Annotated in this window: 217 protein-coding genes, 1 tRNA gene, 5 rRNA genes, 3 pseudogenes and 1 riboswitch (1 of these 227 running past the window's edge); of the genes and pseudogenes, 66 read left to right on the plus strand and 160 right to left on the minus strand. The window is 70.8% G+C overall.

The window, feature by feature from the left end; genetic code table 11:
* Positions 1–43: 43 nt before the first annotated feature.
* On the minus strand, positions 44–886 hold the full coding sequence (locus AMO33_RS10100; protein WP_060593411.1) for a mycofactocin-coupled SDR family oxidoreductase: 843 nt from the start codon (positions 884–886) through the stop codon (positions 44–46).
* Positions 887–1,415: 529 nt separating this feature from the next.
* On the opposite strand from AMO33_RS10100, the gene AMO33_RS10105 reads away from it, so the two are divergent.
* A complete protein-coding gene (locus AMO33_RS10105) occupies positions 1,416–2,120 on the plus strand; it encodes a helix-turn-helix transcriptional regulator (protein WP_060592232.1) in 705 nt (234 codons plus the stop codon).
* Here AMO33_RS10105 and AMO33_RS10110 read toward each other — a convergent pair.
* Positions 2,090–2,896, minus strand: coding sequence for an alpha/beta fold hydrolase (locus AMO33_RS10110; RefSeq protein ID WP_076574188.1), 807 nt, complete (start codon positions 2,894–2,896; stop codon positions 2,090–2,092). The genes AMO33_RS10105 and AMO33_RS10110 overlap by 31 nt on opposite strands.
* Before the next feature lie 81 nt (positions 2,897–2,977).
* Positions 2,978–3,244, minus strand: a complete 267-nt coding sequence (locus tag AMO33_RS10115) for a hypothetical protein (protein ID WP_220276393.1) — start codon at positions 3,242–3,244, stop codon at positions 2,978–2,980.
* Positions 3,245–3,392: 148 nt separating this feature from the next.
* Between AMO33_RS10115 and AMO33_RS10120 the strand changes: the two genes are divergently transcribed.
* A complete protein-coding gene (locus AMO33_RS10120) occupies positions 3,393–4,613 on the plus strand; it encodes a helix-turn-helix domain-containing protein (protein WP_060592236.1) in 1,221 nt (406 codons plus the stop codon).
* A gap of 39 nt (positions 4,614–4,652) precedes the next feature.
* On the opposite strand, the gene AMO33_RS10125 is transcribed toward AMO33_RS10120, so the two are convergent.
* The 7 genes from AMO33_RS10125 to AMO33_RS10155 all read right to left on the minus strand — a co-directional run bounded on the left by AMO33_RS10125 (position 4,653) and on the right by AMO33_RS10155 (position 10,403).
* Positions 4,653–5,219, minus strand: coding sequence for a flavoprotein (locus tag AMO33_RS10125; RefSeq protein WP_060592237.1), 567 nt, complete (start codon positions 5,217–5,219; stop codon positions 4,653–4,655).
* A gap of 37 nt (positions 5,220–5,256) precedes the next feature.
* Positions 5,257–5,793, minus strand: a complete 537-nt coding sequence (locus AMO33_RS10130; protein ID WP_060592239.1) for a VOC family protein — start codon at positions 5,791–5,793, stop codon at positions 5,257–5,259.
* Positions 5,794–5,948: 155 nt separating this feature from the next.
* A complete protein-coding gene (locus tag AMO33_RS10135) occupies positions 5,949–6,761 on the minus strand; it encodes a M12 family metallopeptidase (protein ID WP_060592241.1) in 813 nt (270 codons plus the stop codon).
* A 52-nt stretch (positions 6,762–6,813) separates the two neighbouring features.
* On the minus strand, positions 6,814–7,704 hold the full coding sequence (locus AMO33_RS10140) for a trypsin-like serine peptidase (RefSeq protein ID WP_086842600.1): 891 nt from the start codon (positions 7,702–7,704) through the stop codon (positions 6,814–6,816).
* A gap of 20 nt (positions 7,705–7,724) precedes the next feature.
* Positions 7,725–8,924, minus strand: a complete 1,200-nt coding sequence (locus tag AMO33_RS10145) for a S8 family peptidase (protein WP_060592245.1) — start codon at positions 8,922–8,924, stop codon at positions 7,725–7,727.
* Positions 8,925–9,095: 171 nt separating this feature from the next.
* The gene (locus tag AMO33_RS10150; protein WP_060592247.1) at positions 9,096–9,758 is read right to left on the minus strand and encodes a PAS and ANTAR domain-containing protein; all 663 of its coding nucleotides are present in this window, start codon (positions 9,756–9,758) and stop codon (positions 9,096–9,098) included.
* Between the two features lie 159 nt (positions 9,759–9,917).
* Complete coding sequence (locus tag AMO33_RS10155) at positions 9,918–10,403, minus strand: PaaI family thioesterase (protein ID WP_060592249.1); 486 nt, start codon at positions 10,401–10,403, stop codon at positions 9,918–9,920.
* Positions 10,404–10,465: 62 nt separating this feature from the next.
* Between AMO33_RS10155 and AMO33_RS10160 the strand changes: the two genes are divergently transcribed.
* Positions 10,466–11,794 carry an aminotransferase-like domain-containing protein gene (locus AMO33_RS10160; RefSeq protein ID WP_060592251.1) on the plus strand — a complete coding sequence of 443 codons (1,329 nt, stop codon included), beginning with the start codon at positions 10,466–10,468 and terminating at the stop codon, positions 11,792–11,794.
* A 13-nt stretch (positions 11,795–11,807) separates the two neighbouring features.
* Here the strand turns inward: AMO33_RS10160 and AMO33_RS10165 are convergent, their stop codons facing one another.
* Positions 11,808–12,548: an oxygenase MpaB family protein gene (locus tag AMO33_RS10165; protein WP_060592253.1), complete on the minus strand. Its 741-nt coding sequence runs from the start codon at positions 12,546–12,548 to the stop codon at positions 11,808–11,810.
* A 437-nt stretch (positions 12,549–12,985) separates the two neighbouring features.
* Between AMO33_RS10165 and AMO33_RS10170 the strand changes: the two genes are divergently transcribed.
* The gene (locus AMO33_RS10170; protein ID WP_060592255.1) at positions 12,986–13,537 is read left to right on the plus strand and encodes a hypothetical protein; all 552 of its coding nucleotides are present in this window, start codon (positions 12,986–12,988) and stop codon (positions 13,535–13,537) included.
* A gap of 159 nt (positions 13,538–13,696) precedes the next feature.
* Here AMO33_RS10170 and thiI read toward each other — a convergent pair whose 3' ends face one another.
* A complete protein-coding gene (gene thiI / locus AMO33_RS10175; RefSeq protein ID WP_060592256.1) occupies positions 13,697–14,929 on the minus strand; it encodes a tRNA uracil 4-sulfurtransferase ThiI in 1,233 nt (410 codons plus the stop codon).
* Positions 14,930–15,087: 158 nt separating this feature from the next.
* Between thiI and AMO33_RS10180 the strand changes: the two genes are divergently transcribed.
* Positions 15,088–15,546, plus strand: a complete 459-nt coding sequence (locus tag AMO33_RS10180) for a hypothetical protein (protein WP_041560044.1) — start codon at positions 15,088–15,090, stop codon at positions 15,544–15,546.
* Positions 15,547–15,649: 103 nt separating this feature from the next.
* Here AMO33_RS10180 and AMO33_RS10185 read toward each other — a convergent pair whose 3' ends face one another.
* Positions 15,650–16,744 carry a mechanosensitive ion channel family protein gene (locus AMO33_RS10185; protein ID WP_060592258.1) on the minus strand — a complete coding sequence of 365 codons (1,095 nt, stop codon included), beginning with the start codon at positions 16,742–16,744 and terminating at the stop codon, positions 15,650–15,652.
* A gap of 211 nt (positions 16,745–16,955) precedes the next feature.
* Positions 16,956–18,038 carry a PucR family transcriptional regulator gene (locus AMO33_RS10190; RefSeq protein ID WP_159005624.1) on the minus strand — a complete coding sequence of 361 codons (1,083 nt, stop codon included), beginning with the start codon at positions 18,036–18,038 and terminating at the stop codon, positions 16,956–16,958.
* 454 nt (positions 18,039–18,492) lie between these two features.
* Between AMO33_RS10190 and AMO33_RS10195 the strand changes: the two genes are divergently transcribed.
* A complete protein-coding gene (locus AMO33_RS10195; protein ID WP_041560858.1) occupies positions 18,493–19,527 on the plus strand; it encodes an ABC transporter ATP-binding protein in 1,035 nt (344 codons plus the stop codon).
* A gap of 7 nt (positions 19,528–19,534) precedes the next feature.
* Here AMO33_RS10195 and AMO33_RS10200 read toward each other — a convergent pair whose 3' ends face one another.
* Positions 19,535–20,113, minus strand: a complete 579-nt coding sequence (locus AMO33_RS10200; protein WP_240327470.1) for a sigma-70 family RNA polymerase sigma factor — start codon at positions 20,111–20,113, stop codon at positions 19,535–19,537.
* 284 nt (positions 20,114–20,397) lie between these two features.
* Complete coding sequence (locus AMO33_RS10205; protein ID WP_107103120.1) at positions 20,398–22,479, minus strand: TerD family protein; 2,082 nt, start codon at positions 22,477–22,479, stop codon at positions 20,398–20,400.
* Positions 22,480–22,672: 193 nt separating this feature from the next.
* Between AMO33_RS10205 and AMO33_RS10210 the strand changes: the two genes are divergently transcribed.
* Together AMO33_RS10210 and AMO33_RS10215 are read left to right on the plus strand one after the other, a co-directional pair.
* On the plus strand, positions 22,673–24,712 hold the full coding sequence (locus AMO33_RS10210) for a M3 family metallopeptidase (RefSeq protein ID WP_060592264.1): 2,040 nt from the start codon (positions 22,673–22,675) through the stop codon (positions 24,710–24,712).
* 100 nt (positions 24,713–24,812) lie between these two features.
* Positions 24,813–25,037, plus strand: coding sequence for a hypothetical protein (locus AMO33_RS10215; protein WP_041560041.1), 225 nt, complete (start codon positions 24,813–24,815; stop codon positions 25,035–25,037).
* Between the two features lie 7 nt (positions 25,038–25,044).
* Here the strand turns inward: AMO33_RS10215 and car are convergent, their stop codons facing one another.
* The 13 genes from car to steA form a co-directional block, all read right to left on the minus strand.
* Positions 25,045–28,512 carry a carboxylic acid reductase gene (gene car / locus AMO33_RS10220; protein WP_060592268.1) on the minus strand — a complete coding sequence of 1,156 codons (3,468 nt, stop codon included), beginning with the start codon at positions 28,510–28,512 and terminating at the stop codon, positions 25,045–25,047.
* Between the two features lie 85 nt (positions 28,513–28,597).
* Positions 28,598–29,356, minus strand: coding sequence for an acyl-[acyl-carrier-protein] thioesterase (locus AMO33_RS10225; RefSeq protein WP_060592270.1), 759 nt, complete (start codon positions 29,354–29,356; stop codon positions 28,598–28,600).
* Between the two features lie 62 nt (positions 29,357–29,418).
* On the minus strand, positions 29,419–30,837 hold the full coding sequence (gene der, locus AMO33_RS10230; protein WP_060592272.1) for a ribosome biogenesis GTPase Der: 1,419 nt from the start codon (positions 30,835–30,837) through the stop codon (positions 29,419–29,421).
* Positions 30,834–31,532 (minus strand): (d)CMP kinase, encoded by a 699-nt coding sequence (gene cmk / locus AMO33_RS10235; RefSeq protein WP_060593413.1) that lies wholly within the window; start codon positions 31,530–31,532, stop codon positions 30,834–30,836. The genes der and cmk overlap by 4 nt, the downstream gene beginning before the upstream one ends.
* A 35-nt stretch (positions 31,533–31,567) precedes the next feature.
* Positions 31,568–32,767 (minus strand): pseudouridine synthase, encoded by a 1,200-nt coding sequence (locus tag AMO33_RS31005; RefSeq protein WP_076574241.1) that lies wholly within the window; start codon positions 32,765–32,767, stop codon positions 31,568–31,570.
* A 10-nt stretch (positions 32,768–32,777) separates the two neighbouring features.
* A complete protein-coding gene (gene scpB, locus AMO33_RS10245; RefSeq protein ID WP_011208541.1) occupies positions 32,778–33,455 on the minus strand; it encodes an SMC-Scp complex subunit ScpB in 678 nt (225 codons plus the stop codon).
* A complete protein-coding gene (locus AMO33_RS10250; RefSeq protein ID WP_011208540.1) occupies positions 33,452–34,372 on the minus strand; it encodes a segregation and condensation protein A in 921 nt (306 codons plus the stop codon). Before AMO33_RS10250 ends, scpB begins: the two co-directional genes overlap by 4 nt.
* Positions 34,369–35,244, minus strand: a complete 876-nt coding sequence (locus AMO33_RS10255; protein ID WP_041560853.1) for a ParA family protein — start codon at positions 35,242–35,244, stop codon at positions 34,369–34,371. Before AMO33_RS10255 ends, AMO33_RS10250 begins: the two co-directional genes overlap by 4 nt.
* 295 nt (positions 35,245–35,539) lie before the next feature.
* Positions 35,540–36,490: a site-specific tyrosine recombinase XerD gene (xerD, locus tag AMO33_RS10260; protein WP_060592274.1), complete on the minus strand. Its 951-nt coding sequence runs from the start codon at positions 36,488–36,490 to the stop codon at positions 35,540–35,542.
* Between the two features lie 12 nt (positions 36,491–36,502).
* Complete coding sequence (locus tag AMO33_RS10265) at positions 36,503–37,168, minus strand: NUDIX domain-containing protein (protein ID WP_011208537.1); 666 nt, start codon at positions 37,166–37,168, stop codon at positions 36,503–36,505.
* The gene (locus AMO33_RS10270) at positions 37,169–38,890 is read right to left on the minus strand and encodes a CTP synthase (protein ID WP_011208536.1); all 1,722 of its coding nucleotides are present in this window, start codon (positions 38,888–38,890) and stop codon (positions 37,169–37,171) included.
* 76 nt (positions 38,891–38,966) lie between these two features.
* Positions 38,967–39,911: a copper transporter gene (locus AMO33_RS10275; RefSeq protein ID WP_060592276.1), complete on the minus strand. Its 945-nt coding sequence runs from the start codon at positions 39,909–39,911 to the stop codon at positions 38,967–38,969.
* A gap of 13 nt (positions 39,912–39,924) precedes the next feature.
* A complete protein-coding gene (steA, locus tag AMO33_RS10280) occupies positions 39,925–41,139 on the minus strand; it encodes a putative cytokinetic ring protein SteA (RefSeq protein ID WP_011208534.1) in 1,215 nt (404 codons plus the stop codon).
* A 471-nt stretch (positions 41,140–41,610) separates the two neighbouring features.
* Here steA and AMO33_RS10285 point away from each other — a divergent pair, with 471 nt between their 5' ends.
* On the plus strand, positions 41,611–42,339 hold the full coding sequence (locus tag AMO33_RS10285; protein ID WP_240327472.1) for an LLM class flavin-dependent oxidoreductase: 729 nt from the start codon (positions 41,611–41,613) through the stop codon (positions 42,337–42,339).
* 78 nt (positions 42,340–42,417) lie between these two features.
* On the opposite strand, the gene AMO33_RS10290 is transcribed toward AMO33_RS10285, so the two are convergent.
* Entirely contained in the window at positions 42,418–43,605 is a 1,188-nt protein-coding gene (locus AMO33_RS10290) for a zinc-dependent alcohol dehydrogenase (RefSeq protein WP_060592278.1), read from the minus strand.
* A gap of 184 nt (positions 43,606–43,789) precedes the next feature.
* Positions 43,790–44,125, minus strand: a complete 336-nt coding sequence (locus AMO33_RS10295) for a hypothetical protein (protein ID WP_011208531.1) — start codon at positions 44,123–44,125, stop codon at positions 43,790–43,792.
* A 162-nt stretch (positions 44,126–44,287) separates the two neighbouring features.
* On the opposite strand from AMO33_RS10295, the gene AMO33_RS10300 reads away from it, so the two are divergent.
* A complete protein-coding gene (locus tag AMO33_RS10300) occupies positions 44,288–44,710 on the plus strand; it encodes an SRPBCC family protein (RefSeq protein ID WP_011208530.1) in 423 nt (140 codons plus the stop codon).
* Positions 44,711–44,744: 34 nt separating this feature from the next.
* Here the strand turns inward: AMO33_RS10300 and recN are convergent, their stop codons facing one another.
* The 6 genes from recN to AMO33_RS33090 all read right to left on the minus strand — a co-directional run bounded on the left by recN (position 44,745) and on the right by AMO33_RS33090 (position 50,219).
* Positions 44,745–46,511 (minus strand): DNA repair protein RecN, encoded by a 1,767-nt coding sequence (gene recN, locus AMO33_RS10305; RefSeq protein WP_060592280.1) that lies wholly within the window; start codon positions 46,509–46,511, stop codon positions 44,745–44,747.
* Complete coding sequence (locus AMO33_RS10310) at positions 46,489–47,463, minus strand: NAD kinase (RefSeq protein ID WP_060592281.1); 975 nt, start codon at positions 47,461–47,463, stop codon at positions 46,489–46,491. The genes recN and AMO33_RS10310 overlap by 23 nt, the downstream gene beginning before the upstream one ends.
* Positions 47,460–48,281, minus strand: a complete 822-nt coding sequence (locus AMO33_RS10315; protein ID WP_060592283.1) for a TlyA family RNA methyltransferase — start codon at positions 48,279–48,281, stop codon at positions 47,460–47,462. The genes AMO33_RS10310 and AMO33_RS10315 overlap by 4 nt, the downstream gene beginning before the upstream one ends.
* A gap of 1 nt (position 48,282) precedes the next feature.
* Positions 48,283–48,549, minus strand: a complete 267-nt coding sequence (locus tag AMO33_RS10320) for a hypothetical protein (protein ID WP_060592284.1) — start codon at positions 48,547–48,549, stop codon at positions 48,283–48,285.
* Positions 48,550–48,562: 13 nt separating this feature from the next.
* Positions 48,563–49,450, minus strand: a complete 888-nt coding sequence (locus tag AMO33_RS10325; protein WP_041560038.1) for an HAD-IIA family hydrolase — start codon at positions 49,448–49,450, stop codon at positions 48,563–48,565.
* A 151-nt stretch (positions 49,451–49,601) separates the two neighbouring features.
* On the minus strand, positions 49,602–50,219 hold the full coding sequence (locus AMO33_RS33090) for a hypothetical protein (protein WP_420846011.1): 618 nt from the start codon (positions 50,217–50,219) through the stop codon (positions 49,602–49,604).
* On the opposite strand from AMO33_RS33090, the gene AMO33_RS33095 reads away from it, so the two are divergent.
* On the plus strand, positions 50,163–51,503 hold the full coding sequence (locus AMO33_RS33095) for a hypothetical protein (protein WP_060592286.1): 1,341 nt from the start codon (positions 50,163–50,165) through the stop codon (positions 51,501–51,503). The genes AMO33_RS33090 and AMO33_RS33095 overlap by 57 nt on opposite strands.
* Before the next feature lie 88 nt (positions 51,504–51,591).
* Here the strand turns inward: AMO33_RS33095 and rrf (AMO33_RS10340) are convergent.
* From rrf (AMO33_RS10340) to AMO33_RS10360, 5 genes are all read right to left on the minus strand, one after another.
* A 5S ribosomal RNA gene (gene rrf / locus AMO33_RS10340) occupies positions 51,592–51,708 on the minus strand.
* 119 nt (positions 51,709–51,827) lie between these two features.
* A 23S ribosomal RNA gene (locus AMO33_RS10345) occupies positions 51,828–54,957 on the minus strand.
* 338 nt (positions 54,958–55,295) lie between these two features.
* Positions 55,296–56,814 (minus strand): 16S ribosomal RNA (locus tag AMO33_RS10350).
* Together the 16S, 23S and 5S rRNA genes form the textbook arrangement of a ribosomal RNA operon.
* A 530-nt stretch (positions 56,815–57,344) precedes the next feature.
* Positions 57,345–58,634: a tyrosine--tRNA ligase gene (gene tyrS / locus AMO33_RS10355; protein WP_060593414.1), complete on the minus strand. Its 1,290-nt coding sequence runs from the start codon at positions 58,632–58,634 to the stop codon at positions 57,345–57,347.
* A 141-nt stretch (positions 58,635–58,775) separates the two neighbouring features.
* Positions 58,776–59,414 carry a DNA-3-methyladenine glycosylase gene (locus AMO33_RS10360; RefSeq protein ID WP_060592288.1) on the minus strand — a complete coding sequence of 213 codons (639 nt, stop codon included), beginning with the start codon at positions 59,412–59,414 and terminating at the stop codon, positions 58,776–58,778.
* A gap of 110 nt (positions 59,415–59,524) precedes the next feature.
* Here AMO33_RS10360 and AMO33_RS10365 point away from each other — a divergent pair, with 110 nt between their 5' ends.
* The 3 genes from AMO33_RS10365 to AMO33_RS10375 are packed head-to-tail and all read left to right on the plus strand — an operon-like array spanning position 59,525 to position 61,625.
* Entirely contained in the window at positions 59,525–60,256 is a 732-nt protein-coding gene (locus AMO33_RS10365; RefSeq protein WP_060592289.1) for an ABC transporter ATP-binding protein, read from the plus strand.
* Positions 60,253–61,017, plus strand: coding sequence for an ABC transporter permease (locus AMO33_RS10370; protein ID WP_060592291.1), 765 nt, complete (start codon positions 60,253–60,255; stop codon positions 61,015–61,017). Before AMO33_RS10365 ends, AMO33_RS10370 begins: the two co-directional genes overlap by 4 nt.
* On the plus strand, positions 61,014–61,625 hold the full coding sequence (locus AMO33_RS10375; protein ID WP_060592293.1) for a TetR/AcrR family transcriptional regulator: 612 nt from the start codon (positions 61,014–61,016) through the stop codon (positions 61,623–61,625). Before AMO33_RS10370 ends, AMO33_RS10375 begins: the two co-directional genes overlap by 4 nt.
* A gap of 18 nt (positions 61,626–61,643) precedes the next feature.
* On the opposite strand, the gene AMO33_RS10380 is transcribed toward AMO33_RS10375, so the two are convergent.
* The 3 genes from AMO33_RS10380 to AMO33_RS10390 are packed head-to-tail and all read right to left on the minus strand — an operon-like array spanning position 61,644 to position 64,517.
* Positions 61,644–61,874, minus strand: coding sequence for a Trm112 family protein (locus AMO33_RS10380; RefSeq protein WP_060592294.1), 231 nt, complete (start codon positions 61,872–61,874; stop codon positions 61,644–61,646).
* A 10-nt stretch (positions 61,875–61,884) separates the two neighbouring features.
* Complete coding sequence (locus tag AMO33_RS10385; RefSeq protein ID WP_011208516.1) at positions 61,885–62,358, minus strand: GtrA family protein; 474 nt, start codon at positions 62,356–62,358, stop codon at positions 61,885–61,887.
* Positions 62,355–64,517: a hypothetical protein gene (locus tag AMO33_RS10390; RefSeq protein WP_076573660.1), complete on the minus strand. Its 2,163-nt coding sequence runs from the start codon at positions 64,515–64,517 to the stop codon at positions 62,355–62,357. Before AMO33_RS10390 ends, AMO33_RS10385 begins: the two co-directional genes overlap by 4 nt.
* Before the next feature lie 291 nt (positions 64,518–64,808).
* Between AMO33_RS10390 and AMO33_RS10395 the strand changes: the two genes are divergently transcribed.
* A complete protein-coding gene (locus AMO33_RS10395; protein WP_170916129.1) occupies positions 64,809–65,906 on the plus strand; it encodes a glycosyltransferase family 2 protein in 1,098 nt (365 codons plus the stop codon).
* Positions 65,896–67,035: a dTDP-4-amino-4,6-dideoxygalactose transaminase gene (gene rffA / locus AMO33_RS10400; protein ID WP_060592298.1), complete on the plus strand. Its 1,140-nt coding sequence runs from the start codon at positions 65,896–65,898 to the stop codon at positions 67,033–67,035. The genes AMO33_RS10395 and rffA overlap by 11 nt, the downstream gene beginning before the upstream one ends.
* An 18-nt stretch (positions 67,036–67,053) precedes the next feature.
* Here rffA and AMO33_RS10405 read toward each other — a convergent pair whose 3' ends face one another.
* A complete protein-coding gene (locus tag AMO33_RS10405; protein ID WP_060592299.1) occupies positions 67,054–67,653 on the minus strand; it encodes a class I SAM-dependent methyltransferase in 600 nt (199 codons plus the stop codon).
* A 115-nt stretch (positions 67,654–67,768) separates the two neighbouring features.
* Positions 67,769–70,672, minus strand: coding sequence for an acyl-CoA synthetase (locus AMO33_RS10410; RefSeq protein WP_060593416.1), 2,904 nt, complete (start codon positions 70,670–70,672; stop codon positions 67,769–67,771).
* Between the two features lie 222 nt (positions 70,673–70,894).
* On the opposite strand from AMO33_RS10410, the gene idi reads away from it, so the two are divergent.
* From idi to AMO33_RS10425, 3 genes are all read left to right on the plus strand, one after another.
* Positions 70,895–71,464: an isopentenyl-diphosphate Delta-isomerase gene (gene idi, locus AMO33_RS10415; protein ID WP_229434957.1), complete on the plus strand. Its 570-nt coding sequence runs from the start codon at positions 70,895–70,897 to the stop codon at positions 71,462–71,464.
* Positions 71,465–71,704: 240 nt separating this feature from the next.
* Positions 71,705–72,055 carry a hypothetical protein gene (locus AMO33_RS10420; RefSeq protein ID WP_060592302.1) on the plus strand — a complete coding sequence of 117 codons (351 nt, stop codon included), beginning with the start codon at positions 71,705–71,707 and terminating at the stop codon, positions 72,053–72,055.
* 139 nt (positions 72,056–72,194) lie between these two features.
* The gene (locus AMO33_RS10425; protein WP_060592304.1) at positions 72,195–73,421 is read left to right on the plus strand and encodes a serine hydrolase domain-containing protein; all 1,227 of its coding nucleotides are present in this window, start codon (positions 72,195–72,197) and stop codon (positions 73,419–73,421) included.
* Between the two features lie 7 nt (positions 73,422–73,428).
* Here AMO33_RS10425 and AMO33_RS10430 read toward each other — a convergent pair whose 3' ends face one another.
* Positions 73,429–73,752, minus strand: coding sequence for a DMT family transporter (locus tag AMO33_RS10430; RefSeq protein ID WP_060592306.1), 324 nt, complete (start codon positions 73,750–73,752; stop codon positions 73,429–73,431).
* 99 nt (positions 73,753–73,851) lie between these two features.
* Here AMO33_RS10430 and AMO33_RS10435 point away from each other — a divergent pair, with 99 nt between their 5' ends.
* Entirely contained in the window at positions 73,852–74,490 is a 639-nt protein-coding gene (locus AMO33_RS10435) for a hypothetical protein (RefSeq protein WP_060592307.1), read from the plus strand.
* A 96-nt stretch (positions 74,491–74,586) separates the two neighbouring features.
* Here the strand turns inward: AMO33_RS10435 and AMO33_RS10440 are convergent, their stop codons facing one another.
* The 4 genes from AMO33_RS10440 to AMO33_RS10455 all read right to left on the minus strand — a co-directional run bounded on the left by AMO33_RS10440 (position 74,587) and on the right by AMO33_RS10455 (position 76,854).
* Positions 74,587–75,051, minus strand: coding sequence for a hypothetical protein (locus AMO33_RS10440; RefSeq protein WP_060592309.1), 465 nt, complete (start codon positions 75,049–75,051; stop codon positions 74,587–74,589).
* A gap of 27 nt (positions 75,052–75,078) precedes the next feature.
* On the minus strand, positions 75,079–75,477 hold the full coding sequence (locus AMO33_RS10445; protein ID WP_060592311.1) for a VOC family protein: 399 nt from the start codon (positions 75,475–75,477) through the stop codon (positions 75,079–75,081).
* A 200-nt stretch (positions 75,478–75,677) separates the two neighbouring features.
* On the minus strand, positions 75,678–76,046 hold the full coding sequence (locus tag AMO33_RS10450; protein WP_011208503.1) for a hypothetical protein: 369 nt from the start codon (positions 76,044–76,046) through the stop codon (positions 75,678–75,680).
* A gap of 361 nt (positions 76,047–76,407) precedes the next feature.
* Complete coding sequence (locus tag AMO33_RS10455; protein ID WP_060592313.1) at positions 76,408–76,854, minus strand: MarR family winged helix-turn-helix transcriptional regulator; 447 nt, start codon at positions 76,852–76,854, stop codon at positions 76,408–76,410.
* Between the two features lie 93 nt (positions 76,855–76,947).
* On the opposite strand from AMO33_RS10455, the gene AMO33_RS32170 reads away from it, so the two are divergent.
* Together AMO33_RS32170 and AMO33_RS10465 are read left to right on the plus strand one after the other, a co-directional pair.
* The gene (locus AMO33_RS32170) at positions 76,948–77,589 is read left to right on the plus strand and encodes an SgcJ/EcaC family oxidoreductase (protein ID WP_170916130.1); all 642 of its coding nucleotides are present in this window, start codon (positions 76,948–76,950) and stop codon (positions 77,587–77,589) included.
* Between the two features lie 24 nt (positions 77,590–77,613).
* A complete protein-coding gene (locus tag AMO33_RS10465; RefSeq protein WP_060592315.1) occupies positions 77,614–78,051 on the plus strand; it encodes an SgcJ/EcaC family oxidoreductase in 438 nt (145 codons plus the stop codon).
* Positions 78,052–78,247: 196 nt separating this feature from the next.
* Here the strand turns inward: AMO33_RS10465 and AMO33_RS10470 are convergent, their stop codons facing one another.
* Positions 78,248–79,408 (minus strand): YbfB/YjiJ family MFS transporter, encoded by a 1,161-nt coding sequence (locus AMO33_RS10470; protein WP_307582711.1) that lies wholly within the window; start codon positions 79,406–79,408, stop codon positions 78,248–78,250.
* A gap of 69 nt (positions 79,409–79,477) precedes the next feature.
* Between AMO33_RS10470 and AMO33_RS10475 the strand changes: the two genes are divergently transcribed.
* Positions 79,478–80,323: a LysR family transcriptional regulator gene (locus AMO33_RS10475; RefSeq protein WP_060592318.1), complete on the plus strand. Its 846-nt coding sequence runs from the start codon at positions 79,478–79,480 to the stop codon at positions 80,321–80,323.
* A 362-nt stretch (positions 80,324–80,685) separates the two neighbouring features.
* On the opposite strand, the gene argH is transcribed toward AMO33_RS10475, so the two are convergent.
* Both argH and AMO33_RS10485 read right to left on the minus strand, forming a co-directional pair.
* The gene (argH, locus tag AMO33_RS10480; protein ID WP_060592320.1) at positions 80,686–82,107 is read right to left on the minus strand and encodes an argininosuccinate lyase; all 1,422 of its coding nucleotides are present in this window, start codon (positions 82,105–82,107) and stop codon (positions 80,686–80,688) included.
* A gap of 33 nt (positions 82,108–82,140) precedes the next feature.
* Positions 82,141–83,343 (minus strand): argininosuccinate synthase, encoded by a 1,203-nt coding sequence (locus tag AMO33_RS10485; RefSeq protein WP_011208493.1) that lies wholly within the window; start codon positions 83,341–83,343, stop codon positions 82,141–82,143.
* Between the two features lie 276 nt (positions 83,344–83,619).
* On the opposite strand from AMO33_RS10485, the gene AMO33_RS32070 reads away from it, so the two are divergent.
* Together AMO33_RS32070 and AMO33_RS10490 are read left to right on the plus strand one after the other, a co-directional pair.
* Positions 83,620–83,778 carry a hypothetical protein gene (locus tag AMO33_RS32070; RefSeq protein WP_167547509.1) on the plus strand — a complete coding sequence of 53 codons (159 nt, stop codon included), beginning with the start codon at positions 83,620–83,622 and terminating at the stop codon, positions 83,776–83,778.
* A 120-nt stretch (positions 83,779–83,898) separates the two neighbouring features.
* Complete coding sequence (locus AMO33_RS10490) at positions 83,899–84,267, plus strand: hypothetical protein (protein WP_011208489.1); 369 nt, start codon at positions 83,899–83,901, stop codon at positions 84,265–84,267.
* 66 nt (positions 84,268–84,333) lie between these two features.
* Here AMO33_RS10490 and AMO33_RS10495 read toward each other — a convergent pair whose 3' ends face one another.
* From AMO33_RS10495 to AMO33_RS10515, 5 genes and pseudogenes are all read right to left on the minus strand, one after another.
* The gene (locus AMO33_RS10495) at positions 84,334–85,272 is read right to left on the minus strand and encodes a TauD/TfdA dioxygenase family protein (protein ID WP_060592322.1); all 939 of its coding nucleotides are present in this window, start codon (positions 85,270–85,272) and stop codon (positions 84,334–84,336) included.
* 173 nt (positions 85,273–85,445) lie between these two features.
* Positions 85,446–86,759 (minus strand): annotated as a pseudogene (locus tag AMO33_RS10500) (LLM class flavin-dependent oxidoreductase); the annotation flags it as partial.
* Between the two features lie 30 nt (positions 86,760–86,789).
* Positions 86,790–87,656, minus strand: coding sequence for an ABC transporter permease (locus AMO33_RS10505; protein ID WP_060592324.1), 867 nt, complete (start codon positions 87,654–87,656; stop codon positions 86,790–86,792).
* Entirely contained in the window at positions 87,653–88,483 is an 831-nt protein-coding gene (locus tag AMO33_RS10510; protein WP_060592326.1) for an ABC transporter ATP-binding protein, read from the minus strand. The genes AMO33_RS10505 and AMO33_RS10510 overlap by 4 nt, the downstream gene beginning before the upstream one ends.
* A complete protein-coding gene (locus tag AMO33_RS10515) occupies positions 88,480–89,562 on the minus strand; it encodes an ABC transporter substrate-binding protein (RefSeq protein WP_060592327.1) in 1,083 nt (360 codons plus the stop codon). Before AMO33_RS10515 ends, AMO33_RS10510 begins: the two co-directional genes overlap by 4 nt.
* Before the next feature lie 589 nt (positions 89,563–90,151).
* On the opposite strand from AMO33_RS10515, the gene AMO33_RS10520 reads away from it, so the two are divergent.
* Both AMO33_RS10520 and AMO33_RS10525 read left to right on the plus strand, forming a co-directional pair.
* Positions 90,152–90,868 (plus strand): hypothetical protein, encoded by a 717-nt coding sequence (locus AMO33_RS10520; RefSeq protein WP_159005427.1) that lies wholly within the window; start codon positions 90,152–90,154, stop codon positions 90,866–90,868.
* On the plus strand, positions 90,852–91,454 hold the full coding sequence (locus tag AMO33_RS10525) for a hypothetical protein (RefSeq protein WP_139337517.1): 603 nt from the start codon (positions 90,852–90,854) through the stop codon (positions 91,452–91,454). The genes AMO33_RS10520 and AMO33_RS10525 overlap by 17 nt, the downstream gene beginning before the upstream one ends.
* A gap of 259 nt (positions 91,455–91,713) precedes the next feature.
* On the opposite strand, the gene AMO33_RS10530 is transcribed toward AMO33_RS10525, so the two are convergent.
* The 4 genes from AMO33_RS10530 to AMO33_RS10545 form a co-directional block, all read right to left on the minus strand.
* Positions 91,714–92,088 (minus strand): hypothetical protein, encoded by a 375-nt coding sequence (locus AMO33_RS10530; protein WP_240327474.1) that lies wholly within the window; start codon positions 92,086–92,088, stop codon positions 91,714–91,716.
* 169 nt (positions 92,089–92,257) lie between these two features.
* Positions 92,258–92,662, minus strand: a complete 405-nt coding sequence (locus AMO33_RS10535) for a hypothetical protein (RefSeq protein ID WP_197657696.1) — start codon at positions 92,660–92,662, stop codon at positions 92,258–92,260.
* 1 nt (position 92,663) lies between these two features.
* Positions 92,664–92,867, minus strand: coding sequence for a hypothetical protein (locus AMO33_RS10540; RefSeq protein ID WP_011208480.1), 204 nt, complete (start codon positions 92,865–92,867; stop codon positions 92,664–92,666).
* Positions 92,868–92,991: 124 nt separating this feature from the next.
* A complete protein-coding gene (locus AMO33_RS10545; protein ID WP_060592333.1) occupies positions 92,992–93,351 on the minus strand; it encodes a hypothetical protein in 360 nt (119 codons plus the stop codon).
* Between the two features lie 332 nt (positions 93,352–93,683).
* On the opposite strand from AMO33_RS10545, the gene AMO33_RS10550 reads away from it, so the two are divergent.
* A complete protein-coding gene (locus AMO33_RS10550; protein ID WP_060592334.1) occupies positions 93,684–94,352 on the plus strand; it encodes a TetR/AcrR family transcriptional regulator in 669 nt (222 codons plus the stop codon).
* Between the two features lie 45 nt (positions 94,353–94,397).
* Here the strand turns inward: AMO33_RS10550 and AMO33_RS10555 are convergent, their stop codons facing one another.
* The gene (locus AMO33_RS10555) at positions 94,398–95,006 is read right to left on the minus strand and encodes a TIGR03086 family metal-binding protein (protein ID WP_060592336.1); all 609 of its coding nucleotides are present in this window, start codon (positions 95,004–95,006) and stop codon (positions 94,398–94,400) included.
* 69 nt (positions 95,007–95,075) lie between these two features.
* Between AMO33_RS10555 and AMO33_RS10560 the strand changes: the two genes are divergently transcribed.
* Together AMO33_RS10560 and AMO33_RS10565 are read left to right on the plus strand one after the other, a co-directional pair.
* Positions 95,076–95,525: a MarR family winged helix-turn-helix transcriptional regulator gene (locus AMO33_RS10560; RefSeq protein ID WP_060592338.1), complete on the plus strand. Its 450-nt coding sequence runs from the start codon at positions 95,076–95,078 to the stop codon at positions 95,523–95,525.
* Between the two features lie 600 nt (positions 95,526–96,125).
* Positions 96,126–97,139 (plus strand): helix-turn-helix domain-containing protein, encoded by a 1,014-nt coding sequence (locus AMO33_RS10565; protein ID WP_139337518.1) that lies wholly within the window; start codon positions 96,126–96,128, stop codon positions 97,137–97,139.
* 107 nt (positions 97,140–97,246) lie between these two features.
* Here AMO33_RS10565 and AMO33_RS10570 read toward each other — a convergent pair whose 3' ends face one another.
* Complete coding sequence (locus AMO33_RS10570) at positions 97,247–97,963, minus strand: peptidase E (RefSeq protein ID WP_011208475.1); 717 nt, start codon at positions 97,961–97,963, stop codon at positions 97,247–97,249.
* Between the two features lie 62 nt (positions 97,964–98,025).
* Here AMO33_RS10570 and AMO33_RS10575 point away from each other — a divergent pair, with 62 nt between their 5' ends.
* Together AMO33_RS10575 and AMO33_RS10580 are read left to right on the plus strand one after the other, a co-directional pair.
* Positions 98,026–99,129, plus strand: a complete 1,104-nt coding sequence (locus AMO33_RS10575) for an XRE family transcriptional regulator (protein ID WP_240327477.1) — start codon at positions 98,026–98,028, stop codon at positions 99,127–99,129.
* A gap of 3 nt (positions 99,130–99,132) precedes the next feature.
* A complete protein-coding gene (locus tag AMO33_RS10580; RefSeq protein WP_060592346.1) occupies positions 99,133–100,026 on the plus strand; it encodes an aminoglycoside phosphotransferase family protein in 894 nt (297 codons plus the stop codon).
* Between the two features lie 39 nt (positions 100,027–100,065).
* On the opposite strand, the gene AMO33_RS10585 is transcribed toward AMO33_RS10580, so the two are convergent.
* The 7 genes from AMO33_RS10585 to AMO33_RS10615 all read right to left on the minus strand — a co-directional run bounded on the left by AMO33_RS10585 (position 100,066) and on the right by AMO33_RS10615 (position 107,265).
* Positions 100,066–100,593: an arginine repressor gene (locus AMO33_RS10585; RefSeq protein ID WP_011208472.1), complete on the minus strand. Its 528-nt coding sequence runs from the start codon at positions 100,591–100,593 to the stop codon at positions 100,066–100,068.
* A gap of 61 nt (positions 100,594–100,654) precedes the next feature.
* Positions 100,655–101,602 carry an ornithine carbamoyltransferase gene (argF, locus tag AMO33_RS10590; protein ID WP_060592348.1) on the minus strand — a complete coding sequence of 316 codons (948 nt, stop codon included), beginning with the start codon at positions 101,600–101,602 and terminating at the stop codon, positions 100,655–100,657.
* Positions 101,602–102,798 carry an acetylornithine transaminase gene (locus AMO33_RS10595; protein ID WP_060592349.1) on the minus strand — a complete coding sequence of 399 codons (1,197 nt, stop codon included), beginning with the start codon at positions 102,796–102,798 and terminating at the stop codon, positions 101,602–101,604. The genes argF and AMO33_RS10595 overlap by 1 nt, the downstream gene beginning before the upstream one ends.
* A 26-nt stretch (positions 102,799–102,824) precedes the next feature.
* Positions 102,825–103,736, minus strand: coding sequence for an acetylglutamate kinase (argB, locus tag AMO33_RS10600; protein ID WP_011208469.1), 912 nt, complete (start codon positions 103,734–103,736; stop codon positions 102,825–102,827).
* Positions 103,733–104,950 carry a bifunctional glutamate N-acetyltransferase/amino-acid acetyltransferase ArgJ gene (gene argJ, locus AMO33_RS10605; RefSeq protein WP_011208468.1) on the minus strand — a complete coding sequence of 406 codons (1,218 nt, stop codon included), beginning with the start codon at positions 104,948–104,950 and terminating at the stop codon, positions 103,733–103,735. Before argJ ends, argB begins: the two co-directional genes overlap by 4 nt.
* Positions 104,947–105,999 carry an N-acetyl-gamma-glutamyl-phosphate reductase gene (gene argC, locus AMO33_RS10610; protein ID WP_060592351.1) on the minus strand — a complete coding sequence of 351 codons (1,053 nt, stop codon included), beginning with the start codon at positions 105,997–105,999 and terminating at the stop codon, positions 104,947–104,949. Before argC ends, argJ begins: the two co-directional genes overlap by 4 nt.
* Positions 106,000–106,026: 27 nt before the next feature.
* Positions 106,027–107,265 (minus strand): cation:proton antiporter, encoded by a 1,239-nt coding sequence (locus AMO33_RS10615; RefSeq protein ID WP_060592353.1) that lies wholly within the window; start codon positions 107,263–107,265, stop codon positions 106,027–106,029.
* 934 nt (positions 107,266–108,199) lie between these two features.
* On the opposite strand from AMO33_RS10615, the pseudogene AMO33_RS10620 reads away from it, so the two are divergent.
* Positions 108,200–108,532: pseudogene (locus AMO33_RS10620) on the plus strand (transglycosylase family protein); the annotation flags it as partial.
* 66 nt (positions 108,533–108,598) lie between these two features.
* Here the strand turns inward: AMO33_RS10620 and AMO33_RS10625 are convergent.
* Positions 108,599–109,090: a pyridoxamine 5'-phosphate oxidase family protein gene (locus tag AMO33_RS10625; RefSeq protein WP_011208464.1), complete on the minus strand. Its 492-nt coding sequence runs from the start codon at positions 109,088–109,090 to the stop codon at positions 108,599–108,601.
* A gap of 63 nt (positions 109,091–109,153) precedes the next feature.
* Between AMO33_RS10625 and AMO33_RS10630 the strand changes: the two genes are divergently transcribed.
* On the plus strand, positions 109,154–110,122 hold the full coding sequence (locus AMO33_RS10630) for a helix-turn-helix transcriptional regulator (protein WP_060592356.1): 969 nt from the start codon (positions 109,154–109,156) through the stop codon (positions 110,120–110,122).
* 158 nt (positions 110,123–110,280) lie between these two features.
* On the opposite strand, the gene AMO33_RS10635 is transcribed toward AMO33_RS10630, so the two are convergent.
* Positions 110,281–111,372 carry an FAD-dependent monooxygenase gene (locus AMO33_RS10635; RefSeq protein WP_060592358.1) on the minus strand — a complete coding sequence of 364 codons (1,092 nt, stop codon included), beginning with the start codon at positions 111,370–111,372 and terminating at the stop codon, positions 110,281–110,283.
* A 100-nt stretch (positions 111,373–111,472) separates the two neighbouring features.
* Between AMO33_RS10635 and AMO33_RS10640 the strand changes: the two genes are divergently transcribed.
* Complete coding sequence (locus tag AMO33_RS10640) at positions 111,473–112,012, plus strand: TetR/AcrR family transcriptional regulator (RefSeq protein WP_060592360.1); 540 nt, start codon at positions 111,473–111,475, stop codon at positions 112,010–112,012.
* Between the two features lie 61 nt (positions 112,013–112,073).
* Here AMO33_RS10640 and AMO33_RS10645 read toward each other — a convergent pair whose 3' ends face one another.
* From AMO33_RS10645 to infC, 18 genes are all read right to left on the minus strand, one after another.
* Positions 112,074–113,348, minus strand: a complete 1,275-nt coding sequence (locus tag AMO33_RS10645; protein WP_060592362.1) for an alanine racemase — start codon at positions 113,346–113,348, stop codon at positions 112,074–112,076.
* Complete coding sequence (ppc, locus tag AMO33_RS10650; protein ID WP_060592364.1) at positions 113,345–116,116, minus strand: phosphoenolpyruvate carboxylase; 2,772 nt, start codon at positions 116,114–116,116, stop codon at positions 113,345–113,347. The genes AMO33_RS10645 and ppc overlap by 4 nt, the downstream gene beginning before the upstream one ends.
* A 123-nt stretch (positions 116,117–116,239) precedes the next feature.
* Positions 116,240–116,797: a sugar O-acetyltransferase gene (locus AMO33_RS10655; RefSeq protein WP_060592366.1), complete on the minus strand. Its 558-nt coding sequence runs from the start codon at positions 116,795–116,797 to the stop codon at positions 116,240–116,242.
* 6 nt (positions 116,798–116,803) lie between these two features.
* Positions 116,804–117,835, minus strand: a complete 1,032-nt coding sequence (locus AMO33_RS10660) for a hypothetical protein (RefSeq protein WP_060592367.1) — start codon at positions 117,833–117,835, stop codon at positions 116,804–116,806.
* A 42-nt stretch (positions 117,836–117,877) separates the two neighbouring features.
* Positions 117,878–118,357, minus strand: coding sequence for a hypothetical protein (locus AMO33_RS10665; protein WP_076573599.1), 480 nt, complete (start codon positions 118,355–118,357; stop codon positions 117,878–117,880).
* A gap of 32 nt (positions 118,358–118,389) precedes the next feature.
* Entirely contained in the window at positions 118,390–118,680 is a 291-nt protein-coding gene (locus AMO33_RS10670; RefSeq protein WP_011208456.1) for a DUF427 domain-containing protein, read from the minus strand.
* Between the two features lie 91 nt (positions 118,681–118,771).
* Positions 118,772–120,124, minus strand: a complete 1,353-nt coding sequence (locus AMO33_RS10675; RefSeq protein ID WP_082668636.1) for a permease prefix domain 1-containing protein — start codon at positions 120,122–120,124, stop codon at positions 118,772–118,774.
* Positions 120,121–120,483: a PadR family transcriptional regulator gene (locus tag AMO33_RS10680; RefSeq protein WP_060592370.1), complete on the minus strand. Its 363-nt coding sequence runs from the start codon at positions 120,481–120,483 to the stop codon at positions 120,121–120,123. The genes AMO33_RS10675 and AMO33_RS10680 overlap by 4 nt, the downstream gene beginning before the upstream one ends.
* 73 nt (positions 120,484–120,556) lie before the next feature.
* Positions 120,557–121,102 (minus strand): SDR family oxidoreductase, encoded by a 546-nt coding sequence (locus AMO33_RS10685; protein WP_307582733.1) that lies wholly within the window; start codon positions 121,100–121,102, stop codon positions 120,557–120,559.
* 56 nt (positions 121,103–121,158) lie between these two features.
* On the minus strand, positions 121,159–121,650 hold the full coding sequence (locus AMO33_RS10690) for an SRPBCC family protein (RefSeq protein WP_060592372.1): 492 nt from the start codon (positions 121,648–121,650) through the stop codon (positions 121,159–121,161).
* A 101-nt stretch (positions 121,651–121,751) separates the two neighbouring features.
* Positions 121,752–122,969 carry an RNA polymerase sigma factor gene (locus AMO33_RS10695; protein WP_060592374.1) on the minus strand — a complete coding sequence of 406 codons (1,218 nt, stop codon included), beginning with the start codon at positions 122,967–122,969 and terminating at the stop codon, positions 121,752–121,754.
* Positions 122,966–123,301 (minus strand): YciI family protein, encoded by a 336-nt coding sequence (locus AMO33_RS10700; RefSeq protein WP_060592376.1) that lies wholly within the window; start codon positions 123,299–123,301, stop codon positions 122,966–122,968. Before AMO33_RS10700 ends, AMO33_RS10695 begins: the two co-directional genes overlap by 4 nt.
* Positions 123,302–123,421: 120 nt before the next feature.
* Positions 123,422–125,926, minus strand: a complete 2,505-nt coding sequence (gene pheT, locus AMO33_RS10705; protein ID WP_060592377.1) for a phenylalanine--tRNA ligase subunit beta — start codon at positions 125,924–125,926, stop codon at positions 123,422–123,424.
* A gap of 32 nt (positions 125,927–125,958) precedes the next feature.
* Positions 125,959–127,047: a phenylalanine--tRNA ligase subunit alpha gene (gene pheS / locus AMO33_RS10710; RefSeq protein WP_050767992.1), complete on the minus strand. Its 1,089-nt coding sequence runs from the start codon at positions 127,045–127,047 to the stop codon at positions 125,959–125,961.
* Positions 127,048–127,152: 105 nt separating this feature from the next.
* Positions 127,153–127,992 (minus strand): TrmH family RNA methyltransferase, encoded by an 840-nt coding sequence (locus tag AMO33_RS10715; RefSeq protein WP_060592380.1) that lies wholly within the window; start codon positions 127,990–127,992, stop codon positions 127,153–127,155.
* 6 nt (positions 127,993–127,998) lie between these two features.
* Positions 127,999–128,379 carry a 50S ribosomal protein L20 gene (gene rplT, locus AMO33_RS10720; RefSeq protein ID WP_011208447.1) on the minus strand — a complete coding sequence of 127 codons (381 nt, stop codon included), beginning with the start codon at positions 128,377–128,379 and terminating at the stop codon, positions 127,999–128,001.
* A 79-nt stretch (positions 128,380–128,458) separates the two neighbouring features.
* Entirely contained in the window at positions 128,459–128,653 is a 195-nt protein-coding gene (gene rpmI / locus AMO33_RS10725; RefSeq protein ID WP_011208446.1) for a 50S ribosomal protein L35, read from the minus strand.
* A 58-nt stretch (positions 128,654–128,711) separates the two neighbouring features.
* Entirely contained in the window at positions 128,712–129,377 is a 666-nt protein-coding gene (infC, locus tag AMO33_RS10730; protein WP_076573602.1) for a translation initiation factor IF-3, read from the minus strand.
* Between the two features lie 320 nt (positions 129,378–129,697).
* Here infC and AMO33_RS10735 point away from each other — a divergent pair, with 320 nt between their 5' ends.
* On the plus strand, positions 129,698–130,231 hold the full coding sequence (locus AMO33_RS10735) for a DinB family protein (protein WP_060593420.1): 534 nt from the start codon (positions 129,698–129,700) through the stop codon (positions 130,229–130,231).
* Complete coding sequence (locus AMO33_RS10740) at positions 130,228–130,569, plus strand: DUF1844 domain-containing protein (protein WP_011208443.1); 342 nt, start codon at positions 130,228–130,230, stop codon at positions 130,567–130,569. Before AMO33_RS10735 ends, AMO33_RS10740 begins: the two co-directional genes overlap by 4 nt.
* A 556-nt stretch (positions 130,570–131,125) precedes the next feature.
* On the opposite strand, the gene uvrA is transcribed toward AMO33_RS10740, so the two are convergent.
* Positions 131,126–134,152, minus strand: a complete 3,027-nt coding sequence (gene uvrA / locus AMO33_RS10745) for an excinuclease ABC subunit UvrA (RefSeq protein WP_060592383.1) — start codon at positions 134,150–134,152, stop codon at positions 131,126–131,128.
* A gap of 303 nt (positions 134,153–134,455) precedes the next feature.
* Between uvrA and AMO33_RS10750 the strand changes: the two genes are divergently transcribed.
* Positions 134,456–135,079 (plus strand): response regulator, encoded by a 624-nt coding sequence (locus AMO33_RS10750; protein WP_011208441.1) that lies wholly within the window; start codon positions 134,456–134,458, stop codon positions 135,077–135,079.
* Positions 135,080–135,084: 5 nt separating this feature from the next.
* Here the strand turns inward: AMO33_RS10750 and AMO33_RS10755 are convergent, their stop codons facing one another.
* Together AMO33_RS10755 and AMO33_RS10760 are read right to left on the minus strand one after the other, a co-directional pair.
* A complete protein-coding gene (locus AMO33_RS10755; protein ID WP_060592385.1) occupies positions 135,085–135,861 on the minus strand; it encodes a sigma 54 modulation/S30EA ribosomal C-terminal domain-containing protein in 777 nt (258 codons plus the stop codon).
* 114 nt (positions 135,862–135,975) lie between these two features.
* Positions 135,976–137,145 (minus strand): beta-ketoacyl synthase N-terminal-like domain-containing protein, encoded by a 1,170-nt coding sequence (locus AMO33_RS10760; RefSeq protein ID WP_060593421.1) that lies wholly within the window; start codon positions 137,143–137,145, stop codon positions 135,976–135,978.
* A 200-nt stretch (positions 137,146–137,345) separates the two neighbouring features.
* Here AMO33_RS10760 and AMO33_RS10765 point away from each other — a divergent pair, with 200 nt between their 5' ends.
* The gene (locus AMO33_RS10765; protein WP_011208438.1) at positions 137,346–138,674 is read left to right on the plus strand and encodes a diguanylate cyclase domain-containing protein; all 1,329 of its coding nucleotides are present in this window, start codon (positions 137,346–137,348) and stop codon (positions 138,672–138,674) included.
* 147 nt (positions 138,675–138,821) lie between these two features.
* On the plus strand, positions 138,822–141,119 hold the full coding sequence (locus tag AMO33_RS10770) for a HelD family protein (protein ID WP_060592387.1): 2,298 nt from the start codon (positions 138,822–138,824) through the stop codon (positions 141,117–141,119).
* Between the two features lie 65 nt (positions 141,120–141,184).
* On the opposite strand, the gene AMO33_RS10775 is transcribed toward AMO33_RS10770, so the two are convergent.
* Together AMO33_RS10775 and AMO33_RS10780 are read right to left on the minus strand one after the other, a co-directional pair.
* The gene (locus AMO33_RS10775; protein ID WP_011208436.1) at positions 141,185–141,637 is read right to left on the minus strand and encodes a universal stress protein; all 453 of its coding nucleotides are present in this window, start codon (positions 141,635–141,637) and stop codon (positions 141,185–141,187) included.
* A 453-nt stretch (positions 141,638–142,090) separates the two neighbouring features.
* Entirely contained in the window at positions 142,091–142,939 is an 849-nt protein-coding gene (locus AMO33_RS10780; RefSeq protein WP_060592388.1) for a helix-turn-helix domain-containing protein, read from the minus strand.
* 98 nt (positions 142,940–143,037) lie between these two features.
* Here AMO33_RS10780 and AMO33_RS10785 point away from each other — a divergent pair, with 98 nt between their 5' ends.
* On the plus strand, positions 143,038–143,508 hold the full coding sequence (locus tag AMO33_RS10785) for a VOC family protein (RefSeq protein WP_060592391.1): 471 nt from the start codon (positions 143,038–143,040) through the stop codon (positions 143,506–143,508).
* A 75-nt stretch (positions 143,509–143,583) separates the two neighbouring features.
* Here the strand turns inward: AMO33_RS10785 and uvrB are convergent, their stop codons facing one another.
* Positions 143,584–145,749 carry an excinuclease ABC subunit UvrB gene (uvrB, locus tag AMO33_RS10790; protein ID WP_011208433.1) on the minus strand — a complete coding sequence of 722 codons (2,166 nt, stop codon included), beginning with the start codon at positions 145,747–145,749 and terminating at the stop codon, positions 143,584–143,586.
* 225 nt (positions 145,750–145,974) lie between these two features.
* On the opposite strand from uvrB, the gene AMO33_RS10795 reads away from it, so the two are divergent.
* Positions 145,975–146,496, plus strand: a complete 522-nt coding sequence (locus tag AMO33_RS10795) for a DUF402 domain-containing protein (protein ID WP_060592392.1) — start codon at positions 145,975–145,977, stop codon at positions 146,494–146,496.
* 67 nt (positions 146,497–146,563) lie between these two features.
* Here AMO33_RS10795 and AMO33_RS10800 read toward each other — a convergent pair whose 3' ends face one another.
* On the minus strand, positions 146,564–147,004 hold the full coding sequence (locus AMO33_RS10800) for a hypothetical protein (protein WP_060592394.1): 441 nt from the start codon (positions 147,002–147,004) through the stop codon (positions 146,564–146,566).
* Between the two features lie 118 nt (positions 147,005–147,122).
* Positions 147,123–148,274, minus strand: a complete 1,152-nt coding sequence (gene coaE / locus AMO33_RS10805) for a dephospho-CoA kinase (RefSeq protein WP_060592396.1) — start codon at positions 148,272–148,274, stop codon at positions 147,123–147,125.
* Between the two features lie 299 nt (positions 148,275–148,573).
* On the opposite strand from coaE, the gene AMO33_RS30300 reads away from it, so the two are divergent.
* On the plus strand, positions 148,574–148,780 hold the full coding sequence (locus AMO33_RS30300) for a hypothetical protein (protein WP_076573604.1): 207 nt from the start codon (positions 148,574–148,576) through the stop codon (positions 148,778–148,780).
* 161 nt (positions 148,781–148,941) lie between these two features.
* On the opposite strand, the gene rpsA is transcribed toward AMO33_RS30300, so the two are convergent.
* Positions 148,942–150,405 (minus strand): 30S ribosomal protein S1, encoded by a 1,464-nt coding sequence (rpsA, locus tag AMO33_RS10810; RefSeq protein WP_011208428.1) that lies wholly within the window; start codon positions 150,403–150,405, stop codon positions 148,942–148,944.
* 357 nt (positions 150,406–150,762) lie between these two features.
* Here rpsA and AMO33_RS10815 point away from each other — a divergent pair, with 357 nt between their 5' ends.
* Entirely contained in the window at positions 150,763–151,614 is an 852-nt protein-coding gene (locus AMO33_RS10815; protein WP_060592398.1) for a class I SAM-dependent methyltransferase, read from the plus strand.
* 38 nt (positions 151,615–151,652) lie between these two features.
* On the opposite strand, the gene AMO33_RS30305 is transcribed toward AMO33_RS10815, so the two are convergent.
* From AMO33_RS30305 to AMO33_RS10825, 3 genes are all read right to left on the minus strand, one after another.
* On the minus strand, positions 151,653–151,811 hold the full coding sequence (locus tag AMO33_RS30305; protein ID WP_011208426.1) for a toxin-antitoxin system HicB family antitoxin: 159 nt from the start codon (positions 151,809–151,811) through the stop codon (positions 151,653–151,655).
* 9 nt (positions 151,812–151,820) lie between these two features.
* Positions 151,821–152,705: an SPFH domain-containing protein gene (locus AMO33_RS10820; RefSeq protein WP_060592400.1), complete on the minus strand. Its 885-nt coding sequence runs from the start codon at positions 152,703–152,705 to the stop codon at positions 151,821–151,823.
* Positions 152,706–152,772: 67 nt separating this feature from the next.
* Positions 152,773–154,152: an FAD-binding oxidoreductase gene (locus AMO33_RS10825; RefSeq protein ID WP_240327480.1), complete on the minus strand. Its 1,380-nt coding sequence runs from the start codon at positions 154,150–154,152 to the stop codon at positions 152,773–152,775.
* A 34-nt stretch (positions 154,153–154,186) separates the two neighbouring features.
* Here AMO33_RS10825 and AMO33_RS10830 point away from each other — a divergent pair, with 34 nt between their 5' ends.
* Positions 154,187–155,083 (plus strand): LysR family transcriptional regulator, encoded by an 897-nt coding sequence (locus AMO33_RS10830; protein ID WP_060592402.1) that lies wholly within the window; start codon positions 154,187–154,189, stop codon positions 155,081–155,083.
* Between the two features lie 4 nt (positions 155,084–155,087).
* Here the strand turns inward: AMO33_RS10830 and AMO33_RS10835 are convergent, their stop codons facing one another.
* Genes AMO33_RS10835 through AMO33_RS10845 form a run of 3 tightly spaced genes read right to left on the minus strand, consistent with a single transcriptional unit; the run spans position 155,088 to position 157,711 of the window.
* Positions 155,088–155,840 carry an amino acid ABC transporter ATP-binding protein gene (locus AMO33_RS10835; protein WP_041560031.1) on the minus strand — a complete coding sequence of 251 codons (753 nt, stop codon included), beginning with the start codon at positions 155,838–155,840 and terminating at the stop codon, positions 155,088–155,090.
* A gap of 35 nt (positions 155,841–155,875) precedes the next feature.
* Positions 155,876–156,802: an amino acid ABC transporter permease gene (locus tag AMO33_RS10840; protein WP_011208421.1), complete on the minus strand. Its 927-nt coding sequence runs from the start codon at positions 156,800–156,802 to the stop codon at positions 155,876–155,878.
* Positions 156,803–156,805: 3 nt separating this feature from the next.
* A complete protein-coding gene (locus AMO33_RS10845; protein ID WP_050767991.1) occupies positions 156,806–157,711 on the minus strand; it encodes an ABC transporter substrate-binding protein in 906 nt (301 codons plus the stop codon).
* A gap of 266 nt (positions 157,712–157,977) precedes the next feature.
* Here AMO33_RS10845 and AMO33_RS10850 point away from each other — a divergent pair, with 266 nt between their 5' ends.
* Positions 157,978–159,648, plus strand: a complete 1,671-nt coding sequence (locus AMO33_RS10850; protein WP_076573606.1) for an acyl-CoA synthetase — start codon at positions 157,978–157,980, stop codon at positions 159,646–159,648.
* A gap of 80 nt (positions 159,649–159,728) precedes the next feature.
* Positions 159,729–160,055, plus strand: a complete 327-nt coding sequence (locus AMO33_RS10855) for a hypothetical protein (RefSeq protein WP_137354526.1) — start codon at positions 159,729–159,731, stop codon at positions 160,053–160,055.
* 19 nt (positions 160,056–160,074) lie between these two features.
* Here AMO33_RS10855 and AMO33_RS10860 read toward each other — a convergent pair whose 3' ends face one another.
* A complete protein-coding gene (locus AMO33_RS10860) occupies positions 160,075–160,896 on the minus strand; it encodes an RNA polymerase sigma factor SigF (protein WP_060592408.1) in 822 nt (273 codons plus the stop codon).
* A 194-nt stretch (positions 160,897–161,090) separates the two neighbouring features.
* Between AMO33_RS10860 and AMO33_RS10865 the strand changes: the two genes are divergently transcribed.
* Positions 161,091–162,065, plus strand: coding sequence for a sensor histidine kinase (locus AMO33_RS10865; protein WP_082668638.1), 975 nt, complete (start codon positions 161,091–161,093; stop codon positions 162,063–162,065).
* A gap of 21 nt (positions 162,066–162,086) precedes the next feature.
* Here AMO33_RS10865 and AMO33_RS10870 read toward each other — a convergent pair whose 3' ends face one another.
* Positions 162,087–163,400 (minus strand): APC family permease, encoded by a 1,314-nt coding sequence (locus AMO33_RS10870; protein ID WP_060592410.1) that lies wholly within the window; start codon positions 163,398–163,400, stop codon positions 162,087–162,089.
* A 49-nt stretch (positions 163,401–163,449) separates the two neighbouring features.
* Positions 163,450–163,596, minus strand: coding sequence for a hypothetical protein (locus AMO33_RS31435; RefSeq protein WP_157838365.1), 147 nt, complete (start codon positions 163,594–163,596; stop codon positions 163,450–163,452).
* 200 nt (positions 163,597–163,796) lie between these two features.
* On the opposite strand from AMO33_RS31435, the gene AMO33_RS10875 reads away from it, so the two are divergent.
* On the plus strand, positions 163,797–164,318 hold the full coding sequence (locus AMO33_RS10875) for a hypothetical protein (protein ID WP_060592412.1): 522 nt from the start codon (positions 163,797–163,799) through the stop codon (positions 164,316–164,318).
* A gap of 9 nt (positions 164,319–164,327) precedes the next feature.
* Here AMO33_RS10875 and AMO33_RS10880 read toward each other — a convergent pair whose 3' ends face one another.
* Both AMO33_RS10880 and AMO33_RS10885 read right to left on the minus strand, forming a co-directional pair.
* Entirely contained in the window at positions 164,328–165,623 is a 1,296-nt protein-coding gene (locus AMO33_RS10880) for an RNA polymerase sigma factor (protein WP_060592414.1), read from the minus strand.
* Between the two features lie 20 nt (positions 165,624–165,643).
* Positions 165,644–166,072 carry a YciI family protein gene (locus tag AMO33_RS10885; RefSeq protein WP_011208412.1) on the minus strand — a complete coding sequence of 143 codons (429 nt, stop codon included), beginning with the start codon at positions 166,070–166,072 and terminating at the stop codon, positions 165,644–165,646.
* A gap of 391 nt (positions 166,073–166,463) precedes the next feature.
* On the opposite strand from AMO33_RS10885, the gene AMO33_RS10890 reads away from it, so the two are divergent.
* Positions 166,464–167,240, plus strand: coding sequence for a PRC and DUF2382 domain-containing protein (locus tag AMO33_RS10890; RefSeq protein WP_060593424.1), 777 nt, complete (start codon positions 166,464–166,466; stop codon positions 167,238–167,240).
* A gap of 94 nt (positions 167,241–167,334) precedes the next feature.
* Here AMO33_RS10890 and AMO33_RS10895 read toward each other — a convergent pair whose 3' ends face one another.
* Positions 167,335–168,417 (minus strand): isocitrate/isopropylmalate dehydrogenase family protein, encoded by a 1,083-nt coding sequence (locus tag AMO33_RS10895; protein WP_060592416.1) that lies wholly within the window; start codon positions 168,415–168,417, stop codon positions 167,335–167,337.
* Positions 168,418–168,626: 209 nt separating this feature from the next.
* Here AMO33_RS10895 and trxA point away from each other — a divergent pair, with 209 nt between their 5' ends.
* Positions 168,627–169,001, plus strand: coding sequence for a thioredoxin (gene trxA, locus AMO33_RS10900; RefSeq protein ID WP_011208409.1), 375 nt, complete (start codon positions 168,627–168,629; stop codon positions 168,999–169,001).
* 100 nt (positions 169,002–169,101) lie between these two features.
* Here trxA and AMO33_RS10905 read toward each other — a convergent pair whose 3' ends face one another.
* Positions 169,102–169,536: an alpha-isopropylmalate synthase regulatory domain-containing protein gene (locus tag AMO33_RS10905; RefSeq protein WP_011208408.1), complete on the minus strand. Its 435-nt coding sequence runs from the start codon at positions 169,534–169,536 to the stop codon at positions 169,102–169,104.
* Positions 169,537–170,022: 486 nt separating this feature from the next.
* Between AMO33_RS10905 and AMO33_RS10910 the strand changes: the two genes are divergently transcribed.
* Positions 170,023–171,513 (plus strand): amidase, encoded by a 1,491-nt coding sequence (locus AMO33_RS10910; protein WP_060592418.1) that lies wholly within the window; start codon positions 170,023–170,025, stop codon positions 171,511–171,513.
* Positions 171,514–171,534: 21 nt separating this feature from the next.
* Here the strand turns inward: AMO33_RS10910 and polA are convergent, their stop codons facing one another.
* The 7 genes and pseudogenes from polA to AMO33_RS10945 all read right to left on the minus strand — a co-directional run bounded on the left by polA (position 171,535) and on the right by AMO33_RS10945 (position 180,964).
* Positions 171,535–174,267, minus strand: a complete 2,733-nt coding sequence (gene polA / locus AMO33_RS10915; protein WP_076573664.1) for a DNA polymerase I — start codon at positions 174,265–174,267, stop codon at positions 171,535–171,537.
* A 127-nt stretch (positions 174,268–174,394) separates the two neighbouring features.
* Complete coding sequence (locus AMO33_RS10920; protein WP_060593426.1) at positions 174,395–175,090, minus strand: ABC transporter ATP-binding protein; 696 nt, start codon at positions 175,088–175,090, stop codon at positions 174,395–174,397.
* Positions 175,091–175,454: 364 nt separating this feature from the next.
* A pseudogene (locus tag AMO33_RS30310) lies at positions 175,455–176,408 on the minus strand (ABC transporter ATP-binding protein); the annotation flags it as partial.
* On the minus strand, positions 176,405–177,805 hold the full coding sequence (locus AMO33_RS10930) for a branched-chain amino acid ABC transporter permease (RefSeq protein ID WP_060592422.1): 1,401 nt from the start codon (positions 177,803–177,805) through the stop codon (positions 176,405–176,407). The gene AMO33_RS10930 and the pseudogene AMO33_RS30310, both read right to left, overlap by 4 nt.
* Positions 177,802–178,815, minus strand: coding sequence for a branched-chain amino acid ABC transporter permease (locus tag AMO33_RS10935; protein WP_011208403.1), 1,014 nt, complete (start codon positions 178,813–178,815; stop codon positions 177,802–177,804). The genes AMO33_RS10930 and AMO33_RS10935 overlap by 4 nt, the downstream gene beginning before the upstream one ends.
* A 108-nt stretch (positions 178,816–178,923) precedes the next feature.
* Positions 178,924–180,123 carry a branched-chain amino acid ABC transporter substrate-binding protein gene (locus AMO33_RS10940; protein WP_041560025.1) on the minus strand — a complete coding sequence of 400 codons (1,200 nt, stop codon included), beginning with the start codon at positions 180,121–180,123 and terminating at the stop codon, positions 178,924–178,926.
* A gap of 226 nt (positions 180,124–180,349) precedes the next feature.
* Entirely contained in the window at positions 180,350–180,964 is a 615-nt protein-coding gene (locus tag AMO33_RS10945) for an ANTAR domain-containing response regulator (RefSeq protein WP_011208401.1), read from the minus strand.
* A gap of 225 nt (positions 180,965–181,189) precedes the next feature.
* On the opposite strand from AMO33_RS10945, the gene AMO33_RS10950 reads away from it, so the two are divergent.
* The 4 genes from AMO33_RS10950 to AMO33_RS10965 all read left to right on the plus strand — a co-directional run bounded on the left by AMO33_RS10950 (position 181,190) and on the right by AMO33_RS10965 (position 183,235).
* Positions 181,190–181,276: transfer RNA gene (locus AMO33_RS10950), tRNA-Leu, on the plus strand.
* A gap of 76 nt (positions 181,277–181,352) precedes the next feature.
* Positions 181,353–181,862, plus strand: coding sequence for a monooxygenase family protein (locus AMO33_RS10955; RefSeq protein ID WP_060592424.1), 510 nt, complete (start codon positions 181,353–181,355; stop codon positions 181,860–181,862).
* 227 nt (positions 181,863–182,089) lie between these two features.
* On the plus strand, positions 182,090–182,713 hold the full coding sequence (locus tag AMO33_RS10960) for an arsenate reductase/protein-tyrosine-phosphatase family protein (RefSeq protein ID WP_041560837.1): 624 nt from the start codon (positions 182,090–182,092) through the stop codon (positions 182,711–182,713).
* Positions 182,714–182,824: 111 nt separating this feature from the next.
* A complete protein-coding gene (locus AMO33_RS10965) occupies positions 182,825–183,235 on the plus strand; it encodes a hypothetical protein (RefSeq protein WP_011208398.1) in 411 nt (136 codons plus the stop codon).
* A 22-nt stretch (positions 183,236–183,257) separates the two neighbouring features.
* Here the strand turns inward: AMO33_RS10965 and AMO33_RS10970 are convergent, their stop codons facing one another.
* The 9 genes from AMO33_RS10970 to AMO33_RS11010 form a co-directional block, all read right to left on the minus strand.
* Entirely contained in the window at positions 183,258–184,166 is a 909-nt protein-coding gene (locus AMO33_RS10970; protein ID WP_011208397.1) for an acyl-CoA thioesterase, read from the minus strand.
* Positions 184,166–185,587, minus strand: coding sequence for a pyruvate kinase (gene pyk, locus AMO33_RS10975; RefSeq protein WP_011208396.1), 1,422 nt, complete (start codon positions 185,585–185,587; stop codon positions 184,166–184,168). Before pyk ends, AMO33_RS10970 begins: the two co-directional genes overlap by 1 nt.
* Positions 185,588–185,726: 139 nt before the next feature.
* Positions 185,727–186,275, minus strand: coding sequence for a TM2 domain-containing protein (locus tag AMO33_RS10980; protein WP_060592425.1), 549 nt, complete (start codon positions 186,273–186,275; stop codon positions 185,727–185,729).
* A 78-nt stretch (positions 186,276–186,353) separates the two neighbouring features.
* Complete coding sequence (locus AMO33_RS10985; protein ID WP_060593427.1) at positions 186,354–187,808, minus strand: prolipoprotein diacylglyceryl transferase; 1,455 nt, start codon at positions 187,806–187,808, stop codon at positions 186,354–186,356.
* Between the two features lie 84 nt (positions 187,809–187,892).
* A complete protein-coding gene (gene trpA / locus AMO33_RS10990; RefSeq protein ID WP_011208393.1) occupies positions 187,893–188,693 on the minus strand; it encodes a tryptophan synthase subunit alpha in 801 nt (266 codons plus the stop codon).
* Positions 188,690–189,961, minus strand: a complete 1,272-nt coding sequence (gene trpB, locus AMO33_RS10995) for a tryptophan synthase subunit beta (RefSeq protein ID WP_041560024.1) — start codon at positions 189,959–189,961, stop codon at positions 188,690–188,692. Before trpB ends, trpA begins: the two co-directional genes overlap by 4 nt.
* Positions 189,961–190,779 (minus strand): indole-3-glycerol phosphate synthase TrpC, encoded by an 819-nt coding sequence (gene trpC / locus AMO33_RS11000; protein ID WP_011208391.1) that lies wholly within the window; start codon positions 190,777–190,779, stop codon positions 189,961–189,963. The genes trpB and trpC overlap by 1 nt, the downstream gene beginning before the upstream one ends.
* Positions 190,780–190,963: 184 nt before the next feature.
* Entirely contained in the window at positions 190,964–191,686 is a 723-nt protein-coding gene (locus AMO33_RS11005) for a TIGR02234 family membrane protein (RefSeq protein WP_082668639.1), read from the minus strand.
* Complete coding sequence (locus AMO33_RS11010; protein ID WP_011208389.1) at positions 191,683–193,233, minus strand: anthranilate synthase component I; 1,551 nt, start codon at positions 193,231–193,233, stop codon at positions 191,683–191,685. The genes AMO33_RS11005 and AMO33_RS11010 overlap by 4 nt, the downstream gene beginning before the upstream one ends.
* A 78-nt stretch (positions 193,234–193,311) precedes the next feature.
* Between AMO33_RS11010 and AMO33_RS11015 the strand changes: the two genes are divergently transcribed.
* The 3 genes from AMO33_RS11015 to AMO33_RS11025 all read left to right on the plus strand — a co-directional run bounded on the left by AMO33_RS11015 (position 193,312) and on the right by AMO33_RS11025 (position 195,047).
* Positions 193,312–193,773, plus strand: coding sequence for a peroxiredoxin (locus AMO33_RS11015; RefSeq protein ID WP_060592427.1), 462 nt, complete (start codon positions 193,312–193,314; stop codon positions 193,771–193,773).
* Between the two features lie 56 nt (positions 193,774–193,829).
* Entirely contained in the window at positions 193,830–194,429 is a 600-nt protein-coding gene (locus AMO33_RS11020; protein WP_060592429.1) for a permease, read from the plus strand.
* A gap of 114 nt (positions 194,430–194,543) precedes the next feature.
* Positions 194,544–195,047, plus strand: a complete 504-nt coding sequence (locus tag AMO33_RS11025; protein WP_060592431.1) for a MarR family winged helix-turn-helix transcriptional regulator — start codon at positions 194,544–194,546, stop codon at positions 195,045–195,047.
* Between the two features lie 11 nt (positions 195,048–195,058).
* On the opposite strand, the gene hisI is transcribed toward AMO33_RS11025, so the two are convergent.
* The 13 genes from hisI to AMO33_RS11090 form a co-directional block, all read right to left on the minus strand.
* Entirely contained in the window at positions 195,059–195,406 is a 348-nt protein-coding gene (hisI, locus tag AMO33_RS11030) for a phosphoribosyl-AMP cyclohydrolase (RefSeq protein WP_011208385.1), read from the minus strand.
* A 7-nt stretch (positions 195,407–195,413) separates the two neighbouring features.
* Complete coding sequence (locus AMO33_RS11035) at positions 195,414–195,659, minus strand: LLM class flavin-dependent oxidoreductase (protein ID WP_060592433.1); 246 nt, start codon at positions 195,657–195,659, stop codon at positions 195,414–195,416.
* 97 nt (positions 195,660–195,756) lie between these two features.
* Complete coding sequence (hisF, locus tag AMO33_RS11040; RefSeq protein WP_011208383.1) at positions 195,757–196,530, minus strand: imidazole glycerol phosphate synthase subunit HisF; 774 nt, start codon at positions 196,528–196,530, stop codon at positions 195,757–195,759.
* Positions 196,527–197,363: an inositol monophosphatase family protein gene (locus AMO33_RS11045; protein ID WP_060592435.1), complete on the minus strand. Its 837-nt coding sequence runs from the start codon at positions 197,361–197,363 to the stop codon at positions 196,527–196,529. The genes hisF and AMO33_RS11045 overlap by 4 nt, the downstream gene beginning before the upstream one ends.
* Before the next feature lie 7 nt (positions 197,364–197,370).
* Complete coding sequence (gene priA / locus AMO33_RS11050; RefSeq protein WP_011208381.1) at positions 197,371–198,102, minus strand: bifunctional 1-(5-phosphoribosyl)-5-((5-phosphoribosylamino)methylideneamino)imidazole-4-carboxamide isomerase/phosphoribosylanthranilate isomerase PriA; 732 nt, start codon at positions 198,100–198,102, stop codon at positions 197,371–197,373.
* Positions 198,103–198,205: 103 nt separating this feature from the next.
* Positions 198,206–198,736: a hypothetical protein gene (locus AMO33_RS11055; protein WP_060592437.1), complete on the minus strand. Its 531-nt coding sequence runs from the start codon at positions 198,734–198,736 to the stop codon at positions 198,206–198,208.
* A gap of 110 nt (positions 198,737–198,846) precedes the next feature.
* Complete coding sequence (hisH, locus tag AMO33_RS11060) at positions 198,847–199,482, minus strand: imidazole glycerol phosphate synthase subunit HisH (protein ID WP_060592439.1); 636 nt, start codon at positions 199,480–199,482, stop codon at positions 198,847–198,849.
* Positions 199,479–200,114, minus strand: coding sequence for an imidazoleglycerol-phosphate dehydratase HisB (gene hisB / locus AMO33_RS11065; protein WP_371392047.1), 636 nt, complete (start codon positions 200,112–200,114; stop codon positions 199,479–199,481). Before hisB ends, hisH begins: the two co-directional genes overlap by 4 nt.
* Positions 200,115–200,125: 11 nt before the next feature.
* Complete coding sequence (locus tag AMO33_RS11070) at positions 200,126–201,283, minus strand: histidinol-phosphate transaminase (protein WP_011208377.1); 1,158 nt, start codon at positions 201,281–201,283, stop codon at positions 200,126–200,128.
* Positions 201,280–202,617, minus strand: a complete 1,338-nt coding sequence (hisD, locus tag AMO33_RS11075; protein ID WP_060592441.1) for a histidinol dehydrogenase — start codon at positions 202,615–202,617, stop codon at positions 201,280–201,282. Before hisD ends, AMO33_RS11070 begins: the two co-directional genes overlap by 4 nt.
* 130 nt (positions 202,618–202,747) lie before the next feature.
* Positions 202,748–204,343: a serine/threonine-protein kinase gene (locus AMO33_RS11080; protein ID WP_060592443.1), complete on the minus strand. Its 1,596-nt coding sequence runs from the start codon at positions 204,341–204,343 to the stop codon at positions 202,748–202,750.
* A gap of 123 nt (positions 204,344–204,466) precedes the next feature.
* A complete protein-coding gene (locus tag AMO33_RS11085; protein ID WP_060592445.1) occupies positions 204,467–206,215 on the minus strand; it encodes a penicillin-binding transpeptidase domain-containing protein in 1,749 nt (582 codons plus the stop codon).
* A gap of 24 nt (positions 206,216–206,239) precedes the next feature.
* Positions 206,240–207,121, minus strand: a complete 882-nt coding sequence (locus AMO33_RS11090) for an arylamine N-acetyltransferase family protein (RefSeq protein WP_060592447.1) — start codon at positions 207,119–207,121, stop codon at positions 206,240–206,242.
* A gap of 89 nt (positions 207,122–207,210) precedes the next feature.
* Here AMO33_RS11090 and AMO33_RS11095 point away from each other — a divergent pair, with 89 nt between their 5' ends.
* Together AMO33_RS11095 and AMO33_RS11100 are read left to right on the plus strand one after the other, a co-directional pair.
* Positions 207,211–207,897, plus strand: coding sequence for an MFS transporter (locus tag AMO33_RS11095; RefSeq protein ID WP_060592448.1), 687 nt, complete (start codon positions 207,211–207,213; stop codon positions 207,895–207,897).
* Between the two features lie 51 nt (positions 207,898–207,948).
* A complete protein-coding gene (locus AMO33_RS11100) occupies positions 207,949–209,127 on the plus strand; it encodes a winged helix DNA-binding domain-containing protein (RefSeq protein WP_060592450.1) in 1,179 nt (392 codons plus the stop codon).
* Between the two features lie 103 nt (positions 209,128–209,230).
* Here AMO33_RS11100 and nadC read toward each other — a convergent pair whose 3' ends face one another.
* The 3 genes from nadC to nadA are packed head-to-tail and all read right to left on the minus strand — an operon-like array spanning position 209,231 to position 212,874.
* Positions 209,231–210,091, minus strand: a complete 861-nt coding sequence (gene nadC, locus AMO33_RS11105; RefSeq protein ID WP_060592452.1) for a carboxylating nicotinate-nucleotide diphosphorylase — start codon at positions 210,089–210,091, stop codon at positions 209,231–209,233.
* Between the two features lie 29 nt (positions 210,092–210,120).
* The gene (locus AMO33_RS11110) at positions 210,121–211,797 is read right to left on the minus strand and encodes an L-aspartate oxidase (protein WP_060592454.1); all 1,677 of its coding nucleotides are present in this window, start codon (positions 211,795–211,797) and stop codon (positions 210,121–210,123) included.
* 33 nt (positions 211,798–211,830) lie between these two features.
* Positions 211,831–212,874, minus strand: a complete 1,044-nt coding sequence (nadA, locus tag AMO33_RS11115) for a quinolinate synthase NadA (RefSeq protein WP_011208368.1) — start codon at positions 212,872–212,874, stop codon at positions 211,831–211,833.
* A 95-nt stretch (positions 212,875–212,969) separates the two neighbouring features.
* Between nadA and AMO33_RS11120 the strand changes: the two genes are divergently transcribed.
* Positions 212,970–213,728, plus strand: a complete 759-nt coding sequence (locus AMO33_RS11120; protein ID WP_060592456.1) for an NUDIX hydrolase — start codon at positions 212,970–212,972, stop codon at positions 213,726–213,728.
* Positions 213,729–213,770: 42 nt separating this feature from the next.
* On the opposite strand, the gene AMO33_RS11125 is transcribed toward AMO33_RS11120, so the two are convergent.
* The 4 genes from AMO33_RS11125 to bioB are packed head-to-tail and all read right to left on the minus strand — an operon-like array spanning position 213,771 to position 216,214.
* Positions 213,771–214,304 (minus strand): DUF1353 domain-containing protein, encoded by a 534-nt coding sequence (locus tag AMO33_RS11125; protein ID WP_060592458.1) that lies wholly within the window; start codon positions 214,302–214,304, stop codon positions 213,771–213,773.
* Positions 214,305–214,332: 28 nt separating this feature from the next.
* Entirely contained in the window at positions 214,333–214,962 is a 630-nt protein-coding gene (locus tag AMO33_RS11130) for a DUF2567 domain-containing protein (RefSeq protein ID WP_011208365.1), read from the minus strand.
* Positions 214,962–215,189, minus strand: coding sequence for a biotin synthase auxiliary protein BsaP (gene bsaP / locus AMO33_RS11135; RefSeq protein ID WP_060592460.1), 228 nt, complete (start codon positions 215,187–215,189; stop codon positions 214,962–214,964). The genes AMO33_RS11130 and bsaP overlap by 1 nt, the downstream gene beginning before the upstream one ends.
* Before the next feature lie 11 nt (positions 215,190–215,200).
* Positions 215,201–216,214, minus strand: coding sequence for a biotin synthase BioB (gene bioB, locus AMO33_RS11140; RefSeq protein ID WP_060592462.1), 1,014 nt, complete (start codon positions 216,212–216,214; stop codon positions 215,201–215,203).
* Positions 216,215–216,347: 133 nt separating this feature from the next.
* On the opposite strand from bioB, the gene AMO33_RS11145 reads away from it, so the two are divergent.
* Entirely contained in the window at positions 216,348–216,932 is a 585-nt protein-coding gene (locus tag AMO33_RS11145; RefSeq protein WP_060592464.1) for a TetR/AcrR family transcriptional regulator C-terminal domain-containing protein, read from the plus strand.
* Here the strand turns inward: AMO33_RS11145 and AMO33_RS11150 are convergent.
* The 6 genes from AMO33_RS11150 to AMO33_RS11175 all read right to left on the minus strand — a co-directional run bounded on the left by AMO33_RS11150 (position 216,889) and on the right by AMO33_RS11175 (position 223,528).
* Positions 216,889–218,163, minus strand: a complete 1,275-nt coding sequence (locus tag AMO33_RS11150) for an MFS transporter (protein WP_060592466.1) — start codon at positions 218,161–218,163, stop codon at positions 216,889–216,891. The genes AMO33_RS11145 and AMO33_RS11150 overlap by 44 nt on opposite strands.
* A 103-nt stretch (positions 218,164–218,266) precedes the next feature.
* On the minus strand, positions 218,267–219,619 hold the full coding sequence (locus AMO33_RS11155; protein ID WP_060592468.1) for an LLM class flavin-dependent oxidoreductase: 1,353 nt from the start codon (positions 219,617–219,619) through the stop codon (positions 218,267–218,269).
* A complete protein-coding gene (locus tag AMO33_RS11160) occupies positions 219,616–220,365 on the minus strand; it encodes an ABC transporter ATP-binding protein (protein WP_170916131.1) in 750 nt (249 codons plus the stop codon). Before AMO33_RS11160 ends, AMO33_RS11155 begins: the two co-directional genes overlap by 4 nt.
* A complete protein-coding gene (locus tag AMO33_RS11165) occupies positions 220,341–221,201 on the minus strand; it encodes an ABC transporter permease (RefSeq protein WP_041560021.1) in 861 nt (286 codons plus the stop codon). Before AMO33_RS11165 ends, AMO33_RS11160 begins: the two co-directional genes overlap by 25 nt.
* A complete protein-coding gene (locus AMO33_RS11170; RefSeq protein ID WP_011208357.1) occupies positions 221,201–222,295 on the minus strand; it encodes an ABC transporter substrate-binding protein in 1,095 nt (364 codons plus the stop codon). Before AMO33_RS11170 ends, AMO33_RS11165 begins: the two co-directional genes overlap by 1 nt.
* A 66-nt stretch (positions 222,296–222,361) precedes the next feature.
* Positions 222,362–223,528 (minus strand): alpha/beta hydrolase, encoded by a 1,167-nt coding sequence (locus AMO33_RS11175; protein ID WP_060592470.1) that lies wholly within the window; start codon positions 223,526–223,528, stop codon positions 222,362–222,364.
* Positions 223,529–223,633: 105 nt separating this feature from the next.
* Positions 223,634–223,772, plus strand: a riboswitch (cobalamin riboswitch).
* Between AMO33_RS11175 and AMO33_RS11180 the strand changes: the two genes are divergently transcribed.
* From AMO33_RS11180 to AMO33_RS11190, 3 genes are all read left to right on the plus strand, one after another.
* Positions 223,752–224,783 (plus strand): FecCD family ABC transporter permease, encoded by a 1,032-nt coding sequence (locus AMO33_RS11180; RefSeq protein WP_060592472.1) that lies wholly within the window; start codon positions 223,752–223,754, stop codon positions 224,781–224,783. (Overlaps the previous riboswitch by 21 nt.)
* A 32-nt stretch (positions 224,784–224,815) precedes the next feature.
* Positions 224,816–225,472, plus strand: coding sequence for an ABC transporter ATP-binding protein (locus AMO33_RS11185; RefSeq protein WP_261307332.1), 657 nt, complete (start codon positions 224,816–224,818; stop codon positions 225,470–225,472).
* 103 nt (positions 225,473–225,575) lie between these two features.
* On the plus strand, positions 225,576–226,604 hold the full coding sequence (locus AMO33_RS11190; protein ID WP_082668640.1) for an ABC transporter substrate-binding protein: 1,029 nt from the start codon (positions 225,576–225,578) through the stop codon (positions 226,602–226,604).
* An 8-nt stretch (positions 226,605–226,612) separates the two neighbouring features.
* On the opposite strand, the gene AMO33_RS11195 is transcribed toward AMO33_RS11190, so the two are convergent.
* From AMO33_RS11195 to AMO33_RS11205, 3 genes are all read right to left on the minus strand, one after another.
* Positions 226,613–227,080 carry an SRPBCC family protein gene (locus tag AMO33_RS11195; protein WP_060592474.1) on the minus strand — a complete coding sequence of 156 codons (468 nt, stop codon included), beginning with the start codon at positions 227,078–227,080 and terminating at the stop codon, positions 226,613–226,615.
* A gap of 188 nt (positions 227,081–227,268) precedes the next feature.
* Positions 227,269–227,385: ribosomal RNA gene (gene rrf / locus AMO33_RS11200) — 5S ribosomal RNA — on the minus strand.
* Between the two features lie 118 nt (positions 227,386–227,503).
* Positions 227,504–228,158 (minus strand): 23S ribosomal RNA (locus AMO33_RS11205); it runs 2,475 nt beyond the window's last position.

The following is a 228,158-nucleotide window of genomic DNA, read 5'->3' on the forward strand; positions in this document are numbered from 1 at the left end:
AATACCGAACGACGACGCCGGGAACGGGACCGGCGGGCAACTCTCAGTACTTGAGTGCCCCCGCGTCGACGGGGATCTGGGTGCCGGTGATGACGCCCGAGCCCGGCCCGGCCAGCCACGAAACCACGTCGGCGACCTGGTCGACGGGCATGAAGCCGCTCTTCCCGTCGGCTGCCTGCCGCAGCGGCACCGGGGGGAAGGCGTGCAGGTAGGCCGGGTGCTTGCCGAACATCTCCATCATCGCGTCGGGCTGGATCATGGGGGTGTCGACGGAGTACGGGTGGATCGAGTTGACGCGGATGCCGAATTCGCCTGCCTCGAGCGCCAGGGTGTTGGTGAGGGCGACGAGGCCGTGTTTGGCGGCGGCGTAGTGGCCGTTGCCGGGGGTGGCTTTCAGTCCGGCCGAGGAGCTGACGATGACGATGGATCCGCCGTTGCCCGCTTCGATCATCGCGGGGACGACGGCGCGGACGGTGCGCCAGGTGCCGTTGAGGTTGACGTCGACGACGGTGTCCCAGGCGTCCTCGCTCAACTCCCACAGGCGGCCCCAGCTCAGCACGCCCGCGTTGGCGACGAGCACGTCGAGGCGGCCGAACATCGCGACGCCGTCGGCGACGACGTCCTGCAGGGCCGCGAGATCCCGGATGTCGACCACGCGGGTGAGGACCTTGCGGCCGGCGGCTTCGACCAGGCGGGCGGTCTCGGCGAGGTCGGCCTCGGTGGGAGCCGGGTAGGTGACGGTGTCGGAGACCGGCGCGCACACGTCGACGGCGATGATGTCGGCGCCGTCGGCGGCCAGCCGGGCGGCGTGCGCCCGGCCCTGGCCGCGGGCCGCGCCCGTCACCAGTGCCACTTTCCCCTGGAGGGGCTCGGTCCGGTCACTCATGGCAGCACCTTCGATCTTCTCGTTCGGTCCGCGCTGCCGGGTCGGCGCGGCGCGGGCGTCGACCGCAGGCGGTCGGACCCCGACAGCACCGGCGATTTCGGCGTCGGCACTGCGCGCCGACAGTCCCGTCCGAAGGTAGACGAGTGTCCAGTCCACCGTCAATACACCGGTCCATCGATACACGGGCGGCATGGGGCGACGGGCGGTGCACCGCCGACCCGCCCGACGCCGGCCCGCCCGGGCCGGTTCCGAACGGCGGTGGCGCGATGCCCCTGTCCATCACGCCACCGCCACCGACCCGAGCGTGCCGACGGCGGGGACCCAGGTGGTCGGCCGTGCACCGCCGATCGGCCGCCGAGCCCTCCCCTCCACGTCTCGGCGCGCGGCGGCCCTCCCATCTCACCGTCCGCGCGGCGCGCTCGACAACACCCGACCGCACCCCGTTACGGGGTGCACCGTCGCGGGTGGTACTACTCGGCAGTGGTACCAGCCGTGCGTCGGCGGGCGCGGAACGATAGGGGTGGCGGCAGTGGAATTGCCCACGCTGGGCGGGTTCGTCCGGGCGCGACGGGAACGGCGCGGGATGAGCAGGCAGGAGTTGGCCACCGCGATCCACTCCAGCCTGGGATACATCGCCAAGATCGAGCAGGGCGGTGCCGCAGGCCCGAGTCCCGCGGTCCTGGAAGCGCTGTCGGAGGTCTACGGTCTCGACGCCGACGAACGACGGCACCTGTATCGGCTGGCCGGGCAGACACCCGAGGACCCGCCCGCGACCGCGCCCGCCCATCGCGACACCCTGGACGCCTTCGCCCCGCATCCGGCCGCATACCGCAGCGAAACCGGGGACGTGCTGGACGCCAACGCCGCCCACGACGCGACCTTCCCCGGCCTTCGCCGGCACGGCAACGTGCTGCGCTGGCTGTTCACCGATCCGCGCGCCCGCCTGGTGCACGAGGAATGGGAGCGCGAAGCCCGCATCGCCGTGGGGATGCTGCGCCATCACGCCGCGTGCCCGCGCGATCCGGGGGCGGTGGCACGCCTGCTCGGCGATCTCGCCGAGCAGCCCGACTTCCACCGGTTGTGGTCGGCGGGCATCGTGTCGGTCGCCCGGCCCGACCCGCACCTCCGTTTGCGCAGGCCCGGCACCGGCGAGGTGTTCACCCTGCGGACCGAACTCTTCGCCGACACCGCCGACCCGGCGCGTCAGCTCTGGCTCGGCGTGCCGTCGAGCTGAGCCAGCCACTCCCGCAACAGCGCGTTCACCTCCCGCGGGTGGGTGATGTTCACCGCGTGCGTGGCGCCGGGGACGGTGTGGAGTCGTGTCGGCCCGCCGAGACTCGCGGCGAGCGCTTCCATGTCCTCCGCGGCGAACGCCTGGTCGCTGATTCCGCGCAACAGTAGTGCGGGGCAGGTGATCTCGCCGATCAGCTCGGTGATGGACTCGCGGTTGATCAGGCAGTCGGCCGCCAGCCGGATGCGCCGGCGATCACCGGTCGACCACTTGTCCAGCCAGGGCCGGCGGTCCTCGTCGGTGCCGCCGATCATCACCGAGGCCATCGTCTTGGCGATCGGCGCGAGCGGGCCGCTGCCGGTCCAGGCGTCCATGACCTCGCGATAGCCGATCTTCTGTTTCGGCGTGTAGGCCTCGGCGGAGGTGCCGATGAGGATCAGCCCGTCCACCCGCGGCGGCGCGAGCAACGCCATTCGCAGGGCCGTGAACCCGCCCTGCGACATCCCGCCGGCCACCACCCGGTCCAACCCGAGCGCGTCGACGACCGCCCACGCGTCGCGAGCGAGGTCCCAGTAGCTGAACGGCTCACCGGAGTCCTCGGTGCCGCCGAAGCCGCGCGCGTCGATGGCGATCACCCGGTAGTCCGGCGCGAGCCCGGCCGCCTGCGCCGCGAACATCTCGTGGTCCAGGAAGAAGCCGTGCCCGAGCACCACGGCCCGGCCGCTTCCACCGGTATCGGTGAAATGAATCTTCACCCCGTTGTTTTCGATGTACGGCACATCCACCACCCCTCACTGGTCGCCCGAGCACTCTAGCAAGAACAGGTTCTAGAAAAATGGCCGCACCGGGCACGCCCCCGGTCACCGCCGCACTCCGCCGAACCGCGACCACCGCGCGAACGACACCCGGGGCGCGGCACATTCCACATCCGCCACCGCCAGCACCCGGTTCAACGACACGGCATCGATATGCGCCGAGGACGGCAACAACACCACATCCGCACCCGACGCCGCCACCTGCTCGGCCACACCGAGAACCGAACACGGATCACCCCACCGCACCGGATACCCCAACCGCCGCGCCAGGCGGCGGACCTGTCCCGAATCCCACTCGTAGGTCGGAGACAACGGATCTATCCAACCGAACGCGAACACGCGAATCCCTCCATCCCCTCGATGGCCGAAGCCGGCAGCCACGCCCCGCGCGGCTGCGAGCTGGAGGGAAACCTTGGCAGTGCGACCGCCGCATACCGTTCCGCTGTGGAACAGTGGAGGAATGAGCGACTTCCAGCCGGACGACGGACGGTGGGTCGGCCGCCGAGTGCGCACCATCCGCGCGCGGCGCGGCATCTCGCAGCAGGTCCTCGCCGACCGAGCCGGACTGTCCCGTAGTGCGATCGCCAAGTACGAGAACGGTTTACGGCCGGTGGACTCGCGGCGGACGCTGTTGGCGCTGGCTTCAGCGCTTGGGGTCACCGTCGCAGACCTGGCGGGCCACGAACACGAGAAGCTCGACCCCGGCACCGCCGCATTCCACATGGTGGTCCCGGAGATCGAGGCCGTGCTGTGGTCGCGCGGCAACGTGACCGACCATCGCCCGCCGGTGGGTCCGGCGGAACTGGCCGCGCTGACGCGCAAGGCCACCGAGCTGCGCAACGACTGTGACTACTCCGCGCTCGGACCGATGCTCGTGCCGATGCTCACCGACGCCTACCGGCACGTGCGCGACGCGGAGAGCGAGCGGGCGTGGGACGTGCTCGCCGCCGTGACCTACGGCATCGCCTCCGCACTGCGGGCGCGCGGCTATCACGCCCTGGCCTGGACGGCGGCGCAGGAGTGCGAGCGCGCCGCGGCGCAGGTCGACGGGGTGGCGGCGGTGGCGACGGCGGCGTTCAGCAAGGGACAGATCATGCTGTCGCGCCCGGGCGCATTGCCCGCGGCGCTGGACACCACCATCGGCACCGCCGAGCAGATCGCCGGTGCCGTCCGCACCGTCGGTGAGGTGGAAACGTACGGGATGCTGCACCTGCACGGGTCCATGGTGGCGGCCACCCTGGGCGGGGATCCCGAACCCCACCTGGCCGAAGCCGCCGCGCAGGCCGACCGCCTCGCCGCCGCCCGGCCGAGCACCTCCCTGGCGCGCAACGACTCCTTCGGCCCCGCCAACGTGACGCTCTGGCGAATGTCGGCCGCCCTGGAGCGCCGCGAGCCCGGCCGCGTGCTCGCCCTGGCACCACGACTCTCCCCCGCCGACCTGCCGAATCAGGGCCGCCGCGCCCAGTACTTCGTCGAGATCGGGCGTGCCCACGCCATGCAGAAGCACTACCGCGACTCGCTCTACGCGCTGCTGCGGGCGGAACACCTTGCGCCGCAGCATGTCCGCACGATGGTCCACGTGCGCGAACTCGTCGGCCACATGATGCGCAAGGCGCGCCGCGACCTGACGACGGGCGAGCTGGGCCGACTCGCCCAGCGGGTCGGTGTGGTACCGGGTTGACGACCGCCCCCCAGGCGAGCTTCACCCGGAGATGAACGACTACCCCTGACCCGCGCCCTTCCACCGGGGGTGGTCGAGGACGGCCTGCCATGCCTGCGCCCACGGGAATTCCGCGAGGCGTTGCTCGCCGGTGCCGGGCTCGTGCCCGCCGTGGACGGCGTCGCCGATCAGGGTCACGCCCCATTCGGCGAGGTTGCGCAACGCGGTTCGAATGGGCGGGAAGCTCATCTGGGCGCGGTTGGAGAACGGCACGGCCACGATCGGCAGGCCCTTTCCCACGCCTTCCACCAGGAGCCCGAGCGGCAGGGTGTCGGAGATGCCGACGGCGAACTTGGCCACCGAATTACAGGTCAGGGGTGCGGCGATCATGGCGTCGGCGGGTGGCAGCAGGTCGGGGGTGCCGGGGTCCTTGTACTCGGTGCGGACGACGTGGCCGGTCTGCTCGGCCAACGCGGCGGTGTCGAGGAAACGGCGGCCCTGCGGTGAGGCGACGACGCATACGTCCCAGCCGTCGCGCTGCGCCGAATCCACGAGCCGGCCGACGTCGCGGGCGGCGGGTGAACCGGTGACGAGCGCGTAGAGGACGGGTTCCCCCAGAGAGTTCATCCGGTCATGGTCGCAGGCGGACGGGGTGCGGCGCGAGTCAGCGATTCGTCTCGGCCGTGCGTGCGGCGAGGCGGGCCCATACGGCGTGGTCCGTGCGCGGTCCGCCCGGCGTCTCGGCTCCGTAGCGCTCGATCACCGCGTCCAGGTCGAGCGGAGCCGTCAGCGCCGTTCCCGGTTTCAGGGCTTCCTCGACGTGTTCGTCGGGGACCAGCCAGCACACCTCGAATTCGATGCCGTCGGGGTCGCGGCCGTAGAGGGCTTTGGTGGAGCCGTGGTCGCCGGTGCCGGTGAGGGCTCCGGCGGCTCGGAGTCGGTCCCGCATCGTCGCGAGTTCGGCGAGCGTGTCGACTTCCCAGGCCACGTGGTAGAGCCCGACCGCGCCCGGAGTGACCGGGGTGCGGTCGCGGGACTGGAACAGGCCGAGATCGTGGTCGTTGGCCGAGCCCGCGTGCCGCAGGAACGCGCCACCGGGGAAGCCGCCCGGCAGGCGCTGGAAGCCGAGCACGTCTTCGTAGAACGCGAGACTGCGCGGCAGGTCGGCGACGAACAGGACGACATGGTTGATTCCGCGCATCCGCCTGCGGCCTCCTCGAACTCGGTGCGGTCGGGCGATACCGGCCCCCGTCCTGTTTACTACCGCACCAGTACGCGCGCCGGGCAGGGTGGTGCTCATTCAGCGGGAGCCGTCCGGTACCGGCGAGCCCGCGGTGGACTCGCCGGTCACGAACCTCAGTGCACCCCGGCCAGCGCCTGGATCGGGGTGGTGGCCACGGCCGTCGGGTAGAGGACGTGGACGAAACCGCGGTCACGGTCGTTGATGTCGAGCCCGCCCGGGACCGGTCGGCCGTCGCGCATGATCGAGCCCGGGAGCTGGTAGCACATGATCGACTGGGTGTCGGTGGGGGTGGTGATCAGGGCCACCTCCTCCAGCGGTGTCAGCACCTGGGCGCGGGTGGTGGCCTCCGACCAGCCGACGCGGTCGCGGAAGTAGCGGATGGCCTTGGCCGGGTCGATGCGGTGCACGACGTCGCGGCGCAGGTGTTCGTGCGGGAAACCGAGAGTGTGGCCGGTTTCGTGGCGGACGACGCGGGTGTATTCGCGTTCGTCGGTGTCGAGGCCGAACGAGTCGAGGTTCATGGTCGCCTCGTCGGCGGGAATCTGCAGCACGTCGGTGCCGAGATAGGACCAGTAGCCGTCGCCGGGGGTGCGGGCGATGCGGATCTCGGCGTCGGGGGCGGTGCTGCGGTGGAAACCGATGTTCGCCCCCGGTGACCAGGCGTTCATGTGGGCCAGGATGCGGTCCTGGAGCGCGCGGTCGGTGGTGTCGAGGAAACGGACGCCGAGGTGGACGCCGCCGCTGCGCCAGTACTTGGTGGTCATGGCCGAGATGAACTCGCGGTTCACCGGGCGCTCGCCCACCAGTCCCGCGATGGGACGCACATAGGGCATGTTGGCGGGATTGATCTCGACGGCGAGCCGGGCGGACTCGATCTGCTTGTCGTCGGGCAGCCGCTTGGGGCTGCAGATCGCGAGGGTGTTCATGATGGTTCTCCGGGCTGGGCCGGGGCCGGGAGCACCCGGCCCCGGGGCGTCCTCACGGGCGCATGTCGGTCAATCCGTGCCGGACGACGTCGACCATCCCCTTGCCGCCGGCGAACACCAGGCGGGTGGGATCGAGGCCGTCCTTCTCCTGTCCGCTGCAGACGCCGACCACGAACGGGTTGGCGGTGTGCACCCACAGCGGGCCGCCCGACCAGCCGGGCCCGAGGTCGGCGCGCAGCGCGAACTCGAGTTCCTTGCCGGGACTGTCGTTGTCGATGTCGCGGATGCCCATGTCCAGCTCCACGGCGGGGCGCTGACCGTAGCTGCCGGGGTAGCCGGAGGAGACGTAGCGCCGGTTGTAGTACTCGTCCTCGTCGCCCCAGGACTGCGAGCCCATCCAGCCCAGCGCGTTGCCGAGCGGGTTGTAGAGCTTGCAGATGACGTAGTCGTAGCCGGTGGGCACGTCGCCGCCGGGGTTGTAGCCCCAATAGCTCTGCACGAACGAGGATCCGAACGGCCGGTCGCCGTTGCGGAAGGCGGGGATGAACTCCATGCTCCAGTTGCTCGCGCCCCACGGGGCGACATGCCCCGCGGTGAGCAGCAGGTTGGGGCCGACGAGGACGCCGCTGCCGCGTTTGCCGTTGCTGTTGAACACGATGCCCACCGTGCACATCGGATACAGCATCGGGTTGGGTTCCTCGTGCACGAGCGGCTCGTAGAAGGTCTGGCCGTCGAGCGAGAACGTCTCGGCCACCGTGGGTTCGGCGTAGGTCGCCCACGGCGGGCAGTAGGGCGCGGTGACGGCGTCGCCGCGTGCGGGCGCCTCGGCCGGGTTCAGCGCGTGCTGTTCCTGGCCGGGAATCGCATGCACGAGTTCTTTGACGGTGGTGGGAATCTCGGTGCGCTCGAGCAGGTGGCCCGGCGCGGGATCGATGACGGTCATGGTGTGCTCCTCGGATGACATCAGGACTGGGGGGCGCGGACGAGCCCCGCGCCGGTGTCGGTGGGATCGGTACCGGGGATGAGCCGGTCGGTGGTGGCCTCGCCGATCAGCTTGGCCTGCAGGACGAGCGGGGCGAGCTGACCCTGTGCGGCCAGCTTCTCCGCCCACAGCGCCGCCACCCCCGCCGCGTGCGGAGTGGCCATGCTGGTGCCGCTCATGGACTCGGTGCCGCCGCCGACGGCCGCGCTGACCACACCGACGCCGGGTGCGGAGACGGTGGCGCGCGAGTTCGAGAAGGGCGCGACGGCAAGGCCGTTCGCGGTGCGTCCCAGCGCGCCGACGGCGACGATGCCTGCCGCCGCGGCGGGCGGGGCGACGTCGATCTCGAACGGTGGCGTGCGGTCGCGGCCGCTCTCGTTACCGGTGGCCGCCACCACCATCGGCTGACCGATGCCCGCGGCCAGGAACTGCGACAGCGTCTCGAACAGCTGCACGTTGGCGGTGTAGGCGCGCAGCGCCAGCGACGTGGCCACCGGGATGGACAGCCCGCGCAGCGTGACCAGTTTCTCGACGAAGCCGGGGAAATCGATGCCGAGCGACATCGAGATCACGTGCGCGCCGTTGTCGCGCGCCCACAGGATCGCCTCGGCGATGGTGTCGCTGCCGCCGCCACCGGGGCCGAGGACCTTGCCGATCAACGCGCGCCCGACCCCGCGCGCGACGCCGATCCGCGTGCCGTCCAGGTCGCGACCGAAAATCGTTCCGGCGCAGTGCGTTCCGTGACCGTCTTTGTCGTGGGCGGAGCCGCCGCCGGTGAAGTCCCTGGTGACCAGGTCGACGCCGGCGAAGGCGGGGTGGTCGGCGTCGATACCGGTGTCGAGCACCGCGACGGTGACACCCTGCCCGGTGAACGGCGAGGTCGTCGCGCCGACGGCCTCGACGCCCCAGGTGGGACCCGCCGCCGCGGCGACGACACCGCCGCGCTCGGCCGGTTCGACGAGGCGCATCGGCATCGCCGGGCCGAACCCGACGACGGTCGGATCGGCGGCGACCGACCGCAACGTCGCCGCGTCGACCTCATCGATATCGATGCGGACGTCGGCGGCGACCTCGGCGGGAAAGGCCGCGGGGCCCGCGTTCGGCTCCCGCAGCACCGCGCGGGCGGGGGCGCGCAACACGACGAGTTTCTCCCCCGCGAGGACATGTGTTGGCTCGGACATGGTGACTCCAGATTTCCGGGGTGGGGTGGAAGGAGGCACCAAGGCTAGGTCCGCGCGGGGCGGCGGATCGCGAGTAGCGACTACTCGATTCGGGACGGCGCGGCGAGGACGATTCCGCCGGCGCGGCCGGTGGGTACTCGCCCCCACCTGCGCCGACAGCCGCCGCCCGCTCTAGGGTTCCGGGGTGTCGCGTTCGTGCGCGGTCAACAGGAGATGGTCGAAGCGGGTGCGTTCCCCGACACCGCAGCCGCCGAATTCGGTGACGGCTTCGACCAGGCGGGCGGCCAGGTCGCGGAGTTTGGTGTTCGTCTCCTGGGAGCGCCAGGCGAGCACGCGGAAAGCCTGCTCGGCGCTGATGCCGTACATGAGCATGAGGGCGCCCTTGGCCTGGTCGATCACCGAGCGGGTGGCGACCAGGTCGGGCAGGGTCTCGTCGAGGACTTCCTTGCGGGCTTCGTCGAGGCGGTCGGTGAGGTCGATGTAGTAGCCGGTCGAGCCGACGACGCGGCCGTCCGCGTCGCGCATCTCGTCGCCGACGACCAGGACGTGCCGGACGCGGCCGTGTGTGTCCAGGATGCGGTGCCTGCTGCAGAACGGTTGACCGGTCGACACCGCGGCCGCGAGAATGTCGGCGACCGCATCGCGGTCCTCGGGATGCTTGTGAGCCAGCATCAGCTCGGTGGTGGGCACCACCGAACCCGGTGCGTAGCCGTGCAACACGGCCACCTCGTCCGACCATTCCCAGCGCTGGTCCGCGAACCAGAACCGATAGCTGCCCGCCGGCCGCCACGCATCGGCGGCGGAGACCGGGGGCGTCCCGTTGCCTTCGCTCACGGTTCCAGTATCCCGCCCCGCACCACTCCCCCGCGCACGGGCGCGTCGCGGGCAACTGCGCAGCAGACGCGCGGTCCCCGTTTTCGCGCCGGTCCGCGGGGGGCGTCCATCGAATGTCCGAACCGTCGGCGTCCACCCCTGCTCGGCGCGCCGGGTGATCTACCGGCCCGCCGCCCGTTCCCCGCGCAAGGTGGTGACCACACTCGTGACCAGGGCGACCGGTGTGCCGTCCGCGCGCACCACCTCGCACTGGTAGTGGGTGATGGTGCGCCCGGAGTGCACCGGGCGGGCCACCGCCCGCAGCGTCTCCCGCCAGACCGGGCGCAGGTAGACCGCGCGCAGGTCGATGCTGGTGAAGCTCTCGTCCGGGGCGACCACCGTGGAGTGCGCGGTGCCGATCGCGGCGTCGGCCAGTTCGGCGAGCAACCCGCCGTGAACCGTGCCCTGCTGATTGCCGTGCACCGCGGCGTCGGCGTCGATCTCGACGGTGGCGGTCCCGTGGTCGACCGCGACCAGCCGGATGCCGAGGGTCCGCGAAATGGCGGTCGGGTAGCGGAACCGGCAGGACTGGTCGGGGGTGGCGGTACCGGCGACGACGGCGCGCAGGTAGTCCAGGACCGGGAGTTCGGTGGTCGTGCTCGTCATGCGCGCACGCTAACGACGGTCGACTAGGACGATCAAACAATTGTCCTAGGTACAGTGGGCGGATGCCGTCCTACCGCAGCGTGGCGGACCTGATCGCCGAACAGATCACCGCGGGCCGATGGGCGCCCGGCGATCGGCTGCCCACGCACCGCCAACTGGCCGCGGAGTTCGGTATCGCCATCGCGACCGCCACACGGGCGTATGCCGAGCTGAAGCGCACCGGCATCGTCGTCGGCGAACCCGGCCGCGGCACCTTCGTGCGGGATCGCTCGGTGCGGCTGGTGTCGCCGGAGTACGGGCCGGGCGCCGATACGGTGTGGGCGGATCTGTCCATCACGCAACCGTTTTCGCGACGGCGCAGCGAGCTGCTGCGCGCGGCGTTGCGCGAGCTCGCGACGGCGGGCGAGCTGGACGCGGTGCTGCGGCGGCCACCGCCGGGTGGCCGTCCGCACGAGCGCCGGGCCGCCGCCGGGTATCCCGCGCGGTTGGGCATCGAGGCCGAAGCCGAGCGTGTCTTCCTCACCTCGGGCGCCCAGCACGGACTGGATCTCGTCCTCCGCGCGACCCTCGCGCCCGGTGACGCCGTCGCCGTCGACGAACTCACCTACCCCGGCTTCCGGATGCTGGCCGAGGCGCAACGGCTCGACCTGGTCCCGATTCCCGCCGACGGCGACGGCCCCGACCTCACCGCCCTCGCCCAGGCCTGCGCCCGGCGGCGGCTACGAGCGGTCTACACGATGCCGACACTGCACAACCCACTCGGCTGGGTGCTGAACGCCGCTGCCCGCGCCGAGCTGATCGCCCTCGCCCGCAAGCACGACCTGCTGCTGATCGAGGACGCCGCCTACGCCTTCCTCGCCGACCCCGCGCCCCCGCCGCTGGCCGCGCTGGCCCCGGAACGCACCTTCTGGGTGTCGAGCATTTCCAAGAGCGTGTCGGCGGGTCTGCGCTTCGGTCTCCTCGTCACGCCCGCGTCGGCCCGCAACGCGCTGTCCCGCATCGTCCGCACCACCATGGCGGGCCCGTCCAGCCTGGTCACCGCCTTGGTCGTGCGCTGGCTGAGCGACGGCACCCTCGCCGATCTCGAAGCCGCGAGCCGCGAAGCCGCCGCCGAACACCAGCGCATCCTGCGGCGTGAACTCGACGGCAGGCCGATGCGCGCGCACCCCCGCTCCTACTTCGCCTGGCTGCCCGTCGATCCCGGCCAGCGCATGGACCGGGTCGCGGCGGAACTGTCCCGCCGCGGCATCCGTGTCTCCACCGCCGACCTGTTCGCCACCACCCCGCACGTCCCGCACGGCCTGCGGTTGGCCGTGGGATCACTGTCCCCCCGCGACCTCCCGAACGCCCTGGCGGTGGTTCGCGATGTCCTCGACGACATCCCGCTGTGAGCGCGCGCCGCACTCACACCCGCGCCGAGGCGACCAGCCGGGCTCGCGGCGTGAGCACTCGCATGCCGGACTTCACCGCGCGGGCATAGGCCGCGGTGGCGGGGCGGTCGGTGGGGTGGCGGGGGATGTCCAGCAGGGCGCGGGTGCGGTCGTGGAGGAGGGTGCGGAGGGCGAAGTCGGGGAGGGTGCGGGGGATCCAGGTGTCGGGGTGCAGGAGCTGGGGAGCGAGTGCGGTGGTGTCGGGGGTGACGGTGAGTTCGGTGGCGCAGATCTCGGCCAGATAGTCGGTGAAGGCGGGCCAGGTGCCGGGCATGGGGCGGGCGGAGATGCCGTAGCGGCGGTACCAGGCGCAGCACTGGGCGTAGAGGGTGTTCTTCTCCTCGGCGGACAGGGGGCGGTCGAAGGTTTCGATGGCGGTGACGAGGGTGTCGACGTAGGTGGCGTGCTGGAAGAAGAACAAGTCGGGCGTGAGGCCGTTGTAGCGGCGGCCGCGGCTGTCGACGCCACGGACGAGTTCGTGGCCGTACAGGATCGCCGCGTGCGGGTCGCAGGGGGTGTAGGCGAGGTGGATCATGCGGGAGACCACCCGCTTCTTGTGCGCCCACAGCGCGGTGGGCGCGTGCTCGACGATCGCCGCCGCGACGGACGGGTGCAGGATCTGCAACCCGACCGCACGGGGCAGCGTCAGGGCGAAGCGGCGGTCGCCGAGATAGCGGCCGAGCAACGAATCACGTGGTACTGCGGGAGTTTTCATACGCAGCTCCGCTTCCGTTCGATTACGGGCGTCGCCGACCACCGAGGCCGCACGCGCGATACTATGAGATAGTTGCGTTATCATCGTCTCACAGGCGATCCGCAGGGGCGGCAGCCACTTCGGAGCGCACCGGCGGACCCCTACCGAAAACCACCAGTACGTCTTCATCGACGGCCGCGACTCGACCGCGCCGGGCGGATCGAGCGCGACGGATCCTTCTGCCGGAAATTGCCGACAACACAGACTGATTCGGCGGACAGGAGATTCACGCGGCATCGATCGGGAACGGCTGGAGTGGACCCGAAGTGGCCGGACGTTGCAGCTATCTCAACTCGGTGCTATACCAAATCTATGTCCTAAGGCTTAGATTTTCTCAAGCATCCTGTGAAGAAGCGGGCCGTCCAGCACCGACACCACACCCCGTTCCGGAGGTTTGCATGACTCACACCCTCGGCCATCCCGCCGCCACCGGCGCGGTGCCGCCCACCCCACCGACCCCGGTCCCGCACCCGGCCGCCGCGCACACCGTGCAGCGGCTGCCTGCCGTGCCGGATCGGCCGAGCGAATGGCATCCCGGCATGCTGTGGTGGGATGCGAGCACCGTGCTGGTGACCCGTCCCGATCCCGCGGGGCACTGGCCGACCACCGCGCACCTGGTGATTCCGATCGACCGCGGCAGGCTCGCCTTCCGTGTCTCCTCGCATTCGCCGGAAGCACAACAGCTGGTCCGTGATCCGCGGGTGATCGTGCAGGCGGGCAACTGGCGCGGCAAGCCCGCGGTCGGCTCCCGTCAGCACCAGGGCCGTGCCGAATTGATCCCGGCCGGACCGCTGTTCGACAAGATCGACGCGGGCCTGCGCACCAAGTACGGCATGCGCGTCGGCTTGGCCCGCATCTTCCACAACGTCGCGATGGGCTCGACCCCGTACGGCGACACCGCGGTCGTGGTGACCGTCCACGAGGTCTCCCCGCTTCCCCCGTCGGCCTGAGCACCGCAGATCTCCGCAGCGATCGGCGCGGGCGTTCACCCCGAACGTCCCGCGCCGATCCGCGTCTCCGGCGAAAGCGCGGGTCGGCTGGCCCGGTGGGCGGCCGTCGCCGACGGCGGCGGCGGCCGTCGCACAAGCCGGCGCGGCGGTGCGCTCACCTCACCCGGCGACAACGGTGGGCCGGGCGACCTTCGCGCGCGGCGGCTCGGCTCCGCGGACGCGGCCGGGGGTGAGCACGGTGACGTGCTCGAGCGCCTGCTCGACCAGCGTGTCGATGTCGGCGCGCTGCTCGATCACCCGCAGATCGGCGGGGTTGGTGCGGGTGGCGACCTCGCTGGGCGCGAGCAGGCTGCAGCAGTCCTCGTCGCGGAGCACCGAGATCTCCGCGGTGCCGATGCGCCGGGCCTCGGTGATGATCTCCTGTTTGTCCCAGCCGATCAGCGGGCGCAGCACCGGCAGCGTGCAGGCCTGGTCGGCGGAGACCAGATTCGACAGCGTCTGGCTGGCCACCTGCCCGAGGCTGTCGCCGGTGACCAGGGCGTCGCGCCGGCGACGACGCGCGAGTTCCTCGGCGATCCGCAGGTAGAGCCGGCGCCGGGCGACGATCTGGAGTTCTTCGGCGCCCGCGGTCGCCAACGTCTTCTGCGCGTTGCCGACCGGCACGACGTAGAGCCGCGCGGGCGTCTGATACCGCCCCAGCTCCCTGGCCAGCGCATACGCCTTGTACATGGAGCTGGGGTCGGTGTACGGGGCGCCGGTGAAATGGACGAAGTCGCAGTGCAACCCGCGGCGCATCGCCCGATAGGCCGCCACCGGCGAGTCGTAGCCGCCGGACAGCAGCACCAGCGCCCGCCCGCTGCAGCCCACCGGCAGCCCGCCCTGGCCGGGCAGCCGCTCGACCGAGACGAAGATCTCCCGCCGATCGACCTCCACCAGCACCGGCACCTCGGGCGCGGCCAGATCCACCCGCCAACCGAGTTCGGCACACACCCGCGCGCCGATGTGCGCGGCGAACGCGTCGGAGGACATCGGGAAGTCCTTCCAGCGTCGCCGCGCCCGCACCGCGAAGGTCGGCACGGGCGCGCCGGGACGCTCGGCGTGCCTGCGCCGCAACAGGTCGACGGCGGCGGCGGTGGCGTCCTCGACGGTGGGCGGCACCGACAGCGCGGGCTGCACCACGCTCAATCCCATCACCTCCTGCAGGCGACGGGTCAGCTCGGCGGGGTCGCGGTGGTGCGCCGACGCCACCAGGAACCCACCGCGGCGCCGGATGAGCACGGGCCCGCCCACGGCATGCCGCAGGTTGCGCACCAGGCAGTTCTCGAACCAGCCCTGGTTACGCCCCTTGACCGCGATCTCGCCGTATTTGGCCAGCACGCAGAATCCGGACATCTGCCACCCCTTTCGCCGTCGGTGACCGTCTCGTTCGCCTCCTATCCTGACAGCGCGGCCGCGGCCGGTGCCGCACCGCCGCCGATTCGGGGCCCCCGCGCGGGGTACAGCAGCTATGCCGTCGTGTTGACAGCTTCCGACTCGGAGGAGAACGAAACATGAATCTCGATCGCTCGTACTGCACTCGCTCGCTCCTGATCGCCGGCGCACTGGTGGCGGGCACCGTCCTGGCCGGGTGTACCGACGACAACGACACCGACACCGGCAACGCCACCGAGACGGTGACCATGGTGCCCACCACGACCGAGGGTGCTCAGACCACCACCGAATCGGAGACCGAAGCGGTGACACCGCAGGCCGCCCAGCAGCTGTGCGACATGATCCAGCCCGAACTGGACAACTGGCGCGGGCAGGGAGCCACGGTGGCGAAGGTGAGCTTCAACGGCACCGTGCAGAACTGGGCCGCACGCAACGACGGCCTCAACGACGACGTGATCCGCGACCGCACCATCGTCGACACCGTCACCACGCAGACCTGCCCGGATGTGCGCCAGCAGGCGCTCGAGGTGCTCGAGGTGCCGGATCTGGCCTCGGCACTGGTCGGCTTCGGCGGATAACACCCCGACCGGTCCCGCGGTGGGGGCCGTCGCCGACGGCACACGACGGCACGCGCGGCCCCCACGAAACCGGCCCTCCCGAAACCGGCCCCGACGAACCGGCTCAGACGCGGGCGCCGTCCGTGGCCGACACCAGTTCCCGGCGATCCGACTCCGCGGTCTCCCCGGCCGTGGTGATCGCGGTCGGGATCTTCGGCAGCGCCTGCGGATGATGCTCGCGCAGCCAGCCGAGCAGTTCCTCGCGCACCGCGCAGCGCAACGTCCACGCGTCGTCGGCGTCGGCGGCCGTCATGGTCGCGCGCACGACGATGTTGGTCGGGGTGCTGTCGGTGACCACCAAGCCGCAGTCGCGGCCGTCCCAGTCCCTGCGCTGTCGCAGGTACTCGCGCAGATGCTCGCGCAGCAGCGGGATCGGGGTGCTGTGGTCCAGGTGCAGGTAGACCGTGCCGGTGATCTGTGAGCCGCCGCGCGACCAGTTCTCGTAGGGCTTGCTGTTGAAGTAGGAGACCGGCATGGTGAGCCGCCGGTCGTCCCAGATCCGCACGGTGAGGAAGGCCAGCGTGATCTCCTCGACCGTGCCCCACTCCCCCTCCACCACGACGGTGTCGCCGATCTTGACCGAATCGCCGAAGGCGATCTGCAGTCCGGCGATGAGGTTGCTCAACGTGGACTGGGCGGCGACGCCCGCGATGATGCCGATCACGCCCGCGGAGGCCAGCAGCGAGGTCCCCAGTGCCCGCAGGCTCGGCACCAGCAGCAGGATCACCACCGCGGCGGTGGTCACCGCGAGCAGGAACGTCACGATCCGCCGCACCAGGCCGAGCTGGGTGCGCAGCTGACGCACCTTGGCGATGTCGCGGGTGCGGTCGGCGTAGGCGCGCAACATGTTCTCCGCCGCCGCGTCGACGCCACGGACCACCAGCCAGGCCGCGGCCATGATCGCCGTGGTGGCCAGCAGATTGCGGATCACCGCGTCCTGGCGCAGATTCAGTTCGGCCAGCGGATAGGTGCCGTGCAGGGCGACCGCGCCGAGGAACACCTGCAGCGGCAGATGGACGCGCCGCAGCAGGCCGGGGAGCGCGGTGCCGGGGCGTCTGCGCGCGCCGTAACAGAGCAGGCGATCGATGAGCAGTCCGAGGGTGACGGTGCCCGCGAGGGTCACCGCGAAGACGATCAGGGGCCGTAGTACTTGCTCCACCGGGTGGAACTCCTTGTCCGTCGTCGCCCGGCGCGCCGCGCGACCCGGAAGTCGTTCCCCGCGAAGATGGTTGTGCGGATGACGGGCGCGCCGAGGCTGTGTCGTTCGGCGGTCCTCGCAAGGACGTACCCGCCGGACGGCGGGTCACCACACCGTGCGGATGTGGCGAATGCCACCCGGGCGTGTCCACGCCGTGATGGCGGCCGCGCGACTAGCCTGCGTGCTCCCGGTAGCTGCGCGCCACCAGCGCCGCCCGCAGATAGCAGATGCCCCTGGCGTCGCCGGGGTCGTAGCCGGTGAGCCTGCCGATGCGGCGCAGGCGGTAGTCCAGTCCGTTGGTGTGCAGGTTCAGCATTCGGGCGGTGCGTTGCCGGTTCAGGCCGTTACCGATGTGGCAGCGCAAGGTTTCGAGCAGCTTCGGTTGCTCGTCGAGTGGGTCGAGCACGGTACCGAGGTAGTCCAAACCCGGTCCGGGGCGGGTGATCTGGTATTCGAGGGCCAGTTCCTCGAACCGGTACAGGGCCGGGCCCATGCGCAGCCGGTGCACCATGTCGAGCAGTTCGTGCGCGCGGTCGGCGGCGTCGGGGATCTCGTCGCGGGGCACGGTGACCGCGGTGGCGGTGAGCGGGCCACCCGCCGCCTGCGCGGCCGCGACCATCAGGCGTTCGAGGTTCGTCCGGTCGCTGACCGGCACCAGGACGGTTCCGCCGTCGCGGCCGAGCAGCGAGAGCACGTGGCGGCCGCGTTCGGCGAGTGCGATGCGCACCCGCTGGGCGAGCCGGCCGCTCTCGCGCGGCGCCTCGTCCTCGGCGGTGGCGAACGACACCGCCACCACCGCGTAGGTCTCGGCGACCTCGATGCCCGATTCGCGGACCAGGACGGGGTCGACCCGTCCGCCGAGCAGCGCGGCGGTCAACGTGTCGACAGCGCTGTGCTGCTGCGTGCCGACCGCACCCGCCTCCTCGAGGTAGCCCACCGACACGGCCACCGCGGCCTGCTCCAGCACCTCCCACAGCCGCCGGTCCACGCCGTCGCGGCCGGTGCCGTGCGCGGCCTCGACGGTCGCGAATTCCTTGTGCACGCAATCGAAGACGATGCGGTGCACGGTGCCCAGTGCGACGCCCTCGCGGGCGCAGGACGCCGCGGCCGCGGCCAGTCTGGCGGCCGCCGCCGCCACGTTCTCCTCGCCGAGGATGCCGACGGCCAAGTCGTGGCAGGCGCAGGACAGCGGCGCACCAGCACTGCCCGACGGTGCGCGCCCGGTGCCCGGCATTCCCGACAAGTGACCGATCATTCTTCTCTCACTCGGCGCCGGATCCGCGCCGCGCCCGACACGGATCGGTGCACCGTCGGACACCGGACCGAGCCGGCGCCCCTGTGCGGCTGTGGTCATCCACCGACCCCCATCCAAAACCGAAACCGAGAACGAATATCAACGTTACGCGACCTCATCCGGAGGTTCAACGGGCGGTGCACACCTCCGGGCGACTCGGCGGACCCACCGCAGGGCCCCGGATGCACCGGGCGCGTGCCGCGTGAATCCGCCCCGGACGCGGCCGCCCCGCCGATCCGCCGCCGTCTATCGAAGTGAACCTATATTCTTGTGCATGGAAAGGCCGCGCCGACAACCGCACCACCGCGGGTAGGTGACGGCGCACAATTCCGGAAACACGGAAGATGCAGTAACTTGTCGTCCACAGGCCCTGGATGCGCGCGCGATGGCCGTCGTGGGGGGCTCACCGGAGAGCATGGAGGTTTGCGTGGGCGTCGAGGTCAGGACCGAGGGTGTGACGAAGTCCTTCGGTTCGCAGCGTATTTGGCAGGATGTTTCGCTGACGCTGCCCGCCGGTGAGGTGAGCGCCCTGCTGGGTCCCTCGGGTACGGGTAAGTCGGTGTTTTTGAAGTCGTTGATCGGGTTGCTGCGGCCGGAGCGTGGGTCGATCTACATCGGTGACACCGATATCACGACGTGTTCGAACAAGGAGCTCTACGAGATCCGCAAGTTGTTCGGTGTGCTGTTCCAGGACGGTGCGCTGTTCGGGTCGATGAACTTGTTCGACAATGTGGCCTTCCCGTTGCGCGAGCACACCAAGAAGAGCGAGTCCGAGATCCGCAAGATCGTGATGGAGAAGCTCGAGCTGACCGGTCTGTTGGGTGCGGAGGGCAAGCTGCCGGGGGAGATCTCCGGTGGTATGCGCAAGCGGGCGGGGTTGGCGCGGGCGTTGGTGTTGGATCCGCAGATCATTCTGGTCGACGAGCCGGACTCGGGTCTGGATCCGGTGCGTACCTCGTATCTGTCGCAGTTGTTGATCGATATCAACGCCCAGATCGATGCGACGATCCTGATCGTGACCCACAACATCAATCTGGCGCGGACGGTGCCCGACAACATCGGGATGTTGTTCCGGCGTCAGTTGGTGATGTTCGGGCCGCGTGAGGTGTTGTTGACCTCGGAGGAGCCGGTGGTCAAGCAGTTCCTCAACGGTCGCATGATCGGTCCGATCGGTATGTCGGAGGAGAAGGACGAGGCGCAGATGGCCCGCGAGCAGGCCATGGTCGATGCCGGTCATCATCACGGCGGTGCCGAGGAGGTCGAGGGCATCATCCCGCAGATGCGGGCGACGCCGGGCATGCCGGTGCGGCAGGCGGTGGAACGGCGGCGGGCGCGGGTGCGCGAGATCATGCACACCCTGCCACCGGCCGCCCAGGCCGCCATCCGCGAATCACTGAACGAAAACGACGACACCCAGGTACTGCCCGCCTATTCGGACTCCCCCCGCTGATCCCGGGTCAGTTCGCGGCGGCGCGCAGCGATGCCTCCAACTGCTGCAGTCCGCTGCGGATGCGGGTCTTCACCGTCGGCAACGGCACGTCCAGGTGGGCGGCCACTTCCCGGTAGGTGCGCCCGCCGTAGTAGGCCAGCGCGATGGCCTCGCGTTGCACGGCGCTGAGGCCGCGCAGGTATCTTGCCATCTCGAGGCGCTCCAGCCGCTGCACCGCGGCCTCGGCCACCACGTCGTAGGCGGCGCTGGAACTCGTTGCGCCGTAGGTCGATTCCCGGATTCCCGCCGCGGCTTCGGCCCGCACCCGGTCCACCGCCCTGCGGTGGGTCAGCATCATCAGCCACCCGACCGGGGAACAGAGGCGGCGATCGTAGCGGTCGGCGATCGACCACACCTGGAGAAAGACCTCCTGGGTGGTCTCCTCGGCCGCCGCATGCCCCCGCAGCACCCGTAGTGCCGTCCGGAACACCCGGACATTGGTCGCCCGATAGAACTGCGTGAACGCCTCCCGGTCACCGGCGGCGATCTGCGAGAGCAGTGCCGCCAGATCCGGCCCTTCCCCTAGCGGCCGCCCAGGCGCCCTCATGGCGACCGCTCCCGTATTGTTCTCAGGCTCACACTCGTCTGGCATGGTGTGGACTCCTGCCGAAATGTCTTTCCCGACCCGTCGCGCCGAACGGCGCGCCACCAGCAATGCTCCAGCAATGCCGCCGCCCCCGCTGCGAAAGTCCGAATTTCTCCGACAATTCGTGTTTAACCGGGAAATACCTCGACAAATCGGACCATACGATCGAGCATGCTAGGTCCGAACCCGATACATCACCGTCCGCACCCGACAACCACACGATTGCCGGGTGCTCGGAGACAGCGTCAGTCCTCGGCGGGCACCATGTCCGACTGCTTCGGCGCCGCGGGCACCCACCCCCGCAGCGGTTGTACGACCCCGCCGTAGAAGGCATCCATCGCTCCGGTGACGCTGGCGACGAAACTGGCCGCGGTCCCCGACCGCCGACTGCCCATCGGAAAGGACTGCTCGAGGGAAAACGACACGATGGTGCCCGCCCGCCCCTCGGTCAGCACCTTCGGCGTCGCCCGCACCGTCGACAGGTGCTCGCACGCCTCGTTGCCCTTCTCCGAGAACACCGCCTCCACCTGGACCTCGCCCGGTGCGTCGGCGAGCTGACGCAGCAACCAGCTCAGCCGACGCCCCGACGTGCCCTCGTTCGGGGCATCCAGGGTGGTCCGGCAACGCACTCGGTTGGTGCGCAGGTCGGCGACCACGACCAGGTCGCCCGCCGTGTCGGGGATGCGCAGCACGGCCTCGAACACGCCCTCGGCGGCCAGCCGCTCCGCGACGGCGGCGTTGCGGGCAGCCGGATCCGTTCGGTACTTGCGCGCCAGGACATGCTTGACCGTGACACCGAGTTCCGCCGTCATCCGCAGCGCCAGGTGACGCGAGAGCGAGGACCAGGTCTCGGCCACGGTGAGCGCCTTCTGGTCACCCGCGCGGAGGGTGCCCGCCAGCACCCCGTCGCGCACCGCGACCCAGTGCCTGCCCATGTCGACGAACTCGGCGGCACCGGAACGGGGATGGTCCAGGTAACGCAGGAACTCCGCGAGGATCCATGCCTGCAATTCGTTGTCGATGCCGCCGTGGGCGACCAGCATGCGTGCCTCGTGCGCCACCTCCGACCACGACAGGTGCCGCAGCGCGACCTTGGCCAGCTTGCGGCGGTCGACGTCGACCGGCAGTTCGCCCGGTCCCGCGGGCACGTCGTTGGACAGGCTCACCACGACGTCGTACTTCTTGCGGCGCGCCACATCGAGGTAATTCTCGAGCTGTTCGCGGCGCAGCCTGCCGTTGCCGGTCTTGACCTCGAGCAATCCCGTCCACACCCGGCCACCGCGCACCACCTTCAGCACCGCGTCGGGCACCACCTTGGACTCGCCACGCTCGTAGGGCACCTCCACATAACCCTCGAACACCCCTGCGGGCGCACCCATTCGCGCGCAGATGGCCCGCGCGAACGGCTTGACGGCCTGCATGGCCGAGATCAGTGCGGAGGTCGCGCGGCGCTCCTGCTCCTCCCCCGCGCCGACGCCGACCACGGAGAACAACCGGGCGGGCTGCCAGCCGTCGTGCTCGGCGAGGGTGAACTCGAGCGGCTTCACCTTCTTGGGCGCTCGCTTGGTGGTCCGCACCCCGCGACGGGCCGCCGCCGGGCGCTGAGCCGGCTCCGGTACCGAAACGGCATCGACCGAACGCGGGCCGGCGTCCTCGGCCGGCGGTTCGACCGACCGCCGAGCATCCGATTCCTGCCGAGGGGTGTCCTGCGGCTCCCGCGCGCCCGAGGCGGGTTCCGCGGGCGACGTCTCGATGCTGCCGTCCGGGCCCTCGGGAGCCTCGGCGCGCTCGCCGTCGTCGTCGATCGCGACGCCGAAATCCGTGGCCAACCCGGCCAATCCGCTGTCCCAGCCCTGGCCCACGGCGCGCACCTTCCAGATTCCGTGGCGCCGGTACACCTCTCCGAACACGAACGCCGATTCGGTGGTGGCGTCGGCGGTCACGTACTCGGCCAGCGACATCCCGGCGGCGTCCACCACACGCAAGGCCAGCTTCCCCAAGTCCCCGAAGGTTCCGGCACCGACACTGCCGACCAGCGCGATGCGGTGCACCCGCTCGCTCACCGCAGACAGGTCCAGCGCGATTCTCGCCTGCGCGCCCTCTTCGGTCGTGCTGGCCCCGAGGAAGCACACCGAGCCGTCGGGCGACTCCGGCTGGTTGTAGAACACGAAATCGGCGTCGTCACCGACCTTCCCGTCCGCCCCGAGCAGCAACGCCGACGCGTCCACCTCCACCTCGGATTCGCTCCAGCCGAGCACGACATCGACTCGTTCCACATCGTCCGGCAGCGGCACGTTCTCGCCTTTGGACAGCATCGGAGACATCACGTTCACCCTTCGACGATCGGTTGGTCCTGCCCCACGGGGCCAGGTCCACTCCGACGCGCCCCCTGAAAGTCGCTCACGTTCGGAGTCGACGCAGTCGCTATCGGCCGGAAGTACCGCGGTGTTACGTGGCTCACAGGAGGCTCGTCTCACATCGGCGCGGCCGGGGTGGGTGGGGGCGGCTTAGAGTCGGGGGATGAATCCGTTCTTCGAACGCAGTGCGCTGCCCTACGAGTTGCCGCCGTTCGCGCGGATACGGGAGGAGCATTTCCTACCCGCGTTCGAGCGGGGGATGCGCGAGCAGTTGGCGGAGGTGGCGGCGATCGCAGGGGACGCGCAGGCGCCGACGTTCGCGAACACGGTGGTGGCCCTGGAGCGCTCGGGGGCGGTGTTGCGGCGGGTACGCGCGGTGTTCTTCGCGCTGGTCTCGGCGGATTCGACGCCGGGGATCCAGGCGATCGAGGCGGAGGTCTCGCCGCGGCTGGCCGCGCATCACGACGCGATCCACCTGAACGCGGAGTTGTTCGCCCGGATCGACGCGCTGTACGAGCGGCGCGCGGAGCTGGGATTGGACGCGCAGGATCTGCGGCTGCTCGAGCAGTACCACCTGGAGTTCGTGCGGGCCGGTGCGCGACTGGACGCGGCGGGACAGGCCCGGCTGCGTGAGCTGAACGCCGAATTGGCCGCCGCCGCCACCCGTTTCGGCCAGAACCTGCTGGCGGCGACGAACGCGGGGACGGTGCTGGTCGAGCACGAGCGGGAGCTGGCCGGGCTGGCGCCCGCGGCGGTGGCGGCGGCCGCCGAGCAGGCACGGGCCCTCGGCCACGAGGGCTGGGCGTTGCGGCTGCAGAACGTCTCCAACCAACCGGTGCTCGCGGAGCTGAGCGATCGGGAGCTGCGCCGCCGGGTGCTCGACGCCTCGCTGGATCGCGGTTTCGGCACCGACCCCGACAACGCCGCGACGGCCGTGCGGATCGCCGCCCTGCGCGCCGAGCGGGCCGCGCTGCTCGGCTTCCCCGATCACGCGGGGTACGTGGTGGCCGACCAGACGGCGGGCACCGCCGAGGCGGTCGAGGAGATGTTCGCGCGGCTGGTCCCGCCGGCGGTGGCCAATGCCGAGCGCGAGGCCGCCGAACTGGCCGCGGCGATGCGTGCCGCGGGCGCGGGCGACGAGCTGCGGGCCTGGGACTGGCTGTACTGGTCGGAGCGGGTGCGCGCCGAACGGTTCGCGGTGGACGGTGCGGCGCTGCGGCCGTACCTCGAGTTGGAGCGGGTGCTGTGGGACGGGGTCTTCCACGCGGCCGAGCGGGTCTACGGCATCACCGTCCGCGAACGCGCGGACTTGACCGGCTATCACCCGGACGTGCGGGTCTTCGAGGTGTTCGACGCCGACGGCAGCCCGCTCGGCCTGTTCCTCGGTGACTACTTCGCGCGCCCGTCCAAGCGCGGCGGGGCGTGGATGACGGCGCTGGTGGATCAGTCCACGCTGCTGGGCACCCGCCCGGTCGTGACGAACGTGCTCAACATCGCCCGACCGCCCGAGGGCGAGCCCGTGCTGTTGACCTGGGACAACGTGCGCACCCTCTTCCACGAGTTCGGCCACGCCCTGCACGGGCTGTGCTCCGACGTGCGCTACCCGTATTTCTCGGGCACAGCGGTGCCGCGCGACTTCGTCGAATTCCCGTCGCAGGTCAACGAGATGTGGATGGACCACCCGGAGATCCTGGCGCGCTACGCCCGCCACGTCGAGACCGGTGCGCCGATGCCGGCGGAGTTGGTCGAACGCCTGCGCGAGGCGGCGCGCTTCGGCGAAGGGTTCCGCACCGTGGAGTACCTGGCGGCCGCGCAGCTGGACTGGGCCTGGCATCGGGTCGCCGACCCGGCCGCGCTCGACGGCGTGGACGCCGCCGCTTTCGAGGAGCAGGCGCTGCGCAAGGCGGGGCTGGCGCTGTCGGCCGTCCCGCCCCGCTATCGCACCGCCTACTTCGCGCACATCTTCTCCGGCGGGTACGCGGCGGGCTACTACTCCTACATCTGGAGCGAGGTGCTCGACGCCGACACGGTCGAATGGTTCACCGACGGCGCGGCGCCGATCCGGGACAAGGGCGAGATCTTCCGGCGCACGCTGCTCGCACGCGGCGGCTCGGTCGACCCGATGGCGGCGTTCGCGCAGGTCCGGGGGCGCGAGCCGGACATCGGGCCGCTGCTGGCCCGGCGCGGCCTGAGCCGGACGTGACGGTTGTCTCAGAAATAGCTGCGTGCCGATTCTCCGGCCGCCGGTGTCCCCAGAACAGGGGCGTCACCCGAGGCGCACCCGTGACTGCGCGGAGGATGCCATGTTGCTGGAAGCTAGCCCGAAGCGCCGTGCCGTGCGGCCCGCCGCGGGCGGCGCACGCCGCGGACGCGTCGAGCGCGGCACCGCGGTGCTCGCCCTGATCGCCGCCGTGGCCTTCGCCGTGGGCGTGGGCGCGCTGAGCCGCTCGATGACCACCGGCCTGTTCGCCGGTGCGAGCATTTCCGCGGGCGTGCCACTCGCCCTGGCGATGCTGCCGCGCCCCTGAGCGCGGACTACAACAGTCCGTGCAGGCGGAGATCGGCGACGTACTTCTCGATCAGCGCGCGCGTCAGGTGCGGGATGTCACCGTCGGCGGTGATGCCTGCGGCCCGCACCGCCGCCCGGAACTCCGCGGCGGGCAGCGCCGAGCCGCGCAGCGCGGGCACCGGCCTGCGGTAGGCGTGCAACAGCGGGAGCAGCGAGTGTTTGCGCTGACGTTCGGGCAGGGCGTGCAACGCCGTCTCGAAGCGGGTGACCCACTCGCTGTGCTCGGGGATGCGTTCGATGGGATGTCCGGCCTCGATCAGCCAGTCCACGAAGGTGTCCAGGCTGATGCCGTCGTCGTGCGGGTTGAGCACGTCGTAGGTGTGGAATCCCGCGGTGCGCGCCCCGAGCGCGGTGATCGCGGCAGCGGTGAAGTCCGCGGGCAGCCCGTCGTAGTGGGCGCGCGGGCGCTCGCCGGTGACCGTCGCGGCGTGGAACGAGGCGGGCGCGATGCCGGTGACCAGCAGGCTGAGCAGCAGCCGGGTGAACACGTCGGGGATGTTGAGCTGTCCGGCGAAGCTGCCGTGGGCCAGGATCATGTCCGAGCGGAACACCGCCACCGGGAGATCGAAGCGGTCGTGCGCCGCACGCAGCAACACCTCGGCGGCCCATTTGCTGTTGCCGTAGCCGTTGGCGTATCCGCGGTCCACCGTGCGGGTCGGGCTGATCACGCGGATGTCGCCGTCCTCGGCGAACCGGTCGGCGGGTATCTGCGCGGCGACGGCGACCGTGGACAGGAAGTCGATCGGCTTGCGCCGCTCGGTGAGCGCGAGCCGCAGGATCTCCGCGGTGCCCGCCACGTTGGGCCCGAACAGCTGCCGGTAGGGCAGCACGTGGTTGACCAGCGCGGCCGGGTGCACGATGTGCTCGACCTCGGCGGCCAGCCGTCGCCACGTGGCGGCGGCCAGGCCGAGGCCGGGCTCGCCGATGTCGCCGGCCACCACGGTGAGCCTGCGCTGGGCCAATTCCTTGAAGCGGCGCACCAATTCGGGATCGCCGCTGTCGAAGGCGGCTTCCAGGCGGGCCAGCGCGGCGGCCTCGTCCGCGCCGCGCACCAGGCAGATCAGCCGTCCGTCGACGCGGTCGAGCCGTTCCAGCCATTCCAGGCACAGAAACCGGCCGAGATAGCCGTTGGCGCCGGTCAGCAGCACCACTCGGGGCTCGGCGACCGGCGGCGCGGCGGTGGCCGCGGCGGCCAGCTCCTCGGCGTCGAAGAACTTCTCCAGGGCGAGGTCGGTGGCCCGGATCAGGGTCTGGTCGGGATGCACCCGGTCGAACAGCGGTGTCTCGGTGCGGTTTTCGCGTTCCGCGGCGATGTGGGCGGCCAGGCCGCGGAGGTCGGTCGCGGGGCCGGTGATGACGCCGACCGGCACCTCGACGGCGAAGATCTCACGCAGCAGGTTCGACAGCGCCAGCGCCGCCAGCGAATCGCCGCCGAGATCGGTGAAGTGCGCGGCCGGGCTCAGGTCGCTCGCCGTGCCGCCGAGGATCGCGGCGGCGGCGCGGGTGACGGTCTCGAGCACCGGACGCTGCCCGGCCTCGCGGCGCAGCGCCACCAGCTCGTCCTGCTGGGCCGCGGCCAGGTCGGCGTAGAGCTGTTCGAGCCGGTCGCGGTAGCGCGCCTCGACGGCGGGACGCAGGATCTTGCCGATGCCCGAGAGCAGCCCGGATTCGGTGGTGAACGGCTCGGTCTCGATCAGGAAGTCGCGCGGGATCTCGTAGGCCTCCAGCTCGGCGTCCCGGCCGATGTGCTGCAACGACTCCGCGATCCGCGTCTTCAGCGTGGCCGGGTCGCCCGCCAGCGCCTGTCGGCTCGGCACGATCACCGCCAGCAGATAGGCGCGTTCGCTGTTGCCGTAGACGAAGATCTGGCGCACCAGCGGACTGTTGGCGAAGATCGCCTCCAGCCGGGCGATGGTGACGAACTCGCCCTGCGCCAGCTTGAGCACATTGTTGCGGCGATCGACGTAGACGAGCCGGTCCGGCGCCAGTTCGGCGACCACGTCGCCGGTGCGGTAGAAGCCGTCCTCGTCGAAGATCTGGGCGTTGAGCTCCGGCCGCCGGTAGTAGCCGGGGATCATGGTGGTGGTCTCGAGCAGCAGCTCGCCGCGCGGATGCGGCTTGTCGGTGCGGAAATAGCCCAGTTCGGGCACGTCGGCGAGCCGGTAGTCCAGCACCGGCGGCCTGCGCACGGTGTTGTCGATGACCACGCTGCCGCCCGCCTCGGTGGAGCCGTAGCCGTCGTGCAGGGTCAGGTCGAGCACCGATTCCATGAACGCCTTCAGCTCCGGGGCCAGCGGCGCGCTGCCGCACACCACCGAGAGCAGCCGGTCGCCGAACAGTTCGAGGCGCAGGTCGGCCTTGACCCGGTCGTCGTCGGCCTGGCGCCGCAGCCGCTCGGTCTGGAATCGTTGCAGCACCATCTCGCACACGCGCGGCACCACGAACAGCTCGGTCGGCCTGGCCAGCGCCAGATCCTCGAACAGCGTGGACATGTCGGCGCGCGCGGTGAAGTAAGCGGTGCCGCCGCGCGCGAGCAGCCCGAACAGCGCCAGCCGCCCGGCGACGTGGCTGAGCGGCAGGTAGTTGACGGTGAGCGCGGCGACCTGCGGCTGGCCCAGCCACATCAGCGCGACCAGCCGCTCGGTGTACATCGCCCCCTTGGGCGTGCCGGTGCTGCCGGAGGTGTAGATCAGCAGGGCGAGCCGGTCGTCGCCGTGGCCGTCGTCGATCACGGCCGGCGGCAGCGCCCGGCCGCGGTCCTCGACCTCGGCGAGCGTGCGCACGCGCACACCGGTACCGGCCAGCCGCGCACACGCCGCCTCGTACACCGTGCGCTGCGCGTCGATGGCGGGGTCGAAGTCGAACACGTGCAGTGCCCGTGGCGTGGCCCCGGCGAGCACACAGTCCACCGCGTGCGGCAGGGTGTCCAGGCCGGTGGCCAGGATCGCGGGCGTGGTCTCGGCCAGGATGGCGGTCAGCTGCGTCACCGACGCGCTCGCCTGCAGCGGCACCGCCACCGCGCCCGCCCACACACAGGCCAGGTCGACGACGGCGTAGTCGGGGCTGGTGAAACCCAGGGTCGCGACGAATTCGCCGGGGCGGAGACGGGTTTCGTCGTCGTGCTGCCAGGCCGCGGCCACCGCGCGCAGCCGCAGGCCGAGCTCGCCGTAGCTCATCGTCGTGTACTCGGGCAGCAACCGTGCCACGCAGGCACCGGTCCCGGCGTCGACGGCCGGCTCCACCTCGCGCGCGGCCAGCGCGGGCCGGTCGCGGTAGCCGTCGACCACGGTGGCGACGAGATCGCGCAGCCGCAGGCCCGGTTCCCGCAGCGCCGCGCTGATCGCCTCGTCCGGCCGCGCGTCGCGCACCTGCGCGTCGTCGGCGTACAGGGCGGCGATCCGCTGCCGCAGACGCGTCGCTCGTGTGGATTCCACCGTTGGCCTCCCGGGGTGAAGCGGACTACCCCGAGCACGTTAGCTCAACTAAGAACCGTCGTTAACAATCAACCCGAGATCGGTGTCAGAGCTTGGTGACCCGGGCGACCGCGCGGGGCTGCTCCCCCACCGCCAGCCAGGCGTCCAGCGTCCCGCCGGTGCGCAGGCCGAGCAGCCGCACCTGCTCCCCCGCGCGCAGCGGCTTGGCGTATTCCACGATCACCCGGTGCGGTCCGGCGATCAGGTCGGCGTGCCGGTCCAGCAACTCCTCGAGCGCGCTCAGGTACACCGCGTTGTTGACGTGGTCGAGCAGATCGATGTCGGCCACCCGCAGCGGGAACGGCCGCTCCTCCACCCCCGGCGCGTCCGGTGCCGGCATCGGGTCGGTGAGCGCGGCCTGCCAGCGCAGCCGGTGTTCGGTGGTGGTGGCCAGCATGGGCGCCATGAACCGGTCGCTCATCCGGGAGGGCACCGCGCTGTCGGGGGCGAAGTGGATGAGGAAGGCCTCGGTCTCGATCGATCCGCCACCGCTGCCCTCGATGCGCACCCGCATGTTGCACCAGCGGTTCGACAGTGCCGAACACCACCGTGAGAGCGTGACGTGCTCGCCCCAGCGCACCGGCTCGAGCACGTCGATCACCGTGCGGCGGACCACCCAGCCGCGGTGGTTCGCCCCGTCGGCCACGGCGTCGAGATGTTCGAAGCCGATGTCCTGCAGGTAGCGGGCGACCGCGTCCAGGCGCAGCCGCTGCTCCCGGTCGGTGTCGGCCAGTCGGACCGGCCAGTGGGTGCTGAACGGGGTGTAGTCGGTCGGGCACGGCGCGAGCACGCGGGGAATGACCATGTCTGCGATGATGCCAGGCCCGAGCGCGGCGGTCCGGCGAACGCCGCGCTACCGGACCGTGCTCACTTGCGTCCGCGCTCGCGCTTCTCTCGCACGCGCACCGAGATGCGCACCGGCGAGCCGTCGAAGCCGAACTCCTCGCGCAGCCTGCGTTCCAGGAACCGTCGGTAACCTGCCTCCAGGAAACCGGTGGTGAACAGCACGAAGGTGGGCGGCCGGGTGGCCGCCTGGGTGGCGAACAACACCCGCGGCAGCCTGCCGCCGCGCATCGGCGGCGGGGTGGCCGCGACGACCTCCTTGAGCCAGTTGTTCAACCGGCCGGTGGAGATGCGCTTGTCCCAGGACTCGAGCGCGGTCTCCATCGCGGGCACCAGCTTCTGCACGGCGCGACCGGTGTGGGCGGAGATGTTGACGCGCTGCGCCCACGGCACCCGCACCAGCTCCCGGTCGACCTCCTTCTCCAACTGCAGGCGGCGGTCCTCGTCGACCAGGTCCCACTTGTTGAACGCCAGCACCAGCGCGCGCCCGGAGTCGGCCACCAGGCTGATCACCCGCAGGTCCTGCTCGGTGATCGGCTGGGAGGCGTCGATCAGCATGATCGCCACCTCCGAGGCCTCCAGCGCCGACTTGGTGCGCAGCGAGGCGTAGAACTCGGTGCCGCTGGCATTGGAGACCTTGCGGCGCAGGCCCGCGGTGTCGACGAACTTCCAGATCTTGCCGCCCAGTTCCACCAGCGAGTCCACCGGGTCGACGGTGGTGCCCGCCACGTCGTGCACCACCGAGCGTTCGTCCCCGGCGAGCTTGTTGAGCAGGCTGGACTTGCCGACGTTCGGCTTGCCGACCAGCGCGACCCGGCGCGGGCCGGTACCGCCGGTGCCCTCGCGCGGGGTCTCGGGCAGTACCTCGAGCACGTCGTCGAGCAGATCGCCGGTACCGCGGCCGTGCGCGGCGCTGACCATGCGCGGTTCCCCGAGCCCCAGCGACCACAGCGCGGCGGCCTCGGCCTCGAGCCGCTGGTCGTCGACCTTGTTGGCGACCAGGATGACCGGGATCCGCGAGCGCCGCAGCTTCTTCACCGCGGCCTCGTCGGTGGCGGTCGCACCGACGGTGGCGTCGACGACCAGCAGGATGGCGTCGGCGGTCGCCATCGCCAGTTCGGCCTGCCGGGCGACCGCCTGCTGCAGCCCCTTCGCGTCGGGCTCCCAGCCGCCGGTGTCCTGCACCAGGAAGCGGCGGCCGGCCCAGGTGGCCTCGTAGGAGACCCGGTCGCGGGTGACGCCGGGGATGTCCTCCACGACCGCCTCGCGGCGGCCGAGGATCCGGTTCACCAGGGTGGACTTGCCGACGTTGGGGCGTCCGACCACGGCCAGGGTCGGCATCGCCTGCTGCGCCTCCCCCTCCTGCTCGCCATCGAGATCGGCGATCTCCCAGTCGGATTCGTCGCTCCAGACGCCGTCGCCGGCGAGCACGTCCTCGCTCATTGTGCACTTCCTGTCGAAATCTGTTGTGCCACCACGCGCGACAGTTCGTCGATGACCTCGTCCATGGTCAGCTCGCTGGTGTCGACCAGCACCGCGTCCGCGGCGGGACGCAGCGGGGACACCGCGCGGGTGGAGTCGAGGGTGTCGCGCCGCTGCACGTCGGCGAGCACGGCCGCGTAGTCGTCGCCGCGGCCCTCGCGGATGTTCTGCTGGTTGCGCCGTTCGGCGCGCGCCTCGGCCGAGGCGGTCAGGTAGATCTTGGCGTCGGCGGCGGGCAGCACCACGGTGCCGATGTCGCGGCCCTCCACCACGATGCGGCGGGCGTCCGCGGCGATGTCGCGTTGCGCGGCCACGAGCAGGTCGCGCACCTCGGGCACCGCCGACACCGCGGACACGGCCTTGGTGACCGCGTCGCCGCGGATCTCGGCGGAGACGTCTTCGCCGTCGAGTTCGATCACCTCGCGGCTGGGGTCGGTGCCGATGGTCAGCGGCAGTTCCTTGACCGCGGCCGCGATGGCGGCGGGATCGGTGAGTTCCACGCCCGCGCGCAGCACGCGCAGCGTCGCCACCCGGTACATGGCACCGGTGTCGAGGTAGCGGGCGCCGAGCCGGGTCGCCAGCCGCCGCGACACGCTGGACTTGCCGGTGCCCGACGGCCCGTCCATCGCGACCACCAGGGGCGTGTCCGCCGACATCGCGCCGGGGGCCTCGACCGGGATCTGCACACCGTTCACAGCGACACCGCCTCGTAGAGTTTGCCGATTTCGTCGCGGCCGAGCACGCGCAGGGTGCCGGGCCGTTGGTCGCCCAGCGCGACCGGGCCGATGTGGGTGCGCACCAGCCGGGTCACCGGGTGGCCCACCGCGTCGAGCAACCTGCGCACGATGTGCTTGCGTCCCTCGTGCAGCACGATCTTGACCAGCGAACGGCCCTCGCCGAGTTCGAGCACCTGGAAGCGGTCCACCTTGGCGGGGCCGTCCTCGAGCTCGATGCCGTCGCGCAGCCGCTTGCCGATCACCTTGTGGTGGACTTCGCCGTGCACGGTCGCCAGGTAGGTCTTGGAGACCTCGAAGGACGGGTGCATCAGCCGGTGCGCCAGATCGCCGTCGTTGGTGAGCAGCAGCAGGCCCTCGGTGTCGGCGTCGAGGCGCCCGACGTGGAACAGGCGCTGCCCGGCCGCGATCCGCTCGGCGACGATGTCGCCGACACACGGGCGGCCCAGATCGTCGGACATGGTGGACTGCCAGCCCTTCGGCTTGTTCAGCGCGACGTAGACCTGCTCGTCGCGCACCACCACGCGGACACCGTCGACGCGGACCACGGCGGTCTGCGGGTCGATGCGCAGGCCCTGCTCGCGCACGATGACGCCGTCGACCTCGACGCGGCCCTGGTCGATCATCTCCTCGGCGGCGCGACGCGAGGCGACACCGGCCTTGGCGAGCACCTTCTGCAGCCGTTCGCCCTCACCCCACGGCAGTTTCGCCGGGCCGTCGGTGTGCTTGGGCTCGACGTTCTGGCGACGGGCCGGTTTGGCGTTGCTCAGCAGCGGAGCGACCGGAGCCTGCCGTTGCGGCTTGGGATTCTTGGCCTTCCGGGCGGGTGGCGATGCGCTCGGTGCGCCGGGTCGGCCGGTGCCCTGCGCCGCCGGGCGTCCCGCGCCGTGGCCGGCCGGGCGTCCCGTCCCCTGGGCGCCGGTGCGCGCCGCGCCCTGCCCGGTGGAACGGCCCGCGCGCGGTGTGCCGCCCTGGGGTGCGCGGCGCGGCCCGCCGCGCTCGTCGTTCTCCCACGGTGCGCCACCGCGGGGGGCGCCGCCGCGCTGGGCGGCCCTGGCGCCGCGCGATCCCGCGGCCCGCGCTGCCCCGCTCCTGGCGGAGTGCGCGCTGTGTTTCCTACGATCCGGTGTGCCATCTCGGCGAGCGGGCGTATTCATGTGTCCTTCGTCAATCCTCGGTGCCGAGGTCCAGGTCGGACTCGGCGGGTTTGCGCAGCCTGGTGTACCGGGGATCGGTTTCCAGGCTGTCGTTGATCTCGTCGATCAGGTCGACGCCCGGGAGCAGGGGCGCCAGCGGTGGCAGGTCCGACAACGACGCCAGCCCGATCCGCTCCAGGAACAGTTCGGTGGTGCGGTAGAGCGTGCCGTTCGTCTCCGGGTCGACCCCGGCTTCGGCGATCAGGCCGCGCGCGAGCAGCGTGCGCATCACGCCGTCGACGTTCACGCCGCGCACCGCGCTCACCCGGTTCCTGGTCACCGGCTGGCGGTATGCCACGACCGCCAGCGTCTCCAACGCCGCCCTGGTCAGTTTCGTCCTGGCGCCGTCGAGCAGTACGCGCTCCACGTACGGTGCGTACTCGGTGCGAGTATAGAAGCGCCAGCCGTCGCCGACGAAACGCAGATCGATGCCGCTGCCCCGCGCGGTGAGTTCGGCCGACATCTGCCGCAGCGTCGCCTCGACCCGTTCGGTGGTGTCGTCCAGGGCCGCCGCCAGCTGCTCTACCGGGGCCGGAGCGTCCACGACGAGCAGCATCGCCTCGAGCGCCGAACGGAATTCGGCGTCGTCGAGAACCGGCGGGGTGAGATCGGACACCACGTCCGCGGCGGTGTTCGGTGGCTGGCTCACCCGTAGTCCTCCTCGATCGTCACGGTCGTGTCCTGTTCGCCCGGATCGCCGATCCAGCTGATCGCCAGCGGACCCAGCGGGTCGGGCTGGTCGAACTCGATGCTCTTGCCCCGGTACAGCTCGAGCAGCGCGAGGAAACGCGCCACGATCTGCACCGGCACCTCGCAGTCGGCGACCAGTTCGGCGAAGGTGGTCCAACCGCCGGGCCCGCGTGCCTTCAGCATCTCCAGCACCAGCGCCGCCTGCTCGGCCACCGACACCGTGTGCTGGTGCAGGTGATCCAGTCCGACCGTGGGGCGGGGGCGAGGCCGGAACGCCGCGGCCGCGATTTCGGCGAAGCCCGCCGCGTCCACTCCCAGGGTAACCTCGGGCAACAATCCGGCGAAGCGCTCCTCCAGCCCCACCGCGCGCGGGTAGCGGCGCAGAGCCACGGCCTCCAGCTCGCCGAGCAGCTCGGCCACCTGCTTGAACGCGCGGTACTGCAACAGCCGGGCGAACAGCAGGTCGCGGGCCTCGAGCAACTCCAGATCCTCGGCGTCGGTCATCTCCCCCGACGGCAGCAGCCGTGCGGCCTTGAGGTCGAGCAGGGTCGCGGCCACCACGAGGAATTCGGTCGTCTGGTCCAGGATCTTGTCCGCGCGCAGGCCCGCGGTGGTCTCCATGCTCGCGGTGAGCGCCTTGGTGTAGGCGATGAACTCGTCGGTGACCTGGTGCAACGCCACCTCGGTGACGTCGAGCTTGCGCGAGCTGATGAGGGTGAGCAGCAGGTCGAACGGGCCCTCGAAATTCGCGAGCTTGAGCCGGAAGCCGCCGGATTCGCCGCCGGATTCGCCGTCGCCCTCGGCCTGCGCGTTCGCCGGGACGGGCTCGTGCGGATCGGGGACGGTCGGCGGGGCGGGGTCGGTGGCCGCGCTCACCGGCCGGACCGGTGGATGACTTCCCGTGCCATCGCCCGATACGCTTCGGCCCCACCGGATTTCGGCGCCCACGTGGTGATCGGCTCGCCCGCCACGCTGGCGTCGGGGAACCGCACGGTGCGCGCGATCGCGGTGTCGTACACGAGGTCGCCGAACACTTCGACGACGCGCGCCATCACCTGACGCGAATGCAGCAGCCGGGCATCGAACATGGTGACCACGATGCCGTACAGGCTCAGCCGCGGATTCAGCCGGTCGCGCACCTTCTCCACGGTGTCGTTGAGCAGCGCGAGCCCGCGCAGCGAGAAGTACTCGCACTCCATCGGGATGATGACCCCGTCCGAGCAGGCCAGCGCGTTCACGGTGAGCAGACCCAGCGAGGGCTGGCAGTCGATGAGGATGTAGTCGTAGCGGTCGCGCACCGGTTCCAGCGCGCGGCCGAGCGTCTGCTCGCGGCCGACCTCGTTGACCAGCTGGATCTCCGCCGCCGACAGGTCGATGTTGCTCGGCAGCAGGTCCATGTTCTCGACCTTGGTCTGCATCAGCACGTCGTCGATCGAGGTGCGCCCGCCGACGAGCAGATTGTGCACGGTCAGGTCGAGGTCGTGGTGGGCCACGCCGAGCCCGGCCGAGAGCGCGCCCTGCGGGTCGAGATCGACCAGCAGCACGCGGCGGCCGTATTCGGCCAGGGCCGCGCCGAGATTGATGGTGGAGGTGGTCTTGCCGACGCCGCCCTTCTGGTTGCACATCGCGACGATCAGCGCGTCGCCGTGCGAGGTGAGCGGGGGCGGGTCGGGGACCACCCGCAGCGGCCTGCCCGTCGGACCCAGTTCGCCGTCCTCGGGCACGGGCGGGGCGGTGCCGCCCCACAGGGTCTCCGCCGCGACGTCCGAATCCTCTCCCGGGCGGGGTTCTGTCGGCGGCTGCGCCTCACCGTATGGCGGCTCCGCCGCGCCGGCTGTCGTCACGATCCGCTGCTCCTTATACGTTCCTGCCCGTTGCCGAGCGTAGCGAGGACGCTCGCGCTGCCTTGCCGAGCGTAGCGAGGCCGATCGCGCCCGACCTCGCTTTCGTACGGTCCAGCTCTCGCTAGACGCTACCGCTTGACGGCGTCGGACACGCGTTCGGACACGCGCCGACCGGCTACCGCGACGATCCCCCGTCCCCTCACCTGGCGCGTGGATGGGCCGTGGCCCAGACCTCGCGCAGTGTGCTCACGGTGACCAGGGTATAGATCTGCGTGGTCGTCACCGAGGCGTGGCCGAGCAGCTCCTGCACCACGCGCACGTCCGCACCGCCGTCGAGCAGGTGGGTGGCGAAGGAGTGCCGCAGCGTGTGCGGGGAGACGGCGGCGCCGATGCCCGCGCGTTCGGCGGCGGTCTGCAACACCTGCCACGCGCTCTGCCGCGACAGCCGCCCGCCCCGCACGTTGAGGAACAGCGCGCCGCCGGTGCCCTTGCCCGCGGCCGCCAGCACCGGCCGTCCGCGCACCAGGTAGGCGTCCACGGCGGCCAGCGCCGGACGGCCGATCGGGACGATGCGCTGTTTGCCGCCCTTGCCGCGCAACACGACCGCGCGTTCGGTGGTGTCGAGATCGTCGACGTCGAGGCCGACCATCTCCGAGATGCGCGCCCCGGTGGAGTACAGCAGTTCCAGCAACGCCCGATCGCGCAGACCGCGCGGGCCGCCGTCCACGGCGGCGGTGTCCCCGTCCTCGGCCGGTCCCCCGCCCGCGGCCTCGAGCAGCCGCAGCACCTGGTCGTAGGGCAGCGCCTTGGGCAACCGGCGGCCGGGGGTGGGCGGTTTCACCGCATGCGCGACGTCGGTGCTGGTCATCCCCTCCGCGGCGGCGAAGCGGTGCAGCCCGCGCACCGCGATCAACGCTCGTGCCACCGAGCTGGCCGCCAACGGCGGATGATCGCCGCCGCCGGACCGCAGCGCGACGGTGAACGCCGCGACGTCGGCCTCCCGCACCTGTTCGAGCCCGCCGATCCCGCGCTGGGTCAGGAAGTCGCGGTAGCGCCCCAGATCACGCCGGTAGGCGCCGAGGGTGTTGCGGGCCGCGCCGCGCTCCACCGCGAGATGGTCCAGGTAGGCGTCGATCTCGCGCGCGAGCATCCCCTGATCCTGTCAGTCCGCGGCCCTCTGCGCTGCCTTGCGATCCAGGAAGGTGGTCGGCCGGTCCGGCCAGGGCGCGTCGCCGGGACGTAGTTCGGTGCCGTTGGCGCGGGCCGCGGTCAGCGCGAGCACCCCGGCGACCGCGGTGGCGTTGACGATCTCTCCGGCCAGCGCCGCGCGCACCGCCTCGGCCACGGGCATGCGCACCACCTCGATGTCGGCTTCCTCGAGTTCGGGGTCCGGACGGTGCGTCGCGCTGAGCCCGCGGGCCAGGTAGACGCGCAGTGCCTCGTCGGTGAAGCCCGGCGAGAGCGCCACGTCCACCAGCACCGACCACTCCCGCGCGGCCAGCCCGGTCTCCTCGGCGAGCTCGCGCCGGGCGGCGGTGAGCGGATCCTCGCCGGGGATGTCGAGCAGCCCGGCGGGGAGTTCCAGCAGCCGCCGCCCGAGCGGGTGGCGGTACTGCCGGATGAGGATCACGTTGTCCTCGTCGTCGACCGCGGCGACCGCGACCGCCGCGTGGTGTTCGATGACCTCGCGTTCGACCACCCGGCCGCCGGGCATGGCGACCTGGTCCAGGCGCAGCGCGACGATCGCGCCGGAATACACCGTCCGGCTGGCCACGGTCTCGAAATCGTGGCTGCCCGGTGCCCCGGTCCCGCCGTCACGCTCGCTCATTCACGCTCCCTGTTCTGCGCTCGCCAACTCGTCGTCCGGAATGTCGACCGGAAGCCGCTCGGCCAGTTTATATTTCAGCGCGGCCGCGATCAGCGCGGCGAACAGCGGATGCGGGCGGGTCGGCCTGCTCTTCAGCTCCGGATGCGCCTGGGTGGCGACGAAGAACGGGTGCACCTCGGCGGGCAGCTCCACGAACTCGACCAGCAGCCCGTCCGGGGAGGTGCCACTGAACTTCAGCCCGCTGGTGGCGATCTTGTCGCGGTAGGCGTTGTTCACCTCGTAGCGGTGCCGGTGCCGTTCGGAGACCTGCTCCGAGCCGTAGGCGCGGGCGACCACCGACCCCTTCTCCAGCACCGCCGGGTAGGCGCCCAGACGCATGGTGCCGCCCAGGTCGGCCTCACCGGCCACGGCCTGCTTCTGATCGGCCATGGTGGAGATCACCGGGTGCTGGGTGTCGGGCTCGAACTCGGTGGAGTTGGCGTCGGTGAGCCCGATCGAGCGGGCCGCCTCGATCACCACGCACTGCAGGCCGAGGCACAGGCCGAGCAGCGGGATACCGCGGGTGCGGGCGAAGTGGATGGCGCCGACCTTGCCCTCGATGCCGCGGATGCCGAAGCCGCCGGGGATCAGGATCGCGTCGACATCGCGCAGCGCGGCCGCGGCGCCCGCCGCGGTCTCGCACTCGTCGGAGGCCACCCAGCGGATGTTCACCTTGGCCCGGGAGGCGAAGCCACCGGCGCGCAGCGCCTCGGTGACCGAGAGGTAGGCATCGGGCAGGTCGACGTACTTGCCGACCAGCGCGACCTCGACCTCCTCGCGCGGGGAGTGCACACGGTCGAGCAGGTCGCCCCACACGGTCCAGTCCACGTCGCGGAAGGGCAGCCCCAGCCGCCGCACCACGTAGGCGTCCAGGCCCTCGCGGTGCAGCACCTTCGGGATGTCGTAGATCGACGGCGCGTCCGGGGTGGAGATGCAGGCGTCCACCTCGACGTCGCACATCAGCGCGATCTTCGACTTGAGCGCCTGCGGCACCTCGCGGTCGCAGCGCAGGATCAGCGCGTCGGGCTGGATGCCGATGTTGCGCAGCGCGGCCACCGAGTGCTGGGTGGGCTTGGTCTTGAGCTCGCCCGAGGGCGCCAGGTAGGGCACCAGCGAGACGTGCAGGAAGAAGACGTTGTCGCGGCCGACGTCGTGGCGGATCTGGCGGGCCGCCTCGAGGAACGGCTGGGATTCGATGTCGCCGACCGTGCCGCCGATCTCGGTGATCACCACGTCCGGCGTCTGGCCCTGTAGATCGGGGCCGCGCATGGCCAGGATGCGGTTCTTGATCTCGTCGGTGATGTGCGGGATGACCTGGACGGTGTCGCCCAGGTATTCGCCGCGGCGTTCCTTGGCGATGACCGAGGAATAGATTTGCCCGGTGGTCACGTTCGCGTCCCGCGACAGGTCACGGTCGAGGAATCGCTCGTAGTGGCCGACGTCGAGATCGGTCTCGGCACCGTCTTCCGTCACGAACACCTCGCCGTGCTGGAACGGATTCATGGTGCCGGGATCGACGTTCAGATAGGGGTCGAGTTTCTGCATGGTGACGCGCAGTCCGCGCGCGGTGAGCAGCTGACCGAGGCTGGAGGCGGTAAGGCCCTTGCCCAATGAGGAGGCGACACCACCGCTGACGAAGATGTGTTTCGTGGCGGTTCGCGCCTGAATCCGTGTTTGACCCACGGGTCTTCACAGTAACACGAAACGGGCGCCCGATTCGCACGCCACGCCCGTTAGCTGATCGATCGCCACCACCGGATCAGCCGGGCAGTCCGGCCAATGTCAGCGAGCCGGCCTGCGGGCCCGTGCCGTAGCGGCCCGCGCCGCCGCCGAGCTGCTCGGTCAGCCCCAGCACGGTGGTGACCCGGCCGATCTCCCGGTCCAGATTGTCCACGGTGGTCAGCGCCGCGGCGAGCGCGGCATCGGAGCGGACGATCGCGAGCGCGCCCTGTCCGTCGGCCGCGCCGGTACGCCCGGCCAGCACGACGCCCGCCCCGCGACCGCGCAGGGCACCGGCGAAGCGGGCCACGTTCGCGCCGCGGGCGTTCTCGGCGGCCTGCGCGCCCGCACCGGTGACGACCACGGCCAGCTGGGCCGGCTGCACGGGCGTGTCACCGTAGGCGAGGAACCCGCCGCCGCGCAGCGTCTCGAGCACCAGGCTCAGCTCCTGCGGCGTCGATCGGGGCTGTCCGGTGGCGGGGTCGAGCAGCAGCACCATGCCCAGCAGGTCACCGGCCAGGCTGCCCTGGTCGACGCCGCCGGTGCGCAGCTGCGCGCCCGCCGGGATGGTGTTGGTCACCGCGGTCCGCAGCCGGTCGCCCTCGGCCGCGTCGACGAAGGCGTCGGTCAGGGCGATCCGCCCGGCGACCGCCGCGCCCGCGGTCTGCAGGCCGGTGCTCACCGCCTCCACGTCGGCCGGGTCGGCGTCGGGCGTGGTGAAGACGAGCACCGACCGGTCGGCGAGGGTGCCGCCGAGGATCCGTCCGGCCGAGCTCGCGATGAAGCGGTCGGCGGCGTCGACCTGGTCGGTGAGCGCGCGATTGCGGGCACCGAGGTCGTCGACCTGCCGAGCCAGTTCGGTCTTGTCCGCGCGCAGGCCGGAGAGCAGATCGGCGGCCAGGGTCTGCGAGCCGAGCACCACCCCGATCGCGAGCGCGAGGAAGATCGCCACGATCGAGATGGCGTGCTGGCGCAGTGAGATCATCAATCGCTCCCGGCTATCGTTGGCCCGCGCCGACGAGATCCTGGCACCATCGCGCGAAACGGTTCCAGGTGTCCACCGCCCAGTCCAGCACCTCGGTGCCGGTGTTGGAGGCCAGCAGCACCACGATCACCGCGATCAGCGCGGCCAGCACGACCATCGCCAGCGCGACGCCGGACATGCGGTTGCGGTAGAGGGTGGCCACCGCCTTGGCGTCCATGAGTTTGGTGCCGACCTTCAGCCGGGTCAGGAAGGTGGCCGGATTGCTGTCGCGGCGGCCGCGGTCGAAGAAGTCGTCCAGCGAGGCCGCCGCACCCACGGTGACGATCAGCGCGGCGCCGTGATGCTCGGCCAGCAGCAGCGCGAGGTCGGCCGGGGCGCCCGAGGACGGGAAGGTGGTGGCGCCGATGCCCAGGTCCTGGATGCGTTCCAGGCCCTTGGCATGTCCGTCGGTGTCGGCGGGCAGGATCACCTCGGCGCCGCACTTCATCGTGGCCGAGGTGATCTCCTCCGGGTCGCCGACGATCAGGTCGGGCCGGTACCCCTGCTTGCGCAGCGTGTCGGCACCGCGCCCGACGCCGACCATGATCGGCGCGTACTCCTTGATGAACGGCTTGAGCCGCTTGAGGTCCTCGGCGTGATCGGGCCCGTCGGCCACCACGACCACATGCCGCTGCTTCATGTCCAGTTCCAGCTCGGGCACCCCGATGCCGTCGATGAGCAGCGCGCTCTCGGTGCGCACGAATTCGATGGTGTTGCCCGCGAAGGCTTCGAGGTGGTCGGCGAGCCCGTTGCGCGCCTCGATCATCCGCTCGGCGATGGCGGCTTCGGTCAGCTCGATGCCCTCGACCAGTGCCTCGGGTTCCTTCTTGGTCAGCTTGTCCGCGTAGACCACGCCGTCGTGGATGCGGATCTTGCTGCCGTCCTTGATCTTGGTGAAGGCGTCGGAGCTGACCGTGTCCACCAGCATGATGTCGTTGGCGACAAGCACTTCCGGGCCGAGGTTGGGGTAGCGGCCGGAGATCGAGGGCGAGGTGTTGACCACCGCGACGACACCGGCTTCGACCAGCCGGTCGGCGGTGATGCGGTCCAGGTCCATTTCGTCGACGACGGCGATGTCACCGGGGCCGACGCGCCGCAGCAGTCGCCGGGTGTTGCGATCCACCCGGGCTATCCCGGTGCGGCCGGGCAGCGTTTCGGTGTTCTTCGACAACAGGGCCGGCAACTTCATGGGGCCGATGATGGCGGCTATGTCGGGGCCCGTGGTGGAGGCGCGCCGAGCGGTGGGTCACATTCGTCACTGTGATATCAGCCGGAACAGGGTAATCGGCACACGCACGGCATCCACTGTTGCACTCCGGTCGCCACGCCCCCGTGTCGCGTGGGTTTCCGCATTCCGGCGCGAGTTCTCGCCGATAGCCGTTCCGCGGTTCACGACCGCATGCCCGCACGATTTCGATCAGATGACCAGTTCGAGCAACTCAGGAAGTTCCGCTATCAGCGGCGACACCACCGCCGCGGTCGGAACTTCTGCGTGAAACCACTTGTGCCCCAGTGGTGTTCGTACCGACCGCCCCGAACTGTGGGAATCCCACAGGCACCCGGACGGCGATCACCCACCCGGGAACAGCACGGACCGCCCCCGGGTTGTTCCCGGACACCGGCGCATCACGCCCCCGCCCCCCTCGACGAAGGACATCTCATGGAGATCGGTGTCATCCTGCCCACCTCGACCCCCGACCCCGCCCGCCCCATCCTCGGCGACGTCCGCGCGAGCGCCCGGTTCGCCGAGGAGATCGGCCTCGACTCGGTATGGTCCACCGATCACCTGATCGCCAGCGCGCCGATGCTCGACAGCACGGTGGTGCTGGCCACGGCGGCGGCGGTGACCGAACGGATCCGCATCGGCTACGGCGTCCTGCTGCTCGCGCTGCGCCCGGCGGCCTGGGCGGCCAAGCAGATCGCGAGCCTCCAGTACGTCTCCGGTGACCGGCTGCTGCTGGGCATCGGCACCGGCAATCCCGCCCACGGCGACATCGGCTGGCGCGCGGCGGGCGCGTCCTTCGCCGAGCGCGGCCGCACCACCGACGCCGCGCTGCGGGTGCTGCCCGACCTGATCGCCGGACGCACCACCGCGCTGCCCGACGGCACCGAGGTCGCGCTGTCGCCCGGCGCGACCGTCCCGCCGGTACTCGTCGCCGGTGACGGACCCCGGGCCCGCCGCCGGGCCGCCGAATTCGCCCAGGGGTGGATCGCCATCGCCGCGACCCCGGAACAGGCCGCGGCGGGCGGACGCGAGCTGGCCGAGCTGGCGGCCGGATTCGGTAGGCCCACACGGGAATCACCGTCGTCGCGCCGCCGCTCGGCCAGGACTCCAACCGCTGGCCGGAGCTGCTGGCGCAGTACGCCGACGCGGGCGTCGAACGGTTGACGCTGGCCCCCACCGGTCCCGACTGGCGCGCCGATTACGAGACGGCCGCGAAGGTGCAGGCGCTGGCGGGCTGAGCTGTCACGCGGCCGGATCGAGAACGATCTTCACCGCGCCGTCGGCCTTCTGCTGGAACATCTCGTAGGCCGCGGGGGCCTTGCTCAGCGGCAGGCGGTGGGTGGCGAAGGTGTCCACGCCCAGCGGGTCGTCGTCGGTGAGCAACGGCAGGATCTCCGGCGCCCAGCGGGTGACGTTGGCCTGCCCCATCCGCAGCTGGATCTGCTTGTCGAACAGCACCCGCATCGGCAGCGGATCGACCATGCCGCCGTACACGCCGACCAGGGAGATGGTGCCGCCGCGGCGGACGATGTCGATGGCCTCGTGCAGGGCGGCCAGCCGGTCCACCCCTGCCGTGTCCATCACCTTGCGAGCCACCACGTCCGGCAGCAGCGCCGCCGAGCGGTGCGCCACCGATCCGAGCGGCGAGCCGTGCGCCTCCATCCCGACGGCATCGATCACCGCGTCGGTGCCGCGCCCGTCGGTGCGGTCGCGGATGACATCGCCCAGGTCGGCGTCCACGGCGGAGAAGTCGATGACCTCGATGCCGCGGGCGGCCACGCGGGACAGCCGTTCGGGTACCCGGTCCACGCCGATCACCCGGTACCCCCGGTGGGCGGCCACCCGGCACGCCATGTCGCCGATCGGGCCGAGACCCAGCACGGTCACCGAGCCGCCGTCGGGCACCGCGGCATACTCGACCGCCTGCCACGCCGTCGGCAGCACATCCGAGAGGTACAGGAACCGCTGATCGTCCGGCCCCTCGGGCACGGTGATGTGGGTGTGATCGGCATACGGGACACGCAGGTACTCCGCTTGGCCGCCGGGCACCTGCCCGTAGAGCTCGGAGTAGCCGAACAGCGCCGCGCCGCTGCCCTGCGAGCGCACCTGCGTGGTCTCGCACTGGGTCGGCAGGCCGGTGTCACACATCGCGCAGTGTCCACAGCTGATCTGGAACGGCACCACCACCCGGTCGCCGGGCTTCAGGTCGCGCACCTGGGCGCCGACCTCCTCGACGATGCCCATCGGCTCGTGCCCGAGCACGTCACCGGGTGTCATGTACGGGCCGAGCACCTCGTACAGGTGCAGGTCCGAGCCGCAGACGGCGGTGGAGGTGATGCGCACGATCGCGTCGGTCGGTTGCTGGATCCGCGGGTCGGGCACCTCGTCCACGGCGATCTTGCGCCTGCCCTGCCAGGTCACGGCCTTCATCCGCCACTCCTCACTGCTCGGCCGACGGGTTCGTCGGGTACTGGACGGCTACCCGGCGGCCAGGGGCGAAAACGGGTCCGGGGCCGAGGGGTCGCGAGCACGGTCACCGCCGAGCGCGCGGGCTCCGCCACACGAAAAGGTCCGGGTGCGGAGCACCGCACCCGGACCCCGTTCCGCGACCGGATCAGTCGGCGTCGTCGAGCGAGGCGTTGCCGGTCACCACCGTCGCGCCGAACGGCGCCGTGCTGACGCAGCCCGCGCCGACCGTGGTACCCGCGGCGAAATCACCCCGGCTCTCCCCCGCCCGGGCGATATCCACGCGCAGCATCGTCTGCGCGCCCGCGCCGGCCAGCACGCACATCCACTGCTCGCCCTCGGGCCGGCTGCCGACCACGACGGCGCCTTCCTCGCTGGTGTCCGCGCTCACCGTGGGCGCGGCCGCGGCGAGTCCCGCGCCGAGCAGGGTCACGGTCGCAGCCGCCGCCGCGGTCGCCGCCACTCGCACTCCGGAACGGATCATGGGTCGTCCTCCTCATCTGCGTTTACCGACGTACCGGCAGTTGCCGTTCAGCGCGATCCGAAACAACGTCGGCGAATGTGACGCACGTGACAGCACCGCCGAGACGATGAGGCAGTGCCTATACACTTCCGTCGACCTGTCGCCCGTAGAGGAGAAGAATTCATGCCACGCAGCACCGTCGAGGCCGTCATCCCGGCCCCGCGCCAGGCCGTCTACACGTTCTTCGTCAACCGTGACGGCATCAACCCCTTCCTGCCGGGCGTGCAGTTCACGCTGAAGAAGCCAGGCACCGACAGCCCCTCCGGCGTCGGCGCCCAATACACCGTCGGCCGCGGCTCGATCGGCTTCGTGGAGGAGACCACCACGCTGGTGCCCAACGAGCGCTTCGAGTACAAGATCGTCAAGGGCGTGCCGGTGAAGCGCCACGTCGGCATCGTGACCTTCGCCGACGCCGAGGGCGGCACCCGCGTCACCTACACCATGGAGTCCGAGCCGAGCCTGCCGGTGCCCGCCAAGGTGCTCGAGGCCGGTCTGCGCACCCTGATCGGGCAGATCATGGGCGCGACCAAGAAGGCCTTCGCCTGACCCACTCACCGGCGCGCCGTCGCGGCGCGCCGGATCAGACGCTCGCCCGCTCGGCGCGCGCCATCTCCAGCAGTTCCTCCGCGTGCGCGCGGCCGGTCTCGGTGTCGTCCAGGCCGGCCAGCATGCGCGCCAGCTCCACCACCCGCTCGTCCTTCGTCAGCGCCCGCACGCCGCTGTTCACCGTGCCGCCCTCGTCGGACTTGTCGACCACCAGGTGCGTGTCCGCGAACGCCGCCACCTGCGGCAGATGCGTCACCACGATCACCTGGTGCGTGCGCGCCAGCCGGGCCAGCCTGCGACCGATCTCCACCGCGGCCCGGCCGCCGACACCGGCGTCGACCTCGTCGAACACCATCGTCGCCCCGTGGTCGGACCCGGCGAGCACCACCTCCAGCGCCAGCATCACCCGCGAGAGCTCACCACCGGAGGCGCTCTTGCTCAACGGCAACGACTGCGCGCCCGAATGCGCGGCCAGCCGGAACTCGACCTCGTCCACGCCGGTGGCGCCCGCGTGCAGTTCGACGCCGTCGACGGTCAGCGGCGCCGAATCCTGCGCGGCCGCGGGCACCGCACGCACCTGCACCTCCAGCTTCGCCTTCCCCATCGCCAGCCCCGCGAGTTCCGCACTCACCGCGGCGGCCAACTTGCCCGCGGCCTTGGTCCGCGCGGCGGTCAACTTCACCGCCGCCGCGCGCACCCGCTCGGCCGCGATGTCGACCTCGGCGGTCAGCTTCGTCAGCGCCTCCTCCGACACGTCCAGCGACTCGAGCCGCGTCCTGGCCTCGGCCGCCCAGGCCAGCACACCGTCGATGTCGGGGGCGTACTTGCGGGTCAGGCTCTTCAATTCGGCTTGCCGGGTCAGCAGCGAATCCAACGCACCCGGATCCGAGGGCAGATCCGACAGATAACCGCTCAGCTCGGTGGTCAGGTCGACCACCACGGCGATCGCCTCGCCCAACCGCGGCGCCAGCGCCGACAGCGCCGGATCCTCGGCCGCCTCCAACCGCGCCCGCGCGGCCCCGAGCAGTTCCAGCGCGCCCGAGCCGTCCTCGGGCGCGTCGGCAGGCCCGGCGAGCGCGTCGTGGGCGACGGCCGCCGCCTCGCGCAGCGAATCCAGATCGCTGAGCCTGCGCACCTCGTCGACGATGCGCACGTCCTCCCCCGGCTCGGGCGCGACGGCGTCGATCTCGTCGAGGGAGTGCTTGAGCCGATCGGCCTCCAGCGCCAACTCCCGGCTGCGCGCCGTGCGCTCCAGCAGTTCGGTGCGCGCGTCGAGCCAGGCGCGGCGCAGCACCTGATACTTGCGCAGCAACGGACCCACGGTGTCGGCGGCGAACCGGTCCAGCGCGGCCAACTGCTGCTCGGGCTTCTGCAGGCGCAACTGATCGTTCTGACCGTGCACGGTCAACAGCGAGGAGGTGAAGTCGGCCAGCACCGAGGCGGGCACGCTGCGTCCGCCCAGATGAGCGCGGGAGCGGCCGTCACTGCTCACGGTGCGGATGGCGATGACGCTGCCGTCGTCGTCGGCCTCGGCCGCCGCCGACTCGAGCACCTCGGCCACCTGGCCGCGGGCGTCCTCGTTCAGGTCCTCGACGGTGAACCGGCCCTCCACCACGGCCTTGTTCGCGCCGAGCCGCACCCGGCCCGCGTCCGCGCGGGCACCGCCGAGCAGATGCAGGCTGGTGACCACCATGGTCTTGCCCGCGCCGGTCTCACCGGTCAGGACCGTGAAACCCTCGTGGAACTGCGCGGTGGCCGCGGATATGACACCGAGACTGTCAATCCTGATCTCTGTCAGCACGTGTGCTCTCCGTTCGCCGTCGGCCTCGCCAGCCGGTCACGGGCAATTGGAACTTGCGCACCATCCGGTCCGCGAACGGCGCGGAATCCAGCCGCACCCAGCGCACCGGTTCGCTGCCGCGGACCGCTTCCACCCGGCCGCCGCGCGGTAGCGCCAGCGTGCGCCTGCCATCCAGGAAAACTATCGCATCGTGGCCGGTGGCAACCGATTCCACCGCGATGCGGGACTCCGGGCTGGTGACCAGCGGCCGCGCGAACAGGGCGTGCGCGTTGCTCGGGATCACCAGCAGCGCCTCGAGTTCCGGCCACACCACCGGCCCACCGGCGGAGAACGCGTAGGCCGTCGACCCGGTCGGCGTCGCGATCAGGATGCCGTCGCAGCCGAACGCCGAGACCGGGCGCCCGTCGACCTCCAGCACCACCTCGAGAACGCCCATGCGCGAAGCGTTCTCGATGCTCGCCTCGTTGAGCGCCCAGCCGGACTCGACCACCTCGTCCTCGACCCGCACGGCCACGTCGATGGTCATCCGGTCCTCGACCCGATAGTCCCCGCGCACCACCTGGCCCAGCGCCTCGTCGAGGTGCTCGGCCTCGGCCTCGGTCAGGAAGCCGATGCGGCCCAGGTTGATTCCGAGCACCGGCACCGACGCGGGCCTGGCCAGTTCGGCCGCGCGCAGGAACGTGCCGTCGCCGCCGAGGGCGAGCACCATCTCACAGCCGACCGCGGCCGCCGCACTGTGCTCGACCACCCGCACCGCATCGCCGGCCGGACCGGTCACCGGCGCCGGTTCGGCACGGCTGTCGAACCGGGTACTCGGCGCCTCGTCGGCCAGCACCCGCAGCCCGATCCCGGCTTCGGTGAAGATCTTCGCCGCCCGGTGCGCGGTCTCGACGATCTCGGCGCGGCCCGGGTGGGCGATCAGCAGGATCTCGCGGTCGCCGGACCCGCTCATCGTGGCCCCTCCTCGACCGCCCGCGCGACCAGCTCGCGCACCTGTGCCGCGTCGTACTCGAACGGCCCGTCCTTGCGCAGCCACAAAAAGTACTCGACATTGCCCGACGGCCCGGGCAGCGGACTGGCCACCGCGCCCACCGTCCGCAGCCCGTGTTCGGCCGCGGCGGCGGCGACCCCGCACACCGCCTCGGCGCGCAGCGCCGGATCGCGCACCACGCCACCGGATCCCACCCGTTCCTTGCCGACCTCGAACTGCGGCTTCACCATCGGCAGCAGATCGGCGCCCTCGGCACAGCAGGAGGCCAGCGCGGGCAGCACCAACCCCAGCGAAATGAACGACAGGTCACCGACCACCAGCTCGACGGTGCCCTCGATCTGTTCCGGCGTCAGCGTGCGCACGTTGGTGCGGTCGAACACCCGCACCCGCTCGTCGGTGCGCAACCGCCAGACCAGCTGGCCGTATCCGACGTCGACGGCCACCACCTCGCGGGCCTCCCGGCTGAGCAGCACATCGGTGAAACCTCCGGTGGACGCGCCGGCGTCCAGGCACCGTTTGCCCGCCACACGCAGCCCCGCGGGCTCGAAACGTTCCAGCGCGCCGAGCAGTTTGTGCGCGCCGCGCGAGGCCCACTGCACCTCGTCGGGCTGTTCCCGCACCACCAGCGGGGTGCCGGGTTCCACCGCGGTCGCCGGTTTCGAGGCGACCGTTCCAGCGATCAGGACGCGTCCCGCGCCGATCAGCTCGACCGCGTGCTCCCGCGATCGCGCCAACCCGCGGCGAACCAGTTCGGCGTCCACTCGTGCGCGCCTGGCCACCTCAGATCTTGTCCACCGTGGCCAGTGCCTGGACCAACACCTCGTGTGCCTGTTCCAGGATGCGGGCGCGCCGCGTGATGTCCGCGCCGGTCTCGGCGTGCTCGGCCGGTCCGGTGCGGCCGCCGCCCGCGTCGAGTTCGGCGAGCAGCTCATCGATCTCGGCGCGGATCCGGTCCGGGTCGGCCGGTTCCGGCCGACCCTGCGCGCCGGGCAGATGCTGCCCGGGCAGCGGGACCCCCGGTCGGGGCGCATTGGTCGGAGTAGTCATCGTGGTGCCAACGCTATCGGATTTCCGAACGGGACGCGCGTACCGTCACCGCCCTGCCGGGGTACTTGCGCAGCCGCTCGGCCAGGTCCAGCTCGGCGTCGTCGGCGACCGGCGGGTGGTTGAGCGCGTCCAGGCTCTCGGCCACGTAGGTCGGGATCCGCTCCGGCGGCGCGGCGCGCAGCTCGTCGAGGGTGCTCACGCCGGTGAGCACCAGCAGCGAATCCAGGGCGACCCGATCGGCGCCCTCGATGTCGGTGTCGAGCCGGTCGCCGACCACGAGCGCGGCGCGGGTGCCGACCCGGGCGACGGCGTCCTCGAGCAGCGGCGCGTACGGCTTGCCGGCGACCACCGGCGCACGGTCGGTGGCGGCCTGCAACGCCGCGACCATCGCGCCGTTGCCGGGCGCGAGACCACGCTCGTTGGGCAGGGTGCGGTCGGTGTTGGCCGCGACCCACAGCGCGCCCGCGCGCACCGCGTAGGCGGCCTCGGCCAGGTCCGGCCACGCCGTCTGGGGGGAATGTCCTTGCACGACCGCGGCGGGCGGGGCACCGTCGAACCGCCGGATGGGCTTCAACCCGGCTTCCTCCACCTCGGCGGCCAGATCATCGGTGCCGACCACGAGGACGGTCGCGCCCGGTTCGAGCCGCTCGGCCAGCAACCGGACCGCGGCCTGCGCGCTGGTCACCACGTCCTCGGCCCGCGCAGGGAACCCCAGCTCGGCCAGATGCGCGGCGACCACCGCGGGCCCGCGGCTGGCGTTGTTGGTGACATAGGCCAGCCGCTGCGATGTCGCCGCGGCGGCCAACGCCTCCGGCGCACCGGCGATCACCACCGGACCCCGGTACAGCGTGCCGTCCAGGTCGAGCAGCAACGCCTCATAGCGATCTCGTAACCGCGTCACACCACTCCCACTTCGTCGCATCCACCCCGGCGCATCCACCCCGGCCGTGCCCCCGCCGCACCGGCGTGACACGACACTACGTCAGCCCGCCGACACGAGCGCCGGGTGGTCGAGGCGGTCCCGGATCCCCGGGATCGATCCGCGGCCGGGCTCAGGCGTCCCCGGTCAGTTCGGCCGCGCGGTCCTCGGCATCGGTTTCGCCGTCGAGATCGGCGGCGGCTGCGTTGAGGAACCACTCCAGGCCCTCGGCGGTGCGGCCCGCGGCGACCAGCGCGTCGGCATAGGCGTAGAACAGGCGGGCGGCCGAGGAGCCGGTGCGCTCGGGATCGAGGTCGTCGGTCTGCAGGGTGACGACCGCCTGGTCGTACTGGCCCAGGTCCATCCGGGCGCCCGCCACGACGATCCGCAGTTCGCTGGCCTCGTCCCCGGTGAGCGCCCTGGCCTCGTCACTGCGGCCCAGTTCGATGGCCCGCTCGGGACGACCGAGCCCGCGTTCGCAGTCGGCCATCACCGCCAGCAGACCCGAACCGCCCGACATCCGCCGCGCGGTCCGCAGCTCCGACAGCGCCTCGGCCCATTCCCCCGCGTGATAGGCCACCACGCCCGCGGTTTCGCGCACCACCGCGATCCGCCCGGCCCGCTGCCGCGCCGCGCGTGCGTGCGCCAACGCCAGCCGCGGATCGTCGTCCAGCAGCCGCACCGCCATCACCAGGTGCCGCGCCACGGTCTCGGCATTGCCCTTGTCCAGGCTCAGCAGATCCCGGCGCACCGCGGGATCGAGGTCCGACGCCTCCACGTCGTCGGGCAGATCCGGCTCCTCCGGCCGCGGCGCCCGCCGCTCGAGATTGCGTCCTCCCGTACCGCGCGCACCTTCACCACCGCGCCGCCGGTCCTCGAACTCGCCACGCGCGCCGGACCCGCGCCGCTCGTCCCCGCCCCGCGGGAAACCACCGCGCTCGCCGCCCAGTGCCGACGCCCCACGCTCCGCATCATCGTGCGCACGATCCGCACCGGCGTCGCGGGAACCCCCACGAGCCGTCGCGTCGAATCCGGAACCGCCGCGTCCGGGGCCACGATCCGCACCCCGGGAGTCGGAACCACCGCGCGGGTAACCACCACGCTCACTGCCGCTGGAGGAGCCGCCCCGTTCGCCGCCACGACGGAAACCGCCGCGCTCGGAACCCTCGCGCTCACCTCCGCCGCCGGCACCGCGCGCCGCCCCACCGCGATCGAACCCACCACGCCCGCGGTCGTCACGATCCGACGCACCACGACGGAACCCGCCGCGCTGCGCACCTCCCCGGTCGTCGCCCCGATCGGGCGCACCGTACCGGGAGCCGCCCTCGGACGGTCCACCGCGACGGAACCCGCCGCGCTCACCGGACGTACCGCGCGCGACACCGCCGCCTTCGCGCGAACCACCGGGCTCGCCGCCGCGACGGAAACCACGCTCACCCGCGTCCGCACCGCGCGATCCGCGGTCGCCGCCGGCCCGATCCGCATCACGTCCACGAGCGAAGCCGCCGGCACTCTCCAAACCCGGATCACGCCGGTCGAAACCGCGCGACTCGCCGCGACGGAAGCCGCCGCCGGCACCACGGCCGCCTTCCCCACTCCGGAAACCACCGCGCTCGTCGCCACGGTCGCGGCCGCCTTCGGAGCCGCCGCGGCGGAATCCACCCCGGTCGCCGGTTTCACCGCGCCCGAAGCCGCCGCGATCCCCCGAGGTCCGCTCGTAGCCGCCGCGATCCCGACCGCCGCGCTGCTCGTAGCCGCCGCGTCCGGTCGAATCACTTCGCTGCCCACTATCCGGCTCGCCACGGCGGAACCCGCGACGCTCGCCCGCGCCGCCCGATCGCCCGGAGTCCCGATCGCCGGTGGCGCCGCTGTCCGCACCGGGACGGTCGGCGCCGGCACCGCGCTGACCCGCATCGGACGCGCGCCGGAACGGCCTCCGACCGTCATTGTGTTCGGACACGGTGTTCCCTTTCCGAGTTTTTTCAGCAGAGGGTTTGCTGGCCCTCTTGAATTCAATCACGTGCCGGTGTGGTAGTCGGTGGGTGGCCGGTGTCTGGGGGTGTGGGTGGTTCCGGAAATGCCGATAGGGGACCCAGTCATGGGTCCCCTATCAGGAAAGGATGTTCCGGCGGTGTCCTACTCTCCCACACCCTGTCGAGTGCAGTACCATCGGCGCTGGCAGGCTTAGCTTCCGGGTTCGGAATGGGACCGGGCGTTTCCCCACCGCTATGACCGCCGTAACTCTATGAAACTATCCACACCACCCGCACACACCCCACACCCTTTCGGTGATGGGGCGGGTGTCAACGGTGGGTTGTGTGTTGTTTCAGATACCGCACAGTGGACGCGTAACATCGTTGTTGGTAAGTCCTCGGCCGATTAGTACCAGTCACCTCCACACGTTACCGCGCTTCCAGTTCTGGCCTATCAACCCCATGGTCTGTGGGGGGCCTTACCCCCTCGAGGGGGTGAGAAACCTCATCTTGGAACAGGCTTCCCGCTTAGATGCTTTCAGCGGTTATCCCTTCCGAACGTAGCTAACCAGCAGTGCCCTTGGCAGGACAACTGGCACACCAGAGGTTCGTCCGTCCCGGTCCTCTCGTACTAGGGACAGCCTTCCTCAAGTTTCTGACGCGCGCGGCGGATAGAGACCGAACTGTCTCACGACGTTCTAAACCCAGCTCGCGTGCCGCTTTAATGGGCGAACAGCCCAACCCTTGGGACCTACTCCAGCCCCAGGATGCGACGAGCCGACATCGAGGTGCCAAACCATCCCGTCGATATGGACTCTTGGGGAAGATCAGCCTGTTATCCCCGGGGTACCTTTTATCCGTTGAGCGACACCGCTTCCACATGCCGGTGCCGGATCACTAGTCCCGACTTTCGTCCCTGCTCGACCCGTCAGTCTCACAGTCAAGCTCCCTTGTGCACTTGCACTCGACACCTGATTGCCAACCAGGCTGAGGGAACCTTTGGGCGCCTCCGTTACATTTTAGGAGGCAACCGCCCCAGTTAAACTACCCACCAGGCACTGTCCCTGAACCAGATCATGGCCCGAGGTTAGAAGTCCAATACGATCAGAGTGGTATTTCAACGACGACTCCCACCACACTGGCGTGTGGCTTTCACAGTCTCCCACCTATCCTACACAAACCGTACCGAACACCAATACCAAGCTATAGTGAAGGTCCCGGGGTCTTTTCGTCCTGCCGCGCGTAACGAGCATCTTTACTCGTAATGCAATTTCGCCGAGTCTGTGGTTGAGACAGCAGAGAAGTCGTTACGCCATTCGTGCAGGTCGGAACTTACCCGACAAGGAATTTCGCTACCTTAGGATGGTTATAGTTACCACCGCCGTTTACCGGGGCTTAAATTCTCAGCTTCGCGCCGAAGCGCTAACCGGTCCTCTTAACCTTCCGGCACCGGGCAGGCGTCAGTCCGTATACATCGTCTTACGACTTCGCACGGACCTGTGTTTTTAGTAAACAGTCGCTTCTCTCTGGTCTCTGCGACCCAACCCAGCTCACGGTGCAAGACCGGTCACCAGATCAGGTCCCCCTTCTCCCGAAGTTACGGGGGCATTTTGCCGAGTTCCTTAACCACAGTTCTCTCGATCGCCTCGGTATTCTCTACCTGACCACCTGTGTCGGTTTGGGGTACGGGCCGTGTACCAACTCACTAGAGGCTTTTCTCGGCAGCATAGGATCACTGAATTCACCTCAATCGGCTACGCATCACCTCTCAGGCTCATGTTGTGCGGATTTGCCTACACAACGCCCTACAGGCTTACACCAGTACAACCACTCACTGGCCCAGCTACCTTCCTGCGTCACCCCATCGCTTGACTACTACAGCAGGGGTCGTGCGCAGCCACTTCCGGCCTCCCGAAGGAGGTCCATCCGCTTTTGGGCACTTAGCACCACTGATTCGCCATTGGGCGCGGATACACGGGTACGGGAATATCAACCCGTTGTCCATCGACTACGCCTGTCGGCCTCGCCTTAGGTCCCGACTCACCCTGGGCGGATTAACCTGGCCCAGGAACCCTTGGTCATTCGGCGGACGAGTTTCTCACTCGTCTTTCGCTACTCATGCCTGCATTCTCACTCGCACAGCCTCCACAACTGGGTTACCCCGCTGCTTCCCTGGCTGCACGACGCTCCCCTACCCACCCCAACCACTGCGCACCGGACCGTAACCCGATGCGGATGTCATGTTGGAGTGCCGCGGCTTCGGCGGTGTACTTGAGCCCCGCTACATTGTCGGCGCAGGATCACTTGACCAGTGAGCTATTACGCACTCTTTCAAGGGTGGCTGCTTCTAAGCCAACCTCCTGGTTGTCTTCGCGACCCCACATCCTTTTCCACTTAGTACACGCTTAGGGGCCTTAGCCGGCGATCTGGGCTGTTTCCCTCTCGACTACGAAGCTTATCCCCCGCAGTCTCACTGCCACGCTCTCACACACCGGCATTCGGAGTTTGGCTGACTTCGGTAAGCTTGTAGGCCCCCTAGGCCATCCAGTAGCTCTACCTCCGGCGTGAAACACGTGACGCTGCACCTAAATGCATTTCGGGGAGAACCAGCTATCACGGAGTTTGATTGGCCTTTCACCCCTACCCACAGCTCATCCCCTCAGTTTTCAACCTAAGTGGGTTCGGGCCTCCACGACGTCTTACCGTCGCTTCACCCTGGCCATGGGTAGATCACTCCGCTTCGGGTCTAGAACACGCGACTCAACGCCCTATTCGGACTCGCTTTCGCTACGGCTACCCCACACGGGTTAACCTCGCCACATGCCACTAACTCGCAGGCTCATTCTTCAAAAGGCACGCCATCACCCACAGCAACAAAGTCACTCGCAGGCCCTGACGGATTGTAAGCGCACGGTTTCAGGTACTATTTCACTCCCCTCCCGGGGTACTTTTCACCTTTCCCTCACGGTACTAGTCCGCTATCGGTCACCAGGGAGTATTCAGGCTTACCGGGTGGTCCCGGCAGATTCACAGCAGATTTCACGGGCCCGCTGCTACTCGGGTATCACTCACATGAGCCGTCATGTTTTCACTTACCGGACTCTCACCGTCTACGGTAGGCCGTCCCAGACCACTTCAGCTAACACAACGGTTTCTGACTCACGCCCAGCTCGGCAGAACCGGGAAGAGCAACCCCACAACCCCACATAGACAACGCCTGCCGGCTATCACATCTACATGGTTTAGCCTCATCCGCTTTCGCTCGCCACTACTCACGGAATCACTCTTGTTTTCTCTTCCTGTGGGTACTGAGATGTTTCACTTCCCCACGTTCCCTCCACACACCCTATATATTCAGGCGCGGGTAACACGACATCACTCGTGCTGGGTTTCCCCATTCGGAAATCCTCGGATCTCAGCTCGGTTGACAGCTCCCCGAGGCTTATCGCAGCCTCCTACGTCCTTCATCGGCTCCTGGTGCCAAGGCATCCACCGAACGCTCTTAAACACTTACAAACAAAGATGCTCGCGTCCACTGTGCAGTTCTCAAACAACACACAAGACCAAACCCTGACTCAGCACCAGACCGAAACCCTCCGAAGAAAGCCCCGCGGTATGACTGAAGATCCAGCCTCGTCGTTATCTCATACCTAGAGAGTCACTCGCGTGTTCTCTCAGGACCCAACAGTGTGTCGACTACATCCCCGCCGGCCGGCCACACAGGACCAACCGATACACGAGGCACATGCCAGCGTTCCACCCATGAGCAACCACCGGACTACATTCGAGTCCGACATGGCCTCTGCCACGACCACAATCACCTGTGTGACGCATCGTGGAGAAGTGCTCCTTAGAAAGGAGGTGATCCAGCCGCACCTTCCGGTACGGCTACCTTGTTACGACTTCGTCCCAATCGCCGATCCCACCTTCGACGGCTCCCTCCCACAAGGGGTTAGGCCACCGGCTTCGGGTGTTACCGACTTTCATGACGTGACGGGCGGTGTGTACAAGGCCCGGGAACGTATTCACCGCAGCGTTGCTGATCTGCGATTACTAGCGACTCCAACTTCACGGGGTCGAGTTGCAGACCCCGATCCGAACTGAGACCGGCTTTAAGGGATTCGCTCCACCTCACGGTATCGCAGCCCTCTGTACCGGCCATTGTAGCATGTGTGAAGCCCTGGACATAAGGGGCATGATGACTTGACGTCGTCCCCACCTTCCTCCGAGTTGACCCCGGCAGTCTCCTGCGAGTCCCCGCCATAACGCGCTGGCAACACAGGACAAGGGTTGCGCTCGTTGCGGGACTTAACCCAACATCTCACGACACGAGCTGACGACAGCCATGCACCACCTGTACACCGACCACAAGGGGGCCTACATCTCTGCAGGTTTCCGGTGTATGTCAAACCCAGGTAAGGTTCTTCGCGTTGCATCGAATTAATCCACATGCTCCGCCGCTTGTGCGGGCCCCCGTCAATTCCTTTGAGTTTTAGCCTTGCGGCCGTACTCCCCAGGCGGGGCGCTTAATGCGTTAGCTACGGCACGGATCCCGTGGAAGGAAACCCACACCTAGCGCCCACCGTTTACGGCGTGGACTACCAGGGTATCTAATCCTGTTCGCTACCCACGCTTTCGCTTCTCAGCGTCAGTTACTGCCCAGAGACCCGCCTTCGCCACCGGTGTTCCTCCTGATATCTGCGCATTTCACCGCTACACCAGGAATTCCAGTCTCCCCTGCAGTACTCAAGTCTGCCCGTATCGCCCGCAAGCTTGGGGTTGAGCCCCAAGTTTTCACGGACGACGCGACAAACCGCCTACAAGCTCTTTACGCCCAGTAATTCCGGACAACGCTCGCACCCTACGTATTACCGCGGCTGCTGGCACGTAGTTGGCCGGTGCTTCTTCTACAGGTACCGTCACTTGCGCTTCGTCCCTGTCGAAAGAGGTTTACAACCCGAAGGCCGTCATCCCTCACGCGGCGTCGCTGCATCAGGCTTTCGCCCATTGTGCAATATTCCCCACTGCTGCCTCCCGTAGGAGTCTGGGCCGTGTCTCAGTCCCAGTGTGGCCGGTCGCCCTCTCAGGCCGGCTACCCGTCGTCGCCTTGGTAGGCCATTACCCCACCAACAAGCTGATAGGCCGCGGGCCCATCCTGTACCGATAAATCTTTCCACCAAACACCATGCGATGTAAGGTCATATCCGGTATTAGACCCAGTTTCCCAGGCTTATCCCGAAGTACAGGGCAGATCACCCACGTGTTACTCACCCGTTCGCCGCTCGTGTACCCCGAAGGGCCTTACCGCTCGACTTGCATGTGTTAAGCACGCCGCCAGCGTTCGTCCTGAGCCAGGATCAAACTCTCCGTTGAAGACTCACAATCACACCCACAGGGCGCAATCAAAAGTACAAAACTAGAGTCCGAAAACCCAGCAAAACAATCGCCAGCCGGAAATTAGCTGACAAAAAATATCCGACCCTCACACGGGGGTATGAGGAACCGGAACCAAAAAATATTTGGCACTGACATTCATCGACACACTATTGAGTTCTCAAAGAACACACGCACACACATCCGATCCGGATTTTCGCCGGAGCTTCTGTGAGGCAACTTTTCCAGTCTAACCACTGCACCGCCCGGAGTCAAGTCCGCTGCGTCACATGGTCCTGCTGCCCGTCAGGCGCTCCTCGTCCTACCTCGTTTCCCAGGCCCCGCCCAGCCTCTCGGCTCAGCGTTGCGGCTCCGGGTCGGTGTCCGTGTCGCTCTGACGTTGAATAAGTTACGCGCCGGATAACGCCTCGTCAAATCCGCACTACACCGGTGTGATTCCGCAGGTCAGAGGCTCGCCAGCAGGCCGGAAACGGGCTTGGGCCACGCAAATGTGACCCAAGCCACCAAGATCAATTTCCGTCGCGCAGCACGCCGGCCATATTGCGCTTGCCGCGGCGCACGACCAGCCAGCGTCCGTGCAGGTAGTCGCCGTCGGCGGGGGTCCAGTCCGGATCGGCGATCTTCTGGTTGTTCACCGCGGCGCCGCCCTCGTTGACGGTGCGACGGGCCGCGCCCCGGCTCTCGGCCAGGCCGGTCGCCACCAGCAGGTCGACGATCGTGGCCGGCTCGCCGGGCGTGACCCGTGCGACCTCGCCCTCCCCCGCGGCTTCCCGCAGGGCCGCACCGAGCGTCGCCTCGTCCAGCTCGCGCAGGTCGCCGCGACCGAACAGCGCCTGGCTGGCCAGCTGTACCGCCCTGGTGTGCTGCTCGCCGTGCACCAGCGTGGTCATCTCGGCGGCGAGCCTGCGCTGCGCCTCCCTGGCGTGCGGACGTTCGGCCGTGGCCCGCTCGAGCTCGGCGAGCTCCTCGCGGTCGAGGAAGGTGAACCAGCGCAGGTAGCGGACGACGTCGGCGTCCGCGGTGTTCACGAAGTACTGGTACCAGGCGTACGGGCTGGTCATCTCGGGGTCGAGCCAGAGGCTGCCGCCGCCGGTGGACTTGCCGAACTTCTTGCCGTCGGCGGAGGTCACCAGCGGGACGGTGAGCGCGTGCACGGACTCGCCGTCCAGGCGGCGGTTGAGTTCGACGCCGGCGATGATGTTGCCCCACTGGTCCGAGCCGCCGACCTGGAGGCGGCAGCCGAAGCTGCGGCGCAGCTGCACGTAGTCGTTGGCCTGCAGCAGCATGTAGCTGAACTCGGTGTAGGACATGCCGTCGCCCTCCAGGCGCCGCTTGACGGTGTCGCGGGCCAGCATGACGTTCACCGAGAAGTGCTTGCCGATGTCGCGCAGGAAATCGACGGCGCTCAGCGGACCGGTCCAGTCCATGTTGTTCACGATCACCGCGCCGGTCGGCGAGTCGTCGAGATCGACGAACCGCTCGAGCTGGGACCGGATGCGCCGGGCCCATTCGGCGACGGTGTCGGAGGAGTTCATGGTGCGCTCGCCGACGTCGCGGGGATCGCCGATGAGACCGGTCGCGCCGCCGGCCAGCACGATGGGGCGGTGACCGGCCCGCTGGAACCGCCTGAGCGCCAGCAACGGGACGAGGTGGCCCGCGTGCAGGCTCGCCGCGGTGGGATCGAAACCGGCATAGAGGGTCAGCGGTCCGGCGGCCAACGCCGCGCGCAGGGCGTCGAGGTCGGTGGACTGCGCGATCAACCCGCGCCAGGTCAGTTCATCGATGATGTCGCCGCTCACGCCGTCCCATCTTTCCGCACCGGGATCCACCGCCGACCGGCAGGTCTCACCGGTGCGGAACAGTGTCGACGGGGTCGGCGGGCGCCACCCGCCGACCCACGACACGCCGGCACCGTCGACCGCGAGGGGACGCGCCGGAATTCACCGCGGGGCGCGCACCGTGGCCGCGCCGGGCGCACGGGGGCTGCGCCGGTAGGCCGAGACGGCGGGCGAGGACGGCAGCCAGAACCGCCAGGGCCGGTCGGCCTCGCTGCTCACGCCGACGCGGGGGCCGTCGGCGATCAGTGCCGCGGGCAGCGGGTCGGCCAGCTCCAGGCGAATCGGGGCGGCCGGGTCGAACAGCGCGGTGCCGTAGTCGTCGAGCGCGATGCCGAGGGCGGTGCCGAAGTTGCCCGGCCCGCGGGCGAGGTCGGCGTCGGTGCGGGCGGTGGGACGCCGGCCGCGCACGACGTCGAGCCCGTCGACCACCTCGCCCGCGCGTAGCAGCACCGCGCTGGCGGTGCCGTCGGGCCCGGTGGTCACGTTGACGCAGGTGTGCATCCCGTAGCTCAGATAGACGTAGAGGTAACCGGCCGGACCGAACATCACGGCGTTGCGCTTGGTCCGGCCGCGACCGGAGTGCGAGGCCGGATCCGGCCACGGGCCCTCCGCATCCCCGCCGTAGGCCTCGACCTCGACGAGCCGGACCGCGACCTGGCCGGAGCGCAGGGTGGCACCGAGCAGCCGGCGGGCGGCGGTGGGCGGATCGACAACCAGTTCCTCGACAGACACGACGGCCATTGTCCCGGACGGCCCCGACAAGGCCGGTGGACGCACCTCTTGCGCCCGGGCGGTGGGAGGCGTTGAATTCACCACAGAGTGAATTCAACACACGATGAATTTAGGCGGCCATGTCGCGTCCTTCGCCCACCCCCGCCGTCGACGTCCGCGATCTCGTCGTGCACCGCGGCGGACGACCGGTCCTGCACGAGATTTCCCTGACCATTCCGTCCGGCACGATCACCGGGCTGCTCGGGCCGTCCGGCTGCGGCAAGACGACCCTGATGCGCAGCATCGTCGGCACCCAGCAGGTGCGCTCCGGCCGGATCAGCGCGCTCGGCCTGCCCGCGGGCGCGGCGGAGCTGCGCAGGCGGATCGGCTATGTCACCCAGGCGCCGAGCATCTACAACGACATCAGCGTGCGCGAGAACGTCGCCTATTTCGCGGCGCTGTACGGCCGCGACCGCGCCGAGGTCGACGAGGCGCTCACCGCGGTCGGCCTGCGCGAGCACGCCCATCACCGCGGCGACGAGCTCTCCGGCGGACAGAAGACCCGTGCCTCCCTGGCCTGCGCGTTGGTGGCGCGACCGGAACTGCTGATCCTGGACGAGCCCACCGTGGGCCTGGACCCGGTGCTGCGGGTGGAGCTGTGGAAGCAGTTCCACGAACTCGCCGCCGCCGGCACCACACTGCTGGTCTCCAGCCACGTGATGGACGAGGCCGAACACTGCGACCGGCTGCTGCTCATGCGCGAGGGCAGGCTGCTGGCCGAACTCAGCCCGGACGAACTCCGGGCACGGACCGGACAGGACAACCTCGAGAAGGCCTTCCTGACCCTCATCACGATGGGACAGCACGCATGAGCACCCCGACGCTTCGCCCGTACGCCGCCACCACCGGCCGCATCCTGCGGCAACTGCGCAACGACCACCGAACGGTCGCGATGATCCTGGTCGTCCCGGCCCTGTTGATGACGCTGTTGTACTTCATCTACGCCGACACCCCGGCGAGCCCGCACGCGCCCGCCCTGTTCGACCGCGTCGGCATCAGCATGCTCGGCATCCTGCCGTTCATCGTCATGTTCCTCATCACCGCCATCGCCATGCAGCGCGAACGCACCTCCGGAACGCTGGAACGCCTGCTCACCACGCCGCTGTCCAAACTCGACCTGCTCGGCGGCTACGGCAGCGCCTTCTCCCTCGCCGCGGCCGCCCAGGCGGCGGTGGCGTGCCTGGTCGCCTTCGGACTGCTCGGGCTGGAGGCCGCGGGCAATCCCGGCTGGGTGGTGCTGATCGCCGTGGTCGACGCGATCTGCGGGGTCGCGCTCGGGCTGTTGGCCAGCGCCTTCGCCCGCACCGAATTCCAGGCGGTGCAATTCATGCCGGTGGTGGTGGCGCCGCAGATCTTCCTGTGCGGGTTGCTCGTCCCGCGTGACCAACTACCGCGCTGGCTCGAGATCATCAGCAACGTGATGCCGTTGAGTTATGCCGTGGACGCGTTGCAGGAGGTGTCGGTGCACCCCGAAGCCACCGGGCGGATGTGGGTGGACCTGCTGATCGTCGCCGGGTTCGCGCTGGTCGCGCTGGTGCTCGGGGCCGCGACCCTCCGGCGGCAGACTCCGTGAGCAGCACCGGGGCCGGGCGCGGCGCGGGACGGCGGCCCGGCCGGTCCGGGGCACGGCAGGCGATCCTCGACGCGGCGCGGGTGCGCTTCGCCGAACACGGTTTCGACCGGACCTCGATCCGCGCGGTCGCCGCCGACGCCGGGGTGGATCCGGCCCTGGTCCACCACTACTTCGGCACGAAGCAGCAGCTGTTCACCGCGGTGGTGGACCTGCCGGTCGACCCGGAGGCCGTGCTCGCGGTGATCGACGCGACGCCGGTCGAGCAGCTGGGCGCGACGATCATCCGGGCGGTCACCGCCATCTGGGACTCCCCCGCCGGACCGGCGGTGGTCGCGGTGGCGCGCACACTGCTCACCGGTGCCGAACCGGCGCTGGCCCGCACGTTCGTGCTGGAGGTGGTGCTCGAACGGGTGCGCAGGCGCATCGCCACCGACACCGACGACGGGCGCGCCCGCGTGGCACTGGCTGCCTCGCAGATGATGGGAATCATGGTGGCCCGCAAGATCATCGGCGTCGAGCCGCTGGCCTCGATGCCGCTCGACGAGCTCGCCGCGGCGGTCGGGCCGACCCTGCAGCGCTATCTCACCGGCGACCTCGGTTCCGCATGACGTGGCGGTGACGCGGGGTCAGTCGCGCTGGTGGGCCACCAACGCCGCGTGCTCGTCGTCGGCGACATCGCGCGCCTCGTCCACGAGCAGGACCGGGATGCCGTTCTCGATCGGGTAGGCGCGGCGCAGGCGGGGGTTGTAGAGAACGTCGGCGCCCGCGTTGTCACGGACCAGCAGCAGCGGCCCCTTGTCCTGCGGGCAGGCCAGCAGCTCGAGCAGAGTGGGATCCAGGACGGTGCGCTCCGACATGGTGGTGAACCTACCCGACCGGCTCGTCGGGTGCGGCGACCGGCCGACGCCGGAACGAGATGTGGCGGTGGCCGAAGAAGCTCGCCACCGCGACCACGCCCATCACGACCACCGCCGAGGGCTTTTCGGGCAGCCCGCACACCGACACCGCCAACGAGAGCAGCGCCATGTTCAACACCAGTCCGCCGGAGTTCACGGCCACGAAGCCGAGGAAATCGCGCAGCACTCGCCCGCGCACGCGGAACACCAGCGTCCGGTGCAACACGAACGCGACGGTGATGCCGATGGCGTAGGCGAGCGCGACGGCGGCCGAGGGCGCCCAGGGCCGGTCCGGCAGCACCGTCAGCCACGCCACGGTGAGCACCATGCCGAGCACCGTGTTGAAGCCGCCGATCAGCGCGAAGCCGACCTCCTGCCTGCGCAGGACGCGCCGGAGGGCGGCCACCGCACCGGCCCCGGACGTCGGGTCGAGACCGGTGCTCATGCCCGCACGTCCACCGGGACCCGCTCGGGCACCCCCGGTTCGGGATCATCGCCGGCGGGCCTGCGCGTGGACCGCACGTACCACCACTGCATCAGGCCGAGCCCGACGAGGCCCGCCGCCATCGCGGCGATGCCGATCTTCCAGCCGGGCGGCCGCCAGGTCAGCACCAGTTCGGCGTCGGTGGTGCCCGGCGGCAGGTCCACCGCGACGAACGACTTGGCCACGGTGGTGATCGGCACCGGCGTGCCGTTCAGCGTCGCCCGGTAACCGGGCCACCCGAGCCGGGCGAAGACGACCTGTCCGCCCTGTTCGGCGCTGACCCGCACCCGGCTGGTGGTGTCGGTCTCGTCGATCGAGGTGGCGGTCGCGTTCCTGGTGTGGGCGATCCGCCCGTTCACCGTGGACACCGGGCCGTCGACCCGTTCGAGCACCGCGATGTAGCGCTCGTGGCCGGGCTGGTCGACCCATTTCCAGCCGTCGGGCGCGGGCTGGTTCGGCACGTCGGGGAACAGGGCGCGCTGCAGCACCACCCGGTCGACCTTCATCAGGTCGACCAGTGGACGGCCGGTGCTCGGTTCGGGCGCGAACACGCGCCGGTAGGCGTCGGGGCAGACGCTGCTGTCCCAGCGCATGCACAGCAGTTCGCCGAAGTAGAAGTAGCCGGTCGGGGTGTAGCCGTTGACGTAATCGCGCTCCAGCGCGCGGGCGTAGTTGCCGAACACCAGCGAGCCGTAGGCGCCGTCGAGCGAACGGTCCTGCGGCTGCAACAGGCCGCGCTCGCCGAGTTGCAGGGTGGTGCCCTCGAAATCGGGGAAGGCGGCCTTGGCCTCGCCGCGGTCGGCGGGCAGGTTCCACGCCATCGGGGTCGGCTGGGCGTCGCGCACCTGCAGGTAGGCGATCGGGAACATGGCGACGATGGTGAGCGCGCACGCCGCTGCCACGCCGCGGGTCCCCGCGAGCCGGACCACGGCCACGCCCAGTGCCGCGACGGCGAGCGCGGAGAGCACGTGCCAGCCGACGTCGTGCGGGTCGGCGGAGAAGGTGCGCACGAACAGCGCCAGGATCAGCAGGCCCGCGGCGACGGACCGGCCGCGGCGGTCGCGCAGCGTGCCGTAGCGGCCGAGCAGCACGCACACCAGCACCAGCAGTCCGATCGCCAGCATCGGCAGCACCCGGGCCGGCCAGCGCAGCGGCCCGATGGTGCCGGGGCCCGCCGTCCACATCAGCATCATCCCGGCGAACAGCGCGACCGCCAGGTATTCGCGCCAGCCCCGTCCCGCCCGTCGCCAGTCGACGAAGGCCAGCGCCGGGATCACGAACCAGGCGATGTAGGTCATCGGGATCGGCTGCACATACCCCCACCAGGAGGTGAAGGCGGGCATCGCGCTGGGCAGGCTGGCATTGAGCGATTCCGACCAGGGCACGGTCAGGAACTGGTCGTTGATGATCTGGGAGGTGCCGCGCCAGGTGACCTTGGCCGAGAGGATGCTGGGCAGGAAGGTCAGCAGGCCGGCCAGGCCCGCGCACGCCGAGACCAGCGTCAGCCGCAGCACCGGCTGCCATCGGCGCTGCCGGACCAGCTCGGCGACCGCGACCGCCGCCAGCATCAGCACCGCCTCCACGGCCGGGAAGATGTACTGGGTCGAGATGGTCAGATAGAGGAACACGAACACCGGGATCGGGCCGGCCAGCCCGCGGGTGTACCGCACCGAGGACGCCCACGCGTGCACCATCCAGGCGGTGCCGGTGAGCGCGGTCATCCAGCTGGCCTGGTCGAAGAACAGGAAGAAGCCCGACAGCGGGAACGCCACGCCCGCCACCGCCGACCACGCCGGGCGGGCGCCGTAGACCAGGCAGATCCGGTACACACCGAGCGCGGCGATGATCGAGAAGATCAGCTTGACCACCGTCGCGTACACCGCGACGTTGTCGATCGAGGGCGCGATGAGGTCGATGAGCAGCTGCGGGGGGTTGTACAGACCCGCGTCGTCCATGGTGTTGTTCCCGGCCATCCACTGCTCGGGCACCATCACCGGGAACGTGCCCTCGCGCAGGGCCCGGCCGAGCCCCACCCACAGCGCGGTGTACTGGGATTCGGTGTCGTCGGTGAAATAGTGCCTGGCATTGGCCAGCAGCACCGCCGCATACCCCGCGATCACCCCGGCCACGGTGACCAGACCCCACCGCAGGACGTCTCGTCGCGAATCCCCGCCCGCCGGCGCCGCGGCCCCGGACTCGGCCACAGCCCCGTGCACTGCACTCTCGGTCACGAGTTCCCAACCCTACATGCGGGTGTCCGGCTTGGCATCGGCGCTCGAATATGCCGATGATGACGGGATGAGCAGCGCCGGAAGCCCTGAATCGCAGCGTGTTAGAGTGGCCCGCGGCTCGGGCTCCGCTGTTCGGCGGGCAGTACCGGCACGCACCGTCATCGAAAGTCGATCCAGCTGATGCCGATTCCCACCGCACGCCCGCACTCCGCCGATTCCGCGACGAACGGCAGGCCCGCCAGGCCCGGCGTCGACCGCCCGCACGGCATCTCCGTGGTGGTGCCCGTCTATCGGGGCGAGCAGACGATCGGACCGCTGGTGGCGGAACTGCACCGGCTCACCACCCGCACCGCCACCCCCGCGGGCACCGACTACGTGGTCGAGGAGATCGTCCTGGTCCACGACAACGGCCCGGACCGCTCCGACGTGGTGCTCCAGGAACTGGACCAGCGATATCCCGAGGTCCGCGTGGTGTGGCTGAGCCGCAACTTCGGACAGGACGCCGCCACCATCGCGGGCATGTCGGTGGCGCGCGGCGACTGGATCGTCACGATGGACGAGGACGGCCAGCACGACCCGCGCTTCATCGGCGCCTTCCTCGACGCCGCGCTGGCCCAGCGCGCCGATCTGGTCTACTCCAAGCCGGTCAACACCCGCCCGCACGGCTTCTTGCGCAACCTCACCTCGCGCGGTGCGAAGATCGTGCTGGCCACGGTGTTCGCGTTCCCGGATTCGACCAGGTTCGAAAGCTACCGCCTCATCCGCGGTGACATCGGCAGGCAGCTGGCCGAGGTCGCCTCCAACGGCGCCTATCTCGACGTCGCGCTGACCTGGGTGGTCGGCCGGGTCGCGCAGGAGCCGGTGGTGCTGCGCGCGGAGGGCCGCGAGGAGTCCGGATACAACTACCGCAGGCTGTTCTCGCTGTTCTGGAAGATGGTGCTGTGCAGCGGCACCCGCGGCCTGCGGCTGGTGAGCATGCTGGGCGTGACGCTGGCGCTGGCCGGCGGCGTCATGGCGGCCTACGTCGTCTACAAGGCGCTGACCACCTCGCAGTGGGCGCCGGAGGGCTGGGCCTCGATCATCGTGGTGCTGCTGCTGTGTTCGGGCGCGATCCTGTTCTCCCTCGGCCTCATCGCCGAGTACCTGGGCGTCGCCCTGCACATCCTCGTCGGCAAACCGCTGTTCCTCACCGTCGCCTCGCCGACACCGCGCCCGGGCGAGCCCCCGGCGCCGACCACCACCGTCACCAGCAGGGGGACCGAGCGGGTTGAGCACTGACCGGGTCATCTTCAGCAGGCCGTACCGGGCGCGCCGGGAACTGGCCAATCTCGCGACGGTGCTCGCCTCCGACCACAGCCACGGCGACGGCCCCTTCACCGCGTCGGCCACCGCCAAGCTCCGGGCGATCACCGAGGCGCCGCACGCACTGCTGACCACCTCGTGCACGTCGGCGCTGGAGATGGCGGGCCTGCTGCTCGAACTCGGCCCCGAGGACGAGGTGATCGTGCCCAGTTTCGCGTTCACCTCCACCGCGACGTCGATGGCGTTGCGCGGAGCCACCTGCGTGTTCGCCGACATCGACCCGGCCACCGGGAATCTCGACCCCGAGTCGGTCGCCGCGGCGATCGGGCCGCGCACCAAAGCGGTGGTGGTCATCCACTACGGCGGCGTGGCCGCCGACATGGCCGGGCTGCTCGAGCTGGCCGCGGCTCACGGCTTCGCGATCGTCGAGGACAACGCGCACGGCCTCGGCGGCCGGTGGCGCGGCAGGCCGCTCGGCACCATCGGCACCCTGGGCACGCTCAGCTTCCACGACACCAAGAACGTGCACTGTGGCGAGGGCGGCGCGCTGCTGCTCACCGACGACATCCTGATGGGCCGCGCGGAGATCATCCGGGAGAAGGGCACCGACCGCGCCCGGTTCCTGCGCGGCGCGGTGGACAAGTACTCCTGGCAGGACATCGGCTCGAGCTACCTGCCCAGCGAACTCAACGCCGCGGTGCTCGACGCCCAGCTCGACGAGTTCGACCGCATCCAGGCGGGCAGGCACCGGGTGTGGAACGCCTACGCGGCGGGCCTGCCGGACTGGGCGGCGCGCAACGACGTCCGGCTGATGTCGGTGCCCGCCGACCGCGAACACACCGCCCATCTGTTCTACCTGCGCACACCCACGGAGCAGCGCCGTGACGACCTGATCGCGCATCTGGCCGCGCGCGGCATCTCCGCGCCGTTCCACTATGTGCCGCTGGACTCCAGCCCGGCCGGGCTCAAGCTGGGCCGCACACCGTATCCGTGTGTGCGCAGCGCCGAGTTCTCCGGCACCGTCGTGCGCCTGCCACTGTGGCCCGATCTGGCCGACGCCCAGGTCGAGCGGGTGATCGAGGCCGTCACCGCGTTCACGGTGTGAACGCACGCCGGGTCGGGCTCAGGTCGCGAGCACGTAGAGCTTCTCCCGGCCGCCCGCGATCAGCTCGTCGCGCACGATCCGCGCCCGGTATCCGCGCATCAGGTCGGCCAGGCTCGCCTCGGTGAACCGATGCGCCTGGGAGCCGTCGCCCGCGTCGGTGAAGCGCTGGCCGATCAGCGCGAGCAGCCGGTTGCGGCTGGTGGCCAGATTGCGCACCGGCTCCGCCAGCACCACCCGCTCGCGGGCCGCGGCCAGCATCCGGTCCAGCACGGGGGCGGCGTCGGGCAGGAAGTGGTAGAGGCTGGCCTGCATGATCACCACGTCGGCCGGCGGCAGCGGCTGCGACGAGCGCATGTTCCAGACCCGCCCCGCTCCCCCGGCCCGCGTCACACCGGCGACGAACTTCTCGTTCAGGTCCAGCCCCGTGTAGCGCACGTTCCGGTGCCGCAGGTACCGGGTGTAGAGAGTGGCAGGCCCGCAGCACACATCGAGCACGTCGGCGCCCTCGGGCACCAGGTCCGCGATCGCCCGGTACCGCGCCGCGTAGTGGCGGCCGTACAGCCCGCGCATCATCAGCTCGTAGACGGCGCGGTTGCGGTAGATGAGGCTGGTGCTCACGAAATCGGACCCCTGAACAGTCGTCGGTTGCGCGGGCACCGTCGCCCGCGCACCACTATGCCAGTTCCGGGCGGGCCCGCCGGATCGGCGCCTGCCGCAAGGACTTTGCCCCGCCTCACTCGCCGAACAGGGCGCGCGCCTCCGCCTCGGTGAGCACCTCGTAGGACTCCGTCTCGCGGTGGTACCACCAGGTGTCCGGCCCCGGCCGCGGCCTGCCCGCGGCCCGCACGGCACTGGTGGAGGGCCGGTAGGAGGCGCTGCGCGGGATCTCGTCGACCACGTACACCAGGTCCGGCCGCTGATCGGGGTCGAGCGCCCGCATCGCCTCGGTGACGTCCTTGGGTTCGAGCTGGAAGCCGCGCCGCACGCACACCGCGGCCACCGCCAGGCAATGGTCGCCGAGGTCGAGGCCGTAGGCGACCTCCATGTCCACGGCGGCGATGTCGTTGAGCACGTCCACGATGGGCTGGCCGAACACCGGGCCGCGCGGGGTCTTGATGACGGTGTCCTTGCGGTCGACCAGCCAGTAGTCGCCGTCGCTGTCGCGGCGGAAGAGGTTCTCCGTCGGCATCCAGGCGTCGCCGGGGGCGAACACACCGCGCAGGCCGCCCGCCGAGAGGTCGACACCCTCGGACGCCTTGCCGATCAGCAGTCCCACTTCGTTGTCGGCGCAGCGACGGGCGAACCCGTTGTCGTCGGTGCGGATGCGACCCTCGACGGGGTCGTAGGCGACCAGTTCGACCCGCGCGGTGCCCGGCACCGGCCTGCCCTTGCATCCGGCCTTGACGCCCTTGACGTTGGCCAGCACCACGTCACCCTCGATCGAGGCGTAGAACTCGAGCACGCGGGCCGGTTCGAACTGCTCGGTGGTGCGCCGCCACAGGCCGGCGGGCATGCCGGAACCGATGAACAGCCGGATCGGGTGGCTGTGCCCGGCGGGGAAGACCTCCGCGTCGAGGATGTCGCGCAGCATCGTCCAGGTGTAGGTCACCACCGTGACCCCGTAGCGGTGCACCTCCTCGGCAAAGCGTCGCGGGTCGAGCGAGCGGGCCAGCGCGATCCGGCTGCCGCCCGCCACCGCGCCGCCCAGGCTCACCAGCAGGCCCGACGAGTGGTGCAGCGGGGCAAGGCAATACACGGTGTCGCGGCGGTCGAGGTCGGCCGAGGTGGCGGTGCCGAAGGCCGACAGCGCCCAGCGGTGGTTGGTGACGTACTTGATCTCCAGCTTGTCACCGGTGCCGGTGACCAGCACGAACGCCAGTTCCCGCGCCAGCCCGGGGTCGGGCTGGTACCAGGCGGGCAGCCGCACCTGCGCCGGGTCGATCTGTTCGAGGTCGATGACCTCGGCGCTGGCCGGTATGTCCAGGCCGCGGGATTCGCCGCCGCCGAGCACCAGGACCCGCGCGCCGGTGCTCGCCGCGTGCCGCAGGTTCTCCGGGTCGGCGATGACGGTGTCGGTCTTGGTCAGCTCCATCGCGCGGCCGAGTTCGCCGCCGGGGGCCAGCAACACCGCGACCGCGCCGAGCCGTGACAGCGCCGCCACCGCCACCAATGCGCTGGGCCTGGTCTCCATCACCACACCGACGCGGGTGGCGGGCCGGATGCCGACGGAGATGAGCCCGCGCACCACGTTGTCGATCCGGACGTCCACCGCGGCGTTGGTGTGCACGCGGTCGTCGAAGAGGAACAGTTCGCGCAACGGCGCCCGGCGGGCCTGCTCGGCCAGCAGCAGCCCCAGCGAGATGCGGGTGTTGGGCTGGATCATGCCGAGCCGGGTCAGTCGCGGCAGCGCCCGCGCCGCCTCCCCGGCCAGCTCGAACGATCCGCGCAGCGCACTGCCCGCCAGGCCCTCGAGCGCCTTGCCCATTCCGGCGCCCGCCTCGGCCAGCGCCGCCGCCGAATTCACGATCCGGGTGGCCGCCGAGCGCGGCGCGTTGCTCGCCGTGTGCTCCGACATCGGGCAGATCTCTTCGGGCAGCGGCTGATCGCCGTCCATCCACTCGATCCAGCGCTGCACGAGCGGCCAGGTCTGGTTGGTCGCCACGCTACCCGCCACGAGCCCGAAATGCCCGGCGTACAGGGTGGATTCGTAGACTTCGGCGTTCGGTGCCGCGCGCACGATGCCGCGCACCGCGGCGGGCTGGCCGATGTCGTCGACCTCGCCGACGAAGGCCAGGATCGGGCACTTCAGTTCGGCCAGCGAGATGGGCTGGTCACGGATGACGAAGCCGCCCAGCATCATCCGGTTGTGCGCGACGAACTGCTTGAGCAGATCGGCCACCGCCGGGCCCGCGTAACCCACCCAGCCTTCGCTGTTGAGGAAGCGGCGCTGCCGTTCCTTGGGCAGCAGCGCCTCCCGGTCGTGCAGCTGGCGCAGGAAATCGATGCGCGCCTTGGCGGTCTTGACCGGGTCGAGCAGCTGGAAGCCGACCCGCACCATCGAGTCGGTGATCGGCAGCCGGGTCACCACGTGGTCGGCGAGGAAGTCGGCGAACTCCGAGACCAGGCCGTAGGGCAGCCCGAACGGCACGCCGTTGACGATGTCGACCGGGCTGCCGAAGGTGACGATGCTCGCCACGCCCTTGCCGTGCCGGTACGCGGTGGTCTGGTAGGCGAACATGCCGCCCTGCGAGTAACCCATCAGGTGGACCTCGGCGCCGGTTTCCGCGCAGACGGTGTCGATGGCGCTGCTCACCGCGAGCACGTGATCGGCCAGGTCGCGCTCCCAGCCGCCCTCCTCCAGCGCGGGCGAACCGAAATCGACCACCCAGCAGTCGATCCCGCCGCGGTGCAGGATGCCGACCGCGCCGCCCTCGGCGTTGACGTCCCAGATGTCGGCGTTGACCATCAGCGGCGGCACCAGCAGCGCGACCGGCCTACCGGGTGCGGCGTCGTCGGGGAAGTAGTGCCGCAGCCGGTACATGCGCTTGCGCTCGACGACCTCGAACGGCGAGGACTCCACACCGTGGGCGAGGCCGCCGAAACGGATCACCTCCAGACCGTTCTGCGCGGTCGCCATCAACCGCCGCACCGGCCCCACCACATCCTTCGCACTGAACTTCACGATCGCTCCTGGCCCTACCGCACTGCCCTACTGCACTGCCCTACCGTGCTGTGACACGCACCACACGACGCCGACGCGTACCACCGAGCTTTCCACACCGTGCGACCATTATGTGTCCGGCGTGGCCGTACCCCGTGCCCGATCCAGGTCACACCTCGGCCCCGATAGGGTGGGGTGGTGACCGAAACCCTCGTCCAGCCGCGCGCCGACCGCGAGGCCATGCCCGTCGAGCTCGTGGACGAGGCAGGCCGGGCGGTGGGCGCCTGCCCGGTCGCCGAGGCGCACCGGGATCCCGGCAAGCTGCATCGCGCGTTCTCCGTCCTGCTCTTCGACACCGCCGGGCGGGTACTGCTGCAACAGCGGGCCGCGGTCAAGACCCGCTTCCCGCTGCTGTGGGCCAACACCTGCTGCGGGCACCCCGCGCCCGGTGAGTCCGTCGAAGCGGCGGCCGCCACCCGCCTGGCCGAGGAACTCGGCGTCGCCGCCGGCCTCACCGAGGTCGGCGTCTTCCGCTACCGGGCCGCCGACACCGCCACCGGGCGCGTCGAGCACGAGTGGGATCACGTGCTCATCGGCACCCTGGACACCACCCCGCACCCGGACCCGGCCGAGGTCGCGAACCTGCGCTGGGTGCCGCCCGCCGAGGTGCGGGCGAAGCTGGCCGCCGAGCCCGCCGCGTACACCCCCTGGCTGGCCGAGGTGCTCGAGATCGCCGACGCGGCGTATCGGGAGTCGGCCGGGCGCTGATCGCCGGCCGGCGCGAATTCGGGCGTTCGCGGCCCGGCCCGCCCGGTCCCCAGCGACGACAGCACGGCCGAGCATGCCGGGCGGGCGACACGGCGCATCTACATAGTCGAATGCGCATATCCTGGTATCGCCACCCCACCCGAGACTTGGGGAATTCACAGGAACGCCACAGCCTGACACCAGGGCTGCCCGGCACCCTGGGAAAGGTACGAGTTACCGAGGTGGGAGCGAGGTGCGCCAATGGTCGAGATCGAGGTCACGGGCACGACGGTGACGGTTCAGGTGGTCGGCGGACACCGGTTGCTCTCCCTACGCGAGCGGCTCACCTTCGACCTGCGCGACATCGCCGCGGTCGGTCCGGCGTCGGTGGATCTGCGACCGCCGTGGGTGCGCGCGCCCGGCACGTTCTTCCCCGGCGTGATCGCGGCGGGCACCTTCCGCGGCAAGGGCCGCAAGGAGTTCTGGGACACCCGGTTCGACGGCAGCGCGGTACAGATCGAGCTGACCGGCGGCGAGTTCACCCGGCTCGTGGTCGACGTCGACGATCCCGACTCCACGTTGCGCGCCCTGCGCCGGGCGGCGGCGGCCTGAACCGAGCGCCCGGACTCCGGTCGTCCGGGCACCGGACACGGCGGGCGGTGGCACGAGGTGGCCACCGCCCGCCGTCTCGTCCGCGCTCCCCCGGTCGGCTCCTAGTCTGGGTCGGGACCACCAACGAGAGGGGACCGCGGTGACCGCCGATTCCACACCGTCCGCCGACACAGCGCACACCGACTCCACATCGCACGCCGATCACGCGGCCCAGCGCGTCGACCGCCGGTTCGTCCGGCTCGTCGCCGAGTTCGACCGGCTCTTCCGGCGGCCCGGCGACGGGGGCGGCGCGTTGACCGTCTACCTGCACGGCGAGCCGGTGGTGGATGTGTGGGCCGGGTTCGCGCGGCCGGGTGTGCCGTGGGCTCGGGACACGGTGGCCGTCGCCTATTCGACGGGCAAGGGGGTGGCCTCGACCCTGCTGCACCGCCTGGCCGAACGCGGCCTGCTCGACTACGACCATCCGGTGGCCGAGTACTGGCCGGAGTTCGCGGCCGCGGGCAAACAGGACATCACGGTGCGCCGGCTGCTCACCCATCGCGCGGGCCTGCACCGGCTGCGCGGACTGCTGCCCGGCCCGGTCGAGCGCTTCTTCGACGACGAAGCCGTCACCGCGGCGCTGGCCGCGGCCACCCCGGACCCCCGCCACACCACCACCAGCGGCTATCACGGCATCAGCTTCGGTCACCTGGTCGCCGAGCTGGTGCGCCGGGTGTCCGGCGGGAGTTTCACCGAAGCGCTGCGCACCGAGCTTGCCGAACCGCTCGGCATCGAGGACCTGTGGTTCCGGGTGCCACCGCAGCAGCGGCACCGCATCGCGACCAACTTCCCCACCCTCACCGTGGCGGGCATGAGCTGGGAATCCAGCGCGCGGCTGATGGGCAGGACGCGCCTGTCGGCGGCCGCCGACACCACCCCGCGCGGTTTCGCCGAGATCATGTCCGACCCGCGCCTGCACGATTCGGTGATGCCGGGCGTGAACGGTGTCTTCTCCGCCCGGGCGCTGGCGCGACTGTACGCGGCGCTGGCCCTGGGCGGCACGCTCGACGGCGTCCAGCTGTTGCGGCCGGAGACCGTGGCGCAGATCCGCACCCGCCAGGTCTTCACCCCCGACTACGTGCTCGCCTTCCGCATTCCGTGGGCGCTGGGCTACCACGGTGTACCGATGAAACCGTCCCGCGCCGAGCCGATCTCGGCGTTCGGGCACTTCGGCCTCGGTGGCTCGGGCGCCTTCGCCGATCCGGAGACGGGCATGTCGCTGGGGTTCGTCACCAACCGGCTCGGCGGCAAACTGACCCCGCTCGGTGACGCGCGGCTGGCCCGCCTCGGCGCACTCGCCCACAACATCGCCAAACGGTCCGGCTGAGCCGGAGTCAGTGCGTGCCACCCAGTTCCAGCGCCAGCACCCCGAGGATCACCAGCCCGATGCCGCCGACCTGCACCAGCGTGAGACGTTCGTTCAGGAACAGCACACCGATCAGGGCGATGGCCGCCACCCCGACCGCGGACCAGATCCCGTAGGCGACGCCGATCGCCATGCCCCGCTTCAATGCCTGGGAGAGAAAGTAGAACGCCGCGCAGTAGCCGACCACCACGACGATCGACGGCGTGAGTTTGGTGAATCCCTCGGAGAGTTTCAGCGAGACTGTCGCCGTCACCTCGGACGCGATGGCCAGCGCCAGCAGGAGCAAGGTCATGGCCGCAGCCTAACGACCCGCCGACACGACCGAGTGAATCGCCGGTGGGCGGCCGTCCATGTTCCACACTGGACGGTGATGCGCAGGAGGTGAACAGCCGTGCGGGACGCCTTCGTGATCGGTCTGGTGGTGTTCGTCGCCGTCCTGGTGGTGGCGGGGCTGTTCGTGCTCCAGCCGATGTACCGCCGTTCCGACCGGCCCCGGCGTAACACCTTCGCCCAGTGGGCCGCGAGCCACGGCTGGCACTACGACGAGGGGGTCCGCCCGGCCTGGGTGGCCCGGTTGCCGGGGCGCGACGGCGGCGGCGTGGCCTTCACGCTGACCGGAGTGGCCGAGGGCCGCCGGGTGACGGTGGCCGAGTACGGGTTCGACACCCACCGGTTCGTCGTCGTGGTCGTGCACCTCGACCGGCCCTATCCCCCGATCGCCGTGCTCGACCGGTCGCTGTCCCTGCAACTCGGCGACGCCCACTACGGCGCCACGCCCCTCCACACCGGCCACGCGGGCTTCGACCGGCGGTTCCGGGTCACCGCCGTCGACCGGCAGTACGCGCGCCTCATGCTCGACCCCGAGGTGGTCGAGGCGCTGCTGGCCGACCTGGTCCCGCGCTGGAGCCTGGCCGGTCGTGACCTGCTCACCTACGACCTGGGCAGGCTGCGCGATCCGGCCGCCGTCCCCGGCGTGGTCGCCCCGCTGTCGCGGCTGGCGGATCTGTTGGAGGAACGCGCGCGAGCATGAGCCGAACTCGGCCCGACCAGCACCGCCGCCACCGGCACAACACCCAGGCAGACCGGCCATGACCACCGGCGAGCGGGCGGCAGGCATGTGAGGCGGTCAGCAGGCACGTACACGGTGGCCGAGGTTCTCGACCACCGTGCACGCCCACGCCTTCTCGATCTTCCACGCACCGGCGTCGAGGACGAACGGCACCTCGCCCGTCGACGGAATCTCGACGCCCGCCACCGAGGTCCGCGTCACCGCGATGACCCGGTCCGGCCCGGCGACGCGCACGTCCACCACCCGGTGCCGGTGGGCCGGCACGTCGGCGACGAGCACCATGTTGCCCTCGGCGAGCCGGGGCCCGTCCGCGTCGTCGCCTTCCACGAGCCCGATCTGTTCCGCGCGGGGCACCCGCGGATCGGTCGCCTTCACCAGGGTGGCCTCCAGGTCCGCCGGGGTCGGCACCGCCGGAGCCGCCGGGACGGGACCGTCCCCCCGGTCGACCCCGACGAGTGCGGCGAGGCCGGCGCCCGCCGTCACGATCGCGGCGCCCGCCAGTACCGGATATCGGCGTCGCACGCTGCCTCCGTTCGCCGTGGGAACACGTCACTGCTCCTCGACGGTAACCTCCGGAAGATACGGACGGGTGAGGATCTCGAGCCCGTGTCCGGCCGGGTCGAGGAAATACACCCCGCGGCCGCCGTGCCCGTGGTTGATCTTCCCCGGCTGCCTGCGATGCGGATCGGCCCAGTGTTCGATGCCGCGCTCACGCAACCGGCGATACGCGCGATCGAACAACGCGTCGTCGACGAGGAACGCGTAGTGCTGGAATTGGATGTCGACGGGCGGTTCCGCGAACTGCAGCAACACCCCGTCGGCGCAGCGCAGATTGGTGAACACGCCCCAGGACGGGGCATCACGCAATTCCAGGATCTCGCGGTAGAAGGCGGCCGATTCCGCCCGGTCGGCGGCCGCGATGATGGTGTGGTCGAATCGTGCGGACAATGAAATCTCCTGCCTGAAAGTGGATTCGGTGTGAACTGAATCGCGGCAGGAGGTGGGGCGCGCGCGACGGCGCACCGGAGGGACTGGCCCGTGCCGGGCCGCGCGGCGCTCAGGTGAGCGCCGGGTCACCCATCCGTGCGTGGCACAGTGCCGTCCCGGTCGTCATCGCGAGCGAGCACAGCCGACCAGGCGCGGCGCCGTCACCCGGTGATCCACTTCCAGACCCCGGACAGGCCGCGCTCGGCGCGCGGTGCCCGTGGGCGCGGCCCGGCGCGCAGCTCGTCGTCCAGGTCGATCACGACGCCGACGTGCTCGCGCAGCACTTCGAGTTGCCCGTCCAGGTGGTGGCGGCCGGGCACGAACACCGCCTCGGCGCCGTGCCGGTCGACCTGGTCGAGCAGCCGCTCGATGCGGTGCGTGGTGGCAGCGGTGAAGACGATCGTCTTGCGCAGGTTGTAGCCGAGGCGCGGCGCGAGGTGGCGCATCCTGATCTCGTCCCAGGGCTGCCGGATGCCCGACAGGTCGGCGCGCAGATATCCGAGCGCGGGCGCGAAATGATAGAAACTCACCGCGCACCCACCTTTTCCCGGCGCCCGGCCGCCGACCACGAACGCTCGTCGGAGATCGTCACAGCGCTCCTCCTCTACCGTCCCGTCGTGAAAGTGTCTCGGTTGTAACGACATACGCGGTGATCGGCGAACCCGGCAGCGGCACCGTGCCGTTCGGCCCGGCACGGCGGTGGCCGCATATCCAGCATGGGCGCACGCGCGGAAATGCGGAACTGCCGTAGCGGTGTGTTCCACTGCCCTTCCGCCGAACTTCGACCCGGACACACCGGCCGGTCACCGTTTCACTCGGACGACCAATTCCCCTGGGGCGCAGCAATTCCTCCGCATTCGCGGAGCGAGAAAGCACGCCGGGTTCGCCCGGTCACTCCATCTCGTCGACCGCGTGCTGATACGCGAGCGCGGCACGTTCGAAGTAGTCGAACAGCACCGCCCGTTCCTCGGCGCTGTATCCGGCGATAAGTTCGGCGACGCGACGGCGCGCGGGGGCGAGCGCACGGTCCAGTCCCGCGGGCCTGCCGACGGGTTCCACCACCACCTTGCGCCGGTCGTCGGCATCGGGTACGCGACGCACGTATCCGTCCTTCGCCAATCGGTCGATCAGCCGCGTGGTCGGTCCGGTCGTGAGCCCCGTGCGCGCGGCGAGTTCCCCGGGCGTCATGGGCCCGCTCAACTCGAGGATGTTCAGCGCGTAGAGGTCGGTGGCGCCGAGGCCGCAGGCCTTCGCCCCGGCCTGAGCGTGCAATACGACAGCGCTGAGGTAACGGCGATAGACCTCGCGCGACTCCGCCGAGCCGTCCGGTGTTGACACTTCGACCCCTCGTCCCTAATATCTTCCTTGACGCAGATACTTCGTCAAGGACGTAACTTCTTACGGGCAGAAGAATAACATGGAGGACATCTCATGCTGATCGGTGACACCCCCGGGGTCGACGCCCCCGCCACACCGAAGCCACGTCTGCGCCGCGTTCTCCGCACGGTCGGCGCTGCGACCGCCCTGGCCGCGCTGGCCTGCGGGGGCGCCTACCTGTGGCTGGATCGCACCGCCGAGGTCCGGGACACCGGTGTCGATCACTGTCTGGACCTGCGCCCGGAAGCTGGCAGCGTCGAGAGCCTGCGGGGCGTGTGCACCACCCTCACGGCGATGACCGAGGCCTGGAATCGCAACGACGCCACGGCCTTCGGCGCGGTGTTCACCGAGAACGCCACCTACACCACCTACCTGGGCACCCATTACCGCGGCCGCGCCGACCTCACCGCCGCGCACGAGGCACTCTTCGGCGGACTCCTCGCGGGCACGAAGCTCGCCGACGCGTTCCTGGACGCGCGCTTCTTCGGTGACGACGTCGCCGTGGTCACCAGCCGCGGCGACACCTACACCGGCGAGCGACCCACCGATCTCGGCAAGACCCAGACCTACACGATGGTGCGCGAGGCCGACGGCGCCTGGCGGATCGCGAGTTTCCACAACACCCAACGCCGCCGGGCGCTGGAGCGGATCTCGTTCCTGGTCGCCCCGGACACCGCGCCTGCCGCCGAACGCTGACCCACCCACCCCGAGGAGAACACCGTGACCACCGATATCGACGCGATCCACGCCCTGCTCGCCCGCAGCCGCGACGCGTGGCGCCGGGGCGACGGCACCGCCTACGCGGCGTGTTTCACCACCGACGCCACCGACGTCACCTACACCGGCACGGTGTACCGCGGCGCGGCGGAGATCGGCCGGGTGCATCAGGAGTTGTTCGACAGCTTCTTGAAGGGGACCCGGCTCTGGAGCGAGGTCCTCGACATCCACCGGCACGGCCCGGACACCGCCGTGGTCGTCACCGCCGGGGAGTCGGCGGCCCGCCGGCCGCGACGGCTCGGCAAGCGCGTCACCTACACCCTGGTCCGCGACCACGATGGCGAATGGCGAATCGCCGCACTGCAGAAGACGCAGCGCAGGCGGGTGCTGGAAGGAATCACCTTCCTGGTCCGGCCGGGCGCGCGGCCGGGTCGGCGCTGACCGTGCCGCAGTCCACCGACCGGGCAACGACCTTGACCGGCACCGGCGATCACCGAACCGATCCCCGCGATGTCCGGGCGGCCGGCCACGACAGCCCCGACCCGCTGCTCGCCGACGCGGCGGGCGACGAACGCAACGTCGTGCCGACCCCGACCCGGCCAGGCATCCCCGGTGCCTCGGGCTCCGACAGCACCCGTCAGGACGGGGCGGCAGCGCGGGTGGCGCCCGCTGCCAGCGCCGCGGCGACGGCGACGATCACCGCGGCGATGGCGAAGGCGCCGGTGAAGGAGCTGCCGAGCACCGGGACGACCAGCAGCGGGCCGATGACCTGGCCGATGGCGTAGAGGGTGGTGAGGGTGGCGGCGGGGCGCGCGACGGGCAGCCGGTTGCCGAGATCGATGGCGAGCACCACCACGCCCATGAACGTGCCGCCGAAGGCGAGCGCCGAGATCAGCGCGGCCACCAGGCCGTCGTGCAGTGCGGGCGCGGCCACGCCGACGGCCTGCACCGTCAGGGCCGCGACGAGGGCGCGTCCGGTACCGAAGCGGCGGGCGACGGCGTGCCAGGCGACGGTCGCCGGTGCGGCGGCCAGCCCGACCACCAGCCACAGCGCCGGTCCGGTGGCGGCCGTGGTGTCCGGCCCGGCGACCGCGGCGACCAGGAAGGTGCCCACGATGATGTAGCCGACGCCTTCGGCGAAATAGGCGCCGAGCAGCAGCAGCCAGGCCCGGCGCTCCCGCGGTCCGGGAGCCGGACGTGACCCGGTGACGTCGGTGCCGATCTCCGGCCGGATGTCGAGCAGCCAGGCGGGCGCCAGCAGCAGCGCGGTCAGCACCGCCGAGCCGATCCACAGCCCCTGCCAGGACAGGTGCGGCCCGGCGAGCAGGGTGAACAGCCCGGTCACCGCGATGCCGGAGCCGACACCGGCGAACGCGACGCCGAGCGAGGCGCCCTCGGCGCGGTGCCGCGACACCGTGCTGGCGCACGCGATGAAGATCGCCGCGCTCGCGACCCCGGCGGCGAACCGCAGCGCCGTGTGCACCGCCACCTGCGCGCTCGCCGCCATGGCCGCTTCGCTCGCGATCAGCACCAGCGACCAGGCGAGGAACGTGCCGCGGCGGCTCAGCTGCGGCAGCCGGGTCAGCAGCAGCGCGCCCACCAGATAGCCGGCGTAGTTGCCGGTCGCGATCACGGCGCCGTCGCCGGCGCCGAGTCCGGTCGAGGCGGTCATGATCGGCAGCAACGGGGTGAACACGAAGCGGCCCACCCCCATCGCCGCGGCCAGCCCGGCCGCGGCCGCCACGCCGATCGCGCGGCCCCGCGGCGCCAGGCGCGGGCGTTCCATCGTTTCGGTCACCCCCTGCACGCTACGAGCACCGCGACCGTCCGGGAAATGCTTGCTCAACATGGTGTATACGCTCGACGCATGGATCTGCAGGTGCGTCATCTCGCCGCGTTCGTCGCGCTGTGCGACACGGGCACCTACACGCGGGCGGCGGCGCGGCTGCACCTCACCCAGCCTTCGCTCACCCGCACCATCCAGGACCTGGAGCGGATCCTCGACTGCGACCTGGTGATTCGCGGTGGCCGCGGTCTGGAACTCACCGCCGAGGGCGCCGAGTTCCTGCCGCGCGCCCGGCGCATCCTCACCGACCTCACCGAACTGCACGACGACATGCGCGGTCGCGCCGTGGTCCGGCTCGGTTTCGCCTGGCTGCTGCCCTCGGACTGGTTCGCCGCCACCCGCGCCCGCTACGAGGCACTGGGCGGCACGCTCGCCATCCACCGCGTCGACGATCCCGCCGGCGCGCTCGAACACGGACGCATCGACGTCGCCCTGGCCCGGACCGTGCACCGGGAGAGCGCCGCGATCACCTGGCGCCGTATCGGCACCGAACGCCGCGTCCTCGCGGTGTCCACGCACTCCGCGCTGGCGCGGCGACCCGGGCTGTCCTGGGCGGACCTGGCCGCCCATCCGCTGGTCGTCAACATCCGCTCCGGCACCACCACCCCCGCCGACTGGCCGGACCCGCGCACGGACCGAGAGATCGTCACCTGCACCAACTTCGACGAATGGCTCGAACTGGTCGCCGCCGACCGAGGGATCGGCGCCGTGCCCGACATCGCCGTCGAGCGCGCGCCGCATCCCGGCGTGGTCTACCGCGACCTGCCCGACATTCCCGACTCGCCGCTGTTCCTTGGCTGGCGCAGCACTCCCCCACCGGCCCGCTCGACCCGCCGCTACCTCGACGTCGCGCTCGACACCGGATGAGGTTCAGCCCTCGGGCGTGAGCGGGGCGGTGACGGCGGCCAAATCTCAAGGGGTGGAACGCCTTCCCCGGTCAGAGGCCGATTTTTCGATTCGGTTTGGCGTTCCGGGGTGATGCTCGCTACTGTTCCACTCGGTAATAGCAAGCACGGATGAAGGAGGTAGTTCGAATGATTTTCGAGTTCGTCTCTGATCTGCTCGCTGCTCTGCTCAGCCTGATCGGTCTCTGACCGACCGGAATCCGAACCGCCCCCTACCGGCCGTGGCGTCGCCACTCACGGTAGGGGGCGAGTTTCGTTCATTCCCAGTTCATCTCACGTTCACCGAGACGCGTGCGCCGGGCGGCGACTCGGGCCGACCAGGACTCAGGCGAGCCAGGCCCGCGCCTGCTGCGCCGCGGCGCGCACCTCGGCCAGCTGCTCGGCCACCCGCGTACCCGCGGTGCCGCCCTTGGCGTTCCGGGACGCGATGGACCCCTGCACGGTGAGCACCTCCCGCACGCGCGGGGTGAGCGCCGGATCGATCGCGGCGAACTCCTCATCGGTCAGCGCGTCGAGTCCGACGCCGCGCGCCTCCGCCGCCCGCACGCAGGCACCGGCCGCCTCGTGCGCGACCCGGAACGGGACACCCTCGCGGACAAGCCATTCGGCGATGTCGGTGGCCAGCGTGAACCCGGCTGGTGCCAGCTCGGCCATCCGGTCGGTGTGGAAGGTCAGCGTGCCGACCAGGCCCGCGATGGCGGGCAGCAGCAGTTCCAGCTGCGCCACCGAGTCGAAGACCGGTTCCTTGTCCTCCTGCAGGTCCCGGTTGTAGGCCAGCGGTTGGGCCTTGAGGGTGGCCAGCAGGCCGGTGAGGTTGCCGATGAGGCGACCCGCCTTGCCGCGGGTGAGCTCGGAGACGTCCGGGTTCTTCTTCTGCGGCATGATCGAGGAGCCGGTGGACCAGGCGTCGGCCAGCGTCACGTAGCCGAATTCCGGCGTGCTCCAGATGATCACCTCCTCGGCCATGCGGCTGAGGTCGACGGCGATCATGGCCAGCACGAAGGCGGCCTCGGCGGCGAAGTCGCGGGCCGAGGTCGCGTCGATCGAGTTGGCCGCGGCGGCATCGAAATCCAGGTCGGCGGCGATCGCCTCCGGATCGAGCCCCAGCGACGACCCGGCCAGCGCGCCCGAACCATACGGCGACACCGCGGCGCGCTTGTCGAAATCGCGCAACCGCTCGATGTCACGCAGCAGCGGATGGGCGTGGGCGAGCAGGTGGTGCGCCAGCAGCACCGGCTGAGCGGCCTGCAGGTGCGTCTTGCCCGGCATCACCGCGTCCGGATGGGCGGCGGCCTGCTCGACCAGCGCGTCGACCACGTCGAGCACCCCCGCGGCGACCCGGCGCACCCCGTCACGCAACCACATCCGGAACAGGGTCGCGACCTGGTCGTTGCGGGAACGGCCCGCGCGCAGCCGCCCGCCGACCTCCGCTCCCACCCGGTCGATGAGACCGCGCTCGAGCGCGCCGTGCACATCCTCGTCGGTCTCGGCGGGCACGAACGCCCCCGACGCGACGTCGGCGGCCAGCCGGTCCAGGCCGGCCAGCATGGTGTCCAGGTCGGCGTCGGAGAGCAGTCCCGCCTTGTGCAGCACCCGGGCGTGCGCCTTGGAGGCGCGGATGTCGTAGGGCGCCAGCGCCCAGTCGAAGTGGGTGGACTTGCTCAGCGCCGCCATCGCGGCGGCCGGACCGGACGCGAACCGCCCGCCCCACAGCGCACCGGTGTTCGTGCCGCCGCTCTGCGTCATCGTGTTGCCGTCTCTCCCGTTCGAGGTGCGGAACTACTTCTGGTTCAGGTCGCGGCGCGCGGCCACCTTGGACGACAGGCCGTGGATCTGCACGAAGCCCTTGGCCAGCGACTGGTCGAAGGTGTCGCCCTCGTCGTAGGTGGCGAGGTTGAAGTCGTAGAGCGACTGCTCGGAGCGGCGGCCGTTGACCACGGCCGAGCCGCCGTGCAGCACCATCCGGATGTCGCCGGACACGTGCTGCTGGGTGTCCTGCACGAAGGCGTCCAGCGCGCGCTTGAGCGGGGAGAACCACAGGCCGTCGTAGGCCAGCTCGCCCCAGCGCTGCTCGACCTGGCGCTTGTAGCGGCCCAGCTCGCGCTCGATGGTGACGTGCTCGAGCGCCTGGTGCGCGGTGATCAGGGTGATCGCGCCCGGCGCCTCGTAGATCTCGCGGCTCTTGATGCCCACCAACCGGTCCTCGACCATGTCCAGGCGGCCGACGCCCTGGCGGCCGGCGCGGTGGTTCAGCTCCACGATCGCCTCGAGCACGCTGACCGGACGGCCGTCGATGGCGACCGGCACACCCTTGTCGAAGGTGATGATCAGTTCGTCGGGCGCCTCGAAGTTGACCGTGGGGTCGGCGGTGTAGTCGTAGACGTCCTTGGTCGGCGCGTTCCACAGATCCTCGAGGAAGCCGGTCTCGACGGCACGGCCCCACACGTTCTGGTCGATGGAGAACGGCGACTTCTTGGTGACGTTGATCGGGAGCTTGTTCTCCTCGGCGAAGGCGATGGCCTTCTCCCGGGTCCAGGCGTAGTCGCGCACCGGGGCGATCACGTTCAGGTCGGGCGCGAGCGCGCCGATGCCGACCTCGAAGCGCACCTGGTCGTTGCCCTTGCCGGTGCAGCCGTGCGCGACGGTGTCGGCGCCGTGGAACTTGGCGGCCTCGACCAGGTGCTTGACGATCAGCGGCCGGCTGATCGCCGAGACCAGCGGGTACTGGCCCATGTAGAGGGCGTTGGCCTGGATGGTCGGCAGGCAGTACTGCTCGGCGAATTCGTCGCGGGCGTCGATCACGATCGACTCGACCGCACCGCAGTCCAGCGCGCGCTGGCGCACCACGTTCATGTCCTCGCCGCCCTGGCCCAGATCGATGGCGACGGCCACGACCTCGGCGCCGGTCTCCTTGCCGATCCAGCTGATGGCGACGGAGGTGTCCAGCCCACCGGAGTAGGCGAGTACGACGCGCTCGGACATGTCTTCAGTGCTCCTAGGTTTGCGGTACGTGTGTCAGCAGTATGGCGCTCGGCTGCCCGAGCGGTGGGCCCAGCCCGGTCCCGACGCCGTCGGACTCGGCCTCGGCGGGCCCGCGCCGTTCTGCAAATGATTATGCACGATGATGCAATCCCATTCACAACCGGGGTGCCGAACTCTCCCACCAGCGCAGATTCCCGGTCCAGACCCCTTGGCGACGCACCGCCGCGGTGGAAGGCTGGGCCTTACCCCATCCACCCCGGATGCGAAGGAACCACCATGTTCGACCAGTTCATCGAACCACTCCAGCCCCTCGCCGAACAGAACCGCGACCTCATCGGCTTCGTCGTCATCAACCTCGGCAACGGCATGCTGGCGGCGGCCAAGTGGGCACTGGAGGCCGCCACCCCGATCCTCCAGCAGTTCTTCGCCAAGTAGGTTCGCCGCGGGAAATGCTCACCGGCCCCAGGGGTCGATGAGCGGAACGTTCATGGGCCGCGGCGCGCTTCGCATCGACCCGCACACCTTGTCACCGCTTGACGCTCCCGGAGGAATCGAATGGCTACCCGGCGTGCTTCGCCGCGACCGTTGACCGAGCTCGAGGTCGGTGTCGTCACCAAGTTGCTGTCGTCCGGTACACCCGAGGCGGGCCGGTTCCTGGCTCAGCTGCCATACGCGCGCGTGGTCGCCACCTGGGGCGTGGGCTCGCCCAGCGTAGACCTGGAGATCGGCCCGGGGGCGGTTCCGGTATCGGGCTCGACCGACGGGATACTCGCCGGCGGTGCGGTGCGCGATGCGGACGGAGCGCCGGTCGGGGAGGTGCTGGTGTGGGTCGGGGACGGCTGGTTGAGCGGAATCGAATACGCCTGGTACACCGACGAGCGGCCGCGGGCGTTGCCCGACCCGGACCGGATCGACCTGTTGTAGGGCTGGTGGGGCACGTCCGCCGGCGAGTTCGGCCCGGCCGAGGAGATCCGGCCGGGCCGGGACCCGTCACGCTCCGGTGAACCGCTCCCCCGCGACCGACGTGGAAGGCCGTCCGTCGACGCCGACGGGGATGTCCCCTTCGAGGGTGGTGCGGTAGAGCACCCGGGTCACGTCGAGGTGGTCGATGTCGCTGGGGGCCAGGTGGGCGGTGGCGCGGTTGTCCCAGAACGCGATGCTGCCGGGACGCCAGCGGAAGGAGACGGTGAAGGCGGGGTCGGTGAGGTGGTCGAAGAGCAGGCGCAGCACGGCGTCGGACTGCGCCGGGGTCAGGCCGACGATGCGGGTGGTGAAGCCGGGGTTGACGAACAGGGCACGTTCGCCGGTCACCGGATGCACCCGCACCACCGGGTGTTCGGTGACCAGCGGGGCGGCGGCCACCTTCTTGGCGTAGTCGCTGTCGGTGCTCCAGGCCGGCCTGCTGCCGCCGAAGCGGTGTTCGGCCCGCAGACCGTCGACGAAGCGGCGCAGCGATTCCGGCAGGTGCTCGTAAGCGGCGACGAGGTTGGTCCAGCGGGTGTCACCGCCCCGCTCGGGGGCGATCTCGGCGCGCAGGATCGAGGCGGCGGGCGGGTTGATCAGTGGTGAGACGTCCGTGTGCCACTGGTTGGTGTAGCTCGCCTTCCGCACCCCGAACCGCTTCTCGTACAGGCGGGTGTCGACGGCCAGGATCTCCGGGTAGTCGGTGGGCGCGTCGTCGTCGTAGGGGTGCGACGGCGTCACCGCGCCGAAGCGGCGGGAGAAGGCGACGTGTTCGGCGTGGCCGATGTGCTGGTCGCGGAAGAACAGCACCTTGTAGGTGTGCAGGGCGGAGGTGATGGCCTCGACCTGCGGGTCGGTCAACGGCTCGCGCAGGTCGACGCCGGTGATGTCGGCGCCGATGTGTCCGGCGACGGGCGCGACGTGCACGGTGTCGGTGGTGACGGGGTTCTCGGTCACTGCGGTCATGGGAACTCGTTCCGGGAGAAGGGGTGCGGGCGGCGAATACGCGGTCCCCACCGACAGGCGGCGCGGGTGACGCGCAGGAAGTCCACCGCGCGTCGCCTGGTCAGGGGGATGTCGCCGGGCCGCGCCTTCGGCAGGCTCATCGGCGCGGCCTCACGCGCTCGCCGCGGCCGGACCGCGAACGGGCTCTCCACGGGCGCGAGCCCGTAGTGTCCGCGCAGGGTGTCGGCCTCGTACTCGGTGCGGAACAGCCCGCGTTCCTGCAGGATCGGCACCACCTTGTCGACGAAGTCGGTCAGCCCGCCCGGCAGGTACGGCGGCATGATGTTGAAGCCGTCGGCGGCGCCGTTCTCGAACCACCGTTGCAGTTCGTCGGCGACCTGCTCCGGCGTCCCGGCGAAGGACCGGTGCCCGCGACCACCGCCGAGCTTGCCGATCAGCTCGCGCACCGTCAGCCGCTCCTGCTCCGCCAGCTCCTTCACCAGCACGAATCTGCTCTTGTTGCCCTGGAAATCGGCCACGTCGGGCAGCGCGGGCAGCGGCGCGTCCAGCGCGTGCGCGGTGAGGTCGACACCGAGCAGCCGCGACAGCTGCCCGAGTGCGTAGTCGGGTGAGATGAGTTCGGTGAATTCCCGCTCGAGTTCGCGCGCCGCCCGTTCGGTGTCGGCGAGGTAGGGCACCAGGCCGGGCAGCACCTTCAGATCCTCGGGGGCGCGTCCGTGGGCGGCGACCCTGGCTTTCAGGTCCCGGTAGAACGCCTGCCCGTCGGCGAGGGTGCGCTGTGCGGTGAAGACCGCCTCGGCGTAGCGGGCGGCGAAATCCTTGCCGCTCTCCGAGGAGCCCGCCTGCACCAGCAGTGGGCGCCCCTGCGGGCTGCGCGGGGAGTTCAACGGTCCCCGCACCCGGAAGCGCGGGCCGTCGTAGTCGATGGTGTGGACTTTCGCCGGATCGGCGAAGACGCCCCGGTCCGGATCGAGCACCACGGCGTCGGATTCCCAGCTGTCCCAGAGGCGCAGGGTCACATCGAGGAATTCGCGCGCCCGCTCGTAACGCCCGGCGTGGTCGGGAATGCCGTCGAGGCCGAAATTGGCCGCCTCGTCCGCCCCGGCGGAGGTGACGATGTTCCATCCGGCGCGGCCCTTGCTGATGTGGTCGAGCGAGGTGAACTTCCGCGCCAGATTGTAGGGCTCGTGGTAACTGGTGGAAGCGGTCGCGATCAGCCCGATCCGCGAGGTCACCGCCGCGATCGCGGACAGCAGCGTGACCGGCTCGAACACCGCCAGGGTGTTGCGTTCGACGCGCGGGCCGACCGCGAGGCCGTCGGCGAAGAACACCGAATCGAGCTTGCCGCGTTCGGCGATGCGCGCGAGTTCCTGGAAATGCGCGACCTCGAGCACCTGGTGTTCGTCGGGGCGCGGATGCCGCCACGCGGCCTCGTGGTGTCCGACGCCCATCAGGAACGCGTTGAGATGGAATTGCTTCGGGGACATGGAAGTTTCCTCGGTGACGACGGGATTCGGTCAGTGGTTGCTCTCGGCGCGCCAGCGCGAGAAACGGCGCTCCAGCGCGACCAGCAGACCGTTGAAGGACAATCCGAGCAGCGAGATCGCCAGAATCCCGGCATACATGTTCGGGATCTGGAAGTTCTGCTGCGCCGCGGTGATGAGATAGCCCAACCCGGCTCGCGCACCGACCATTTCCGCCGCGAGCAGCACCAGAATGGAGCTGGCGGCGGCCATGCGCAGACCCGTGAAGATGGCGGGAATCGCGGCGGGCAGGATCACCTTCTGGAACAGTCGCAGCGGTGTCAGGCCCAGCGACGCCGCGGATTTGATCAGCAACGGGTCGACCGTCCGCACGCCGGTGATGGTGTTGAGCAGGATCGGAAAGGTGCTCGCATACACCACCAGCGCCACCTTCGAGGTCTCGCCGATGCCGAGGATGAGCACGAACACCGGCAGCAACGCCAGCGCGGCGGTGTTGCGGAACAATTCCAGGATCGGGTTGAGCAGGTCGGCCACCGGCTTGTACCAGGCGATCGCGACACCGAGGGGCACCGCGATGGCCAGCGCGATCGCGAATCCGCTCAGCGACCGGCCGAGGCTGGTGGACACGTGCGTCCACATCTCGCCGCTGCGCACCAGGTCCACGAACGCCTCCGCGACGGTGGTGAACGGCGGCAGGAACACCTCGTCCACCAGCCCCGCCTGCGGGGCCAGCTGCCAGATCGCCAGGAACGCCGCGATCGCGAACAGCGGTTTGACCCCGCGCCACACGGTGCGACCCGCCACCGCGGCGAGGCGGGCGCCGGCCGAGGGCGCGGACTCGACGGAGGTGGCGCGCACGTCCGGGACGGCGTCGGGGCGGACATCCACAACACTGGTCATGCGGAGACCTCTCGGGATTCGTCGGTGCGGGCGGTCAATTCCTCGTCCTGGGCGCGGGCGACCTCACCGCGCAGCAGCGTCCAGATCCGGTGCCGGTAGGCGCGGAACGCCTCGGTGGAGCGGATGTCCTCGCCGGCGTCGCGCTCGAGGTCCACATCGACGACGGCCTTGATCCGGCCCGGGCGGGAGGTCAGGACCGCCACCCGCTGTCCCAGATACACCGCTTCGTCGATGCCGTGGGTGATGAACAGGATGGTCTTGCCGGTGGCGCGCCAGATGCGCAGCAGTTCGTCCTGCAGCGACTCCCTGGTCTGGGCGTCGAGCGCGGCGAACGGTTCGTCCATCAGCAGCACTTCGGGGTCGAACGCGAGGCTGCGCGCGATCGCGACCCGTTGTTTCATCCCGCCCGACAATTCGTGCGGGTAGCGATCGCCGAATCCGGTCAGTCCCACCAGGTCCAGATACCGGTCGGCGATCTGCCTGCGCTCCCGGCGCCGCACACCCTTGGCCTCCAGCCCGAACTCGATGTTCGCCCGTGCGGTCCGCCACGGCAGCAGCGCGTACTGCTGGAAGACGATCCCGCGGTCCAGCCCCGGACCGGTGACGGGTTCGTCGTCGAGCAGGATTTTCCCGGCGGTCGGCGTGCTCAATCCGCCGAGCAGATCCAGCAGCGTGGACTTCCCGGACCCGCTCGGCCCGACCAGGACGAGGAACTCCCCCGCCCGCACCTCGAGCGTGATGTCGTCGAGGGCGGTGAACCGTTCCGCGGAACCGCGCACGGCGAATTCCCTGCGCACCCCGCGCACCGCGAGTTTCGTCGCCGTCATTTCTGTGCCACCGCCTCACCGGTCGGTCCGCTCGCCGGCTGAAAGGTGCCGTTGGCGTAGGGGTTGAATTCGTTGGTGAACAGATCGCTCGCCCGCAGCTTGCCCTGATCCAGTTCGCCGTTGCGGACCAGCCAGTCGATCCAGATCTGCAATTCCTTCTCCGCGATCACCGCGCCGGGCACCGGAATACCCGGACTGCGCCAGTACTTCAGCAGGTCGGTGTTCTCGTTGCGGCCGCGCCGGTTGATGATGTCGGCGAAGCGGGCCACCACCTCCTCGCGCGGCGTCACCTGCAACCAACGCGTCGCGCGGGCCGTGCCCTGCACGAAATCGGCGACGGCGTCCCGGTTCCTCTCGATGAACTCGTCGCGGAAGACATAGGTGCCGTAGTCGAATTCGCCGAAGATCGCCTTGTCGGTGTAGAGCGGGCGCAGGCCGCCGCGTTCGAGGGCGGTCTCCCGGAACACCGAGCCGAGCGTGCCGACATCGACCTGCCCCTTGCGCAGCGCGTCCTCGGTATTGGCGGGCGGCACCACCACCAACTGCACCTGGTCGATCTCCGCCTCCGACAGTCCCTGCTGGTGCAGCCACTCGCGGGTGATGAACTCGTGGTGCGCGCCCAGGGTGTTCACCGCCACCTTCTTGCCGATCAGATCGCGGGCGGTGGTGATGGGCGAATCCTCGCGCACGTAATAGCCACTGAACGACAGCTCGTCGGCGCCGTAGGAGCTGAGCACCGAGGTGACTTTCGCGCCGCCGGAGATCAGTTTCACCACCGCGCCGTTGAACGCGCTGCCGAACTCGGTCTGATTCGTCGCCGCCGCCTGGATACTCGCCGGACCGCTGGTGGTGTCACCCTCCCATTTCAGGGAGATCTTGCTGAAATAGCCGAGATCATCGGCGAGTTCGAACGCGGTGACCTGGCCGGTGGTGCCCTGATAGCGCAGGACGGTCTTGCCGTCGGCGGTGGTGGCGGTGCTGGATTGGCCGCAGGCACCGAGGGTGGACAGGGCCCCCGCGGCGGCGAGCGCGACGGCGGCGGCCCGGGTGAGGCGCCGCGTGAATGCGGTTCTGGACATACTTTTTCCTTCGGAGGGCACGCCGGGATGCGTGGCGGCGAACCGGAATTCGGGAGAAACGACCGATGAACTCGCACCGGTCGCGCGGATGCGACGTTTCAGCGACAGATACCGTGCGGAACGCGCATAAGGTCGACCGCGCGCCGACGGACCAGCGCGGCCGGCACACGCCGCGCCGCCCCGCCGACGCACGCCACCCTCGGGCAGGGCCGATCGGTCGGGGCCATCACGTCATCCTCCGGAAACAGCAACATCGTTCGCGTGCACTGTTCCGCGTCGCGGCGCGCGGGACAATCCTTCGACGCGCGCTGCGCCTAACCCTCCCCGAGGATGGGCCCGCATATCCGCCATCGACGATCATTGCGACGACCACCGCCGGCGGCAGAACGATCACCAGGATCGGTCCGGCGTCGACCATCCTCATCGATGTACCCCGCCGATCCCGGACCAGCGTGCGAAGCTGACTCGCGGCGAAGCACATTCGACGTCGGCAATCGCCATCAGCCGATCCAGCGTGGCCGGATCGACATGCGCAGACGAAGGCAGCAACACGAGAGCAGGCGCGGCGAGACCGCCGGTGTGGCGGATCTTGTTCGATGACAAGTCCGGCGGACACGACAGCGCAGCGCCTGCGAGAATCACCGTTGCAGGAACGAACGCCCAACGGGACAGGACCGCCGTGGAAATCGACGACGCAGGCAGGCTCGACGGCCTCTTGCGTCGGGGCGCGGTCTCGGTCGCCGAGGCCGATTCGTTGCGGTTGGCGCCTGTTCCCGAGCGGGATCTGGCGGACACGCTACTGCTGCGGTTGTGTATGCAGCCGACCGACGAGGCTGCCGAAAATCTCTTCCTTCCGGACTTCGGCCTCTATGCCGACCTGGTGAAGCGAGAACCGGAGGCGCTCGGGCGGCTCGCGGAACCGGTGGCGCGGGTTCTGGGTGCCGCGGCCGACGGATACGCCGGGGACAACGCCGACGAGCGCTCCGTCGCCGTGCTGCGCGCACTGGGCGGGCCGGGTAGCAACCCGCGCCGATGGGCACTGGCGCTGGAGGCGCGCGTGTTCGCGCATCGAATCCGGGACGGGGTTACGCGTCCGATCGTCGGTGCCCTGGGGCTGGCCGCGGTGGATATCGACGCGGGTGCTCCACGGACGGCCGAGGTGCTGGCGGTCGAGCAGGTTCGGAGGCTGAGTGAGCGGTGGATCGCCGACCGCGCGGGCCGAGCGTGGACGGATGCCGAGATCGTCCGTGTGGCGCGCATGGTCACCTGGCCGGAAGCCGAGGTGAACGATGTATGTGGAGGATGACCTTTCGGTTCGCTCCCTGCTGCTTACCGGAGTGGTCACCGTGGCCGAGGCGCGCGCGATGCACCGAGACCGCCCCGTTGTCCGCGATTTCGTCGATTCGCTGCTCCTGGAGCTGTGCCGTCGACCCTTGGGAGACAACGGGAAACACGCGTTCGTCTCACCGTTCGAGAGCTTCGTCAGGCTGCTCGGACGCGAGCGGGAAGCGACACTCGCGCGGCTGCCCAACCCGGTGGCCGAGGCGTTGTCGATCGCCGCTGAGGGATTCACCCGGGAGAACCGCTTCGCCCGCGCCGCCGACGTGCTGAGCCGCCTGGGTGGGCCCGCACCCACGAACCGGGGGCGCGCACTGGCCTTGCACACCCGAGTTGGCGCCGCCCGGATCCGGGACGGCATCACCCATCCGGTCATCGGGCTGACGATCGTGCGGTATCCGACCCTGCGCGACACCGATGTCCGGACCCCGGAGGCCACCGCGATCACCGAGGCCGAACAGCTGTATCGCCGCTGGTGCGATCACCGTCAGCACCGTAGGACAACCGAGCAGAAGATCGTCGGGCTGGCCCATCGGCTCACCTGGCCGGAGTAGAGGCGCACCGGCCACGGCCGGTCCGAACCCATCACGCCTCGAATGACCCAACGATGCCTGCAAAACTCCCACCGGCGGTCTCCCGGATGCCGCGGATCTCGGAGAACGACGAGGCCTCCGCGTCGATCAGGTTCAGGGTGCGTTCGATCTGCCGGCGGGGTAGTGCCGGGTCCCTCCGTGCAGATGCAGGGCGCGGGAACAGTCGTGACGTCCGGGGCCGAAGACACGGGCATGGCCGCCTGTGGTCGCCTGGGAGATCTCATTCGGTGAGGGGCGAGGGGGTTTTCGTCGAGCGGTAGGACGATCCGTCGCGGGTCGGCCGCCAGCGACGCCAGTGCTTGGGCGACAGGCGGACCGGGAGGTGGTGTTGGAGATGTCGCGCCGCAGCTGCCAGGCGGTCGTCGGCGGGCAGGCTGAGCCAGAGCGAGATCGATGACGTCGTCGTCCCGATCGACGCACGCACGCCGGACGCGCCGAGGACGCGGCCGTACCCGTCCACGGGGAAGCGGGCGAACGTCTCGGGCGACACGTCCTGGTGTGGCTCGCCCGTCCGCGGGTCGAGGAGGCGGACCTGGGCGTCCCACACCAGGGAGGCCAGGGGGTGCCCGACGGCCCGGGCGGGCCTCCCTTCCACACGACCAGTGTCACGGTGGGATCCCCGGCAGGGAGGACACACGCGTCCAGGAAGGACTGCACGGCCTCCCAAGCCAGGCGGGGGTTCCTCGTCCGCAGGCGATGAGCACCGCCGGACGCGGCGGGCAGGCCGTCGTAGGTGACCACCTCGACGGCCGGATGTGCCTCGCTCATGAAACCTCCCCGGCGCAAGCGTCCCTCGCACTCCACGCCGAGAGATCGTCGGCGACGGCGCCGACGTCGGCCTGGTCGAGATCCCCGAGGCCGCCGGCATACACGCGTGCGTCGAGCGATCGCGCATCGGCGAGGAAGCCCCGCCCGCCCGAGTCGTCGCCGAAGAGCACGAAACCTGGCGCATGACGCGCCATCTCGAACGTCGCGTTGCGCTCGGCGGTGTCCGCCACGGCGTACACCGCGATACCTGACGGGGAGAGGAACCCGCCGCAGCGCGCGTACAGCGCCCGGAGCTGGTTGCCCAGGCCGTGCGGCAGCGACTGGTCCGGCCGCACCACCGCGTCCAGCGGCGGCGTCGGCCGCAGCCCGCCGAGGGACCCGGGAATGTGCGGCTCGGTCATGTCACGCGCCGGTGTCGGGTCGCCACCCGGAGGGATGACTGTCCGGCGTCTGCCCTGCGCGCAAACGGTCGATGTGGTACTCGGCCCACGACGCGACCATGCGTTCGGGTGTCGCGTGGTAGAGCTCCGACAGGGCGTTCAGAGCCCGGGCTCGTTCGGCGTCGAGCTCGATGGTGAGCTTCTGTGAATGCGATCGAGCGGCCACGGCACGATTCTATGGACGACGCCGCGCCCGATCTCCGCCGCGCCTGGCCCACCGGCCGGCAGCGCGGCGAGTCCGAGGGCGAGCCACCACCGCGAGACGGGTCCGAGTGAGGCACGCCCCGGCGTTACCCCACCCACCGCCGGGCGGCGTCGGCGCAGTCCTCCGGGGTGGTGTTGAAGGCGATGGCGGCCTGGGGGGCGTGGCGGCGGACGAGGTTGATGACGTTCTCGAAGAACAGCAGCAGGGGTTCGTGACCGCGGATGCCGCCGCCGATCACCACGCAGGCGTAGTCGGTGCGGGTCAGTGCCGCGGTGATGGTGTCCTCGGGGTGTTCGTCGAGGGCGACGAGGCACCAGTCGGCGTCGATCCCGTAGTCGTGGAAGCGGTCCCGGCCGCGCGCGATCGCGGCCAGGACCGGTTCGGGGTCCCAGCCCTCGAGCCTGGCGGGGTCGACTCCGATCACCAGTACGCGCGCTCCGGCCATGGGTGCTCCTTTCCACGCTCTGTCTTACCCCGCCGGTGCGGCGGTCGGTGCCGGTTTCCCTGCCCCGTGATGCTTCCGCATCCGGAAACCGGCGGCGCGGCGGAGCACGAATTCCAGGTCCGCGCGCCGAGAGGACGAGTTGACGTGCGCCGCGCAATCAGGTCCGCGACGGGCCCGAGCCGCCGGATTTGATCAAGACAACTGATCAACAGTCCCCACCGCCGTCCTCGGTGGCCGGGTCACCGCGATGGAAACTGGTAGTGTCGGTCTTGACTTGATCGCTTGTTCAGATCTGCCGCGACAGGCAGATCCGATCCGACAGGAGCAGAGGGATGGCCCGCATTCCCGCCGCCGAACGCCGCGCCGACCTGGTGGCCGCGGCCGTGCGGATGATCGCCGCGCACGGGGTGGACGGCGCGACCACCCGCCGCATCGCGCAGGAGGCGAACGCGCCGCTGGCCACCCTGCACTACTGCTTCGCCACCAAGGAGGTGCTGTTCGCCGCCGTCTTCGAGTACGTCGCCGGTCTGTACCGGGACGTGTTGACGCGCAGCGACATCCACGACGACGTGGAGCCCACGGCACGTGCGCTGATGCGCGGGGTGACGGAGTGGTACGTCGAGAACCCGGACCTCGGTGCGGCGATCGTCGAGTTGATCAGCTGGGCCCGCCGCCAGGAGGACAAGCAGGCCGAGATCGTCTACACCGAGGCGTTCGCGACCATGCGGGAGATCCTCGGCAACGCCGCGGCGCGGGCGGGCCGCCGGATCGGGCCGGACACCATCGACGCACTCTCCTACATCCTGTCCGCCCTGTCCGACGGATTCGCGCTGAACTGGATCGTTTTCGCCGACCGCGCGGCGGCGCGCCGCCAGATCGAGCTCACCGTCGCCGCGCTCGACACCTGGATGGCCGCGAACCTGGACGGCGGGCCGGACGCCCAGGCACCCGAGCCCGAGCCGACCCGGCGGTCGCTGGTGTCCTGGGTGAGCCTCGACTGATCCGGCCGCCGCATCCTCGCCACCGTCGCCGGCCGGAGTCGCACCTCAACGATCGGGCTGGTCCGGCCAGGTCGGGGAGCGACCGAGCAGCCGGAGGATGCGGTCCAGCGGTGCGCTCCCGTCGTCGACCGGCAGGGCCCGGGCGAAGGGGCTGTTCGGCGCGTCCCGGTCCGGCCCGTCGGGGACCATCTCCGCGATGCGCAGCACCGGGTCGGCGGCATCGGGGTCGAGGGTGTAGTCCACGCCGAGTGCGCGGGCCAGGTCCCAGCCGTGCACCACGTAGTCGACGAGGTGGAAGCCGACCGCCTGTTCACCCCGGACGGTCACCTCGGGACCGAATTCCGGGAGCGCGAAGGTGCGCTCCAGCACGTCGGGGACCGCGAAGGCGGTCAGGACGTCGTCGGCGGATTCGGCGTATTCGGCGGGGGTGTGCGGGCCGGGTGGCCGCACGTGCCAGTGGGCGAGGTCGGCGCCGTCGCCGCGCGCCGAGGCGGCGAAACCGCGGTGTTGAGCGGCCATGTGGGCCAGCAGGTCACCGACCGTCCAGCCGGCGCACGGGGTGGGCCGGGTCAGGTCGTCGGGGGTTACCAGTTCGGCGGTGGCCATCGTGGTCAGCACCGCGCGCCGGTCGAGTTCTACGAGATCGGAAGCCATGACCCAACTGTACGCAGATGCGTACTATATGTAAATGCTTACTAATTGTGGCCTGGGTAGGTTCTGCCTATGGGAACCACGGACCGCCCGGACCTGGCGGCGATGCTCGCACCGCTGATCCGCACGCTCATCGCGCTGGAGCGCCCTGTTCTCGAAGCACACGAACTGTCCATGTGGGCCTACACGGTCCTGTCCGCGTTGAGCCGCGGCACCGCGCGCGGCCAAGGCGCCCTCGCCCAGGAGATCGGCGCGGACAAGACCCGGATCATCGCGGTACTCGACGACCTCCAGGACCGCGGATTGATCGAACGCACCCCCGACCCGGCCGACCGCCGCGCCCGGCTGCTGGCGCTCACCCCCGAAGGCCGCCGCCGCTACGCCGCCGTCCACGCCGAGATCCAGGCCCGCGAGGACGAACAGGTGCTCGCTAACCTACCCGCGGCCGAGCGGCGCGGATTCCTCGCGGCGCTACGGGTATTGAGCGAGCGGTCGTCCACGGACGGGCGTGCGCAGAACTGACGTCACGGGTCGGCCACAGGGACCGACACTGTCGGTGGCGGCATCATTCGTCGTAGTCCGAAGGCCAGCAGATCATCGCGAGGACGACCGCGAGCGGAACGACGATCACCAGCACGAGCCCGACATCCGTGAGGTTCACCGATGCACCCCGCCGAAACTCGACCACCGCGCGAAGACCGCCTGGGAGCGGCACATTCGACATCGGCCACCGCCATCAGCCGATCGAGCGTCACCGCGTCGACGTGGGCGGTCGACGGCAGGAGGACAGCATCGACACCGGAAGCGGCAACCTGCTCGACCAACCCGAGTACTGAACAGGGGTCAGCCCACCCCCACTCGAAACCCAACCGCCGCGCAAGTCGACTCACTTGCGCCGCGTCCCACTCCGAGGTCGGTGAACAAGGGTCCACCCATCCCAACGCGTCCATTCAGTTGCTCCCCTACCCGGTGACCGAATCGGCACATGCCCTCCCGGTGCGATCCGTCCGCATCCGACCAACGATTCCCCGAAAGGCCCTGCCTCCGTTAGCGTTCCTCGACCGACCATCGGAGGTCGATCGGACGCCCGTTGTTGTGAAGAACTGTCAAGGGGTCGCTGAGATGCTGAACGAGGCCGAAGCTGGAGCGGAACTGCGCAACCTCAGGAAGTCCCGCGGACTGACGTTGGCAGCGGTCGCGCGACAGGCCGGGTGTGCAGAATCCCTGATCTCCTATGTGGAATCGGGTCGCAGGCGGCTGCAACCATGGCTTGCTGGACGCCTTGACGCCATCTATCGCACAGGTGGTGCCATCTCGGCGCTCACCGCCGACGCCGGGTCCGCTGTGGATGTCAGCGCGGAGCGGGTATCTCAGGGTGAGCTGCTCTTCGTCCGACTGCCCTCCGAAGGAGGTATCTCGATGCCGTTGTCACGAAGGGAGTTGCTGGCTTCACTGGGGGCGGGCATCACGACTGGGCATCTGCTCACCGAGTTCGAAAAGGCGCTGGACCGCATCCCGATCGACGATTGTTCCATGCAGCAGTTCGAGGATGCGCTCGACGGATTTCAGTCTGCCGCGCGGAGCCTGCCGCCTGCCCGCGTCATCGACGGTTTGACAAGCCATGTAGCTGTTCTCGAGATGTTGTGCCGTCGGACAGCGGGGCGACAACAGCTGGTTTGGCGACGCATGCAGGCGCGCTATGCGGAATCGTTGAGTTGGCTCAGCGAAGAACGGGGTGACCTCGCCGCGGCGATCTACTGGATCGATCGAGCCAGTCAGTGGGGACAAGCATCGGGTTGGCGGGATGTCGCGGCATACAGCTTCGTCAGGCGCTCGATGCTTGCCATCAGTTTCACCAACGACGGCCATCGCGCGGTCGACAATGCCGGCGCGGCATTCGGAATCGACGGAGTGTCGCCGCGGGTGAAGGGACTCGCCGAGAAACAGATGGCCTTCGGTTACGCCCTCGTCGGCGACGAGAACGCCAGTCTTCGCGCCCTGGATCGAGCGATGACCTATCTGGCGATGCCCCTCAGAGATTCTGACGACCTCCTGGGACAACGCAGCGTCGTCCACGACGACCTGTTCGCCATCTTTCGCGGCGCGGGAAGCACTCACCGCGTTGGACGCCAGTGAGCAACTCGGGTCGCTGTCTGCACGTAGTGAGCTCCGCCGCGCGCTGCCGGTACTGCACCGTTGGCGCAGGAGAGACGATATCCGCGCGGTGCTCCGGCGCCTGACGCCTATCGCTCGAGACGCCTGACTTCGAGCTGGTCCTCCGTCACGGTGCCGTCGGAACGCCGTACGACCCGATAGGCCGCCGCGGACTTTCGATCCGCGAACGCCCCCACGCACTCCGTCCCGGCAAAGTGCAACCCGGCGCCCGCCTCGGTGGTATACCCCTCGGGCAACTCCCCCGCCGCGACACAACTCCGAAAGTGCTCGCGGCGGTCGGAATAGTGCACAGCGTTGGAGAATGGAAGCAGGGACAGGCCGTCCGCGAAGGCGCGCATCGATCCGAACGAATCTGTGGTGCCCCCGGTGAACCAGCACAGCGAACCAGCCGACTCGCCACCCATGACCACACCTCGGGTCCAGCAGTCGCGGAGAATCTCATCGATACCGTGAGCACGCCACACCGCCAGCAGGTTGACGACGCTCCCCCGATCCACCCAGATGACGTCCTGCTCGTGCAAGTGCTCGGTCACGTTCGGCATATTCGGTTTGTCGAACAGGGCTAGGTGACTCGTCATCACTCCCGTACCGTCGAACGCGGCGTAGAACGCGTCGATACTGGTTTGCCGATCCCCGGTACCGGTTGTGACGAAGCACAGGCGCGGCCGGGACGGTCCGCCGGCCAGGTCGAATGCCAGACGGAACACCGGAGAGGGCTGCCACGGATCGCGCGCTCGATGGAAACCCATCGAGGTCGCCAGGATGGTCGGTCGCTCAGCGGGCATGCCGCCAATGTAGTGGGTCGTCTCGGCGGTGTCGGCCTCACCGGCAACACTTCTCGGCTTCCATGCCGACACCATCGAAGCCGGTACCCTCGGCCTTCGAGGAGGTGGACTGGGTGGACCGCAGGGACTTCGCCACTCTCGCCACGGCCGCGGCCCTCGGCTCGCGCCTGCACCCGGAACTCGAGCGACTCGCCGCCCTGCTGCCCGACGCCCGCACCGCCGCGACGAGAACCCGCGTGGGCGCGGCCGATGTCGCGGCGATCGAAGCGATGAACGACGGATTCCGGCGGTGGGACCTCGCCCATGGCGGCGGTCTGTGCCGGGCTGCGGCCCTCAGTCAAGTGCGCCAAGTCGCCACGCTCGATGCGGTGTGCGCACCGAACATACGAGGGCGGCTGCATGTCGCGACCGCCGACTTGGCGAGCATTGCCGGATGGCTCGCCTACGACGTCGAGGATCACGATGCCGCTCGTCGTCTGTGGACCTACGCCGTGCACACGGCACAACGGGCCGAGGACCACCCCCGCTCCACCGACCTCATGGTCATCATCCTGCTCGACATGGCCCACCAGGCGCTGCATCTGCGGCGGCCCGGGGACGCCCTGACGTTCGCACGGCTCGCCGCGGCCACCGCCACCGGCCGACGGCACCCGGTCTCGCCCACTACCGCCGGTTACATCCGGGCGGTCACCTCTTGGTGCTGGGCGATGCTCGGCGAAGCCGAACCGACGCGGCGAGCACTCGGCGAATCCGGCGAGAAGTATGCGGCGACGACACCGGACTCGGTTCCGCCGTGGGCCTGGTTCGTCACCGACGCCGAAATAGCGGGGCAGCGCGGACATTCGCTGCACCTGCTGTCGCTGTCCGACCCGCGGTTCGCCGAAGCCGCCGTGGCCGAGCTCTCGACCGCCGTCGCCGGTCATCCGATCGAGCACGAGCGCAGCCGGGCGGTCGTGCTGCCGACCCTGGCCGTGGCGCAGTTCCGAGCCGGTGACACCGCGTCGGCGGTGAAGACCGGGCACGAGGCGATCTCCGCCGGCACCGCGCTCGCCTCACGACGCTGCTTCAGCCGCCTGCGCGACCTGGACGCCGTCGCCGCGCGGCAGCAACCCACCGCCGAGGTGCGCGAGCTCCGATCAGCACTCGCCGCCGCACTGACGGCGTGAACGATGACCGTCGACAGCGGGCTTCCCGGGCGCGCGGCGCTGGAGGACGTCTGCGGCGCACAGGGATTGTCGACACAGAACGCCCGGCTGCTGCACCGGCGATCCAACGCGGTCTGGCTCGTCGAGGACGTGGTCGTGCGACTCGCGCCGAACACACCGCTGCGCAGGACACGCGCGGCCACGAGCATCGGCGTCACCCGCTGGCTCGAGACCGCGGCAACCGAACCGATCGCGCTGGCTCCACTGCCGGTCGACCAGCCGATCCTGACCGGGGACGCCGTCGCCACACTCTGGCCGTATCGGCCCACCGACTATCGCCCGAGGACAGCTGATCTCGCGCGGCTGGTTCGCCGGCTCCACGCGCAACCGGCGCCGCCCGTCCCGCTCCCGGAATACCGTCCGCTACACCGGTTGCGCGAGGCGCTGGACATCGATGCCGAACGGGCGGTACCGGCATTGGATCCCGACGACCGCGCGTGGCTGCGGTGTCGTGCGGCCGATCTCGTCGCTCGATTCGACGCGACGCGATTCCCGCTCGGCCGAGGTCTGGTCCATGCCGACGCCCACACCGAGAACGTCGTCCGCGACGGAGCCGACTGGAAACTCATCGACTGGGACAACGCCTGTTCCGGACCGCGCGAACTCGACCTGGCCGCCACGCTGCCCGACCATTTCCACACACCGGCCGCGGACCGCACGGAGTTCGTCACCGCCTACGGCTACGACCCGCTCGAGTGGCCGGACTGGACGGTGCTGCGCGACATCGTGGAGTTGGGGTCACTCGGCTCCTACATCCGGCTCGCCCCGACCCACCCACCGGCCGCTCACGAACTACGCCGCCGCCTCGCGTCCCTGCGCACGGGCGACCGCGGCGTGGTGTGGACGCCGGTGGGCTGAACGGGAGTTCGGATATCGGTTCCGGTGTGTCCGCCCGGATCAGGCCAGTTCTTCGATTTTCGCCGCCAGTTCGGCTCCGGTGAGGGGTTCGCGGGCGATCACCGCGATCGTGTCGTCGCCGGCGATGGTTCCCACCACGTACGGCAGCGCCGCGCGGTCCAGGGCCGAGGCGAGATATCCGGCGGCGCCCGGTGGGGTGCGCAGGACGGCGATGTTCCCGCTCGCGTCCGTGGAGACCAGAAGGTCGCCGAGGAGTTTCGACAGTCGGTCGGTGCCGCCGGTGACGCCGCGCACCGGGCTGCCGTCTTCGGGCACCACATACACACCCGCGCCGCCGTCGGCGGCGCGCAGTTTCACGGCACCGAGTTCGTCCAGGTCACGGGAAAGGGTGGCCTGGGTGGTTTCGATGCCCTCGGCGGCGAGCAGGGCGGCCAGCTCGGACTGGCTGCGCACGGCGTGGGCGGAGAGCAGTTCGACGATGCGGGACTGCCGTCCGGCGCGGGTGCGGGCGATGGCGGGGCCTTTGCCCTGCTCGGCGCCGCCGCGTTCGGGTGTGGAGACGCTCATCGTCGCGCCCCCACACCCCGTCGTCGGGCGGGCATACCGGCCGCGCAGGCAAGGGCGGACCTCATAGCGCCGCGCCTTCCCGCTTGGCCAGCAACCACACCAGCAGCGCCTTCTGCGCGTGCAGGCGGTTCTCCGCCTCGTCCCACACGGCGCTGTGCGGGCCGTCGAGCACCTCGTCGGTGATCTCGTCGCCGCGGTGGGCGGGCAGGCAGTGCAGGACCGACACGTCCGGCTTCGCCTCGGCGAGCAGGGCGGCGTCGAGGCGGAACGGGCGGAACGGGCCGACGCGGTCGAGGCCGTCGTTCTCCTGGCCCATCGAGGTCCAGGTGTCGGTGACCAGGGCGTCGGCGCCGTCGGCGGCGGCCTGCGGGTCGCCGGTGACGGTGACGGTGGCGCCGGTGTCGGCGGCGCGTTTGCGGGCGGCTTCGAGGACCCAGGGCAGGGGTTCGAAGCCGGCGGGGGCGGCGATGGTGACGTTCAGGCCCGCGGTGACGCCGCCGAGCAGCAGCGAGTGCGCCATGTTGTTGGCGCCGTCGCCGAAGTAGGCGAGTTTGCGGCCGGCGAGGTCGCCCTTGCGTTCGGTCAGGGTCAGCAGGTCGGCGAGCACCTGGCAGGGGTGGAACTCGTTGGACAGCGCGTTCACCACGGGAACGGTGGCGGCCGAGGCCATCTCGTCGAGGCGGCTCTGTTCGAAGGTGCGCCACACGACGGCGTCGACGTAGCGGGAGAGCACGCGGCCGGTGTCGGCGAGGGTCTCCTCGCGGCCGAGCTGGGTGTCGCGGCCGTCGACGACGACGGCGTGGCCGCCGAGCTGGGCGATGCCCATCTCGAAGGAGAACCGCGTGCGGGTGGAGTTCTTCTCGAAGATCACCCCGACCCCGCGCGGGCCCTCGAGCGGGCGGCGGGAGAACGGCGCCCGCTTGAGTTCGGCGGCCAGGGCCAGGATCTCGGCCTGTTCGGTGGGCGAGACGTCGTCGTCACGCAGGAAGTGCCGCAGTTCGCCGGACATCACCGTGCTCCCTTCGCGTCCGCCGCCGCGCCGTCGAGGATCGCGGGCAGGTCGGCGACGAAATTGTCGGCCTGGGTTTCGGTGAGCACCAGGGGCGGCGCCAGCCGGACGATGTTCGGCTTGGGCGCGTTCACCAGGTAGCCCGCCTCCCGGGCGCGCGCCTCGACCTCGCCGGACACGTTGTCGGTCAACACGATTCCCAGCAGCAGCCCGGCGCCGCGCACGTGGTCGATCAGCGGGTGCTCGAGCAGAGCGATGCCGTCGCTGAGCCGCTTGCCCACCGATTCGACGTGGGCGAGCAGGTCCTCCTGGTCGATGGTGCGCAGCACCGCCAGCGCGGCCGCCGCGCACACCGGGTTGCCACCGAAGGTGGTGCCGTGCATGCCGGGGGTGAGCAGGTCGGCGGCGCGGCCCTGGGCGAGCACGGCGCCGATCGGCAGGCCGCCGCCGAGGCCCTTGGCCAGGGTGATCACGTCGGGGACGATGCCCGCGGCCTGGTGGGCGTAGAACTTGCCGGTGCGGCCGATGCCGGTCTGCACCTCGTCCAGCACCAGCAGCGCGCCGTGGCGGGCGGTGATCTCGCGCGCCTTGACCAGGTAGTCCATCGGGGGCACGACCACGCCGCTCTCCCCCATGATCGGCTCCAGGAACACCGCGGCGGTGTCGGCGTCGACGGCGGCGGCCAATGCGGCGGCGTCACCGTAGGGGACGTGCACGACGCCGGGCGGCATCGGCTCGAACGGGGCCCGCTTGGACGGCTGGCCGGTGAGCGCGAGCGCGCCCATGGTGCGGCCGTGGAAGCCTTCCTCGCAGGCGACGATCTTGCGGCGGCCGGTGAGCCGCGCGATCTTGAAGGCCGCCTCGTTGGCCTCGGTGCCGGAATTGCAGAAGAACGCCTTGCCCGCGCCGTCACCGAAGTGCGCGAGCAGCCGCTCGGCCAGCTCGATCACCGGTTCGCTGACATAGAGATTCGACACGTGGCCGAGCGTGCCGAGCTGCTGGGTGACCGCCGCCAGGATGGCCGGGTGGCCGTGACCGAGGCTGTTGACCGCGATGCCGCCGAGGAAGTCGAGGTAGCGCTTGCCGTCGGCGTCGTAGACGACCGCGCCCGCGCCGCGCACCAGCGCCACCTTGGGGGTGCCGTAGTTGTTCATCAGCGCGGCCGACCACCGCTGCTGCAGATCCGATGTGCTCATGGGTGTATCTCCTTTCGGCACGGGCGTCATGCCGGGACGACTCCGTCCGAGGCGGCGGAGGGCGTCACCATCGTGCCGATCCCCTCCCCGGTGAACAGTTCCAGCAGGACCGCGTGCGGCACCCGTCCGTCGATGACATGCGCGGTCGGCACGCCGCCGCGCACCGCGCGCAGGCACGCCTCCATCTTCGGCACCATGCCCGCGTCCAGCCGCGGCAGCAACTCGGCCAGCGCGCCCGCGTCGATGCTGCTGGTCAGCGAGGAACGGTCGGGCCAGTTCGTGTAGAGGCCCTCGACGTCGGTGAGCACCACCAGCTTCTCGGCGCCGATGCCCTCGGCGAGTGCGGCGGCGGCGGTGTCGGCGTTGATGTTGTGCACCACGCCGTCGGCGTCGGGGGCGATGGTGGAGACCACCGGGATGCGGCCCGCGCCGATCAGGTCGAGCACGGCGTCGGGGTTGACCTCGGTGACGTCGCCGACCAGGCCGATGTCGGTGGGCTCGCCGTCGACGACCACGGTGCGGCGGGTCGCGGTGAACAGCCCGGCGTCCTCCCCGGAGATGCCGACGGCGTAGGGGCCGTGCGCGTTGATCAGGCCGACGAGTTCCCGGCCGACCTGACCGAACAGCACCATCCGGACCACGTCCATCACTTCGGGGGTGGTGACGCGGAAGCCGCCGCGGAATTCCCCGTGCAGGCCCAGCTTCTTCAGCATGGCGCTGATCTGCGGGCCGCCACCGTGCACCACCACCGGGTGCACGCCGACGGTGCGCAGGAAGGCCATGTCGGCGGCGAAGGCGCGCTTGAGTTCCTCGTCGATCATGGCGTTGCCGCCGTATTTGACGACGACGATCTTGTCGCGGAACTTCTGCAACCACGGCAGCGCGTCGGCCAGGACGTGGGCCTTGTCCAGGGCGGTGAGCGAATGGATGGCGGTCATGAGCTGTAGGCCGAGTTCTCTTCGACGTAACCGTGGGACAGGTCGGTGGTGCGGATCATCGCCTCGCCGTCACCGACGTTGAGTTCGACGAGCACGTCGATGTCGGCGCCGGACAGGTCGACCTGGCGGGCGCCGGGCGCGCCGACACCGTTCACGCACACCGGATTGCCGTTGAAGGACACCGAGATCCGGTCGGGGTCGAGGGTGATCGGGGCGATGCCCACCGCCGCCAGCACCCGGCCCCAGTTCGGGTCGGAGCCGAACAGCGCGGTCTTGACCAGGCTGTCGCGGGCGATGGCGCGGGCCGCGGTCACGGCCTCGTCCTCGTTCGCCGCGCCGGTGACGGTGACCCGCACCCGCTTGGTCACGCCCTCGGCGTCGGCCATCAGCTGGGCGGCGAGGTCGTCGCAGACCGCGAACACGGCCGCCTCCAGCTCCTCCTGCGACGGGGTGACCTCGCTGGCGCCGTTGGCCAGCAGCAGCACGGTGTCGTTGGTGGAGCAGGAGCCGTCCACGTCGAGCCGGTCGAAGGTGAGGCGGGTCGCCTTGCGCAGCGCGGTGTCGAGCTGCTCGGCGGTCACGGCCGCGTCGGTGGTGAGCACGACGAGCATGGTCGCCAGCGAGGGGGCCAGCATGCCCGCGCCCTTGGCCATGCCGCCGACGTTCCACTTGTCGCGGTGGTGGAACGCCGCTTCCTTGGGCACCGTGTCGGTGGTCATGATGGCGTGCGCGGCGTCGGTGCCCCCGGAGAGGCCACCGCCCATCTCGTGCACGATCTCGGTGACGGCGGGGATGAGCTTGTCCATCGGCAGCCGGTCGCCGATCAGGCCGGTGGAGCAGACCGCGATCTCGCCCGCGCCGGTCTCGGTGCCCCAATTGCTCAGCGCGCGCGCCAGTTCCTCGGCGGTGCGGTGGGTGTCCTGGAAGCCCTCGGGGCCGGTGCAGGCGTTGGCGCCGCCGGAGTTGAGGATGACCGCGCGCAGCCGTCGCGAGGTCAGCACCTGCTGCGACCACAGCACCGGCGCGGCCTTGACCTTGTTGCGGGTGAACACGCCCGCCGCGGCGTATTCGGGGCCTTCGTTGAACACCAGGGCCAGATCCGGTTTGCCGCTGGCCTTGATGCCCGCGGCGATGCCCGCCGCCCGGAAGCCCAGCGGGGCGGTCACGCCCTGGGTGCGGACCAGCTTGCCGGTGCCGCTGTCGGTCGTCGTCACGGTGCCACTCCTACGGTGGAAAGTCCTTCGGTCTCGTCGAAGCCGACGGCCAGATTCATCGATTGCACCGCGCCGCCCGCGGTGCCCTTGGTCAGGTTGTCCATCGCGCCGATCACCACCAGCAGGCCGGCATCGGCGTCGACGGCGACCTGGAGGGTCACCGCGTTGGCGCCGAGCACCGAACCGGTCTGCGGCAGTGTGCCTTCGGGCAGCAGGTGCACGAACGGTTCGTCGGCGTAGGCCTTCTCGTAGACGGCGCGGGCCTGCGCGGCGTCGACGGTGGTGCGGGCGGTGCAGGTGGCCAGGATGCCGCGCGGCATGGGCGCCAGCACCGGCGTGAACGACACCGACACCGGGGTGCCCGCGACGGCGGAGAGATTCTGCGCGATCTCGGGGGTGTGCCGGTGCGCGCCCGCGATGCCGTAGGCGCGGGCCGAACCCATCACCTCCGAGCCGAGCAGGCCGACGTCGAGCTTGCGGCCCGCGCCGGAGGCGCCGCTGACGGCGACCACGTTGACGATCGGCTCGACGATGCCCGCCGCGACGGCCGGCGCCAGCGCCAGGCTCGACACCGTCGGATAGCAGCCGGGCACGGCGATGCGGGTCGCGCCGCGCAGGGCCTCCCGGGCGCCGGGCAGTTCGGGCAGGCCGTAGGGCCAGCTGCCCGCGTGCTCGCTGCCGTAGTACTTGGTCCAGGCGGCGGCGTCGCGCAGCCGGAAGTCGGCGCCGCAGTCGATGATCACGGTGGACTCGGGCAGTTCCGCGGCCAGCGCGGCGGATTGGCCGTGCGGCAGGCCGAGGAAGACGACGTCGTGCCCGGCCAGTTCCGCGGCGGTGGTCGGGACCAGCACGCGGTCGGCCAGCGGCAGCAGGTGCGGCTGATGGGCGCCGAGCGGGGTGCCCGCGTTCGAGCCCGCGGTGAGCGCGCCGATCTCCAGGCGCCCGGATCGGTAGCGTGGGTGACCGAGCAGCAGGCGCAGCACCTCGCCGCCCGCGTATCCGCTCGCACCGGCGACAGCTATCCGCAGAGGGGCATCCGAATCAGCCATGAAATGATTATGCACGATTGTGCAAGCTCATTCATGAGCGGGGTGTGACCTCGCGGTTTCCGGCGCGGTCCGCGGCCGGAGCAGCCGCGCGAGCAGCGGGAACAGCAGCACGGTCGTCGCGCCGGCGGCCACCATGGTGGAGGCGATGGCGACGGGGAGCAGGCCGGTGGCGGTGGCGACCTGGGTGACGGCGACGATGATCGGCAGGCCGGTGGCGGCGTAGAGCGCCAGCTGGACGCGGGCGCGACCGCTCACCAGATTCTCCCCGTGTGGCACGAAGCGTTCGCCCAGCCACACCGGCAGGCCACGCGCCAGCGCGATCGACACCACGAAGGACAGCCACAGCAGCGGCTCGCCCAGAACGGCCCCGATGTCGATGCCCATCCCGGACACCACGAAGAAGACGGGCACGAAGACGCCGAAGCCGATCGTCTCCCAGGCGCGCCCCACCTCCGTCACCCCTTCCGGGATGAGCCTGCGCAGGATCAGACCCGCGGCGAACGCGCCGAGCACCACGTCGAGCTCGAACACTTCCGCGACCGTCATGAGCACCAGCAACAACAGGAACACCACCCGGACCGGCAGCTGCACCGTGCCGCCACCGAGGCGGCGCAGCAGCCGGGTCGCGCCGGGCACGCGGTCCAGCACCCGCTGGTGCACCAGGCCGATCAGCGCGGCCGCGATCACGAACAGCACCAGCACCACGACGGCCGAACCGAGGCTGCGGCTGGTCAACAACACCGACATGGCCACGATCGGGCCGAGTTCGCCGACCGCCCCGTGGGTGAGCACCGCCCGGCCGAGCGGCAGGCCGAGCAACCCGTCCTGCTTCATGATCGGCAGCAGGGTGCCCAGGGCCGTGGAGGTCATGGCGATGGCGACGGCGATCCGCGCGGTGGTCGAGGCATGGCCGGCGAACAGCGTCACGGCGGCGAAGGCCAGCGCCAGGCAGCACAGCCACACCACCCACGCCTGCTTGCCCGGCCGTCCGCGCAACAGCGCCGGGTTCAGCTCGTATCCGGCGAGCAGGAACAGCATGCCCAGGCCGAGTTCGCTGAGCAGGCTCACCCCGCCGCCGGAGTCGGCCCAGCCGAGGGCGTGCGGGCCGACGATGATCCCGAATATCAACAGCAGCACCACATCCGGGACGTAGCCGCGCAATAGCCGGGAAATCACTGGGGCCGCCACGGCGACGGCGGCGATCCAGAACAGTGACACGATCGGGGACACGGACGACTCCGGCGCGGCGGCTGCGGTCAGGTCCATCAGCTCATCGTGACACAGCCGAGGCGGCCGGTCGGGCTGCAAAACACACACCCCCCGGACGAGTTGCCACCCAATAGCCTGGTAGCGCGGATTCGTGGCCGAAAACGTTGTCCCACAGACGTTCCGAGTGGCGTCGCGAAGTCGCGTGCTCGACCCGAAATTCCCGATCATCACGCACACCGATTCGGTTGGGCGCCGAAAAGTGGGGGGGACAGCTTATTTTTCGGCGCCCAGCGAATGTGCGCGCAACGGTCGCCAGAGAGAATCGAGCACACGCCTCGACGGCAGCGCGGGGCGCGCTTCGGATCAGCGAGTCCGAGCCGGACGTCCCGGAGATCGCGCCCTTTCACGACCCGGCACCGAGAAGCGCGGAGGGGGTCGCCGACGGTCGTCCACCCCATCCCGAACGGCTCGGCGACAGCGGGGCTCGGAAAAGGTCACGGAAGCAACTCCGATAGAACGGAAAGCCGCCCGACGCGATCCCATCGCACTCGAGATTTCTTATAAAAGCAGTCTCTACCTGCGCTGATGATCCCCGACATGAGGGCAGGCACGCCGCCCCGCGACAGTCTCAGAAATCCCATCGTTCACAGACCTCACATTTCGCGACCGCATCTCCGCCACCAATTCGTGATATGGCACACATTTTGATTAGCCGAGAGTCTCCGCGGGTCCGCAGATTTCCGCGCGTCGAGCTGGGGGAATGTACAAATACCTGGACCATCGCTCCAGACATTCCTGACGTTACCGGTACGTGATCTGCCGAGATTGATTCGTTATGGTCGGACGCGGCCCGATCGACCGGAGACGGGCTCGACACTCGAACCGCCGAACACCGGCAACCCTGTCCCGCGGTTCGAGAACCCCCGACATCCACTGGGGACAGGGACTCGGCCGCCACGGTCGAGCCGGCGGGCGCAGCAAGGAATCCACCATGTCGCAGAACCGAAAGCTCAGCACCCGCGCCGCAGGAATCGTTGCCGCGATCGGCGCCTTCGTCGCCGTTCCCTTCGCGGTCTCCTCGGCCACCGCTTCCGCCTACGGCCACGACTGGGATGCCGTCGCCCAGTGCGAGAGCGGCGGCAACTGGGGCATCAACACCGGCAACGGCTACTACGGTGGCCTGCAGTTCTCGCACAGCACCTGGGTCGCCAACGGCGGCTCCGGCTACGCCCACAACGCCAGCCGCGAGGAACAGATCCGCGTGGCGGAGAACGTGCTGGCCACCCAGGGTCCCGGCGCCTGGCCGACCTGCGGCGCCTACCTCTGATCGTCGCGCATCCGCGCACCCGGCCCTGTCACACCCCGGTGGTGTGTCAGGGCCGTCGCCGTGTCAGGACTTGCGCACCACCCGCTCCCCCTCCCCCGGCTTCCAGATGGTGATCGCCAGCTCGTCCGCGCCGACCTCCACGCAGGAAGCGCCGGTGAGATCGGCGACATAGAAGTGGTCGAACTCCTCGCCGCGGATGTCGAAACCGCTCTCGTCGAACAGGTCCTGGGCGAAGCGGGCGTGCACCTCCCGGTCCGGCAGGTCGCGCACCTGCCCGAACAGCTTGGCGTCGCCCTCGCGGACCTGCGGGTCCGCCGTCGCGGTGTGCAGGCAGAACCGCGGATCGCGGGCCAGATCCTTGAACTTGGTGGTGCCAGGCATACCGACGATGACGAGCATCCCGTCGAAGATCCGCGGCTCCACCGGGCTGATGCGCGGTGACCCGTCGGCCCGCACCGTGCCCAGCAGGCACAGGTTGCCGGTGGCCCGGTGCCTACGGGTGAACACGCTCGCGATCTTCGGTGCTTCCTCGGTGAACCTGCTCCATGTGGTCATACCGCGACGCTACGACCCAACCCTGCCATCGGGTGTCAGGTTTGCCGGATAGGGTCGGCGAGTATGCGAGCGAGTCGACTGCTGCGGTTGCTGCTGCTGTTGCAGACCCGCGGACGGGTGAGCGCGCCGGAGCTGGCGGCGGAGCTGGAGGTGTCGGTGCGCACCGTGTACCGGGACGTCGAGGCGCTCTCGGCGGCCGGGGTGCCGGTGTACAGCGAGGCGGGCCGCGGTGGAGGTGTGCGGCTGCTCGACGGCTTCCGCACCCGGCTCACCGGGCTCACCTCCGCCGAGGCCGACGCCGTCCTGCTGGCCGGGCTGCCCGCGGCGGCCGCCGACCTCGGACTGGGCGCGGTGCTGGCCACCGCCCAGCTCAAGATGCTGGCCGCCCTGCCGCCGGAACTGCGCGGCCGCGCCACCCGCATCGCCGAACGCGTGCACGTCGACGCGCCCGGCTGGTTCCACCGCCCCGACGAGACACCGACCCTGGCCACCGTCGCCGACGCGCTGTGGCACGACCGCAGGCTCGACGTCCGCTACGGCCGCCCGGACCGGGAGGTCCGCCGCCTGCTCGACCCGCTGGGCCTGGTGCTCAAGGCCGGCACCTGGTACCTGGTCGCCCGGCACGAGCACGACATCCGCTCCTACCGGGTCGGGCGCATCCGTGCCGCGGAACCGACCGGAGAGACATTCACCAGGCCCGCCGGGTTCGAGCTCGCCGACCACTGGTCCACCGCGCAGGACGAGTTCGCCCGGTCGATGCTGCGGGTGCGGGCGCGCTGCCGGATCGCCGCCGACCATCTCGGACTGCTCCGGCTGGGGTTCGACCCGGCGGCGGTGACCGAGGCATTCGCCTCCCGCGGCGAACCGGACGCCGACGGATGGGTCGAGGTCACCGTGGCCGCCGAATCCGAGACCGTGCTGGTGCACGGCATCCTGCCGCTGGCCGAGTACGCCGAAATCCTCGACCCGCCCGAGTTGCGGGCCCGGCTGGCAGCCACCACCCACGCAATGGCCGCCCGCTACGCCGGGTGACCCCACGCCGCGATCGAGGTGGGTCACCCGGCCGGGTGCGCCCGTCACCACCAGGCGGCCGCCGGATACGCGCGGGCGGTGCGACCCGACCGACCATCCACGGGACCGGTCGGTACCGCGTGCTTTCCCAGCGGAACATGGTTCGGACCGGGCGATCCTCAACACCGCCAATCGAGGATCGGGGCCAGGGCTCGCCATTGCAGGGAGGACGGTAGGGCGCGCAGGGCGGTGTCGCGGGCGGCGACCAGAGGGCGGGCGGAGAGTTGGCCGGCGGTGCCGACGCGATCGGAGAGGGCGGCGATCCTGCGGGTGCGGGGGCGGCGGGCGCGGTCGTAGGCCGTCAGGTCGTCGGCGGTGGTCGCCAGGGTGACGGCGTCTTCGAGGGCTTGGCAGGCGCCCTGACCGAGGTCGGGGGTCATGGCGTGCGCGGCGTCGCCGAGCAGGGCGACGCGGCCGGAGACGAAGATGGGCAGGTCGGGCAGCCGGTAGATGTCGTGGCGTAGCACGGCGGCCGGGTCGGTGGCGGCGAGCAGGGCGGGGATGGGGTCGTGCCAGTGGCCGAAGCGACGGCGCAACTCGGCGAGCCCGGCGTCGGGTGCGCCCGCGGGGACGGTGGCGGCGGCGAAGCAGTAGACGCGGTCGTCGGCGAGGACGGCGTAGCCGAAACGCTCGCCGCGGCCCCAGCTTTCGCCGAGATCGGTGGTCGGCGCGCTGGGGGTGAGGATCATCCGCCAGGCGGTGTAGCCCGCGTAGACCGGGGCGATCTCGCCCGCGACGGCGCGGCGCACCACGCTGTTGATGCCGTCGGCGCCGACGACCACATCGCCCCAGGACTCCCCCGCCGAGTGCACGACGGTGCCGTCGGGACGCGCCTCGGTCACCGTGACGCCGGTGCGGATCGCCTCGTCCGGCACCGCGGCGCGCAGGATGTCGAGCAGGTCGGCCCGGTGCAGGATCACCGGCAACCCGTATCGGGCCCGCAGGGCGGCAACGTCGAATCGCGACAACCAGCGGCCGCGGCTGTCCCGGATGCCCGCCGACACGTCCTCGCGCGCGCGGGCGCGCACCTCGTCGCCGATGCCGAGCGCATCGAGTGCGCGCAAGGCGTTGGACCACAACGATATTCCGGCACCGAGGGCGGTCAGGCGCGGCGCGCGCTCGAGGATTTCCACCTCCCATCCCTGCCGAGCGAACGCGATCCCGGTCGCCAAGCCGCCGATTCCGGCCCCGACGACAACCACTTTTCGCATCCGCTGCTCCGTTCACTCGAGGTTCCCCCGCGACGCTACTACTGCTGTAGTTTTCAAACAACAGTTGTAGTGCCAGTCACTACCGACGTAGTATCGCGCCGTGCCCACCCGACGCGAACTGCTCCTCGACGCCGCCATCGACTTGCTGGGCACCCGCGGCGCCCGGGCATTGACGCACCGCGCGGTGGACGACGCGGCCGGGATGCCCGCCGGGTCGGCGTCGAACTACTTCCGCACCCGGGACGCGCTGCTCGCCGCGCTCGCCGAGCGCCTGGAGGAACGCGACCACGCCGACTGGACGGCACTGAGCCGGATGCCGGCGCCCACCACCGTCGAGCAGTTGGTGAGTGCCGCTGCCACGTTCGTCGGGCACGCGGTCACCACCGATCGCGCCCGGACCATGGCGCGCTACGCGCTGTTCCTCGAGGCACAGGCCGACGGGCCGCGAGACGCCGTGCGACGGGGGCGCGGGCGGCTGACCGAATGGGCGGCCGAACAACTGCGCGGGGTCGGTGCCGACGATGCGGTCGCGCCGATCCTCGTCGACTATCTGGACGGGCTGATCCTGCACGGGATCGTCGCGCCGGATTTCGATCCGCGGCCGGGGCTGGAGCGGATGGTCGCCGCGTTGTTGGACTGACCGCCACAGCGGCGCTGCCGGGCGACGCTCGACCGTTCGCGTCGCCCGGATCCCCGCGCGTTCAGAAAAAGGTGTGCACCAGGTCCACCACGACCGGTGTCGCCACGGCGCTGTCGTCGAGCACGGGAATCAGCCGCCATTTGTCGAACGCGGTGCAGGGATGGGAAAGGCCGAGGCGGACGACGCTGCCGACCGCGAGGTCGGCGGCGTCGGGCAGCCGGAGGAAGGCGTGCTGGTCGTTGAGCGCGCTGACGGTCGCACCCGGAACACCCTGCGGGACAGGAAGTCCCAGGTCGTGCGGGAAGTCGCGTTTACCGCCGTCCAGCAGGGCGAGACCGGGTTCGGGACGCGAGATCACCCGGGCCCAGCCGTGCATGGCGGCGCGCAACGGGTGTGCGGTGCGAGCACCGGCGAGCGGGGAGATGCCCGCGTAGAAACCGTCGTCGTGCACGAGGTAGGCGCCCGAGCGCAGGACGACGGTGGTGGGGACGCCGTGCGCGCCGGTCTCGTCCGCCAGTCCGGCGAGGTGCTCGATGACCAGGTCCGGGTAGGCGCTGCCGCCGGCGGTGACCAGGGCGGGACCGGTGTAGGCGTCGGCGGCGGCGAGTTCGCGGTGCAGGCGGGCCAGTTCGCCGAGATAGTGGCGGACGGCGGCGACGGCATCGGGCTCGCGGGTGTTCGCCAGCGCCGCCTCGTATCCCCCGACTCCGGCCAGCCGCAGGCGCGGTTCGCGCCGCACCGCCTCGGCGACCACGTGGGCGTCCTCGACGCGGCGCAGGCCGGTGCGCCCGCCGGGCCCGCCGAGTTCGACGACGACGTCGACCCGCACGCCCGCCGGCGCGTCCGCGAGGTGCTCGGCCATCAGCGCCACGCTCGCCGGCGAGTCCACCCAGCAGCAGAACTCGAACTCCGGGTCGCGGGCCAGCTCGGCGCCCAGCCAGCGCAGCGCGACCGGGTCGAGGACCGCGTTGGCCAGCACGATCCGGCGCACCCCGAACGCCCGCGCCAGCTGGGCCTGCCACGCGGTCGCGAGCGTGATCGCCCAGCATCCCGCCGCCAGCTGCTGCGCCCAGAGCTGTGGCGCCATCGTCGTCTTGCCGTGCGGGGCCAGGCGGACCCCGGCCGACCGCGCCCACTCCCCCAGCAACGCCTGGTTGGCCGCCATCGCCGACCGGTCGAGCGTCAGCAGCGGAGTCGACAGCTCTGTCAGTGCCGGTGCCGCGGCGAGGAATTCGCGCACCGTCGCGCCCCAAGCGGCCGACGGGATGCTCTTGTGCTCCGGGCCGAGGACCGCGTCGGCCAGCGCGGCGACCGCGCGGGTGTCGATACCGGTCATCCGGAGTTCCGCAGGGCGGTAGCCAGGCCGTTCATGGTGAGCAGGATGCCGCGTTTGACCAGCTCGGAGTCGTCGCCGGACCGCAACCTGCGCAGCAGCTCCACCTGCATCTGATTGAGCGGCTCCAGGTACGGGAAGCGGTTGTGGATGGACTCGGCCAGCGACCGGTTGTCGGCGAGCAACTGGTCGTGACCGGTGATGGCGGCGTGCATGCGCAGGGTGCGGGCGTGCTCCTCGCGGATCATGCCGAAGATCTGGTCGCGCAGTGCCGCGTCGTCGACGAGTTCGGCATAGCGGGCAGCGATGTCGAGATCGCTCTTGGCCATCACCTGGGCGAGGTTCGACAGCACGGTCCGGAAGAACGGCCACCGGCGGTACAGGTCGGTGAGCCGGGCCAGCCGCCCCGGATCGCCGCCGACCCACTCCTCGAGCGCGGCGCCGGTGCCGTACCAGCCGGGCAGCATGACGCGGGCCTGGCTCCAGGCCATCACCCACGGGATCGCGCGCAGATCCGACACCGAGTTGGTGGGTTTGCGGGAGGCGGGCCTGCTGCCGATGTTGAGATCACCCACCTCCGCGACCGGGGTGGACTGCCGGAAGTACTCGACGAAACCGGGCGTCTCGTGCACCAGCCGCGCGTAGGCGGCCCTGGCCAGCGCGGCGAGTTCGTCCATCAGCTCGTAGGCCGGTTCCGCGTCGGTGCCGAGCCCCTCCACGTCCAACAGGGTGGATTCCAGCGTGCCCGCGATGAGCGATTCCAGATTGCGGTGCGCCGCACCGGGTTCGGCGTACTTGGCGGCGATCACCTCGCCCTGCTCGGTCAACCGCAGCGCACCGCGCACCGCGCCCGCGGGCTGGGCCAGGATCGCGTCGTAGCTGCGGCCGCCGCCGCGACCGACGGTGCCGCCGCGGCCGTGGAACAGGCGCAACCGGATGCCGGTCTTGCGGGCGACCTCCACCAGATCCAGCTCGGCGCGGTAGAGCGCCCAGTTGGCGGCCAGGTAGCCGCCGTCCTTGTTGGAATCGGAGTAGCCGAGCATGACCTCCTGGCGCATTCCGGCGGCCGCCACCAGCTCCCGGTACACCGGCACCTCCAGCGCCGCGGCCAGCGTGGCCGCGCCCGCGCCGAGATCCTCGATGGTCTCGAACAGGGGCACGATGTTCACGGTGCAGGACGGGCTGCCCTCGGGCGCGCCGGGATCCAGCAGGCCGCCCTCCTTCAACAGCAGCGCGGCCTCGAGCATGTCGCTCACCGACGTGCACATGCTGATGATGTAGTTCGGCACCGCCTCCGGCCCGAAGGTGTCCACCACCTGCTTGGCGGCGCGGACGATGCCGACCTCCTTGGCGGCCTGCTCGCTCAGGCGCGCGTGCGGGCCGAGCAGCGGTCGGCGCGTGCGCAATTCGGCGGCCAGCAGCTCCACCCGCGCGTCCTCGGGCAGGTCGCCGTAGGCCGGATGCACCCCGGCCCACGCCAGCAGTTCGGCGACGACCTGCTCGTGCACCTCGGAGTTCTGTCGCATGTCCAGGCCCTGCAGGTGGAAGCCGAAGGTCTCCACCGCATGCCGCAGGGCGGCCAGCCGGTCGTCGGCGAGCAGGCCGTCGCCGGAGGCGCGCAGCGAAGCGTCGATCGCGTCGAGATCGTCGAGGAACTCGCGCGGGCCTGCGTAGGGCTGCGCGTCCGGTTCCGCCACCGCCTCGGGCACGGGCGCGTCGAGGACGCGGTCGGCGGTGGCGGAGAGCCGCACCCGGATGTGGTGCAGGGCCCGGCGATACGGTTCGTCGCCGTGCGTCGCCGGATCCGGGTAGCCCGCCGCGGCCAGCTCGGCCACCCGCGGCGTCACCGGCACCAGTCGCGCCGACAGCGACAGCGTCTTCGCCAGCTCGACCAGCTCAGCCAGGTAACGGCGCAGCGCCACACCCGCCGCCTGGGTGGCCGCGTGCCGCACCACCTCGGCGGTGACGTACGGATTGCCGTCCCGGTCGCCGCCGATCCAGGAGCCGGGACGCAGGATCGGGCGGGCCAGCAGGTCGGCACCCGGCCAGCGCGCGCGCAGCGCGGCGCGCACCTCGGCGTTGATCGCCGGGATCACGTCGAACAGGGTCAGCTCGTAGTAGCGCAGCCCCACCGCGATCTCGTCCTGGATGCGCAAGCGCGCCAACCGGATCAGCGCCGTCCGCCACAGCGAGAGCACCTGGCGGCGGATGCGCAACTCCAACGCGGCGCGCTCGGCCGGGTCGGTGGCGCGCTGGCGGGCGCGCATCAACTCGGTGATCCGGGTCTGCGCGTCGAACACGGTGCGCCGCCTGGTCTCGGTGGGGTGCGCGGTGATCACCGGCGAGACCAGCGCGTCCGAGAGCAGGTCCGCCACCGCGGCGGCGTCGAGCGCCGCGGCGTCGAGTTTGCGGTAGGTCGCGGCCAGCGACGAGTCCTGCGGCGGCTCCCCGGCGGCGACGTGCACGGCGCGGCGGCGGTCGCGCTGGATGTCCTCGGCCAGGTTCGCCAGCAGCACGAAGTAGCTGAAGGCCCGGATCAGCGGCAGCGCCACGGCGATGTCGACTCCGCGCAGCATCTCGGCCACCGCACTGCGCCCGACCTCCTCGCGCCGCACCCGGAACGCCTCGATGCGGACCCGCTCGATCAGGTCGAACACCTCGGGGCCCTCGTGGTCGCGGATGGTGTCGCCGAGCACGCCGCCGAGGAAGCGGATGTCGTCGCGCAGCGGCCGGGTCGCATCCTGTTCGGTCTCGATCCGCGGTTCGGTCATGGGATCGACCCTACTGCGACGCACCGGCCCGGCGCGGTCGCGCCGGCCGGGATCACACCGGTGTCGGCGCCACCGGTCCGGCCGGTACCAGGGCGGGACGTCGAGCAACCCCACGCCGAGGCCCTACAGCCCCCGGATCACCCGCGCCGGGTTGCCGGCGGCGAACACCCGGGCCGGCAGATCCCTGGTGACCACGCTGCCTGCGCCCACGACGGTGTCGTCGCCGACGGTCACACCGGGGCAGACGATGACACCGCCGCCGAACCACACGTTGTCGCCGACGCGGATCGGCGCGGCCGACTCCCACCGCTGCCGCCGCAGTTCGTGGTCGGTCATCGGATGCAGGGCGGTCAGCAGCTGGCAGCGCGGACCGATGGAGACGTCGTCGCCGATCGTGATCGGCGCGCAGTCGAGCAGGATCGCGTCGTAGTTGAGGAAGCTGTTGGCCCCGATCTCGATGAGATAGCCGTAGTCACACTGGAACCGCGGCATGATCCACGACCCGTCCCCGAACCGGCCCAGTAGCGTGCGCAACAACTCCGCGCGCCGCTCGGTCTCGTCGGGGCCGGTCCCGTTGAACTCGTTGCACAACCGCTGTGCCCGGCGCCTGTCGGCCACCAGTTCGGGATCGTTGTCCCGATAGAGCTCACCGCGCAGCATGCGGTCCTTCTGCTCGCCCATCTGCCCTCAGTGGGTGGCGTCGGTGAGGATGGTCAGGACGGTGTCGGAGGTGTAGAAGGGTTCGAGGCGTTCGCGGATGAGACGGGCGAGCACGCCGTCGCGCTTGGCGGCTTCGATGACGGCGGGGCCGTAGCGCAGGATCTCGGTGGTGATGTCGTCGGCGGTGAGACCGAGTTCGGGGAGCATGGCGGCGAGGGTGTAGTCACGGTACTTGTCGTAGAAGACCTCCACGCACTGCTCGACCAGCAGACCGAAGTACTCCTTCTCACGGGTGGTCACCGCGATCTCGTAGCAGAGCAGCACCAGCTCGTTGAGGTCCTTCTTGGTGAGGTATTCGCGCAGCCCGCTCACCGGTTCGCCCGCGTGCAGATCCCAGAACTCCATCGCCGCCGAGTGCACGGGCGCGTCGCGCAGCATCTCCCGGATCGCGTTGTTGGTGCGCTTGAGGGCGAACAAGGCACCCTTACCTGCCAGATCGCCGACGAAGGAGGAACTGTCGGCGACCTTCCTGGCGCGGTTGGCCGCGGACTGGCCCAGCGACATGAGCGAGCCGACGCCGGGGATCTTCTCCGCGCGCTCCCGGTTGGCCTGCAGGAAATCGTCGATCAGCTTGTCGACGAACTTCGCGGCGACGGTGGCCACCAGCGGCGACTCGGTGAGCCGGTCCAGGATCCGCTCCTGCGCCTGGTGCATGCCGAAGACCTTCTCCAGCAACGCCTCCACCGGTTCGCGGTCCACCACCTCGCCCAGGGTGTAGTCGGTGTTCTCGGCGATGTGGTCGTAGACGGCGTCGGCGAACACGCCGACCATGTCGGCCAGCACCGGGCTGCCGCCCATCAGGTCCACCACGGTGGCGACCGTCTGCTTGCCCTGGTCGAGGCCGACGACCTCGCCGAATCCGATGGTGTCGGCGACGGCCAGCACGTCGGCGACGTCGCGGGCCACCACCTGCGCGAAGCGCTCGCCGCTCACCTCGGCCAGCACGAAGTCGACCTGGGCGTCGAGCAGCCGTTCGGCGATCTCACGCGGTTCGGTCATCGAGTTCCACCCCTTGTCTCGGGTCCGCCCGCGCCGGGGCGTTCAGTCGGCGCCCTCGCCGTGCAGCGATCTGCGGATGCGGTCCAGGCGTTCACGCGCGGCTTCTTCACGCGCGGCGAATTGCTCGTCGACGCTGCGGCCCACGGGAGTCTCCCGGTCGAGTTCGCTTCTCCCCTGCGCGGTGCCGAAACGCTGTTCGACCTTATCGCGAACGGAGTCGAAGGTGGGCATGCCGGAGGAGGTGTAGCCGCCGGCGCCGGAGGGCGGCGAGGCGACCGGCGGCGGCGGGACCGGCCCGCCGACCTGCCCCGATCCCGGGGTTCCTGGCTCGGGGCGGGCCGGCGGCGTGGCCGGACTCACAGCATCGGCGGCGTCGGCATGACCGACACCGGCCAGCTCGGCGAGGGCGGCGTGGACCGCCCAGAACGCGCCGCAGCCCGCGGTGGCGGCGCGCAGGACGGCGGCCAGCTCGCTGTCCGGCAGCGCGGCCAGCCGGGTCAGGATCTCGCTCGACTCACTCATGCAGCCAGGCTACGCAGCTCGCGCGGCCGCGGTCAGTCCTCGATCACGTCCACGCCGCGCCAGAACGCCACCCGGTCCTTGATCTGTGCCGCGGCGTCCTTCGGCGCGGGGTAATACCACGCGGCGTCCGGGTTTTCGCTGCCGTCCACGCGGACCGTGTAGTAGGAGGCGGTGCCCTTCCACGGGCACACCGTGTGCGTGTCGCTGGGAGCGAAGTACTCCGTGCGGATCGCCGAGACCGGGAAGTAGTGGTTGCCCTCCACCACCACCGTGTCGTCGCTCTCGGCCAGCACGGTGCCGTTCCATTCCGCTCGAACTGTCATCGGGGCTCCTCCGTGATCGTCGTCGAACCGGACAGGTCCACGCTACGCCGATCCGGCCCACCCGGACTGCGGCCTCGCGCTCCCCTCCCGCTCAGGCGAAGTCGAACAGCGGCGGCAGCGCGGCCACCACCAGCGCGGCCCACAGGCCGAAGACCGGCAGGTAGCGGGTCTGCCACCGTTCGGCCGCCGCGAAACTCACCCGGCCCCGCACGAAACCCGCCAGCAGCCGCGCCGACCAGGCCAGGTTCACCAGCAGCACCAGGTTCAAGCCGAGTGCGGCGGTCTTGTTGGCGGTGGCACCGAATTCCGCGATGCGGGAGAGCATCGCCGTCAGCATCACCACGTCGACCGCCAGTGCCAGGCCGACCAGGACCAGTTGCAGCCAGTCGAACGGACCGGCGGGCAGCAGCGGGTCGCGCGCGGAGAGGGCGTAGAGCAGCAGGCCGAGCACCACCACGAGGATCAGGTCCATCAGGATCAGCAGATCCCGGTCGACCTCGGTGAGGCTGCCCGCCGTCGCGAAGCCCACCAGCAGTGCCGCCAGCATGAGGATGGCGATGGGGGTGAACACCCGGGTCAGCACCGGGGCGATGTTCTCCACCACGCTCTGCTTGGCCTCCACCAGCCAGGCCGCGACCACGGCCGCGCCCGCCGGTCCGAACGGCAGCACCACGTGCTCCATCACGCCCTCGACGTCCATCTCCAGCGCCTGTAGCGCCGCGCCGGTGAGGCCGACGAGCACCATACCGCCCAGTGCCAACAGGCTCAGGTAGACCAGCCACTCGCCGGTGAACCGGAGGAAGTCCATGCGCCGCCGATCCGAGCGCCACGCGCCGCCGACGTAGGCGAAGCCGACCACGAACCACAGCACCAGCGGCGCGTGGATCGCGGCGATGATCTCCGTCGCCCCCTCCGGCTCGAACGGGAAGACGTTCACCACCATCCCGACCACCGCGAACGGCACCACCAGCGCCGCCGCGGCCAGCGGCGGCATCCGCCGCTTCCACGCGAAGTAGGCGGTGAGGAACGGCAGCACGAACAAGCCGGCATTGCGGGCGAAGACGTGCGGTTCGATCCCCGCGGTCAACGCGATCTTGATGGCCGCGCCCGCGCCCAGTGCCAGCGCCAGCACGACCGCCAGCTCCCGGCTGGCCGCGCGCCCGCTGCCGTCCGGTCCGTCCGGCAGCAGCACCAGCTGCTTCCACAGCCGCTCCGAATGCTCGCGCGCGAACTCGCGGGAGATGCTGTCCACGCTGCCCATCCGTTTGACCGCGACCAGGAACGCTTCGTCGGCCGCCAGCCCCGACCCGGTCAGATCCGAGATCTGGCCGCGCAGATGATCTTCCATCTCGTCCACATCGGCCGCCGAGATCGCCCGGTGCCGCTCGACGTAGCCGCGCCACTGCCCGATCTGCGACTCGAGTTGCGCGTCCACCCCCGTCACGCGAGACCGCCCTCGGTCGCCAGCGGCAGCCGCGCGCTGCGCCACACCTCGTCGAGCGCCTCGGCCACCGCATCCCATTGACTGCGCCGCTCCACCAGTACCGCCCGCCCGGCCTCGGTGATCGCGTAATGCTTGCGCCGCCGCCCGCTCTCGGAGGCCCCCCACGAGGCATTGACGTACCCGGATCGCTCCAGTCGGTGCAGCAACGGGTACAGCATCCCGTCGGTCCACTCGATCCGCCCGCCGGACAACTCCCTGACCCGCTTGAGAATCGCGTACCCGTAGGACTCGCCTTCGGCGAGGATCCCCAGCACCAGCAGCGTCGACGACGCCGCCACCAGATCCTTGTCGATATACATAGGTCTCCTATACCTAGGACTGCTAGGTTCAACCCTAGCGCATCTAGGTATGGAAGGGTCGAAACCCGGCGTGTCAGGACACCGCCGGCCGCGCTTCCCCGGCGCGATAGTCCTCGCCGCCGACATAGAAGGTGTGTCTGTCGGCGACCGGGGCATCGACGGCCGCCACCACCGTGCGGGCGAAGTCGTCGACGGTGGGCAGCGGGCCCGCGGAGCGGCGAGCCTCGACGGCCGCCGGGTCGCGCCGTTCGAGCAGCCGGACGATGATCGTGCCGTCGATCATGTCGCCGGACACGACGACGAAACCCACACCGCGGCGGGTGAATTCGGGGAGAAGGGCGCGCAGAGCGTCCTCCCCGGCGCGCTTGCCGGCGGCGATCGGCTCGTACCCCTCGGGCAGCGGCCGGCCGGTGCCGTGGAAGTGGGCCTGGTGACTGGTGACGAAGACGACGCGGCCGCCGGGACCCATCAGCGGCAGCGCCGAGGTGGCGAGGTGGACCTGGGCATCGCGGTTCAGGCGCAGGGCATAGCCGGGGTCGGCGTCGCGTTCCAGACCGCCGGAAGCGTTGAGGATCAGCGCGTGCAGTCCCCCGAAGCGGGCCCGGATCTCCTCCAGCATTTCGCGATCCGCCCGGATCCGATCGACCCGGCGCGGATCGACGGGGACGGCTGCTTTCAGGCCTTGTACTTTCGGATGGGATCGCCGGTGCCGGTGCCGATCAGCTGCGGCAGGCTCTTGGTGATGTAGAAGGTCCAGCCGCGCGAGCAGGCCTCGAAGCACTCGGATTCGGCGGTCAGGCCCTCGTGCGCGAAGTGCAGCGTCGTGCCTTCCGCGGTCGCGGTGAGGTCGAAGACCACGGTGGTGTCGGTCCACTCGGTGCGGTCATCGACAAAGGTGAGGCAGGAATCGACGACCTGCCAGACCATCCGGGCGCCGGGCACCACTTCGGTGAGCCGGAACCGCGCGAAGCGGATGCCCGGCTTCTCCTTGGCCGTCTCCCCCGCGTACCGGATGTCGTCGGTGAAGACGAACTCGTCGCCCGGCGCGGCGGTCGCGCCGATGATGTTCTCGTTCCACCATCCGCGCACATTCGTGACCGCGGCGAAGACCTCCGCCGGGGTCCGGCGCACGGACATGGTCGCGGTCAGGTACTCGGTGTTCGGCATCGTCTTACCTCTCTCCATCGGGTGGTTGTGCCCCACCGACGAAGCAGGCCCCGCGAGATCGACAACGACACGAGAAATTCCGGAAATTTCTGCCGAGCAGGTCAGAGGTCGCGGAGCCGCCCGGCCAGATAGCGGCGCTCGGCCTCGGTCGGCGCCAGTTCCATCGCCGTGGCGTAGGCCGCGGCGGCTTCGGCGACCCGGCCGGCCCGGCGCAGCAGATCGGCCCGGGTGGCGGGTAGCAGATGGTAGTCGGCCAAGCGGCCGGACTCGGCGAGCTCATCGACGAGTGCCAGACCGGCCGGGATCCCCTCGGCCATCGCGACCGCCACCGCGCGGTTGAGATCGACCACCGGCGAGGGCGCCAACCGGGCGAGCTCACGGTAGAGCGCCGCGATCTGCGGCCAGTCCGTGGCCGCCGCGTCGGCCGCGGTGGCGTGGCAGGCCGCGATCGCGGCCTGAACCTGATACGGCCCGGGACGCCGTACGGCCAGCGCCTCGTCCAGCACCCGGACCCCTTCGGCGATCAGGGTGCGATCCCACCGGGATCGGTCCTGGTCCTCCAGCGTGACCAGCATGCCGTCGTCGATGCGATGCGCGCGACGCGCTTCGAGCAACAGCATCAGGGCCAGCAGACCACGCGCCTCGGGCTCGGCGGGCAACAACCGGACCAGGACCCGGGCGAGGTGGATCCCCTCGGCCGGCAACCCGCGGTGACCGTCCTCCTCGCCGTAGCCCTCGTTGTAGATCAGATAGAGCACCGCCAAGACCGCGGACAACCGGTGCGGCAGCAGCTCCGCCGGGGGAACCCGATACGGGATGCCCGCTTCGACGATCTTGCGTTTGGCGCGCACCAGGCGTTGCGCCATCGTCGATTCGGCGGTCAGGAACGCCTTCGCGATCTCGGCCGTGCTCATCCCACCCAGCGTGCGCAACGTGAGCGCGACCCTCGCCGGAAACGGCAGCGCCGGATGGCAACAGGTGAAGATGAGCCGCAACCGCTCATCGGGAATCCCGTCCGCCGGCGGCTCGACCGGGTCTCCGGCCGGCACGGCGAGCTGCCGCAGCTTCGTGCTCGCGGCCCGGTCCCGGCGCAACCGGTCGATCGCGCGATGGCGCGCCGTGGTGGTGAGCCAGGCCCCCGGCCGGTCGGGGACACCGTCGCGTGCCCAGGTCGTCAATGCCGCGGCGAACGCGTCCTGCGCGCAGTCCTCGGCCAGATCCCAATCCCCGGTCGCCCCGATCAGGGTCGCGACCACCTGACCCCACTCCTCGCGATACGCCGCGTCCACCGCGGCCCGAATCGCGTGCGGCGCGGTCATTCCCACACGGGGCGGATCTCGATGGAGCCGCGCAGCGCGTAGGGGTGACGCGCGGCGATCGCGATGGCCTCGTCCAGATCCGCGCACTCGATGATGTCGATGCCGCCGATGAAATCCTTGGTCTCCGCGAACGGACCGTCGGACACCAGCGTTTCCCCGGCCCGTACCCGGACCGTCGTCGCGTCCGCCACCGGACGCAACCGGGCTCCGCCCCGCCGGGCACCCCGCCGAGCCAGTTCCGTGTCGTATGCGCGATACGCCGGATCCGCCGCGATCTCCGCCGGGCTCGCCGACGACGTCTCGTCGTCGCAGATCAGCAGCACATACTTCATGCCCCCACTATGCCCGACCACGCGCGTCCACGGGACAGCCGTGGCGCGCGCCGGTGGCGCGGGCACCACCGCGTGCCGGGGGCGGGGCCGGCGGGCGAGCGGCACCCGCCGACCGGTGACTCAGCCGCGCAGTACCGCGCCCACCGCGTCGGCGGCGGCCGCGACGGCGGCGTCCCGGGCCGCGCTGGCCTCGTCCTCGGTGAGGGTGCGGTCGGGCGCACGGAACCGCAGCGCGTAGGTGAGCGACTTGCGACCCTCACCCGCCTGCGCGCCCTCGTAGACGTCGAACAGCGCGATGTCCTCGAGCAGCTCGCCGCCACCGCTGCGCAGCGCCGACTCCACGGCGGCCGCGGCGACGGACTTCGAAACGCTCACCGACACGTCCTGCAGCACCGCCGGGAACGGCGACACCACCGGCACCGGCCGGGATTCGCGCAGCGGCAGCGCGTCCAGGTCCAGCTCCAGCGCGCAGGTGCGCGCGGGCAACCCCGAACGCTCCAGCACGGCCGGGTGCAGTTCGCCCGCGTACCCCACGACCCGGCCCTCGACGACCAGTTCGGCGCAGCGGCCCGGATGCCACGGCAGGTAGGCGGCGGGGCGGCGTTCGATCACCACACCTGCGGCGTCGGCCACCGCGTCGACCAGCGCGAAGGCGTCGGCGGCCTCGGCCTGCCTGCCCGGCCCCCACGGGCCGCGCGGCTCGCGGCGGCCGGTGAGCACGGCGGCGACATGCACCGGCTGGTCGGGCAGCGAACCCAGCAGTTCGGCGATCTGCTCGTCGGTGGGACGCCGGTCCACCGGCAGCGGCGCGACCGGTTTGGTGTCGCCGGTGGGCAGCACCACCTGAGCGATGCCGTAGAGGGTGAGATCGCGCGCGCCGCGGGAGATGTTGCGCTGGGCCACCTCGAGCAGCCCCGGCAGCAGCGTGGTCGCCAGCTCGGCGCGCTCCACGTCGAGCGGGTTGAGCACCCGGGTGGTGGTGCGGCGCGGATCGTCGGCGTCCAGACCCCAGGTGTCGAAGACACCGGCCGGCAGGAACACCGGCGGCGGCACCTCCACCCCGCCCGCGAACGCCAGCGCCCGGCTCACCGCCCGGCGACGTCGCTGCTCGGAGGTGAGGCCGCGACCCGCGGGCGCGGCGGGCACGATCGACGGGATCTGCTCGAGCCCCTCCAGCCGCAGCACCTCCTCGACCAGATCGGCGGGCTGCGCGAGGTCGGGCCGCCAGCTCGGCGGCGTCACCACGAGCTGCCCGTGCCCGGACTCCTCGTCGACGGAAACCTCGACGTGGCAACCGATCTGGGCCAGCCGACGCGCGGCGGTGCCGGTCGGGTAGGCGACCCCGGCGACCCGGTCGGGCAGGTCGATGTCCATCCGGATCGGCTCGGGCGCCGGGGTGGGCACCCGCACGTCGGACAGCACCGGCTCGACGGTGCCGCCGGCGATCTCGGCCAACAGGGTGGCGGCCCGGTCGAGCGCGGCGACGTTGATCTCCGGGTCGACCACCCGCTCGTACCGCTTGCCCGCCTCCGAGACCAGCTTGTGCCTGCGCGCGGTCCGGTAGACCAGCAGCGGATTCCAGGTGGCCGCCTCGAGCAGCACGTCGGTGGTGCCCTCGCCCACCTCGGTGCTCGCGCCGCCCATGATGCCCGCCAGCGAGACGGCGCCGGAGTCGTCGGCGATCACCACGTCCTCGGCGTCGAGGGTGCGCTCGGTGTCGTCCAGGGTGCGCAGCTTCTCCCCCGGCTTCGCGGTGCGCACCACCAGGCCACCGCTCAGCTTGGCCGCGTCGAAGGCGTGCAGCGGCTGGCCCAGCTCGAGCATGACGTAGTTGGTGACGTCCACCGCGGGCGAGATCGGCCGCACGCCCGAGAGCAGCAGCCTGCGCTGCAACCACCACGGGCTCACCGCGTTCGGGTCGATACCGGTGACCCGGCGGGCGGCGAACCGGGTGCACTGCGAGGCCGGTTCGATCGTGATCGGCCAGGCCTCGGCCGCGTCCTCGGGCAGGGTGCGCACCGCGGGATCGAGGTATTCGAGGTCGAAGCCGCAGGCCAGTTCGCGCGCGAGGCCGCGCACCGAGAAACAGTAGCCGCGATCCGGGGTGATGTTCAGTTCGATGACGGTGTCGTCGAGGCCGAGCAATTCGTTGGCGTCGGTGCCCGGCTCGGCGGTGCCCGGCTCGAGCACCAGGATGCCCGAATGATCCTTGCCGATACCGAGTTCGGCGACCGAGCAGATCATGCCGTTGGACACGTGCCCGTAGGTCTTGCGCGAGGTGATCCGGAACCCGCCGGGCAGCACACCGCCCGGCAGCACCACGACCACCAGGTCACCGACGGCGAAATTGCGGGCGCCGCAGATGATCTCCTGCAGCTCCGGCGCGCCGACGTCGACCTTGCAGAACCGGATCGGCTTCTTGAACTCGGTGAGTTCGGTGATCTCGACGACCCGGCCGACCACCAGCGGACGCTCGATGTCGCCGCCCACCCGCTCGAGCCGGTCGACCTCCTCCACCTCGAGCCCGACGCGGACGAACCCGGCGTCCAGCTCCTCCGGCGTCACCGACCAGCCGGCGTTGGTGCGCTCGATGATCTCGGTCAGCCAGGACTGCGCTACTCGCACTTGACGTTTCGCTCTCTCGATCGAAGGGGAGGTCAGGACTGGATGCCGAAGGGCAGAGTGAACCGCACGTCGCCCTCGACGATGTCACGCATGTCGGGAATGCCGTTGCGGAACTGCAGCGTCCGCTCGAGCCCCATGCCGAAGGCGAACCCGCTGTAGACCTCGGGGTCGATGCCGCTGGCGATCAGCACCTTCGGATTGACCATGCCGCAGCCGCCCCACTCGACCCAGCCCGCACCGCCCTTCTTGTCCGGGAACCACACGTCGACCTCGGCCGAGGGCTCGGTGAACGGGAAGTAGTTGGGCCGCATCCGGGTCCGGGTCTCCGGGCCGAACAGCGCGCGGGCGAACGCGTCCAGCGTGCCGCGCAGATGGGCCATCGTCAGGCCCTTGTCCACGGCCAGCCCCTCCACCTGGGAGAACACCGGGGTGTGGGTGGCGTCGAGCTCGTCGGTGCGGAAGGTACGCCCCGGGCAGACCACGTAGATCGGCAGGTCCCGCTCCAGCATCGAGCGCACCTGCACCGGCGAGGTGTGCGTGCGCAGCACCTGCCGCGAGCCCTCCGGCGCGATGTGGAAGGTGTCCTGCATGGTGCGCGCCGGATGGTCGGGCAGGAAGTTCAGCGCGTCGAAGTTGAAGTGCTCGGTCTCGACCTCGGGGCCCTCGGCGACCTCCCAGCCCATCGCGACGAACACGTCGGCGATCCGCTCGGAGATCACGGTGATCGGGTGCCGGGCGCCGACCTGCTGACGGCGGGCGGGCAGCGTCACGTCGATGGCCTCGGCGACCAGCACCGCGGCGTCGCGCTCGGCCAGCAGCACCGCGCGGCGCGCCTCGAACGCCTCGGCGACCCGGCCGCGGGCGACGTTCACGCGCTTGCCCGCGTCCTTCTTCTCCTCCTTGGGCAGAGCGCCGAGCGCGCGCTGGGCCAGCGCCAGCGGCGCCTTGCCGCCCAGATGCTCGGTCTTGGCCACCGCAAGGGCGTCGAGATCGGCGGCCGCGGCGAAGGCCTTCTCGGCATCGGCGGCGGCCGCGGCCAGCGCCTCCTCGCTCAGATCCACGGCGGCGGCCGTGTTCGGTTCGGCGGCGTTCTGCTCGACTCCGGTGCTGTCGTCGGCCACGATGGTTCGTCTCTCCCCTTGGGGTCGGTGCGGGCCGGGCTGACTCCCTGCCCGTATTGCTGCTGGTGGAATCCTATGGGATCGCTCGCGGGCGGTTCACGCGGATTACCGGCGGGCCGCGTCGCGGTGATGCACGCGAGCGCTGGCGTAGAGGCAGATGGCCGCCGCGGCGGCCAGGTTCAGGCTCTCGGCGCGGCCGTGGATGGGGATGCGCACGCGATGGTCGGCGCGGGCGGCGACGGCGGGGTCGAGACCGTGTGCCTCGTTGCCGAACAGCCACGCCACCGGGCCGGCGAGGATCTCGTCGGCCTCGTCGAGCACCACCTCGCCGTCGGCGGCGGTGGCGAGCAGCGTGAGACCCGCCGCGTGCAGCGCGTCCAGGGTCGGCACGACCTCGCGGCCCCGCACCACCGGCACGTGGAACAGGCTGCCCGCGCTGGCCCGCACGCATTTGCCGTTGTGCGGGTCGACGGTGTGCCCGGCCAGCACCACGCCGTCGGCGCCGACCGCGTCGGCCACCCGGATCAGGGTGCCCGCGTTGCCGGGCTCGGCGATCTCCACCGGGACCGCGAGCAGGCGCGGGTCGCGGGCGAGCACCTCGGGCAGCGGCACGTCGATCTGCTCGCAGACGGCCACCAGGCCGGGCGCGGTGACGGTCTCGCCGAGGTGCTCGGCGGCCCGGTCGCTCACCAGTGTGGTGCGCACCCCGGTCGCCGCGGCGGTGGCGACCAGTTCGTGCTCGCGTTCGGCGGCGGCGGCCGAATAGAACAGCTCACGCGCCCGGCCGGTGTCGAGGGCGGCGGTCACCGCGTTGGCGCCCTCGGCGAGGAACAGGCCGGTCCTGCGCCGGTGCGCGGCGCGATGGAGCTTGACAGCCGAAACGACCCGCGGGTTGCGCTCGGAGAGCGCGTCCGCGGGTCGTTTCGACGGAGATCCCTGCGTCAACGGGGCTCAGGCGGCCGGCGCGTTGACGTCCTGCGGCAGGGCGGCCTTGGCGATGGCGACCAGGCCGGCGAACGCCTCGGCGTCGGAGACGGCCAGCTCGGCCAGGTTCTTGCGGTCCACCTCGACACCGGCGGCCTTCAGGCCCTGGATGAAGCGGTTGTAGGTGATGTCGTTGAGGCGCGCCGCGGCGTTGATGCGCGCGATCCACAGCTTGCGGAAGTCACCCTTGCGCGCCCGGCGGTCCCGGTAGGCGTAGGTGAGCGAGTGCAGCTGCTGTTCCTTGGCCTTGCGGTACAGCCGCGAGCGCTGGCCGCGGTAGCCCTTGGAGGCCTCGAGGATGGAACGGCGCTTCTTCTGAGCGTTGACGGCCCTTTTGACGCGTGCCACTGGTCAGTCCTTGATCGAATAGGGGGCGCGGGCGCGCCCGGATGTGGTCGGGGTGACGTCGGCGAAGCCGGCGCGGGTCTCAGCGACCCAGCAGCTTCTTCACACGACGGACGTCGGCGGCCGCGACGACCTCCGTGCCGTCCAGACGACGAGTCCGGCGGGAGGGCTTGTGCTCCAGCAGGTGGCGACGGTTCGCCTGCTGACGCAGCAGCTTGCCTTTACCGGACACCTTGAATCGCTTCGAGGCGCCGCTGTGGCTCTTCATCTTCGGCATGGGTTCCTCTATCTAGTCGTCCCGGCGGTCGAGCACCGACCGACGGCATCTGAACGTATTACTGCGGGCCGGCCTGCTCGCCCTGGCCCGCGGCCGGAGTGCCACCGGCCGACGCGGCGCCCTGCTGCGGCCGCGTGGCCGCCTGCTGCGCCTTCACCCGCGTCTTCGCGCCCTTGTGCGGGGCGAGGACCATCGTCATGTTGCGGCCGTCCTGCTTGGCCGAGGTCTCGACGAAACCCAGATCGGCGACGTCGCCGGCGAGCCGCTGCAGCAGCCGGTACCCGAGCTCGGGACGGGACTGCTCGCGACCCCGGAACATGATCGTCACCTTGACCTTGGACCCGGCCTCCAAGAAGCGCATGACATGGCCCTTCTTGGTCTCGTAGTCGTGGTCGTCGATCTTCGGGCGGAGCTTCTGCTCCTTGATGACGGTCTGCTGCTGGTTCTTGCGCGACTCGCGCGCCTTCTGCGCGGTCTCGTACTTGAACTTGCCGTAGTCCATGATCTTGCAGACCGGCGGACGGGCATCCGGGGCGACCTCGACGAGATCGAGATCGGCTTCCATTGCGACGCGTAGTGCATCTTCAACACGCACGATCCCAACCTGCTCACCGCCGGGTCCGATGAGTCGGACCTCCGGAACACGGATGCGATCGTTGATGCGGGTCTCAGTGCTGATGGGGCCTCCTAGGTCAAGCGGTGTCGTCCGACGACCGCAAGCAATGCAACCCCTTGTTCAACACGAAGGCCCCGGTCCGGTATTTCACCGGCACGGGGCCCGAGTCGACCGATCGTCGACGCGACGCAGGGCTCGCATCGACTCTCGCACATCTCTCCCGTGCGAGAAACCCACCGGATCGGCGGGCGACCGGACCGTTTCACCAGTGCGATTGCTCGCCGGCAACGGTGGGAGTCGGGCTCCACTTGTCGGCCCCAGCGCAGCCGGGGCGGTCGTCGGCAAAAAGTTTAGCATCGCGGCAGTCGAACACCGAATCGGCGGATATTCCGTTGCCGGGGCAGCCGACGGGTGGCACGCTCGGCCGCGTGTCGACCACCCCGCGCGCGCTGCTGCGCAGCCAGTTCGAGCTGACCTGGGCACTGGCCGAGGTCCACCTCGATCCGCTCACCGACGACGACGCGCACTTCGCGCCCGCCGAGCTGATCTGGACAGTACACCGCGGCCCGGACGACCACTGGCGGCCGGACTGGGCCGACACCGAACCCGACCCGATCCCGGTGCCCACCATCGCCTGGCTCACCTGGCACATCGACTGGTGGTGGAGCAGCGCGCTGGCGCACGTGCGCGGGCGCGAACCGGCGCCCCGCGACCAGGTCCACTGGGCGGGCAGCGCGGCGGCGGCGGTGGCCCGGCTGCGCGAGCTGCACGCGGCCTGGACGGAGTGGCTGGGCACCGACGAGGTGGACCTGGAGGCGCCCTCGGCCTACCCGTGGCCCGCCGAGGCCGGGCTCACCGTGGCGCACACCGCGGCGTGGGTGAACGCGGAACTGATGAAGAACGTCGCGGAGATCGGGCAGCTGCGGTTGCTGCGGGCGGCGCGGCTAGCCTGTCGTCCATGACTGACGAGCTCGATGATTCCGTGCGCGAACTGGCCGACATTCCCGCGGTCGAGGTGATCAGCCGCGCGGCCGTGATGCTGATGAGTTCGGCGGCAGAGAAGCTGGGGCTCGCCGACGAGGACCCGGACAACAGCCCGCGCAAGGATCTGGACGAGGCGCGCCGGGTGATCACGGCGCTGGCCGGGCTGGTGACCGCGTCGGTGGAATATCTGGGGCCGCACGCGGGGCCGATCCGCGACGGGCTGCAATCGCTGCAGCGGGCCTTCCGGGAGGCTTCGGCGCATCCCGACGAGCCGGGCAAGGGACCGGGCGAGAAGTACACCGGACCCGTCTACTGAACCGAAGCGGGCGGGGCGGCCTCGTGAGCAGCCCCGCCCGGCGGGTCACACCGTCGGGATGGGCGGGGGCGTGACCGAGATCGAGGAGCCCGAGGCGAGCATGTTCGCCAGGGCGGTGAGCAGGCTGCCGAGGCCGGCGCTTCCGGTGTCCATGGGTGGTCGTTCCTTTCGTGGGGGAACCCGCTCAGGCGGGCGAGCCCGGGATGTAGTTGATCGACGAGCCGCTGCCCAGGAACCCGAGAACCATCTCGAGGATGGCGGCGATGTCCACGCCCTCCATAGCTGATTTCCTTTCTTGTCCCCCGGCCACCGTCACCGGGGTGGAGCTCGGTCGAGACACCCCCGCGCACGGCGCCGGGTCCGTTTACCGCGACTGTCCGGAACGATCCCGGACACGGTGAGCCGATCTTACACATCAGCATTTCACTTTCGCCCGGTTTGTCGGCGGGGTCGATCCGATCCGCCGCGTCCGGCATCCGCCCACCGGACGGCGAACACCGGCGGCCCGGCACACCGTCGTGTACCGGGCCGCCGGAACGGGCTCGCGGGCGGCGCGTCAGCGCAACGCCGCCGCCTTCCTGGCCAGCCGCTTGGCCGCCGCCGTCTCCGGCGGAGCAGGCACGGTCCGCTTCTTCACCGTGCCCGACTCCCCGGCCGCCTTCTTCGCCGCCGCCTTCTTCGCGGCTGCCTGCTTCGCGGCCGCACTCTTGGGCGCCGGTGCGGTTTCCGCCTGTGCCAGCACCTCTTTGAGGAACTGGCCGGTGTAGCTGTCCGGCACCGCCGCGACATCCTCTGGCGTGCCCTCGGCAACCACCGTGCCGCCGCCGGAACCGCCCTCCGGGCCCATGTCGATCACCCAGTCGGAGGTCTTGATGACGTCCAGGTTGTGCTCGATGACGATGACGGTGTTGCCCTTGTCCACCAGCCCGTTGATCACCGCGAGCAGCTTGCGGATGTCCTCGAAGTGCAGGCCGGTGGTCGGCTCGTCGAGGATGTAGATGGTGCGCCCGGCCGACCGCTTCTGCAGTTCGGCGGCCAGCTTCACGCGCTGGGCCTCGCCGCCGGACAGGGTCGGGGCGGGCTGGCCGAGCCGCACGTAGCCGAGCCCGACGTCGACGAGGGTCTTGAGGTAGCGGTGGATCGAGGTGACCGGCTCGAAGAACTCGGCCGCCTCCTCGATGGGCATGTCCAACACCTCGGCGATGGTCTTGCCCTTGTAGTGCACCTCCAGGGTTTCCCGGTTGTAGCGCGCGCCGTGGCACACCTCGCACGGGACGTAGACGTCGGGCAGGAAGTTCATCTCGATCTTCAGCGTGCCGTCGCCCGAGCAGGCCTCGCACCGGCCGCCCTTGACGTTGAACGAGAACCGGCCCGGCTGGTAGCCGCGCACCTTCGCCTCGGTGGTGGCCGCGAACAGCGTGCGGATCTTGTCGAAGACGCCGGTGTAGGTGGCCGGGTTGGAGCGCGGGGTCCGCCCGATCGGCGACTGGTCGACCCGCACCAGCTTGTCGAGCTGGTCCAGCCCGTTGACCCGGGTGTGCCTGCCGGGCACCTGGCGGGCGCCGTTGAGTTTGTTCGCCAGCACGGTGGCCAGGATGTCGTTGACCAGCGTCGACTTACCCGAGCCGGACACGCCGGTCACCGAGGTGAGCACGCCGAGCGGGAACGAGACGTCGATACCCTTGAGGTTGTGCTCGGTCGCACCCACGACGGTGAGCTTGCGCTTGCGGTCGATCGGGCGGCGCACCATCGGCACCTCGATCCGCTTGTGCCCGGCCAGGTACGCGCCGGTCAGCGAATCGGTGTTGGCGAGCAGGTCCGGGTACGGGCCGCTGTGCACCACGCGGCCGCCGTGCTCACCGGCGAGCGGGCCGATGTCGACCACCCAGTCCGAGGCGCGGATGGTGTCCTCGTCGTGCTCGACCACGATCAGGGTGTTGCCCAGGTTCTTCAACCGGGTCAGCGTCTCGATCAGGCGGCGGTTGTCGCGCTGGTGCAGGCCGATGGACGGCTCGTCGAGCACGTAGAGCACGCCGACCAGGCCGGAACCGATCTGGGTGGCCAGCCGGATGCGCTGCGCCTCGCCGCCGGACAGCGTCGCCGCGGCCCGCGAGAGCGTGAGGTATTCCAGGCCGACGTCGAGCAGGAAGCCCAGCCGTGCCTGCACCTCCTTGAGCACCTGCCCGGCGATCGCGGCCTCGCGCTCGCCCAGGGTGAGCCCGTTCAGGAAGGCCGAGCAGTCACCGATGGACAGGTCGCTGACCTCGGCGATCGACTTCTTCTCCGACCCGGCGGCCAGGGTGACGGCCAGGATCTCCGGCCGCAGCCGCGCCCCCTTGCACACCGGGCACGGGATGTCGCGCATGTAGCCCTCGTAGTGCTCCTTCATCTGCTCGGACTCGGTGTTGTCCATGCGCCGGTGCAGGAAGGGCATCACGCCCTCGAAGTCGGCGTAGTAGGAGCGCTTGCGGCCGTACCGGTTGGTGTAGGAGACGTGCACCTGGTCGGAGCTGCCCTCGAGCACGGCCTTGCGCGCCTTGGCGGGCAGGTCCTTCCACGGGGTGTCCATCGAGAACCCGATGGCCTCGGCCAGGCCGGTGAGCAGCCGGGTGAAGTACTCGGCGGTCTGCCCGCGCGACCACGGCGCGATGGCACCCTCGGCCAGGCTCAGCTCCGGATCGGGCACCACCAGGTCGGGATCGACCTCCTTGCGGATGCCCAGGCCCGCGCAGTCCGGGCAGGCGCCGTACGGCGAGTTGAAGGAGAACGAGCGCGGTTCGAGATCCTCGATGTCGAGCGGGTGCCCGTTGGGACAGGCCAGCCGCTCGGAGAACCGGCGCTCGCGATCGTGGGCGTTCTCGTCACGGTCGACGAAGTCGAGCACCACGATGCCGTCGGCCAGCCGCAGCGCCGTCTCGATGGAGTCGGTCAGGCGCTGCTTGGAGCTCGGCTTGACGGTGAGGCGGTCGACGACCACCTCGACGTCGTGCTTCTCCTGCTTCTTCAGCTTGGGCGGATCGGTGAGCGGATACACCACGCCGTCGACCCGCACCCGCGAATAGCCCTGGGTGTTGAGCTGGTCGAACAGGTCGACGAACTCGCCCTTGCGGGTGCGCACCACCGGCGCGAGCACCTGGAACTTGGTGCCCTCGGGCATCTCCAGCACCTGGTCGACGATCTGCTGCGGGGTCTGCTTGGCGATGAGGTGACCGCAGACCGGGCAGTGCGGCGTACCCGCGCGGGCGTAGAGCAGGCGCAGGTAGTCGTAGACCTCGGTGATGGTGCCGACGGTGGAGCGCGGGTTGCGGTTGGTGGACTTCTGGTCGATCGACACCGCGGGTGAGAGGCCCTCGATGAAGTCGACGTCGGGCTTGTCCATCTGGCCCAGGAACTGCCGGGCGTAGGCCGACAGCGATTCCACGTAGCGGCGCTGCCCCTCGGCGAAGATGGTGTCGAAGGCGAGGCTCGATTTTCCCGATCCGGACAGACCGGTGAACACGATCATGCTGTCGCGGGGCAGATCGAGGTCGACCCCCTTCAGGTTGTGCTCCCGAGCTCCGCGCACAGTGAGGCGTTCCGCCACCAGGTGAGTCCCTTCTCGATCGTGTACGGCCGTCCAGACATACCCCCGCTCGCCATGCTAGGCGCGACCACCGACAAGTTTTCGCCGCTCGGGTCCGCGGGCGCGCGCGACCACCCGGCGCACCGCGCACGGGCCACGGGCGTGCCGGTCCGCTTCCGTGCAGCAACGCGCGCGCTCCCGGCATTCCCGGCCCGCCGCCGCCGGTCCGCCCGCCCCGTCCCGGTGCGCCCGCCGCGGACGCGAGATACGGTGAGCCGGTGGGCCATTCACCCGCCCACGGTGAACCGGTCAGGAGGGGGTCGTGTGCTCTCGGTGTTTCTCGTCGACGACCACGAGATCGTCCGGCGCGGCTTGATCGACCTGCTCGACAGCGACCCCGACCTGCGGGTGATCGGCGAGGCGGGCGATGTGGCGAACGCCATGGCCGGGATCAGGGCCACCCGCCCGGACGTCGCGGTGCTCGACGTGCGGCTGCCCGACGGCAACGGCATCGAACTGTGCCGCGACCTGCTCGCCGAGCTGGACGGCCTGCACTGCCTGATCCTCACCTCCTACACCGACGAGCACGCCATGCTCGACGCCATCCTGGCCGGCGCGTCCGGCTACGTGGTCAAGGACATCAAGGGCATGGAGCTGGCGGAGGCGATCAAGGCCGTCGGCGCCGGGCGTTCGCTGCTGGACAACCGCGCCGCCGAGACGCTCGAGGCGCGGCTGCGCGGCGCCGAGGGACCGCTGGCCGATCTCACCGAGCAGGAACGCAAGCTGCTGGCGCTGCTCGGCGAGGGCCTGACGAACCGGCAGATCGCCGCGCGCATGTTCCTGGCCGAGAAGACGGTGAAGAACTACGTCTCGCGGCTGCTGGCCAAGCTCGGGATGGAACGGCGTACCCAGGCCGCGGTGCTCGCCACCCGGCTGCGGGACCGCTGATCGGCTCAGGCGGGTACCACGATGGTCAGGTCGCCGTCGTAGCGGCGGTAGAGCAGCCGTCCGCGGTGGGTGCGCACGTCGGTGAAGAACAGGTGCGGCAGGCCGTGCCGGCACAGGTGGGCGGCCGCCTCGGATTCGGTGAGCACCGGGGCCGGTTCCGGGCGCACGTGCACCGCGAGGGCCTCGCCGGCCCGCGGGGTGCGGGCGGGCACGGTGGTGGCGCACTGCCGGGTCAGGCGCACCGCATGCGGTTCGGCCCAGGAGACCAGCGCGTCCTCGCCGGTGTCGGAATCGGTGAACAGATGCGCGTCGTAGTCCATCGCGTCCATCATCTCGACGGCCTCGGCGGGCGTGCCGATCAGCAGGGCGCACCGCTTGCGCCGCACGATCGGCCGGGCCGGACCGGCCTCGGCCAGCGGCGGTCGGGCCGGATCGGGCCATTCGCGGCCGCGCCGGGCGGCCAGCCGGGTCAACTGCCGGTCCAGCCGCTCCACCGCGAAGGTCACCGCGAACCCGCGCGGACCGGTGACCTGCACGCGGGCCTGTGTGTGCGGGAGCCGCACATTGGCCTGCACGACGTTGGGCCGGTCGCGATCGGCGGGCGCGGTGATCCGGACCCGGGCAGGCAGATCGAGGTGGTGGCGGCGCAGCACCCGGCCGATCGCGCGGACCGCGCGGGTCACGTCGGCCGGGGCGACGTCGCCGCGGGTGGTCACCGCCAGATCGGGGTCGGCGGCGCTGGACCAGTGCTCGGAGAAGGACACCGCTCGCGTCGTGCTCATGGGACACCCCTGCTCTGTAACCGCCCGGTCGGGCTCATCTCACCCCGGCGGCGGGCGCGCGAACAGGGCCGAAAGTCCTCGAACCGAACACTGCGCTGTGCGAGCCCGGATGACTCAGTGCGGCGGGCCGAGCACCAGCATCGAGTTGTGGCCGCCCATCCCGAGCGAGGATTTCAGCGTGAGTCCGTCCACCAGCGGGGTTGGCCCGTCCAGCAGGCGCGGGTGGGCGGGCGCGACGACGGGGGCGGCGGGCACCACCCCGCGCTCGTAGGCCAGTGCGGCGACGGCCAGTTCCACCGCGCCCGACGCGCCCTGACTGTGCCCGGTGAGCGGTTTGAGCGCGTACAGGTGCGGGCGATCGGCGAACACGTCGGCGACGAGGTGGCGTTCGGCGAGATCGCACTGCCTGGTGCCGGTGCCGTGCGCGTTGACGTAGGCGATGTCCTCGGGCCGCACGCCCGCCTGTGCCAGCGCCCGGCGCGCGCAGTCGACGATGTGGGTGTGCTCGGGGTCGATGGACACCACGTGATGGGCGTCGTTGGTCATCGCCGCGCCGAGCACCCGGGCGTAGGGCCTGCCGTTGTCGCGCCCGATCACGAAGGCCACCGACGCCTCGCCGAAGACGAATCCGCGGCTGCCTTCCTGGAAGGGGCGGCAGGCGGTCAGCGGGTCGGCGTCGGTCACCGCGGCGCCGAGACGCACGAACCGCTCGACCATGTCGGGGGTGCCGGACAGGTCGGAGGTCACCACCACGACGTCGTCGGCGAGGCCCGCGTCCAGCCACAGCCGCGCGGTGAGTACCGCAGCATTGGCCGAACTGCACGCCGCGGAGACGTTCATGGTGGGGCCGTGGAAACCGAACTCCCGCATGGCGAGCGCGATCGGGGTGGACGGCAAGAGGCCGAGATAGCCCCGGGAGGTGCGGTCGGCTTCGTCGAGGGTGTGGAAATCGCGCCAGCCGCGCACGTCGCCGAGCACGATCGCGTGGATCAGGCCGACGGTGCGGCCCGGTCGCCAGTCCCGAGCGCGGGCGTCGGCGACGGCCTCGCGGACCGCGGCCAGCACCGCCCGGGCGTACCGGTCGTCACCGGTGCCGGGATCGCCGCCCTCGGGCACCAGCGCGACCCACGCCTGCTCGTCGCGGCCGGGCCCGTAGCCCGGGTGCGGGGCGGCGGCCGGCTGCCCGGTCAGCAACCCCCGCCACAGCGCTTCGGTCCCCCAGCCGTACGGGGTGACCGCGCCCATGCCCACGATCGACAGTCCGCGCGATCGATCCGCCCGCATCGTCCCCTCCTTCGCCGGGCCCCGCCCGTACCCGTCCGCGCGCTCGCCGAGCGCCGGTGTCATGATCGTCCCCGGCACGACAACCGACACGAGATGTGATCTGGACAACAGCGAAGACCGTGTGATCTCGTGCACGTCGATACCAGAATGAACCCGTGCCGCCATGACCATACGGGGGTCTACGATCGGGGGTCGACGAGGTGGGTGAGGAGCAGACGAACGACGCGGTCGACGCCGAGCAGCTCGCCCAGCGCTACCGCGCGCTGGTGGAGCACACACCGGACGGGATCTGCGTGCACGAGCACGGGGTCATCGTCTACGTCAACCATGCCACCGCGCGGTTGCTCGGGGCCCGCACCGCCGACGATCTGGTCGGCCGTCCGCTGACCGACTTCGTCCACCCGGAATCCGTGCCGGGCATGCTCGAACGCATCGGCAAGCTCACCACCGCGGGCGCGGCCTCCCAGCCCACCGAGATGGAGCTGGTGCGAGTCGACGGCGGCACCGTCCCGGTCGAGACCGTCTCGGTGCTCACCCCCTGGCACGACCACTACGCCTACCAGGTGGTGATCCACGACCTCACCGCCCAGCGCGCCGCCGAGGACGCCCAGCGCCGCGCCGAACAGCATTTCACCGCGGTGGTCGAACAGCTGGAGGAAGGCGTGGTGGTGATCGCGCGCGGCGGGGTGATCGAGTCGGCCAATCCGGCGGCGCTGCGCATCTTCGGCGCCGACGAACGCTACGGCGACCTGGTCGGCTACTCGATCGACGACCTGCCGCTCACCCTGTTGGACGCCAACGGCAAACCGCTCCCGGTGACCAGGCATCCGATGGCACGCACGCTGGCGACCGGCGAGGCGTTCACCGGCTACGTCTTCGGGATCGACCGCCGCGACGGGCAGCGGCGCTGGCTCTCGGGCAGCAGCAGGTTGCTCAATCCGGGCGATCCGTACTCCCCTGCGGTGTCCTCGTTCTCCGACATCACCGAATTCCGCGCCAGCCGAAGGCAATTGGAGTACCAGGCCACGCACGACTCGCTGACCGGCCTGGCGAACCGCTCGCTGATCCTCTCCCAGCTGGCCGGCGCGCTGGCCGCCAGCGACGACCTGCCGGTCGCCACCGTGCTGTTCATCGACCTGGACGGCTTCAAATCGATCAACGACACGCTCGGCCACGCCATCGGCGACACGGTGTTGCAGATCGTGGCGCAGCGCCTGCAACGCGCGCTGCGCTCGGAGGACCTGGTGGGCAGGCTGGGCGGCGACGAATTCCTGGTGCTGCTGGCGAACGGGCCCGGCCCGCTCGACCTCGACGCCCTGGTGGCGCGGCTGCGCGCGACGATGGCCGAGCCGATCGTCGCGCGCGGGCACCGCATCCAGGTGCGCGCCTCGATCGGCGTCACCGAGCTCGAGCCCGGCGACAACCGCACCCCGGAAGCGGTGCTGCACGACGCCGACGTGGCGATGTACCGGGCCAAACCGCCCGGGCACCGCGACAGTGCCGTCGCCGACTCCTCGCACGTGTCCTGACCACGCCCCGGGCGGTGCCGACGGCGCGCCCGGCGAACTCCCAGTAGACTCGACAACTCTGTTTTCCGCCGGGCGCGCCGGGGTCGGCCCACCGGCCACGCGCGGTGTTCCCTGCCCGGGAGCAGCGGCATCGAGAAGGAGTTCAGTGTGCCCGACCGCCTCACCCAGGACCGCGACGCGACCGACGCCGCGGCCGACCGCGACCGTGAGATCGACCGCGAGCAGGCCTACCTGTCGGTGCTCTACGAACGGCTCGACGCGATGCGCGCCTACGCGCAGAACCGGCTGCGCACCGTGCTGCTGGAGAACGGCGGCGCCCCGCAGGCGCGCAGCGAACGCGAGTCGTTCACCCAGCTCTACACCGAGGACCTGGCCAAGTACGACGCGGCCGAGCACGGCCTGTGCTTCGGGCGCATCGACCTGGCCGAGGAGGACGAGCCCCGTTACATCGGCAGGCTCGGCATCCTCGACGAACGCGACGACTACGCCACCCTGCTGCTGGACTGGCGCGCGCCGCTGGCCCGCCCGTTCTACCTGGCCACCACCGCCGCGCCGGACGGGGTGACCCGGCGCAGGCACATCCGCACCCGCAACCGCTCGGTGACCGCGATCAACGACGAGTACCTCGATCTGGACGCGGCGCAGCGGGCCGGAATGGTGGAGTCCGACGGCGGCGTCGGCAGCGAGAGCGCGCTGCTGGCCGCGCTCAACGCCGCCCGCACCGGGCACATGACCGACATCGTCGAGACCATCCAGAGCGAGCAGGACGCGATCATCCGCTCCGAGCACAAGAGCGTGCTGGTGGTGCAGGGCGGGCCGGGCACCGGCAAGACCGCGGTGGCGCTGCACCGGGCCGCGTACCTGCTCTACAACTACCGTCAACAGCTGGCCAAGAGCGGTGTGCTGATCGTCGGGCCGAACGCCACCTTCCTCGACTACATCGGCCAGGTGCTGCCCTCGCTCGGCGAGACCGGCGTGCTGCTGTCCACCATCGGCGACCTGTATCCGGGGGTGAAGGCGACCAGGACCGACACCCTGCGCGCGGGCGAGATCAAGGGCTCGCTGCGGATCCTCGAGGTGCTCAAGCAGGCGGTGCGCGACCGGCAGGAGGTGCCCGCGCAGCCGATCGAGCTCAGCTTCGACGGCTATCCGGTGCGGCTGGACAAGAAGATCGCCACCAAGGCCCGCGGCCGGGCCAGGTCCTCGCGCCGCCCGCACAACCTGGCGCGCCCGATCTTCGCCAACTCGGTGATCGACGCGCTCACCGATCAGCTGGCCCAGACGATGGGCGCCGACCTGTCCGGCGGGCCGAGCCTGCTCAGTCGCGCCGATCTGGCCGAGATCCGGGACGAGATGAAATCCGATCCGGCCGTGCAGGCCGCGATCGGGCGGCTGTGGCCGCTGCTCACCCCGCAGCAGGTGCTGGCCGACCTGCTCGCCGATCCGGCGCGGCTGGACCGCGCGGGGGCCTCGCTCACGCCCGAGGAGCGCGCGGAACTGGTGCGGCCCGACACCGGCGAGTTCAGCGCCGCCGACGCCCCGCTGCTCGACGAGCTGGCCGAACTCCTCGGTGTCGACGACACCGAGGAGCGCGAGCGGGCCCGTCGGCGCTGGCGGGCCAAGCTCGCCGAGGCCCAGGACGCGCTGGACATCCTCACCGGTTCGGCGCCGCAGGACCTCGAGGACGATCTGGACCCGGAGATCCTGATGGCCTACGACCTGATCGACGCCTCCCAGCTGGCCGAGCGGCAGGACGTGCGGACCCGGCTGACCGCCGCCGAGCGGGCCGCGGGCGACCGCACCTGGACCTACGGCCACGTCATCGTCGACGAGGCGCAGGAACTGTCGGAGATGGCCTGGCGGATGGTGATGCGACGCATCCCGAACCGTTGGATGACGGTGGTCGGCGACGTCGCCCAGACCGGCGATCCGGCGGGGGCCGCGTCCTGGCAGCAGGTGCTGGAACCCTATGTGGCGCAACGCTGGAAGCTCACCGAGCTGACGGTGAACTACCGCACCCCGGCCGAGATCATGACGGTCGCCGCCGACGTCCTCGCCGCGATCGACCCGGCCGCCACCGCGCCGCGCTCGGTCCGCGAGACCGGGCATCGTCCGCGGGCCGAGCGCGTCACCGAGGCGGAACTGCCCGCCGCGGTCGCGCGGGCGGTGGCCGAGCACCACGGGCCCGGCACCACGGCGGTCATCGCACCGCACGAGCTCACCGACGCGCTGGCGGAGGTGGACGGCGAGGCGGTGCGGGTGCTGACCGTGTCGGAGGTGAAGGGGCTGGAGTTCGACACGGTGCTGCTGGTCGAACCCGCCCGGATCGTCGAGGAGTCACCGCGCGGGCTCAACGATCTCTACGTCGCGCTCACCCGCGCCACCCAGCGCCTGCACGTCCTGCACACCGCCGAGCTGCCGGAGGTACTCGGCGCCCTGGCGTGAGTGGGTGGCGATACCCGACGGCTCCGCACCGCCCGAAGGCGATGCGGAGCCGTGGGGGTCGCGGATCAGCGCACGGTGTGCACGATCAGCACATCGGAGCGCGACTTGCGGGCCACGTCCGACGGTACCGAGCCGAGCAGGCGGCCGGTCAGGGTGTTCAGGCCGCGGTTGCCGACCACCAGCAGATCGGCCTCGGTCTCCTTGACCAGGTTGAGCAGCGACTCGACCGGCTCGCCGACCACCGGGCGCTCGATGATGTTCTTGGCGCCCGAGGCCACCGCCTTGTCGCGCGCGATGCGCAGGATCTCGGTGGTGGGGGCCGAACCGCGCACCTGGTAGGCCTCGTCCTTGAGCACGTCGGCGGCCGCGGCGATCTCCCGATCGTCGGTCGGGTAGTAGGCGCAGGCCACGACGAGGGTGGCGTCCGCGTCGGCCGCCAGGGCGGCGGCCTTCTCGACGGCCACGTACGACGAGTCCGAGCCATCGGTACCGACGACAATGGTCCGGTAGGCGGTCATCTCTCCTCCAACTATGCGGGTCGGGTGCCTGCGCCCGGCGTTCCCGGCATGTCGGGGCTCCGGCGCGGCGACTGCGGTTGACGATAGCCGCTCCGGGTGCGGAAACAGCAGAAATCGCAGCACATCACACTTTCGCCGGTCGCGCCCGGTGCGCGCCGAGCCCGCCCCGGCATTGTGACGCGGCATTGCCTACCTGCGGGGATTCGAATTGGCGGAGGGTATTCCTGTGATTTATCACAAGCGAATCGAAGGTTCTTGCGGCCCTGGGATATTCATCACAGAGCCGAGTGGCGAGGCGGGCCGCCACCCGCCCCAGCGGTCCGGGCTCGGGGGCACCGCGAGCCGTTGACCAGTCCCGTTGCCGCCCCCAGGGCGGTGGCGGAAATTCGGCGAGAATCGGGGCAGGCGTGTCGCGCGCCACCCCCGCATTCCGGCGCGGATATTTCCGGGCACTCACCGGCCGGGCGCGCCCACGGAATCTCCGGCGAGCGCCGCGGAATGCCGCGCGTACTCCGAGGGCGTCATTCCGATCTCGGCGGTGAACTCGCGGGAGAAATGCGCCTGATCGAAATAGCCCAGTTCCACCGCCAGGGTCGCCAAATCGGCCGCCCGGCCCTGCGCGAGCAGATCCGCGCCGTCCTGCAGCCGGTACCGGCGCAGCACCCACTTCGGGCCCGCGCCGACGTAACGGCGGAACATGCGCTGCAACGTCCGCACCGGTACCCCGAAGCGGTCGGTGACCTGGTCGACGCGGGTGAGCGTGCGATCGTGCTCCATCGCGTCCACGATCCGCAGCACCAGCCGGTACACCGGGTCGTCCGTGCCCGCCCGCCGGGCCAGCCAGTCCTCGACCATCGCCTGGCGTTCCTCGTCCGAGTCCGCCGTCAGCACCGCCTCGGGCAGGTCGCCTGCGTCCGGGAACACCTCCCGTATCGGCACACTGCGGTCGCGCAGTGCCCCCACCTCGATCCCGGTGCAGGCGCCGAACCCGCCCGCACGGAAGCGAACCCCGAAAGTCGAACCGACACCGGTCAATTCGCGCACGTACTTGGTGGTGGTGACACCGGTGACGAACGCGCCCGTGCGGGTCGCGCTGCGTTCGAACGTCAGGTTCACGCAGGGGAACGACAACACCTCGGCGCGGTAGGCGGGACGGCCGCGCAGATCCCAGTGCACGATCCAGTACCAGTCGACGAACCGGCCGACCGCGGGCCCGGGCGGGCGCCGCTCCAGGGTGCGGTGCCGGGACTGCTCACGCGGGTGCAGGATCCCCTTCTCCCCCGGGTCGACGGGCCCGCTCACGGTGGCGCCCCTCGATCATCTCCGCTCGCCCGGCCCTGGCTCGCGAATGTCGCCTTCTTACAAGATCGGGCAGGCCGGGCCGCCGCAGACTGGAAACCATGACAGCGAAGGTGAATCCGATCCCCGACGGCTACCACTCCATCACGTGTTTCCTGGCGGTCGACGACGGGGTGAAAGCGATCGATTTCTACCGGGCCGTGTTCGGCGCCGAGGTGCTCAGCCGCAACGACCTGCCCGACGGTCAGCCCGCGCACGCCGAACTGCGCATCGGCGACTCCACCGTCCAGGTCGGCCTGCCCGTGCCCGAGCACGGCGTGCGCGCCCCCAACGGCGAGTGGGTGCACACCTCGATCGTGCACTACTGCCCCGACGTGGACGCGGTGGTCCGCCGCGCCGCCGAGCACGGCGCCCGGTCGGTGGACGAGCCGCAGACGTTCCTCACCGGTGACCGGTTCGCCGCCGTGCTCGATCCGTTCGGCCACCGCTGGGTGGTGATGACCCGGGTGGAGGACGTCTCTCGCGAGGAGGGCGAGCGGCGCGTGCAGGAGTGGCTGGCCACTCAATCCTGACCACCGGCACCGGTCCGCGCCGTGCCGGTTCCGTGGAACCGGCACGGCCACGGCAGCGGGTGACATCGTCGGCGGTCAGCTCAGTCCGGCGGCGTCCATGCCGCGCAGTTCCTTCTTCAGGTCCGCGATCTCGTCGCGCAACCGGCCCGCGAGCTCGAACTGCAGTTCGCGGGCGGCGTTCATCATCTGCGCGGTGAGTTCGGTGACCAGATCGGCCAATTCGGCCCGCGGCATCGACTTCACGTCGCGGCCTTCGATCACCCCCGCGCTCACCGCGCGTCCCGGCTCGCCCTGCGCACGCCGGCCCCGGCTGGCGTTGCGGCCGGAGCCACCGACCTCCACCTCGTCGGCCTCCCGGTACACCTGGTCGAGGATGTCGGCGATCTTCTTGCGCAACGGCTTCGGATCGATGCCCATCTTCTCGTTGTAGGCGATCTGCTTGGCGCGGCGCCGCTCGGTCTCCTCGATGGCGAACTGCATCGAGTCGGTGATCTTGTCGGCGTACATGTGCACCTCGCCGGAGACGTTGCGGGCGGCGCGGCCGATGGTCTGGATGAGGCTGGTGCTGCTGCGCAGGAAGCCCTCCTTGTCGGCGTCCAGGATCGCCACCAGCGAGACCTCGGGCAGGTCGAGACCCTCACGCAGCAGGTTGATGCCGACGAGCACGTCGTATTCGCCCAGCCGCAGCTGCCGCAGCAGCTCCACCCGGCGCAGGGTGTCGATCTCCGAGTGCAGGTACCGCACCCGGACGCCGAGGCCGAGCAGGTAGTCGGTGAGATCCTCGGCCATCTTCTTGGTCAGGGTGGTGACCAGCACGCGCTCGTCGCGCTCGGTGCGCAGGCGGATCTCGTGCACCAGGTCGTCGATCTGGCCCTTGGTCGGCTTCACCACCACCTTCGGGTCCACCAGCCCGGTCGGGCGGATGACCTGCTCGACGACCTCGCCGCCGGTGCGGCCCAGCTCGTAGGGCCCCGGCGTGGCCGACAGGTACACCACCTGGCCGATCCGGTCGGCGAACTCCTCCCAGGTGAGCGGACGGTTGTCGACGGCCGAGGGCAGCCGGAAGCCGTACTCGACGAGGTTGCGCTTGCGCGACATGTCGCCCTCGTACATGCCGCCGATCTGCGGCACGGTGACGTGCGACTCGTCGATGACGAGCAGGAAGTCCTCCGGGAAGTAGTCCAGCAGCGTGGCGGGCGCCGACCCGGCCGGGCGGCCGTCGATGTGGCGCGAGTAGTTCTCGATGCCCGAACAGAAGCCGACCTGGCGGATCATCTCCAGGTCGTACTGGGTGCGCATGCGCAGCCGCTGCGCCTCGAGCAGTTTGCCCTGCCGCTCCAGTTCGGCCAGGCGCTCCTCGAGTTCCTGCTCGATGTCGCGCACGGCGCGCTCCATCCGGTCCGGCCCGGCCACGTAGTGGGTGGCCGGGAAGATGCGCAGGGTGTCGACCTTGCGCACCACGTCACCGGTGAGCGGGTGCAGGTAGTACAGCGCCTCGATCTCGTCGCCGAAGAACTCGATGCGCACCGCGAGTTCCTCGTAGGACGGAATGATCTCGACGGTGTCGCCGCGCACCCGGAACGAGCCGCGGGTGAAGGACAGGTCGTTGCGGGTGTACTGCACGTCGACCAGCAGCCGCAGCAGCGCGTCCCGGTCGACCTCGGTACCCACCTCGAGCTGCACGGAGCGGTCCAGGTAGGACTGCGGGGTGCCCAGGCCGTAGATGCACGACACCGAGGCGACCACCACCACGTCGCGGCGGGACAGCAGGCTCGAGGTCGCCGAGTGGCGCAGGCGCTCCACATCGTCGTTGATCGAGCTGTCCTTCTCGATGTAGGTGTCGGTCTGGGCGATGTAGGCCTCGGGTTGGTAGTAGTCGTAGTAGGAGACGAAGTACTCCACCGCGTTGTGCGGCAGCATCTCGCGCAGTTCGTTGGCCAGCTGCGCGGCCAGCGTCTTGTTCGGCGCCATCACCAGCGTCGGGCGCTGTAGCCGCTCGATCAGCCAGGCGGTGGTTGCCGACTTGCCGGTGCCGGTGGCGCCGAGCAGGACCACGTCCTTCTCGCCGGCCTTGATGCGGCGCTCGAGCTCGTCGATCGCGGCGGGCTGGTCGCCGGCGGGCTGATGTTCGCTGACCACCTGGAAACGCCCCTCGGCGCGCTCGATGGCGCCGACGGGGCGGAACTCCGAATGCGCGAGGGGGGTCTCGCCCTCGGCGGGGATCTCGGTAGCGAAAGCCATGTCACCAGCGTAGGCGTGCGCACCGACAGAAATCGCCCGAGAGGGCCGGACTCCCCTCCTGCCCGGCCCTACTCACGGCGGAGGGATACCGAAACGGAACTCTCGTGCCTGGGCGCGGTCAGGATATCCAGGGCAGCTACCGGCGAGCAACAAATTCAACTCTCAACGATCGAGGCTCCGCCGTCGACCGGCGCCGGTGGCGGGCCGCCGGTAGATTCTCGGTGCATGACGCAGGCATCCGTACACGTGCACCGGCCCAAGGTCGAGCACTTCGACGTGGCGAACCTGACCAACACCGACCCGAAGGGTTTCGTCCGCGCCGTCGAGCGCTACCACGTCGAGCCCTGGGGCCTGTACATGGCGCGCAGCGCCGACCATCCGGAGTTCCACTACCTGGAGTCCTGGCTGCTGCCCGCGCTCGCGGTGCGCGTGACGATCTTCCATTTCCGGCCCGAGCACCGGCGCGATCAGGACTACTACCTGGACCTCGGCGAGTTCACCGAGGTGGCGCCGCAGCGCTGGCAGTCGGTGGACCACTACCTCGACATCGTCGTGCGCTCCGGACGGGCGGCCGAACTGCTCGACGTGGACGAACTGCTCGCCGCGCACGCCGCGGGCCTGCTCTCCGCGGCCGCGGCGCAGGCCGCGATCGAACACGCCACGCGCGCGATCGCCGGTATCGCCGCGCACGGCTACTCGCTGGAGGGCTGGCTGGCGTCCGAGGGCATCACGCTGACCTGGCGCTGAGGCCGACACGACGGCGGCCCGGCGGCGAACCCTCGCCACCGGGCCGCACCACCTCGGGCGGGACCGCTCAGCCCGCGGACAGGCTCGGGAACAGGCTGCCGAGCCCGCTCGCGCCGCACGAGGCGCTGCCGGTGAGGCCGCCGGACCCTTCGGCGACCTGCACGGTCACCGAATCGCTGATCAGCAACTGCCGGGCTTCCAAGCGGTGCGTGCCCGGCGTCGCGGGCTTCCACTTGATGCTCACCTTGTCGCTGAGCAGCGACGGCTTGACCGGGCTGCCCGCGATGGCGGTGCCGTTGTCGGTGAACTTCACCTCGGTGAGCCGGTCGATGTCGACGCGCGCGGTGAGGGTGTAGGTGCAACCGACCGTGTGGTTCTCCCCGGAGACGGTGAGATCACCCACCCACGCCGCGGCGTGCGGCGCGGTGAGGACCGCGGTGGCGAGCATGGCGCCGAAGGCCGATGCGCCGATTCCGGCGCGTCGCAGGTGACGGTGTGCTGCTGTCATGGGCGTTGCCACTTCCTGTCTTCCCGCCCCACTGCTGTGGGGTGAGCGTCAGGCTACACAGGCAGAGGCAAGCCTCGGGCTATTTCTGAAATATTGACGTTTCACCGCGGTCGGGCTGTCAGACCGTGCCGAGCAGCCGCTCGGCCACCTCGGCCAGCCACGGATGCAGCACGGCGTCGAACGCCGCCCCTGCCGCCGCCCCCGCCGAGCCCGCCGCCTCGGCCTCGGCCTTGCGCGCGACGTCGAGATACTCCTCACGCAGCGCGGCATCCGCGCGCAACCGCTCACCCAGCGCACTCGCGAACCGCTGCTCCGGCGTGCCCTCGACACGCACGGCCACCACCGCGGGCCGGCCGGGATCGGCGCTGCCGTGCCAGGCCGCCGCCCGCAACGCACCGGACCCCTCCCCGGACATCGCGGGGAAGCCCGCCGCGCCCAGCGCGTCCCGCAGCCCGGTGGCGGCGGCGGCATCGGCGACGACGATCTGCAGCTCGAGCAGATCCCGCGCGGGCAGATCGGGTACCGCCGTGGGTCCCACGTGCTCGATGCGCGCGGCCGCGGCGCCACCCGCCACCGCCAGCCGGGCGACCAGCCGCTGCGCTTGCGCCTGCCGCTCCGTGTCGACCCGCAACTCCGGCGTGCCCGGCGCGGCCGGTGTGGCCGCGCGCAGGTTCCGCTCGAACGGCACCAGCCTGCGCTCCCACAGCTCCCGCACCACCTGCTCGACCGCGCCCTCGGGGCCGCTGTTGTCGAGCAGGACGTCGGCCACCGCGCGGCGCTGCTCGTCGGTGGCCTGCGCGGCGATCCGCGCCCGCGCGTCGGCCTCGGCGACACCGCGGAATTCGACCAGCCGCCGAATTCGCGTCTCCGCCGGTACATCCACCACGAGCACCAGATTCATCAACGGCGCCAGCCCGTTTTCCACCAGCAGCGGAATATCCTGCACCACGATCGCCTCGGCGGGCGCGGCGCCGATCAATTCCGCCGTGCGCTTGCCGACGAGCGGATGGGTGATGGAATTGAGTTTCGCCCTGGCCGCGTCGTCGGCGAATGCCTTGGCCGCCAGCGCGGGCCGGTCCAGGCTGCCGTCGGCCGCCAGGATGTCGGAGCCGAACGCGGCCACCAGGGCGGCCAGCCCCTCGGTACCCGGCGCCACCACCTCCCGGGCGATCACGTCGGAATCGACGATCACCGCCCCCAGATCGGCGAGAATCCGCGCCACCGTCGACTTGCCCGCTCCCATGCCTCCGGTGAGGCCGATACGCAACATGGGCCCAGTTTCGCATCCCCGCCGTCGGCGTCCGCGCCGGACCACCGTGGCCGGCGTCGCGTTTATCCCGGGCGCGCGGTGGGCAATTTTCTCCCGGGAGCGCGGGCGCGCATTGCCCGTTCCGTGACGGCGCCGAGACCGATTCGCAACATTTCCGGTTCGGCACCCGGCACGAACGGCAAAGTTCCGACACGCCGGGCAATTACTCCAGCAAAATACTCTGCGGTCGAGTTCGGTTCGACTAATCTTCGCCGTGGCGATCCAGGCCGATACCAGCAAGCAAAGGAACACCATTGGGCATGAGTAACAACCAAGCGGGTCGCCACCGCCTGGGTACGCCGGGTCGGGTGCACTGCCTCGAGATCCCCGCCGTCGCGGCCGCGCTCGCCGAGCACCGCCGCTCGTGGTTCACCTCGTTGGTCAGTCCCGCCCGGCACAGCTTCTCCGCGATGCGCCGCCGCCCCGCCATGGCGACGTCGCGCTGGGTACCGGCAGCAGCGAGCTGAGGCCGCTCGCGACGGCACCGTTCCACCCACGTCACGACAAGACCCCGGTCCACACGGACCGGGGTCTTCCGCATCCGAGGGGAATTCCGCGGACGGATACGGCTACCGAACGCGGACGACCCCCGGACCGATCGGTCCGGGGGTCGTCGTGCTCAGTACGCTCAGGCGTTGCCGGAGAGCTTCTCCCGCAGCGCGGCCAGCTGGGCGTCGCTGGCCAGCGAGCCACCGGCGGGCTCGGACTGACCGGCGGACGACTGCGCGCCGCTCTCGGAGGAGTAGTTGCCGCCGCCACCGTTCGCGGCCTCGGCCGCGGCGTCGGCCGCCATCTTCTCCATCTGGGCGGTGTGCATCTTGTGGCGACGCTCGGCCTCGGCGTAGCGCGACTCCCACTCGTCCCGCTGCTTCTCGTAGCCCTCGAGCCATTCGTTGGTCTCGGGGTCGAAGCCCTCGGGGAAGATGTAGTTGCCCTGCTCGTCGTAGCTGTCGGCCATGCCGTACTTCGACGGGTCGAACTCGGGGCTGTAGTCCTCGTTGGCCTGCTTGAGACTCAGCGAGATCCGGCGACGCTCCAGGTCGATGTCGATGACCTTGACCATCGCGTCGTCGCCCACGGCCACGACCTGGTCCGGCACCTCGACGTGGCGCTCGGCCAGCTCGGAGATGTGCACCAGGCCCTCGATGCCCTCCTCGACGCGGACGAACGCGCCGAACGGCACCAGCTTGGTGACCTTGCCCGGCACGATCTGGCCGATCGCGTGGGTGCGGGCGAACTGACGCCACGGGTCTTCCTGGGTGGCCTTGAGCGACAGCGACACGCGCTCGCGGTCCAGGTCGACGTCGAGCACCTCGACGGTGACCTCGTTGCCGACCTCGACGACCTCGGACGGGTGGTCGATGTGCTTCCAGGACAGCTCGGAGACGTGCACCAGGCCGTCCACGCCGCCCAGGTCGACGAAGGCGCCGAAGTTGACGATCGAGGAGACCACACCCTTGCGGACCTGGCCCTTCTGCAGCTGGTGCAGGAACTCGCTGCGGACCTCGGACTGGGTCTGCTCCAGCCAGGCACGACGCGACAGGACCACGTTGTTGCGGTTCTTGTCGAGCTCGATGATCTTGGCCTCGATCTCCTTGCCGACGTACGGCTGCAGATCGCGCACGCGCCGCATCTCGACCAGCGAGGCGGGCAGGAAGCCGCGCAGGCCGATGTCGAGGATCAGGCCGCCCTTGACGACCTCGATGACGGTGCCCTTGACGGCCTCGTCCTTCTCCTTGAGCTCCTCGATGGTGCCCCACGCACGCTCGTACTGCGCCCGCTTCTTCGACAGGATCAGGCGGCCTTCCTTGTCCTCCTTGGTGAGAACGAGGGCCTCGACCTCATCGCCCACGGAAACGACCTCGTTCGGGTCGACATCGTGCTTGATGGAGAGCTCGCGGGAGGGGATGACGCCTTCGGTCTTGTAACCGATGTCGAGCAGGACCTCGTCGCGATCGACCTTGACGATGGTTCCTTCGACGATGTCGCCGTCGTTGAAGTACTTGATCGTGGCGTCGATGGCGGCGAGGAAGTCCTCGGCGGAGCCGATGTCGTTGACGGCTACCTGCGGCGAGGTGACGGTGGTGGGCATGTGTCGGTTTGCTCCGGACGGATTGTGGTCGGTTGCGGACATTGGAACTTTCGGTACGCTGCGTGATCACCGCGACGATGCGACGACGGACACCAAGGAACGTACCGCACTCATCAATGTGTGAAACCCAGCACGGGTGCACTGATCTTCAGTACGCTGTGACGGCGAACCGCCTGAACGGAACCACTTTTGCGGCGGGACCGCCTTGCGAAACATCGGCAACAGTGCACACTCGCGGGTTCAGCGTACGCGACCTTGGTCGGCAGGGGCAAACCGGTCCGCACCACGGTGGGAGCGCGCCGGGCGGGCCCGGAGCGAGCGCAAACATCCAGCGCGGGACGGATAGGGTGAGCACCCGTGTCCGACGAACGTCATGCCCAGGCCAACGCGGTGCTGGGCACCACCGGGACGGCGCGCACCCGCCTCGGCTCGGCCGAGAGCGAACGCGCCAGCAGGCGCTGGTGGGACGCCGACGCCGACGACTACCACCGCACCCACGCCGACTTCCTCGGCGTCGACTCCCCCGGCGGTGAGTTCGTCTGGTGCCCGGAGGGCCTGCACGAGGGGGACATGCGCCTGCTCGGCCCGGACCTGACCGGCAAACGCGTCCTCGAGATCGGCTGCGGATCGGCGCCGTGCGCGCGCTGGCTGGCCGGGCAGGGCGCGCACGCGGTCGGCCTGGATCTGTCGATGGGGATGCTGCGCCGCGGGCTGGCGGCCATGGCGCGCGGTGGGCCGCGGGTGCCGCTGGTGCAGGCCGGCGCCGAGGCGCTGCCCTTCGCCGACGCCAGTTTCGACGCCGCCTGCTCGGCGTTCGGCGCGGTGCCGTTCGTCGCCGACTCGGCGCGCGTGATGCGGGAGGTGGCGCGGGTGCTGCGGCCCGGTGGGCGCTGGGTGTTCTCGGTGAACCACCCGATGCGCTGGATCTTCCCCGACGACCCGGGCGCGGCCGGGCTCACCGCGACCATCCCCTACTTCGACCGCACGCCGTATGTGGAGGTCGACGCCGAGGGCACGCCCACCTACGTCGAGCACCACCGCACGATGGGCGATCGGGTCCGCGAGATCGTCGCCGCCGGGCTGGTCCTGGAGGACCTGATCGAGCCGGACTGGCCGGAGTGGCTCGACCGCGAATGGGGGCAGTGGAGCCCGCTGCGCGGGGAGATCTTCCCCGGCACCGCGATCTTCGTGACCCGCAAACCGGACTGACCCCGGACCGAACTCGCCGGGGCCGGGGACGGCGGGCGCTAGTCGGCTTTGGGCTTGCGCCCGGCCTGTTCCAGCGCCAGGCGCAGCGCGTACTCGATCTGCGCGTTGATGCTGCGCAGGTCGTCGGCCGCCCATCTGGCGATCGCCTCGTGGACGGCCGGGTCGAGTCGCAGCAGCAACTTCTTGCGTTCGGGCATCAGCCGGGCTCAGTTGTAGAGCGTTCCGGCGTTGACCACCGGTTGTGTGGCCCGGTCGCCGCACAGCACGACCAGCAGGTTCGACACCATCGCCGCCCGGCGTTCTTCGTCGAGTTCGACCACCCCCTGCGCGGTGAGCCGGTCCAGCGCCATGCCCACCATGCCGACCGCGCCCTCCACGATGTGCGTGCGCGCGGCCACCACCTGGGCGGCCTGCTGGCGGACCAGCATCGCCTGGGCGATCTCCGGTGCGTAGGCAAGGTGAGTGATGCGCGCCTCGAGCACCTCGATACCGGCCATCTCGGTGCGCTCGCGCAGTTCGACGGTGAGTTCCTCGGCGATCTCGGTGCCGTCGCGCAGGCTGGTGCGGCCCGCGTCGTGCGCGTCGTAGGGGTGCGTGGTGGCCAGATGCCGGACGGCGGCCTCGGACTGGGTCTCCACGTACTCCTCGTAGTCGTCGACGGCGAAGGCGGCCTTGAAGCTGTCGACCACCCGGTAGACGACCACCGCGGCGATCTCGACCGGGTTGCCGTCGGCGTCGTTGACCTTGAGCTTCTGGGTCTCGAAGTTGCGCACCCGCAGCGAGATGCTCTTGCGGTCGGTGAGCGGGACCACCGAGAAGAAGCCGGGCTCGCTGACCGAGCCGATGTAGCGGCCGAAGAACTGCACGACCTTGGCCTCGTTGGGGTTCACCACGGTCAGGCCGGTGGCGAGCAGGGCGAGCACGACCACGACGACGGTCGCGGCGATCGCGGCGACCAGGGCGGGCACGTTGCCGTCCTTCGCCCCGGTGACATAGCCGAGCGCGGCCGCGCCACCGAAGACGAGGGTCAGCACCAGCCATGCCACCAGCACCAGAAAGCCGTTGACGTGGACCGCGGGCCTGAGCTTCATGACAACCTCCGGGTATCAAAGTGATAGCACGAAGATAGCATGACGCGGGCGCGCCCGGAACCGCCGATCAGGCGGGGCGGATGTTGCGGTTGAAGCGGAACATGTTGTGCGGGTCGTACGCCGTCTTCAGCCCGGCCAGGCGGGCGTAGACCTCGGGCCGGTAGCCCGCCCTGGTCTGCGCTTCGTCCGCACTGTCGCCGGCGCCGTAGAGGAACGCCAGGCTGTGGCCGACGGTCCACGGCGCGAGCGCCGTGCGCACGAGCCCGTGCTCCTCCGGAGCCACCCGGCCCGCGCCGGGCTCGGGCATGGTGATGACCCGGACCAGAAAAGGCGCGCTCCGATCGGCCACCGGCGTCGCCGGTCCCGGCTCGGCCAGCGCGCCGCCGAGGTGGCGGATGTCGAGGACCGCCGCCACCGCGCCGTCCGGACCGGCCATGTCCAGCAGCGCCGCCGCCGTCGCTCCGGTGAACTCCCCCAACAGGGCGTTGGTCGCGGCGTAGGGGTGCGGATGGTCGGGGTCGGCGTGGATGGTGTGCGACTCGGTGTAGGGCATGTCCCGCAGGTCGTCGCGCAACCGGTCGCCGACCGCGCGCAGCGGGCCGGCCAACCGCTGCCCGGCCTCGGCGGGGCCGTCGAAGGCGATGCGGATCGAGGCGACGTAGCGCCCGCGCACGGCGGCGGGCACCTGCTCGATGTCCGGATAGCGCAGCATGGTGAACGAGGAGGTCAGCGCGTCGGGCACGGTCGCGGTCCAGTCCCGCCAGGCCGCCAGTGCCGGCGCCACCAGCTCGGTGTCGAAGACGAGCTGGCCGCCGTGCACGGTGCGCACGGGCACCAGCTCGACCTCCAGCGCGGTGACCACGCCGAAGTTGCCACCGGTCCCGAGGACGGCCCCGAAGAGGTCGTCGCCCGGACGCAGGGTGCGGACCCGCCCGTCGGCGGTGACCAGCTCGATCTCGCGCACGTGGTCGGCGGCGTAGCCGTAGCGGCGCGCGAGCAGGCCGAGCCCGCCGCCGAGGGTGTAGCCGACCACGCCGACCGACGGCGACGAGCCCGTCAGCGGCGCGAGCCCGTGCTCGGCCGCCGCGTCGATCAGCGCGCCCGCCCTGACCCCGGCCCCGATGCGGGCGGTGCGGCGGGCGGGATCGATCCGGATGGCGGTCATGCGCCGGGTGCTGATCAGTACGCCGTCCTCGGCGGGGACCGACAGTCCGTGCCCGGTCGCCTGCACGGCCACCGGGAAGCCATGGCGCGCCGCGTATTCCACCGCCGCGCGGACGTCCTCGGTGTGCCGCGCGCCGACGACGAGCGCGGGGCGATGGGTGTAGGCGGTCTGGAAGCCCGCCACTTCGGCGTCGTACTCGGGCTCGCCCGGACGCAGGACCGGGCCGGAGAAGGTGTCGGTGTGCATGTCTTCACCGTGCGCCGCCCCGGTCGAGAAGTACAACAGATGATCCTTCTCGAACCTAGAATCATCGGTTATGGAACTGCGGCAGCTGCGCTACTTCGTGACGGTCGCCGAGGAGGGCAATTTCACCCGTGCCGCCGCTCGACTGCACCTGGCGCAACCCGGCCTGAGCGCACAGATCCGGTCCTTGGAACGCGAACTCGGCCACCCGCTGCTCGACCGCGGCGGCCGCAGCGTCACGCTCACCGAGGTCGGGGCGGCCGTGCTGCCGCACGCACGGGCCGCACTGGCCGCGTCCGAGCGGATCGCGCACACCGCGGACGAATTCGCCGGGCTGCTGCGCGGCCACGTCCGCATGGGGCTGATCTCCGGCGCGGCCACCGAGGAGTTCGACGTCGCCGCCGTACTCGCCGCCTTCCACCACGACCATCCGCAGATCGCCATCAGCCTCACCGAGGACACCTCGGAGAACATGCTCGCCGCCCTGCTCCGCGGCGAACTGGACATCGCGCTGGTCGGCCTCACCGGCGCACCGCTGGATCCCGCCCTCGGCATCGACGTCGTCCTGGACACCCCGATCGTCGCCGCCGTCGCCGCCACGGACCGCGATCACGGTGAGACCATCGCGCTCGCCGCGCTGGCCGGACGCCCGCTGATCTGCCTCACCCGCGGCACCGGCCTGCGCGGCGTCTTCGAGCGATCCTGTGCCGCCGCGGGATTCACCCCGGACGTGGCGTTCGAGGCCGCCGCACCCGCGCTGCTGCTGCGGCTGGCCGCGCGCGGGCTCGGCATCGCCGTGGTGCCCGCCATCGGCCCCGCCGAGGCCGCGGCGGCGGGCGTCCGCACCCTGCGCATCACCGATCCGGAACCGCACGGCCGGCTGGCGCTGGCCTGGCGCACCGACCAGCACCCGGCCCCGGCCACCAAGGTGCTGCTCGGTCAGCTGCGCCTGGCCCTCGGCCGCGGCTGAGCGATCAGAGCAACCGGGACAGGAAGGCCTTGGTCCGTTCGTGCTTCGGCTGCGCCAGCACCTCGCGCGGGGCTCCCGCCTCGACCACCACCCCGCCGTCCATGAACACCAGCTGATCGGCGACCTCGCGGGCGAACCCCATCTCGTGGGTCACCACCACCATCGTCATGCCGCTGTCGGCGAGTTCCCGCATGACGGTGAGCACCTCGCCCACCAGCTCCGGATCGAGCGCCGAGGTCGGCTCGTCGAACAACATGAGCTTGGGGTCCATCGCCAGCGCCCGGGCGATCGCCACCCGCTGCTGCTGGCCGCCGGAGAGCTGGGCCGGATAGGCGTTGGCCTTGTCCCGCATACCGACCCGGGCCAGCAGCTCCTGGCCGCGGGCCACCGCCTCGGCCTTGGGAATCTTCTTCACCTGCACCGGCGCCTCGATGATGTTCTCCAGCGCGGTGCGGTGCGGGAACAGGTTGAAGTGCTGGAACACCATGCCGATGTCGCGGCGCTGCCGGGCCGCCTCGCGCGGATGCAGTTCGTAGAGCTTGTCGCCCTTCTGCCGGTAACCGACGAGCTCGCCGTCGACGTAGAGCCTGCCCGCGTTCACCTGCTCGAGGTGGTTGATGCAGCGCAGGAAGGTGGACTTGCCCGAGCCGGACGGCCCGATCATGCACAGCACCTCCCCGCGCCCCACCTCCAGCGAGACGCCCTTGAGCACCTGGAGGGCGCCGAAGTTCTTGCAGACCCGGTCGGCGCGGATCATCGGCGGCGCCGCGGCGGCGCCTTTCGTCGTGGACGTCATTTCGCGGCATCCAGCTTCTGTGCGTCGGCCAGTTCACGCAGTTGCTTGGCGGTCAGCTGCCGCGACGCACCGCGCGAGTAGTGCCGTTCCAGGTAGTACTGCCCGACCATGAGCACGCTGGTGATGGCCAGGTACCAGGTCGCGGTCACCAACAGCAGCGGGATCGGCTGGAAGTTCACCCCGTAGATGTCGCGGGCCCGGCCGTACAGGTCGGTGCTGAGCGGGATGGCGGTCACCAGGGAGGTGGTCTTGAGCATGCCGATCAGCTCGTTGCCGGTGGGCGGGATGATCACCCGCATCGCCTGCGGCAGCACGGTCCGGCGCATGGTCTGCGCCCAGGACATGCCGAGGGCGATGGACGCCTCCCGCTGTCCCTCGCCGACGGAGTTGATCCCCGCGCGGACGATCTCGGCCATGTAGGCGGCCTCGTTGAGGCCGAGACCGATGACCGCGAAGGCGAACGCGGCCTGCAGGCCCTGCACGTCGAGGTGGAAGAACTGCGGCCCGAACGGCACGCCGAGGTCGATCTGCCGGTACAGCGAGGGGAACAGGCCCCAGAACACCAGCTGCACGAACACCGGCGTGCCGCGGAAGATCCACAGGTACACCCACGCGGTGGAGCGCAGCACCGGATTCGGCGACAGCCGCATCACCGCGAGCACCGTGCCCAGCACGATGGCGATGGCCATGGCGAGCACGGTGAGCTCGAGGGTCACCAGCGCGCCGGAGAGGATGCGGGTGTCGAACAGGTACCGGCCGTAGGTGCCCCACTGGTAGGCCTCGTTGGTGGCCGCGCCGTAGACGAACAGGCCGAGCAGCACCAGGATGATCCCGGCCGCGATCCAGCGGCCGGGCCTGCGCAGGGGAACAGCTTTGATGGGTTCCGGTTCCCGCGACACCGCGGGGTCGTCGCTACCGGTCATCGGTCAGCTCACGGCCCCGTTGATCACCGATTCGGTGATGGCGCCGTCCTGCACGCCCCAGTTCTCGGTGATCTGCTTGTACTGGCCGTTGCGGATGAGGTGGTTGACCGCCGCCTGCAGCACCGCCGCCAGCGGCGAGCCCTTCTGCACCGCCCAGCCGTAGGGCGCGGAGTCGAAGACCGGGCCCGCGGGCTCGATCTTGCCGCCGCTCTGCTTGATGGCGTACGCGGTGACCGGCGAGTCCGCCGACATCGCGTCCACCTGGCCCTGGACGAGGGCGTTGGTCGCCGCGCTCTGCTCGTCGAAGGCCTTGATGTCGATCGGCGGCTTGCCCTGCGCCACGCACTCGGCGCTCTTGGCGGGCACCTCCTCGGTGTGCTCGACGGTGGTGGCCTGCACCGCGACCCGCTTGCCGCAGGCGTTCGCCGGGTCGATCGGCTTACCGGTCTGCTGGGCCCACTGGATGCCCGCGTTGAAGTAGGTGGTGAAGTCGACCTGCTGTTCGCGTTCCTTGGAGTCGGTGATCGAGGACATGCCGACGTCGTAGGTGCCCGCCTGGATGGCCGGGATGATCTTCTCGAACGCCGATTCCACGTATTCGGCCTGGATGCCGAGCACGGCGGTGACCGCGTCCATCAGATCCACGTCGAATCCGACGATCTTGCCGTCGGCGTCCCGGTACTCGTTGGGCTGATAGGGCACGTTCACCCCGACCACCAGCTTGCCGGACTGCTTGATCTTGTCGGGCAACCGGTCGGCGATCTCGGTGACCTTGTCCACCTGGACCTTCGACGCCGCCGGACCGGACTCCTCGGTGTTGGTCGTGCACCCCGTCAACACCAGCGCACCACCGACGACCGCGGCGAAAGCCCGCACCGCGGACCCGCCAAGCACTGATCGAACAGACACAGCACCCTCCACTTTTCGATTGGGTGAAACCCGGGTGTCACCACCCGTTCGCAATGTAAGCGACGCGGGGCGTTCGTGTTGGACAGTAATGGAAGCGAAACACGAATTCGTCATCGCCGAACCCGCGCGCGCGTCGGGCGCCGGCGGCGGATTTCCGCAATAAGTGAATGGATATTCTGCCCCTGCACTAGGCTTTCCCGCAGGCCGGAGCGACCGGCGCCGCGGAAACGCGGCCAGCACAACCACTCGGCTGAAGGGGTTTTCCAGTGGGGACGACGGTATCGCCGCGGGCGGCGTTGCGGACGGTGACCGACGCGGTGGCGGCGCTGCGCGTGCTCGGCAAACGCGGCATGATCGACATGCGGCGCCCGGGCGAGACCATCCGCACGATGCGCGACGCCGACATCTACGGCCCGTTCGTCACGGTGCTGCGGCACGCGGTGCGCACCTACGGCGACGCCCCCGCGCTCGTCGACGAACACGGCACCCTCTCGTTCACCGAACTCGACGCGCGGTCCGACGCACTGGCCTGCGGGCTGGCCGCGGCCGGACTCGGCCCGGACACGGTGCTGGCGTCGCTGTGTCGCGACCACCGCGGCTTCGTGCTCACCATGCTCGCGGCCGGGAAGCTCGGCGCGCGGCTGGTGCTGATGAACACCGGATTCGCCAAGCCGCAGCTGGCCGACGTGGCCACGCGCGAGCAGGTCGGGGCGATCCTGTTCGACAGCGAGTTCGCCGCCGTGGTCTCGGCGGTGCCCGAGACCACCGCGCGTTTCCTGACCTGGGTGGACGAGGAACACGAGGTCGACCCGGCGATCCCCGCCATCGACGCGCTCGTGGACGCACACCGGGGCGAGGCGCCCGCCGCGCCCGAGCGCCCCGGCGGGATCGTCATTCTCACCAGCGGCACCACCGGGACACCGAAAGGCGCACCGCGCGACAAGGTTTCGCCGTTGCAGTCGGCGCAGTTCCTCGACCGCATCCCGATGCCGCGCGAGGACACCATCGTCATGGCGGCACCGATCTTCCACGGCACCGGGCTGTCCCAGTTCGGGCTGGGCTGGGGCCTGGGCAACAAGGTGGTGCTGCGGCAGCGCCGCTTCGACGCGGAGGCCACCGTCGCCGCGGTGGCCGAACACCGCGCGGCCACCCTGGTGCTGGTGCCGACGATGTTGCAGCGCATCATCGATCTCGGTCCCGACGTGCTCGGGCGGTACGACACCTCGTCGCTGCGGGTGATCTTCGCCGCCGGCTCGGCGCTGTCACCGGATCTGAGCAAGCGCACCGAGGCGGCGTTCGGCGAGGTGCTCTACAACCTCTACGCCTCCACCGAGGTCGCCGTGGCCGCCGTGGCCACCCCGCGTGACATGCGGGAGGCGCCGGGCACCGTCGGCCGTCCGCCGGTGGGTTGCCGGGTCGCCCTCTACGACGAGCAGCGCAGGCGGATCACCGAACCCGGCGTGGTCGGCACGATCTTCGTCTCCAGCGGGCTGAGCTTCAGCGGGTACACCGACGGCCGGAACAAGGAGATCGTCGACGGGCTGCTCTCCAGCGGTGACGTCGGGCATTTCGACGCCGAGGGACGGTTGTTCATCGACGGCCGCGACGACGACATGATCGTCTCCGGCGGTGAGAACGTCTTCCCGCTGGAGGTGGAGAACCTGCTGGTCGAGCGGCCCGACGTGCTCGAGGCCGCCGTCGTCGGCGTGCCCGACCGCGACTTCGGCACGCGGTTGCGCGCTTTCGTCGTGCCCGCGGAGGGCGCCGCCCGTGACCCGCAGGAGATCCGCGCCTACGTCAAGGCGAACCTGGCCAGGCACAAGGTCCCGCGCGACGTCGTGTTCCTCGACGAACTGCCGCGCAACGCCACCGGCAAGCTGCTGCGCCGCGTGCTGGCCGAGACCGAGGTGGGCGAGCAGTCGACCGCCACCGAATAGGACCACCGAACCGCCCGCGAAACGCCGCGTTGTCGGCCGCGGGGGTGCCCGCGCGGCCCGGCGGGGGAACAATGGCGCCCGTGACGGGTGCACCGGAACCCTGCCCGCTGGACTGCCTGGTGGAGATCACCTGGCCGGCGGGCGCACGCCCCTGGTGGGCGGCCCGGCACACCGGCAGCCGGGCGCAGGTGGCCGCCGCGCTGGACGAGCTGGCACTGCGGGTCGCCATCGATCACTGGGCGCGGGCGCTGTCGGTGCTGGACCGTCCCCTGGTCGGATACAGCCTCACCGTGTGCGAGCCCGACGGGCACTTCCTCATCGACTACGCCGCCGCGGTGGCCGTGCACACGGTGCCCGCCGTCATCCACGCCCACGCCACGGCGCTGCGGGAACGCAGCCGCCGCTGAGCGGATGCCACGGGCGATGTCAGGAGGCGGGCACCGGCTCGGCCAGCGCCTTCTCCCGCAGCATGGTCAGCGTCTTGGCCAGGATCCGCGACACCTGCATCTGCGAGCAGCCGAGCAGGCGGCCGATCTCGGCCTGGGTCTTGTTGTCGTAGAACCGCAGGATCAGCACCTGTCGTTCGCGTTCGGGCAGAGCGGCGATGAGCGGGCGCACCGCCATCGCGTCCTCGAGCAGGCCGTAGCACGGTTCCACCGCGCCAAGGCGGTCGGCGATCGGCAGCGCACCGCCCTCCTCGGTGGTCCGCTCGCCGCCGTCGAGGGATTCGGTGGTGAAGGCATTGCGCGCCACCAGCGCCTGGGTGACCTCGGTGAGTTCCACACCGAGTTCGCTCGCCAGCTCCCGTGCGGTCGGCTGCCGCCCGAGCTGGTGGGTCAGCCGGTCGGTGGCCGGGCCGAGCAGCTGGTGCAGTTCCTTCATCCGGCGCGGCACCCGCACCGCCCACCCGTGATCACGGAAGTAGCGGCGCACCTCGCCCATGATGGTCGGCACCGCGAACCCGAGGAACGAGTCGCCGTGTTCGAGGTCGAACCGGTCCACCGCGTGCACCAGGCCCAGCCGCGCGATCTGCAGCAGGTCCTCGAACTCGACGCCGCGGTTGGTGAACCGGCGGGCGATGTTGTGTGCCAGCGGCAGGCAGCGGTGCAGGATCTCCTCCCGCACCACCGCGCGGTGCGGGTCGTCGGCGTCCAGTGCGGCCAGCTTCTCGAACCAGGGCTCGATGTTCTCGTACCCGTCACCTTCCGACGGCGACGGTTCGTTTCGTGCCTGCATCGAGTTGCTCATTCGGATACCTCGTTTCCACGCGACTTCGACTCCTGTCCAATATCCGGGCGCACCCGGGATCAAACAGCCCGGCGAGATTTGTTCCGGACGGCCGGTCGGCGCGCCGAACGGCACGCCGACGGGCGATCGGGCTGTTCGTCCGTGGGTGGTACCGTCGCTTGATCTGCCCGGCAGGCGGTCGAAGGGGCACGCACATGGTGATCGGAAGCGAGCGCGGCGGCGATGACGCGCGCTCGGAGCCGGTCCATGCCCACGACGACCCGTTCCACCATCCGGCCTTCTTCTACCGCGACTCGGAGGAGTACCTGGCGGGCACGCTGGCCTTCATCGGCGCCGGCCTCTCCCGTGGCGAGCCGGTGGCCGTTTCGGTGCCGGGCCCGAACCTCGCCTTGATCCGGGCCGCCCTCGGCGCCGACGCCGCCGACGTCCGGCTGATGGACATGACCGTGGAGGGCCGCAACCCCGGCCGGATCATCCCCGGCGTGCTGCGCGCCTTCGCCGACGAGCACCCGGAGGGCCGGGTGCGCATCATCGGCGAACCGATCTGGGCGAGCCGCTCGGCCACCGAGTACCCGGCGTGTGCCCAGCACGAGGCGCTCATCAACGCCGCGTTCACCGGCCGCGAAGTGAGCATCCTGTGCCCTTACGACGTGTCCCGGCTGGCCCCGGCCGTGGTCGAGGACGCGCACGCCACCCATCCGGTCGTGCTGGACGGCCACGGCGAGCGGGTGAGCCCCGCCTACGACCCCGACCGGATCGTGGCCACCTACAACCAGCCGCTGCCGGATCCGCCGCCCACCGCTTTCCTGCGCGAGTTCGACGCCGCCGCGCTCACCCCGGTGCGGCATCAGGCCGTCGACTACGTCCGCGCCCTCGGCATGAGCACCGCCCGGGTGACCGACCTGGAGCTGGTGGTCGGGGAGACCACCACGAACTCGGTGGTGCACGGCGGCGGTTCGGGCACGCTCGCGCTGTGGGTGCAGTCCGGTCAGCTGGTATGCCAGGTCAGCGACGGCGGCACCATCACCGATCCGCTGGCCGGGCGCCGCCCCGCTCCCCCGCTGCGTCCCGGCGGGCGGGGCCTGTTGCTGGTCAACCACCTCGCCGACCTGGTGCGGCTGCACACCGCGCCGTCCGGCACCACCCTGCGAATGTACTTCGACCTCTGAGCCGCTCAGCCCACCGGCCGCTCAGCCCACCGGCTCGGGCTCGCGCCGGGCCCGCACCCGCCCGCGCACGGCGTTGACGGCGCCGAGCAGCAGACCGAGCCCGAGCAGCACCGCCCCGCGCACCCACACCTCCGCCTCGATGCGGGTGAACAGGAACAGGCACGACGCCAGTCCCAGCCACGGCACCACCGTCGGCACCCGGAAGTGGTCGCCGGTCGCGGGTTCGCGCCGCAGGATCAACACGGCGATGTTCACCGCGCCGAACACGACCACCAGCAACAGCACCAGCGTGGCGGCGAGCGCGGCCACCTCGCCGGTCAGCGCGAGCACCAGCGACACCGCCGAGGTCGTCAGGATCGCCACCCACGGGGTGCGCCGCACCGAGAGCACCCGGCCCAGCGCCGCCGGCAGCAGCCCGTCGCGGGCCATGCCGTAGGCCAGCCGCGAGGCCATGATCCCGGTGAGCAGCGCACCGTTGGCGACGGCGACCAGCGCGATGACGGCGAACAGCCGCTCGGGCACACCGCCGGCCACCCGCACCACCTCCAGCAGCGGGCCGGTGGAGTTCGCCAGCACGTCGGTGGGCACCGCGGCCGCGGCGACCACGCCGATCGCCACGTACACCGCACCGGCGGTCAGCAGCGCGCCGAACAGGGCGCGCGGATAGGTGCGGCGCGGATCGCTGACCTCCTCGGCGAGATTGACCGAGGTCTCGAAGCCGACGAAGGAGTAGTAGGCCAGCACCGCGCCCGCCAGCGTCGCCCCGACCACGCCCTGCTCGGCGGTACCCAGCTGGGTGAGCCGGCCCGGATCGCCGTCACCGCGCACCAGCACCCAGGTGCCCAGGCCGATCACCAGCAGCAACCCGCCCAGTTCGACCGCGGTGGCGGCGACGTTGGCACCCAGCGACTCCTTGATGCCGCGCAGGTTCAGCGCGGCCAGCGCGAGCAGGAACACCACCACGACGACGACCGTCGGCAGCGTCACCAGCTCGGCCAGATAATCGGAGGCGAAGCCGCGGGCCAGCGCGCCGACCGACACCACCCCCGCGGCCAGCATGCAGAACCCGATGAAACTGCCCGCTGCGGGCCCGAACGCCAGCGTCACGTAGTGGGCCGACCCACCCGCCCGCGGAAAGCGAGTCGCCAGTTCGGCATACGAGCCCGCGGTCAGGCAGGCCAGCACCAGCGCGGTCAGCAGCGGCACCCACACCGCGCCGCCCGAGGCCGCCGCGATCTGACCGACCAGCACGTACACCCCCGCCCCCAGCACGTCACCGAGGATGAAGAAGTACAGCAGCGGCGTGCGCACCACCCGTTTCAAGGTCATCGGCATACCGGGTCGGATACCCCGGCGCACGCGGTTCAGCCCGGCCGCGGCCGGGTCAGAGCAGGGCGAGCGCCAGGCTGGCGGCGGCGATCAGGGCGATCCAGACGACCAGCACGCCGCGCGCCGAGGCGGGGCGGCCGAATTTCGGGGCGGGCGGGCGGGGTCGGCGTCGTACGGAACCGGTCATGGCGACAGTGCTCACGGTCCACCTCCTGAAGCGAGTGTGTGTGCCTGTCCCCCACCGGCTACCCGTTCCCGGCGGCCGATCGCGCGATCGCGAGATGGGCCACAGTCGGGTTTCACCGAACCGGTTGCCGCAGGGCCCGATTCGTTGCCCGCCTGCTTGTAGGGTGCACGGGGGAAATCCCGGCGCAGGGCCCGGGAACGACGGGAAGGACGACGATGTCGGAAGCCTCGGCCGAGGTGCTCCTCGACGACTTCGAGAACAAGGACAATTGGGAACTGGCCGGGCCGGGTGCGGAGCGCACCCACCTGACCACCTTCGCCGAGGGCGCGCCGTGGAAGCGGCCCGGCGTCTACGCCGACGGCGCGGCGGGCGCCGACCACCGCGCGGTGGTGCTGCTGATCCGTTCGGCCACCGAGGGTTTCGCGGTGGAGCTGGCGGCGCGCGCCGACCGCCCGATCACCGTCGCGGGCCCGATGACCGCGCTGTGCCTGTGGGTGCGCTCGCCGCACGCCTCCCTCACGGTGGGGGCGCGGCTGCGGCACGGCGGCGCCGACACCGAGGTCGACCTGGGCCGGGTGACCGCCGCGGGCGAGTGGACCCGGCTCGAATTCCGGCCCGCCGAGCCACTCGCCGACGTCGAGCTGCGCGCGGTGACCATCCGCCTGGACGAGGTGGTCAAGCGCGCGGGCGAGGTGATGATCCTGTTCGACGACCTCACCGCCGCCACCGGCGTCTGACCCGCACGCTCAGTCCAGGGCGGCCAGCTTGCGCCGCAGCAGTGCCCGTTCGCCGGCATTGCCCGCCAGCCGCAGAGCGCTCTCGTACTCCGCCCGCGCCTCGCCGGTCCGGCCCAGCTGCCCGAGCAGTTCGGCACGGGCGGCGTGCAGGTAGTGGTAACGGGCGAGCGCGGCTGTGCCGAGCAAGCCGTCCACGATGCGCAGCGCCGCCGCGGGGCCCGCGGCCATCGACACCGCGACGGCGCGGTTGAGTTCGACGATCGGCGAGGGCGACAGCCTGCCCAGCGCCTCGTAGAGCAGCACGATGCGGTCCCAGTCGGTCTCGGCCACCGAGGGCGCCAGCGCGTGCGTCTCGGCGATGGCGGCCTGCAGACCGTAGGCGCCGCGGCCGCGGCCGAGCGCGTCGGCCCGGGCCAGCGCCGCCTGACCGCGCAGGATGCGGGAGCGGTCCCAGCGGGAACGGTCCTGGTCGGCGAGCAACACCGGCTCGCCGTCCGGGCCGATCCACGCCGGGAACCGCGCCGCGGTCAGCTCCATCAAGGCGACCAGCCCGTGCACCTCGGGTTCGTCGGGCACCAGCTCCGCGAGCGCGCGCCCGAGCCGCAGCGCCTCCCGGCTCAGGTCCGGCCGCATCCACTCCTCGCCCGAGCCGGCGGCGTGCCCCTCGTTGAACACCAGATACAACACGCCGAGCACACCGGAGAGCCGGTCGCCGAACTCCGCGCGCCCGGGCACCGCGAACGGCACCTTCGCCGCGGCCAGTGTCTTCTTCGCCCGGACGATCCGCTGCTGGACCGTCGCCGTCGGCACCAGGAACGCCCGCGCGATCTCCTCGCTGGTGAGGCCGCCGACCACCCGCAGCGTCAACGCGACCTGGGCCTCCCTCGACAGCACCGGGTGGCACGAGACGAACAGCAGCCGCAGCACGTCGTCGCCGATGTCGTCGGGGTCCCACGGCAGCGGCGCACCCGCGCCGACCGCCGCCGCCTCCTCGGCGGCCAGATCCCGCGCGAACATCGCCAGCCGTTCGTCGTAGCGCTCCTGCCTGCGCCACCCGTCGATCGCCTTGCGTTTGGCGACGGTGGTCAGCCACGCGCCGGGGTTGGCGGGCACCCCGGTGCGCGGCCACTGCGCCAGCGCGTCGGCCAGCGCCTCCTGGGCCAGGTCCTCGGCCAGCGCGAAGTCGCCGACCGCACGGGTGAGGGTGGCGACGATGCGCGCGGACTCGATCCGCCACACCGCCGCGACGGAACGCCGCACCGACTCGTCGGGGCCGGTGCGGGTTCCGTCGTCGGATCCGGTCATGTCGTCGGGCCGCCGACCGCTCAGGCGGTACCGGTGCCGGTGCCGAGCTCTTCGCGCCAGGCGGATTCCTTCTGCACCCACTCGTTGTCCTGCGGGAAGTCCTCCGGCTCGGTGACCCGCCTGACCTCGATCTTGGAGCCGGGGCCGAGCGGCACCCGCTTGGCCCATTCCACCGCCTCCTCCTTGGAGGCGACGTCGAGCAGCCAGAAGCCGCCGAACAGTTCCTTGGTCTCGCCGTAGGGACCGTCGGTGACCAGCGGCGGGTCCGCGGAGAAGTCGACGACGAACCCCTCCTCGGGCTCGCGCAGTCCCTCACCGCCCAGCAGCACACCGGCCTTCATCAGGGACTCGTTGAACTTGCCCATGTCCTCGATGATCTGCTCGAACGGGATCTGCTTGGCCGCCTCGATCGCCTCGTCGGTCGCCCGCATGATCAGCATGTACTTCATCGATCCGCTCCTTGTCCGGGGGCCGCCATTCGACCCTCTCACCCTGGCGTCGAACGATAGGACCCCGGATCGACAGGCACGCCGACTTTTTTCGAGAGATTTTTTCCGACCCTCAACTGGACGGTTGCCATCGCACGCACCCGGCCGGTTCCCGAGCGGCCTGCCGCCCCGCCGTGCTCCGCAATTACCAACCGGAAATAGCGTGTCCCACCGGGGATTCTGCCGATCCACTCCCCGCGCCGGTGTTTGCCCGCGACCCGCCCGGGTAGTTGCGCGAATGTAGCTGATCAGCACATCAGGTCGAACATCTCGATCACGTACCGCGGTAACACGAGCTCCGCGCCTCACGCCGGGGTGGCGGGGACATCCACCGACAACCCGAGGAGTGATCATGACTCAGGCAACGCTCGATTCCCTGATCGGCAGCACCGTCATCGACGCCAACGGCGAGAAGATCGGCAAGGTCAAGCAGATCTACATCGACAACGAGAACGGCTCGCCCACCTGGGTGGCGGTCTCGACCGGAATGTTCAGCAGCGATTCGCTGGTACCGCTGGCCGGGGCCCAGCACCAGCGCGACAAGGAAGCGCTGCGGGTGCAGGTGAGCAAGGAGCGGGTGAAGTCCGCCCCGCACCTGGACCAGGACGGCCGGATCAGCCGGGAGGCCGAGACGGAACTGTTCTCGCACTACGGCATCGATCCACGCCGGGCGGGCTGGGACACCTACGGTCGCCAGCACATCCGCCCCGGGCCGGACGAGCCGATGACCCACGGTCGCGACGACGCCCTGATCCGCTCGGAGGAACGGCTCGAGGTCGGCACCGAACGCGAGACGGTGGGCCGCGCGCGCCTGCGCAAATATGTCGTGGAGGAGGACCAGACGATCAACGTCCCCACCCGGCACGAGGAGGTCCGCGTCGAACGGGAGCCGATCACCGATCCCGGCCGGGTCGGCCGCACCGACCTGGGTGAGGACGAGCGCGAGGTGACCCTGCACGCCGACCGGGTCACCGTGGACAAGGAAGCGGTGCCGGTCGAGCGCGTGCGCCTGGCCGTCGACGATGTCGAGGACCAGCAGACGGTGTCGGAGAACGTCCGCAAGGAGTACATCGACACCGAGGGCGTACCGACCGAGCAGCGCCGTCCGGGGCCGCGCGACCAGCGCTGAGCCCCGCCCGCACCGTGGAGCCCGGCGACCCCGGGCTCCACGCCCATCCGGCTCGCCGCGCTACCACCCTGGCCGCGCTACCACCCTTGCCGCGCTACCGCCGATGCACCCGGGCGCACACCTGCTCGGTGAACTCGGCGGTCGAGGCCTGCCCGCCCAGATCCGCGGTGGCGATCCCGGCGGCGAAGGTCGCCGCCACCGCGCGCTCGATCCGTTCGGCGGCGCGGCTCAGCACCGGCTCGCCGCGCCGGATCGCCAACCACCGCAACAACATCGCCGCCGAGCACTGCAACGCCACCGGGTTGGCGCGATTGTGCCCGGCGATGTCGGGCGCGGCCCCGTGCACGGCCTGGGCCATCGCGCGCGTCGCCGAGCAGTTCAGCGACGCCGCCGTGCCGAGCGATCCGCTCAGCTGTCCCGCCAGATCGGAGAGGATGTCGCCGAACAGGTTCTCGGTGACCACTACGTCGTAGTCGCCCGGGGCGCGCACCAGATGCGCGGCCGCGGCGTCGACGTGCTCGTCGTCGACCACCACCCCCGGATACGACTCCGCCACCTCGTAGCAGACGTCGCGGAACAGCCCCATCGTGCGCGGCAGCACGTTGGCCTTGTGCACGATGGTCACCTTCTTGCGCCGCGTCTGCGCCAGCCGGAACGCCTCGTGCGCGATGCGCTCGGTCGCCTGCCTGCTCACCACCGCGACCGCCATCGCCAGATCGATGCTCGGCTGGAACTCGCCCGAGCCCGCGACCATGTTCCGGTCGGCGTAGAAGCCTTCGCTGTTCTCCCGCACGATCACCAGATCGATGTCGGGCGCCGCGGCCCGCACGCCGGGCAGCGCGCGGGCGGGGCGGATGTTGGCGTAGAGGTCGAAGTGTTTGCGGATCGCCCCGCCCGGCGGCACCGCGCCGCGATGCTCACCGGGATAGGAGGCGTTGTCGTGCGGCCCGAGGATCCAGGCGTCCACCGCGGCCAACCCGTCGAGGGTCTGCTGCGGCAGCGGTGTGCCGTATTCCTCGATCGCGCGGTGGCCGATCAGCAGCGGCACCCACGCCACCGCCGCGCCGCCCGCCGCCGCCAGCGCCTCGTCGACCACCGCCCGGGTCGCGCGCACCACCTCCGGTCCGATACCGTCACCGTCGATCAGCCCGAGCCGGACCGCCTTCGCATCGCTCACCGAGCCATCTTCGCGCCCGGCCCCGCCGTGCTCGCTCCGACCCGCCCGGTGCCGACGACGACCTGCCCGAACGAGGTGATTTCGCCGCCGCGAGCGGGTACTCGCCCGAGAAGTGGCGACGCCCGACCCTCCGGTCCCGGAGGACGAGCCGGGAAGATAGGCACCACGCCGGGCGTTACAGCAGGCGAAACACGACACGAGAGGACGTCATGGCCACCCAGACGCTGACCCAGCAGAATTTCGATGAGGTAGTCACCGGGAACGACGTGGTACTCGTCGATTTCTGGGCCGAATGGTGCGGTCCGTGCCGCAGCTTCGCGCCCACCTACGAGGCCTCCTCCGACAAGCACCCCGATGTCGTGCACGGCAAGGTCGACACCGAGGCCGAGCAGGCGCTGGCGGCGGCCGCCAACATCCGCTCGATTCCGACCATCATGGCCTTCCGCGAAGGCGTGCTGGTGTTCGCGCAGCCCGGCGCCCTGCCGCCCGCCGCGCTCGAGGATCTGGTCACCCAGGTCAAGGCGCTCGACATGGATGAGGTGCGCAAGCAGCTCGCCGAGCAGCAGCAGGGCGCGGCCGAGTAGTCCACCCGGGCACGCCCGGACGAGACGGCAGTGCCCCGGAGAGAACGAAACGGGTCGTCCACCGCGCGGTGGACGACCCGTTCGTCGTGTGCGGCCGAGGTCAGGAGCCGAGTCGGTTGATCCCGGAAATCATTGCGCGCGCGGAGGATTCGGCGCTGTCGTCGGCGAGCGCGGCGCCCCAGCCACGCTTGCCGTTGACCTCGCACTGCACGAAGGTCGCGGTGCCCTCGCTGGTGCGGCGCTGGTGGAACTGCAGGATCTCGACCGGGAAGCCCTCCTCGTAGAGGGCCGAGGTGAGCGCGGCGACGGGGCTGCCGATGGTGGCGACGGTGCGCAACCGGTCGGCGAACTCGAGCGTCGCGGTGTACGCGGCGGCGCGGCCGCCGACGGCGACCCAGTCGCTGAGCCGGACGGGTCCGGAATCCTGGCAGTAGCGGTCGTAGAACTCCGCCGGGCTCATCCCGGCGCTCTCGGCGCGCAGGGTTCTGGGGGCGGCGGAGACGAAGGCATGCGGATCAAGGGCGAGAAAAGTCATTGAAGTAGGTCTTCCCGAAGAAGTCGGCGGAGGGGACCAGCATCAACAAAAGAGAAAACAGCCCGCAGCGAGGGGGCCGGTCCGAATCAGACCCCGCTACGGCGGGTTACTACGACGAGGGGTAGTGCCTGCGCCGGCTCGAAGGCGGTAGCCTGCGTAACCACGGTCAGCCCGGCAAGGGCCCGCGCGAGCGCCGCGTCGCGGTCTGCGGCACGGTGCACTGCACGGAGGCTGTGGGCGGGATTCGGCACGCGTCCGAGGATAGGCACCCACACGCCCGATGGCAACCTCATTTCGCGCCCGATTCGCCTACCGGTGAGTATCATCACCGCAGCTCAGCTGCGCAGTCCCGGCCTGAGCGGGGCGACCGCCGTGGTCAAGCTCGACTCCCGCCTCCTCGCGCCGATCCGCCCGGGCGCACAATCGGCGTGTCGCCGTGGTGTGTGTCTCCCCGGGCGGCACGGGTGCACGGTGAGAGGAGAAGTGATGCGTTTCGACGAGTACCGCGCCCACGACGCGGTGGGCCTGGCCGAATTGGTCGCGCGCGGGGAGGTGCGCGCCGCGGACCTGCTCGAGGTGGCGCTGGCCCGCTGCGCGGAGGTGGACCCGGTACTGAACGTGCTCACCCGGCTGATGGAGGGCGAGGCCCGCGAGCGCGTGGGCGGCGCCCTCGACGGCCCACTCGCCGGTGTGCCGTTTCTCGTCAAGGATCTGATGCAGGACTACGCCGGGCTGCCCACCTCCGGCGGCACCGGTCCGTTGCGGACCGTGCCCGCGCTCGAGCACAGCATCGTGGTGCGGCGGTGGCTGGCCGCCGGGCTGGTGATCTTCGGCAAGACCACCACCCCGGAGTACGGTTGCAAGGCGGTCACCGAGTCGCGCACCTTCGGAATCACCCGCAACCCTTGGGATCTCACGCGTACACCGGGTGGCTCCTCCGGCGGTTCGGCCGCGGCGGTCGCCGCGGGCGTGGTGCCGGTCGCGGGCGCCAACGACGGCGGCGGTTCGATCCGGATCCCCGCCGCGTGCACCGGGCTGTTCGGGCTCAAACCCGGCCGCGGCCTGGTCCCCAACGGTCCACTCGCCGGTGACGCCATCCTCGGCGCGGGCGTGCAGGGCGTGATCTCGCGCAGCGTGCGCGACACCGCGGTGATGCTCGACATCCTCTCCCCGCCCGACCCGGGCGCGCCCTACACCGTCGCCCGGCCCGAGACGTCCTACCGCGCGGCGCTGGACACCCCGCCGCCCGCGCTGCGCATCGGCTTCACGCACCGCTCGCCCTTGGACACCCCGGTGCATCCGGAGGCGGTCCGCGCGGTCACCGAGACCGCCCGCCTGCTCGAATCCCTCGGCCACACCGTGGAATCCGCGGAACCGGCGATCGACGGCGTGCGGCTGGCCCGCGATTTCATGACCGTCTGGACCACCCACCTGGCCGCCTCGGTCGCCGACACCTGCGAGCGCACCGGCGCCAAGCCCACCGACTTCGACGTCGACACCCAGACGATGGCGGCGGTCGGGCGGACCGTCCCCGCGCCCGCGCTGGTGACCGCGGGCGACCGCTGGAACGAGTACACCCGCGCGCTGGCCGATTTCCACGGCCGCTACGACCTGCTGCTCACCCCCACCCTGGCCGAGCCGCCGCAACCCATCGGCACCAACCGCCTGCCCGCGGCACTCGAAACCATCCTGCCGCCGATCCTGCGCGCGGGCGCGGGGCACCTGATCTCCCGCAGCAGCATGTACCGGGGCATGGTGACCAGCCATCTGGCCGCGACGCCGTTCACCCAGCTGGCCAACGTCACCGGCCGCCCGGCGATGAGCGTGCCCCTGCACACCACCGCGGACGGGTTGCCGCTCGGCGTCCATTTCACCGGGCCGAGCGGCAGCGAAGCGCTGCTGCTGCGGCTGGCGGCGCAGCTCGAGACGGCCGCGCCCTGGTTCGACCGCCATCCGCCCGCCGATCCTGCCCGATAGCCGGACCGGCGGGGTGGCTCGTCAGTGCGCGGCGGCGTCCCAGCTGCGCCCGGTGCCCACCGACACGTCCAGCGGCACCGACAGCGCGATGGCCGCCGACATCTTCTCCCGCGCCAGCTGCTCGAGCGCGTCCCGCTCGCCCTCGGCCACCTCGAAGACGAGTTCGTCGTGGATCTGCAGCAGCATCCGCGAGCGCAGCCCGGCCTCCCGGATGCCGCGGTGCACGTCGATCATCGCCACCTTGATGATGTCGGCCGCGGTGCCCTGGATCGGCGCGTTGAGCGCCATCCGCTCGGCGGCCTCGCGGCGCTGCCGGTTGCTCGAGTCCAGGTCGGGCAGGTAGCGGCGGCGACCGAACAAGGTCTCGGTGTAGCCGACCTTGCGAGCCTGCTCGACCACCTCGTACAGGTAGTCGCGGATGCGGCCGAAGCGGGAGAAGTAGATGTCCATCTGCTCCTTGGCCTCGGCGGTGCTGATCTTGAGCTGGGCGGACAGCCCGTAGGAACTCAGCCCGTAGGCCAGCCCGTAGGACATGGCCTTGATCCGGCGGCGCAGCTCCGGGCTCACCTCCGCGATCGGGATGTCGAAGGCCTTGGACGCGACGAAACTGTGCAGGTCCTCCCCCGAGTTGAAGGCCTCGATCAGGCCCTCGTCGCCGGACAGGTGCGCCATGATGCGCATCTCGATCTGGCTGTAGTCGGCGGTCATCAGCTCCGCGTAGCCCGGGCCCACCACGAAGGTGTCGCGGATCATCCGGCCGGTGTCGGTGCGGATGGGGATGTTCTGCAGGTTCGGCTCGGTGGAGGACAACCGGCCGGTCGCGGCGATGGTCTGGTTGAAGGTGGTGTGGATGCGTCCGTCGTCGGCCACCGACTTGAGCAGGCCGTCGACGGTCACCTTCAGCCGGGTGGCGTCGCGGTGGGCGAGCAGATGTTCCAGGAAGGGGTGCTGGGTCTTCTCGAACAGCGATTCCAGCGCGTCGGCGTCGGTGGTGTAGCCGGTCTTGGTGCGCTTGGTCTTGGGCATGTCGAGCTCGTCGAACAGCACCACCTGCAGCTGCTTGGGCGAGCCGAGGTTGATCTGCTTGCCGATCACCCCGTAGGCGGCCTCGGCGGCCTGGGCGACCTTGTCGGCGAATTGTCGTTGCAGCGCCTCGAGCTGCTCGCAGTCCACCGCGATGCCCGCCTCCTCCAGCGTGGCGAGCACGCCGAGCAGCGGCAGTTCCATGTCGGTGAGCAGCGCGGTGGACTCGATCTGCTCGAGTTCGGCGTCCAGCGCGGCGGCCAGGTCGAGCACGGCGCGGGCGCGCAGCATCTCCGCGCGCGCGGTCTCGGCGTCGACGGCGTCCTCGTCGTCGAGCAGCGAGAGCTGGGCGTTGTCGTCGGTCTCGGCGCGCAACTCGCGGTGCAGATAGCGCAGCGAGAGGTCGTCGAGGTTGAAGCTGCGCTGCCCGGGGCGCACCAGATAGGCCGCCAGGGCGGTGTCGCTGGTGAGCCCGCCCAGCGTCCAGCCGCGCCCGCGCAACGCGTGCATGGCCGACTTGGCCTCGTGCAGCGCCTTGGGCACCGCCGGGTCGGCCAGCCAGGCGGCCAGCGCCGCCTCGTCCTCGGGGGTGAGCACGGTGACGTCGATGTAGCCGCTCTCGCCGTCGGCGGCGGCGATGGCCAGCGCCTGCACGTCACCGCGCGCGGGCGCGCCGCTACCGACCACCGAGACACCGTGGCGCACACCGGCTTTCGCGTGTTCGGCGAGCCAGTCGGCGACCGCGCCGACGGCCAGCGCGCCGCCGCTGATCTCGAACCCGGACTCGGCCTCCTGCTGCGGCGGCGCCAGCGTCTCGAACAGGCGGTCGCGCAGCACCCGGAACTCGAGGTCGTCGAAGAGACGGTGGATCTTCTCGCGGTCCCACGGCCCCTGCGCCAGCTGATCCGGCGTGTAGGGCAGCGGCACGTCCTTGACCATCTCGGTGAGCTGCCGGTTGAGCACCACGCTGCTCAGATTGGCGCGCAGCGCGTCGCCGACCTTGCCCTTGACGGTGTCCACCTTGTCCACCAGCGTGGCCAGGTCGCCGTACTCGCGGATCCACTTCGCCGCGGTCTTCTCCCCCACGCCGGGAATGCCGGGCAGGTTGTCGCTGGGGTCGCCGCGCAGCGCCGCGTAGTCCGGGTACTGGTTGGGGGTGAGACCGTATTTGGTCATCACCTCCTCGGGAGTGAACCGCGTGAGGTCCGAGACGCCCTTGCGCGGGTAGAGCACGGTGACGTCGTCGTCGACCAACTGGATCGAGTCGCGGTCGCCGGTGACGATGAGGATGCGGAAACCCTCGGCCTTGGCCTGGGTGGTGAGCGTGGCGATCACGTCGTCGGCCTCGAAACCGTCGATCGCCATGACCGGGATGCCGAGCGCGCCGAGCACGTCCTTGGTGAGCTCGACCTGCCCGCGGAACTCGTCCGGCGTCTGGCTGCGGTTGGCCTTGTACTCGGGGTAGGCCTCGGTGCGGAAGGTCTTGCGGGAGACGTCGAAGGCCGCGGCGATGTGCGTGGGCTTCTCGTCGCGCAGGAGGTTGATGAGCATGGCGGTGAAGCCGTAGACGGCGTTGGTGGTCTGCCCGGTGACCGTCTTGAAGTTCTCCGCCGGTAGGGCGAAGAACGCGCGGTAGGCGAGCGAGTGCCCGTCCAGCAACAGCAGGGTCGGCCGCCCGCCCTCGGCGCCGGGAGCGGGAGTGGAACGCGAGGCAGTCGTCGGTGAGCTCACCACCCAGAGTCTAGGGACCGGCACCGACAGGCCGATACGCCGACACCACCCCGATCTCCGGTCCGCCGCGCGCCCGGCGATGCGACATCCCCACCGCACCGCCGGGCCCGCGACGCCCGCCGCGCCGCTAGCCGACCCCGAGATAGGCCGATTTCACCGCCGGATCGGTGAGCAGGTCCGCACCGCTGCCGGTCTTGGTGACCGCCCCGGTCTCCAGGATGTAGGCGCGGTCGCTGCGGGCCAGCGCCTGCTGGGCGTTCTGCTCCACCAACAACACCGTGGTGCCCTGCTGGTTGATCTCGCTGATGATCCGGAAGATCTGCTGGATCACCATCGGCGCCAGACCCATCGACGGCTCGTCGAGCAGCAGCAGCCGCGGCCGGGCCATCAGGGCGCGCCCGATCGCCAGCATCTGCTGCTCGCCGCCGGACAGCGTGCCGCCGACCTGTTTGCGCCGCTCGCGCAGGCGCGGGAACAGTTCGAACACCCACTCGAGGGTCCGGGTGTACTCCGCCTTCTGCTTGAACACCCGCCCGTAGCAACCCATGTCGAGGTTCTCCTGCACCGTCATGCCGGGGAACACGCCCCGGCCCTCGGGTGCTTGGATGAGCCCGCCGACCACCCGGTCGTGCGCCTTCACCGTGGTGATGTCGCGGCCCTCGAACCGGATGCGGCCGCGGGTCAGCGGTAGCAGCCCCGACAGGGCGCGCATGGTGGTGGTCTTGCCCGCCCCGTTGGCGCCGAGCAGGGTCACCAGCTCGCCCTCGGCCACCCGCAGCGAGACCCCGTGCAGCGCCTGGATGCGGCCGTAGTTCACCACCATGTCCTCGACCTCGAGCAGTGCCGGGGCGTCGGAGGTGCGCGTCGAAAGATCCGGTGCCGCACCGGTTCCGGGCCGGTGCGCGTCCGCCGGGTCCGTCGTCGCCGGGTCGATTTCCGGACGGGCCGGCTCGCCCACCCGCACGGCGGGTCCCGCGCCGGGCTTCGGAATCGGCAGCTTCTGCGTCGGATACTCCCCGCCGGCCTGCCCGGCCTCCCGCTCGGCCCCGGTCTGCCCGCCCTCCGGCTCGGCCCGCCCTGCCCGGCCGCCCGCCCGGCCCGGCCTGCCCCGCGTCCGGCTCGGCCCCGGCCCGCTCGCCGCCCGACTCGACTCCATCCCGCCCGGCGTCCCCCGCCTGCTCCGCGCCGACCTGGTCGTCGGGCACGCCCAGGTAGGCCGCGATCACCGCCGGGTCGTCGCGGATCTCGGCGGGCAGCCCGTCGGCGATCTTGCGGCCGAACTCGAGCACCACGATCCGGTCGGTCACGCCCATCACCAGGCGCATGTCGTGCTCGATGAGCAGTACGGTGAAGCCGTCGTCGCGGATCTTGCGGATCAGGTCCATCAGCGCCGACTTCTCGCTGGGATTGAACCCCGCGGCGGGCTCGTCCAGGCACAGCAACTTCGGCTCGGTGGCCAGCGCGCGGGCGATCTCCAACCGGCGCTGGTCACCGTAGGAGAGGTTGCGCGCCTTCTCCACCGCTCGCGGCGCGATACCCACGAACTCCAGCAGCGCCATGCCGCGCTCGATGGCGTCGCGTTCCTCCCGGCGATGCCGGGGCGTGCGGAACACCGCGCCCGGCACCGAGGTCTTGTGCCGGGCGTCGGTGCCCACCACCACGTTCTCCAGGGCCGTCATCTCCCCGAACAACCGCACGTTCTGGAAGGTGCGCGCTATGCCGAGGCGGGTGATGGCGTTGCGCTTGGTCTTGGTCAGCGGCTTGCCGTCGAAATGCACCAGCCCGGCGGCGGGTCGGTACACGCCGGTGATCGCGTTGAAGCAGGTGGTCTTGCCCGCGCCGTTGGGGCCGATCAGGCCGAGGATCTCGCCGCGGCGGATCTCGAAGCTGACGTCGTCGAGCGCGGTGAGGCCGCCGAACTTCACGGTGAGCCCGTCGGTGCGCAGCAGCGGCTCGCCGACCGCGGTCTCGATCGTCCGGTGCGGTGCGACGACCTCGGCCACCGCGTCCGCGTCGGCGAGTTCGGGTGCCACCGCGGTCACGTCGACCTCACCGGCGCTCTCGGCTTCCGGCGGCGCGGCGTACCCGGCGGCGATGTCCTCGTTGTCGAACAGCGCGTCACCCGCGCCCGGCCCGGTCACTTGCCCGCTCCGATCGGCTCGCCGACGGTGGGTTTGCGCACCGCCTGATACACCTGCCTGCCGTAGCTGAGCAGCTTCTGCCGCACCGGGAACAGGCCCTGCGGCCGCAGAATCATCATCACCACCAACGCGATACCGAAATACAGATACTTGAGGTCGCCCAGCGATTGCGCGCCGCCCGGGCGGAACAGCAGCACACTGCCCAGCAGCAACGCCGCCATCACGCCGGTGAAGACCATCCCGGCGATCACCCCCCGCCGCACCCAGGCGCCGAGATCACGGCCCTTGTAGCGCCACAGCACGAGCAGCCCGACGAACAGCACCACGTCCACGATCAGCAGCACATAGCCGGTCGACTCGCTGTCCACCAGGTTCACCGAGGTCAGCCGCTTGGGCAGGTAGGCGATGATGAACGCGCCGAAGATGACGCCGAGCTTGTTGCCCTGGCCGCCGATCACCACCGCGCACAGGAACAGCATCGAATTGATGATGTTGAATCCGGTCGGATTGATGAACTGCACCTGGCCGGCGTACATCGCGCCGGACAGTCCGCCCACGGCCGCACCGATGAGGAAGGCCCACAGCTTGAACTTGAAGGTCGGCACGCCCATGATCTCGGCGGCGTCCTCGTCCTCGCGGATCGCCACCCAGGCCCGGCCCACCCGGCTGCGCTCGAGGTTGCCCACGATCAGCAGCACCACGATCACCAGCGCGAGCCCGAGCCAGTACCAGTAGGTGCCGTAACTCGCGCGGTCGAGCAGGTTGGCGCTGGCCGGGTCGCCGGTGTTGCCCGCGGAGAACACCCCGTTGGGTTTGCTCTCGGATTCGCCGACGTGCGGGTAGGCCACCTCGGACAGGCCGAGGCTGCCGTTGGTCAGTTCGTGCAGGTTGTCGGCGAGCAGGCGGACGATCTCACCGAAGCCGAGGGTCACGATGGCCAGGTAGTCACCGCGCAGCCGCAGCGTCGGCGAGCCCAGGATCAGCCCGGACAGCGCCGTCACGGCCACCGCGATGGGCAGGCAGGCCAGCCACGCCCACTGCGGGTCGAGCCAGCCGCCGTCGGTCTGGTTCCACGGGCTGTTCGGGCTGGTGAGCAGGCCGACGGTGTACGCGCCGATGGCGTAGAAGCCGACATAGCCCAGGTCCAGCAGACCCGCTTGGCCGACAACCACATTCAGGCCGATGGCGATGAGCGCGAACATCGCGAACTCGGCCATCACCAGTCCGAAGTTGTAGGCCGGGGTGTCCAGGACGGGCGGCGGGAACAGCGGCAGCAGCGCCAACGCGATGATCGCGGGCACACCGACCGCCCACTGCGCGGGCCGCGACAGGCCGTCCCACCAGGTGCGCAGCGCGTCGCCGAGACCGGCCCGCGCCGGAGTCGTGGTCGTGCTCATGCCCGTGCCTTCCCGAGACTCTCGCCGAGGATGCCCGTCGGCCGCACCATCAGCACCGCTACCAGCACCACGAACGCGACCACGTCGCGCCATTCGATGCCGAGCAGGATCTGGCCGTACTGCTCGACGATGCCGAGCAGCAGGCCGCCGAGCAGCGCGCCGCGCAGGTTGCCGATGCCGCCGAGCACCGCGGCGGCGAAGGCCTTGATGCCGAGGATGAATCCGCCCGAGTAGATGATCGCGGGCGGGATCTTGATCGCGTACAGGGTGGCCGCCGCACCGGCGAGCAGGCCGCCGATGAGGAAGGTCAGCATGATCACCCGCTCGCGCGAGACACCCATCAGCGTCGCGGTGTCCGGGTCCTGCGCCACCGCGCGGATGCCGCGGCCGAATTTCGTTCGGTTGATGAGCATCTCGGTCGCCAGCGCGAGCACCACCGCGGCCACCACGATCAGGATCGCGATGTTGGTGACGTCGGCGCCGCCGAAGCTGAACTGCACGGTCGGCTCCACCAGCTGGATCGGCTGCTGGGCGTTGGTGCCGCCGAGGTCGGGATCGATCTTGGGCAGGATGAAGTGCACGAACTCCTGGAGCACGAACGACATGCCGATCGCGGTGATCAGGAACGCCAGCGGTTTGGCCCCGCGGCGGCGCAACGGCCGATACGCCACCCGTTCCAGGCCGACGGCGGCGCCGCCGGAGACCACCATGCCGACCACCATCGCCAAGCCCAGATAGACGACGGTCAGCACCACACCCTGGTCGTAGACGTCGGGCCCGGCCGAGAAGCCGAATATCATCAGGCCGACCAGCTGCCCGAACATGCCCAGCATGAATATTTCCGAATGGGCGAAATTGATCAGTCGCAGCACGCCGTAGACCAGCGTGTAGCCCACCGCGACCAACGCGTAGATGGAACCGTAGGTGACCCCGTCGACGGTCAGGCGCCAGAATTGATCGAAGACGTCCTGGTAATTGAAGTCGATCGAGCTCGCGACAAGGGAGACCATGTCGCTCGATGTCGATGATGTCATTGGAATAGCGCCCTCACCCGTATCCCTCAGGAAACAGCACGCACGGAGGCGGTGCACCTCCGTGCGTGCTGCACTGTCTCGCGCCTACTCGACCTCGTAGATCCAGATCTGCGCGTTGGCGAGTTCGCCGTCGGGGCTCCACTTGTATTGCCGGGCCAGGCCGGGGCCGTCGTAGGAGCGGACGAATTCCAGCAGGTCGGGCCGGGTGACCTTACCGCTGTCGATGCCCTTGGCCAGGATCGTGGCCAGGTCGTAGGCCTCCACCGAGTAGACGCCGGGCGCCTGGCCGTTGAGCGCCTCGTAGTCCTTGGCGAACTGCTCCGGCGCCGGACCGCACGGGCAGGTCAGCGTGGCGCCCTTGGCGGCGCTGCCCGCCTGCGCGATGAACTGCGGGTCGTTGACACCGTCGGGACCGACGAACACCGCGTCCACGCCACCGGACTTCAGCTGCTGGGCCAGCGGTGCGCCCTCGGCGTAGTAGCCGGCGAAGAACACCGCGTCCGGCTTGGCCGCCGCGATCTTGGTGACGGTGGCCGAGAAGTCCTTGTCGCCCTTCTTGATGCTGGCCGCGCAGCCCGGATCGGCGGCCGCGCCCAGCCCGGCGGTGACGCTGTTGGCCAGGCCGACACCGTAATCGGTGTTGTCCTGCACCACGCAGACCTTCTTGTAGTTGGCGGTGTTCACCAGGTACTTGGCGACCGAGGGGCCCTGCACGTCGTCGTTGGCCAGGCCGCGGAAGAAGCTGGTCCAGCCGTTCTGGGTGAGGGTGGCGTTGGTGGCCGAGGAGGTCAGCGCGGCCAGGCCGGCGTCGCTGAGGATCTGGCCGGTGGCCTTGGTCTCGCCGGAGAAGGCGGGGCCGACCAGGCCGATGATCGAGCGATCGTTGACGATCTGCGGGATCACCTGGGTGGCCTTCTGCGGGTCGCCCTCGGTGTCGAACTGCTTCAGCTCGATCCGGCAGCCGGGGTTGGCCTGGTTGTGCTTGTCGAGGGCGAGTTTCACGCCGTTGACGATGTTGATGCCCAGCGCCGCGTCGGGGCCGGTCAGCGCACCCGCCATCGCGATCGCCGTCCCGGGCGGGCAGGTGGCCGAGCCGGTGCCCGCCGGGTCGGCGGCCTGGGCCGGGTCGGTCTTGGGCACTTCCCGGCCCTCGAGGTCCACCTGTGTCACGGGCTGGATGGACAGGCCGCCGGTTCCGGTGCCGGTGGTATCGGAACCGCTGTCGGTGGATTTGTCACTGCATCCGGTCAGTGCGAGTGCGGCGGCGGCACCGATGGCCAACACACCTCGCGTCGTACGACCGCGCCAAGTCGAACTAAGCACGTCTCACCTCTACGTCCTGTGCTCCCCCGGCTGCCCGAGGGGGCCGACCACGTCAGCCCGGTCAGAAACATAGCGTCGCGACGTTCGATCCGCATGACATTGAGAGCACCGAAATGACGCCGTGTCGAATTGTTTACGGCCATCATGTTTCGAGCGAGTAAATTCTCGCCCCGGCGCACGCGCGCCCTCACTTGGGCGCGAGGTTCTCCAGCACGACCTCGGCGACGGCCTTCATGGTGGTACGGCGATCCATCGCGGTGCGCTGGATCCACTTGAACGCCTGCGGCTCGGACAGCCCCTGGGTCTGCATCAGCACGCCCTTGGCGCGCTCGACCAGCTTGCGGGTCTCCAGCCGATCGGCCAGGTTCGCGACCTCGCTCTCCAGCGCGGTGATCTCGTGGAAGCGGCTGGCCGCCAATTCGATCGCGGGCACCAGATCGGATTTCGTGAAGGGCTTGACCAGATACGCCATCGCACCCGCGTCCCTGGCTCGCTCGACCAGGTCGCGCTGGCTGAACGCGGTCAGGATCACCACGGGCGCAACACGTTTCGAGGCGATCTCGGCAGCGGCGTCGATACCGTCGCGGCGCGGCATCTTCACGTCCATGATCACCAGATCGGGCCGGTGCTCGACCGCCAGATCCACCGCCTGCTGGCCGTCGCCCGCCTCACCGACGACCTGATACCCCTCCTCGGTCAGCATCTCCACCAGATCCATCCGGATGAGCGCCTCGTCTTCGGCGACGACGACCCGCTTCGCCCCGGCATTCGTCGTGCCGGCGCCCCCAGCTGTAGTGCTCATAGGTAGACCCCTCTGGTTCCGATGCCCTGTCCCCGGCGCACCGCGCGGCGACGCGACACCGACGAACCGGTCTCGCCTGCCCGACACGGCCGCCGAGTGATGTAAAGAGTACCGTTCGGCCGCCCGAACAACGCATATACCCTGGGCAAAGGCCGGTCGCCCCGCGGCGCCGCCCGCCCGTTTCGGTGATCGGCCCGTGCACCGGCTATAGTTCACACCCGGTGCGCCGAGTTGGCGGAACTGGCAGACGCGACGGTCTCAAAAACCGTTGTCCGAAAGGACGTGTGGGTTCGAGTCCCACACTCGGCACCATCTCTCCCGTTCGGGTCGAACCATTCCACCGCCTCCACCGTGTCACCTCCGAGACGTCGAGCTCGGGAGGTTCCCCATGCGCGTGGACCGCACCACGGTGGATCTGGCCGCGTATCCGGACCTGGTGGTGATCCTGCTCGGCATGCGGGTGCGCCGCCCGCGGGGGCTGCTGCGGTTGCTCGGGGTGGGGCCGAGGCTGTACCGCTCGCACCGGGACCGGCCCGACGGGCTGCTGCTGCACGAGGACGTCGTCTGGGGCCTCGTCCCGCCGCATTGGGGCGCGCGGCAGTACTGGCGCGATCTGGAGAGCCTGGAGCGGTGGACCAGGAGCGCGCCGCACCGGCAGTGGTGGCAGGAATTCCTGCGCGATTCCGGCGGCACCGGATTCTGGCACGAGGCGTATTTCCGGCGCGGCGGTATCGACGCGATGTACGACGACATGCGTCCGGCCGCGGGGCTGGCCCGATTCGCCCCGGTGATTCCGGCGCGCGGGCCGATGTTCTCCACCCGCGGGCGGGTCCTCGGGGAGGTCGCGCCGCCGCCCGTCGTCCCCGAATCCCGCTATTACCCGGGCGAATCCGAGTGAGCGACGCCACAATCATCGACGGGGACCTCGGGGGATCGAACCCGATACGCACGGGGTAAGTTGCCGGTGGAACGAGCGCGGAATCATGACCATCGCGCATTCTCCGGTCGAATATCCGGGCGCGCAGTGTGTACGGCACGCAAAGTCCAGATGAATATGTCGATGCGGACCTGTGATAAGGACTTTCTCGTCTTCTACGGGTCCGAAGTCGGCTTTACCGTATGCCCATGCACGTCCTGTTCGTCTGCAACGGCAATGTCTGCCGGTCGGCGATCGCCGAACGGCTCACCCGAGCCATCGCGGTCGAACACCGGCTGCCCGGCCTGACCGCCGAGAGCGCAGGCACCCGCGCGCTGGTCGGCTTCCCCATCGAACCGCTGGCCGCGCAGACCCTGCTCGGCCTGGGCGGCGACCCCGAGGGATTCCGCGCCCGCAAGCTGAAGCCGGAGTACATCGACCGCGCCGATCTGGTGCTGACCATGACCGAGCAGATCCGCGATCAGGTGGCCGAGATGGCCTTCGGCGCCGGTTCCCGCACCTTCACCCTGCTCGAGGCGCACCGCATCGCCAAGGTCACCGGCGCGCGCTCGATCGCCGATCTGCACGCCGCCCGCAACGATCTGTCGCTGGTGGGACGGGAGAACATCGCCGACCCGGTCGGCCTGTCCGAGGCCGCCTTCTGCGAGGTCGGCGACCGGATCGCCGAGGCGCTGGTGCCGCTGCTGCTGGCCCTGGCGCCGCACGAACACCGCCTGCGCGCCGCGGAGCACCGGCGTCCCGGGCTGGTCCTCGCCCCGCGGATCCCCGCCGCACCCCCGTCCACCTTCCTCGCCGCCCAGCGGACCCGCTGAGCGGGACCGAAAATCTCACCCCCGGCCTATGTCGCTGTCGCGCACCCAGGGATTACACTGCCCGCGAACACCTTCCGCCGTTGACGGTTCGACACGGGACAGGAATCAGACATGCCGAAACGCATTTCGGATGTTTCGCTCCATGTGTATGCGACTCCCGAAATCCTCGATCAGGTCGTCGACACCGTCCGGGCGGTGGTGGACGACCACCTCCAGGAGCGCGATGTCTTCGCCTGGCGCTTCACCCTGCCGGTCGACACCGACGACCCGGCCCACCGGCTGCTGGAGACCCAGTGGCTGCTCGACCATCCCGGTGAGCAGCCCGACGGGCGCGGCACCTACGAGATCGCGCTGAGCCTGGTCGGCGCGCCCACCGACCTCACGGCGGCGGGGCTGGCGGCGCTGGAGGACCGGCTGATGCTCGAAACCTCCTGCGGCTGTTTCGATCTCGACGTGCCGCGCACCATCACCACGCAGCGGCGGGACAGCTACGACTACGAATTCGAGCGCGAGATCCTCTGACCGGCGGGCACCGCCGCCGCGTTCACCGGCGCGACGGGAAGTGCCGGATGAGTCCCTCCTGCACGGTCGTGGCCAGCAGGTCCCCCGTGCGGGAGTAGAACCGGCCGGTCGCCAGGCCCCGCGAGCCCGCCGCCACCGGCGATTCGGTGGCGTACAGTGCCCAGTCGTCGAAGCGGAACGGGCGGTGGAACCAGATCGAGTGGTTCACCGTCGCCGCCACGATCCGGTCCAGCCCCCACGACAGACCGTGCGTGGTGAGGATCGAGTCGAGCACGGTGGTGTCGGAGGAGTAGCCGAGCGTGGCCACGTGCACCAGCGGATCGTCGGGCAGCGCGCCGTCGGCGCGCATCCACACCCGGTTGTGGTTGAGCCGCTCGCCGGTGCCCTTGAGAATCCAGGCCGGATCGTTCGTATAGCGCATGTCGATCGGCCGCGGCGCCTTGACGAACATCTCGAGCTTGTCCTCGAGACCCTGGAAGCTCTCCTCCACCCGGGGCAGCGTCTCCGGGTCGGGCACCTCGGGTAAGGCGTGCGCGTGCTCGAGGCCCTTGCCCCAGTCCTGGAAGGCGGCCAGCATGACGAACAGTTCCTGGTCGTCCTGCACGGCGGTGACGGTGCGGTTGGCGAAGGCGCGCCCGTCGCGGTGGCGCACCACTCGGTACTCGATCGGCTTCTTCGGATCACCGCCGCGCACGAAATGCGCGTTCACCGCGTGCACCGGCCGGTCGCCGACGGTGCGGCCCGCGGCCATGATCGCCTGCGCGACGAGCTGGCCGCCGAAGGTCCGGCTCCACACCTTCTCCGGGTGGTGGCCGATGAAGACGTCGGGCTCCACCTCGTCGAGTTCGAGCAGCCCGAGCAGCACATCCAGGTCGGAGCGCTCCGCCGGCGCCTGCTCGGCGCCGACGGAATCGCTCAGCGATATGCTCACTAATGGTCCTCCTCACCGATGCGGTGCACGTGGATCAGGTTGGTGGAACCGACAGTACCGGGCGGGGAGCCCGCCACGATCACCACGAGATCACCCTTGCTGTAGCGCCCCATCGACAGCAGCGCCTGGTCGACCTGGTGGATCATCGCGTCGGTGCTGTCCACGGTCGGCACGATGAAGGTCTCGGTACCCCAGGTCAGCGCCAGCTGGCTGCGCACCTCGGGCAGCGGGGTGAACGCCAGCAGCGGCAGCGGCGTGTGCAGCCGGGCCAGCCGGCGCACCGTGTCACCGGATTGCGTGAACGCCACCAGTGCCTTGGCATTGAGCCGTTCGCCGATGTCACGGGCGGCGTAGGAGATGACGCCGCGCTTGGTGCGCGGCACGTGGGTCAGCGGCGGCACCCGGGTCGAGGATTCGGCCTCCACCGCGTGCACGATGCGGGCCATGGTGCGGACGGTCTCGATCGGGAACGCGCCCACCGAGGTCTCGCCGGACAGCATCACCGCGTCGGCGCCGTCGAGCACCGCGTTGGCCACGTCGGAGGCCTCGGCGCGGGTCGGGCGGCTGTTCTCGATCATCGATTCCAGCATCTGGGTGGCGACGATGACCGGCTTGGCGTTCTCGCGCGCCATCTGGATCGCGCGCTTCTGCACCAGCGGCACCTGCTCGAGCGGCAGCTCCACGCCCAGATCGCCGCGGGCGACCATGATCGCGTCGAAGGCCAGCACGATGGCCTCCAGGTTGTCGATGGCCTCGGGCTTCTCCAGCTTGCCGATCACCGGCACCCGCCGGCCGACCTTGTCCATCACGTCGTGCACCAGCTCGACGTCGGCGGGCGAGCGCACGAACGACAGCGCGATGAAGTCGACGCCCAGGTCGAGCGCGAATTCCAGATCCTCGATGTCCTTGTCCGACAGCGCGGGCACCGAGACGTCCATGCCGGGCAGCGACACGCCCTTGTTGTTGGACACCGGGCCGCCCTCGGTCACTCGGCACACCACGTCGTTGCCCTCGACGCGGGTGACGGTGAGTCCGACCTTGCCGTCGTCGACGAGCAGCCGGTCGCCGGGCTTGGCGTCCTGGGCCAGCTGCTTGTAGGTGGTGGAGACCCGATCGTGGGAGCCGTCGATGTCGTCGACCGTGATGCGGACCTCCTCCCCGGTCGCCCACACCGTGCGGCCCTCGGCGAAGCGGCCGAGGCGGATCTTGGGGCCCTGTAGGTCGGCGAGAATGCCGACCGCACGGCCGAGATGGTCGGAGGCCTGGCGGACCTTCTTGTAGTTCTCGGCATGGTCGCTGTGCTCGCCGTGGCTGAAATTCAGCCGCGCGACGTCCATGCCGCTCTCGACGAGTTCGCGGATACGGTCCTCGGTGGCAGTGGCCGGTCCGAGCGTGCACACAATCTTCGTCCGTCGCATCACGGGTAGAGCGTAGTCCTGTCACCGGCGTGGGGCCCGTCCCGGCCTCGATGAAGAATTGGTGAACTGGGCCGGGCCCGGAACGCGACGGGCACCCGCCCCGGAGGGGGAGGGTGCCCGGATGCCTGCCGACCGGTCGCGATCAGTCGCGCAGCGGACGTCCCTGCGCGTCGGGCACCTTGCCGGTGAGCATCATGATGCCGTCGACCAGCGGCCAGATGGCGCCGATACCGCAGGTCAGCCAGGTGACGGCGATCTGCGCGATGGCGATGCCGGTGTAACCGGTGTAGAACCGGCCGACGCCGAAGCCGCCGAGGAAGATCTGCAACAGACCGGCGGTCAGCTTCTGCTTGTCGGAGAACGGGACACCGAACGGGTCGCGGCCGTAGGGCGCCTCGGGATCGTTCGGGTTGTACCCCTGCGGGTACGGCGCGGGCGGGTAGCCGCCGGGCTGACCGTAGCCGGGCTGCCCGTACGGCTGCTGGCCGTAGGGCTGCTGGCCGTAGGCCGCCTGCTGCGCGTACGGATCGCTCTGCTGCCCGTAGGGCTGCTGCGGCTGCTGCGCGTACGGGTCACTCTGCTGGCCGTACGGCTGCTGCTGGCCCGCGCCCTTGCTCAGATCCGGGCCGGTGCCGGGCGGGCCGTACTGCGGGCCGCCGTAGCCCGGATTCTGCTGGTAGGGGTCGGTCACTCATGTCCTCCTCATTCGTGCGGGCACCTCCTGCTGGCCCCCGGAATCGCGATCAGCTGACGGGCACGCCCGCGACGATCACGCGTCATTCTCGCCGGAGTCGACCCGATCTGTCGCCCCGGCACCCGCCGATCCGGTGGCCGACGCCGCGGTGCCCGCGGACGTCGACTCGTTATCGCGGGTGGATTCGGATTCGTTGCCACGCCCCGCACCGGACTTCCCGGCGGACTTGTCGGCAGCGGACTTCGCGGAGCCGGACTTGTCTGCCGCGGGCTGGTCGGCAGCGGACTGCGCGGAGCCGGACTTGTCTGCCGCGGACTTGTCGGCGGCGGAGGTGTCTGCCGCGGACTCGCCTGCGGCCGACTCCTTGTCCGCGGCGGACTTCTCCGCGGCGGTCGCGCCCGACGCGGCCTTCACGGCGGCGGCCCGGTCCGCGTCGTCCGACGAACCCGCCGCCTCGCCGGAGTCGGAGTCGGTGGCGGCGGAGTCGGTGGCGGAGTCGGTGGCGGAAGCATCCTTCGCGGTGTCGTCGCTGGGCGGCGTGTCCTTCGCATCGCCGTCGGTGTCCGTCGCGGTCGATGCCGTCGCGCCCGGTTGGGCCGGTCCGTTCGCCGCGACCCCGGCCGCGCGCAGCGCCGCGAGCTGCCACGGCCACGGGCGCGTCGTGCCGCCGGGTTGCAGCCGTTCCGGCGCCTCCCGGCCCTTGGTGGCGAAGACGAAGTAGGCGATCGCGGCCAGGAACACCAGGGCGGAGGTGAAGTTGTTGATCCGGATGCCCGCGACGAGGGTCGCCTCGTCGTCGCGCATCAGCTCGACGAAGAAGCGGCCGAAGCTGTACCCGGCGACGTAGAGCGCGAACAGCCTGCCGTGGCCGATGCGGAAGCGCTTGTCCAGCTGCACGAGCGCGATCACCACGAGCACGTTCCACAGCAGTTCGTAGAGGAACGTGGGGTGCACGATCTTCTCCACGACGCCGTTGGAGATGCCGTTCATCGGGTCGGGGTCGCCCGCGGCGTCGAAGCGCGGGTAGATCTCCAGGCCCCACGGCAGGGTGGTCTCGCGGCCGTAGAGTTCCTGGTTGAACCAGTTGCCCAGCCGTCCGATGGCCTGCGCGAGCAGGATCGGCGGGGCGATGGCATCGCCGAAGGCGGGCAACGGGATCCGGTAGATCCGGCAGGCGATCCAGGCGCCGATACCGCCGAGGAACACCGCGCCCCAGATGCCGAGTCCGCCCTGCCAGATGTAGAGCGCCTCGACCGGATCGCCGCCCTCCCCGAAGTACTTTCGCCAGTCCGTGGCCACGTGGTAGGCGCGGCCGCCGATCAGGCCGAACGGCACGGCGAACATCGCGACGTCGAGCACCGTGCCCTCGCGGCCGCCGCGCTGCTGCCAGCGCCGCTCACCCCACCAGATGGCGACGACGATGCCGAGGATGATGCACAGGGCGTAGGCCCGCAACGGGATCGGCCCGATATGCCACACGCCCTGCGGGGGGCTGGGAATGTAGGCCAGCACATCGCTTCGTAAGGTCACGGGGCCACCGTAGTCGAGCCGGGGCACGGCCAGCGATCCGGCCGGTACGCGACCGGCCGGGTCATCGCGCGTGCGCCGCCCGGCTCAGGAGGCGACGGTCGCCGAACGCACGCCCTCGGCGAGCTCCGAGGTGAGCGCGCGCACCGCGTCCAGCCCCTCGCCCGCGGCGCTGACCAGCGCGGAACCGACGATCACGCCGTCGGCGTAGGAGGCGATCTCGGCTGCCTGCGCACCGTTGCGCACGCCGAGGCCGACGCCGATCGGGATGTCGGAATGCGCCCGGATGCGCGCGCACAGCGCGGGCGCGGCCGAGGAGACCGCGTCGCGCGCGCCGGTGACACCCATCGTCGAGGCCGCGTAGATGAAGCCGCGGCTGGCTTCGAGCGTCTTGACCAGCCGTTCCTCGGTGGACGACGGCGCGACCAGGAAGATGCGATCGAGATTGTGGGTGGCCGAGGCGATGAACCAGTCGTCGGCCTCCTCGGGGATCAGGTTGGGCGTGATGATGCCCGCCCCGCCCGCCGCGGCCAGATCGCGGGCGAACCGCTCCACGCCGTAGCGCAACACCGGATTCCAGTAGCTCATCACCACGGCTTGGCCGCCCGCGGCGGTGATCGCCTCGACGACGGAGAACACGTCGCGCACCCGCACGCCGCCGCGCAGCGCCTGCTCGGCCGCGGCCTGGATGGTCGGGCCGTCCATCACCGGATCGGAGTAGGCGACGCCGACTTCCACGATGTCGCAACCGGATTCGACCATCGCCCGGCAGGTCGCGATGGAGCCGGCCAGGTCGGGGTAGCCCGCGGGCAGGTAGCCGATCAGCGCGGCCCGGTGCTCGGCGCGCGCGGTGGCGAAGGTGTTGGCGAGGCGGGACTGCTGGCTCACTGCTGGTTCTCCTTGTCGGCGGCGGGTTCGTCGAACAGCCCGAACCAGCGCGCCGCGGTGTCCATGTCCTTGTCGCCGCGGCCGGACAGGTTGACCAGGATGATCGCGCCCTCGCCGAGTTCCTTGCCGAGCTTCAGCGCGCCCGCGACGGCGTGCGCGGACTCGATGGCCGGGATGATGCCCTCGCTGCGGCTGAGCAGCAGCAGCGCGTCCATCGCCTCGGTGTCGGTGATCGGCTGGTATTCGGCGCGCCCGATGTCCTTGAGATAGGCGTGCTCGGGACCGACGCCCGGGTAGTCCAATCCCGCGGAGATGGAATGGGATTCGATGGTCTGCCCGTCCTCGTCCTGCAGCAGGTAGGAGTAGGCGCCCTGGAACGCGCCGGGCGAGCCACCGGCGAAGGTGGCGGCGTGCCGGCCGGTGTCGACGCCGTCGCCCGCGGCCTCGTAGCCGATCAGCCGCACGCCCGCGTCGTCGATGAAGGGGTGGAAGATGCCGATCGCGTTGGATCCGCCGCCCACGCAGGCGACCACCGCGTCGGGCAGCCGCCCGGTCAGGTCGCGCACCTGGGCACGCGCCTCGAGCCCGACGATGCGCTGGAAGTCGCGCACCATCAGCGGGAACGGGTGCGGCCCCGCGGCGGTGCCGAAGCAGTAGTAGGTGCGGTCGGCGTTGGTGACCCAGTCGCGCAGCGCCTCGTTGATGGCGTCCTTGAGCGTCTGCGAGCCGGTGGTCACCGAGACCACCTCCGCACCGAGCAGCCGCATCCGCGCCACGTTGAGCGCCTGGCGGGCGGTGTCGACCGCGCCCATGTAGATCACGCACTCCAGGCCGAGCAGCGCGCACGCGGTGGCGGTGGCGACGCCGTGCTGGCCCGCGCCGGTCTCGGCGATGACCCGGGTCTTGCCCATCCGCTTGGCCAACAGCGCCTGCCCGAGCACGTTGTTGATCTTGTGCGAGCCGGTGTGGTTGAGGTCCTCGCGCTTGAGCAGGATGCGCGCACCGCCCGCGTGCTCGGCCAGCCGGGTGCACTCGAACACCGGCGAGGGGCGCCCGGTGTAGTCCCGCTGCAGCCGGTCGAGCTCGTCGAGGAAGGTGTGGTCGGCGCGGCACTTCTCGTACTCGGCGGTGACCTCCTCGATCACGGCCATCAGCGCCTCGGGCACGTGCCTGCCGCCGTAGACGCCGAAGTGGCCGCCGAGGTCCGGCTCGTGCGGGCTCGGCTGGGCGACGCCTGCGCTGGCCTTGGGCAGCTCGCTCACCCGCATCACCGCCCCCGCCGCGCCGGCTTCGGGCAGGACGGGTGGGTGCCCGCGGTCACCAGTTCCGAGACCGCCGCACGCGGGTCACCGCTGGTCACCAGGCCCTCGCCGACGAGCACGGCGTCCGCGCCCGCGCCCGCGTAGGCGAGCAGGTCGGCGGTGCCGCGGATACCGGACTCGGCCACCCGGATCACCTCGGTGGGCAGGCCGGGGGCGATGCGGGCGAACACGTCGCGATCCACCTCCAGGGTCTTCAGGTTGCGGGCGTTGACGCCGATGACGGAGGCGCCCGCCTCCAGCGCGCGGTCGGCCTCCTCCTCGGTGTGCACCTCCACCAACGCGGTCATGCCGAGCGATTCGGTGCGGTCGATCAGCGAGGCCAGCACGTCCTGTTCCAGCGCGGCGACGATCAGCAGGATGACGTCGGCGCCGTGCGCGCGTGCCTCGTGGATCTGGTAGGGCCCGACGACGAAGTCCTTGCGCAGGATCGGGATGTTCACCGTGGCCCGCACGGCGTCGAGGTCGTCGAGCGAACCGCCGAAGCGGCGGCCCTCGGTGAGCACGCTGATGACGCGGGCGCCGCCGTCCTCGTAGGCCTTGGCCAGGCTCGCCGGGTCCGGGATGTCGGCCAGCGCGCCCTTGGACGGGCTCGCACGTTTGACCTCGGCGATCACGCCGATGCCGTCTTCCAGAAGAGCGGCCCGAGCGTCGAGGGGGGCGGGCGCTTTCGCCGCGGCGGCCTTGATGGACTGGAAGTCCAGGAGGGCTTCACGAGCGGCCACGTCCGCGCGGACCCCGTCGAGAATCGAGTCGAGTACCGTCATCTGGCTCGAATCCTTTCTGGGGAGACGCCTCTTGCTGCCCAGGAATCCCCTTAGGCGCTGTCTCACCGATGTCGACAAAGAATAAATGGGCGTACCTTGCGCCGCGGCGGCGGGGTTGTCCTCGGTCGCCGGGGGCAGGTCGGGTGCGCCATGCCGTCGGGAGGGTGGTATGGGCACTCTCACGTCAGGGGGCCTTACGGTCGGTGTCGGGTCGGTCGTCGCCGGCGCGGTGGTCGTCCTCGGTGGGGTCCTCCCCCGCGTCCAGCGCGTCCCACAGCACCCGTTCGGAGAGCGCGCCACCCTCCTGGTTCCGCTGCTTGGCGACCTCCTCGGCCGCGGCGGCGCGGCGGGCGCCGGGGTTGTCGTAGCGGCCGGACAGGCCCGCCGACTCGCGCGGCATCCGCGCCAGCAGCAGGCCCGCCGCGAACGCGCACAGCGCGGCGGTCATCGTCACCACCGCCGGGAAGATCGAGGTCTGCACCTCGGTCACGGTGGCCCGGCCGGGCAGCTCGGCCAGCGCGCCCGCCCGCTCCGCGGTCGCACCGGAGCCGGTGAGCAGCGCGAAGGCCGGCACGGCGGTGACCGCGGCGACCAACGCGACCAGCACGCCCACCACCCGGCGCAGCCAGCCCCGGGTCGCCAGCACCGCCGCGACGGCCGCCAGCAGCACCAGCGCCAGCGGGGTGAGCGCACCGAACCAGGTGGCGCCGACCAGGTCGTCGGTGCGCGGTTCGGTGAGCCCGTCGGCGGAGGTGACCCGCACCCAGGTCAACCGCGAGGCGCCCCACATCAGCGCGGCCGCCACGGCCAGCAGCACCACCGGTGCGATCGGGCGGCCGCCCCGCCGTGCCCGGAGCGCGCGCGACCCGCCCTCGGCGGGCGCGCGGTCCGGGTCCGGCGCGGTCACCGGGAACCGCCGTCGGCACCCGTGGGACAGGGGCGCACGGTCTCGGCGGCCGCGATCGCCTTGAGCACCGCCATCGCCTTGTTGCGCGACTCCACGTCCTCGTAGTCGGGGTCGGAGTCGGCGACCACGCCCGCACCCGCCTGCACGTAGGCCACGCCGTCCTTGAGCAGGGCGGTGCGGATGGCGATGGCGGTGTCGGCGTCGCCCGCGAAGTCGAGGTAGCCCACCACGCCGCCGTAGACGCCGCGCCGGGTGGGTTCGATCTCCTCGATCAGTTCCATCGCCCGCACCTTCGGCGCACCGGAGAGCGTGCCCGCCGGGAAGCAGGCCCGCACCGCGTCCAGGGCGATCCGGCCCGGCGCCAGGCGTCCCGAGACCGTGGAGACCAGGTGCATGACGTGGCTGTAGCGCTCGATGTGCCGGTACTCGGTGACGCGCACCGTGCCCGGCTGGCACACCCGTCCCAGATCGTTGCGGCCGAGGTCGACGAGCATCAGGTGCTCGGCGTTCTCCTTCTCGTCGGCCAGCAGCCCCTTCTCCAGCAGCAGGTCGTCCTCCTCGGTGGCGCCGCGCCAGCGGGTACCCGCGATCGGGTGCGTGGTGGCCACCCCGTCGACCACGGTCACCAGGGATTCCGGGCTGGACCCGACGATGGAGAACGCGGTGCCGCCCGAGCCGTCCGGGATGTGCATCAGGTACATGTACGGGCTCGGATTCGAGGCGCGCAGCATCCGGTACAGGTCGATCGGCGCGCCGTGGTAATCCATCTCGAACCGCTGCGAGAGCACCACCTGGAACGCCTCGCCCGCCTCGATCTCCTTGACCAGCCGCCGCACCCCCGCGCCGAACTCGTCGGAGGTCAGCGATCGACGGAACTCGGGGTCGGGCCGGTCGAACACCGAGACGGTGGAGGGCGCAGGCGCGGCCAGCGCCTCGGTCATCCGGTCCAGCCGGGCGACGGCGTCGTCGTAGGCCTCGTCGACGTGCTCGGCGGTGCCGTTCCAGTTGACGGCGTTGGCGATCAGCGTGATCGCGCCCTCGTGGTGATCGAAGGCGGCCAGGTCGGTCGCCAGCAACAACACCATCTCCGGCAGCTGCAGGTCGTCGGTGGCGAGGCTGGGCAGCCGTTCCATCCGGCGCACCGCGTCGTAGCCGAGATAGCCGACCATGCCGCCGGTGAGCGGCGGCAGGCCGGGCAACCGTTCGGTGCGCAGCAGTTCCAGGGTGGCGTGCAGCGCGTCGAGCGGGTCACCGCCGGAGGGGGCGTCGGCGGGGATGTTGCCGAGCCAGGCGGCGGCGCCGTCGACGACCGTGAGCGCCGAGGGCGCGCCGGCCCCGATGAACGACCAGCGCGACCAGGACCGCCCGTTCTCCGCGGACTCGAACAGGAAGGTGCCCGCCCGGTCGGCGGCCAGCTTGCGGTAGGCCGAGAGCGGAGTCTCGGAGTCCGCCAACACCTTTCGGGTCACGGGCACCACCCGGTGTTCCGCGGCCAGTTGCCGGAACTGCTCGCGGGTCGTGGTGGTGGGAGCGGTCGCGCCTGACATGGCCCCATCATCCCAGGCCGGGTCCGGTCCGGACGCGGCCGGTACCCCGGGGTCCGATTCGCCGGTACTGTCCGGGTCATGCAGACAGGCTCGCTCGCCCCGAACTTCGCCCTCCCCGATCAGACCGGGACCACCCGGACGCTCGACGAGCTGCTCGGCGCCGGCCCGCTGGTGCTGTTCTTCTACCCGGCCGCCAACACCCCGATCTGCACGGCGGAGGCCTGCCACTTCCGCGACGTCAGCGGCGAGTTCGCCGCGCTGGGTGCCTCGTGCGCGGGCATCAGCACCGACTCGGTGGACACCCAGGCCGAGTTCGCGACGGGCCGGCGGCTGGACTACCCGCTGCTGTCGGACGCCGACGGCGCCGTGGCCGCCCGGTTCGGCGTCAAGCGCGGGCTGCTCGGCCGGATCGCGCCGGTCAAGCGGCGCACCTTCGTCATCGACACCGATCGCACGGTGCTCACGGTGATCAGCAGCGAACTGAAGGCCGACACACACGCCGACGAGGCCCTCGCGTTCCTGCGGGCCCGCGTGAAGTAGCCGAAACGCCGCGTCGGCAACCCTTGGGCATCCGCGCGGCGGCCTACCCTGGAGCCATGACTTCGCGCGAAGTTCGCCCGGAAGCCCGCACCGCCCCCGGCTCGCGCTGGCGGGTCCGGGTCATCGGTGGCCTGATCCTGCTCGCGGTCCTGGTGATCGCCTATTTCATCCTCGCGGCCTACGTGCCACGGGCGTGGGCGCAGCGACTCGGGCACATGGTGGACGGCAGTTTCGCCAAGGGCATCGGCTGGGGTCTGACATTCGGCCTGGTCTGCACGCTGGTGCCGCTGTTGCTGCTGCTGTTCGCCGTCGGGATCTGGCGCAAACGGGGCGGCCGGTTCCTGGCCGGTGTCGCGGCGGTGCTCGCGGTGCTGGTGGCGGTGCCGAACCTGATGACGCTGACGATCGTGTGGGGCGGCAACAACGCCGCACACGCCGGTGAGCGCATCCTCGACGTGGAGGCGCCCGCGTTCCGCGGCGCCACCCTGGTCGGCGCGATCATCGCCGCCCTGCTGTTCTGCGGGCTGCTCTTCCTCGTCACGCGGCGGCAGTGGCGGCGCAGGCAACTGGCCAAGCAGCAGCGGCTGCCCGGCACGCCGCCGGTGACGCCGCAGACCACCGAGGCGGGCGAGCCCGCGCCCCGCCGCGACATGTGAATGAACTCACCGCTGCTGCGATCGCTGTGACTCGCGAGCGACGCCGTGGCAAACTCGGTGTCGCCGGTGACCGAGCCCGTCGAACACGTCACTCGGCTCCGGAAGGGGGCACCGATGACGAAGTGGCTGGATCCCGTCGAACACCAGGCATGGCGTGCGATCGTCGCACTGATGACCCGGCTTCCGAGTGCTCTCGACACCCGATTGCAGCGCGAGTCGGGCATCACGCATTTCGAGTACTGGGTGATGACGCTGCTGTCCGAGGAGCCAGGACACCGGCTGCAGATGAGTGAGCTCGCGCACAAGGCAAACTCCTCGCTATCGCGGCTGTCGCACGTGGTGTCCAAGCTGGAGCGGCTCGGCTGGGCGGAACGCTCGGTGACCGCGGGCAAGCGGGGCGTGCAGGCGGTGCTCACCGACCGTGGCTATCTCAAGGTGGTGGAAGCCGCGCCGGGCTATCTCACCGCGGTGCGCAGGCTGGTCTTCGACGGCCTCGACGAGCGGCAGAAGGCCGAACTCGCCGCCCTCACCCGGGCCATGTCCGACCGGCTCGGCGCCGAGCTGAGCCGCCCCGACGGCGAGCCGGGGCGGCTCGACGCGCCGGGCGATCCCGCCTGATCAGCGGCGACTCAGGCGGGCTCGGCGAGCAGCACGTCGCCGTCCCAGCAGGTGTGCGTGCCGGTGTGACAGGCCGCGCCCTCCTGGTCGACGATCAGCAGCACGGTGTCCCCGTCACAGTCCAGCCGGACCTCGTGCACATACTGGGTGTGCCCGGAGGTCTCCCCCTTCACCCAGTACTGCTGCCGGGACCGGGAGTAGTAGGTCGCCTTCCTGGTGGCCAGCGTGCGCGCCAGCGCCTCGTCGTCCATCCAGGCCATCATCAGCACGTCCCCGGTCGCGCGTTCCTGCGCGACGGCGGCGACCAGGCCGGCCTCGTTGCGCTTGAGTCGGGCGGCGATGGCGGGATCGAGGCTCATGGCTCAGTTATAGCAGCGGCGGTGGCAGCGGCAGCCGATCGGCCAGCGCCGGGGCGGTCTGCGTCTGGCCTGCGACGAGCAGCGGATGTCTGCCCGGCGCCGGCACCACCGAGGTGCCGACCTCGAGCTCCGGCACGGCGCGCCCCACCAGGGCGGCCGGCGTGATCGTGTCGTGGGTGACGGTCTGGCCGAACCACAGCGAACGCAGGCCGAATCCGGCCGCGACGCGACCGAACTCGACGGCGGCGTCCACGGCGTTGGCGCTGTGATCGAGGGGTGCGGGCGACAGGGCGATTCCGACGCTCGTCTGCCCGACAACCCGGTCCGCCCGCCGACGATTCCCCGGCCGGTCAGCGCACGACGAGGTGGGCGTCGCGCAGTGAGTCCTTGACCTGGCCGATGGTCAGGTCGCCGAAGTGGAAGACGCTGGCGGCGAGCACCGCGTCGGCACCGGCCTGGACGGCTGGGGCGAAGTGTTCGACGGCGCCCGCGCCGCCGCTGGCGATCACCGGGATCGACACCGCGGCCCGCACCGCGCGGATCATCGGCAGGTCGAACCCGGTCTTGGTGCCGTCGGCGTCCATCGAGTTGAGCAGGATCTCGCCGACGCCGAGTTCGGCGCCGCGCTCGGCCCACTCCACGGCGTCGATGCCGGTGCCGCGCTTGCCACCGTGCGTGGTCACCTCCCAGCCGGACGGCGTGTCGGGCTGGCCGTCGGGCACCGTGCGCGCGTCCACCGACAGCACGATGCACTGCGAGCCGAACCGCTCCGACATCTCGCGCAGCACCTCGGGCCGGGCGATGGCGGCGGTGTTGACCGACACCTTGTCCGCGCCGGCGCGCAGCAGCCGGTCGACGTCCTCGACGGTGCGCACGCCACCGCCGACGGTGAGCGGGATGAAGATCTGTTCGGCGGTGCGGGTCACCACGTCGATCATGGTGCCGCGGTCGCCGGTGGAGGCGGTGACGTCGAGGAAGGTCAGCTCGTCGGCGCCCTGCGCGTCATAGGTGGCGGCCAGCTCGACCGGGTCGCCCGCGTCCCGCAGGTTCTGGAAGTTGACGCCCTTGACCACCCGGCCCGCGTCCACGTCCAGGCACGGGATCACGCGTACCGCCACCGTCATCGGTTCACCCCTTCTTCGGCGCCGGCCGGGTCGGCGACGGCGCAGATCATCTCGAGCAGTTCGGCGTGCACGCCGGGCGCGGCGGCGAGCACCGAGCCGGAGGTGATCGTCCACGGTTGGCCCGCCAGGTCGGTCACCACGCCGCCCGCCGCGCGCACCAGCGCGACCCCCGCGGCGTTGTCCCACGGGTGATGGCCGAACACGATGGCGCCGCCGAGCACGCCGGAGGCGGTGAAGGCCAGGTCGATGCCGGTGGAACCGTGCATGCGCACGCGGGAGGACAGCCTGCTGAGCGGGCCGAGCAGATCGAAGCGGAAGCGGCCGGGGATGCGGCCGTCGGAGTCCACGTTGAAGGTGCCGAACCCGATCATCGACTCGGCGAGCTTGCCGGCGGGCAGCGGCGGCAGCGGAGCACCGTCGAGCAGCAGCGGGCCACCGCGCATCGCGGCGTAGCGGCGGCCGAGCAGCGGCAGCCAGGTGAGCCCGAGCACCGGTTCACCGTCGTGCACGAGCGCCAGCAGCATGCCCGACAGTGGGTGTCCGGCGGAGTAGTTGAAGGTGCCGTCGATCGGGTCGAGGACCCAGGCGGTGCCCGAGGTCAGCTGCGGGCCGCCGAATTCCTCGCCGTGCACCGGGAAGCCGGTGCGCTCGCGCAGCGCGGCGGAGACGGTGCGTTCCAGCTCGAGGTCGAGTTCGGTGGCGAAGTCGTTGCGGCCCTTGCTCACCGCGCTGGGCGCGCCGATGCCCGCGACGAACCGCGCCGCCGCGCCGTCGAGGATCTCGCCGGCGACGGTGAGCAGTTCGGGCAGGTCGGCGATCGGGTCGGCAGCCATGGTCGGGTCAGCGCACCGCGGCCAGCGCCTCGGGCAGGGTGAACCGGCCCGCGTACAGCGCCTTGCCGACGATCGCGCCCTCGACGCCTTCGGGCACCAGCCCGGCGATGGCCACCAGATCCTCGATGGCCGACACGCCGCCGGAGGCGATGACCGGCGCCTCGGTGGCCGCGCAGACCTCGCTCAGCAGTTCGAGATTCGGGCCGGTGAGGGTGCCGTCCTTGGTGACGTCGGTGACGACGTAGCGCGAGCAGCCGTCGCGTTCCAGCCGCTCGAGCACCTCCCACAGGTCGCCGCCGTCGCTGACCCAGCCGCGCCCGCGCAGCCGGTAGTCGCCGTCGATGATGCGCACGTCGAGCCCGACGGCGATGCGCTCGCCGTGCTTGGCGATGGCCCGGGCGCACCACTGCGGGTCCTCCAGCGCGGCGGTGCCCAGGTTGACCCGGGCGCAGCCGGTGGCCAGGGCGGCCTCGAGCGAGTCGTCGTCGCGGATGCCACCGGAGAGTTCGACCTTCACATCCAGTTCGCCGACGACCTTCGCCAGCAGCTCACGGTTGGAGCCGCGGCCGAAGGCGGCGTCGAGGTCGACCAGATGCACCCACTCGGCGCCCGCTTCCTGCCAGGCCAGGGCGGCGTCACGCGGCGAGCCGTAGCTCGTCTCACTGCCGGCCTCCCCCTGCACCAGGCGCACGGCCTCTCCATTGGCGACATCGACCGCGGGTAACAGCACAAGACTCACTTCGAGCAGCTTAGTCGGTGCTCCCCGGTCGCCCACGCCCGGCCGGGCCGGGAGCACCGCCCGAGCGGGTCAGCGGCCGGAGGCGGCAGCGCGGCGTGACCGGTCACGCCAGCGCGGTCTCCAGGTCGCGGCGGGCCGCGGCGAGCACGTACGCGCGGTGGCAGGCCAGCGCGGCGAGCACGGCGAAGGTGGCGGTGAGGCCGGCGGCGCCGACGCGCAGCACCTGCCCGACCAGGAATTCCGACGCGGCTCGCTCGAGTTCGGCGGTGGTGTGCGCCGCGCGGTCGTCGAACAGGATCTCCACCCGCGGCCACTGGTAACCGACCGACAGCAGGAACTGGCCGGTGATCAGCGACGCCAGCGACGCCACCAGCCACCCGCGCGCCACCCGGTACCGGGTCGCCACGGCTGCGGCCACCAGGGCGGTGAGGGTGAGCACCGCGCCGAGCGGGCGCAGCACGTCGCCGACGCCGACCACGCTCATGAACTCCTCGGTGAGTTCGAGCGAGCGTGGGACGTCGTGGAAGACGTTGGGGTAGAACAGGATCGTCTCGGTGAGGGTGGCCGCGAACGCGAAACTCGCGAGCACCGCATAGCATCCGATCACGATGGTGGGCAGGGTGACGGGCCTCATGGCTACCTCCTCGCCCCGAGTCTGACCCCGCGACCACCCCCGGCGGATCCGGCGCCCACCCCGATTTCGGGCGCGGCGCCCTCAGGGTAAGCCCGGATCCGCGGCCGCGGTCAGAGCGAGTCGATCCAGTTGCGCAGCAGCTGCGCGCCCGCGTCGCCGGACTTCTCCGGATGGAACTGGGTGGCCGACAGCGGCCCGTTCTCCACGGCGGCCAGGAACCGCACGCCGTGCTCGGCCCAGGTCAGCTTGGGTGCGGCGAAGTGCTCGTTCGGCGGCAGCTCCCACCGCTGCGCGGCGTAGGAGTGCACGAAGTAGAAGCGGGTGTCGGCGTCCATCCCGGCGAAGAGCACGCTGTCCGCGGGCGCGCTGACGGTGTTCCATCCCATGTGCGGCAGCACCGGCGCGTCGAGGCGCTCGACCACGCCCGGCCACTCCGCGCACCCCTCGGTCTCCACGCCGAATTCCACCCCGCGCTCGAACAGGATCTGCATGCCGACGCAGATGCCGAGCACCGGCCGGCCGCCGGCGAGCCGCTGGCCGATGATCTTCTCCCCGCGCACCGCGCGCAGCCCCGCCATGCACGCCGCGAACGCGCCGACGCCGGGCACCACGAGGCCGTCGGCGGCCAGCGCGGCGTCGGGGTCGGCGGTGACCCGCACGTCGGCGCCCGCGCGCACCAGGGCGCGCTCGGCGGAGTGCAGGTTGCCCGATCCGTAGTCCAGCAGGGCGACGGATTTCCTCGTCACAACGTTCCCTTCGTCGACGGCACACCGCTGACCCGCGGGTCGAACTCGACGGCGGCGCGCAGCGCGCGGGCCACCGCCTTGAACTCGGCCTCGGTGACGTGGTGCTGATCGCGTCCGTAGAGCACCCGCACGTGCAGGGCGATGCGGGCGTTGAGGGCGATCGACTCGAACACGTGCCGGTTGAGCACCGTCGAGTACGGCGCACCGGGCTCGCCGGTGCCGCGCACCGGCGAACCGGGGATCACCGCGTGCAGCAGGTGCTCCGGCTCCCCGGTGTGCACGCAGTAGGGGCGGCCGGACACGTCGACCGCGGCGTGCGCGAGCGTCTCGTCCATGGGAATGAACGCGTCGCCGAAGCGCCGGATTCCCGCCTTGTCGCCCAGGGCCTTGCCCAGCGCCTGGCCGAACACGATCGCGGTGTCCTCGACGGTGTGGTGTGCCTCGATCTGGATGTCGCCCTCGGCCCGCACGCTCAGGTCGAAACTGGCGTGCGCGCCGAGCGCGGTGAGCATGTGGTCGTAGAACGGCACACCGGTGCTGATGTCGGTGCGCCCGGTGCCGTCGAGGTCGAGTTCGACGACGATGCTGGACTCCTTGGTGACGCGCTCGACGCGCGCGGTCCGGTGGCGCAGGGTGGTGTCGGTCATGGCGTGCCCGTGCTCTCGTCGCTCTCGTCGTTGATCAGTTCGTCGGCGGCCAGCAGGCGGCTCACCCGCAGGAACTCGTCGTTCTCCGCGGCGAGGCCGATGGTGGCGCGCAGGTGCCCGGGGATACCGACATCGCGGATGAGCACCCCGTGGTCGAGGTAGCGCTGCCAGGCCCGCGGTGCGTCGGCGAACCGGCCGAACAGCAGGAAGTTGGCGTCGCTCGGCACCACGCGGAAGCCGCTCGCGGCCAGTTCCGCGGCCACCCGGTCGCGCTGGGCGGCGAGTTCGGCCACGCTCGCCAGCGTCTCGTCCGCGTGCCGCAGCGCCGCGCGCGCCGCGGCCTGGGTGACCACCGACAGGTGGTAGGGCAGGCGCACCAGCAGCAGCGCGTCGATCACCGCGGGCGCGGCCACCAGGTAGCCGAGTCGCCCGCCGGCGAAGGCGAACGCCTTGCTCATGGTGCGGCTCACGACCAGCTTGGCCGGGTACCGGTCGATCAGCCCGATGGCGCTGGGCTGGGCGGAGAACTCGGCGTAGGCCTCGTCGACCACCACGATGCCGGGCGCGGCGTCCAGGATCCTGGCCAGGTCGGCGCCGGGGATGCTGTGGCCGGTGGGGTTGTTCGGGCTGGTCACGAACACCACGTCGGGGCGGCGTTCGGCGATGGTGGCGACGGCGTGGTCGATGTCGAGGGAGAAGTCCGCGTTGCGCCTGGCCTCCACCCACTCGGTGTCGATGCCCTCGGAGATGATCGGGTGCATCGAATAGGAGGGCACGAATCCCAGGGCGCGGCGGCCGGGACCGCCGAAGGCCTGCAGCAGTTGTTGCAGGATCTCGTTGGAGCCGTTGGCCGCCCAGACATTGGCCGTGTCCACCGCGATGCCGGTCTGGCGGGTGAGGTAGGCGGCCAGGTCGGCGCGCAACGCGACGGCGTCGCGGTCGGGGTAGCGGTGCAGTTCCGCCGCGACGGCGCGGATGGATTCGGCGACGTCGTCGACGAGCGCCTTGCTCGGCGGGTGCGGGTTCTCGTTGGTGTTGAGCTGCACCGGCACCGTCAATTGCGGTGCGCCGTACGGCTTCTTGCCGCGCAGGTTGGCCCGCAGCGGTAGGTCGTCGAGGCCGATACCGGCGCCGGGCACGGTCGGCGCGCTCACGACAGCGCCTCGAATCGCACGGTCACGGCCTGGCCGTGGGCGGGCAGGTCCTCGGCGTCGGCCAGGGCGACCACGTGCCCGGCGACGTCCTTCAGCGCGGCCTCGGTGTACTCCACCACGTGGATGCCGCGCAGGAAGGTCTGCACGCTCAGGCCCGAGGAGTGCCGCGCGCAGCCCGCGGTGGGCAGCACGTGGTTGGAGCCCGCGCAGTAGTCGCCGAGGCTCACCGGGGCGTACGGGCCGACGAACACCGCGCCCGCGCTGCGCACCCTGGCCGCGACGGCGGACGCGTCGGCGGTCTGGATCTCGAGGTGTTCGGCGGCGTAGGCGTCGACCACCCGCAGGCCCTGGGTGATGTCGTCGACCAGGACGGTGCCCGACTGTTTGCCGGTGAGCGCCGTGCGCACCCGTTCGGCGTGCTTGACCACGGCGAGTTGCGCGGTGAGGGCGGCGTCCACCGCGTCGGCCAGCGCCACGCTGTCGGTGACCAGCACGCTCGCGGCGAGCACGTCGTGTTCGGCCTGGCTGATCAGGTCGGCGGCCACGTGCGCGGGATCGGCGGTGGCGTCGGCGAGGATCGCGATCTCGGTGGGGCCCGCCTCGGCGTCGATGCCGACCAGGCCGCGGCACAGCCGCTTGGCGGCGGTCACGTAGATGTTGCCGGGGCCGGTGATCAGGTCGACCGGATCGAGCGGAGCGCCGTCGGTGTCGGTGCCGCCGTAGGAGAGCAGGGCGACCGCCTGCGCGCCGCCGACGGCCCACACCTCCTCGACGCCGAGCAGCGCCGCGGCGGCCAGGATGGTCGGGTGCGGCAGTCCGCCGAAGTTCGCCTGCGGCGGCGAGGCCACCACCAGCGAGCCCACGCCCGCGGTCTGCGCGGGCACCACGTTCATCACCACGCTCGACGGGTAGACGGCGTTGCCGCCCGGCACGTACAGCCCGACCCGTTCCACGGGCACCCACCGCTCGGTGACGGTGCCGCCGGGCACCACCTCGGTGGTGGTGTCGGTGCGCCGCTGGTCGGCGTGCACCCGGCGGGCCCGGGCGATGGACTCCTCCAGCGCCGCGCGGACCGCGGGGTCGAGCTCGTCGAGCGCGCGGGCGAGTTCGGCGGCGGGCACCCGCACGGTGGCCGGAACGACGCCGTCGAACTTCTCGCCGAACTCCAGCGCCGCCGCGGCCCCGCGCTCGCGCACCGCCTCCACGACCGGCCGCACATGATGCAGCACCGAGTCCACGTCGACTCCTCCCCGCGGCAGCGCGGCGCGCAGCTCGGCAGCGGAAGGAGTACGACCGCGCAAATCGACGCGGGCGAGCTCGATGCGGGATGTCATGTCGGTGTCGATCCTTAGTCGTCGGCTGGTCGCAACAGGAAAGTTGCCGTTACCAGCCTAATGGCCGCCGCGCCCTGCCATCGCCGCGGCCACCGCCGATCCCCGCCCCGGGGTCTGCGGCGGGGCCGGGCTAGCGGGTGTCGCTGTCGATCAGCAGGCGGCCGCCGCTGTCGACCACGCGCAGGATCAACTGCTTGGACTGACCGTTGACGGTGATGTTCGCCAGGCGCATGTCCACCGAGCCGTCGGCGTTGTTGGCGCCGTTGGCGGCGTTGATGTTGGAGAAGGTCTCGATGGTGCGCGAGCCCCAGTACTGCCGGAACGCCTGCTCGCCACCGTAGGCGCGCTGCGCCGCCGGGGTGAGCAGCGACCAGGAGCCGCTCGGGTCGCTGTAGAAGTCGACGATCAGCTGGCCCGCCGAGCCCCAGTCCACCGTGCTCGCGCTCGGCGTGCCGCCGAGGGCGACGGTGGTGGTCGAACTCGCGCCACCGCTGGTGGTGGTCGATGATGCGGGCGGATTCGCCTGCGCCACCGGGCCATTGGAGTCGGATTGGTTGAGCGAGCCGAGCAGCAGCGCGGTCACGGCCACGAGCGCGCCGACCAGTCCGCCGATGAGCACCGCGCGCCGCTTGCCACCGGACCCGCTCGGCGTCGAGGGTGGTTGCTGCGCCACGGTTTTCGGATGCGCGGCCGTCTCGGGATGGGCCGCGCCGTGCTGCGGGGGCGGCAGCGGTCGCTCGGCGGGCCGCTGCGGCGGCGCGGCCACCGCCGAGCGGATCGCCTTGGTCGTCGCGTCCTGGCGTTCGTCCTGCCTGCGGCCGAAAGCCTCACTGGCGGGCACGAATCCGGCCGGAACGGGGTTGGCCGCCGAGTCGGCGAACGCGGCCAGCGTGTCGCGCGCGACGCGCATGGTCGGCCGGTCGTCGGGATCGGGACTGAGCAGCGCGAGCAGGAAGTCGGTGGCCGGTCCGGCGTTGCGCGGCTGACTGACCTGACCGTTGGCCGCGGCGTAGAGCACGGCGAGCGGGTTGGCGCTGGCGCCGTAGGGCGGCTCGCCCTCCAGCGCGTGGAACAGCGTCGCGCCGAGGGAGAACACGTCGGCGGCCGGGGTCGGATCGGCGCCGCGGGCCACCTCGGGCGCGAGGTAGGCCGCGGTGCCGCAGATCAGTCCGGTCTCGGTGAGGGTGGCGTCGCCCGTGGCCCGGGAGATACCGAAATCGGTGATCTTGACCGTGCCGTGATCGTCGAGCAGCACGTTGCCGGGTTTCACGTCGCGGTGCACGATGCCGGCCTGGTGGGCGGCGATCAGCGCGGAGGCGACCTGTTCGCCGATGCGGGCCACCTGGGTCAGCGGCAGCGTGCCCTGCGCCGACAGCACCGCCGCCAGGCTGCGCGATTTCAGGTACTCCATCACCAGGCACGGATCACCGTCGTGTTCTGTGATGTCGAACACCACAATGGCATTCGGGTGCTGGAAGCGTGCGGCGTTGCGTGCCTCGCGGATCGCGCGCTGACGCATGATGTCGCGCTCGGCCTCGGGCAGGCTCGGCTGGATGTGGATCTGCTTGATCGCCACGGACCGCCGGAGGCGCTCGTCGGTGGCACGCCAGACCACGCCTGTGCCGCCGCTACCAATCCGCTCGACCAGGCGGTAATGCTCCGCGATCAACTGACCGGTATCGATGGCGCCTACTCCGAACCTTCTCGAAATCGTGACATCCCGCATATTGACCGCTGGTGCGGCCCCCGACGAGTGTAGCGGGCCGGGGAAGGTCGGCACGCGCCAGCCGTGGGTTCGTCATCCGCCCGAACGGACCCCGCGGCGACGACATCGGAGCATAGCCGACGGCTACTGCGACACGCGCAGCATGCGACCCGCCGCGGCCACCGCGGGCGCGGAGCTGCCCGCGTCCTCGGCGAACACGGCGAACGCCAGATCACCCGCTATTCCGACGAACCAGCCGTGCGCGTGGGTGTCATCGATGTACTCGGCGGTGCCGGTCTTGCCGACCAGCCCGGGGATGTCGGCGAGTTCGGTGGCTGTGCCTCCGGTCACAGTCTCCCGCATCATGGTTCGCAGCTGCTCGGCCACGCCCGCGGGCAACGGATCGGGCTGCCGGTCCGGGGTACCCGGCCTGCCCGCCACGATCGCCGGGGCGGGTACCGAACCCCGCGCGATCGACGCGGCGACCAGCGCCATCCCGAACGGCGACGCGGTCACCTGCCCCTGGCCGATGCTCGACTCCACCCGCGCGGCGGGGCTGTCGGCGGCCGGGACCTTCCCGGTGACCGTCGTCAGCCCGGGGGTCACATAGTCGATGCCGAGGCCGAGCTGAGCGGCCGCGTGGGTGAGCCCGTCGGCGGGCAGCCGGACGCCGAGCATGCCCATGGTGGTGTTGCAGGAGCGGGCGAAGGCGGTGTGCAGCGGCACCTGGCCGAGATCGAAATTGTCGTCGTTGGGGATGCGACGGCCCTCGATGTTCGCGCTGCCCGGGCAGGCCACCACGGTGTCGGGGGTGACCTCGCCCGCCTGCAACGCCGCGGAGACGGTCACCGTCTTGAACGTCGAACCCGGCGGGTAGAGACCGGTCAGCGCGATCGGGCCCTGCGCGTCGGCCGCCGAATTCTGCGCCACCGCCAGCACATTGCCGGTGGAGGGTTGCAGCGCCACGATCGCGGCGGGCTTGTCCATCGGCGCGAGCGCGGCCTCGGCCGCCCGTTGCAGGCCGACGTCGAGGGTGGTGACGATGTCGGCGGTGGGTCGCGGTTCCGCGCCCGCGATCCGTTCGGTACCGCTGGGGGTCTGGGCCCGCACGGCCCACCCGGCGGCTTCGTCGGCCTGCTGCTGCCACAGTTCGGCCAGCCCGGACAGCGTCGGGGAGGTGAGGGCCTTGTCGGTGGTGAGCAGCCGGGTCTGCGGGGCCAGCGTCACGCCCGGCAGCGCCGCCAGCGCGTCGCGGATGGGGGCGATGTCGGCGGCGCGCAGCGTGATCGCGGTGACCGGTTTGCCTTGCGCCGCGGCGATATCCGTGCGCAGCGAGGCATCGGTGATGCCGGGCGCGAGCGGGTTCAGCAGCGCCGCCACGGCGGCGGTGTCGGCTTCGGCGGTCAGGTTGACCAGGGTCACGATCTGCTCGGTCATCAGCTCACCGCCCGCGGCGTCGAGCACGCGGGCCGGGCGGGCGTAGGCGGGTCCATAACTGAGCGGCCCCTTGTCCAGGCCGGGGGCGAGGGTGGCCGGATTCCACCGGATGGCCCAATCGCCGTTCTCGGCGGCGGTGCCGGTGGTGGTGTAGGTCCACTCCTGGCCCGCGCTGCCGAGTTTCCAGGTGGCGGCGAGGGTGAAGGTGTCGCCCTCGGTGCCGCGCACCTCGTAGGTGACCTCCTTGCCCAGGCCCGCGTACAGCTGGTTCAGGGTCGCCGTGGCCTGGTCCGGGTTGTCGGTGAGGGCGGCCGCCGCGGCCACGTCGTCGGCGTTGAGTGCGTCGGCGAACTGTTCGGCGACCGTGCGTGGCTGTTCGGGCCCGGAGCTGCAGGCGGCCAGCGCCAGCACGGGTGCGGCGACCAGGACGAAGAGTTTGTTCCGCTGGGTACCCACCCGGCCGACGGTACTGGAAAGCCCCTACGGGGTGCCCGCAGCGACGCGCTCGAGCCAGCTGCCGGTGGTGAGCGCATCCAGGTCCGGGCCGGGCAGTTCGATGTCGAAGAGCTCGTTGATGACCTCGGGCAACTCGCCCGGTGTCAGGGCACGGATGTCGGCGCTGCCGTCGGGGCGTTCGGTGGTCAGGGTCAGTCCGTCGAGCACGTGGTGGCGGTCGGGATGGAACCGCTGCAGGAACGGACGGGTCGTGAACGGCGAGCGCGGCGAGGTCGACACGAAGTGGTTGCCGACCTCGAAGTCGATCCGGTACTGCGGCGCGGTGGTGAAGGTGTAGCGGTCGACCCAGCCGTCCCTGCCGAACTGGTGCAGCACCCACAGGTCGGTGCCGAGTTCGCCGGTGCGGCGCTCGAGCCGGAATCGCCAGTCCCCAAGGGTGAATTCGTCCGGTTGCGGGCGCAGCTCGTAGGGGCGCAGCGGGCCGCGGCCGAAGCCGACGTCGCACATCCACACCCGGTCGTCGTCGGCGGTGGTGACCCGTAACAGCGCGTGCGTGGCCGGGCGTAGGCCGCCCGCCCCCATGGTGACCCGGCCGGTGTGGCCGGTGACCCCGAACCCGAGACGTTCCAGCGCGGCGGCGAACAGGCCGGCGTTCTCGTAGCAGTAGCCGCCGCGTCTGCTGTACACGAGCTTGTCCTGCAGGGTCGCCAGGTCGAGGCGCACGGGCCGGCCGAGCACGGCCTCGAGATTCTCGAAGGGGATCGCGGTGGTGTGCCGGTACACGAGTTCACGCAGCGTGGCCAGGGTGGGCGCGCGCTCGCCGGCGAACCCGATCCTGGCCAGGTACGCGTCCAGGTCCAGCTCCGCGCCGTTCCAGTGGTAGGCGGGGTCGTCGGGCTTGCTCATGCTGCCACCTCGTTTCGTCGTCGAACCTCGTCCGGGACAACCATCGGGCAGGGCGACGTTGTTCCGGGGCCTCGGCATTCGCCGTCGGGATGGTCGTCGGCGCGCCCCTGACGGCCGCCTTCGCGCGCCGGTGGCCCCCGCGCCGCGGCTTGCCGGCGTTCGTGCTGGTCTTCGCGGTGGTCCAGGTGGCAGGCGCGCTCGCCGACCACCTGTGGGTCCTGGTGGTGACCCGGGTCGTCGCCGCCTTCATGGCGACGGCCGCGCTGGTGAACGCGGGCACCTTCGGCGCCTTCACCTTCCTCGCACCGCTGATCACCGGTCCGGTGGGCCTGTCGCCGCGGTGGATTCCGGTGGCGCTCATGCTGTTCGGCCTCGGTTCCTGCCTCGGCCTCACCGCGGCCGGACGCCTCGCCGACCGGTGGCCGGGGCAGGTCGTGGCGGTCGGCGGCCCGCCGGCGCTCCTCGGCCGGCTCGCGACCGCGGCGACCACCCACCCGGCCACCCTGCTGGTCCTCGTCACCGGGCAGGGCGCACTGTCCTTCGCCGTCGGCAGCACCCTCGTCGCCCGCGTGCTGGGCGAGGCGGGGCGCCGACGATGGGCGGCGCCTACGCCACCGCGGCGCTCAACCGCGGCGCGGCGCTCGGCCCGATCGCCGCGGCGGCCACGCTGGGTACCGGGCCGGCCGAACGCGGTCCGTTCGTGGCGGCCGCGGTCGCGGTCGCCCTGGCGCCGGCGACCGCGTCGGCGATCCGGGTGCGCAGCGCGGACCCGGTGAACCGCTGACGGAACGGCGGAATCCGTCACCCACCCCGGCTACACTCCGCACATGCGTTCGATCAGTGTGGCGGAGCGGCGGGCCCGGCTGGCGGTGCGGCACCATCTGGCGGCCACCGCGCGGTCGGCGGACGTCACCGAGATCGCCCGGTCGATGGTGGCCCTGCACGCGACCGACCCGGCGACGGTGTTCCTGTCGGTGGCCGCCCGCTCGGACACGCTCGTGCCCGCCGACGTGGAGCGCGCGCTGTACGAGGAGCGGACACTGCTGCGGATGCTGGCGATGCGGCGCACGATGTTCGTGGTGCCGCTCGACGTCGTCGGCGCCCTGCAGGCGTCCTGCGCCGACGCGCTCGCGGTCAAGCAGCGCCGCACCTACACCAAACTGGTGGAACAGGCCGGGGTGGTGGACGGCGACGTCGCGGCGTGGTGGGCCGAGGTCGAGCGGGAGACCCACGACGCGCTGCTGGCGCTCGGCGCGGCGACCGGCGCACAGTTGAGCAAGGCGGTGCCGCGCTTGCGCACCTCGATCGTGACCGCCCCAGGCAAGGCGTATGAGCGGCCGACCAACATCACCACCTGGGTGCTGCTGACCCTCGGGGCCGAGGGCCGGATCGTGCGCGGACGCCCGAACGGTGGGTGGAGCAGCAGCCAGTACACCTGGGCGCCGATCGAATCCTGGCTGCCCGGTGGTGTCCCCGCGGTGCCCGTCGAGGAGGCCCGGGCCGAGGTGGTGCGGCGGTGGCTGCGTGCCTTCGGGCCCGCGCCGGTCACCGACCTCAAGTGGTGGACCGGGTGGACGCAGGCCGAGGTGCGGTCGGCGCTGGCCCGGCTCGACGTCGCCGAGGTGGACCTCGACGGCGGCACCGGCGTGGTGCTGGCCGACGATCTCGCGCCGGTGCCCGCCCCCGCACCGGCCGCCGCCCTGCTCCCCGCCCTCGACCCCACGCCGATGGGCTGGCAGTCGCGCGACTGGTACCTCGGTCCGCACGCCCCCGCCCTGTTCGACCGCAACGGCAACATCGGCCCCACCGTCTGGTGGGACGGCCGCATCGTCGGCGGCTGGGCCCAGCGCCGATCCGGCGAGGTCGTCTACCGCCTCCTCGAAGACCCCGGCACCGAGGCCGCCACCCACATCGCCACCGAAGCCGCCCGCCTGGAGAAATGGTTCGGCGACACCCGCCCCGTCCCCCGCTTCCGCACCCCCCTGGAACGCGAACTCACCACCTGACCGGCGTGATCGCCAGTCGGTCTCCTCGGGGTGCCCGGTACCCGCGGCCTTGATCCACCGCCTGCGCCACCGGGTGTACTCCTGGTCGTGGCCGACGACGCTGTCAGAAGTCCAGGCCGAGGTCGAGGACGGTGACGGAGTGGGTGAGGGCGCCGACGGCGAGGTAGTCGACGCCGGTGCGGGCGTAGTCGGCGGCCACGTCGAGGGTGAGGCCGCCGGAGGATTCCAGTTTCGTGGTGGGGGCGGTGGCGTTGCGGCGTTGCACGGCGGCCTGGGTCTGCCAGAGCGGGAAGTTGTCCAGCAGGACGAGTTCGACGTCTTCGGCGAGGACGGCGTCGAGCTGTTCGAGGCTGTCGACCTCCACTTCGCACGCGATGTCGGGGGCCAGGGCGCGCACGGCCCGCAGCGCCTCGACCACCGACCCGGCGGCGGCCACGTGGTTGTCCTTGATCAGCGCCGCGTCCCCGAGGCCCATCCGGTGATTGACGCCGCCGCCGACCCGCACCGCGTACTTCTGCAGGGCGCGCAGGCCGGGCAGCGTCTTGCGGCTGTCGCGGATCTTGCAGTCGGTGCCCTCGACCGCGTCCACCCAGGCGGCGGTGGCGGTGGCGATGCCGGACAGGTGACAGATCAGGTTGAGCAGGGTGCGTTCGGCGGTGAGCAGTCCGCGCGTGGGAGCGACCACGCCGAGCACCGCCTGACCGGGCTCGACCCGGGTGCCGTCGGCGACCCGGCCGGTGATCTCGTACTCGCTCGCACCGAGCACCTCGTCGAGCACCAGCAGACCCACGTCGATTCCGGCGACCGTGCCGGGCTGCCGGGACACGACCGACGCCTTGACCACGGCGTCGGCGGGCACGGTGGCCACGGTGGTGACGTCGGGGCCGTAGCGCAGGTCCTCGTCCAGCGCGGTGCGGATGAGCGCGAGCACCTCGTCGCGATCCAGCGCGGCGTCCAAAGCCATCGTCGTTCTCCTGTTCTGTCGGTGCGCGCTCACGGAACGGCGGCGAGTTCGGGACCGTCGGGGTCGGCCGCCAGGTCGGCGGTGACGTCGAGGGTGCCGAGCAGATCGGGGTGGCCGTCGGGGTCGAGCCGGATCGGGATGCTGTGCCGCAGCGCGTCGTCGGTGGCCGGGTGATCGGAGCGGGTGTGGCAGCCGCGGCTCTCCCGCCGCGCGGCCGCCGCCAGCAACAACACCCGGGCGGTGAGGGTGAGCGCGCCGTCCTCGAGGTCGGCGATCCGCCGCGCCGCGAGCTCCGGTGCGGGCGGCACGGATTCGGCCGTCGACTGCCTGGCCTGCGAGTACCGCGAGGACATGCCGCGCAGCACGGCCCGTTCCAGCCGGGCCGCCGCCTCCGCCAGCCCGTCGCCGTCGCGGACGACCGAGGCGTGCGCGGTCATCACCTGGTGCAGCGCCGCCCGGGGCACCCGGGGCATGGCCCGGGGGCGGATCTCGGTCACCTCGGCGGGCAGTTCGAGCCGTTCCGCGGCGGCCGCGCCGACCCGCTCGCCCACCACGAGCCCTTCCAGAAGGCTGTTGGAGGCCAGCCGGTTCGCCCCGTGCAGGCCGGTGCGGGCGACCTCACCGGCCGCGAACAGCCCCGGCACCCCGGTGCGCCCGTGCGTGTCGGTGACCACGCCACCGCACTGGTAGTGCGCGGCCGGCGCGACGGGGATCAGGTCGGCGCGCGGGTCGATGCCCGCGGCCAGGCAGGAGGCGGTGATCGTGGGAAAGCGCCGGGTGAATCCTTCGATCGCGCGCGCGTCGAGATACACGTGGTCGGTGCCCAGGTCACGCATCCGGGCCGCGATCGCCCGCGACACCACGTCGCGCGGCGCCAGATCGCCGCGCGGATGCACCCCGGCGGTGACCGAGCGGCCGGTCGCGTCGACCAGCACCGCGCCCTCCCCGCGCACCGCCTCGCTGATGAGCGGGCGACGGCCGGTGCCGCCGGGGGTGTAGAGCACGGTCGGATGGAACTGCACGAACTCCAGGTCCGCCACCGTCGCCCCGGCCCACAGCGCCAGCGCGACGCCGTCGGCGGTCGCGCCGGGCGGATTGGTGCTCAGCGCGTACAGCTGGCCGAGCCCGCCGGTGGCGAGCAGCACCGACGGGGTGTGCACGACACCGAAACCGTTCTCCGACACCGCGATCACCCCCTGCACGCCGTGCGGTCCGGTGACCACCTCGCAGGCGGCCGCGCCGAAGATCACCGGCAGGCCCGCGGCGTTGAGTGCGCGCTGCACCTCGGCGCCGGTGGCGTCGCCCCCGGCATGGATGATGCGGCGGGTGCTGTGCCCGCCCTCCCTGGTCCGGGAGACCTGCCCGTCGCGGCCGAGGTCGAACACCGCGCCGAGATCGGTCAGCGCCGCCACGGCCGCCTGCCCGCCCGCGACGATGGAGCGCACCGCCGCCTCGTCGCACAGCCCCGCGCCCGCCTCCACGGTGTCGCGGACGTGGGACTCCACCGAGTCGCCGTGCGGGGCGACGACGGCGATGCCGCCCTGTGCGTATTGCGTCGCGGTGTCGGTCGGCCCGCCCTTGCTCAGCGCGAGCACCCGCAGCCCGCGCAGCGAGGCGGTGCGGGCCGCGGTCAGTCCCGCGACCCCGCCGCCGATCACCACCAGGTCGGCCGTGGCCTCCCACTCGATCGTCACCGCAGCCGTCATCGGTTCACGCCTTCCGCCGCCGTCACCGGCGGTTCACTCACCGCCGCCGGGATTGCCGATGGCGATCATGCGCTGTACCGAGTTGCGACCGAGCGCGGCGGTCTCGGGATCGACGTGCACCTCGTCGGCGCCGTCCACCAGGCAGCGCAGCAGCGCGGCCGGGGTGATCATCTTCATGTACTTGCACGAGGCCCGGTCGTTGACGGCCTGGAAGTCGATGCCCGGCGCGGCCTTGCGCAGCTGGTGCAGCATGCCGACCTCGGTCGCGACCAGCACCTGGGTGGACTTGGCGGCCTTGGCGGCGTCGATCATGCCGCCGGTGGACAGGATGTGCACCCGCTCGGCCGGGAACGCGCCCTCGCCGGCCAGGTAGAGCGCCGAGGTGGCGCACCCGCATTCGGGGTGCACGAACAGCTCCGCGTCGGGGTGGCTGCGCGCCTGCTCGGTGAGCTCGTCACCGTTGATGCCCGCGTGCACGTGGCATTCACCGGCCCAGATGTGCATGTTCTCCCGGCCGGTGACCCGCTTGACGTGGGCGCCGAGGAACTGGTCGGGCAGGAACAGCACCTCCCGCTCGGGATCGATGGAGGCCACCACGTCCACGGCGTTGGAGGAGGTGCAGCAGATGTCGGTGAGCGCCTTCACCTCGGCGGTGGTGTTCACATACGACACCACGACCGCGTCCGGGTGCTCGGCCTTCCAGGCGCGCAGCTCGGCGGCGCTGATCGAGTCCGCCAGCGAGCAGCCCGCGCGCTGATCGGGGATGAGCACCGTCTTGTCGGGGCTGAGGATCTTCGCGGTCTCGGCCATGAAGTGCACCCCGCAGAACACGATGGTGTCCTCGGGTGCCTCGGCCGCGATCCGCGACAGTGCCAGCGAATCACCGACGTGGTCGGCCACGTCCTGGATCTCGGGCAGCTGATAGTTGTGGGCGAGAATGGTCGCGTTGCGCTCCCTGGCCAGACGCTTGATCTCCTGGGCCCACTCGGGCGTCGCCTCGACACCGGCGAACCCGGCGGGTCCGTCGAACACCTGCCCCATCAGCGGAGGCGCCAGCTTCGCACCTGTCGTCGCCATGATGGCTCCCTTCCTCGTGCGTCCGCCGCCACCGCTTTCGTCGACGCGGCACCGCGATTCGCACCAAACCAGGTTTTCGACTTACAATCGAAAACGTGGCCCATAGTAGCACCATCCACGAATCGCTCACCGCGGTGTTCCAGGTTCGCCGCTTCCCCGTCGAGAAAACCGCAGGTCAGCGTGTTGCCGTGCCCGCGAGTGGGGTGTTGCGGCCGTGCCCGCCCGACCAGCGGACCGAACTGGCGGTGCTGTTGTGGGAACGCGCACTCGACCCGCAGAAGGGCACCTGGTCGCTGCCCGGCGGCCGGCTGCGCGACGACGAGGACCTCGACACCTCGGCGCGGCGCCAGCTCGCCGAGAAGGTCGACGTGCGCGAGCTGGCCCACCTCGAGCAGCTGTCGGTGTTCAGCGACCCGCACCGGGTACCAGGGCCGCGCCGAATCGCCTCGGCCTACCTCGGGCTGGTCCCGCTGACCGCCGAACCGGAACTACCCGACGACACCGCCTGGCACCCGGTCTCCGCACTGCCGACGATGTCGTTCGACCACGGCATCGTCGTCGAACACGCCCGCACCCGGCTGGCGGCGAAACTGTCCTACACCAACATCGCCTTCGCCCTGGCGCCGGCCACCTTCACCATGTCGGTGCTGCGCGAAATCTACTGCGCTGCACTGGGATACGATGTCGACACGACCAACCTGCAGCGAGTCCTGCACCGCCGCAAGGTGATCACGCCGACCGGCGCCACCGCCGCACCGGGACGTGCCGGCGGACGCCCGGCCGCGGTGCACCGGTTCACCGACTCCGGCCTGCGCGTCACCGACGAGTTCGCCGCGCTGCGCCCACCGACCTGAGCGTCCGACACACGAAATCCGCTGCGGCTCCGGGCTACTCGATCAGGCGGTCTTCATCTCCGGCCGGGGCGCCGGACCCTCGGTGCGCCGGGTCAGCCGCGCTCCCGACCAGAACAGCAGCTCCACCACCCAGAACACCCACAGCGCCAGGCTCACCACCAGTACGGGAATCGCCAGGAACAGCACCGCGGGCACCGCGACGAGCAGGAAGCGCAGCAGGTCACCCGCGCTCGCCCCGGCCAGGCCGCTGCCGACCCGCACCGCCGCCCACATCATCCAGCGCCGCGGCACCGAGACGCCGAACTCGCGCAGGCTGCGCCGGAAGATCCCGTCGGCGTCGGCGGCACTCACCACCGCGCCGGCGCGTAGATAGTCGTGCAGGATCGCCGCGCGGGTATAGGCGCCGTAGCGCGGGATCAACCAGACCAGGGCGCGCGGCACCGAGGCGAAATCGGTGCGGAACCCGGCGGGCACCGTGAACTCCTGGCTCGCACCGCGATACACCAGCGGCTGCGCCAGCCGCCAGAACGTGCCGTCGATCTCCTCGACCGTCGAACCGCTGCCCACGAACGGCATGCCCCGATTCTACGGCCGACCACCGTGCTCAGCGGGTTTGGCGCGCCTCCGGATGCACGGGCCGGGCGGGATCGAGCGCACCCGGATCGTCGTAGGCGGGGACCGCGCCCCACGTCGGCGTCGGCCGGGCGTGCCCGAACGGCCCGAGGTACCCGGTGCCCAGGTCCTCGGCCGTGCTCAACGCCGCGAGGAACAGCACCACCAGCGAGGCGATCAACGGCTGCACCAGCAGCGCCAGATCGGTGCCGACCTCGGTCGGCAGGGTGACGATGCTGCCGACCGCCGGATCGTCGGCGCGCGGATGCCGCAGCTCGGCCACCGTCTCCCCGCACCACGCCATGGCGTAGGCGCCGATCAACGACCCCGTGAGCAAGCCGAGTTGCAGCAGCGGCCCGCGCACCGGCCGCAGCAGCCGCCACGCCGCGACGGCGCTCAGCAGTCCGGTGACCGCGCCGAAGCACACGAAGATCGCCACCGCGTCGAACTGGTGGGCGCTCTCCCCCGTGAGTCCCGTTCCGCGACCGGGCTGGGTCACCAGCAACTGCTCGGTGGGTGCGAGCACACCCCACAGCGCACCCACCAGCAGGCTCACCACGACCACGCCCGCGACCACCAGCAACGCCGTGGCCGCCTCCCGGCGCACACCCTCGGCGCGCACTACCGGTGTTCCAGACTCTTCGAGTCGATCACCCCGTGGCGGGAGCACTTGGCCCACCAGCCGTCCGGGCTCACCTGCACGATCATGCGCCTGCCGCACTGCTCGCAGAACCGCGGCGGCTCCAGGCCCAGCGCGGCCGCGGCGGGCACCGCGTCGTCGAGGCCCGGCACGATCCGCTTGCCGGTGAACGGGTTGTAGCGCTCGTCCATGTCCACGACACTACTCATCGGCGGGCGACCTACAGCGTTTCGTTGAGCGCCTTGATCGGCATCTTCAGCTCACCCAGCAGATCCAGGTCCGATTCGGCGGGCCGGCCGAGGGTGGTCAGGTAGTTGCCGACGATGACGGCGTTGATGCCGCCGAGAATGCCCTGCTTGGCGCCGAGGTCGCCGAGGGTGATCTCGCGACCGCCCGCGAAGCGCAGGATGGTGCGCGGCAACGCCAGGCGGAAGGCGGCGACGGCCTTGAGCGCCTCGGCCGCGGGCAGCACCTCGAGATCGCCGAACGGCGTGCCCGGACGCGGGTTGAGGAAGTTCAGCGGCACCTCGTCGGGCTCGAGCTCGGCCAGCTGCGCGGCGAATTCGGCGCGCTGCTCCAGGGTTTCGCCCATGCCGAGGATGCCGCCGCAGCACACCTCCATGCCCGCTTCGCGCACCATGCGCAGCGTGTCCCAGCGCTCCTCCCAGGTGTGGGTGGTGACCACGTTGGGGAAGTGCGACTTGGCGGTCTCGAGGTTGTGGTTGTAGCGGTGCACACCCATCGCGGCGAGCTGGTCGACCTGTTCCTGGGTGAGCATGCCCAGCGAGCAGGCCACCTGGATGTCGACCTCGTTGCGGATGGCCTCCACACCGGCGGCGACCTGCGCCATCAGCCGGGCGTCCGGGCCGCGCACGGCGGCGACGATGCAGAACTCGGTGGCGCCGGTCTTGGCGGTCTGCTTGGCGGCCTCCACCAGGCTGGGGATGTCGAGCCAGGCCGCGCGCACCGGCGACTGGAACAGGCCCGACTGCGAGCAGAAGTGGCAGTCCTCGGGACAGCCGCCGGTCTTGAGGCTGATGATGCCCTCGACCTCGACCTCGGGGCCGCACCACTTCATGCGGACCTCGTGGGCCAGTCCGAGCAGCTCCTCGAGCCGGTCGTCACCGAGCCGGAGCACCGCTAGGGTCTGGTCCTGGGTCAGGCCCTCGCCGCGCTCGAGCACCTGCTCGCGCGCGATCTCGAGAATGTCGGTCTGAACGGGTGCCTGGGTCACTGCGGAAATCCCTTCGGGCGGGCTTCTTCGTAGGGCGACGGCCCCTCGCGCCCGAGGTGGCCGTGCAACTTGAACGGTGTTCAGGCTAGGGTAGCGGCAAGAGTGAGTCAAAGCACGATCGGAAGGGACAACGGTGCAACTGCACAGGGCGGACGTGGTCGACGGCGCCATCGCCATCCTCGACCAGTACGGCCTCGCCGACCTGACCATGCGCAGGCTGGCGAGTTCACTGCAGGTGCAGCCGGGCGCCCTGTACTGGCACTTCCCCAACAAGCAGGCCCTGCTCGGCGCGGTCGCCGACCGCATCCTGGCCCCGATGGAGGCACCGGTCACCGCGACCGACTGGGCCGGTCAGCTCACCGAACTCGCGCACCGGCTGCGGGACTGCCTGCTGGCCTACCGCGACGGCGCCGAACTCGTCTCGGCCACCTACGCCTCCCGGCTGACCACCAGCAAGGGCCGCGAGCGCCTGGCCGGGGTCGCGATCCGCGCGGGCATGCCGCGCCAAGAGGCCGAACTGGCCGCCTACACGCTGCTGTACTACGTGCTGGGCCAGACCGTCGACGAGCAGTCCCGCATGCAGATGGACTCCGCGGGCGCGCTGCCCGCCGACGCCACCCCGCTCGACGAAACCCCTGACGCCACCGCGCGTTTCGACTTCGGCCTGCAACTGTTCATCGCGGGCGTACGGCACCTGCTCGGCAGCCGCGTCCGCTGAGCAGCCGCGTTCGGCCGCTGTCGGGCCGTGGTCGGTCCACCGCGGCCCGCCCGGCGGGAAACCACCGGTACATCGTCCACGCGCCCGCCCCCGCGGCGAGCGCGAGCGCGAAGGAGGCGGCGCCGAGAACGGCGAGCGCGCTGATCGCGCCCACCGCGACCGGTCCGGCGAACATGCCGATGTCGTGGGTGAGACGCCAGGCGCCGAGGAATTCGGCGCGCCGGTCCGGCGGGGCGACGTCGGCGCCGACGGTCATGATGAGCCCGTTGCTGATGCCGTTGGCCAGCCCGAGCAGCACCGCCGCCGCGCCCGCGGTGAGCGCCGAGCCGGTGAACGGCAGCGCGGCGTAGCCGAGGGCGAAGCACAGCATGGACGGAATACCGGTGGCGCGGCGGCCGTAGCGGTCCAGCCAGATCCCCGCGGGATAGGACATCAGCACGTCGACCGCTCCCGCGATGCCGAAGATCAGGCTGGTGGCGACGGGGCTGAGCCCGATGTGCGCGGCCCACAACGGCAACAGCGCCTGGCGGGCGGCCCGGGCGGCGCCGGTGAGCAGCGCCGCCGAGCCGAGCGTGCCCAGCAGCCTACGGTTCTCCACCACCACCGAGGACAGCGTGTGCGTGCCGCTCTCGCCGCCGACGTCGCGCACCGCGACCATCGCCAGACCGGCGAGCAGGGTGGTGACACACTGCAACCACAGTCCGCCGTTCGGGCCCATCACGTGCACCAGTCCGGCCCCGAGGAACGGGCCGCAGAAGAACCCGAGCCGGTGCGCGCCCGCCAGGGTCGACAGTGCGCGGCCCCGGTCACCGGGAGACACCACCGCGACGAGGTAGGACTGCCTGGCCAGGCCCCACACCGCCCCCGCCGCGCCGTTGAGCAGCATCCCCGCCGCCAGCACCGCCAGGTTCGGCGCCAGGATCGCCGCGAGCACCCCGGCCAGCCCGAGCAGCGACCCCAGCCCGATCGCCCCGCGCTCCCCCACCCGGGCCACCACCCGGCCGGCGGGCAGATCGGTGAGCACCATCCCCAGCCCGCTCAGCGACACGACCAGTCCGGCGAGCCCGGCACTCGCACCGAGATCCAGGGCCCGTAGCGCGTACATCGGCGCCGCCGCACCGGCCCCGGTGCCGTACAGCGCCATCGGCACGAACACCGACCACGTCAGGCTCCGCAACCGCACGGAACGGACTGTGCCGGTGGCACTTTCGGTCGCTCGGTCGACGCTCACCGCCCGCGCCCCCGGTGGCGACCGCGTGGTGTCCCGGCCCGCGCACCGCAGCGCGCGAGCCCGGCCGCCGCGCGTCCGCCCGGACACTCCTCGGGTGCCCGGCTCACCGCACCCCCACCGGTCGACGGGCGAATCGGCTCTCCGGCCGCGGCAGTCCGAAGTGATCGCGCAACGTCGTGCCCGAGTATTCGGTGCGGAACAGCCCGCGCTCGCGCAGGATCGGCACCACGGTGTCGGTGAAGACCTCCAGCCCGCCCGGGTAGTAGGGCGGCATCACGTTGAACCCGTCGGCGGCACCGTGGCGGAACCACTCCTCGATGGTGTCGGCGACCTGTTCGGGCGTGCCCGCGAACACCCGGTGCCCGCGCGCGCCCGCCAGCCGATGCAGCAACTGCCGCAGCGTCGGCCGTTCCCGGCGCACGATCCCGGCGACGACCTGCAACCGGCTGCGCGCGTTGTCGGTGACCTCACCCGCGTCGTCGAACTCCTCGACCGGCACCGGCTCGTCGAGCTTCAGGTGCCGTAGATCCCGTCCGGCGATTCCGGCGAGCTGTGCCAGCCCGTATTCCGGCACGGTCAGCTCGTTGAACTCCCGCTCCAGTTTCCGGGCCGCGGCCTCGGTGTCGGCGATGAACGGGCTGATGCCGGGCAGGATCTTCACGTGCTCGGGGTCGCGGCCGAACGCGCGGGCCTTGGCCTTGATGTCGGCGTAGAACGCCTGGGCGTCCGCCAGTTGCTGGTGCGCGGTGAAGATGGCCTCGGCGTAGCGGCCCGCGAACGCGCGGCCCTCGTTGGAGGCGCCCGCCTGGACCAGCACCGGATGCCCCTGCGGTGGGCGCGCGGCGTTGAACGGTCCACGCACGCGCAGGTATTCGCCCTCGAAATCGATGCGGTGGATCTTGGCCGGATCGGCGTAGCGGCCCGCCGCGGTGTCCAGCAGGATGGCGTCGTCCTCCCAGCTGTCCCACAGCGCGACCACCGCGTCCACGAATTCCCGTGCCCGCGCGTACCTTTCGGTGTGGTCGGGGTGGCGGTCCAGCCCGAAGTTGGCCGCGGCCAGATCGGTGCCGGTGGTGACGATGTTCCACCCGGCCCGGCCGCCGGAGAGGTGGTCCAGACTCGCGAACAGCCTGGCCAGATTGTAGGGCTCGTAGTAGGTGGTCGAGGCGGTGGCGATCAGCCCGATCCGGCTGGTGGCGGCCGCGATGGCGGTGAGCAGCGTGATCGGTTCCAGTCCGGGCGCGGCGTTGAATTCGACATTGGTGCGCAGCGCGGGACCGTCGGCGAAGAACACCGCGTCCAATGTCGCGGCCTCGGCGGTGCGGGCGATCTCCTGGTAGTACCGCACGTCGTAGATGCGGTCGGGCCTGCTCGCCGGATGGCGCCAGGCGGCCTCGTGGTGCCCGGCGGGATAGATGAAGGCGTTGAGGCTCAGCTGGCGGGGACGGTCGGTCATGAGGCTTGTTTCTCTTCCTCCGGTGCGGCGAGGTCGACGCCGAGCGCGGCGAGCAGCAGCTCGCGGGCGTGGATGAACTCGGGGGCGCTGTGACGGCGGGGCCGGGGCAGCTCGATGCGCAGGTCGGTGGCGAGGCGGCCGTCCTGCAACACCAGCACCCGGTCGGCGAGCAGCACCGCCTCGTCGACGTCGTGGGTGACCAGCAGCACGGCGGGCTTGTGCCGGGCGCACAGATCCTGCAGCAGGGCGTGCATCCTGATCCTGGTCAAGGCGTCCAGCGCGCCGAACGGCTCGTCGGCCAGCAGCAGTTCCGGCTCGCGGACCAGCGACCTGGCCAGTGCCACCCGTTGCTGCTCACCACCGGAGAGCTCCCGCGGCCAGGCGCGCTCGCGCCCGGCCAGGCCCACCTCGGCCAGCGCCGCCCGGCCGCGCGCGGCGGCATCGGCGCCGGACAGGCCGAGGATCACGTTGTCGAGCACGCGGGCCCAGGGCAGCAGCCGGGAGTCCTGGAAGACCACCGCGCGTTCGCTCGGCACCCGCAACTCGCCCGAGCCGGTACCCGCGTCGTCGAGTTCGGCGAGTGCGCGCAGCAGCGTGCTCTTGCCCGAGCCGCTGCGCCCGAGCAACGCCACGAACTCACCGCGCGCGATGTCGAGATCGATGCCGCGCAGCACCGTGCGGTCACCGAAGCCGCGGCGCAGCTCGCGGGTGCGGACCACGCTCAGTCGCCCAGTGTCTGTCGCCATGACAGTGCCTTCCTTTCCACCGCGCGCACCGCGATGTCGCCGAACAGGCCGAGCAGTCCGTAGATCACCAACCCGACCACGATCACGTCGATCTGGCCGTAGGTGCGCGCCTGCGTCATCAGGTAGCCGATGCCGCTGGTGGCGTTGACCTGCTCGACGACGACCAGCGCCAGCCAGGAGATCGTCACCGCCAACCGCAGGCCGATGAAGAAGCCGGGCAGCGAACCGGGCAGCGCGACGCGGCGCACGAACGCCGCACGCGACAGCCGCACGGTCTCGGCCAGCTCCACATAGCGGGAGTCGACACTGCGCAGATAGGCGTGGGTGTTGATGTAGACCGGCACGAAGACGCTCAGCGTGATGACGATCAGCTTCATCTCCTCGCCGATGCCGAACCACACGATGAACAGCGGGATCAACGCCAGCGTCGGAATGGCGCGCTTGATCTGGATCGGCCCGTCCAGCAGCGCCTCGCCCACCCTGCTCAGGCCCGCGATGAGCGCGAGCACCACGCCGATCACCACGCCCAACGCCAACCCGATGCCGGCACGTTGCAGCGAGGTCAGCAGATTCGACTGCAGACGGCCGTCGGCGATCAGCTCACCGGCGGTCTGCGCCACCGTCCAGGGGGCGGGCAGGGTGTCGGGGTCGAGCGAGCCGGTGGCCGAGCCGAGCACCCAGGCGCCGACCAGCAGCGCCGGGCCGAGCGCGATCCCGAACGGGATCGGTGTGCCCGGGCCGAGCCTGCGCCGCGACAACCCGCCGCGCGCCTGCCGGGCCTGCGACGTGCCCGCCGCGCCGAACCGGCGCAGCACGCCCGCTTCCACTGTCGCCATCATCGCTCCTTCGGCTCGAACGCCGCGCCGGATTCGGTGACCGCCGCGGTCACCACGGCGTCGTACCGCAGGTCGAAACCGTCGGCGGCCTCGACCTTTCTCGGCAGCTCACCGGCGGCATCGATGAGGTCGATGGTCGCCTGCTGCCGATCGATCAGGTCCTGGTCCAGATGCGGGAAGACGTAGCTGCCCAGCGAATCCACGATCCGGCGCGCGTCCTCCGGCGAGACCTTCTGGTTCTCCACGTAATACCGTTGCTCCCACTCGGCGCGGTGGGTGTTGGTCCACTGGTAGGCGCGCACATACGCCCGCACCAGCGCGGCCACCGCCGCCGACCGGGCCGGGTCGTTGGTCACCTCCCGGCGCGCGTAGAGGTAGGCCAATCCGCTGTAGATGCCGTGCGTTTCGCTGTCGGGCAGCACGGTGGCGCCGGGCGTGCGCAGCAGCCGCGTGACGTTCGGTTCGATCAGCGGGGCCACGTCCACCTGGCCGGTGCGCACCGCGTCGAGGAACTCCGCCAGCTGCAACCGGACCAGTTCCACGTCGCCGGTGTCCAGTCCCGCCTTGTCCAGCGCGCGCAGCACGGCCGCCTGCTGGGCGGTGCCCTCGGCGTAGGCGATCTTCCTGCCCTTCAGATCCGCCAGCGTCGTCACCGGAACACCCGGCGCCACCGCCAGTTTCAGCGCGTCCACGCTGGTGCGGTACGCGGCCACGATCGGCACGTCCTGCCCGGCGGCCAGCGCGTGGATCGGCGGCACGTCCCCCACCGGCGCCACGTCGGCCGCGCCGGCGCGGAACGCCTCCAGGATGGCCGGGCCGCCGACGAAGTTGGCGAATTCGACGGTGAACGGCAGCGTGTCGAGCTCACCGGAGAGCCGCAGCGCCGTCTGCAACCGCTCCTGCTGGTCGGCGATCACGAGCTTGGTGCCGGGCGGCACCTCGGTGGGCAGCGGGGTGTTCGCGGCGGCCACCGTCGCGTCGTCGTCCTTCGCGCAACCGGTCAGCCCGAGGGTCGCGGCGGTCGCCGCGGCGAGCAGAACGGCGGTCAGGCGACGGCCACGACGGCCGGCGAGCACGGTTCGGGTTCCAGACATGCGGGGAATTGAAACAACCCGGCCGCGTCCCCGAACACCTTTGTCGGCAGCCTGATTCGAAAGGTGTCACGACGGCGCCGCGGCGGTCCGCACGCCGCGCGCCCGGTCCAGATAGCGCTGCACGAACGGCAGCACCTGCTGCTCGATGACGGTGTTGTAGGCCACCGGCGCCTGCCGCGGGTTGGCGTGGCCGATCTCGCGCGGCAGCACCACCAGCAGGCTGCCGTCCACCCCGCCGACCCGCTCGACCAGCACCCGGTGGGAGTACTCGACGTCGACCACCCGGTCGCGGGCGGCGTCGCGGGGACGGATGAACACGATCGCCGGACGCGGTTTGCCCTCGGCCGGCCGCGCCAGAGCCCGCAGGTTGTCGATCGCGCCGCCACCGACGATCGCCAGGAACTGCGATTCGATCAACCCGTTGCTGGCGGCGTTGTGCGAGAGCACCTTCTCGGTGGTCACCTCGGTCAGCACCGCACGCAGCGCGGCGAGCCGGATGCCGGGCACCGGCCGGCCGGCCGGATCGAGGAAGCGGTCCCGGCGGGCATAGGTTTCCACCGCCATGCGCAGCGTGCGGCTCTCCCGCGCACCGGGCAGCCAGCCCATCCAGCGCAGCATGTCCTCGCCGCGGCCACGGCTCTCCGGCCGCACCGCGCCGAGGTCCATCGGGGTGCAGTCCAGCAGCACTCCGGCCAGCCTGCGGTCGCTGCCGCGATGGATGTGCTCGCCCACCTCCAGCGCGATCACCCCGCCCATGCTGTGCCCGACGAGCACGAGGTTGCGCACCCCGGACATCTGCGCGGCGCGCACCACCAGATCCGCGATCACCTTGCTGTCGATGCCCTGGTTGTCGTATCTGATCGCCCACACCACCCCGAGGCGGCGCAGCGCGGGCAGGGCGGCCGCGGTGTCGGTGGCGTTGAGCCCGCCCAGACCGACCATGTCCACCACCGCGGTGTCCCAGTTCCGGTCGTCCACCGGAGTGGCGACCGGAAGCAGCGCGGGTTCGGTGCGTGCGAGCCTGGCCCGCTCCGGCGCCACGTCGTGCACCCAGTACTGCACGAACAGGGTGAGCAGGAGTGTCAGTAAGGCGGCGACCCGCACCAGCGCCAGCCTGGTGCGGCGCAGTCTCGTCCAGCGATGCCCGAGGCGGGTCTCCCGCAACCGAGCCCTGCGCCGTTCGTCGTCCCAGTCGGCGACCGTCGACGGGTGCCGCTCGTCCCACAGCGACATCACTCCACGGTAACGACGGACGCCGGAGCCTGCCACGTGCCGACCCGACCACCCGCCGCGAGCAGACCGGGCGGTAGAGTACTGCCCGTCAACCCCCGGCGGGTGCGGGAATCCGGTGAGAATCCGGAACGGTCGCGCCACTGTGATCGCCTTCGGCGAGAGTCAGACCTCCCCCACCGGGTCGCTTCTGGAAAGGCCGCGACTTGCCTGTGGAGTATCGCCGATGATCCGCGTCCGGACATCGATCACCCTCGGCGTGCTGAGCGTCGCCGTATGCGTCGCCATGGTGTTCGCCACCGGTCTCGGCGCCGAGACACTGCCCGTCGGATCGGTCTGGCACGTGCTGCGGGACCGGATCACCGGCACCGCGCCCGCCGATCTCGGTCTCGACACCATCGTCTGGCAGCTGCGGGTGCCGCGTACCGTGCTCGCCGCGATCGTCGGCGCCGGGCTGGCGCTGGCCGGGGCCGCGATGCAGACCCTGGTGCGCAATCCGCTGGCCGATCCCTTCCTGCTCGGCGTCTCCTCCGGTGCCGGTGTCGGCGCGGCCGCGGTGATCACCTCGGGGTTCTTCGCCGGCGCGGGCGTCTGGGCGTTGTCCGGCGGTGCGTTGGCCGGCGCGTTCCTGGCCGCGACGCTGGTGTTCCTCATCGCCTCCGCCCAGGGCGGCCTCACCCCGCTGCGGCTGGTGCTCACCGGCACCGTGCTCGGTTCGGCGTTCGCCGCGTTCAGCAGTTTCCTGGTGTTCCGCAGCGCCGATCCGGCGGCGGCGCAATCGGTGCTGTTCTGGCTGCTCGGCAGCCTGGCCGGCGCCGACTGGACCCGGATCGCGCTGCCGCTGACGGTCGTGGTGCTGGCAGGTGTGGCGCTGTTGGCGGCCGCGGGCTGGCTGGACGCGCTGCTCGTCGGCGCCGACACCGCGGCCTCGGTCGGCGTTCCGGTGCGGCAGCTGCGCATCGCGCTGTTCGTGCTGCTGGCGGTGCTGGTCGGGGTGCTGGTCGCGGTGTCCGGCGGGATCGGCTTCGTCGGCCTGGTGGTGCCGCACGCGGCCCGGTTGCTGGTCGGCCCCCGCCACCGCGACCTGTTACCGGTCTGCGCGCTCTGCGGCGCGTTGTTCCTCGTCGTGGCCGACGCCGCCACCCGGATCCTGGTGCGCCCCACCGAGATCCCGGTGGGCGTGCTGACCGGCCTGATCGGCGCCCCCGCCTTCCTGCTGCTGCTGGGCCGCCGCACCTACCGGTTCGGGGAATCATGACCCGCGATACCGCGCCCGGGGGACGTTTGTCGGTGACCGAGGTGAGCTGCGAGGTGGGACGGCGCCCGGTGCTCACCGGGGTGAGCTTCGAGGTGGCGCCCGGGGAGATGATCGGGGTGGTCGGGCCGAACGGCAGCGGGAAGACCACGCTGCTGCACGTGCTCGCGGGGGTGCGACGGCCGCGCCGGGGCCGGGTCACGGTGGACGGGCAACCGCTGCACGAACTTCCGGCGCGGCAGCGCGCCCGGACGGTGGCGCTGGTGGCGCAGGACGAGCGGCCGCCCGCGGATCTGCTCGTCGGCGAGGTGGTCGCGCTCGGGCGCACCCCGTATCTGCCGCCCTGGGGCGCGGGATCGCCCGCCGAGCGACAGGTCGTCACCGACGCACTGGCCGCGGTCGACCTCGCGGGTCTCGCCGCCCGCCCCGTGCACAAGCTCTCCGGGGGTGAGCGCCGGCGCGTCCTGCTGGCCCGGGCACTCGCCCAGGACACGCCCGTCCTGATCCTCGACGAGCCGACCAACCATCTCGACATCACCCACCAGCTCGACCTGCTCGCGCTGGCCCGCGGCCTCGGTCGCACGGTGGTCACCGCGCTGCACGACCTCACCCTCGCCGATCGCTACTGCGACCGGGTCCTAGTGCTGCACGGCGGTACCGCGCACCCCCGGCCGACCCCGCGGTGGCGTTGACCCCCGAGGTGCTCGCGGACGTCTTCGGCATCCGCGCCGTGCGGGTCCCCCACCCCGACACCGGCGCACCCCACCTGTTGATCTCCCCGCGAGAGGCGAAGGCATGAACCGACCCGTCCGGATACTCGCCGCGGCCGCGCTGGCGGCCACCCTGGCCGCCTGCGGTACCGCGCACCCCACCGCGAGTGACCTCGTGCTCACCAACTGCGGTGCCGAGGCGAGCTTTCCCGCGCCCGCGCACCGCCTGTTCGTCAACGACAGCAACATGGTCTCGATGCTGCTGGCGCTGGGCGCCCAGGACCAGGTGATCGCGGTGTCGAGTCTGCAACGCGACGCCGACACCCTGCGCAAGCACTACGGCCCCGCCGCCGTCGACGGGTTGTCCGATGTCGCGCCGCACTCGCCCTCGCGCGAAACCGTGCTGGCCCAGCGCCCCGACGTCATGGTCGCCGGCTGGAACTACGGCTACACCGAGGCCGCGAACCTCACCCCCGATTCGCTGCGCAAGGACGGCATCGCCGCCTACATCCTCACCGAGAGCTGCCGTCAGCGAGCCGGTGAACGCGCCCGCGGGGTGGTCGAACCGTGGACGGCCCTGCGCACCGATCTCACCAATCTCGGCGCCATCACCGGCCGCACCGAGCGCGCCGCCGACCTCGTCGCCGATCTCGACACCCGCCTGGCCGCCCTGCACGCCGCACCGCAGGCGCCGCGCAAGCCCGCCGTCTTCCTGTTCGACAGCGGCAGCGACACGATCTTCTCCAGCGGGAAGTTCGGTGCGCCGCAAGCCATCCTGGATTCGGCGGGCGCACGCAACATCCTCGACGACGTCGCCGACACGTGGACGAAGGTCTCCTGGGAACGCCTCGCCTCCGCCGACCCCGACGCGATCATGTTCGTCGATTACCCCGGCCAGACCTTCGAGCAGAAGGTCGAGCTGCTGCGCGGCAAGCCCGGCATCAACGAGCTGCGTGCCGTCCGGGAGGGCCGGTTCCTCAACCTGCCGTATGTGCTGTGGACCAGCGGACCGCTGAACATCGACGCCGCCGAGCAGATCCGCGCCCGGCTGGAGCAGTGGGAGCTGCTGCCCCCTTCCGGGATCCGGCCGCGCGCCGACGACGAAGTGCGCTGAGGCGCCGGTCAATCGAGGGTGCCGCGCTCGGCGAGGGCGGCGAGCTTCGCCAGCGAGATCCGCCAGCCGATCTCGTTGTCGTGCGGGTCCAGTCCGCTGGGCAGCTTGTCGTGCAGAGCGATCAGGTCGGTGCCGCCGTCGGCCTCGGTGAGGGTGTAGCTGATCGTCATCTCGCCCTGCACATCCGGATCCTCGGTGTCGAACTCGACGAGCTGCACCACCTGCTCGTTCGGGACCAGCATCAGGAAGCGGCCACGGTAGCTGTCGGTGTGGTCGGTGGTCTTGCCGGTGTCGGTGGGGTCGTCGTAGGTGAGCGTGATGTGGAAGGCGCCGCCCTCGCGGGCGTCGAATTCGTGCACCCGGCTGGTCATGCCGTCGGGCACCATCCACCGGGCCACCGCCTCGCCGTCGAGCAGCAGCCGGTAGACCGTCTCCCGAGGTGCGTCGATGTGCTTGCCGATGCGTGTCGCGGTCATGCGACCACGGTAGCCGCCTCGGACCGGTCACTCGGGTGGAAGAAATGTCGGCCAGGAAACGATGCCGGAAAACACGGAAAGCCCCAATCGCGTTGGGGCCTTCTGAATGAATAGTCGGTGTCTGGGGGTGTGGGGTCCGGAAATGCCGATAGGGGACCCACTAGTGGGTCCCCTATCAGGAAAGGATGTTCCGGCGGTGTCCTACTCTCCCACACCCTGTCGAGTGCAGTACCATCGGCGCTGGCAGGCTTAGCTTCCGGGTTCGGAATGGGACCGGGCGTTTCCCCACCGCTATGACCGCCGTAACTCTATGAAACTATCCACACCCCCGCACACACCCCACACCCTTTCGGTGATGGGGCGGGTGTCAACGGTGGGTTGTGTGTTGTTTCAGATACCGCACAGTGGACGCGTAACATCGTTGTTGGTAAGTCCTCGGCCGATTAGTACCAGTCACCTCCACACGTTACCGCGCTTCCAGTTCTGGCCTATCAACCCCATGGTCTGTGGGGGGCCTTACCCCCTCGAGGGGGTGAGAAACCTCATCTTGGAACAGGCTTCCCGCTTAGATGCTTTCAGCGGTTATCCCTTCCGAACGTAGCTAACCAGCAGTGCCCTTGGCAGGACAACTGGCACACCAGAGGTTCGTCCGTCCCGGTCCTCTCGTACTAGGGACAGCCTTCCTCAAGTTTCTGACGCGCGCGGCGGATAGAGACCGAACTGTCTCACGACGTTCTAAACCCAGCTCGCGTGCCGCTTTAATGGGCGAACAGCCCAACCCTTGGGACCTACTCCAGCCCCAGGATGCGACGAGCCGACATCGAGGTGCCAAACCATCCCGTCGATATGGACTCTTGGGGAAGATCAGCCTGTTATCCCCGGGGTACCTTTTATCCGTTGAGCGACACCGCTTCCACATGCCGGTGCCGGATCACTAGTCCCGACTTTCGTCCCTGCTCGACCCGTCAGTCTCACAGTCAAGCTCCCTTGTGCACTTGCACTCGACACCTGATTGCCAACCAGGCTGAGGGAACCTTTGGGCGCCTCCGTTACATTTTAGGAGGCAACCGCCCCAGTT

Origin of the sequence: Nocardia farcinica (assembly GCF_001182745.1) — a bacterium.
GTDB classification, from domain to species: Bacteria; Actinomycetota; Actinomycetes; order Mycobacteriales; family Mycobacteriaceae; genus Nocardia; species Nocardia farcinica.

Coding starts and splice junctions, on each gene's coding strand:
- AMO33_RS10100 (WP_060593411.1), bottom strand. CDS start 886: ATGAGTGACCGGACCGAGCCCCTCCAGGGGAAAGTGGCACTGGTGACG.
- AMO33_RS10120 (WP_060592236.1), top strand. CDS start 3,393: ATGAGCGACTTCCAGCCGGACGACGGACGGTGGGTCGGCCGCCGAGTG.
- AMO33_RS10125 (WP_060592237.1), bottom strand. CDS start 5,219: ATGAACTCTCTGGGGGAACCCGTCCTCTACGCGCTCGTCACCGGTTCA.
- AMO33_RS10130 (WP_060592239.1), bottom strand. CDS start 5,793: ATGCGCGGAATCAACCATGTCGTCCTGTTCGTCGCCGACCTGCCGCGC.
- AMO33_RS10135 (WP_060592241.1), bottom strand. CDS start 6,761: ATGAACACCCTCGCGATCTGCAGCCCCAAGCGGCTGCCCGACGACAAG.
- AMO33_RS10140 (WP_086842600.1), bottom strand. CDS start 7,704: ATGACCGTCATCGATCCCGCGCCGGGCCACCTGCTCGAGCGCACCGAG.
- AMO33_RS10145 (WP_060592245.1), bottom strand. CDS start 8,924: ATGTCCGAGCCAACACATGTCCTCGCGGGGGAGAAACTCGTCGTGTTG.
- AMO33_RS10155 (WP_060592249.1), bottom strand. CDS start 10,403: ATGACGAGCACGACCACCGAACTCCCGGTCCTGGACTACCTGCGCGCC.
- AMO33_RS10160 (WP_060592251.1), top strand. CDS start 10,466: ATGCCGTCCTACCGCAGCGTGGCGGACCTGATCGCCGAACAGATCACC.
- AMO33_RS10165 (WP_060592253.1), bottom strand. CDS start 12,548: ATGAAAACTCCCGCAGTACCACGTGATTCGTTGCTCGGCCGCTATCTC.
- AMO33_RS10170 (WP_060592255.1), top strand. CDS start 12,986: ATGACTCACACCCTCGGCCATCCCGCCGCCACCGGCGCGGTGCCGCCC.
- thiI (WP_060592256.1), bottom strand. CDS start 14,929: ATGTCCGGATTCTGCGTGCTGGCCAAATACGGCGAGATCGCGGTCAAG.
- AMO33_RS10180 (WP_041560044.1), top strand. CDS start 15,088: ATGAATCTCGATCGCTCGTACTGCACTCGCTCGCTCCTGATCGCCGGC.
- AMO33_RS10190 (WP_159005624.1), bottom strand. CDS start 18,038: ATGATCGGTCACTTGTCGGGAATGCCGGGCACCGGGCGCGCACCGTCG.
- AMO33_RS10195 (WP_041560858.1), top strand. CDS start 18,493: ATGGAGGTTTGCGTGGGCGTCGAGGTCAGGACCGAGGGTGTGACGAAG.
- AMO33_RS10200 (WP_240327470.1), bottom strand. CDS start 20,113: ATGAGGGCGCCTGGGCGGCCGCTAGGGGAAGGGCCGGATCTGGCGGCA.
- AMO33_RS10210 (WP_060592264.1), top strand. CDS start 22,673: ATGAATCCGTTCTTCGAACGCAGTGCGCTGCCCTACGAGTTGCCGCCG.
- AMO33_RS10215 (WP_041560041.1), top strand. CDS start 24,813: ATGTTGCTGGAAGCTAGCCCGAAGCGCCGTGCCGTGCGGCCCGCCGCG.
- AMO33_RS10225 (WP_060592270.1), bottom strand. CDS start 29,356: ATGGTCATTCCCCGCGTGCTCGCGCCGTGCCCGACCGACTACACCCCG.
- der (WP_060592272.1), bottom strand. CDS start 30,837: ATGAGCGAGGACGTGCTCGCCGGCGACGGCGTCTGGAGCGACGAATCC.
- cmk (WP_060593413.1), bottom strand. CDS start 31,532: ATGTCGGCGGACACGCCCCTGGTGGTCGCGATGGACGGGCCGTCGGGC.
- AMO33_RS31005 (WP_076574241.1), bottom strand. CDS start 32,767: ATGAATACGCCCGCTCGCCGAGATGGCACACCGGATCGTAGGAAACAC.
- xerD (WP_060592274.1), bottom strand. CDS start 36,490: ATGCTCGCGCGCGAGATCGACGCCTACCTGGACCATCTCGCGGTGGAG.
- AMO33_RS10265 (WP_011208537.1), bottom strand. CDS start 37,168: ATGAGCGAGCGTGACGGCGGGACCGGGGCACCGGGCAGCCACGATTTC.
- AMO33_RS10275 (WP_060592276.1), bottom strand. CDS start 39,911: ATGATCTCACTGCGCCAGCACGCCATCTCGATCGTGGCGATCTTCCTC.
- steA (WP_011208534.1), bottom strand. CDS start 41,139: ATGAAGTTGCCGGCCCTGTTGTCGAAGAACACCGAAACGCTGCCCGGC.
- AMO33_RS10285 (WP_240327472.1), top strand. CDS start 41,611: ATGGAGATCGGTGTCATCCTGCCCACCTCGACCCCCGACCCCGCCCGC.
- AMO33_RS10290 (WP_060592278.1), bottom strand. CDS start 43,605: ATGAAGGCCGTGACCTGGCAGGGCAGGCGCAAGATCGCCGTGGACGAG.
- AMO33_RS10295 (WP_011208531.1), bottom strand. CDS start 44,125: ATGATCCGTTCCGGAGTGCGAGTGGCGGCGACCGCGGCGGCGGCTGCG.
- AMO33_RS10300 (WP_011208530.1), top strand. CDS start 44,288: ATGCCACGCAGCACCGTCGAGGCCGTCATCCCGGCCCCGCGCCAGGCC.
- AMO33_RS10310 (WP_060592281.1), bottom strand. CDS start 47,463: ATGAGCGGGTCCGGCGACCGCGAGATCCTGCTGATCGCCCACCCGGGC.
- AMO33_RS10320 (WP_060592284.1), bottom strand. CDS start 48,549: ATGACTACTCCGACCAATGCGCCCCGACCGGGGGTCCCGCTGCCCGGG.
- AMO33_RS10360 (WP_060592288.1), bottom strand. CDS start 59,414: ATGGCCGTCGTGTCTGTCGAGGAACTGGTTGTCGATCCGCCCACCGCC.
- AMO33_RS10365 (WP_060592289.1), top strand. CDS start 59,525: ATGTCGCGTCCTTCGCCCACCCCCGCCGTCGACGTCCGCGATCTCGTC.
- AMO33_RS10370 (WP_060592291.1), top strand. CDS start 60,253: ATGAGCACCCCGACGCTTCGCCCGTACGCCGCCACCACCGGCCGCATC.
- AMO33_RS10380 (WP_060592294.1), bottom strand. CDS start 61,874: ATGTCGGAGCGCACCGTCCTGGATCCCACTCTGCTCGAGCTGCTGGCC.
- AMO33_RS10385 (WP_011208516.1), bottom strand. CDS start 62,358: ATGAGCACCGGTCTCGACCCGACGTCCGGGGCCGGTGCGGTGGCCGCC.
- AMO33_RS10395 (WP_170916129.1), top strand. CDS start 64,809: ATGCCGATTCCCACCGCACGCCCGCACTCCGCCGATTCCGCGACGAAC.
- AMO33_RS10410 (WP_060593416.1), bottom strand. CDS start 70,672: ATGGCGACCGCGCAGAACGGTCTGGAGGTGATCCGTTTCGGCGGCCTC.
- AMO33_RS10420 (WP_060592302.1), top strand. CDS start 71,705: ATGGTCGAGATCGAGGTCACGGGCACGACGGTGACGGTTCAGGTGGTC.
- AMO33_RS10430 (WP_060592306.1), bottom strand. CDS start 73,752: ATGACCTTGCTCCTGCTGGCGCTGGCCATCGCGTCCGAGGTGACGGCG.
- AMO33_RS32170 (WP_170916130.1), top strand. CDS start 76,948: ATGCTGATCGGTGACACCCCCGGGGTCGACGCCCCCGCCACACCGAAG.
- AMO33_RS10475 (WP_060592318.1), top strand. CDS start 79,478: ATGGATCTGCAGGTGCGTCATCTCGCCGCGTTCGTCGCGCTGTGCGAC.
- argH (WP_060592320.1), bottom strand. CDS start 82,107: ATGACGCAGAGCGGCGGCACGAACACCGGTGCGCTGTGGGGCGGGCGG.
- AMO33_RS10485 (WP_011208493.1), bottom strand. CDS start 83,343: ATGTCCGAGCGCGTCGTACTCGCCTACTCCGGTGGGCTGGACACCTCC.
- AMO33_RS32070 (WP_167547509.1), top strand. CDS start 83,620: ATGTTCGACCAGTTCATCGAACCACTCCAGCCCCTCGCCGAACAGAAC.
- AMO33_RS10490 (WP_011208489.1), top strand. CDS start 83,899: ATGGCTACCCGGCGTGCTTCGCCGCGACCGTTGACCGAGCTCGAGGTC.
- AMO33_RS10495 (WP_060592322.1), bottom strand. CDS start 85,272: ATGACCGCAGTGACCGAGAACCCCGTCACCACCGACACCGTGCACGTC.
- AMO33_RS10505 (WP_060592324.1), bottom strand. CDS start 87,656: ATGACCAGTGTTGTGGATGTCCGCCCCGACGCCGTCCCGGACGTGCGC.
- AMO33_RS10510 (WP_060592326.1), bottom strand. CDS start 88,483: ATGACGGCGACGAAACTCGCGGTGCGCGGGGTGCGCAGGGAATTCGCC.
- AMO33_RS10515 (WP_060592327.1), bottom strand. CDS start 89,562: ATGTCCAGAACCGCATTCACGCGGCGCCTCACCCGGGCCGCCGCCGTC.
- AMO33_RS10525 (WP_139337517.1), top strand. CDS start 90,852: ATGTATGTGGAGGATGACCTTTCGGTTCGCTCCCTGCTGCTTACCGGA.
- AMO33_RS10535 (WP_197657696.1), bottom strand. CDS start 92,662: ATGACCGAGCCGCACATTCCCGGGTCCCTCGGCGGGCTGCGGCCGACG.
- AMO33_RS10545 (WP_060592333.1), bottom strand. CDS start 93,351: ATGGCCGGAGCGCGCGTACTGGTGATCGGAGTCGACCCCGCCAGGCTC.
- AMO33_RS10550 (WP_060592334.1), top strand. CDS start 93,684: ATGGCCCGCATTCCCGCCGCCGAACGCCGCGCCGACCTGGTGGCCGCG.
- AMO33_RS10555 (WP_060592336.1), bottom strand. CDS start 95,006: ATGGCTTCCGATCTCGTAGAACTCGACCGGCGCGCGGTGCTGACCACG.
- AMO33_RS10560 (WP_060592338.1), top strand. CDS start 95,076: ATGGGAACCACGGACCGCCCGGACCTGGCGGCGATGCTCGCACCGCTG.
- AMO33_RS10565 (WP_139337518.1), top strand. CDS start 96,126: ATGCTGAACGAGGCCGAAGCTGGAGCGGAACTGCGCAACCTCAGGAAG.
- AMO33_RS10570 (WP_011208475.1), bottom strand. CDS start 97,963: ATGCCCGCTGAGCGACCGACCATCCTGGCGACCTCGATGGGTTTCCAT.
- AMO33_RS10575 (WP_240327477.1), top strand. CDS start 98,026: ATGCCGACACCATCGAAGCCGGTACCCTCGGCCTTCGAGGAGGTGGAC.
- AMO33_RS10580 (WP_060592346.1), top strand. CDS start 99,133: ATGACCGTCGACAGCGGGCTTCCCGGGCGCGCGGCGCTGGAGGACGTC.
- AMO33_RS10585 (WP_011208472.1), bottom strand. CDS start 100,593: ATGAGCGTCTCCACACCCGAACGCGGCGGCGCCGAGCAGGGCAAAGGC.
- argF (WP_060592348.1), bottom strand. CDS start 101,602: ATGTCCGGCGAACTGCGGCACTTCCTGCGTGACGACGACGTCTCGCCC.
- AMO33_RS10595 (WP_060592349.1), bottom strand. CDS start 102,798: ATGAGCACATCGGATCTGCAGCAGCGGTGGTCGGCCGCGCTGATGAAC.
- argB (WP_011208469.1), bottom strand. CDS start 103,736: ATGACCGCCATCCATTCGCTCACCGCCCTGGACAAGGCCCACGTCCTG.
- argC (WP_060592351.1), bottom strand. CDS start 105,999: ATGGCTGATTCGGATGCCCCTCTGCGGATAGCTGTCGCCGGTGCGAGC.
- AMO33_RS10615 (WP_060592353.1), bottom strand. CDS start 107,265: ATGGACCTGACCGCAGCCGCCGCGCCGGAGTCGTCCGTGTCCCCGATC.
- AMO33_RS10625 (WP_011208464.1), bottom strand. CDS start 109,090: ATGACCACATGGAGCAGGTTCACCGAGGAAGCACCGAAGATCGCGAGC.
- AMO33_RS10630 (WP_060592356.1), top strand. CDS start 109,154: ATGCGAGCGAGTCGACTGCTGCGGTTGCTGCTGCTGTTGCAGACCCGC.
- AMO33_RS10635 (WP_060592358.1), bottom strand. CDS start 111,372: ATGCGAAAAGTGGTTGTCGTCGGGGCCGGAATCGGCGGCTTGGCGACC.
- AMO33_RS10645 (WP_060592362.1), bottom strand. CDS start 113,348: ATGACCGGTATCGACACCCGCGCGGTCGCCGCGCTGGCCGACGCGGTC.
- ppc (WP_060592364.1), bottom strand. CDS start 116,116: ATGACCGAACCGCGGATCGAGACCGAACAGGATGCGACCCGGCCGCTG.
- AMO33_RS10655 (WP_060592366.1), bottom strand. CDS start 116,797: ATGGGCGAGCAGAAGGACCGCATGCTGCGCGGTGAGCTCTATCGGGAC.
- AMO33_RS10660 (WP_060592367.1), bottom strand. CDS start 117,835: ATGACCGAACCGCGTGAGATCGCCGAACGGCTGCTCGACGCCCAGGTC.
- AMO33_RS10665 (WP_076573599.1), bottom strand. CDS start 118,357: ATGAGTGAGTCGAGCGAGATCCTGACCCGGCTGGCCGCGCTGCCGGAC.
- AMO33_RS10670 (WP_011208456.1), bottom strand. CDS start 118,680: ATGACAGTTCGAGCGGAATGGAACGGCACCGTGCTGGCCGAGAGCGAC.
- AMO33_RS10680 (WP_060592370.1), bottom strand. CDS start 120,483: ATGTATATCGACAAGGATCTGGTGGCGGCGTCGTCGACGCTGCTGGTG.
- AMO33_RS10685 (WP_307582733.1), bottom strand. CDS start 121,102: ATGCTGGAGGAGATCCGGGCCCGCTTCGGGGGACTGCACGCGCTGATC.
- AMO33_RS10690 (WP_060592372.1), bottom strand. CDS start 121,650: ATGCCGAACACCGAGTACCTGACCGCGACCATGTCCGTGCGCCGGACC.
- AMO33_RS10695 (WP_060592374.1), bottom strand. CDS start 122,969: ATGACCGCGCCGCACGCGATTCGGGCCGCGGTGGACGCGGCGTATCGC.
- AMO33_RS10700 (WP_060592376.1), bottom strand. CDS start 123,301: ATGAAGTATGTGCTGCTGATCTGCGACGACGAGACGTCGTCGGCGAGC.
- rpmI (WP_011208446.1), bottom strand. CDS start 128,653: ATGCCGAAGATGAAGAGCCACAGCGGCGCCTCGAAGCGATTCAAGGTG.
- AMO33_RS10740 (WP_011208443.1), top strand. CDS start 130,228: ATGACTGACGAGCTCGATGATTCCGTGCGCGAACTGGCCGACATTCCC.
- AMO33_RS10755 (WP_060592385.1), bottom strand. CDS start 135,861: ATGAGCACGACGCGAGCGGTGTCCTTCTCCGAGCACTGGTCCAGCGCC.
- AMO33_RS10760 (WP_060593421.1), bottom strand. CDS start 137,145: ATGCGGGCGGATCGATCGCGCGGACTGTCGATCGTGGGCATGGGCGCG.
- AMO33_RS10775 (WP_011208436.1), bottom strand. CDS start 141,637: ATGACCGCCTACCGGACCATTGTCGTCGGTACCGATGGCTCGGACTCG.
- AMO33_RS10785 (WP_060592391.1), top strand. CDS start 143,038: ATGACAGCGAAGGTGAATCCGATCCCCGACGGCTACCACTCCATCACG.
- uvrB (WP_011208433.1), bottom strand. CDS start 145,749: ATGGCTTTCGCTACCGAGATCCCCGCCGAGGGCGAGACCCCCCTCGCG.
- AMO33_RS10795 (WP_060592392.1), top strand. CDS start 145,975: ATGACGCAGGCATCCGTACACGTGCACCGGCCCAAGGTCGAGCACTTC.
- AMO33_RS10800 (WP_060592394.1), bottom strand. CDS start 147,004: ATGACAGCAGCACACCGTCACCTGCGACGCGCCGGAATCGGCGCATCG.
- coaE (WP_060592396.1), bottom strand. CDS start 148,274: ATGTTGCGTATCGGCCTCACCGGAGGCATGGGAGCGGGCAAGTCGACG.
- AMO33_RS30300 (WP_076573604.1), top strand. CDS start 148,574: ATGAGTAACAACCAAGCGGGTCGCCACCGCCTGGGTACGCCGGGTCGG.
- rpsA (WP_011208428.1), bottom strand. CDS start 150,405: ATGCCCACCACCGTCACCTCGCCGCAGGTAGCCGTCAACGACATCGGC.
- AMO33_RS30305 (WP_011208426.1), bottom strand. CDS start 151,811: ATGCCCGAACGCAAGAAGTTGCTGCTGCGACTCGACCCGGCCGTCCAC.
- AMO33_RS10820 (WP_060592400.1), bottom strand. CDS start 152,705: ATGAAGCTCAGGCCCGCGGTCCACGTCAACGGCTTTCTGGTGCTGGTG.
- AMO33_RS10830 (WP_060592402.1), top strand. CDS start 154,187: ATGGAACTGCGGCAGCTGCGCTACTTCGTGACGGTCGCCGAGGAGGGC.
- AMO33_RS10835 (WP_041560031.1), bottom strand. CDS start 155,840: ATGATCCGCGCCGACCGGGTCTGCAAGAACTTCGGCGCCCTCCAGGTG.
- AMO33_RS10840 (WP_011208421.1), bottom strand. CDS start 156,802: ATGACCGGTAGCGACGACCCCGCGGTGTCGCGGGAACCGGAACCCATC.
- AMO33_RS10860 (WP_060592408.1), bottom strand. CDS start 160,896: ATGAGCAACTCGATGCAGGCACGAAACGAACCGTCGCCGTCGGAAGGT.
- AMO33_RS10865 (WP_082668638.1), top strand. CDS start 161,091: ATGGTGATCGGAAGCGAGCGCGGCGGCGATGACGCGCGCTCGGAGCCG.
- AMO33_RS10870 (WP_060592410.1), bottom strand. CDS start 163,400: ATGCCGATGACCTTGAAACGGGTGGTGCGCACGCCGCTGCTGTACTTC.
- AMO33_RS10875 (WP_060592412.1), top strand. CDS start 163,797: ATGTCGGAAGCCTCGGCCGAGGTGCTCCTCGACGACTTCGAGAACAAG.
- AMO33_RS10880 (WP_060592414.1), bottom strand. CDS start 165,623: ATGACCGGATCCGACGACGGAACCCGCACCGGCCCCGACGAGTCGGTG.
- AMO33_RS10885 (WP_011208412.1), bottom strand. CDS start 166,072: ATGAAGTACATGCTGATCATGCGGGCGACCGACGAGGCGATCGAGGCG.
- AMO33_RS10890 (WP_060593424.1), top strand. CDS start 166,464: ATGACTCAGGCAACGCTCGATTCCCTGATCGGCAGCACCGTCATCGAC.
- trxA (WP_011208409.1), top strand. CDS start 168,627: ATGGCCACCCAGACGCTGACCCAGCAGAATTTCGATGAGGTAGTCACC.
- AMO33_RS10905 (WP_011208408.1), bottom strand. CDS start 169,536: ATGACTTTTCTCGCCCTTGATCCGCATGCCTTCGTCTCCGCCGCCCCC.
- AMO33_RS10910 (WP_060592418.1), top strand. CDS start 170,023: ATGCGTTTCGACGAGTACCGCGCCCACGACGCGGTGGGCCTGGCCGAA.
- AMO33_RS10920 (WP_060593426.1), bottom strand. CDS start 175,090: ATGGTGGTGAACTACGGCCGCATCCAGGCGCTGCACGGGGTCTCGCTG.
- AMO33_RS10930 (WP_060592422.1), bottom strand. CDS start 177,805: ATGAGCACGACCACGACTCCGGCGCGGGCCGGTCTCGGCGACGCGCTG.
- AMO33_RS10935 (WP_011208403.1), bottom strand. CDS start 178,815: ATGGTCTCCCTTGTCGCGAGCTCGATCGACTTCAATTACCAGGACGTC.
- AMO33_RS10945 (WP_011208401.1), bottom strand. CDS start 180,964: ATGAGCACTACAGCTGGGGGCGCCGGCACGACGAATGCCGGGGCGAAG.
- AMO33_RS10955 (WP_060592424.1), top strand. CDS start 181,353: ATGCGCGTGGACCGCACCACGGTGGATCTGGCCGCGTATCCGGACCTG.
- AMO33_RS10960 (WP_041560837.1), top strand. CDS start 182,090: ATGCACGTCCTGTTCGTCTGCAACGGCAATGTCTGCCGGTCGGCGATC.
- AMO33_RS10965 (WP_011208398.1), top strand. CDS start 182,825: ATGCCGAAACGCATTTCGGATGTTTCGCTCCATGTGTATGCGACTCCC.
- trpB (WP_041560024.1), bottom strand. CDS start 189,961: ATGCGGGTGAGCGAGCTGCCCAAGGCCAGCGCAGGCGTCGCCCAGCCG.
- trpC (WP_011208391.1), bottom strand. CDS start 190,779: ATGACGGTACTCGACTCGATTCTCGACGGGGTCCGCGCGGACGTGGCC.
- AMO33_RS11010 (WP_011208389.1), bottom strand. CDS start 193,233: ATGTCAGGCGCGACCGCTCCCACCACCACGACCCGCGAGCAGTTCCGG.
- AMO33_RS11015 (WP_060592427.1), top strand. CDS start 193,312: ATGCAGACAGGCTCGCTCGCCCCGAACTTCGCCCTCCCCGATCAGACC.
- AMO33_RS11020 (WP_060592429.1), top strand. CDS start 193,830: ATGACTTCGCGCGAAGTTCGCCCGGAAGCCCGCACCGCCCCCGGCTCG.
- AMO33_RS11025 (WP_060592431.1), top strand. CDS start 194,544: ATGACGAAGTGGCTGGATCCCGTCGAACACCAGGCATGGCGTGCGATC.
- hisI (WP_011208385.1), bottom strand. CDS start 195,406: ATGAGCCTCGATCCCGCCATCGCCGCCCGACTCAAGCGCAACGAGGCC.
- hisF (WP_011208383.1), bottom strand. CDS start 196,530: ATGACGGTGGCGGTACGCGTGATCCCGTGCCTGGACGTGGACGCGGGC.
- AMO33_RS11045 (WP_060592435.1), bottom strand. CDS start 197,363: ATGGCTGCCGACCCGATCGCCGACCTGCCCGAACTGCTCACCGTCGCC.
- AMO33_RS11055 (WP_060592437.1), bottom strand. CDS start 198,736: ATGAGGCCCGTCACCCTGCCCACCATCGTGATCGGATGCTATGCGGTG.
- hisD (WP_060592441.1), bottom strand. CDS start 202,617: ATGACATCCCGCATCGAGCTCGCCCGCGTCGATTTGCGCGGTCGTACT.
- AMO33_RS11080 (WP_060592443.1), bottom strand. CDS start 204,343: ATGCGGGATGTCACGATTTCGAGAAGGTTCGGAGTAGGCGCCATCGAT.
- AMO33_RS11090 (WP_060592447.1), bottom strand. CDS start 207,121: ATGAGCAAGCCCGACGACCCCGCCTACCACTGGAACGGCGCGGAGCTG.
- AMO33_RS11095 (WP_060592448.1), top strand. CDS start 207,211: ATGGTCGTCGGCGCGCCCCTGACGGCCGCCTTCGCGCGCCGGTGGCCC.
- AMO33_RS11100 (WP_060592450.1), top strand. CDS start 207,949: ATGCGTTCGATCAGTGTGGCGGAGCGGCGGGCCCGGCTGGCGGTGCGG.
- nadC (WP_060592452.1), bottom strand. CDS start 210,091: ATGGCTTTGGACGCCGCGCTGGATCGCGACGAGGTGCTCGCGCTCATC.
- AMO33_RS11110 (WP_060592454.1), bottom strand. CDS start 211,797: ATGACGGCTGCGGTGACGATCGAGTGGGAGGCCACGGCCGACCTGGTG.
- nadA (WP_011208368.1), bottom strand. CDS start 212,874: ATGGCGACGACAGGTGCGAAGCTGGCGCCTCCGCTGATGGGGCAGGTG.
- AMO33_RS11125 (WP_060592458.1), bottom strand. CDS start 214,304: ATGCCGTTCGTGGGCAGCGGTTCGACGGTCGAGGAGATCGACGGCACG.
- bsaP (WP_060592460.1), bottom strand. CDS start 215,189: ATGAGTAGTGTCGTGGACATGGACGAGCGCTACAACCCGTTCACCGGC.
- AMO33_RS11155 (WP_060592468.1), bottom strand. CDS start 219,619: ATGACCGACCGTCCCCGCCAGCTGAGCCTCAACGCCTTCATCTATCCC.
- AMO33_RS11160 (WP_170916131.1), bottom strand. CDS start 220,365: ATGGCGACAGACACTGGGCGACTGAGCGTGGTCCGCACCCGCGAGCTG.
- AMO33_RS11165 (WP_041560021.1), bottom strand. CDS start 221,201: ATGGCGACAGTGGAAGCGGGCGTGCTGCGCCGGTTCGGCGCGGCGGGC.
- AMO33_RS11170 (WP_011208357.1), bottom strand. CDS start 222,295: ATGTCTGGAACCCGAACCGTGCTCGCCGGCCGTCGTGGCCGTCGCCTG.
- AMO33_RS11175 (WP_060592470.1), bottom strand. CDS start 223,528: ATGTCGCTGTGGGACGAGCGGCACCCGTCGACGGTCGCCGACTGGGAC.
- AMO33_RS11180 (WP_060592472.1), top strand. CDS start 223,752: ATGATCCGCGTCCGGACATCGATCACCCTCGGCGTGCTGAGCGTCGCC.
- AMO33_RS11190 (WP_082668640.1), top strand. CDS start 225,576: ATGAACCGACCCGTCCGGATACTCGCCGCGGCCGCGCTGGCGGCCACC.
- AMO33_RS11195 (WP_060592474.1), bottom strand. CDS start 227,080: ATGACCGCGACACGCATCGGCAAGCACATCGACGCACCTCGGGAGACG.